This window comes from Streptomyces sp. NPDC020884 (genome assembly GCF_044333935.1).
In the GTDB taxonomy this organism is placed as follows: Bacteria; Actinomycetota; Actinomycetes; order Streptomycetales; family Streptomycetaceae; genus Streptomyces.
Genome location: NZ_JBIRRY010000010.1, coordinates 169839 through 396858 on the forward strand (window position 1 = coordinate 169839; position 227020 = coordinate 396858).

Genomic DNA, 227020 nt, shown 5'->3' on the forward strand with positions numbered 1-227020 from the left:
TAGGCGGTTTCCATCCACTTCCCGTGGTCGCCGGCACCGTTGCGCAGCTCGTAGACCCACGTGCCGTCCTGCTCGCCCGGCGCCCACCACCGGGGCACGAACGGGTGCCGGGGGGTGGCGGCCAGAGGCCGGTGCCAGCGGGACTCAGGGCGCACGATCGCGTCAGCCATCCTGGCGGCACAGTCTTGCCAGGCAGGGGACATGCGGTCCATGAACACGGCTCCTTCGGAGGAGAGCGGGGCGGGGGCGGGGGCGGGGGCCGGTGTCAGGCGTGAAACCCATCGGACCCTGGACTACGCGGGCCTACGCAGGACTACATCCTTCCCTCTCCCCGAGGTCCGCGCCCGGCGCTTGACTGAACATCGTCCGCCTCGAACTCGGGTCTTCCAACAGGATGTTGGTCACGGGCGGCTCCGGTTCTCGGCAGTGCGCAGTCGTCCAGTCCCGGAGCCCTTCACCCGAGGGGCGGAGTGGGCCGCTCGTGTCGGCGCGGGCGGCCCACTGTCCCTGCTGCTGCCAACGCGTGCACGGCCAGGACAGCACGGATGGGGGCATGGCGAGGGACCTTCGTGTCCGGAGGGTGAAGGTGAAGTGTGGTGGGCCCCGTGTCGGGGTCGGGGCGCCCGCAGGGGGTTAGCGCTCGGGCTTGGGGGGCCGCTGCATCAGCGCGGCCGCGGCCTGGTCGAGGGTGACCTTCTCGTGCAGCAGGGCGGAGATCACTTCGGTGATCGGCATCTCGACGTCGTAGGCGTGGGCCAGCGCGAGGATGGCCTCCGCACTCTTGACGCCCTCGGTGGTCTGCCGGGTGGCGGCTGTCGTTTGCTCGACGCTCAGGCCCTGGCCGAGGTGGGTGCCGAAGGTGCGGTTGCGCGAGAGAGGGGACGAGCACGTGGCGACGAGGTCGCCCAGGCCGGCGAGTCCGGACAGGGTGGCGGGGTGGGCGCCCATGGCGGTCGCGAGGCGGGTGGTCTCCGCCAGGCCGCGCGTGATGAGCATGGCCTGCGCGTTGTGGCCCATGCCCATGCCGGAGGCGATGCCGACGGCGAGGGCGATAACGTTCTTCACCGCGCCGCCGAGCTCGCAGCCGGTCACGTCGGTGGACGTGTAGGGCCGGAAGTACGGGGTGTGGCACGCCTTTTGGATGCGGTGGGCTGCGTCCTCGTCGGGGCAGGCGATGGTGGCGGCGGCGGGCTGGCCGTCCATGATCTCGCGGGCCAGGTTCGGGCCGGAGAGCACGGCGACCCGGCAGGCGGGGATGCCGGTCACCTCGGTGATGACCTGGCTCGCCCGCAGCCCGGAGCCGATCTCGATGCCCTTCATCAGCGACAAGATGACGGTGCCCGGGCCGATGTGCGGGGCCCAGGCGGCAAGGCCTACCCGCAGGGACTGCGCGGGGATCGACAGCACCAGGAAGTTTGCGCCGTCCAGCGCGGCGGCCGGGTCCGTGGTGGCCGTCAGGGCCTGGGGCAGTTCGATGTCCGGGAAGTACCCGGGGTTGCGGTGGGTGGTGTTGATCGCGTCGGCGATCTCAGCGCGCCGGGCGTGCATGGTCACGCTGGTGCCGGCGTCGGCCATGATCTTGCCCACGGCGGTGCCCCAGGATCCGGCCGAGAACACGGCCGCACAGACATGGTGCTGGTTCACTGCGTGGTCCTCTCGCCGGGCGCGGGCGCAGGCCTGTCGCCGGTCTGGAGGGCGGACCGGGCCATCCTATCGACCGATTCCGCTTCTACCGGGCGACGCAGCGGCCGGGAGGACCGCAGCGTCAGCAGGACAGCCCGCCGGCCGCGTAGGCCGGGCAATTTGTGCTGTGCTTCGCGGAGCATGCTCTCGGCAGGGACCTCGCCCAGCTCGCGCCGCAGCTGATCGGCGTCGGCGATCCAAAGCAAGCCTAGGTACAGGAGGGGGTGGCGCAGTCAGGGGTTCGTTCGTGATCGACGTCCCAGTGCACGCGGTAGAAGTGCTGGGCGGCGCGGCGGATGAACCGGTTGAGGTCTGGGCTGTTTCGTGTCGGGTCGACATCCAGGAGGTAGCCAGGTGCGGCGTCGGCGTGGGGGCCAGCGATGGTGAGGGCGTACAGGGCCCCTGGATTGCTGATGCGCCGGTCGATGACTCCCAGGTCGAGACCGCGGTCACGTACGGCACCGACAAGCCAGTCGACGAAGTGGGTGGCTTGGGCGCGCTGTGTTTCGTCGTCGAGGTCCAGGTAAGTCACAAGACGTCTCCGCTCGAAAAGGGGAAGGCCGGGGCCGAGGTTGACGACCGGCCGACACCTCCGCTTCGGCGGAGAAGAGGGAACCTCTTGCTATGGAGAGGTCCCTCGGCGGTACACGCTAGCACTTCCAGGGGAGCTCACTTCGATCGTCTCTCTCATCGAGCCATAAATCCTGCCCTTCGCCACCCAGCCAGGCGAGCCCTGCCAGGGTAGCGAGAACCATGTGCTTGGCCTCGCTCGGCGGAGCCTCGTCATCGGGCCGCGTTTGCGGCGGCGGTCGCAGACTTCACCGCAGCGGGACGCCTAGCCAACCGGGCGCCCCGCGAGATTCACGGTGGTGCAGCGCGCTGTACCGATGCCTCCAACGACGCTACTGAACTTGATCGGGTGATGTCGGGCTGTTCGCCGGACAGCGTGAAGGTGACCTCGGTAGTCCTCGTTCGGTGAGATATCCGCAGGGCGGCGGCTTGACCGACGTCGAGAGAGACGCGCGGGAGCGGGTCCGGCGCCAGGCCGTGACGTGCTTCGAGACTGGCGGGAAGACCCGAGAGATCGCTGCCATGCTGCGGGTCTCGGAACGGTCCGTGGAACGTTGGCGACGCCAGTGGCGCGAGGGCGGCTACGCCGGCGTGGCCTCCAAGGGGTCACCTGGTCGACCCCGACTATCTGACGCGCAGATGGCCAGGTTGGAGCGGGAGTTGGAGCGCGGTCCGCTGGCACACGGGTGGGCCGACCAGCGGTGGACGCTGGCCCGCGTGAAGACGGTGATCGGCAGGCTGTTCCACGTCTCGTACACCGTGGAGGGCACGTGGCGACTGCTGCGGCGCTATGGCTGGTCCTGGCAGCAGCCGACCCGGCGTGCGATCGAGCGTGACGACGACGCGGTGGAGTTGTGGAAACGAGAGGTGTGGCCGCGGGTAAGAGCACCGCGGCGGCGAACGGCGGTTGGGTGGTCTTCGAAGACGAGGCCGGCCAGTCGATGACGCCGCCGCGTGCCAGGACCTGGGGCCGCAGGGGCAGCACTCCGGTCGTCCGCGTGCGCGGGCGGGGATCGGGTCGAGTCTCCATGGCGGGAATGACCTGCTACAAGCCGGGTGAGCGATCTCGTTTGTTCTACGCGATCCGTGAGTACCGGGGCCGCAAGAACGAACCGAAGGGCTTCGGCTGGAAGGACTACCGCGACCTCGTCATCCGCGCCCACACGCAGCTCGGCGGCCCGATCGTGCTGGTGTGGGACAACCTGCGCATGCACCTGGTCGCGCCGCTGAGGGAGTTCTTCGAGTCGAACGCCTCATGGCTCACTGTGTTTCAGCTGCCGGTTTACGCCCCGGACCTCAACCCGCAGGAGGGCATCTGGTCCCTGGTCAAACGCGACATCGGCAACCTGGCCGCCGCCGACCTTGGCCAGGTCACCCGCGCTGTGAAGCGCAAGCTCAAGATGCTGCAGTACAGGCCGGAGGTGATCGACGGATGCCTGGCCGGCACCGGCCTGACCCTGTCGGCGTGATCATCAAAAGATGCCGAAGAAGCGATGCCACCAGCTGGGCCGCTGAACGTGCCAGGGCAGTCGGCTCGGCCCGTCGTAGTCGCTCTCCAGCAGTTCCTCGGCAACCACGACATAGCCAAGCTCGACAAGCGCCCGGTTGACCTTGGCAAGGTCCGCGGCGTCCAGTTCGCCCTCGGTCTGAGCGTCATCCGTTCCAAAGAAGGCGCCCGGATTGTCGGCGCAGACCAGAGCCAGCGAGCCGAACTTGCTCACACAGACGACGATCCGAGTACCGCATACGGTCGCGTCCCCGGGCACGGCAACGCGTCCGTACTCGCTGGAGTCCTGGGTGTCCTGCTCGGCCGTGCAGCGGGCCGCGAAGTCCTCTTCGAGTCGGGCTACCAGAACACCGAAGTGCATCGCGGCCTCGCCACGGTCGTAGTGCTGCGGACGCTCCAACCACCCCGGATCGTCGAGCTTGCGCAGCAACGCCAGCAGATCGGCTTCGCTCTCGGTCATGCGCTCATCTTGGCGCAGTAGCCATCCGCGGAGCAGCTCGGGGCACCACCACACTCACCGTTCCCCGACATCACCCATTCAAGTTCAGTAGTTGGCGGACCGCGTGCCGCCTGAGGAGACGAGGAGAATGGGCGTCCCCCCGTCGTGCTCTTCGGAGCCGGTCGATTCTGGTGGCAGCTGCCCAAGATCGAGGGCAGGTATCACGGCCGGTATAGCGATGGACGGCAAGAGATGACGCCACAGACTTCCGATCCGTTCCATCGCGCAGCAATTAGTAGCTCGCCCCGACGGTGCATAGCGAGGAAGCCCTGCGAGCATCGTGGTGATCAGCTCTGCGGTCTCGGCTGCGTCGACGTGCGAGAGCAGCTCTCCGGCGTGGGCGGCATCGGCCAGCATCCCTGCGATCGCCCGGTGGAGCCGCTCGTGCCAAATGCCGCCCTCAAATTCAGGTTCGCCAGCAAGCCTCAGGGCACCGCGGAGGATCGGATCCGTACGCGGCGGGGCGGCGTAGCTGTTTACGAGTGCGATAAGCGCTTGGAGACGTACAGGACCGGCCAGGGCCGTGAGGGTGTCCGCGTTCTGGAGCCGGGAAAGGACTCCAATGGCCATCGCTTCCTTACTTGCGAAGTGGAAGTACAAAGCGCCCTTCGTCACACGGGCCCGGACCATGATCTCGCTCACTGCGCTACCGTGATATCCGCGCTCGGCGAAGACCTCACCCGCGGCCCGCAACACACGCTGCCGCGTTACCAGAGCTCTATCCTGCTTGGCCACTGCCTGTTCCTGTCATGTGATCGGGTAGGGGGCGAAGTCCAATACCGCTGGAGCGTGAACAACCGTCGCCACACCTAAGAGATACGCCTTCCTATGCCGGGTGTGATGACGAGGACTTAGGGGGAGGGTATCGGCCGAGTCTGACAGCCGACCGACGCGGCGAATTCACCGAAGATGCCGCGAGGAAGATGCAACGCTTCCGCCTCGGCGTCCAGAAGATCCACAGGAAGGGAATATGCAGTCCCTCATGATCGATAGTGCTGAGGTGCCAGCTATTCGACCCTGCCGTTACGACGGGGGCGGCTTCCCGCGAAAGGGGTGAACCAGTGGGTGGGCGCCACGCGCCACAGCCGTGGCAATCCGTCGCCGGCCGGGTCACCGGCGGCTCTGAAAACTTGATCGACACGGCCCCAGCCGTCCTGAGGATGGGCAGGCAGTTCGTCGAAGGCGAGACCGCTGCTGAGCAGTCGCTCCGCGTATCTGCGGGCACGGCCCAGCTCCAGGTCCAAAGCCACCTGCTCAGCTACACACCGAGGTCCGGGCACTCCTCCGACGGCGATGTCGTCCACCAGACAGTAGGCGCGGTGGACGAGGTCGCGACGCCAGGAGTGCCCCTGCGTCCAGGTGGCGCGGGGCAGGCCGACGAAGAGTCCACAGCTGCCGGCCCGGATAGCCTCCGTCAGAACGGTGTCCTGCAGCAGGGGTTCGCTGGTGGCCTCGGGGCGGACGTGGCTGGCGAAGCCGTAGGACGATGAGGTCGTTTGTGATCGGGCCCACCATGATCGCCGCTGATCACTGCGATGAAGATGCCTCGTCGACCGGGATGCGGGGTAGTGCCCGCAAGACCCTGGCCAGGTCTTGGGGCTCCGCGCGGAGCGCAACGATGACATAGACGGTGGCGATGCCGATGGCGCCCACCAAGGCCGCATAGGCGAGGACAAGATGCGGGTCGCGAAGGCCTACCCGAGGGGAGTGACCGGATCGGGGAAGATCACCCTCCCGTTTCAGCTCCTCGGCGGAGGCTGCCGCGACACGATCCTGATGGGTGTCCGCGCCCGCACGTGGACGCGGACGCGGATGAGAGGAGAGAAGGCGGGGGTCACTACCCGCCGCCTTATGCGTAGTCATCTGCACATCATGACGGAGCGGACCAGATCGCCTCACGGCCTCAACGAAACTGCATCAGATCGAGCTGCTCTCCGGAAGAGTTCACGGTCGTGGTACGCACCGACCGTAGGCGGCGGCTACCTCCCGCAGCTGGCCGGATCCGTCGTCCCCATTCGGGTGGCGCTCCCACCACGCCCGCAACTGCGCTGCCCGCGCCGGGTCCTCCCGGGCGATTCCCGCCCGCTCCAGCCAACGCAGCTTCGCTTCCTCAAGCTCCTCAAGGGCCGACTGCCCCGGCCGCGATCTCAGCTGCGCCCGCAACGCGAACTCGATCTCTTCCTCCCGCTGGTCAGGCAGACCAGCCTCGCCGAGTCGGGAGACCCACGGCACCGAAACCACGCGGACACCTGCGGCCTCGACGGTCAGAACCGCGTCCCAGAGTGCGCCCGCTGGATCACCGGCAGCGGACATCGTCACGTGCACCCCGCCCCCGGGTGCATGCGGCCACCGAAGGGACGGCAGCCACTGCCAGCGCAGGTCACCTGTCTTCTCCCAGCCGCCGACCGAAGCATCGTCCGGCGCCCCGAGGAACAACGCCTCCGCCTCAAAACTCCGACCGCTCTCCACGATGCACGGTTCGTCGGGCACTGCTAGATCGAACAGGCTCCCCTGACCCTCATCAGGCGCGCCGCCGCGCCCCTCGTCCGTATACATGCCGTAATCCTAGAGTTCAACGTTGCTCCGACGGCGCGTGAGCAGCCGCAGAACGGCCTCGGGTCTGGCGGCTTGACGGCTGCTCAGGGCGTGGCGGCGTGACGTGGATCAGCTCCTGGCGCGCAAAGCCGTGATTCGGTCGAGCAGCGGCACCGGTGAGACCGACTCGAGCCGCCACTGAGGGAGGAAGTGCGGATGATCAGCCCACTCCTGCACCAGAATCTGGACCGCCCGGTAGTCGCCTTCCTCAAGCACGCGGCACTTCCTGTCAATGTCGGCGATGGTCGCCGCAGGGGAGTACCTCCGGAGATAGCGCACGTCGTAGATCAGGCGCACGTTGCCGTCGACCTGTAGTCGCGTCCACGGGACTGATAGGTGATTCACCCTCTCTTCGGGGGTCAAGTGCACCCCGTGTCCGGCCGCTTCTGCTGTGTTCCAGTCCTCCTCCAACCGGCGGGCGGCAAAGGCGAGCATGAGGCGCGCCTGTTCCTGAGAGGGCAACTGCGGCATCGGACATCTCCTTCATGAGGTCTGCTCTCTGCACGGATCAGTCTGAGGGACGCCACCGACATCGCGGTGCAAAGGGACGCCGGGGAGGACGGTCCGAACGTCACGCACCGTCTGTGGGCACACGTCCTCGGCGGCAGCTTAAAACGGGGTGACGAGTTGTTGGTATGCGGCGTCCAGCGCGTCAGGTCTTCTGTTTCCTGTCTTGCGCTTCGGAGTTCCACACCGTTCCCCGGTACGTGTGGGCTGGATAACCCTCAGTGCACCTCTTGAGGTGGGCTTCGTAGGTGCTGGCTTGACACTTGCAAGTCACGAACATTCCCTTCGTTCTGGGTTGCCAGATGGGTGTGGGTGGGGAAGCAGACATCTGCGGCGAGACCCATGATCTTGATCTGCAAGCGGGGCCGCTCAGTGCTGTACGACCGCAGACGTGCGGACCTTGTCACAAAAGATCGGCGATCGGGCAGTGAGCGCGAATGCTCGCGTGCGGCGGGCCTGCCGTACTTGTCTTCGGTAGCCCCGCCCGCTTATTGACGTCGCCTGCGGGCTTCTCACGCTAACCCTTCCGGTCACCGCTATCCGCAGCCGAGGGTGTTCAAGGCCAGAGTTCGTCTTGTTCATCGTGGCCTACTCCCGGCCTACACCGGCGTCTCCACGCCTTGCTACTGCCGGAGCACGTTCGGCGGGGCCGGGGCGGCGCACCCGCATCCATAGTCCCTGCGATCCAGGCTCCGAGGTGTGCCATCCACAGGGAGATGACCTAGCTGTCACTGGTGCGTGGAAGGATGTGAAGCCTGGCCGAGGCGTACTTGCCAGCTAGGACGAACAGAGACTGGAGTGCATCATGAATCGCACGGAGCTGGTGGCCGCCCTGGCCGACCGCGCGGAGGTGAGCCGAAAGGACGCCGATGCCGTGCTGGCCGCGCTCGCCGAGACCGTCGGTGAGATTGTCGCCAAGGGCGACGAGAAGGTCACCATCCCCGGCTTCCTGTCTTTCGAGCGCACCCACCGCGCGGCTCGAACGGCTCGGAACCCGCAGACCGGCGATCCGATTAACATCCCCGCCGGCTACAGCGTGAAGGTCTCCGCGGGCTCGAAACTCAAGGAAGCCGCCAAGGGAAAGTAGTCGTTCGACCGAAGGTATCGGGGCCTTGCACCGCTCAACGGTGCAAGGCCCCGAACATTCACTGCCATGTTTCGCATCAGTTGGGTCGCGGTCGCCGCGCTCCGCCGCGCGGGCGCATCGTCACTTCTGCTTCCTTCAGCAGCGTGTTGACGAAGCCGTAGGAACGGCCGTGTTGCTCGGTGAGCGCACGGATGGTCGCCCCTTCGTCGTACTGCGTCTTGAGGTCACTACTGAGCTTCGCTCGTGCCTCGCCGGTGATGCGCTTCTTCCTTGCCATTGCTGTCCTTCTCGTTCGTGGAGTCGTGCCCTTCAGCATCGCTATGGAGAGTGCGAAAGCGGAGGGATGGCGAATACTCCTCTGCGCATCGGACACCCCCGACCTCGTAGCCCTCAAAGACTCCTTGCGCAGCGCGGCCCCGCTCTCGCTGGCTCGTGAGTGCAACTGATCAGAGCTCTCCGTCGGCACGACGTTCATAGCCGAGGGGCTCAACTGCCTGGTACCCGGACACCCTCGGTTAGCAGTTCCTGGTGCTTGCCGAGGGTGTCCGGCGGGACCGGCAGCATGCGCACCATGACTTTCACTTGGACGGTGCCGCCGTGGCTGCGCCACGAGGACTGCACTCACATGGCGACGACAATTACGGCTCTGGAGGGGGAGCTGGCTGTTCACACCGAAAGCGTCCGCGGCGATGACGCGACAGAGGCCCTCGCGGACCTGCTGATGGGCCCCGATGGGGAGGGCGGCACAGTGTTGCGCCCGCACGTCGTCGCCGTCGTAGTACGGCGAGGCATCGACGTGATGTGGATGTTCGAGCCTCCGATCCGGCTCGCCGTCTCCGAGAACAACCAAATGCAGCTTTCGGTCGCTGCTGATCAGACCGAAGTGACAGTCTTCACTGCGGAGGAGATCCGGGAGTTCGCAGCCAGGCTGCACCTCGTCTACGGGCCCACGCCGTAGTGGGCGAGGGCGCGGTGAGCTGGCCGTTGGCGACCGGTATAGCGAACTCCCAGAACAGGGGTTGCGGTCTGGAGCCTGGACTGTCCGGGGGACGGCAAGCCGTCAGCTGGTGAATCGGGGCTGCCAGGTGGCCAATTCGCCCCCTCACGGATGCTGTCGATCCGTTCGATCGTTACCCCGCATCGGGGCAAGCCGGACAAGTGGCCGGAAGCGCGTGAGTACCATCATCGCCATACCAACCTCACAGCATTGAGAGTCGAGGACCACATGACCGGAAACAATCCCGCGAGCGTCACGGATGACTATGCCCAGCGGGTCAATGCGGACTTGGCGGCGGTGCAGAGCGAGCAAGAGCGCGTACGCGCCGAGATCACACGCCTCCAGGGTGAGCTCGGCGGACTGGAGAAGAGTGAAGCGGTGCTGACGCAGATGAAGGAGGTGCTGTCCGGCGCACCCACGGCGTCGGCGGGAGAGGTGAAGAACCGGGCAGCGGCCGCGGTTCCTGCGGCGCGTTCCAATCGAGACGCCTCCTCGGGCGCGTCAGGTAGGGCCGGCAGGGGAGGTAGGGGAAAGAAGGGCGGACCAAAGGCAGGCGGCGGCAAGCGGACCTCGGCCAGCGGCCCGACATGGGCCGGGCGAGTCTCCGCCTACCTCGACGGCCAAGGTGAACCCAAGTCCGCTGCCGAAGTTGCAGAGGCACTGTCCCAGACTCTGCCGGACCGCGAAGCGCCCTCCGCCATTGTGCGCAACGCCCTGGAACAGGGAGTCGCACAGGGACGCATCGAGCGCACCAAGCAAGGGCGCTCCGTCTACTACACCGCCGTCAAGACCCCTGCCGTCCCGAAGGACGCGCAGACCGCGTCTTCGTCCTAACCAGCCGCCGGCCGGGCCACCGGCACGGCGAGGGCGCAGCCTCGTCCATGCCGCGGCTGCGCCCTCGTCGCCGGAAAATGGAGCACCTCACCCATCAGCTTGTGGTGCTGAGCACGATTGTCTACGGATGCGGCAGCGTCTCGAGGATCCGCGTCAACAAGGTAGCCATGTCGCTTGCGGCCTCACGTTCGGAGTCACCGGTGCTCCCCTCATCCTCAGCGCATTCCCACTGCGCAAGCACATCTTCGATCTCGGGCCTGAGGCCGATAACAGCTCCGAACGCCATGGTCTCTCCTCGCAGGTTCTCCGGGCAGCACAACCCGGGGTCGGTGGTACGAGATGAGCTTCCATCGCCTGGTCGCCGCAGTCGATCTGCGGCGAATTGTGGTCAAGCGCGGCCGGGGAATCCCCTGCCCGTAGGCTCCGTAGGGGCGGCTCTGGTCATACTCGTGGGCCCATCCGTACTCAACGCGGTTCCACCGGCAAAGTCTGTGCACCTTGCGGCGGTAGAAGTCCACTGTTCTTACGCTGGGCTGGGCGCCACGCTTCGCACCGCGCTTGCGCGTGCACGTGCGTCCGACGAACGCGGTGCGGGATGTGTAGTTGGCGACGATCCGCGTGTTTGGCTTGTGCTGCATCCTTGCTCCTTTCGGAGGCGCCGCGGGGACCCCGGACCTTTGAGTCTCTGAAGCCTGGCTGCAGCACTGAGAAGGTGTGCTGCAGCCAGGAACAGGCCCGTCGTCACACCTGGGGAGCAAGGGAGAACCACTGGGTGCCGGTGCCGGTGACGATCTCCGTGGCGGCCTGGTGCTGGGGGAGCCCGGAATTGGCGTGGCTGTGCGGTGCGTGGAAGTGAACCTTCCGGACGGTGGTGAGGCTGCCGTCGACCACGATGAGGTCGCCGGGCTGGAGATCCGCGTCGGAGGCCGACTTAGCGATCTTGGCCAGCTCGGCCTTAGTGCGGTGGGCGAGGACCCACTCGATCAGGTCGTCGAAGACGGAGTCGATGGCACTGCGCTCGGGGTGGTGGCGGTCGTAGTAGTGCTTGTCGGCGTCGTACACAGTGGAGTCGCGTGCCTCGTCGAGCTTCTTCACGAGCTGGCTGATGTTGACGGGGCTGCCGGGCGTGGGCCGGTTCATGGGGGCGAGCTCCTACGGTGTGGGCCGGGAAGCACTGGCTGCTTCCTTCGCGGTGGTCGCAGTGAACCGCTCCAAGCCGGTGAGCAGCGAGGATCCGCGAGTTCGTACCGATGGCGGCGGCCTACCGCATGCGGTATCTGCCGAACTGCCAGGACAGAAACCGGATGAGCCGCTGGTCCAAAACAGGCCCCCGGTCCGAGCTGTGTCGACTGCTTGGCCCGCCCGCGCCGACCTTGCCACCGATGTGCGGCTGTGTGGCTCTCCCCGGCAGCGCTCACCTGTCTCGCCGTGGGCCTGCCGGGGATCCACTGGACCTTCAGGAACGGCGGTACTCGGTCACGAGCCCAGTCATGGCCTTGCCACGCAAGGCAACCTGCGGGCCGATCGTGACTTCCACGCGCCGTCGGGGACCCGATCGTTCACGCTCTCCCAGAAAAGGAGCCGCCAGTGCCCCTCCCCGCCCGGGCCAGGGCCAGATGAGGTCGGTATCGCGGCCGAGCCGAGCGTAGCGAGGGCTATCGGTGAGGTCCTCGCGTTGGTGATCGTAGAACGTCTCGATGGTGCCCAGCGCGGTGGTTTCGTTGGGGTGCTCACGCTGGGACAACGACCCGCGGCAACATCTCGGTCAGACGGCTGTGACAGAACGCCGAGCTGCTACAGGTCGCCGACGGCCTCCAGGTGGACGGGGCACGGCCCGTACACGCCGGGCCGGCCCGGAATCTCCGGGTGGACGTGCGGCTGGCCGGCCAAGCTGCATGCGGTCGTCGGGTCCTCGTCGCAGCTCACGACACACCGGCACGTCGAGTCGCGAGTGATCCACTCGACCAGCGCGGCCCGGTACTGCTGCTCCGCCAGGGCCGCCACCTCTCCCAGGGCACGGATGGCAGGTGCATGCAGGCCGATCGCCTCGGCGACCCACGGCACAGCAGCGACCTCCTCGGGCTTCCGGCGGTGCTGCGCACCCTCCACGGTTTCCACGAGCCATTCCAGCGGCATGGGGCGCTGGTCCTGGTCAGGGGCGGGCTCGATGATGCTCCGGATCGTTGCGATGGCGTCGACCAGGTTCTGCATCGCCGACATGGGCGCACCGTCCTCGGCGTAAGTCTCAGCGACGTTCACCAGTTCGCGGACGTTATCGAACTGCTCGGCGAGCTTGCTGGGTACTGCGGACACGGGGTCCTCCCTATTGGGGTGAGGGGCTGTACGGGCAGGGGCACTGAAGCAGGGTGTGGCCGGCTGCGATGTGTTCTGGCGAATCCGCTGCAGCAGCGTGCCCGCGTGCGTTGGCTGCCACAGGACGTGCCAGCGGCTCAAGAGCTGCGATGGCCGAGCACATTGGTCTCGGTGAGGAGCGGGTGCCCACTGAGGGCGGCGCGGTGGGTTCCGGCTCGATGCGCATCGCCGTCCGGCTTTCCACGGCGGTCTCCAGGTCGACCAGCGCACGGACGCGGTCGGCCTCTCCCGCTGGCAGCAGCACAAGCGCTTCGTGGACAGCCCGCCGGGCTTCGGCCACAAGGAGACCGGCGGCAGGGCCGGCAGGTACGCGACGGGAACAGCCGCGTGGTTCTCAGCCGTTGACGCCAGCGGAGACTCCCTGGGTGCCGTAGGAGCGGTTGACGCCGTGCTGCACGGTGTAGCAGGTGCACGTGCAGCCCTTGCTGCCGGACTGCGGCTACTCGGAATCAGGCATGGGAGCTCCTAGAAGGGCCAGTGACGGTCGATGCCCCAGCCGGCCGGCCCGTGGGCCTGGGCGCTGGGGTTGGTGAGGTGGCGGGCACGTCGGGCCTGGATGCGCTGGTACTGGGCGCAGTCGTCGGTGCCGCAGTCGCTGCACAGCGCGTAGCCCTCGTCCTCGGGATCGCCTGCGGTGCCGGAATAGCGGGTGATCGCGTGGTAGCGGACCGGGGGTGCGTTGAGGCGCGCAGCGCGGCGTGACCGCATTCGGGTCTTGATCTGTTCCTGAGTAGGAGGCGTCCATCGGTGCCAGTGGTGGCCCGCAGGCCACCGCTGGAAGTGCCCGTGCCGAGGGAGACCGCACCAGCGGCATCCGGAGGGCCAGAGCGGGTGCGGTCCGCTGGGCTGTGGGCACAGAGGGCAGCGCACGCCGTCGGCCCCGTCACGGGGGCTCATCCGGCGATTTCCTGGTTCTGCGGGTCGGTAATCGGGGAGAGGAGGGCGCGCATCTCGCGCACGTACCTAATGCGGTGCTCGTTCCAACCGTGCCGTGCTGCGACCTCCTTGAGCGTGTCGTCGTCCCAGCCGATGAGGACGGCCCACGGGAAGGCGTCGTGCCGGTCAGCGGCCCAGACACGGGTGTCGTCGACGCCCGCTCGCATCATGTTGCAGACGGCGTTGACGGCCCGTGCGACACCGCCGAGGGTGTTCCGGTGCCAGTCCCAGGCCTTGTACATGGCCTGCGCCGCCTCGCGAGTCTCGGTTCGGTCGTGCTCGGTGTCCTCCAGGACCTCATAAAGCTCCGCCAGGCTGGCCTCCGTGTGCTCGTCCAGCGACAGCCGACCGGGCGTTTCAGCGAGCGTCACAGGCACAGCAAGCTCCCCGGCTGCGAGCAGGAGGTGTTCCTCCCACAGCGGCCGCAGGAGGCCCCCGTAGGTCTGAGAGCGGGACATCCAGCCGCAGGCGCAGGCGACCATCCAGCGGCCGTTGGGTACGTCGATGGTGCGGGGAAGGTGTTCGGTAACGATGGTGGCGTGGTCGGGGCAGATGGACCCGGGTGAGGGACCGCGGGTGACCTGGCGCCAGCCGGCACCGGACCAGGAGGGACGGGCTGGTTCCCGCCCGTCCATGCGGGCCGCCATGTCGAACTCTCGAAGGCATCCCGGGTAGAGGCACTGGCGGAGAGACGGCTGGTTGCGGAACGCCGTGGCCTCGGCGATGAGATCTGCCAGCTGCTCCTCAGTGAGCGTGGCCAGAGTCGGCTGGTCGGTCACGGGTTGTTCCTCTCAGAGTGTGCGGGTGACGTGATCAGCTAACTGGGAGCTGGGGATGCAGGCAGTCGTGCGGCGAATTTCCGTGCTGCCGCCACGGTTCTGCGCCCCCCGGCCGGGAGGCGCAGAACCGTGGCGTTATCGCGGTGATCGTCTGCTCCGGCGGGCCCTCACAGGCGCTCCGTCAGCGGTGGCATCTCCAGCGGGAAGACGCCCGTCCCCTGCCCTATCAGCCACAGGGCGGGGGCCAGAGTGCGGCCCGAGGCGATCCGGGAGATGTGGTTCTGGGCACGGTGGGTCTTCGGAACTCCTGCCGTGCGGGTGACGGCCAGGACCGTGCCGTCGGCCAGCATCGCCGTCAGACTGCGCTGCTGCCTGGCCCCGGGAGTGTCCTCGGTATCGACGCCTTCGATGACTTCACCTTGGTCGAGTGCCCACCGCTCGGCGAGGGCGAGCAGTCCTACGACCGCGCCCATCGAATCGGCCCGGGAGTCGGGACCCAGACCTGCGGAGTCGTCGAGCAGCGCCTGCCCGTACTCCTCCATGCGGCCCGGAAAGCCCGGGCCTCCGTCATGAGCCCAATCAGGGACGTCCATCTCCTCAACCGCGACGGCCTGGCTACCGGGCTGCGGGCCGATCATCTCCGGGTGCGGGAGGCGGATCTGCATCCAGGTGACAGGCAGGCTGCCCCAGGCGATGGACTCGTGAAAGTTGTGTTCGAGCACGACTAGGGCGTTTCCGATGGTCACGCGGGCGTCCTGACTCAGCAGTTGGCGGGCGTGGCTTCCGGTATTGATCAGGCGTGGCACGACAGTTGGTCCTCTCACAAGGTGCTTCAGGGTGTTGGAGAAAGTGCCGCCCACAGCGGGGGAGCGACAGAGGGACGAGCTTGGAAGGCGCCTGCGTGAGCCTGGCGCTGGAGGGGCGACGGGCTGGACTGTGCCGTGGTGCGCCGCTGGACGCTCGTGCCCGCGAATCCTGTAAGACGGAACGCAGTTGAAAGGAGTTCTACCTCCGCGGGCTACGCCCGGGGAGTCTGAGGGCGCAGGACAGGACGAAGGGCGGTGCCCGGCCCCTGCCCCCCCTCGCAGCGGGCGGCACCGCTCGCTCCCGCGGTCTGAGACCGGTGCCCGGCTACGCTCCCACCACCGGGCCCGGAGCCACTTGGGCGCTGACCTGCTGCGCCTCCTCACGGCCGGCGCGGTAGAGCGGAATCAGAGGCTCAGGAAACGTCCCGGAGGCATCGTCCTGGCGGAACTCGACCGCACCCTGGGCGAATGTGTGCTGCCCCTCCGTGGCAGGCACCTCGTCGCTCCACTGATCCCACTGCCACAGCCCTCCGATCAGGTAACGGCCGGCGGCGTCGGGCCGGATCACCTGGGTGCCGCCGGTTCCGTCGTGGTCGGCAGTCCACGTGAACTTGAGAGCGCCGCCCTCCTTGTCGAACTCTCCGCGCATTCCGCACCTGTCGCGGTGCAGGTCCGCCACGATCAGCTCGGCGGTCCTGCGGGTGAACAGGCGGGCGTCGTACGGGCCAGGAAGTGCTGAGACCGGCTGCGCGACGTACGGGCCGTAAGCGCTCGCCTCGACCGTGAGGAGTTCGACATCCGGCGCCAGGCCGTCAGCAGCGCCGGGGCGCATGGGTACAGCGGTCATGAGGGGCTCCTTGGCGTAGAGGGGATTGACTGCTGGTGCGAAGGCAACAACAGGCCGTGCGGTGCGGCACTCAACGGCGAATCTGGAGCAGGTGACGGAGGGCGATTACCTGCGGCCACCGTCTCGAGTCGGTGGCCGCAGGCCATGCGCGCGAGCAGGGCGACCCCAAGAGCGGACAGCGTCGTGGCCCTGAAGCCGCTCGCATCGCCGGCCCGCTTTCGGGCCATCGACGGCCTGCCTGGCCGCCCCGTGAACGCCGTGGTCGCGCTGCGCGACGTGCAGCAGAATCGTGGGCCGCGGCAGGCGGCCGTCGATGCGTCATCGCGTCATCGTGTTGCCGCTGGGGTCCCTGTCGGCGCGACGCGGGCTGCTTCGGCTGAGGGCCCAGGGATGATCAAGCCGTGGCTTCAGGGCCCGCCGCCCTGAGCGCTGGCGGCTTCTTCGGCCCCGCGCTCCCGTTCGGTCGACGGCTCCGGTCCCGGGACCGCCAGGGCGCCCGGATACTGCTCGCGGAGGTAGGCAAGCAGGAATGGCAGCCACCCGCCTCGGCTCCGCTTGATCCCGCAGAGGTGACCTACGGTTGCCCCGAATACGGCGGCGGAGACGACGGGGGCCACGATGTCCGCGAACTGCTGACAGATGCTCGTCCGTGAACCCTCGGCGAGTGCGGCGTAGTCCCGGGGGAGGGTGACCAGAGCGGCCACCTGCTCAAGGGTGAACCGGCCGCCCTTCTGCCCGACATCCACTGACCTGATACGCGAGGTGACACCCGGGATCACGCGGCCCATGACGAACGCGTTGCCCCCGCTCGTCTTGCGCGCGCCCCGGGTAATCACCTCCAGATCAGCGGGAAGTCCTGTCGCCTGGTCTGCGGTGATCGTGATCTCAGGTGCTACCGGTCCGGAGCTGTACCGGCCGAACGTCGCCATCATGAACGCCCGGCGGCGCGTCGATGGCGACCCGTACGCGGCGGCGTCGATCTCTTCCCACGTCACCGAAACCGCCGCACCGAGTGCATTCTCCCCGGCGCAGTACAACTCATCCTTGATCACGTCACGGATCTCTTGGGGCAGCTGGTTGGACTGCTCGAAGAGGATCGTGTGCAGCGGTGCCCCACTGCGTTGCAAAGCAAGCGCCCAGATCATCGGTTCGAGCATGAGGCCAGCTGTCTCCGCGCCGGGCAGGTCAGCGACGAGTGCGCGTATCTCCTCCCAGGTGTTTCCCGAGCGCGGGCCGAAGTGGTCGTTCACGTCCGGCCCGCACTCACACTCGTCGTCGGTGTAGCACGCGCAGTCCGACGTGTCCTGGACGTAGTTCCCGGCGGCCGCCCCAGCCTGCTCGATGGCGTCCGCCAGGACGGCGACGTTCTCGGGCAGCCGCCCGGCCCTCTTCCCGGCGTTGGTGAAGTCGACACACGGCGAGGACCCGATCAGGATCTGCGTGTGTCGGAACACCGGGTGCTCCGGGTCGATGCTGCGGACGTCCACGCAGATGGCGTGGCAACCGGCTCGCGTGGCCGTGGCCGTGGCGTCGCGGCTGACATCGATGCACAGCATGTCGACCTTGGCCCCGAGGATGCGGCGGATCCCGACGCACCAGCCCCCGCAGCCACCGAACAGGTTCACAGCTCTGGGTGCGTCGCCCTCGGCGGGGGCGAACAACCATCGCACCGGGCCTGGCCCGGCGAGCCTCACCAGGTCGGCGGTGTGCTCCTCGGACGGGTGCGCGGCGACGAAGTCGGCGTACGTCCAGCCGTCCAGGTCGTCGTACGTGAGCGGAGTCCGGCCTGAGGCGGCGAAGGTGTCCGGCACGCGCACCGGGCTCGGCTCCTGAACCTGCGGTGCGCCGCCGCTGCCGCCTGCCGCCGGGCTCTTTGGCCCAGCAGCGGTCGGGACGTCAGCGTCATCGGGCTGTGGGGGCTGGGTCTGGGTGGGATACACCCGGCCGTCGGCGCTGCGGTGGAGGGTTCCGGCCTCGATCAGCGGCAGCACCCGGGAGACGTTGACCTTGCGGCCTGCGTGGCGGAAGCCGTCACCGTTCTGCCACAGCAGCCCCGCCCCGGCCCACTCGATCACTTCGGCCTCCGTGCCCGGCTTGGCGGTCGGTACGAACTCGCGCGAAGCCCACAGCTCCGCCGTCTCCGGCCCTTGTTCGGCCTGATCGAGCAGTGCGAGCGTCGCCGTGCCCGCCTTGATGGCGGCGGCCAGGTCGAGCTGGTACACCCCGTACCGCTCACTTACCGTCGTGCACAGCCCATGCCAGGTCTCGGCTGTGGCATCGGTGAGGTTCGCGGCGGCCGCCGACAGGGCATCGGCAGCCGCTGGCGTGATCGGCTTCTCGACGCCGTTGACGTTGTAGGTACGCGTCACACCCCGGTCGCCCTTGCCCGTGCCCCCATCAAGACGCGCCGAGGTGGCCCCGGGACGGTGACGGGTGACCACGTGGCCGATGTACGCGGCCGACAGCGTCGCGGTCGCCCCCGCGTCCAAGCCGTCAGCGTTCAGCGCTTCCAGCACGGCCAGCTCGTCGACCGTGGGGGTGGCGGCCCGCTCGGCCGCCGCCTTCTCCTCAGCGGCCCGCAGCGCTGCGGCCCGCTCGTTGGCGGCCTGCTCCGCCTCCGCTGAGGCCTGGGCCTTCTCCTGCTCCCCGGGCCAGGTTTCCCCGGCGGACAGCCACCGGTAGCGGGAGCTCTTCACGGATGCATGCCGGGTGTCTTTCTCCGGCTCCGTGACCGCGTTGATGCGCATCGCGTTCGACCACAGACGAAACGCGCGGGCTCCCTCGTCGGTGAGACCGAACGCGCGGGCCCCGGGGGCGATGGCGAACACCTTCACGAACCCGGCCGCCCACAGACGCGGAACCAGCGTCTTCCTGATCCTCTTGGAGACGTCGGCGCGGTCCGGGCTGACGTCGTAGGCGGTGAACCCGCCGGCGGTCTCGCGCACCTTGCCCTCACTGATCCACCCCAGCGCCCGCCACTGGTCGCGGGAGAGGTTCAGCGCCTGGGCGGCGTCGATGTCCTCCGGCGTCATCACGTCGGCGTCTTCCCGGGCGTGCGCGTCCAGGTGCGCGCGGGCGGCGTCGGCCGCATCCTGCTCGGTGTCGTAGACGTAGGCAGCGGCGATGTCGGCGACCGCCTCACCGAACTTGTTCAGCCCCATGGAGACGGGGCCATGCCGGTCGCACTCGGCCACCCACTGGGAGCCGATCAGGTCGAGGGCGACTGCCCGCGCGGGGGCGGGGGTGCAGTACGCCTTCCCGGCCTTGGGCAGGCCGTCGCCCCTCTCCGCCCGGCCCTGGCCGGTCTCATTGGGCGTCGCGACGGCGGCACCGGGCGGCGTCCACTCGGGAATCGTCTCGCCGCGCTCCATGGCGTTGGCGTGGGCGCGGACGATGTCCCGGACGCTGGCCGCGTACGGAGCGTCGTTGAACAGCGAACAGACTCCGATGCGCGTGCCCTCCGGCGCGATGACCAACCAGGGCCAGTCTCCGTCACCCTCCTTCGACACCACGTAGACCGCTCCGTGAACCACCGCTTCCCAGGCACTCGGGCTGACCCGCGTCACCGTGACGCGACGCCTGTCCGTGCCCATGACGATCTCCTGTGGACCGTGCTCCGACATGACGAGACCGTCATCGCGGCGGTCATCCTGCTCTCCACGCCTCTCCTCGGACTCCCGGTTGATTCGGGCCCACTCGGCCGTCCGCTCCTGCTCGGCCTGCGCATCCTCCTTCGCCTGCTCTGCAGCAAGTCGCTCCCGTGCGGCCTGAATCTCCTTGGCCCACTGCTCGACCTGGCGCCTGTACGCGGCGCGGCGGCGCTTGTCCTCCGCCCCGTAGGGCAGAGGAGCCAGGGTCCGGGCTCTGTCTCGCGCCGTCTGCTTGCTAGTCCGGCCAGTGTGGTGAACACGTACCCGCGCCCAGTACGCGGCCCGCTGATCCACGTGCAGCAGATCGGGCGCGGCGGAGCACCATCGGTGCGCGGTGACGCCATCGACGGTGACCGTGACAGGCCCGCGCCGGCCGGAACGGGGGACCGCGATGTAGCCGCCGGACGCCAGCAGTTCGACCAGAGCGGCCCGAACCCGGCGGCCCTGGCCCTCGCGGCGGCGGACGATCCCGGACGTGTCCGCGTGCAGGTCGCCCGCGTACGCGGCAGCGAGCACGTCGGCCAGACCTGTGCACCAGCCCATACGGGGCAGTTCGGTTCGGGCCTCGCGTTCATCGAGCCACCGGTCCGTACCGTTCTCCACCCGTGTATCGGCTGTCTCGGGTGCAGTGGAGACGGCCTCTCCGATGGCACCGCCCCCCTTCGACACTGGGCTGTCGGCACGACCAGTCGGGGCGGCAGCGCACGAAGACTGCTTCGTGGAATCCGGCTCTGGGACGTAGGTCGCGGGACGTGCGCTCGTCCCGGTGGCCGCAAAGGGGCCGGACTCGTCGGCCTTCTCTGCAGCCGAGGCGGCGTTGGAAGCGTTGAGCCGGGCAAATAGAGCGGCTCTGCTCGCCCGAACCGAGGCAACCAGTGCGGTCCGGTCGGCGCGAGACTCAGTGACGGTCCGAGCAGCCTCATCCTGCGCCTTCTTGCTGCCGCCCTGCGCGCGTACAGCAGCCCGGGCTTCTCGCCTCGCGCGGTCGTCTCCGTCATCCGCGCCCTGGGCAATCAGCGACTCGGCCAGAGCCTTGGACGGCCACGGACCCCGCTCGCCGCTTTCCAACGCTTCCGTGAGGAGTCGCCCGCACACTTCGGCAGCCCGGTCACCCCACTGCCTCCAGTGAAGGGTGCACGTCTTGGGATCGCCCTTGGCCAAGGCCTCGGCGAGGTCGACCACATCGCGCCCGGTGGACCGGTCGCCACCGTGGGCTTCGTCCAGCATTCGACGGGAAAGGCAACGGGCGCAGGCAACGAACCGGCCGAGCTCACCGACCTGGTCGTCGATGACGGCTACCCAGTAGCGGTCACCGGAACGTTTCGCGCTGCACTTACCGACGTACGGGGCGGACATCGCGCAGAAGGCGTCGGCGTCGGCTGCCCGGTCTTCGCCCGGGCACACGGAGATGACCCGGAGACGAGAGCTCGGCAACTTCGACAGGGCGTAGTTCCACACCATCCACTCGGCTACGTACCGCCTGTTGTCAGGTCCCCTACGCGCCCAGTCCTCACCTGTGTGGCCCTCGTGGCCGTCGGCGGAGGTCAGGTGTTCGAAACCCCAACGGCACTCGGCGATCAAGCCCACGGCACCGAAGCGGCGGATCAGGAACACACCGGGCTCAAGCTCCACCCGGTCCGGCGTGCACCCGAACGCCGGAGCCTGTGCCGTGTGCTGCCCGTACTTCGCCCACAGGGCGGCGAACCGGGTACGGGTGGCGGAGTCGGTACGGATCCGGGCGAGCACCTTGGTAAGGGAGCGGTCCTCAATGTTGGAGGCCCACCAGTACGTACCCTCAGCGTCGTGTCCCGCCTCCCACTGAGGCTCCTGCGGACGCCGGAACGCTGTGGGCCGGATCCGGAAGGCGTGCCCGCTTGCTGTCGTGAGCACCCAACCGGCGACGGGCTCCGGCCTGTCCAGGAAGGACACGGCGGCGATTGACTCGCCGTCACGCAGAGCGGCCTCAAGCTGGGTTGTTGCCTCGGGCACCGTCTTCGGTTTACCGGCAGTGCCGTCCGGTTCAGCGGACGCAGCCTGCGTCTCTCGTGCGCTTGGTGTGCTCGGTGTGGTGCTCATGAGTGCCTTCGTGGACCGGGAGCGACCGGGCGGTTGCGCGGCCGGGGCCACTGAAGCCCAGGACGCCCGGGCCGCTCCCGTTCTCGCGAATCTTCACGCCGGTACAGGAAGACATGACCGGTGGCAGCGCCAGCCTGTACTGCAGCCGGCACCTGAGCACGCCAGTGCCTGATAGCGGTGCGGAGTAAAGGCAGGCGCGCTCTTCGGTACGGCTCACCGGTGAAACACCTCACGAGCCCAGGCCCGGAGTGTCGCCTGGAACGGTGAGGGGCGGATCCCGCGCCACAGCCCCCAGCACGTACGGCCGATACGACGCTTCACACTCGCTCGAGCCCGCGCGGACCAGCGGATCCCCAGCAGAGTCTCGATGCGGACGCCTGCCTCCTCGGCGATGCACGCCAGGTCGGTGGAAGAGAGGACGCGAGAGCCGGCACAGGTGGCTGGCAGCTTCTCGTAGGTCAAGGGGCGGCCCTGCGCGGCCCTTTCATGGGCCAGTTCGCGGTACGGCCTGCGGTCGTCAGTTTCGTGTTCATACGGGCCAGAGGAGCAGCAAGAGCTCCCCGCCAGCGCTCATCGGCGAGTTCACAGCCGAGCAGGTACTTCTGCGCGACGGCTGACTTCAGCGTGCGGGTGCCGGGGTGCCGTACGGGCTGTGGACAGCGCAAGACCATAGGAGCAGGGCCACGAGCGAGAGGCCGACGGGCCCGACCCGCCTTCCCTCTGTCACAGAACTGCGAAACTCAAACAGATGGCCCCGACACCGCACTTCACCCGGGGACCGCCCCTGCCCGGATGTGCGAACACGTGCTCAAGACCTAGACCGCGCAGGGCGAACCGGACACCCCACCAGGGGCGAATCCGTACACCTGCTGGTCACCGGCCCGACGGCGGGGTGATGATGGCCGCCGCAACGCCGTACGAAAAGAGGTCTACCGATGGCTCTGCCCGCACTGACTGCCGAGGCCCGCGCCGAAGCGCTGAAGAAGGCCGCCGCCGTCCGCAAGGAGCGCGGCGATATCCTCGCCCAGCTCAAGGGCGGCAAGGTCGCCTTGGAGGACGTGCTCGCCCGTGAGGACGCGGTGGTCGGCAAGGTGTTCGTCCGCCGGCTGCTGGAGTCGCTGCCCGGCATCGGCAAGGTCCGTGCCACCCAGCTCCTGGACGACCTCGACATCTCCGAGAGCCGCCGTGTCCAGGGCCTCGGGCCCCGGCAGAAGGAACGCCTGCTCGAACTCTTCGCGCCAGCGGCCTGACCAGCGGCGCCCTGTGGGCTCGGACCCGGATCCGACAGGGTGGGGGCGATCCGCCGCGACGATCAACGGGAGGGAACGACGATGGCGCACGAATACCGCACCTACCACGGCACCCAGGGAGCCGGATTCGACGAGGACGAGTGGCAGCCCGCCCGGCTCCTGGTCGAGAAGCCTGAACCCGCCCCACCGAGCGCCAGAACGTCACCGTGCTGCGCGAGCTGAAGGCGAAGGACGAGGACGAGGACGAGCTCGGCGGGTACGGGTGGGGCTGCAACGGGGACGGCACCAGCCGGGCCGCGGCCGTCGCGGACGCCCTCGACCTCGGCACGCCGGAGAAGGCCGGCCTGTCCACGAGCGAGTGGCCGCAGGACGACACCCTCGTGGCTCTGCGCGAGGACTTCTGCGGCGACTTCCTCGGCCAGTTCGCCGGCGAGTGGCGCCTGGGCCGCGCCGCCGTCCTGCGCTTGGCCCACGGCTGGTACCTCCAGCGCGGCATCGCGGAACTGCCCGAAGCCCTCCGCGAGCTGCCGCCGCTCGTCGACCTCGACTGAGGCGAGACACACCGCGGGCCCCGATGATCAGCACCTTCGCCGGGGCCCGCGCCGTGTGCGCTCGACGCGCTACGTCACCAGGCCGTGCTCGGAGACGGCCGCCAGGAACTCCTTCGTCTGCACCACCGGCGTCCCGCGCAACGGCGGGCTCGACGCCGGCGCCGATCCGTCCAAGGCCGAGTACCTCGCGGACACACGGTCGACAGCGGCCCGCATCTGCCGCTGCCGGTGTTCCTCCACGACCTTCGCGTACGGCTCCGGAATCTCGCGTTTGTCGTGGATGCCGATGAGCGTCGTCGTGTCCTCCCGGCCCCCGCCGAACCCGTACGTGGCGAACGTCCAGCCGAGCTCGCGCGCCGCCTTGCGCAGCGCGGCCCGGATCAGGTCAAGGCCGCCCAACTGAGCGGCCGTCTCGCTCGGCACGTGCACCTGGAACGTCCCGCCGTACCCGCCGGCGCCTTCGGGCCCGCTGCGTTCCAGAAGCGGCACCAATACCTTCGCCAGCGCCACACACTGCTCGTCCTTCGCGTACGACACCATGACGGCAAACCTACCGGGCAACGAACGGCCCGGTTGTCCAAGATCAACGGCTTAGCGCTAGCCGCTGCACCGATGTTCCAACCGCCGCTACCCGGCGGCTGCGGCGCAATCCGCCGCAACGTCTGAACTTCCGCTGCCGAGCTGTTCCGTGATGGCCTCTTCGTGGTCCGTGCCCTGAGCAACAGCCAGGGCGATCGGGCCTGTACCTGCGGCGTAGCGGCTGATGAAGATCTGGTATTGCAGAGTGTTCTCAACCATGTTGGCGTCCATGAATGCCTGTAGCAGCTTCTTGTCATCCTGATCGAGCGGTGTCTTGTCCTCCCGCCACTTGAGCGCCAGGGCCGCAAGCACGTCACCTGTGCAGGCCCGCGCTGGCGAGCCGACCGCAGCCGCCGACGGGCCCCCCGTCTTGGTCGCGCTGCTGGACTGGCCGCTGGAGCATCCAGCCAAGATCAGCATCGTACCCATCGTGAATACCAGTGTTCTTCGCACGTTCCCCCCTCAGTAGCCCCAGACGGAGCATCAGGCACATCATGCCGAACGGTGCGATCCACCTTCGACAACTCGGCGTCGAGGGCACTCTCGCCCTCGAACGCTGGCGGGTACTCGACGGCGGCCAGACCCTCGTGAAGGCGCTCGCGCCTCAGAGACCGGCGTGACCCGGAGCCGATGCGTCGCTGGCGATCACACAAGGTCACTCTCTGGTTGGACTCTTTGGAGAACTGGCGACAGCTGAATACGCGAGCCCACCAGTACCAAGGCCGTTTCCCGAACACGGCCCGCGCACTGGTGCGCCCGCTCCGCGTCACCGGAGCGCAGATCTACCGCCGTGTACGCGAACCCGGGGTGCCATCAGCCGCTCGCAACCGCCGCTCACGCGGCTCCCGTCAGGGCGGACATCGCCCGGTCCGCCCGCGCCCCGCGCTCCCGGTGCGGGCGGCTTCCGCCCGGGCGTTCTCCCGCTCGACGGCGTAGTGGACGTCCCAGTGCAAGGCGTGTTCGAAGTCCTGGACGCCCTTGTACGCGGCTACTGCGGTCTGCAGAGCGGCCCAAGCGGCGGGGGCGTGTTCGGCAAGCCTGACCGGCTCCCCGAAGCTGTTGTGCGGGTACCTCGCCCAGCTAGCCAGGTGCCTGCGCTCATTGCCGACCCCGAGGCCCTGAGAGTTCTTCCGTACGGCGGCCGCCGCCTGCCGCAGCCTCTCCGCGCCGCGTCCCTCAATCCGGTCGACCACGGCCAGGGCGAAGGCCACGGCGGCGTCATCGGCCCGGTCACCGGCGATCAGGGCGGCATATGTGTACCGCGCCGGGTAGTACACCGACCGGCTTGATCGCGTGGCCTTTCCCCAGGCGTCGTACTGCGCCACGAACGAAAGCGCCGCATCCCCCTGCCCGGCGTGCTGGACGCCGTCGTAGTCGGTGTAGCCGTCGAACCATTCACACCAGCGGCGCGTGGATTCCTCGAACATCGAGATCAGGCCGGCGTAGTCGCGCGCCGACGGCTCGCGGCCTGCGTCGGCCAGCCGCTTGCGCCACTGGGCCTCCTGGGCGACCAGCCGCTCCTGTGCCTCCTCGATGACCGGAGCGGCGAGCGCCTCCCGCTCCGCGCGCGCGGCAGCGTCCGTGATCGACTCCACGGCTTCCTTGACGTGCTGCCCGGCCAGCACGATCGCCCGTCGCCACGACGCGCACCCTCGCGCGCTGTCGCCGTTGGTCTCGGCCAGCCACGTCCGAGCCGCCTTCACGGCGTCGGTGGCCGACCGCTCCGCCGTCTTGGCTTCCCCGTAGGCAGCGGAGGCCAGCTCGACCGCCCGCGCGCCCGTGGGCGTGGAACCGTCGAGGGCGTCGAACGCGTCCCGAGCGTCGCTCAGGACGGCGCTCACCTTGGCTACGGCGCCGTCCATCTGTTCGACCCATTCCGTGGCGTCGCGCCCCCAAACCGTCCGGCCTGTGGCCTCCTGTTCACGCGAAACGACGCGTACAGCCTCGATGGACTCGCGCACGGCCTTGAACCCGCCGGTCGAGGCGGACGCCACGAACTTGCCCGTCGCCTCGTTCCACGCGCACACGTGCTCGGTCTCCTCCACCCCGGCGCGCACCATCACGAGCCCGGAGGCCACCAGGGCGCGCACCCACAGGCGGCCGGTCCAGCGGCGCTCCGCGCGCACGTCCCAGCCCAGCGCCTCGGCCTCCGTCACCAGGGTGGCTGCGTTCCTCGGCAGACCCGCCAGCGCAACTGCCGCTGCCCGGGCCCCGACGGCGGCGGCGCACTGGCCGCAAATGTCCCGGATACGCCCGCCCTTGCACGCCGGGCAGGACGTCTCCTTGTCCACGGTGTCGTTGCCGGGCTCGGTCAGGGGGGTCTGGGGTCCGCTGTGACTGGCGGGGGCGTGGGGCGGGGTACTCATCAGTGCCTTCCTCCGGAGGATGGGGGGAGCTGGCCAGCGGCTGCGCGGCCGGGACTACTGAAGCCGGAGACATCCACTGAAGTCGTGGCCGCGCGAATCCCGGCCTTGGCGACCTGCCGTGCGCAACGCCTGGTGGGGCGCTGCTGTCTACCTCCAGCTCCTCTTCTGGACAGGGAGGAGGAGAAGCGGAGAAGCGCGGTCGGCACCCGACCTGTCTGACGCAGGTGCGGCCCAGCGGACAGCGGGGTTGGTTTCAGCACAGCAGGCGGCGGACGGGCGCACGGCGGTGCCCGTCCGGAGGGCGAACGGCAGCACTGGCCCGCTGTCCAACGTTCTCTGACCCGGCCTTTGACCGGGCCAGAGAACGTGCGGCGGGCTACGTCATCGGCGCTGGGCGGCCTGAGCGATGGTCTGCGCTTGTGCCAGCAACGGCTGGCAGTCCGCGCCGCCGGTCGCGATCGTGATGGGCACCCCGGCGTCCCTGGTCAGGTCCCATCCGCTGAGGATGAGGCGGAGAGTGAGGCAGGGATCAGGGACGTGATCGTCGAAGTACATTCCTGTACGTGGAGGGCACACCTGGAGTCTCAGCTGCGGCAGCTTCTGCCCGGCCCGCTCCGCAGCACGGAGGGCGTCCCCAAGGAAGTTGAGGGATCTGGCCAGAGCTGCGACTTCGTAGGTGGGATCGGGCGAGACCCGCCAGGCGATGTCGAAGGCCTCCACAACACGTCCCTTCTTCACGACGTCGTACCGGCTGGGGCATTGGTCGTAGAGCCACACCCGCGCCCGCGAGGCGAGGGCGCCACGCACCCACTTGCTCATCGCGGTCCGCGCGTGGCCTTGATCGTCGTGGGTGCGCTGGCCCTGCATCCACCAGCGCAGAGCGCCGACGGCGCCGTCCTCAGCCAAGGCCTGCTCCAGCTGCTGGTGGAGGAGACGTTCGTGTACCAGCCGGGCTTCCTGCTCGTAGCGGGCTTCCAGTTCGCGGGTTTCGGTCACCCGCTGGCGGGCGGCCTCGAGTTCGTGTTCGAGCTGCTGGGCGTCGAGGCCCGCGAGGGCTTCTTCGGTCAGTGGGCCGGTGATCATGGTCGTCCTTCGGAGAGTGCCTGGGTGCGCTGAGCGGTGGGGGAGAACTGTCGTACAGGGGCGCTCGTGGGCTTGAGCGGCCGCGAGTTCGGGCGTTGGCGGGGAGGGGGCCTTGCGTCTACGGCCGGCTGCGGGCAGCGTTCGGGCCGAGCGCGGATGCTGACATCGCGGTGCCCGGCCAGCTCGAGTTCTCGGCCTGGTGGTGGAGCACGAGCGGAGACCCCGCAATCAGCGAGGTCGGTGCTTGTAAATGAGGTGCAGGTCCCAGGCACCGCGGTGTTCGTACACCGTCATGTGCTGGCAGGCCGGACACCGGAACGCGACGTAGCGGCCAAGGGGTTCGCCGCCGCGCCCGGAGGCGGTCAGCCCGGGCCCGGGGTCCTCGCATTTCGCGCACGCAGTCGAGTAGTGCGACATGACGAGCTGCGGCTGCCAGTCGCTCCACAGGAGTGGTCGGTCCCGGTGTTCGCGCGGCAGCGCAGGGGTCCGACGCCGGGCGGGCTCAATCGGCTCGGTGTCGGGCAGTTCCTGGGCGACGGCCTGCTGCGGAGCTGGGTCGCCCCGCCACACCCGCAGGCACGCCCGGCATGTCTTCGGCCGGTTCCAGGGGCCGTCGTACGCGCGGACCGCCGGGGCCTGTTCCGGATCGGTGCAGCACAGCAGGGGGATGGTGAACACCGGCAGCGGGGGAGGTGTGGTGCCGGGAGCAAGGAGGTGCAGAACGCCAGCGGGTGTGCGGACCATGACGGCCGCGAGCGACGAGGGGCCCGCGGCTGCGGGTGTGGCGGTTCCAGGCTGTGGGAGTGCGGCCGCTTCGGTGGGAGCGGCCGCACGGGGCTGTTCCACGAGGTGCTCCGGGGGTGACGGGTGGGGGGCCGGTCGCGCCCCGCGGGGCGAAGCGCTTCTAGTCAGCACACTCTGGGCAGCCGACCGGACAAGGACCTGCATGAGGTGGCGGATGCCATCGCGCGGTGGCAGGCGTATCAGGTTGGTCAACGGAGAACGCGCACGCTGGGCCCTCCTGCGGAAAGCCGTTCACCAGCCGTTCCCGGTGTGGCGTTCAAGGATGGCCGCCAGGTCGCGGTGCCATCGGTGGTACATGGCCATGCGGTGCTCATGTACGAGCCGGGTCACCTCTGACGCGTCCTGACCGAGGATGAACGGCGCCTTGGTGTTGAGCAGCTTCCGCAGGGCGGGTTCGGGGGAGCTGGGCACACTCAGAGGCTGGTCGGTGTGAGATAGAGCCGAGACGCCGATCCAGGAGCGTGCGCGGGCCCACAACTGGTGCAGAGCCTGCGCCCGTACGAAGGTCTCCAGCTGCAGGCCGGGAACGGGGGATTCGGATTCAGCGGTCTTGACCAGGAGAGCGATGGCGCCATGGTGGGCCTTGCGGGCCACTCGCGTCTCCTCCAGAACGGAGGCCACGATCAGATCGTTCGTTGTCGGCCGGGGCATCGTATGTCTCTTTTCTGTGAGGTCGTGCCTGGGAGCCGCTGGTCCAGGGCTTCCGGCCTGGATGCGCAGAGGGAAGGTGATCCGTGGCGAAGGCCGATCGGGCAGCCTGGAGGGGCCGGAAGGGAGCGCCTCGCTCGTGCGGCTCGTCGAGTCAGAGCTTGCTCACGGCTGTGACTGCTCGACGGCTTGCACCGACCACGTCAGCAGGTATGCCCGGAACACGATGCCCTCGTACCTGCTGCGGTCCTCTTCCGTGGCCCATCGGGCGCGCTGGATGGCCTCGGCCGCATCGGGAAACGCCGACAGCCGGTTGTGGCCCCCGTCGCGGTGCGCGTCGAAGTCGATCCTGCTCCATCTCCTGTTCCACGCGGGGGTGCTGGAGACGAAGGCGTAGTCCGTCCCGTGGGGTGCGGGGGTGCTGGCGGAAGCTAGGACGCAAGAGCGCGTGACCTGATACAGCGTCGGCCCAGCCCACGGACCGGGCCCAGCCGCTTCGGCTTCCTCACACCTGGTGAAGGCATGGGGCCCGAACATCTGGCTGATGTCGCTGTCGTCGGATTCCGCCAGGAGGAGCTTCCCCCACGCCATGGAAGGGCTGTCGGCCCAGACGAACCTGGTCCTGCATTCGCTCTGGCTCATGGGTGCGTCCTTACTCCGGCAGTGGGATGTACACGCCCCTCAAGAGCCGCCGCCCCGTCCGCCGACGGCGGTGGTGCTCCCGGGGCAGGGAGAACACCACCGCCATTGCCTTGTCGCCGAGCGTGTTCGCGCGAGGGAAGCGGGCGACTGAGCGCAGGTAAAGCTTCACGCCTCAGGAACGAGGGCGAAGTACTGGCTGCCCTGGCTGGTGATGATCTCGGTTACGGGCCGATGCTGCGGGATCCCGGATCCGGGATGCCTGTAAGGGCTGTGGAACTTCGTGCCACGGACGGTGAACGGGCGGCCGTCGAGAAGGATGATGTCGCCCGCCTTGAGGTCGGGGTCGGTGGGCTTCTTGGCGAGCCGCGCCAGTTCCTCCTCGGACTGGTGGGAGCGGACGTAGTCGACCAGACCGTTGATGGTCTCGTAGAGATCTTCCCCGCCGTCGACCGCATCGAATGCGGCTTCGAGCTTCTCGATCAACGTCGTGGGGTCCAGACGGGTCGTCCCGTTGCGGGGCATGGTGTTCGCTCCTTCATCCAGGGCAGAGGCGGTAGCCCTGCCGGGAGGCTTGAGTGAACGGGATCCCTCAGGCGACGGCGATATCTCGCGAATCCATGAGCGCAGGGCCCGGCCGCGCGCTCCGGGCCCGCCCGTCACTGACGGGCAGCGGGGCAGGCTCGCTCGGACAATTCGGCTCCGGAGTCCTCTTCCGGCACGCTGGCCCAGATGACCTCCTCGTGAGCATGCCCGGGCACGCAATCCGGGACCGGCTCGCCCGGCGCGAGGTCGAAATAGGGCTGGCCTTGCCCCGGGGAGCATGGGCTCACCAGGGCCTTCCGGCAGTGCGCGCAGAAAGGCAGCTCGACGTAGGCGCCGAGGTCGGTCCGGTCCACCGAGGCGGGCATGGCCGGGGCGCAGTCGTCGGGAGTACGAAGGGGATCGCTAGACGTGGGCACAGGAGGTCCTTTCGCTGAGAAGTGGTGTGGTGAGCCGGAGCGCATGCGCGGCGGGCTCAGCCGAGGGGCCGTCGCGAGGACTCCGGAAGCCGGGCCGGGCCGCGAAGTGCGCTCCCGGCCCACGTCACAGGAGCGGCTGAATGAACCCCTGCCGGTAGGAAGGGGCATCAGGGTAGGCACCGTCCCGGTCCGGGAGGAGCACTTGCCAGACCGTAGGTGCTCCTCCCGGACCGGTGATGCGGCTCGCATCGACGACCCGGCGGAATCGAACGGGGACCTGGTCCAGCAGGCTCAGCGCCATGTCTTCGGCCGGGGCGAGGCCGTCACGAATCAAGGCCTCGACGGTGCCGTTCAGAACCACCCCGGAGGTCCGCGAATCCTGTCCCGTTACGGCGAGTTCATGGTCACGCCCGGGATGGAGGCAGAGCCCGACCGTGTAGGCGAGGTGGTTCCTTTCGGGGTCAGGTCGGTGCACAACGGCGTAACCGGACCGCGAAATGATCTTTGAGATTGCAGCCTCTGGACTGTCTGGAACGTGCACAGGGGGTTCTCCTTCAAGGGGGTTGTGGTAGCGCACCACGGCGGCACGCTCAGGGGAGAGAGTGGCGTCATGGTGCGTCATGGGGGCGCACACCGCGACGACTCGCGAAAACGCGCAACCCCCAGGAAGACACCAGAGGAAGGGCGCAGAGCAGCGCACGCTGCCGGCCCCTCCCGCTGTCGCTGTAGCCCGCCGTGTCCGGTTTCCGGCCGATCCTCAGGACCGGCACCACGCCCGCCTCTGCCGCGAGGACACTGGGCCTGCCGAAGAGCTTCAGGGGGGCCGATGGGTTACACCGCTATGCATCCGGCCTGGGGTCGGATGGACGCGTCGCTGAACGACCTCGGGTGCGGCCGCACCTGGGCGGAGATCCACCGGGTCAAGGGACTGCAGCTGGAGTGTCCGGAGTGCGGCGGAAGGGTTTTCGCCCGGGTCTCCCGGCACGGGGTGCGCCACCTACCACCAAGTACGGCCACCGGACTGCGAGCTGGCCGACGAATCCCCAGAGCGTCACTATCTGAAATTGGCGCTAGCCCTGGCTGCCCGAGCTGCCGGGAGGCGGGCCGAGCTGGAGGTCAGCAGCGACGCAGGGGACTGGCGGCCGACGTCCTGGTCTTCGACGACCAGGGCCGGCTCTTCATGGCGCTGGAGGGCTGTTGCCGATGTCGCCCGCCGAGGCGCGCATGCGCACCGACCGATACGCGCGCGACGGGGTGGCGGTGCGCTGGGTCGGCCTGCAGGACCGCCCTTGGGCGCGTGCCGTGCACTCCCTCAGGGTCACCGCCCCCGCCGGGAAGAGCGAGGCCTGGACGGTACGGCACGGGCTGGCCCGCTACAGCTGGACGCCCCGCACACTGAAGGCGAAAGCCGAGTGGGAGCACATAACCTGCCCGCTCGGGGACGCCCTCGCATGGATTCTCCGAGGAGCGGTACGCGTCCACACGGCGGTGAACGGGACGGTGTGGTGGACGGCCCCCGCGTACGAGTCCCAGGCACTGAAACGCGCCCGGTTGGAGGCTGATGCAGAGGCGGCCGGACAGGAGGCCGACGCGGAGCGCCGCCGTGAGCGGAGCGCGGCCACCGACCGTCGCCGGCGGGCCGCCGAGCAGCGAGCGCAGGACCGCCAGGCCGATCTTGAGGAACGGCAGGCCGAGATGCAGCGGCTGGCAGGATTCCTCCACCGCAACGGCTTCGACCTGACGGCCTGGGACTCCTTCACCCGACTGGTCCGCTCCGCTTCCGGCAAGGCGATCGCGTACGGGGATCTGAGCCCCCGCTACGGCAACGGCCTGCTGGTCCATGCACGGACGCAGGGGAGCGCGCAGGGTTACACACTGGCGGCCGTGGTCTGTCCTGATCCGCTCGCGCTCACGCAGTGGCCGGAGAAGCTCGACGTCCTCGTTCCCGACCACGCCTGGCTCGCCCGGATCCGGGCGAGCCGCGAGGGCGCCGTTGCGGGGCGCGGTCCTGGATCCCCGTACCGGGCGCATCACCTTCGCACGGATCCGGCCAGCGCCGGATCATGAACCGCCCCGCCCCGGGTGAGCCCGTCTCTCGCGCCAGCACGGCCCGGTCCTTGACGCGTGAGGCGCGTTCACAGTGGCTGTGTCAGCGGCGGGCTTCCGCGGCGGCCTTGCGCTTGGCCTCTACCTCGGGCGGGAGGGGGAGGACCGGTACGGCGCGCGGGTTGGTGGGCCCCTCGTTGCGTACGCCGTCGGGCCCGGCGACGGTCGACCAGCGGCTGATCTCCCGGACCTCGTGCCCGGTGACTTCCCACAGCGAGTGACCCGCCCTCATGGAGTCGGCATCACCCATGGCAAACCAGTTGGTTCGCATCCAGCCGCCGTAGAGGGCCAGCGCTGTTGACATCCACTGCACGGCGGCAGGGTCGACGTCGCAGGCCCAGCCGTCGCGGTGCGGATGCGTCCGGTACTCGAAGTAGCCCAGGCCCTCACGCCGGGCAAAGGCGGGCAGCGGTCCGGAAGCCGGCAGGCTGTCGCCCCCGTTGCTCGCAAGGTACATTTCGCGCGCCGCGCACCCGGGATCGTCGCAGGGCACCTCGGTGTCGGACAGCCGCAGCCACAGAGCGACCTGTACATCGTTCCCGTTGGCGGTGGGCAGCGACCATACCTCCTCTCGGCATTGCGACGCCGCATGATCGCGCAGCCGCCACTGCTCGGGGAGATCATGCGCTAGCCCGTGGAGGTAGTGGCCGACCAGTCGCCACGCCTCGGCGGCGGAGGGGCTGATGGCGTGGGCGGTCTCGGCGGTCATGCCCGGATTCTAGAGCCGTTAAGGTTGCCGTCTCCGCGGTTTCCGCTCAGCACGTACGGTTCGGGCCCGCAGCGCTCGGGGACGCGGGCGGGAGCGGCAGCCGCCGTGACGCTCCCGCCAGGATGCTCCGCGAGCGCGCCACCGGTGCCCACCCCGACACCGGCGACGTTCGCCCTGCGGCACGTGGCGTCTCGGAACTCGAACAGGCACGCGCCGGTGAGCCGTGCGGGCCACGCGAGAACTCCTGCTCTGGCACCTAGTGTTGTCCGAGGCGGCCAGGAACAGTCACGCCGTCGGCCGCCGACGTCCCGACGCCGCGTAGCCCTTTCGGTCTACGTTCGTCCGTTCCGGTGCCGCCGCTTCGGGACAGGATTTAACCTCAGCCCATGCAGACGCTGCCCTTGCCGGTCCCACCCGTCGTGGCCGCGTGCCCGGCCCAGCAGGAGATTGAGCAGCATCTCCTGGCCGCCCTATGGGAAGCGGGACCTGACATCTGTATGGACCCTGGTCCAGCCGGTGTCCGTCTGGGGCCAGTCTGTCTTCACTTGGATCTCCGACCGGATCCCACCCTGTTCTCCTTTCTCATGGCCATGCTGGTCCCGTATCTGGAGGTTCCGCCCCACGGCACCCCTGAACCGTTGGGGGCGGCTGGGCTCCGGCTGGCCGCCGTGGAGAACGATCGCTTCGTCCTGCGCCGATGGGACGGGCACGGATGCCTGGTCCTGCACACCGACGAACTCGGTACCGAGATGTGGGACCAGTGGGTGGTCGTCAGACCACGTGAGGCCGAGGAGAGCGGGCGTGGCTTCGAGCCACTATGGGACCGCGATGACCTTTGCGAACAGGAAGCCGAGGTGCTCCAGCTACCCCGTGCCTCCGAGACCGCCCGGCGCAGCAAGGTCCTGCGGCAGTACCTGCTGCGGGAACTGCCAGTTAATCCGGGGCTTGCCCACCGAACTCAGTGGGGCGTTCTCCAGACCGGGCGGACAAACCCCACGGCTGCCTCTACTCGTCCGTCCGAGGTGCGTGAGCTCTCCCCGCGAGACTTGGTCGCCTTGGAGGGGCCGGTATGCCCTTCCTCCATGGGTGACGCCTTGGCCCACCAGCTGATCGCGCACATACATGCCGGGCGGATCCGGGCCGGTGACGTGCTGATCGACCATGTAGCTCTCGTTACACAACTCGGCGGGAGAGCGGCCGCAGCCCGTTGGGCACAACTGGTCATCGAACACGTCGCCCGGCGGTACGGGCTGCTGCGGTATCGCAGGAGACGGCTCGGGGACCCCGTCGGCCGCCGTACCCAGGACTACGTCTGGTCGGTGAGCGAACATGCCGCGCTCATGAGCGGTGTCGCCTCCGTCGAGCTAGCCTCGTATGAAACCGCGGGCGCTTGAATCCTCCATCCCGCGGTATGTGACAAACGGCGCTGGGGCACATGGGCGCAGTGAGCTCCTTGGCACACCGAGGAGGCGTAGGAAGCTACGCCGGGATCGGTGGGCCTTCCAGCTTCCGGGGGCCGTGGGCGAGCCCGCGCGGCCGCCGCTCGTCCCGCTCGAGGGCTCGGCCGGGGCGCGGCAGGTCGAGCCCTGCCCACCACTGGCGCCCGCTCAGCGTGGTCTCGACACCCACGTCGCGGGGGCCGAGCGCGGCGAGGGCACGCATGTACTCGGCGTCCCGGAGGACCTGGTCGTCGTCGCCCGGCGGCATGTCCTGCCGGTGGCTGAGCGCCAGGAACATCACCTGGTTGCGGTCCTCGTCGTCGGCCAGGTGCAGCGAGACCCGCCGGCCGCCGTCCTGGTCCGCCGAGCGGAGCAGCAGTTCGACAACCTTCTGCGGCTGGTCGTCCTTCGGCCGGTAGCCCCACTGGTGCAAGGCCTTGGCGACCTCCTGGCCGATGCGGACGGCAGCGCCCCGGCTGGGTGTGACGGCCCAGTTCCGCACGTTGCGGCCGCGGATTCTGGCCGGGTTCGGCGTCAAGGTGCTCTGCTCCGGCCGGGGTACCTCAACCGGCTTCTTGGGAGGCGGCGGAGTCTTCGGCGGGTAATCGGGACGGTGTGGCGACACAGCAGCCTCCCGGCGGGAACGGAGGACCCCATCGTAGGGCGCGGGCACAAGGACGCGGGCGGCTTCGGGCCAACTCCGGCCGTGCCGCTCCGGCATCGTCCCGGGGCCCTGCGGGTAGTCTCGCTGGTGCACAGCAAAAGTCGGGCCCCCTCAACACATCTGAAGGGGCCCGACTGCCGTTTCGGCGCTGCCTCGGCTAGCTGGCGGCGTGCCTCACGAACGTGGACCATACGGCAGGGGAAACGCCGAACGGGGTGACCGTGAGGTCCTTGGAGTCACGGACGAAGACCGAGGTCGGCTGGATGGCGATTTCGACACAGCAGTTGCCGCTGCCCTCCGAATATGAGGACTTAATCCACGTTTTTCCGGGTGCAACAGCGAGCAAGGGCATCACAGATGTTGTCACGGACTTCCCTTCTGTCGGTCTTCCTCACGGGTTCAGGCGCGTGTAGCGGTCTGGAACTCTTCGTCGCGGAGACTCGTGACGAAGGTGCTCCATGAATCACACAGGAAGACGAGCGCGGGTCCCCGCTTGTCCTTGCTGTCGCGGACGCCGACCGTGGAGACCAGAGCTGCGGTCTCGACGCAGGCGTTCCCCTCCGCCCCGCTGTACGACGACTTCGTCCATGCGCTCTCAGGCGCGAAGGCGAGTGCGGGTGTGCCGGTGGTGGTCACGATGTTTACTTCTTTCGTTCCAGGTCCTTTTGGACTTCGTCTATGAAATTCGGCGTCTCGTTAGGATCGAGCGCCGCCGCCCGCAGGGCATCGAACCTGCGGCCGTATTTTCCGACCTCGGGCTTCTTCTCCGAGATGCTGGCCTGCCCGCTGGGCTGGTCGGCTTGGACGATCTTCCCGAGCGGTTCACCCATGTCGAGCAGGATGAAGTTCCCGCTGGCTCGGTAGCCGGTGGCCTTGCTCGGCAGTATCTGGACGGTGATGTGGTCCAGCGCAGCGAGTCGCTTGATCTCCTCGTACTGTCCGGCCATCACCTCCCTGCTGCCGATGGTGCTGCGCAGCGTGTCCTCGCCCATGACGATCCAGAGTCCACGAGGCTGGGTGCTGGTGATCAGCTTCTTGCGGTCCATACGCAGCTCAACGTTGGCGTCGATGAACTCGGTGGTCGTCTCATCGACCGCCTTCGCGGACATGAGAAGCGCACGGGCGTACTCCTTTGTCTGAAGCAGGCCGAAGACGAGCGTGGGCTGCCATGCGGCGATGCTGAGCGCATCGCTCTCCATCCCCACGTACTCGCGCATGCCCTTGGTCAGGTGCGGCGTGTACGGCGTCCACCACGCTTCACTCAAGGACTCACGGTGGATCAGGAGCAGGCTGTCGACGACCTCGGGGTCGTCTTCACCGTAGTGCGCCAGGAGCGCCCGCAGGTCCTTCGGGTTGGTCAGACCCGTACGACCTCTTTCCACGCGCCACAGCTTCTCAGGGGAGAACCCCAGCTCGGTCGCGACGTCCTCGCGGCGCAGCTTGAGGTCTTCCCGCATCTTCTCCAGCACCTTGCCCAGGTGCACCCGTCGGCTGGTCGGTCCCTTCGGTGCGGCCACTGATCCGATCCCCTTCCGTTGTGCCGAGGCCCGCTCCAGTCGAGTCGGGTCCAACCGTCCCTGAGTCCAGTCGAACCGTCCGAGAGTCCGGTTCAATCATCCCCAAGTTCCGCTCTGCAATGCGTGAGTCAGGTCTGTGGCACCCAGAGTCCCCCTTGCACAGCCAAGAGTCCAGTCAGTTGGATATGCCATTCTGCGTGAAAATTGCACGGCGGGTTGCAGCTCAACTCTCCCATGCAACACAGTATTTGTGCCGAGAGGCGAAGGGACCCAGACAGGGGGCATCAATACCTGCCGCTCGTCCCTGCGTTGCCGCATCCCCTGAGTTGGAGGACTGGGTAATGACACTCACCGTGGTCGACCGAGGAGGGCCGCAGGGCCCCGGCGGTCGTGTGAGAAGGGCACCCAGCGTTCGCCGCTGCCAGGTCAGTATCGTCCGCTCGGCCCCGGCCGGTGAGCCGATGGGAGTCGATGACCTCCGCCGGCCGGGGCAGTTGCGGCGGCTGAACTGTGCGCTCCTGAAGCTCTGGGGTTTACGGTCGTGCATCGGTGACTCCGAGCTCGTCCTCACGGAGCTAGCCACGAACGCCTTCCAGCACGGCGGCGGGGACAACGTCACCGTCACCTGGTGCGCCGACGAAGCGCACCTGGTCATCCAGGTGAAGGACAGTTCCCACGAACGTCCCGTGCTCCGGGCCGTGGATGAGGTCTCGGAGCACGGGCGCGGGCTGTGCATCGTTGAGGCGCTGGCCGCCGAGTGGGGCATCAGCGAGGACGGCACCACCGTGCACTGCGCGCTCGCTCTCCCGGCGCGTGCGGCATGACCACCACCGCCCCGCTGCCCCCGGTGCCGCTCGTCGTGGAACACCAGATGACGATCCGCTCGTACCTGCCGGCCCCGGACGCCCGGAGCGCGAGCCTCCAGGCGGTGGCCTGCCTGCTCGCGTTCGACTGGACCGGCCCGTGCGGTTTTGCGGTGGCGACTGTCGACCAGTTGGTTCGCAACGCGAGCGAGTTCGGGCAGTGCGCGGGCGAGAACATCCGCCTCCGGATCGGACTCACTGAAGTCGATGACCTGCTGATCGACGTGGCCGACCACAATCCGGAGTTCCCCGACTTCGAGAAGGCCGTGGCTGGCGGCGTCGGGCAGGGGTTCCGCCGCGTCGCCGAGTGCGGAGCCACCATGTCCTGGCACCCCCACGAGAACGGGAAGACCGTTCGCGCGGTGCTTCCCGGCACCCGCTCATGACCGTCGTGGAGGCCGCCCTGCCGGCAGCACACCCCCTCTCCGTCCGCGTCCCCGAGAAGCACGTCCCGCTCCGCACCCCGGAGTTCTACGAGGAAGTCGTGGCACGGCTGCGGCTCTGGAAGCCGCTGCCCGTCGGAATGATCCTCGAAACGCTGCACCAGGTGCTGGAGTCCCCGGCCCCGCCTCCCGATCGGGAGTTGGTTCACGTCCACTGGAAGCTCCGCTCCTGGCACCAGCGGCTGAGCACCATCGCCACTGCGGACCGGCGCTTCCCTCCCCCCGCCGACATCCTCCGGCTGATCCACGCGGGGAGAGCGATCGGTGACGAGCCGATCGGTGACGGCACCCAGTCCCTCGGCCAGGTACGCCGCCTGGCCTCGACGCTCTCGGACCTCCTCGACGAGATAGCGAGGACCCAGGGTCTCCGCGTCGAGGACGAAGACGACGAGGGCCAGACCTGAACGTGCGCAGAGCGCCGTTCCCCATGAACTCCTCTCCGGTGCCGGGTGCCTTCGATCCCCCGCGGCGGGCCCGGTGCCGGAGAGGGCTCCACCTTTCCTACTTCGCTCCGAGAGGACGATGAGCACGATGTGCAAGCACACCCCGCCGTGTCCCACGGGTGACGCGCCCGACCGTCAGGCCGCCCGTGTCTCCGCCTCCCACCCCGAACAAGGATGGGAACTGCTGTGCAACGGCGTTCTGCTGTTCGAGGACACCGGCCAGCTCCTGCCGGACGGCAGCATCCTCGCACCGTGCCGCCGACAGTTCGCGGGCGCGGAGCTGCAGAAGTCGGCATGAGCACCTAGCCAGGCCCGTCCTCAACCTCACCCGTCTGAACCGATGAAGACGGCCGCCACCCATCGCAAAGGGACAGACGCACGTGCCTGACGGATTTGACTGGCCGAAGTACCGCAAGACGGTCAGCCCCGAGGTGCAACTGCTCATCGACGCCGAGCTGCGGAAGCGGTACGACGGCGGCGCCACGATTCGCGGCCTCATGGAGGAATCGGGGCGGTCGTACGGCTACATCCACCGACGCCTCGACGCCACCGGCGTCACGTTCCGCCCGCGGGGCGGCGCCATGCGCCCCTCGCGCCGATCGGCGGACAGCGGTCCACAGGCGCCGCGCTGATGGCAGCGGCCCCCGTCCCCATAGCTGCCTCGCCCCGAAGGAGTCCCGTGACCGCTGTGCTCGACCTCGACCGTCCGCCCGCGCCCGCGGCCCGCCCTCCGGAAGAGAGCGCCGTGATACCCCCACCGCAGCGCCCGACATGCAACGCGAACTGATGGCGCGCGCGGCGACGGCCCGCTCCAACTGGGCCCGCCTCCTCGCGGCGGACCCGCCCGCCGAGTTCCGGCGGCACGACAGCGACCCGCCTCGGGGAAGACGGAGGACCGGTACCCGGACGTCGTCGAACTGGCTCAGGGGGTGGACGGTGGCGGCCGGGCGAGCGCTCGTGCGGAGGTCGCATCCCGACTTGCCGCGCTGCCGCACCGGGCCGTCCGGCTGAGCCACGACGTCCCGGCGAGCGCCGCCGTGCTGGGCAAGGTCGCCGCGACGATCTGATTCGGCCCCGGCGGGCCGCCGGCGCGGAGCCGAGCGGGGGACCGGAGAACACCGGCGTGCTCGATCCGGAGCCACCACAAAATCGGCGGGGCAGTGCAACCAGTGCATTCCGGCGCACTGTTGACCGTGGCTGCGGCCTCGGTACGGTGCGCCGGTCCCATCAACAGGAGGACCCCATGACCCGGCACCTGCGCAAGGTCGGCACCAACTCCGGCAACGACGGATGCCCGACTCTCTACGAAGTGGAAGGGGACCGGTACGTGGTCCAGGGCGACCGCGTCACCGACCCCGGTGAGCTTGCCCAGCTCGCCAACTTCACCGAGGAGGAAGGGGCAGTCGTTGTGCCCCGGGAACTGCTCGCGAACTTCGGCCCGAAGGAGCCGATCCGCGTTCCGCAGATGATCGGCTTCGAGGGCTTCGGCGCCATGTTCGCCAAGGTCAAGCACTCCGCCTGGAGGCTGGAGTCCCGCCTTCGGTACGCGTCCGACGAGGACACCGACACCTACCGGCAGTTCGCGGCCGGCGAGCCCGTGACGTGGGACCTTAACGACCCGTGGTGCACCAACCGGCGCGAGCAGACCGCACGGGGCGTGCGGTTCGAGCGGGTGCGGATCCTGGACGAGCCGCCGACGCCGGGGCAGCTGTACCTCCTGGACAACGCCCGCCGGAACACGGCGGTCGGCGAGGACATCCGCATCCTGCCCCGCTCGCGGGCCGAGGCGCTGCGTCTTCCGGGCGAGGACTTCTGGATCTTCGACAGTCGGGTCGTAGCGTTGCTGCTCCACGACGGCGAGGACACCCTCCTTGGAGTCGAGCTGATCACGAACCCGGTCGAGGTGCTGCGGTACGCGCAGGTCCGCGAGGCGGCCTGGCACCATGCCGTCCCGCACGACCAGGCGCAGCGGTAGCGTCGGTATGTGAGTACGGACTATCAGAAGGCCCGGGAATCCCTCGGCACGCGGATGCGTGAGCTGCGTGCCGGGCTCACGGGTCGGGAGTTGGCCGTCCGGCTGGGGTGGACGCAGTCCAAGGTGTCCAAGCTCGAGACCGGGCGGCAGACCGCGACCGCCGAGGACCTGAAGGCGTGGGCCGAGGCGACCGGGCACCCGGCGGTCGCCGGTGAACTCCTGTCGCGGCTGGAGGGGCTGGAGTCCCACACGCGGTCGTGGCGTCGGCAGCTTCGGGCCGGGCACCGTCCGGTCCAGGACGCCCTGCTGGTGGAGTACGAGCGCTCGACGGTACTCCGGGCCTGGCAGTCATCCATGGTGGTCGGGCTGTTCCAGACCCCCGACTATGCCCGCTCCGTGTTCACCCGGTTCGCCGACCTGCATCAGTCTCCTCGGGACATAGACGATGCGGTGCGTGCGCGGATGCGTAGGCAGGAGCTGCTGTACCAGCCCGGCAGGGTGTTCCATATCATCATGTGGGAGGCCGCTCTGCACGCCGGGGTGTGCCCGCCCGCCGTGCTCGCTGCACAGCTCGACCGCCTCGTCGGCATCCTCGGCCTGGACACCGTGCGCCTCGGGATCGTCCCGTACAGCGCCCAGGTCGCCGTCCCGCCCGGCAACAGCTTCTGGCTCTACGACGACCGCCTGACGATCGTGGAGGACTGGCACGCGGAGCTGTGGCTCGACGACCCGGACAGCGTGAACGTGTACCAGCGGGTGTGGGACGCGCTCAACTCGGCGGCCGTGTACGGGTCGACGGCGCACCGGCTGATCAGCAGGGCGCGGGCACAGGTAGACCGCCCGTGAGCATCACCACGAATCACTGACCAGGCCCGGCGAATAATCGCGAATCAGACTCGCCGCTGATTCTCGGTGCTCCCTACATTCTGATCATGGCCCAACGAACTCAGCACGCGGGCACGAGTTGGCTCGCCAACTGCGGCCCGGACCCCGCGTCTGTGCGCCGCCGGTGGGCGGGTGCCCAGCTCGCTCCGATACCCGTAGGCCGGTCCTGGCTGGTCGCGGAGACGACCCTGACCCGGACGATGGACGCGATGCAGCGGGTCGGCTCTGACCGCCTGGGCCCCGTCCTGGTCCACCCGGAGGCCGACCTCGCGTGGTGGCTGGTCCCGCTCGACGCGGACCAGGAGCTCGCCGACATCCGAGTCCTGACTGTCCGTACCGAGCCGTGGACGCTGCTGTGCCCGCCGGCTCACGAATACCTGAACGGCCGCGGCTGGCTGGAGAACCCGGACGGTTCGGGCCGGTTGACCGACCCGACTGCGCTGGGCGCCGCGTTCGGTCCGGGCGGGCCGCTGCGCCTGCCGGTCTCCGCGTTCGTGTGAGAAGCCCGGCGGCCGAACTCCGCTTAACGGAAGGATAGTTGTGATCGTGACCACTGGAGCCGAGCGGCTCCTCGCCACGGAGCACTGGCTCCTCGCGGCAGCCGAGGACCGCCACCAGGCGGTGACGGCGTGGGCGGGCGGCGGCCTCGCGCTACTGCGGTGCGGGGGGACCTTCGCCGCCGCTCGTATCCCGGCCGCCCGCGTCCAGGCCGCCGCGATCAGCGCCGAGCCGCAGGAGATCGACCGGTACCTCGCGAAGCGGCTGGAGGGCGGGCCGGTGATCTGCGACCGGGCCGCCAGTTGGTATTACGTCCTTGTCCCGGCGAGCACCGCCCGCCGGTGGACTGTCTCCGGCAGCACCTGCCTGGGGATCGGAGCGTCCCTTGGTGTGCCCCGGCCGGGGACGACTGCGGCCTCCGACGCCCGGGTCTACTGGTCGGTGCCGATGGACTCGCCCGGGATGCTGTGCCACCCCGCTGCCGTGACCGGGACGGTCACCGCCGGTATCCAGGGGGCGAGCCGGTAATGGCGAAGGACAAGCCGGCCCCCAAGGGCCAGCAGGACAGCAGCGGTCAGGCACCCCCGGCACCGAAGACCGAGCCGAAACCTGCCCCGAAGCCGGCGGGCCGCGGCTACATCTACTGAGGGGAAAGACCGATGGCGATCACGACGCTGCGGCTCAGGCAGGCCCGGCCCGACGTGTCCTACAGGGCTCTGCTCGGTCACACGCTCAGCTGCCCCGACTGCAAGTCGGACGTCGAATGCCCGGCCCGCCGGAGGCTCCAGAGAGCATGGAGGCGGACCCGGTGAGATGCGTGGACTGCGACCGGGCGATCGTCGGACCGGCTCGGCTGAACTGCTGATGACCGGGGACTCGATGTCCGGGGCGAGGGCGGACATGCACGCACACCCGGCGGGATCGCCGGAATGCAAGCCAAAGGGGCACGCCAAGCTGGCCCTACGCCGGGAGCTCGCGCCCAGCCAGCGGTGCCCGGCGCCCCGATAGCCAGCCTCTCCGCGAGCGACGTCCGTATCTGTGAGGCCTGCTGGAAGGTTCCTGTCGCCGCCGCCCGGCGTATCCCCGATGGCCGTGACCTGCTGTGCGCGGCGTGCGCGGACGGCAACTACCCGCGCCGCGTCGACCTGTTCCCGCCGTTCGGCCTGTACGGCCTGCCCCGGCGGCGTCCGGCGCCCCTGCATTCTCAAGAGAAGGAAGCACCCCGTTGACCGAGGAATCCCCAAAGGGCCCGGAGTCCGTTCAGATCGTGTCGATCGACATTGGGTTCGGCGGCGTCCGGGCCCGAGCCGACGGCCGCACCGGGTTGGCCGCCTGGCGGACCATCTGCCGGGAGCATCCCGGAATCGCGAAGGCTGCGGCCCTGTACCTCGCGGCCTTCGCCATTCTGGTCGTGCTCGTCGTCACCGCAGTCGGCGGATTGATGTGAGAGCTGACCTGTGCCCGCTGGCCGCCCTGCTCCCGCCGGACGCGGCCGACGAGGAGGAGACGGCCTACTACCGGCAGCGGCTGGACGACCCGAGCCTGCTGGACCGGGCGTTCGCCGTACAGGTGGAGGGCTCCGTCTCCCTGGCCGTCCCCGTCGGGGGCTGCCGGAAGGGCGGGTACCTGTCGGTCTCCGAGGTCGTGACGGGGCTGGCCGCGCGTTCGCTCCTGCGCGGCAGACCGGGGTTTCAAGACGTGCGGCTGAGCTGGTCCCCGTACCCCGACTGCTGCCACGTAGTCCGCTGGGGTGCGCCCGTCCCCTACGAGGACGACCCGATCGCGGAAGGCCGGTTCTACGGCTACAGCAAGGCGGCGCTCGCCTCCTTCGCGCAGACATACGGCCACCTGATCTGACCCTCGCCGTCCGGTTGGCGCTGCCGTCCCCTTCTACCGTGGAGGTCGCCCGTGACCGCACGCCCGATCATCACCGACAAGTCGGCGTCCTGCTCCGTCCGCGCGACGGCCGACGACCCTCACCGAAGTGCCCCGAATCAGAACGTGCGGCCGGGCCGGCTGATCGCGATCGAGGGGCCGGGCGGCGTCGGTAAGACCGCAGCTACCCGGCTCGTTGTGGAGCGGCTGCGCTCCGGTGGCCTGCCCGCTGTCGCCGCGCAGGGACCGTTTCGCACCCCTTCGGGGGATCTGGCGCGGCCGGGCGCGGGCAGCTATCGGGGTCTGACAACCGCGGACCGTTCTCGGCACGCCGAGACGATCCGGCCTGCGCTGGAGCGAGGGACTGTGATGGTGTGCGACGGGTACGTTGCCACCTCGCTCGCTCTCCAGTGCATGCGCGGGGTCGACCGGGACGTCGCGTGGGCGCTGATCCAGCGGCACATGGTCCGGCCCGACCTGGTCATCATGCTCGGTGCCCAGCCGGACGTCCTGGCGCAGCGGCCCGCGCCCCGGGGCGCACACAGCCGTCACGAGCGTGAGCACAGCAGTCGCATCGAGTGCGCCTACTTCGCGCAGGCCAGCAGATTCCTCCGGCACCAGGGCGTACGCGTCCTGGATGTAGACGCTTCCCACGTTGATACCTCCGAGGTTGCCCGTACAGCAGTGGTCGCCATTGCCCGACGTCTTCGAGCAGGCCACGGCACACCCTCCTTGGTCTGCGGCGAGGTCGAGCAGACCACTTGGGATCTGCGATGACCGAGCCCGTCTACGATCCGGCCGACCCGCAGAGCGGGCGTGCCCTGGTGAACTACCACCTTCTCCGGCTGGGTATCGGCGAGAGCTGGGTGCACGGTGTCTCGGAGCACGGTCAGCGCATCGCTCGGCACGTGCTGCCGCAGGACGTGGGGGTGTGCCGCGCCTACGTGCTCACCGAGGCCGCCTGGCCGGAAGGCGCGGAGCTGTGCGTCACGGTGACCTGGTCGCCGGACGCGGCGATGCGCCGGGACCACCACAAGCGCGCGCTTCCCGATGGGGCGCTGGAGCACTGGCGGGAGCGGATCGCCGCGACCGCCCGCGCCCTGGAGTCCCTGGGGTACGTCGTGGAGCCGAGCCGGTGGTCCTCGCCCCACCACCACCCTGGCGCGGAGCTCCTCGTCTACCGGATGCCCGACGGGGTGCCGCCGAGGGAGACTCCCGCCGACACGGCGTGGGCACTGTCGGGGCCGGTGCCACCGAACCAGCAGGAGACGTACTGGCGGTACTCCGACCGGTCTCCGGAAGACGTCGTCAATCCCGTGCTCCGCAAGGCGGGGTGGCGTCCATGGGTCGAGGACCCGCGGTCACGGTCGGGATGGGCCGGTGTACGCCCCATCACTCAGATGGTGTGGCCTCCGGCTGCCGACCGGTGCACCTGGGTGACCTGGCGGCCGGCCGACGACTTCGCTCGTTCACCGAAGTCCGGCCTGGTACCCGAGGGGGCCGTGGACCACTGGCGCGAGTGCCTCGACCGCCTGCGCAAGGCCGTAGCTGACGAAGGTCTTCTCATCCGCACACGTGCGCGCCCCTGGGGACCGGAGGACGAGACCGCCGAGTTCCTCGTCTATCGGCTCCCATCGGCCCGTTGACGGCAGGCCTCACAATCTCCCGCACCCCGGTCGGCCTAGGCCTCGCCCGTACCAGCGATCCGGAACAGATCCTCAATGCCCTGGCGCCGAACCCCGACGTCCACCTGGGTGTCGGGAAGCTCGTCGACATCGGGGTGCATCAGCTCATCCTCGATACGGAAGTCGCCTCACGCTCGCGCGCAGCGCCAGGGCCCTGGCCGGCTACTCGTTCGCGGTGCGTGGTTGCAGGAGGATCCCGTGGGCCGCTGCGGTGTCTCCCGGCCGCAGCGTCCACGGCACGGACTCGATCTCGGCGAGCCACCTGTCGGCCAGGAGCTGCTGGATGATGAACTCGCGTAGCTTCGGCGGCCAGCCCAAACTGGAGCCCAGTTGGCCGTACGAGGGGCCGTGTCCGTGCCTGGTCCGGAACACGGCGGTGGCCTGCGCGGCCTGTCGGCCGTGGCCGGGGTTGAGCTCCTTCCAGGCGTCGTACGCCTCGCGGACGGCCCGGGGTGTCTTGCCGGTGTAGCGGGTGGCCGTGAACGCGGCCGCGACCTGGAGCCGGGGGAGACGGCACACGGCGCAGTGCTCGACCGCCTCCGCGTTCTGCCGCACTGTCTGGCGGGCCTGCTGCTTCCACTGCGCCCATTCCGCCTTGGTCGTCCGGGCGGGCCAAGGAACCCTCCACGGACCCTTGCGCGGTGGGGCATCATTCGGGTCCGCCCGGTGAGGCAGTCGCCCGGTCAGGTGCCGTGTGGAGGAGCCGATGCGGTACCGGTCTCCGACAAGGACGGTGAGGAAGCCGCTGGTCATCAGCTCGGGCATCCGCTCACGGCAGGTTCGCGGCAGGTCGCTGGGCAGAGTGCCGTTCAAGTGGGCGGAGGCGTGGCCGGTCAGGAACAGCGCGGCGAGCCGGGTGGCCGACGCTCCTGTTGCGATCAGCGGGACGGCCAACGCTCGCGTGGTCCAGCCTGACACCCGTGACCGGGCATCCTGACCGATGGCAAGAGGGTGGTCCTGCGGCCCGACCGCCAGGGCCGGCACCGTGACCGTGACCGGGGTGTCGGTCTCCTGGTCCAGGAGCAGATCGGGAACCTGCCAGCCCAGGCCGCGCAACTCACCGACGGCCCGGTCTGCTTCGTCCAGCCGAAGTTCCCGCAGATCGGCGGAAGTGGCTCTGCACGTGCCGCCCCGCGCGGCCCTGATCGCGATGACCACGGCGAGCAGCTGGGCGTCGGGGGAGGACAGGGGCAAGGAGGCCGCGTAGGACAGGAGACGACGGGCGGCATGCCCCTGCGGGATGGTCAGCAGGAAGGACGCTGCTTGCGGAGCGGCTGGCTTCGGCATGAGCAGTAGTGTCCCCCGACAACGCTGTGCCCCTGCCGCGCCAGGCCTGTCCGGCCGCTGACAACTCGCGCGGCAACAGCGCCTTCTCGGCCATTGCGGGTGCCGAATCGGGCAGCTCGGAGTATCGCCGGTGTGCCGCCGGTGGGTCCGTTCCATGATCTGCGGCAGCGGGACGCGACGGGCGGGCCTGGTGGCAGGGGGAAGGTACCCGGTGGCAGTGACCGAGCTGTTGGCCGCAGACGAGATCATGACCCGGTTGTCGGACAAGGCCCGCCAAGAGGTGGCGCTCACGGCGTGATCGTGCCTACGCGCCGGAGGCAAACAGGGTGATCGGCTGCGCAGCGAAGGGGGCGGCTGTCACGCTGTGTTGAGTAGAAGGGCGGGGCGTGTGCGGCGTGATAGACGGCAGATCCAGACAGCGGTACTCAGCAGGGCAGATTCCGAAGAGCCGCTCGTCCTGCCGCTGGAGGCCATCGAACTCAATGCCTTCCGCAACCTCCACGAACATGACTCCTTCTGGTGCGGTCTCCTCCTGGGAGGCTGCGGTGGACAGCTGACGACGAAGCTCTACACCGACCGGGTCTGCCACTTTGCACACCACCCCGGCCCTGATGGTCAGCCGCACATCTGCGGCCGCCGCGCCCGAGGCGTCTCCAGCGCCGACCACCTGTACGTGAAGTCCGCGGCTGCCGCCTGGCTCCGGAACAGAGGCGAGGAAGCCGACATCTCCTTCGCCCAGCCGAACGGGGCACCGGTCGGCTCGCTGGTGGACATCACCTCCCGTCACCGCCGGCTGCACGTGCACCTGGACCAAGCGGTGAAACCGGAATGGGACGACGACGGCATCGAGCCGGTGCTGGGGATGTCGGTACCAGTCGACCGTGACACCCTGATCCGCCGCTGGTACGTGCACCGGATCCGCCTGGACAGTGAAGGCACCGCCCGCCGGGTACAGATTGGCACCGAGGCGTTCGCACGGCCCACCGAATGGTTCGCGCTGGACACGTGCACGATGACCGAGCGCGGCCTGTCGACACCGGCGGTAGAGAAGATCATCCGCTCACGTACCAGCAAGCCCGCACCAGCCTGGACTCCCGGCAGGACAGACAAAGTCCCGGACATCGAGTTGCGGGAGCAGGATCTGGACGGCGAGTCGCAGGCGCAGGATCTGCTGCGCGATCTCGCCGTAGCCCGCAGGGGGGAGGCCATCGTCGTCGTGGCCCGGCTGTGTGACCAGATCGCCGGGGTCACCGGCGTCAAGGAGGAGACGCAGGCACAGCTGGCGGCCGCCGTCGCGGACACCAGGCACTGGCTGGAGCAGCAGGCTGAGGTCCGCCACAGCCTCCTCGCCGACCTGGACGCCGCTGTTGCCGCAGGCCACACCCCACGTGTTCGGACGCTGCTCACCCACGTCAACATGACCGCCATCCCCGACCGCACCGAGGAGGAGATCCGCGTGGTCGGCACGGCCGCCGACCACCTCGCCTCGGTCGCCTCAGCGGCGGCCGAACGCGTACATGCCCTCCTGGAGGACCTCCGCAGCCTCCCCCGGAACCTGGCCGCCGACCGTCTGCGCCCCCAGGTACAGCAGCTGATCCAGGCAGCGGCCGAAGCCGGCCGTCTTCTCGGGCCGCGCCAGGAGATCCAAATCGCTACGTGGAAGGCGCGCGCGGGCCTCGACAAGCCGGCCCCGGCCCGGACCGCCGCGCCCCGCGTCCCGGCCCAGACCGCCGCGCCCCGCGCGCCGGTTGAGCAGCCGCCTCGGCGCCCGCAGCTGCACAAGCAGGTCGCGCGGCGGCACTGGATGAAGACGAGCTGTCCACGGTGCCGGGTGGGCAGCGGCCAGGGGTGCGTCGTCGACAACGGGAGCCGTGATCGTCAGGTGCGGCACGTGCCTCATGACGAGCGGCTACAGCCGATCATTGACGAACGCAGGGAACGGCAGAGGAACCAGCCGAGGCCGCCTCCGCCGTGGCGGGTGTATGAGGTGACTTGTCCTGACTGTGGCCAGGGCGCTGACGCGCGGTGCAGGACGCCGGGCGGCCCGCACCGCTCACGCGTCGAACGGGCCAAGGAGTTCACCCGTCGTCGAGAGCCCCGGCCCGAGCCTGGCGTAGAAGCGTGACCCGACGAAGGCCGCCCGAGCCCGGGACCGGAGCGGCGCTCCCGTCCCGGGCCCTTTGGGGTGTCCGGTACGTGTCTGCGCCCGTCTGAGAGGGGGTCGGTGCCCGGGGAACGTCGACGTCGCCCAGGTGGGGGACGCGGACGTCCCTCCTCGCTTCCCGGGCCGCCGGAGTATCAAGCCGCTACCACGATGGTCAGACGGCCGCCGAAGCAGCCGTGACCGGTGCCGGGAGCCGGACGAGCTCTTCGCCGACGGCCACCAGGCGTTGGAGGAGCTCCGTGCCAGAACGGCCCTCCAGCGGCGGTTCCGGCCGAGTGACGTGTCCCCGGCGCGGGCCCGCACCGGCTCGCCGCCGACCACGCCGTACGGTCCAGCCGCCCCGGCGGCGGCCTCGCCCGGGCGGCTGGACCGTACGGCGTGAGGTCAGGTGGCCGTGCCGGCGGAGGCCGCCGGTTTTTGACCTCTGGTCCCGATCTATCCGCGGTTCGCGCTCAGCTGGGACATCTGTTCGGGGAACGCTCGCGTATTGGCGCGGACCTGCGCCTCCTCGATGAGTGCGGCGAGTGCGGCGGCCAGGTAGATGGCGGCGGCGGTGGAGAAGGCCCAGGCGTAGCCGGTGACCGTGTCGGTTTGTGGGCTCGTCCACCCGCTCCAGGCGCTTGGCCAGGTTCTTGAAGTGCGACCAGGTCGGCCCTTGGGCGGGCTTCTTCAACCGGTTGAACAGCGTCGTCCCGTCGCTGTCGCGCTCTTCCAGCAGACGCAGCAGCCCGGCTCGCTGACATGGGCTCATCCGGTCGTGGATGCGCTCACGGATCGAGGCGTTCACCTCGGTGCGGATCTTCGAGGCCATCTTGTCGAAGGTGGAGAACCCCGGCAGCTCCAGCCCGGCTTCCACGACCTTCTCCAGCGCGATGTTGATCAGATCCGCCGGCCGGTTCTTCGCCGCGGCCTCCTTGCGGATCGACCGCTCGACGATCCGCCGGGCCGCGCCCTGGTCGTACTTCACGCCGACCTTCGTGCGGACCAGGCCCCGGTGGTGCTTGGCGGTCCGTTCCGCCCGGTGCCGTCCGGTTCGAGCCGAGTACCACCGGTTCGTCGACCTGCCCAACACCTGAGCCCGAGAGGATGAAGGCCAGGGACGGTCGCGGCACGGTGGCTGCTACGCCGTGCCGCTCGCCCCCGGGTCGTCGACGGTGCCCGAGGGGCGAGCGGCAGCTTCCCGGGGCTGAGGTCGCTGGCTCATCAAATCTCCCGCCCCTCCTCCGCGCGTCGCCCGTCGGGCGCCGTGAGGTGTCGTCGTCGGCGGGGCTCTACCTGCGCAGGTCCGCGACGAGGCCGATGACCGGGTCGTCACCGCGGCGGAGTGCCACCGCATAGAGGGACAGCAGCCGGGCCAGGACGGTGCGCGTCTCACGGTCCTGCAGATCGGGGCGGTCACGGTCGTAGCGAAGCAGGTCCACCGTGTCCTGGGCTGCCTGCGGTCGACTCTGGTGAAAGGCGCGGCGGACGTCGCCGAGGTCGGGCTGATCGGCTAGCCACTCCATCGCCTGCTCCAGATAACGTGCTTCCCATCCCTCCGGCACCACAGGGAGAGGACGCAGGGCACTCTGCACCCCGGCCCCGGTAAGCGTGGCGAGCCATCCGCTCTGCAGGTATCCCCACCACTCGGCGGTGAGTCCGGGGGCCCCGATCGCGAGCGCCACGCCGTCGGGCAGATCGTCCGGGTAGCGCAGGGCACGGGCCGTCCGGTCGAGGAGCTGTCGCAGGTTCGTGGCCATGGCGCCCGGGCTGGACACCATGCGGCGCGCTACGGCGTCGGGGGCCACCGGACTCGGCGCCTGCGGGCGCGGGCAGGGCGCGATCCGCTGCCACCCGCGGAAGTTGATCCACCCGTCTCGCACGAGGTCGTTCCCGAGTGCCTCGGTGAACGCGGGCGGCTCGGGCGACGGCTCCGGTCGGCGGGTGTGCATGGCCAGGAAGTGCCCGGCCTGAACGGCCAGCCGGGCCATCTCCCACTGGGCCGGGCGCCGCAGGCGTGGCGGGGACTCGTCCGTATAACCCCACAGGGTCAGGGAGGGATAGAAGTGGGCGCTGACGGACGGGTTGATGACGGGCATCGGCGCGGTCGCTTCCGGTCGGTCGGTGGTGCGGCCCGGACGGGCCGCACGGGACGGCGGGGTGGTACAGCCCCGCGACCGCGGGGAGCAGGTGCTGCGAATGTACGACGTGCGGGGTGTCGCCGGGGCGGGTTCAGGTGAGGTCGCTGCGGTGCCCCTGGCCGGCCCGTCGGGCGGCGCGGATCTGGACCTCGGCCGTGGGGTAGCGGGCTTCCAGCCGCCTCTTGCCGCGTACGGCCGTGGACGTGATGCCCCAGAGCGACATCTGCTTGCGGACCGACCCGGGAGCGATTCCGAGGTACTCCGCCACCTCGTCCCTGGACATCGTCTCGTGCGGCGCCCCCGTCTCGTCGTCGGGGGCGATGGCCGCGAGAGCCCGCCGCGCGCGCTCGGCGGCTGCCGTCGCGGTGTCCAGGGCGGCCTTGGCGGCGGCCCTGGCGTCGAGGGCACGCTCGTACTCCGTGCGCCGCTCCTGCACGTCCTTTGCCCACGCGTCGAGGCGGGTCTCGACCGTCTCCCACAGGCGTGACCAGGAGGACGTCTCCTCGGTGGTGAGCTGCTCCGGCTCACCTTCGGCCACGGTCAGCCGGTAGGAGGCGAGCGGCTGCGGCATCTCCATGTTGACGCGGGAGAACCCGGTGATCTCCAGGGCGACGCCGCCCCGCTGCCAGACCGCCGGGGTGCCGGGCGGCGTCTTGGCCGCCTGCTCCACCTCGTCCTTGAACCGGTCGAGCTCGGTCACCTCCTCAAGGTCGGGCAGTGCGTGCTCCTCGACCAGGGCCCAGAACTCTTCCGCCGGCACATCGTCCACGCTCTGCGCGCCCCGCTGCCGGAGGGATTGCGCGATGACGTCGATGTCGTAGCCCTCGGCTTCGTCGGCGAGGGCGCGCTCGATGCTGTCCTTCAGATCGTTCATAGTCCTCTCCTCCGAGTGCGGGCGGGGTGCCCGATACGCACTTTGCCCCAAGTGGGGTGAGGTTGCAAAGACTTCGCCCCACATGGGGAGATGTTTGTGACGGATGCGGACCCCGCCGGTATCAGCGCAACTGCGGATTCCCCAGGCCCCTGCTCGACTCGGTGCGGTGGGCAAAGCGCGCGGTCGTTCAGGCTCGGTACGTCGGTTCGCGGCGCCCGGCGAGGGCCGCGGGTTTGATCACGTCGGTTCCGTACCTTCGCCGGGCGCGGTCCTGGACGGCTTCGATGAGCAGCGTCTTGTCGATGGTGTGGTCGAAGGTGAGCTGGCGGGTGGCGTGTTCGGCGGGGGAGAGGTTCTCGCCGCGCAGGGTGATGCTTCGTACGCGGGCGCGTTGGAGGCCGAGGGTTGCGTAGAGGTCGTACGCGCTGCGGGCGAGGAGCGTCGTGTGGTGGGTGGCTTCGGGCAGGGCGCGGGTGCGGGTGGTCGTGGCTCCGTCGGCGTACCGGATGGTGATGGTGAGGCCTGTGGCGACCTGGGCGTCGGTGCGCAGTCGGGTGCCGAGCTGTCCGGCCAGGTCCAGGAGGGCCCGGCGGTGTTGGGCGGGGTCGAGTTCGTCGCGGACGAAGCGGTGCTCGGCGCTGGTGGAGCGGGCGACGGGCTCGGTGACGACGGGCCGGTGGTCTTGTCCGTGGGCGCGGTCGTGGAGGGTGCGTCCGGTGCGCGCGCCGAGGAGTCGCTGGACGGTAGCGAGGGGGAGGTGGGCGAGGTCGCCGACGGTGTGAACGCCGTGCTGGACGAGGAGGCGGACGGTGGTGGGGCCGACGCCGGGCAGCTCCCGGACCGGGCGGGGCCGCAGGAACGCGCTCACCCCGGCGGGGTCCACGGTGAGGAGGCATCCGGGGGGTGTGAGGGCGCAGGCCATGGCGGCGACCATCCGGCTCGGCCCGGCAGCGGCGGCGGCCCGGACACTGTGGTGCGCGGCGGCGCGGAGCTGGATGAGGCGGGCGATCTCGGCGGCGTCGCGGTTCCAGAAGCGGAGGGCGCCGGTGACGTCGAGGACGGCGCTGTCGGGTTCGAGGAGCTGGACCTGCGGGGTGACCTGTTCCAGCAGCGGGCGCAGGTCCTCCAGGCGGATGGTGTCGGGGAGTTCGAACCGCAGGTGGACGATGTGCCGCAGCTGCTGGGCGGTTGTGGTGGTCATCCGGCGCTCCCGGGGGAGCGGTGGCCGAGGCGGCGGAGGTCGGCTGAGCGGGTGCCGGCGGGCTGGAGGTCAGCGTAGGGGTGGAGCCGGGCTCCGGCGGTGCCATCGGTCAGCGTCCGGCCGCCCGTGCCGCTCTGTGCTCGGCTGCTGGAGCCGGATTCGGCGGGGGTGGGGGCCCGGGTGGTGCCGAGGAGGTCGAGGGCGGCCTGGGGGCCGTGGTCGCGGCGTGCAATGGCGACCTGGTCGAGGTCCCATGCCTGTTCGCCGACGACGGTGCGGCGCGGCCCGCGCGCGGTGACCGTGCCCCGGACCAGGAGGAGCCCGGAGTGGAAGACGGTGTGCGCACACTGCTCGTGCGAGTCCTCGAAGAACGCGAGATCGACCAAGCCGGAGCCGTCCTCCAGCGTGACGAAGATGACCCGCTTCCCCGACGGGATCGGCGGGGTCTGGGTGGAGGCGCGGACGCCCGCGACCAGCACCTTCTGGCCCGGGTGCAGGGCGGCCAGGTGCGCGGCGTCGGTCGCGCCGAGTTCCCGCAGCAGCCGGTGATGGTGGTCCATGAGGTGGTGGGTGACGTCGATGGACAGCACTTCCAGCTCGGCGTCGAGGGTCTCGCGGCCGGTCATCTCCGGAAGCCCGCTCGGCGTGGTCGTGACCAGCTCGCCGCCGATCGGGAGCTGGCCTTCCCCGGCGCGGCGGCCGCGCTGGTGGCGGTGGAGCTCGGCCGCCTGGAGCAGGAGGTCGCGGCGGGTCAGGGTGCCGCGCAGCGTGTCCAGGGCGCCGATCCGGATGAGGCGTTGGACGGTGGGGAGCGCGGGGCGGGCCCGCTGCCACAGGTCCTGGAGCGATGAGTACGGGCGGGAGGCGGTCAGCCGGGCCGCTTCGTCCTCGCCGATGCCCTTCACTCCTGACATGGACAGCCGAACCCCCCACCCCTGCCCGGTCTCCACGACCCGGTACGCGGTGTCGGATTCGTTGACGTCGACCGGGAGGACCGGCACTCCGTGGCGGCGGGCATCGGCGACCAGGACGCGGGCGTCCCACATGCCGGGGTCGTGCTCCAGGACCCCCGCGTACAGGGCGGCGGGGTGGTGCGCCTTCAGCCACGCCGACTGCACCGCTGGCACGGCGAAAGCGACCGCGTGGGCGCGGCAGAAGCCGTATGCCCCGAACTCCTTGATCACCGACCAGACTTCGTCGATGACCTCGGGGGCGTAGCGGCCGGTCGCGGTCGCGGCCTGCCGGAACCACGCTTCGACGGCGGGGAGCCGGTCGGGGTCGGCGAGGGCGCGGCGGGCGACGTCGCCCGCCGCGCGGTCGCAGCCCGTCATCCGGGACAGGATCGCGATGATCTGCTCGTGCCAGATCACGACGCCGCCGGTGTCGTCGAGGATCGGTACGAGGTCGGGGTGGGGGTAGTGGGGGGCGCCGCCGTGTCGGGCGGCGATGAACCGGGCTGGCATGCCCCCGGCGACCGGCCCGGGGCGGAACAGGCTGATGTCGGCGATGACGTCCTGGAGGTGCCTCGGCTGGAGCCTGGAGAGCAGGTCGAGCTGCCCGGGCGACTCGATCTGGAAGCAGCCCAGCGTGTCGGCGGCGCGGATCAGCTCGAAGGTTTTCTGGTCGTTGAGGTCGACGTGGTCGGGGCTGTCGAGGTCGAGCTGCCGTCCGGTCGTCCGGCGGATCTCGGCGACGGCGTGTGCCATCGCGGACTGCATGCGCACGCCGAGGACGTCGAGCTTCAGCAGGCCGAGTCCTTCGAGTTCGACGTCTTCCTTGTCGGCCTGGACCATCGGGTAGCCGCCCGGCGTCGGCTGCACGGGCACCCGGTCCAGCAGGGTGGTGTTGGAGAGGATGACGCCGCAGGGGTGCATCGCGTATCCGCGGGGGAGGCCGTCGAGGCCCTCGGCCAGCTCCCACAACGGCCCGAACTCCCCGGCGCGGGCGGCGAGGTTCCGCAGCTCGGGCAGCTCGGTGAGCGCGGAGCGGATGTCGCGGGCCCGGATGTGGGGGAAGGCCTTCGCGATCTCGGCGATCTGCTGCGGCGGCATCCCGAGGGCGAGCCCGGTGTCGCGCAGGGCGTGACGGGCCCGGTAGGTCTCCGGCATCCCCGTCACCGCCACCCGGTCCCGGCCGAACCGGGCGATGATCTTGTCGTAGACCTCCAGGCGGCGGGCGGACTCCACGTCCAGGTCGATGTCGGGCAGGCTCGTGCGCCGCTCGGACAGGAACCGTTCGAACAGCAGCCGGTGCTCCAGCGGGTTGGCCGTCGCGACGAACAGCGCGTGGTTGACCATCGATCCGGCGCCGGAGCCGCGTGCCGCCACCCGGATACCCATCGACCGGACGTCCGCGACGACCTGCGCCACCGCGAGGAAGTACCCCTCGTACCCGAGGCGGCCGATCACGCCGAGCTCGTACTCCAGCTGGACCGCGGCGCGTTCGTCGTGGTCCAGGCCGCGGGCGTTCATCCCGGCCTCGCACCGCTGCCGCAGCAGCCGCATCGCGTCCCCCGGATCCCGCCCGGCGCCGACGGCCTCCGGCTCGGGGAAGTGCGGGCGGCCCATACCGAGATCCGCCCGCGGGTCGACGCGGCAGCCATCGGCGGTCGCCTCGGTCTCGGCGAGCAGCGCGGCTCCCCGCTCCGGCCCGGCACCGGCGGCCTCCGCGATCCGCCCCGCTACCTGGGCCATGGCCTCGGGGCCCTTGAGCCAGCGTTCTCCGCCGTCCAGGGCCCGGCGGTCGACCGGGCGCAGGAGACGTGCGGAGTCCAGGACGTCGGCGATCCGGTGCTGGGCGGGGTCGGCGTAGCGGACCGCGTTCGACACGACCACCGGTACTTTGTGCTGGTCGCCGAGCTGGAGCGTGCGGGCGGCCAGGCGCAGGGATCCGGGGCCGGTGCCCTGCCGGCCCAGCCACACCGCCTCCAGCCGCAACCCCGACCCCGCGACGGATTGCCACGGCTCCAGCAGCCGCCCGGCCAGATCCGGGCGCCCGGCGGACAGCGCCCGCACCGGCTCGGACACCGGCCCCAGCAGCACCACCAGGTCCTCGCCCGCAACGTGCTCCTGCAGCACCGGCCACCCCACCACCGGCACCCCGTTCACCGGCGCAATGTGCGCGGCCGACACGATCCGGCACAACCGCGCCCACCCCGCCCCGTTCCGTGCGAGCAGCGTGACCCGGTACTCCGCCTCCACCACGTGGGCCCCGCCCCGCACGGGGGTGCGCCGGCGGGGCGCCGGGCCGGGCGGTGTGTACGGGGCGACGGCGACCTCGACGCCGAAGATCGGCCGGACGCCGGCGGCCGCGGCCGCGTGCGCGAAGCGCACCGTCCCGGCGACGGTGTCCCGGTCGGTCAGCGCGAGGGTGCCGATGCCCCGCTCGGCGGCCCGGCGCACGAGGTCCGCGGGCAGGGATGCGCCGTACCGGGCCGAGTACCCGGACGAGACATGGAGGTGCACTCCGCTCACGAAGCACCACCCGTCTCACGAATCGAACAGTTCCAGCCATCCGGCCGGATACCACCAGGGTATTCGAACGAAGGTTCGAGTGCGATTCGGGAGAGCCACCCACCGCGGTGCAACCATCAGGATTCCGACAGCGGGGCTTGAGCCCCTCCCTTTCGGTCCCTGTCAAAAACAGCAGCTCAGAGGGCATGTCACCCCTCGAACGGGGACTGCGGTGACTCAGAGTTGGTGATGGCCAGCAGGGCCATGTCGTCGTCCCTCGCGCCGTTCGTGTGTCGGCGTACGTCCTCGGCGACCGATGTCAGCAGCGTTTCGGGTGAGCTGAACTTCCTCCCCTCCAGGTGTCGGGCAGGGGCGTAGAAATCACCGGCGGCGTCGCGGCTCTCGGACAGGCCGTCGGTGTAGAGCAGGAGCGTCGAGCCCGGCGGGAAAGACCACTGGTCTGGCCGGCAGGTGTGGGTGCTGAGGTGTCCGAGGCCCAGAGGCAGCGCGAACTCGCCGGGGTGGAGCTTGGTGATTCCTCCTGCCGCGTCGAGGAGGAAGGGTTCGGGATGCCCCCGGTTGAGGATGTGCAGGCTGTGCTGGCCGGGTGGGATCTCCGCGAGGACGCAGGTGGCGAAGGACTCGGAGATGTCCGGTGCCCTGCGCCGCTCTGCTCCGCGGATCAGGGCCTTCTCCAGGCGGTCGGCGAGTGTGGGCAGGCAGGGTTCGCTGTCGGCGGCTTCCCAGAAGGCGCCGAGGACGACGGCCACCGTCTCGATCGCGCCGAGTCCTTTTCCCCGTACGTCTCCGACGATCAGGCGGATGCCGTAGGGAGTCTGCAGAGCCGCGTAGAAGTCGCCTCCGACCAGGGTGTCTGTCCGGGAGGCCTCGTAGCGCGCTGCCAGACGCAGACCACCGATCCGGGCGGGCGGGGCCGGAAGGACTGCTCTCTGGGCCGCCTCGGCCACTCCTCGCGCGGTGGCGGCCTGGTTGCGGGCACGTTCCACGACCCCGTGGATCAGGACCGCGAGGACGGTCGCGAAGACGATGGTTGCCAGTTCGGTCGTGAGGTACTGGGCAGCGGCGTCCTCTGTCACCCTTCCGCCCACGACGTGGAGAAGCACGGCGGCCAGGATGCCGACAGCACCGAAGAATGCCGCTACCCACCGCGCGAAGAGAGGGGCCGCGACGAGGGGTGCAGCGGTGAAGAAGGGGGTGCCGGTGATCTCCCGCGGTGTGACCGCCTGCCAGACGATCCCGATGACCACAAGGAGCGGCGGAAGCGCGCGGGCCAGGGTCCGATTGCCGTCGGCGCTGCTGCCGCCCGCGTATCCGTCGGAGATGTCCCGCATCGATTCGTGACCACCCAATCCTCCGAGGACACCTTCTCCACTATCAGAATGACGGCGACGCGATGTGGAGGCGACCGGTGAACACAGGGCCGCACGGCGCGGGCGATCTCGTCCAGCTCGCTGGTCACGCGAGCAGATGACGCCAGGGCCGGGTGTCCGGTGTGCTGCGTACGTTGGCGTTCCGCTCGCAGGCCACCGAGGCCCAGGGGAGAGGAGCTATCGCCATGACCTGCACACAGAAAAATAAAAGCATGAAGCCGGAGGTTCACCCGGGCTGCTGGGTGGGCACCTTCCGCCCCTCCTGGGGGCCCGGACGTGACGATACGGAACGACACGTGACGACCCGTGACGATTCGTCACGACCGGGTGGGGACGGCGCGGGTGGGGCAAGCGGGCTGGAAAGGCGGCCGGAGGCGCCACATGCTTTTATTCTGGTGTGTGCAGGTCACAAGCATAGGCCGGTGCGTCTCCTCGGGTCTCGGGAGGCACACCGTACGAACCCAAGAGGACACCGGCTCCGCCGGCGACGACCCGCCAACAGCAAACCCCCGGTGCCCGGCCGCCGTCGGCACCGCCCACAGAGCACAAGGCGCCGGGGGAGCAGCCCGCCGACACCAGACGCCGCCCCGGCGACCGCGCACGAAGAACCCGCCACCGGCGGCCACCAGCCGCCCGTCCCGACCCTGCACGGGAGAAACCAGATGACCGAGACCGACCTGCCCACACCCGCACGCACCACCCCGGTCCGCGACGACCACGCCTGGCCCTTCCCCCTCAGCACCGGCGGCCGCTCCCACGTGCGCCTGCGCCTCTGGCCCACCCGCGACCACCCCGGCCCCCTCGCCATCGCCACCGACCTGATGCTCGGCGCCGGACTCATCAACAACGCCGAAAGCCTGTGCCGCGCCGCCCTGACCGAGTTCGGCCCGCACACCGTCGTCGTACGCCACTTCCCCGCCTGGTCCATGAGCGCCATCAACGGAGAGGACGTCTTCGACCAGCTCACCCTCGACGACCGCGACCACGCCCGCACCCGCCGGTGCACCGAAGAGATCCTGAACCTGCTCGGCCCCGCCGTCCTCGGCTACCCCGGCGACACCCCGCCCGCCGACATCAGTGCTGGCGCGGCCGCCGTCCCGCCACAGAGCACCCACATCGCCCGCGCCCTCGCCGCCCTGCTGCGCCTCCACGAGACCCGGGTGATCGAACGACGCCCCGACGGCTACCCCACACGCACCGGCCCCGTCGCCGAGAAGGACCTCACCCCGTTCAGCCACCTCAAGCTCGGCACCGAGGCCCTCCGCCGCCTGGCCGGCTTCCTCGCCGAGACGGACACCGACCCGCACCAGAGCGCCGCCGGCGCCAAGCGGGAACACCGGCTCGGCAAGATCATCCACATCCTGCAGGAGCAGACGTGGCAGCTCGGCATCCTCGTCGACGAACTGGCAGCCGAAGACCGGATCTGACCCACCCACCCGGACGCCCTCACGGCGACCAGGACGAGCCCGGCCGCCCCGGTAGGGGATCGCTCCCCGCAGCAGGGACGGACAGCTCCACCGAGGGCGGCCGGCACAGATCCGGCGTCCGCCCACACAGGAACGCCGCGGTGCGAAAGACTCCCACCGTGCCCCCATCCCTTAAGAAGCCCACGAACCGCATGGAGCCGCTGGGCCAGGTCGCCCGGGAACTATGGATCCTCAGCGGCAACGAATGCGCCTTCGAGGCGTGCACCGAGCGGCTCATCTGCGACGACGGCGCATTCATCGGCGAAGTGGCCCACATCCACGGTGTCGAACCGAGCAGCCCCCGGCACGATCCCGCACTGGACCGACAGGCCCTCCGGGCCGCCGGCAACCTGATGCTCCTGTGCCCCAAGCACCACACCCGGATCGACCACGTGAACAGCCGCAGCAAGTACCCCGCGCCCATGCTGCGCAGGATGAAAAGGAAACACGAGGACCGGTTCCGTGAGGCGGCCGCCTACATCGAGGCCCAGTTCACCGACCACACGAAGGCCGCAACCGTCCGCTACGCAACCACCCTCGCCGCACTTCACGCCTCCATCGGGGTCGACAAGCTCACACCCGACGAGAAGCACGACGACGTCGCGCTGGTCAACACCATCGCGGACAAGCTCGCCGGACTGACCCTGCCGGCCCGCAGCCTCCTCTCCTTCCTCGTCCAGGCCGACGCCCTACTCGGCATCGCCGAGGTGTCCCGGCGCACCCGCCGGTCACAGAGCGAGATCACCAGCACGATGGAGGAACTGGACCGCCTCGGGTACGCCTACCTGGAACGCGAACCCGACGAGGACGAACCCCGCGGCGCTCTCAAGCTCTGGACCCACACCTCATTCGACGGATGGCCGTTCTGGGATGACCTGCGGACCTTCCTCGGCGAGCACCCGGAGCACATCGCGCGGGTCATCGTCGACCTCGAGTTCAACCTGCTGGACTGACAACGCAGCGGCCTGGACACAGCCAGTCTCTCGGCCCGTCTCGAGCGGCGGTACCGGCGATACCCGAGCTTGCCCATGCAGGATCACGAGGTGGCGGGTGCCCGAGTCACAGCCCCCAGCTCCCGCTGGTGTGGGGGTGGCGGTGGGCGAGATCTCTGACCCGATCCGGCTCCGTGCCTGGGTGCAGACTATGACCGGCGATAACGTCGCCGAGCCGTCGTCGACCCGCGCCTACACCCCCGTGCTCACGATCGGAGACCGCCATCACCAGCCCCGCTGACCCGATCACCTGGCTGCGCACCGGAACCTGCGGACTCGGCCCGTACCGCGCCGACCTCGTTGAGATGTACTGGCGCTGGGAGCAGGACCCCGCCCTCCTGGTCGGCTACGGGCGCCAAGCGCCCGAGTCGCTGGAGGCCCGTACCGAGGGCATGGCCCACCAGCTGCGCGGCGAGAACATCCGCTTCACCATCTACGACCTCGGCGGCTCCGAGCCGACACCGGTCGGCGTGGCGACGCTGCTGCCCGACCACAGTGTCCGCACGGCCGAGTTCGTGATCATGCTCGGTCCGGAGGCCCGGGGCCGGGGCCTGGGCACTGCCGCGACCCGGCTCACTCTCGACTACGCGTTTCACGTCACGAACCTTCGGATGGTCTGGCTGAAGGTTCTCGCGCCGAACGTGGGCGCGATCCGCGCGTACGAGAAGGCTGGCTTCCAGAAAGTCGGTGCGATCCGCCAGGCCGGGTACTGGCTCGGACAGGTATGCGACGAGATGGTGATGGACGCGCTAGCCACAGAGTTCACTGGCCAGTCAGCCGTCGCTCCCTCGACCCCCGCGTCTGGCTGATCCACTCGCGCATCTTGTCGTACGAGCAACCGCGTCAAGCGGACAACGTTCACACCTCAGCATCGGGGTCTAGCTGAAGAGGCTCGGCATGCCCTGACTCTCCGTCGATGTCAGTGACGGCTGCCATCGTGGACTCCATGGTCACGGCAGAGGTTGCGAGGTCCGATTCGGTGCCCTGGCTGGCGGTCCAGCTCGCCAAGCCGGTGGGCGAGGTGCTGGCCGTGCGCGCTGCCGGTGTCCGGGCGTTGTTGCCTTCCCGACCGGACAGCGCCTCGGGCCGGTACATGTGGTGGCGCCGTCTCCGCGGGGAGCAGGCCCGCCAGGCGATGATCCTCGGCCGGCTGGAGGCGCTCAGCCTGCACCTGCGGGGAATCCCCGCCCTGGGATATGCCGCCGACGACTGAGGCGCTGGCGCACTACCGGGCGTGCCGGGCGCGGGCGCACAGCACGCCCGCGCCGCTGGAGGATCAGGTGTCCTGCACGGTAAGCAGCACGGGCCGTCGTCCGTAGGAGGTGCTGAGCGCATCGATCACCTGGCGGCCTGCCTCGGTCAGGTCCTCCTCGGTCGCGTGCCAGAAGCCCGAGAGCGCCTCGTGCATCGGAGCCTTGGGATCCGCGTCGGGGTCCCGAAGGGCCCAGGTCGCCCCGGTGGTCCCGAGCAGCAGATGTCCGATCAGGCAGTCGGACCGTGAGGAGACGTCGATGTCGTCGTCGTCCAGGTCGGGGAACGCCTGGTGCCATGCCGGGGCCGGGCCCACCGGTTCTTCGGTGAGCACAGCATGGACGTCCAGACCTGCGGCGCACACGATCATGGGCTCCTCGGTGCGCTCGGGCCATAGCGCGTACACGCTGGTGCCGCAGCCGCCGTAGCTGTCGAGGTGCGTCGGCCAGCGAATGAGTGTGCCGGTCATGGCGGTGGCGTCCATACGGCGCCAAGGGCTGCCCATGGTGCTCTCCGTTCGTAGTTGGGCGGTACGGGCGGCCTTACGCGGAGGCGGGAGGCGGCCCCGGGTAGATAGGGGCGGCCGGGCGCTCGGCGTTGTACCGGACCGTGCGGTCGGGCCGCTGGACCGCGCCCGGCTCGAACAGGGCGTACTCGCTGTAGCCGCAGATCATGTACGAGGTGTTTGTCCCGTCGGCGAACTGGGCTATCACCTCCCCGTCGCGGCAGGTCAGGTGCCAGGCGAACGTCCAGGTGACGGAGTCGACCGGCTTTCCGTCGCGCATGACATCAAGCGGCTCCACCTCCACCGTCGCAATCTCACCGACTTGGTACTCCTGGCCGAGCCACGGCCGGAATGCCGTCTGGATGAGCAGTCCGGGCTTGAGGTCGCGGGCCGTCACGTACGGCAGCCCGGTGGCGTCACAGGCGCAGGTTCCATTGGTGGGGTGGTGATGCGTCATCGAGTTCTCCGAAGGGACGGGATCGCGGTTGTGGGGGTGTCGGCCGGATGCTTCCGCAGGCCGAGCGGAAAGCCATCGGTCCGCGAATTCAGGCCGGGCGGCCCGCCGCAGAGCGCGTCCCGAGGTGACGGCCCTGGCCGGTTGATGGGTGGCATGGGCGTGCCGGCGGCGGACAGCGGTGCGCGACGTCTGTAGCCGGCAGGCAGAAGGCCGGCCATCCGGGTTCCGCACTGACCCGAGGGCGGCGGCTGTCAACACCACGGCTCCTCTTTCGAGGGATCTCTGCCTACTTTCCGGCAGTCGTTCCTCGCGGTGCCGGTACCGTCGGGTGGACGGCAGAGTGCCTGCCGGTCTCCCGCTGATGCGACACCCCACGCGGTCCCAGCGAAGAGGCGAAGGAGCCTCGCGGTGCCGCGGGGTGTGTCCCGGACCCGGCACGCACCATCTCTTGTGAGACCGACCGTAGACTTTGACGGCCGGGCGTGGGCGGCCTCGAAGGACGCAGCATGGCACGGAACCGGACAGTGCAGCGCAGGGCCCGGCAGCTCCAGCGGCGGGCGGGTGGCGGGTTCAACGCCGCCCGAGACCAGGTGGTCGCGTTGCCACCGCTGCGGGCGCGTCTGACGCAGGAGGAGTGGCTGGCCGCCGGGCGGGTCCGGTTCGGCACCGACGACATCAGCCAGTGGTCTGCCCTGTGCCCTCGGTGCGGGCATGTCACGTCCGTGGCACGGTTCGCCGAGGTCTCCGGGACCACGGAGCTGATGCAGGCGTTCGCCGAATGCCTCGGCCGGCACCTTCCCGGCACCGGGTCCCACACATTCCCGTGCGACTGGGCCGCTTGGGGCCACATTCCCCTGTACGGCTACACCGTCGTCCCCGACGGGCGGGAGTTCCGGGTGTTCGCCTTCCCTGCTCCGGACGAGGACGTGGCGAGGAACAAGGCGCGCCAGGAGGGGCGGGCTTCGGCCTGGCAGGCGCGCATCGACGCGGCAGCGGCAGCGGAGGCAGAGGCAGAGGAGGACCAGGTGGAGGACGGTGACCAGACCGACGTGTGCGAGTCATGCGACCGGCCGGTGGGCCGTCGTCACCGACAGGACTGCATCTGGCGGGTCGAGGAGCTGCTGGGTGAGTGGACGGACGTCGAGGAAGTGCACACCTCGGCGGACGGTCAGGCGCTCCTCGACGTCGCGACGGGCCTCGAGCCGGCCATCAGCGCCTATATCGAACTCGTCGGACAGCTGCTGACCGCCCGCGGCATCTCCGTGACGGAGCAGGCCGCAGTCCGGGTGGAGGACGGATTCGACCTGTCGGCCGACTGCGACGTGACACTGCGCGAGCGGAACCAGCTGGGCGGTCTGCAGTGGTTCTCCTGGGATGCCGAACACGGATGGTCCTTCACCTCCATGGATCCGGCCCAACGCCCCAGCCCGGTCTTCTACGCCGGAGGCCCCATCACGCCGGTGGCCAGCGAGGCTGCCGAGCGGATCGCTGCGGTCGTCGAAGGCCGGGAATCGTGGACAGGGCAGTGCATCCGTCAGCGCGCGGTGGTCGAGCCCAGCGCGTGGCACGGTGTGGCGCGCGAGCTGAAGGCTGCCGTCGAAGGCCGTGCTCGAGCAGCAGGTCAGCGCGCCGAGCCGGTGAACTGACGGCCGCTGGCGCGCGCCGCTACGGGTTCACCGTGCTGTGTACGGCACGGTGAACCCGATGACCACGCCCGTGCCTGTTCCCGTCCCGCTCATGCGCCCCTCCGCGGTGTCGTCCGTGCCCGCGGGGCCCGGTTGGTCCCATGCCATGAAGCTGGACGGGTGGCGGGCAGCCGTTCACCGCCGCGGCGTCCAGGCCCTGGTTCACTCCCGGTCCGGCCGGGACATCACAAGGGAGCTGCCCGAACTGCGCACTGTGCTGATGGACTTGCCCGACTGTGTCCTTGACGGTGAGATCGTGGCGGCCTACGCGGACGGACGGATGGACTTCGGTGCCCTCGCACGCACGCCGGCGTGGCGGGCCTCCCACGGAGTCGTGGTCATTTTCGTCGCGTTCGACATCCTGGCCTTCTCCGATTCGCCGGGCCGGCCTGCGTTCGACGTTCGCTCCCGGTCGCTGCGGGAGCGGATGCTGCTGCTTGAACAAGCCCTGGCGGGGCGCGGTGTGCAATGGGTGCCGGGGCTCGACAGCGCGGCCGAGGCGGTACAGCAGGCGCGGGATCTGGCGCATCTTGGAGTGGAGGGTGTGGTCTCCCGTCGGCTTGACTCGCCCTACAGCGCGCGGGCTTCGCGGGCGTGGGTGAAGTGGCGTACCGACGGTGATCCGGTCGACGCGCAGGTGATCGCGGTGATCGGGCCGGTGCACCGTCCTTGGGCGTTGCGAGTGCTGGTCAATGGCCGGGAAGCGGAGACTTCACCGCGGTTGGACTCTGTGCGCGCTGTGGAAGTCGCCCGGCAGCTCACAGGCCACGTGGGCGCTCGCCGACAGCGGCATGACGGCTCTGAGGAGCACTTGGTCGTCGGGGTGGTTCTTGCCGAGGTGCGTCCGCCTATCGGTAGGCACGGCAGCCTGCACTTCGTGCGGCTCCGCACGGACAGCTGAAGGCTCCCGCAGGCGCCACGTCGTTGCCTTGGGCAGTTGACGGCCGGACCGTCCAACAGGTGGGCACCGTGGTGGCCGCCTTATCTAGGGTCAAAGAGCACTATGCGCAGGTCAGACCGGGTGCTTTGACGTTAGGCAAGGGCGGCTTTGGAAATGGTTCGATCGAAGCGTTTCCGGATGGACTGCCCCCTGCCGGCCGGACACTGCCTTGGGCTTCATCTTCGGCACTGCCGCACCGTGTCGCGTCGGGTCGGGTCGGTCAGATGGCATAGGCCCCGGTCGCGGGGCGGCCGTGCTCCCGGGCGTACGGGGTCAGGGCCGTGAAGCCGGCGCCCCGCACCGGCGTTCCGGGCTCCAGGTCGAACGGACTCACCCCCAGCCGGCCGGCTAGGACCGGGGCCAAGTACGTGGCAAAGCTCTCCCAGTCATCCTCGGAGTCCTTGGCCGTGAGGCCTTCCTCCAGGCCCGCGGTCAGTTCCTCGGGCAAGGGGGAGCCCATCGCGAGGTCCGCGTCGCATGTCCGCTCGGTCGCGGAGCGGCGGCGCAGCACGGTGCCTCCCTCGGCGACCAGCCAGCCGGAGCCGCCGCCCTGTTCGCCGAAGAAGTAGGCCTGTGCTCTGCCGTACCGGCGGCTCAGGCTCGTGACGACGGCAAGCACGTCCGCCGCGCGCTCGGGGTCCACGGGTGAGCACCACGGACCGAGCACGAGGGTCCAGCCGTCCACCGCCGGGGTCACGTACACCCGGCCGTACTCCGCGCCGTCCATGGTGTCGTGCGCCACGATGTCGTACCCCAGGGCGAAGGTCGCCGGCCGGATCTCGTGCAGGCCGAGTGCCTGCGCGATGCTCTGATGGTCCTCGGTGGGCACGGCGAGCCAGGAAGCGGAGCACAGGTCGAGCGGACGGGCCCGGTCGCGCGGCAGTTTGACGCGGATCAGGCGCCCCACGGCCGCGCGATCGGCCGCCGAGAGTGCCTCCTCGCCGCCGGACGCGGCCAGGGTGGTCAGGGCCCGGGCCCGCAGTCGCCCCGGCCCGTGCGCGCGCACCCGGCGGAGCGGTTCGTGGGTGGCGGGCCCGAGCAGGCCAAGGGCCCACTCCGCGCGCTGAGCCACGTCCGGGTCCGGATCGCCGAGCAGCGGAATCAGCGCCTCGGTCACCCGGACATAGTCGACGCCGGGCCGCGGCGAACGCCCGAAGGCCACCATGCAGACCGACTGGATCCCGAAGGCGGCCGAGCTGCGGACGGCCGGGGACGGATGCCGCAGCGCGTCCACGAACCGGTCCACCGAGCGGAAGGCGGTGAACGTGGAGCCGAGGCGTCGCCGTGAGGTCTCGTCGGGGGCGGCGGCCAGCGCTTCGAGCACGTCGTCGAAGGCCAGATCCGGCCCGATGTCCCGGTTCAGGAGTCCGTCGATCCGGGCGCGGACCTGGAGAGAGTCCGTGGTCAGCAGCGCGCGGATCAACGGCCCCACGGCGGCCCGCCCCTGCGCGGCCAGCCGTGCGCGCGCCACCTCGCACAGCCCTGGATCGCCCAGGGCCCCGATCGCGTCCTGCGTGTCCACCCTTTGTCCTCCTCATGCCGTGCGACCGCTGCTCCGCAGGCCATGGTGCCCTGTGGTGGGGTAGCCGGAGACCATTGCTGATCCCCGGCCCTCTCAGAACCGGACGTGCGAGCTTTCCCTGCCGCGGCTGGACGTGGGCGCCCGACTTGTGACTTCGTTTCGGTTGAAACGAAGTCACCTGACGGGTGTGACCAACATGCCTGACGACCCTGTGGATATCTGTAAGGCACAGACCCAACAGGGCACTTGTCTCACATGCCTGACGCTCATTCCCCACCCGAGATAATCCGCTTCGCACGGCAGGCTGCCTCGCGTAGTCACACACGGCCCCGGCGCGAGCTCCCGCCGGGGCGGCTGTACGGACATCGCATGTGGTTGACCGCTGACACGCTCGTGGCGACGCCGGTCGGTTGGGATGGGCGATCATGAACGACGCGGCTTCCGCGGTGCGCGGCGAGGCCCTCCTGCAGCAGGCCCTACCTCGCTGCACCAGGGCAGCCCTCTCGTCGATCCGGCCTTGTACGAGCCCCTCTCCGAACTGCTTGAGGATGCCGTCCAGGGCGATGACGAGGGTGTGATCAACCCTACGTCGAAGCCGTCGCTGCAGCCGCTGCTCGGCAGTTCGCTTGCGTCTGCCCAGCCGGCGGCCACACCCCTTCACCGACCAGAAGCACCATCCTGCCTCGCCTCACCGCCGATGCCCGTGCCCAGGCACTGCAAAAGGCCATCGCCGCCCGCAAGGAACGCAGTGAACTGCTGGACACCCTCAAGGCAGGCCAGGTCCCCCTTCACCAGGTCCTCGACCGTACGGACACGGTCGCAGGCAAGATCCGCGTACGCCCCCTGCTCGAAGCGATGCCCGGCATCGGCAAGATCCGTGCTGGCCAGCTCCTGGACCACATCGGTATATCCGAACGCCGCCGAGTCCGAGGGCTTGGGCCCCGTCAGAAGGCGCAGCTCCTCAAGCTCTTCCCGTCCCAGAAGTGAGCCGCCCGGGCGGCCGGAGGGCCGACGTTCTGCACCAGTCGACCGGGCGCCCCGTCTACTGGTAGCGCGCCCACTGGGCCTTCTGCTCGGCCGTCATCTCCTCGACGGTGAATCCCAGCTCGTGCAGCTTGGGGAAGAACTCCCTCCAGCTCGCGTGCTGGTCGACCTCTTCGAGAGCAGCCCAAACTGCGTTCTGGGCCGCCGCGTCCGCCAGCGACTCGGGTGGCAGGTTGTCCATCGTCCCTCGCTCCTTTCGGTGCCAGCCCTGGACGGCATCGCTCGTCCTGGCAGGGGCCTGGCCGTGACCGGCAGGGTCGCACCGGCTTCTCCGGCTCCGCCAACCTAGGCGAGACCCGCGAGCAGGGCATCGATCACGGCGGTCGGTCAGCCCTGAGCGCCGTCCCGCGGGGGCGACTCAGGCCGGACATACGCCGTGCCGCGACGATGAAGATCAACGCTGCAGGCAGAGCAACGCCGCGGTGTTGTTGACCTCTCTCGTCTGCACCCCGTGTCCTTGACCTTCTGGGCCCGTCGGGCAGCGGAGGACGGGAGCCTAGGCCCGGGCCCCTTGTCGTGCGGTGCGGCGCTCGCGCCGGGCAGCTTCCACCGCCGTACGCCGCCGTTGGCGGGCTTCCTCAGTGGAGCGACACTCGTCCGCGATCTGCCGCCCCAGAGCCGCTGCCGACCATGCGCCTGGGCGATCGCTGTTGCCCAGCTCTACTCCGGCGGGCGGTGCGGGTACTCGGGTGAGCTCCGGCTCCTTGCCCGGACCGCCGTACAGGGCCACGTATCCAAGGCCGACGGACCAGAGTCGGAGGGTTTCCACCTCGCGTACGACTGCTTGCCCCAGATTTCCGTCGGGGGTGTCGGCCCAGAGAGCCACCTCGTGCCAGCCGTCGGCCGGTGTCGGGGCGAACTGCCGCACCGCGCCGGCGGCGGACTCGGTGGTCTCCAGCCATAGCCGGGTGCCAGTTTCATCCCGGCACGCCACTCCCAGCCACGGCCAGGTCCGGACGTCGTGTTCGACAGCCTGCCCGTCGGAGGTGTACGGCGTGAGGCGTACACCTCGGAACCGCAGACCGTTCACTGTCACCTCGGCATGTGGAGTCCTGATGCCTGCGCCGGTGTCCGCGGGCCCTGCCATTGTGGCCGTCGGAATCCGCGTCCTCATAAGCCCGGACAGCCGCACGCTGGCCTCCGGCAGCCCGCCGACGACGCTTCTCTCGCTGCCAGGAACCATCGAGCGTGCAGGGCCCTCCGTCCGGCCGTCGACTGGCACCCGGGGGGTAAGCCATGGCGGGGACACCTCCGGACCCACGGGCTCTCGCTGTCAGGGGCAACATGCCGCGCGGACAGGCGAATCCGCAGCTGTTGCGCGGTTCGCTCCACACTGAGGTCTCTTGATACCCAGCCTGGAGTGAACTGCCCATGACCACGGACCCGAGTGCCGGACCGGCCGCAGGCGACGACCTGCTTGACGAGACCGCACTGTTGACGCACGGCGACACGATCGCCCGTGCGCTGCGGCGTTGGTGCGCAGACCAGATCGAGGACCTGCAGGAGGAGTCCGACCTGTTCGGTGCGCCCGACAATCCATCGGAGCGGCAGCGCTGGACTCTCCAGCTTTCTGAGCGCCAGGCGCTGGCCCTTGCCGAGGTCGAACATCTCCAGCGGGTACGGGCGGAAACCAACAGCGCTTGGTCAGAAGATCGGTGGGCCGACCTGGGGGCGTTGGGGCTTCGTCACCAACGGCACCTGGATGAGGAAGCGGTCGCCACAGCTTGCCGCCTGCATGATCTCTCCGACGCGTATCCGGGGCGCGGTCGGGCCCCCAGGCCCAGGCAGTCGTCTGCGACGCCCGGGCGGGGAGAGGTTGCCGTGCCGTGGGGCGTCGATCCTGGGGCTCCGGTCACCGGTCGATCGCCGCAGATGACCTCCCGATCCTTGTGGGCACTGCTGAGAGAAGCGTTCCCCGATGCCTCTTCCGGCCGGTGCACGGTGACGGCACACCGACTATTGAAGGAGGTTCTGCGGCCGACACTCGGCCCGGTCGACGCGATGCAGATGCGCCGTGAGATCACAGCGGCCCTGTACGACGGAGTGAGGCCGCCCGCCGACGAGCACGAGAAGCTCCGCAACCAGGGGATCGTCGAGTCGGTTCTTGGGCGGGTGGTCGTACCGCTTGCTGATCAGCGCAGTCTGCTCGCGGCGGCTGTGGATGACGTCCGCGCTCTCCACCCACTCATCTCTGATGGCAGTTGCCCGGAATGCGGGGCGGCGTCTCCGTGTCCGACACGGCGAGCGCTGGGTGACACGGCCGAAGACGGCATGTGAGGGGGTGACCGTCGGGGGCAACTGGGCCCTCGCCGTCCGTGCGTGTGTGAGGAGGGAGGGCACACCCGCTGGCCCGCGTCGGCGTGGCCACCAGGGCTCGCGAACAGGCCGATCGGATTGCTCCTGTCGGCAGCCTCTTGGTGCCGGTTCGGTCTCCCGGGCACACGAAGGTGAATCACGGCAACCGCGTACACAGCGGCGGGAGCACGCCGCTCTCGGAGGCCGCGGTGACCAGGCGCACCATCCCCTCGGGAACTCGTGAGCCCAGTGGCTTGCCCTGGCGGCGGGCCTTCAGCGACATGTTGAAGATGTCGACCTGCGTGCGGAGCAGGCCGGTGGGCACCTGGTGGCCGAGACGCTGTGGGACGGCGCCCTGGAGGTTGTCGATGGTCGCCGCGTGCGGCAGGGCGTCAGCGATCGCGTTCACGATCAGGTCGTACCTGGTCATGATCAAGTCGGCGTCCCTGGGGTGGACCTCGAGCGACGTGCCGTACTCGTTGCGCCGTAGGGTCACGGTGAACCCGTCCTGCTCCAGCCCCGCGCGAAGCTGGCCGCGCGGTTCCGCTTCGTCCATGCCGTACACGACGATGAGGCCGGCCCAGTTTTCCGAACGAATGGCGTACTCGGGGATCGTCAGCTGGTCCACGAGCTGGTTCACCGCTTCGATGACGCGGTTGAGGTCGCCGGTGTGCACCGGGTCGTCCGCCATGTCCCCGCGGACGACGTGGCGCGGGTATCGGGCAGGCCTGTTGACGAAGTCGTGGACCCAGTTGTCGTCCATGCTGTCCCCCGTAGGCTGCGCTCTGATGGTGTCGGAGCCGTGCCCCTCATCTTCGGGTTCGGGGTCTTCTTCGTGCATCCCGAAAGGCTTGGGGAGCGCCGGGTCGAGCTCTTGAGTCGGTGCGCGGGTTGGGAATCACGTCCTACTGCTCCGCTCCACCTCTTCGTCCGACGCGCGGGTCAGAACGTCCGCAAGAGGGCCACGACTCTGCCGAGAATGGTCGCTTCGTTCCCCCAGATCGGCTGGTATGAGGCGTTCGCGGGGAGCAACCAGACGTTGCCACCGTCGCGCTTCAGCCGTTTCACCGTTGCTTCCCCGCTGATCATCGCGGCGACTATGTCGCCGCTCTCGGCCGAGGGCTGCTCGCGGACGACGACATGATCACCGCTGGCGATGTGTGCGTCGATCATCGAGTCGCCCGTCACGGTGAGAACGAACAGCTTGCCGGAGCCGACCACTTGGCGGGGGAGTACGAAGACGTCCTCGACATGCTGCTCGGCCAGGATCGGCGTTCCTGCTGCCACGCGACCCACCAGCGGGACGCTGACTGCGCTGGAGGTGTCGGCTCCCTGCGGAGCGGCCTGCGTTACGGGAGTCTCGTCCGGCTCGGTGTCCGAGCTCAGGCCGGTGGGGACGTAGGCGCGCGGCCGGTGGGGATCCTTGCGCAACGCGCCCTTACGCTCCAGCACTTTCAGTTGGTGCGCAACGGAGGACGTACTGGCCAGACCGACCGCAACGCCGATCTCGCGCATCGACGGCGGGTAGCCGTAGGCCTCCAGGTGCGTGCGTATGGCGACGACAATGCGGAGCTGTCGCTCGGTGAGTCCGTCGTCCCTGGTTCGACTGCCGGCCGGGCGGCCGGCGCGGCCTCGTGTCGTGGTGGCCTCCACGTGAGCCCCCTCTTGATGGTGACAGGCTGGAACGATATCCCGCATCACCGACAAACACACAGGTAGTCGGCTGCAAGGGGATCCACAACCGGAGTGCAGGGCCGCACTCATCGTGAGGAGGTCGATCGGAGGTCCCACGCGTAGAGTCCGGACAGCGCGACCGGCCGGCTAGAGCATGTTGAATCGAGCCGGCGGCTGGCCCCGCCGATGGCAGGCTCTGGGCAGTAGCCGGTCCTCCTCGGCCCTGATGAGCAGGAGCTGTACTGCCGGTGGCCACGGCGGTGAGGCCGAGCAGGTGTCCCGGAGCCCGAGGAAGCAGCGCGCAGTGGAGCGCCGAGCTGGTGGACGGTGTCGGGCGCTGCGGGATCCACTACTGTCCGATCAGGTCGGACGTAACAGGAGTGCGCGAGGAGGATCCCGGGAGCGACGGCGCCGCCTCGGCCAGGGCCGGCTTCGACGGCCTGTCTACCGACGACCGACCGTCCCGTTCTCGCGCCGTACGGAGGAACCCGTCCGTGTCCACCACCTGTCCGGCCTGCACCGGCTGGGCTCACGCAGGTAGCCAGCCCGGCTACGACCACATCCACAGCGCCCTCTCCCTGCCGGAGGAGCAACACGAGGACCAGCAGAGGGTGCTGCATGGCTTCGCCACGGGCTTCGCATCATCGGCGGAGCCGGGGCTGGGACAGACGTGGGTGTTCTTCGAGCACCTGGAGCCCGCCCTTGTCTTCGGCCGGGCCGGCCGGATGTCCGTCTACGACATCACCAGCTACGGCGTTTACACAGCTGCTCGGGAAGAATGCTTCGATCACGGCAGCGGGCGGCAGGTCACCACCCTCCACGTCAGCGGCCGCGCACTCGACCGTGAGGCCGGGGAGGACAAGCACTTCGCCCGCTGGGCCCGCGGCGTGAAGTCGGACTCTGCGTACTACGAGGGTCCGGCCCGGCGCCGATAGCGCCCTCACTCCCGACCGCGTGCTGCTCGACGACGCCCCCACCGACCTCGGCCGCGAACGGGTCCGGCGAGTGCTTCGGCAGGGCCATCCGGGCTGTCACCGCGCCGCGGCGGCCTACCGCCCCCAGGGTGACCGTGCGAATCGGGGTGCTCAGAGCTCGCGGGTGAGTACGTGCAGCGCCTGCCGGAGCCGCTCACCAGCCTGGTGAAGCCCTCGCCGTTCAGCCGCCGTCCAGAGCCGATCCGGATCTCTGCGGCCAGGAAGGTAGAGCACGGCGGACAGCGTGATCAGGCCGACATCGTCCGAGGTGATCTCAAGAGATTCCGCGCGACCACGGCGCGTCCAGCACCGATGGGGGGCCGCCTCCTGGAGCAGGCCGGGAACGGTCTCCTCCAGGAGGCGGGCATACGCCCCGGGCAGGGCCACGGTCGCCCCTTCAACGGGCCGCGCCGTGGACGGCACCTCGACCGGGTCACCGAGCCAGAAGACCTCCGTCGGCTCGGCCGCCCACCTAGGCCTGCTGGAGTGGTGGGCCTGTCCGGGCAGTTCCTTCTCGGTCAGCAGCCGCAGTCGGTCCAATCGCTCGAAGCGGGCCCGGTCGACGGAGACCGTCCAACGGCCACTGCAGTCGCGAAGCATGCACTGCGCCTCTGCGCTAGCGTGGCCGTCGGATAGCTCGGTAAATATGCGCTGCCAGACCCCGGTCCGCTCGGCCCATTCGGCGTGGCCGAACACCGGGTGTCGGGCGGGATCGTAGTGCCGCAGAAGCAGTTGCATGGTCGGCGCGATGCGGGCGACCCGGTTGCGCAGCGGCGGGTGCCCGGCCGACTGGCAGCCGGGGCAGCGCATCAGGTGCTCGACGCCGCGCCGGGCTTGGACCCAGAAGCCCTCGCTCCCGTTGCAGCTGCGGCACAGAGGGCCGCGGATCAGGCCGTGATCGTGGCAGTGGTCCCAGAACGCAGCCGGGGCCGGGCACAGATCGCACCGGTAGACACGGGCGGGCGGGCGGTAGCGCGCGTGGTAGGCCGCGCCGGTGTGCTCCCCGGTGTGGCGGGGCGGCGCCGACGAGCACTGGGCGGGGAGTTCGGATGAGGGCATGTGTGGCACGGGCCCAGCCTGGCGTACGCCACTGACAGCGCAGCTCCCGCTGCCCCGCTCGCATCAGAATCACTGCTGTCCGGCACACGAAGCGGGTGCACCAGAGGGGCGCGGTGGGCAGGCTTCGTCATCACGTTCAAGACGACTCCGGCCCTCGCGCCGGCAGAGGGGACCAGCCGCATGGGTAGCGAGGAGCTGCGGTACCTGCCAGGTGGCCCGCACGAAGCGGGCCAGGAGGTGGTGTACCTCTTGCGCGCTCACGACGTTGATGAGTTCAGGACCCCGGGCCGAGGCCGGAGCAAGTGCAAGATCGGCACCACGAGTGATCTGGGTACTCGCCTGCCGAAGATCTACAACGGATCCCCGGATCCGCTGGAGCTCCTGGCCACCTACCCGGGAGGGGAGGAGCTGGAGCGGGCACTTCACGTCTGGTTCGACCTGTTCCGCAAACACCTGGAGTGGTTCTACTTCTTCGACGTGGAGCCGAAGCCCCTGGTGGACCGCGAGGTGGAAGCGATCTGCGAACACGGCCTGGAGTGGAAGAGCGGGCCGCAGCGGAAGAAGGAGCTCGCTCAGGCTGTTCGGAGCACACGAAAGGCCGCCCAGCACATTGGGTCGCTCGGTTCTGAGATCCGGCGTATCCAGGATCTAGGGCAACGAGTCCGCGCCGAGGCAGAGCGGGCGCTGGCGTGGGATTTCGTCCCGCACAGCGAAGAGGACAAAGTGTTGGCCGAGCGGGCCCGCCAAGAGGACGTTCACCTTCTGCCCCTGCTGGCCGGTCACCTGGGACGGCTCTTGGAGGACATGAAGAGTTCCATCGCCCTCGCCGCCCGCACAGGTGTCCTGCCGATGGCTGATGCCAAGGCGGCGTCCGGACTGGACGACGGGACGGTGGAACAGATCGTCCACTGGCCCAAGACGCAGGGCTCGGGGCCGTGGAAGCTGATCGAGCAGTGGCGGGCCCCGCTGAACAGCCCCAACGCCGCGGGGCCCTGACTTCTCTTAGCTGCCTCGGAGCCGGTCGCTTCCGGGAGGGCGTCCGTGCGCTCAGCAACGCCCGCCGAGGGTGCCCCGCTCGGCAAGGCCAGCTGGCGCGGCCGCGCGGCGGGACGGGCAGGTGGGACAAGCTCGCTGACGGCCATGTGGTGAGGGAATCGGCTGATCGGCCGGCCGCACCCAGTCTCGCGCGTCCTGCCTTGCTGCAGCGATCCCCGTGCGGCCGTTCGACTCTTCGCCCTGTCAGATTCCCTGTTCATGAGCCCCTTATCCGACTCGCCTGTGCCCACGCCGACGTGGGGGCCGGAGGTGCTGGAGGCGGTCAGGGCTACACCTGTGCCCCGCTGTACGCTTTGGCCCTCCCTGCCGATGACCACCTGAGCTGGGAAGTCAGCCTCATTCCGAAGACAGGTTCCGTCCGCGACGCCTTCCACGCCAGCGATCTGGAGGAAGCCGACCGGAAGCTCCAGCTACGCGGATACCTCTCCATGGCATCGGCTATGGGCCGTGACTGGGAACTGCTGACAGCGGAACGCGGCGAGAGTCGACGCGGCACGCCCGTGTTCCGGAACCCTGAAGAAGCTCTCTGACCAGGCCCCGCCGGAAGACGCTCGCCCGGGGGCGCCGTGGCGGCGCCGGAGTCCGAAGCCCTCGGGATTATCTCGGGTGCGAATTGACCGTCAGGCATGTACGTCATGTGGATCTGAGAGACCGTGCCTGACAGGTATCAGCGGGGTGTTCAGGCATGTTTGGCACGTTGGTGACGATGCGCCCACGGGCCTTCCTGCTGCTGCCTCCGGCAGGTAGAGCCTCGTGCCGGCGCTACTTCTGCTGGCGGCGCTGGTGGCCCTCTTCGACAAGGCGCCGGAGCACAGGGCATCGCGTGAGGTCGGCAACCTGCTCGGCACGCGCGCGTAGGCCCTCTGCGGTCCGCAGCAGAGCGGGAGTGGCCCGCAAGGCGCTGGAGGGAAGGGGCTGCTGGTCACTGAGCTCATCGAGACGGTCGATGTCGGCGGCGATCCGGAGCATGGTGGTGACCATCTCCACCTCGGTGTCGGTTGCCTGCTGTCCGGTCGGCTGCATCGCGGAAGTCTATCCAGCGTCGGGGCACCGACAGCGGCGCCGTCTCGACAGAGGCCGTCCTAGCCGAACGGGTGTCCAGGAAGCGTTTCGGTCGAAACACCTTCCCGGACCATGACAAGCCGTACTTGCCGCACTTGCCTGACATCAAGTCACAGCGCCTGACCTGCGCGGAGTATCTCGGCACCCTAGATAACTCGAGCCGCGCTGGGGGCGCGTGGACAGCGCTCACGGCGGCCGGCCGCCCTCTGGGGCTGGGGTGCCGGAGCGTGCAGCCGTTGCCGCCAACATGCACGAGTGCTCGTCAGGCGTCGGCGAGGAGGGGGTCATACGGAGTGTTCGTGCGGCGGCCCGACATGAAGGAAAGAAAGTCGCCTACGAAGGCGCTGCGGCCGAAGGTGTCGTTGGTGGTGGCAAGGTCGCGGTGGAAGGCGGTGCGAAAGAGGGTTCGGTATTCGTCGACATCGATGGTGCCGCTGCCGTCCTTGTCGGTGGCGTCGAAAAGGACCTCGGCGACGCGGATGAGCGCGGGTCCGGCGAGGGAGGGGACGGCGGCCGCGTACTCGGCGGCGCTGACGCGGCCGTCGCCGTCCGTGTCGAGGGCTGTCTGGAGCTCGCGCCACCAGGCGGCGAAGGCGTCGTAGAGCCGAGTCTCCTCGGGTTCCTCCAGGTCGAGGCGGGTGGCGAGTTCACGGGCCATGGCGGCGAGGTCGGGCCAGTCGAGATGGCCGTCACCGGTCTGGTCCAGCACCTTGCGGAAGAATTCCTCCGCCGAGCGCCGTCCTTCTTCCGTGCCTGTCGAGGGTGCCGGATCCGTGTCGGGGTCGTCGCTCAGCGGTGTGAGGAGGCGAAGAAGGGCCGATGCCCTCTTCATGCGGGCTCGCAGGGCGGTCACGGTCCGGGCGCGGGGGTCGTCACTGTCGGGTGAGAGGGAAAGGGTCTCGATGATGGTCTCGGCGTTGACCCAGCCCGCGGGCAGGAAGCGGGCCAGGCCGGCGGCGAGGTAGGCGCCCTGCATGAGGGTCGGCGCGCCGGGCATCTCGGGCAGGCCGGCCCGGCGCCGGTAGGGTCCGGGGAGCGAGGCGACGGTGATCGCGCCGAGGAGCGGACCTGCCACGGCTCGGCCGGCCGCCCAAAGGGTCGGTGCGCCGTCGAGCAGCGCCGGAGCGGGCAGGTGGTCGAAGAGCCGGTAGAGGATGACGCGGGCCGCCTCGGTGTTCTCCAGCTCGTTCTCGACGACCCGGTCGAAGTATCGCCAGAAGTCGTTCAGGTCCTCGGGGAGTGCCCCGGCGTCGCCGTCCAGCGCGGCGAGGAACGCACGGTACTCGGCGTACATGTGCTCCATGGTGCCCTGGTCGAGTGGCTGGCCGCTCAGCCGGCACATGGTGACGGCGCTCTCGTAGAGCGTGGCGACCACCCAGGCCCGGGCCGCCCGGTCCATGGCGTCGTAGGCGCGGCCGCGGGAGTCGGAGCCGCTCATGCGCGCGTGCAGCCTGTTGAGGCGGGCGGCCTCCCGTTCGCGTACCGCTGGGTCGGCGTCGAACATGCGCCGCATGCTGAGGAAAGTGTTGCGCAGCCGACGCCAGGGATGGGCGACGAAGGTGGAGTTATCGGCCAGGGCGGCACCGATCTGCGGGTGGGCGGCCTCCAGCACGGTGGCGCGGATCATGGCCAACGCCCAGCGCGGGTCGTCGAAGAATGCGCGGAACTGCGATTCCGGGCCGAACAGGGGTGCCTCATCGGCTGTCGCGGTGGTTCCGGTCGTCATGACGGATCTCCGTTGTTCTGGGGCGGCACGCCGCCGAAGCGTCGGTCGCGGCGCCGGTAGGCGTGCAGGCAGGCGAGGAAGTCAGGGGCCCGGAAGTCCGGCCAGAGCGCCTCGGGGAAGACCCACTCGGCGTAGGCGACCTGCCAGAGCATGAAGTTGGAGATGCGCTGCTCGCCGGAGGTGCGGATGACAAGGTCCACGTCGGGGGTGTCGGGGAACGGCAGGTGGTCGGCGAAGAGCCGCTCGGTCACCTCCTCGGCGGGCGTCCCGTTGCGGATCAGCGACCGTGCCGCTTCGACGATGTCCCGGCGTCCGCCGTGGTCGAAGGCGACGGTCAGCGTCATCCCCCGGTTGGCGGCGGTCAGCGTCGCCAGGTCTTCGAAGTCCCGGGCCAGTTCAATGGGGATGCGCGGGTCTGTGACCCCGAGGAAGCGGCAGCGGATGCTGCGGGCGAGCAACAGCGGCGCGTGCTTGCGCACGACCCGGCGAACAAGGCGCATCAGGTAGTCCACCTCGCTACCCGGGCGGTTCCAGTTCTCGGTGGAGAAGGCGTACAGGCTCAGCCACTCGACGCCCGCGGCCCGGGCGGCCTCGATAATGTCGATGACGGTGGTCTCCGCGGCCCGGTGACCCGCCGTGCGAGGAAGTGAACGCCGCTGCGCCCAGCGACCGTTGCCGTCCATCACGCAGGCGACGTGCCGCGGCACCGCACGCGCTGGTCCGTCTTCCTGCCGTTGGTCGTCGCCGTACTGTCGACCGCCCGGCCAGTCCTCCGGCCCCGGGCGTGCGGGCAGGACGCCGTGGTCCGTCACGCCTAGCCCCGTCTCGCCCGGAGCGGCACGGTCGGCACTAGCGCGCTCGGTCACACCCTCCCCGCCTCCCCATACTCACGCCTCACCGGCGTTTCCCCAGGAGTCTGTCGGGTGCGAACGGGTCCTGACCGGCCAAACGGGTGGCCGTCATCCTTGGCTCATATGCCCGATTCCTCGTTCCAGCATCGGTAGCATCCTCCGATGACCCGATCGACAACCTCGTCCGCCTCTGCGGCCGCGTCAAGCTGCCGTCACCCCGTGGACGGGATGTGGGCCGAACACTCCCTCGGCGTAAGCGATCTAGCTATCGGCGTGGTTGATGTCGCACGCCGGACGGCAGCGAGAGCGGTCCGGGGGCTCCCGCTGCCGTCGCGCGCTCGGTCGCGGTCCGGGTCCACAGGCGCTTCAGCGCGAGCTCTCTCGAAGCTGCTGCGCCAGGAATCCGGGGTGCTCGGTGTCACCCGCCGTCTCGAACGGTTGGTGACACCGCCCCGGCCTGCAGGTCAGCCGCTCGGAGTGTGGCTGGACCAGAGTCTCGCGCAGATAGGTGCCGAGCGTCTGCCGCACCCCGGAAATCATCGGTCCTGCGGACAGTTTCCACGTGTTGCCGCTCTGCTGACGACGCTACCAGCGCGCCGCGATCGCAGCCGTGACTACCGTCCAATGCACCCCTCCGTTCGACGGCTTGGCCGAGGTTCCCATCGCCTCCGACTGGTGCCAGCGGTGGAACGGTCGACGGCACTCCTTCCGTCACGTTGGTGAGGGCAGGTTCGACGCCCGGCGGTACGCGGTCGAGCTGAGCTGCTGCGGAGAAGGAATCGAAGACCTTCATGGTTGAGCACCACTCCTCCGGCTCCTTCCGCCGCGCGGTTCCGCTTTGGTCTGTACGACATCGACGCCGACGGGGCGTAACTGCGCGGGGTGGCGATGTCCGGGGTGCCGGTCGCCGTGGCCGTGCCGACGCGGCCGCTGAACCCGAGGGCCTCCCGCCGGAGCGCACGAAAATCGGCGCGCTCGGACACCGGCTGGCCCGATACTGCTGGTGACGAAAGTGAGGTCCTGTGCCCCAGATCGAGCCGAGCGTGCTGACAGCGCTCATGACGGCGGCGAAGGACGGCATCTCCATCGCAGCCGCCGCGATCTCTCTCGCGGCCACGGACGTCGGTTCGAGTACGGCCGTCGAGCAGCGAGATGCGCTGGTCGCGGCTTTGCACCGCCGGCCGTCTGAGGTGCTGAAGGCCCGGAGGGAGGCGCGGGAGGCCCCGCCGATTCCGCCCACCACGCCGGCCCAGTTGGAGATCTGGAGCCTGTACGCAGACCACGTGGATGATCCTCTGCTTCGTGGCCACCTTCATCATCTGCTGCTCGACGCCGGACACGGCCGTAGACCCGACCACGTTCGTGGCGCGGCCTGCGGATACCTCGGCGCGGTACAGCTGCTGTTGGCCGCCCAGGACGGCACCGGGCTGCCGCGGGCCGCCCGGTGCCTGAAGAGGGCCGGAGAGCTGTCCCTCAAGTTCAAGCAGCATGACGTTCGTGAGCGCGCGACCAAGGACGCCCTCGCCCTTGCCGGGCGCCTCCTAGCCAGCGCCGAGGACGAGGGGCGGCCCCTGCTGGTTGTCCTGGAAACGTTGCAGACCCTGGAGTGCGCTGTCGCGGACCTCGCCGAACGGGCGGCCGACCTCTTCGCCCGCAACGTGGATGTCCGGCTTGGCTTCCTCGATGCAATGCGGAAGGACGCGGGCCCCAGCCGCCACACGGAGATCGATGCCGCCGTGGTCCACACCCTCCTCGACGCCGCCGATACCGCCGATGCAGGGAACCGCCGCCTGTACTTCCTGACGGAGGCAGCGAACCAGGCGCAGAAGCGGGGACTGCCCGACCTGCGGGCCCGTGCCGAGATGGCCCTGCAGCAGACTACGCCGGAGTGGACCTCCATCCGGACGGAGGGCACCATCCCTCGCGCGTTGGTCGCCGGGCAGCAGGCCCGGGTCGATGCGGCCCAGGATTTACGGACCGCGCTGTGGCTCACCGTGCAGGACATCCACCCGGCGATGCGCGCGCAGGCCGAGGCTGAGGCCGACGGCGCGCTCGAGGGCCTGCTACGGATCCCGCGCTCGCGCATCAACCCAGCCGGACCGGTCTTCGTCAGACCGCCCGTCGAGGCCGACGACGACCTCGCCGTGGCGATGCAGGTCCGCGGCTTGGGACTGTTCGGGATCCTGACCGCGATCCAGCTCGACCGCATCCACGAACGCTTTCGACCCGACGAGTTCGAGATGACCGCTGCTCTGGCACACGAGGCGGTGCTGCCCGAGCCGCGCGCGCGGACTCTCGCCCAGGCCTTCTGCTACTACTGGCTGGAGGAATTCGACGCCGCGACGTGCGTCGCCCTGCCACAGGTCGAGCAGATCCTCCGGGAACTCCTGCGCTCCCGGGTTTCTGTCGTCTCCGTGGCCCGGGGCCCGAGCCCCGGTGGAGTCGACTTGCTGGGCAAGCTCTTGCAGAGCATGCCGGAGGCCGGGTACCCGGGGGACTGGAGCAGAGCGCTGGAACTTCTCCTGGTCGACCCTGACCGAGGGATGAACCTGCGTAACGACATCCTCCACGGCCTGGCCGACAGCCCGCCCAAGCACCACGTCGCGCTCATCTTGCAAGCGGCGCTGTACCTGCTCAGCCACGCGCACGGCCAGCGCAGGGCACCTGCGCCGACGGCCTAATCCCCAGGACCACAGGGCAGCGCCACTCCTGACCGCTTCGCCGGGCCGGAAACGCACGCCACCCGCCGCCCCGGCGTGGTCCGGTGCGGCTCACTCGTACGAAAACGGGCCGAGCCCAGCAGCCAGCTCAGCGACAATGAAGGATGAAGCGCCACGCCGAGTCCAAGGGCTGACGATGAGTCACGAACGTGAGGTAGCCCCGCCTGGGCTACGCCGAGTGCTCCAGGACGTCGTGCACGCCTTGGAGGAGGAAGCGGTTGCGACCCTCGCCGCCTGGCTCGACATCCCCGTACCCTCCGGACTTTGGGGCAGGGACCTGCCCGAATGGATCAACGAGCAGCTGCAGCGGCTGCCGGACCCCAAGGTCTTCGACCTGCTGGAGCAGGCCCTGACCTCGAACGGCATATGGGGGTCATCGGCCTACGACAAGAGGGTCAACAAGATCCTCAAGGAAGCCGAAATCGCTCTCGTGATGGTCGACGGCTCCTTCTTCGAGGACGACGAGGGGGCCGAGGAACTGGACGTCCAGGACACCACGGTTCGCCCGCTGACCTCGCTCACCGGGATGTACGCCGCCGCCCGGAGCAATTGGTCCAAGGCCCTGACCGCCCAAAAGGCCGGGGACGATCGCCAGGCCGTCGCGTTGGCCGTCAACACCCTGGAAGGCGTCGTCAAGATCGCCTCCGGGCAGAAGGACATCAACTCCGGACTTCGCCGGCTGTTTCCCGAAGGCGAGCGCACCCCGCTGTGCCAGGCGATCAACCAGCTGCACAACTACGGCTCCGCGATGCCTTGGGTGCGCCACGGCGGCGGCCAGAAGGACGTGGAGCTGACCCGGATTGAGGCGCTGGGCGTGGTGCGGGCCGCCGCCGTGTGGATCGTCATGCTGATCAACCTGGACAAGGAAGGCCGCTTCTAGGCCCGCCGGAGGTCCGGCGCCGACGTCCGCGGCGCCAACCTGAAGTTGTCGGCGCACAACGAGCGCGCCGCCCGCCATCTGGCCGTCCTGCGGAGCCGTCACCCGCACGAGTGATGGCCCTCAGAACCTCGCGTTCCGTGCGGACGCGTACTCGCTACAGTGAGTCCTGGGAGTAGCGCATCCTGACTCCGGCCTGTCGGCGCCCACGCCGCCGCAGGACCGGCCAAGCCGTCCCGGACGCAGCGCCGCACCACCGCATTTCAACCGTCGGTTCGTGTCCATCACGTTCGCATTCGGCGGGGGCGTGGGGCCTGCTGAAGGGGTCATGATGGCCAAGGGCCGCAAGGCGCGACGCAAGACACTCATCCGCGTAACCGAGACCGGGCAGCGGCCTGCGGCGGCGTATCGGGAGCTGCGTGCTGCCAACGCGCCGTACGAGGGGTACGCGATCGAGCTGTTCCATGTGCCCGGCGTTCTCGACGACGGGGGGCATCGCCGGGATACCTGGGGCTACCGGGTTCGGGATACCAGCGGGAAGTGGCTGTCCTGGTGCGACGTCAACGGACCCGACCACTCTCATCTGACGACACGCCAGGCCTGCACACTGCTCGGCAGTAACGGTGCCCTGGAGACGTCAACGCTACGGGCCCGATTCCCAGGGGCCCGGATCACCGAGCATGAGCGCATGCCGGCGGAGTGCCACTGCGACTGGGTGGCGTGCTGGCCAGTGCATCGCGGCTGCACGGTGGCGTGTGAAGACGTGCGCGCCGGCGCTGAGCGTGAGAACCATTGGATGGCTGAGGAGACATACCAGGCCGCCTACGCCAGCTGGCGTGCCGAGCGGAAGGCGCTGGAACAGCGGCACGACACGGAGATCCACGAGATCGAGCTGGCGGGCCAAGCCGTACGGGAACGCATTGAGGCATGGCGTGCGAGGATCGACGCCGGTGAGTTCGTACCGAGCACTGAGGCTCTGTGGCGTGACGACGATGCGCACAGGCAGCGGGAGGACGATCAGCGGGTTCGGCACCAGCAGGAGGAGCGCGACCTGGATGCGCGCCAGCCGGAGCTGCCCGCTCACTGGGCTTCAGCCCTCGCTTGATCATTCGTCGAACCGTCGGGCCGTCGGGGCCCCGCGTGTACGACGAAGCTGTGCCGTACACGCGGGGTCTCTTCGCCGCGCGGAGGGTGAAGTCGCCGACGGTACTCAGGACCCGAGCCAGCCCCGCCGGAGTGCCGGAGTGAGGCAGGCTCGGGTCCGGCGGTTCAACGGCGGCGGCGCAGGAGAATCTTCAGCGTTTCGCGTGCGTCCCGGCGGTGGTCCGGCGATGCTGACAGGACGGAGACGGCGACGACGATCGCGATGCTCGCTGCGTAGAGGGCCGCTGAGGCGGCGGCGAGCGTCGCACCGTCGTGGAGTAGGGGGAGCACGGACATGAACAGCTTCCTCATCGGTGATCCAGGACCGTCGTAGCCGCCTGGGTTCCTTCATTCAGCGTCACCGCCCCGCCCCGGCTGTTCGGAGCGGAACAAGCCCGAAGAACTCCGAATACGAGGGGAAACCGCGTGGCAGGACCAACCGAGGGGACAGCCGCGGCTGCTGCCCGCAGCGCGCTAGGAGCCGCGGTCCGCTCCTATGCGACGCAGAGGGGATGGCGTCAAGCCGACCTGGCAAGGAATGCCGGTGTTCCGCCCGGCACGCTCGCTCCGCTCTGGCATGGGCGAGCGGCGTCGCAGAGCTCGACCTTCACCGCCGTCGTCACGGCGCTCTTCCCCGACGCAGCCGACGCGTCCGGGAACAAGGTGTCTCGCAGTGCCCAAACCGACCTCCTCAAGCAGCAGCTCGCGAGCCGACGGGAACTGGAACAGCTCTGGGAGCAGGCAACGCGGCGCTCTCCGCGCGGAAAAACCGCTACGCACCCTGAGCAGGAGGCATTCGGATCTTCAACTCCGTCAGCCGAAACTGACGTTGTCCCGAACCGCAGCAGCGAGCAGTCTGCGGTGGCCGGCTCTGGGGCGGACGGTGGTAGTCCCGAAGCGGACTTGATCCGAGCGGTCGAAGACTTCGTGCAGCAGATCAGCGGCTTGCGGGCGGACGGGTTCGTGGGTTCGACGGCGGGACCCGCAGATACCGCCTTCGCAGCACGAGCGTGGGAGGGAGTGCACCAAGCCGTCGAGCAGGTCCAGCTTGTCTCTCCGGATGCGGGGGATCATGCCGTTCGTCTATGGCAGGTCGTCAACAGTTGGTACGGGACCTATTTGCAGTGGGCGGACCCTGAACCAGCTGACGACTATGCCACCTCCTTCGGATGTCCCGAACCCGCTGACTCAGAGCACCTGAAGATCCTGGGGGCTCGAGCCAGCGAGGCGCTTCGGGGGCCGATGGCAGCTTTCCGTGCACGGTGGCGAGAGCTGCACTGAGAACAGAGCATGCGTTCCGCTGGCCGAGCTGGCGGGAGGGGGGATTGCCACCAGCCCGTGCAGGGCCTTCGTGTCTCTGGACTGATGGGCTGAGGGCTTTCAGCGAAGCCTGGCGGCGCGGATGGCGAGCTCAGAGAGCGGCCAAGCGAGGGAGGGAAGATCATCCCACTCTATGAGCTGCGGATCGGGCAGCTCCATCAGGCTGTGCCGATCGACGAAGGCCAAACCCTCTTTGGTGAGCACAAGGGGGCGTGACTGGGATTCACGATCTTCCTCAACGAGTCCGCAGGAGTGAGCCGCCCGCACGTCCGCGTGGAAGGCCGATTCGTATGGGGCGTACTTTCGCCCGTCGCCTTCGGCCAGGGCCCGCAGCATTTTCAGGACATCGGCCGGGTCGAAGGTGTCGTCGCTGTTCGGGTAGGTCGTCACATGGTCGACGGCGTCCTTGAACGCAGACTCGACTGCCTCCCGATCGAGCCCGTACGCCGAGACCTCGACGCTTCCCCTGTGTCGGATCTCCACGCGTCGGCGTACCGGCGCGGTGGTGAACCAGCTCTGGAACTCCCAGGTCTGTCGGACGAGGAGCCCGGAGTCCGTCACTTTGCGCCGGGTGGTGATGCCGACGAAGACCGCGTGATGGACGTGCTGCATGCGGAACTCGGGCACTCGGGTCCACACGGCGGCCATGCCTCCGGGACCGTACCTCTGCCAGTGCTGGCGGTCGCAGGGTTCTACGCGCCCGGAGAGGCGGTCTGCAGCCTTCGAGTGTCCCTCGGCGCGGTCACGAGTAATGGTCGGGGCAACGGCACGGTTCCACTGCTCGACCAGCGTCCGGGCGTGCTCCGCGCGATAGAAGGCCTCCTGGTGACCGTTGAGCACGGCCACGTGGAGATGCTCCGTCGGCAGAGTTGTGCTCATCACGTCTTTCATCCTCTCGTCTTGGCCGGCGTGGCCGGCACCGGGTCAGAATGACCTCGGCGCGGACCCTGTCGGCCCCCTGAGGGTAGTAGTTGAGCACCGCCCGGCAGAGAGTCAGTCTGTCGGCCTCTGCTTCTGTCCGCAGGCGTGCTGCGAGATTCGAAGAGTCGGAACGGCAGTCACGCCGTACGCTGGTCTGTCATGGATGCGCTCGACCGCTCAGCTCGCACGGAAGTGGCTGCGCTGCTGAAGAAACTGGCCCTCGGGCCGGCGACCACCTACAACCAGCGGGCCTGCTACCTGAACGAGTATCTGCAGTTCCTCACGGAGGTCCTGGAGATGCCTGAGAGCCGTGTCCGCGCAGCTGATCTCGTCGACCTGGACTACGCGGCGGTGTGGCTGAAGGCTGCGGGAGACGGCTACACACGCCAGCGCAGGACACTCCACGGCCCGAAAGCGTCCGAGGGGGCGCAGGCCGCCCGCCGCGCGACGTTCAACCGCTTCGCCCAGCACCTGGGGATGCCGCAGCGGCTCCCAGTGGATCAGCCTGCTTCGAAGGCCCTTCCGGTCGAGAAGAGCCGGAGCATCGTGGCCGCTCTGGCGGAGAACCGGCCTCCGCGTACGACCACGGCGGTATGGGAGCGGACGAGTGCGCTGGCCGCGATGCGTCTGGCCACTGGGCGTCCGATGTCGCAGCTCGCGGCTGTCGACGTGGGTGACGTGGACCTGAAGGCGACGGTGCCGACCGTCACCCTCGGGGAGAAGCCGTACCCGCTGGATGAGCTGGCGGTGCGTACGGCACAGCGATGGCTGGATCGTCACGCGTTGTTGACCTCTGAGCTCCTGGGCGGTGAGGTCCACGCCTTGTGGATCACGACGAGGCCGGGTCGACCCCGTCTCGGTGAGCCTGCGCGTCATCCGTACCTGCCGTGCTCCTTCAGGGCCCTGTGGGCGGCGCACCATGCGCTGACCAGCCGTTTGCTCGCCGAGCCCACCCGGCTCGGGCAGCTCACCGCCCCCGACCCGGAGGAGAGGGCCGAGGAGCTGGAGATCCGGCGGCGCCGGCCGGCGCCGCCGACGCCTCCGCCGTCTTTGTCACCCGCGGAGCGGAAGCGTGCCCTGGAGAAGGCTGCTGCCGTACGCCAGGAGCGGGCTCTGCTGCTAAGTGACCTGAAGGCGGGACGGGTGAGCATCGGTGATGTTCTCGCGCGGGTGGACCGCACGGTCGGCATGACACGCGTGGGTCGCTTGGTGGAGGCGCTTCCCGGCACCGGCCCGGCGAAGCGGGGCAGGCTCCTCAGCTCGTTGGGCGTCGAGGGCCACCGGCGCGTGCAGGGGCTGAGCGAGCAGCAGCGCCAGGAGCTGCTCCGTCTGTGCTCCGCCGACTCGGGTCTGCCGACCGCCGGATAGCGGACAGAGGCCAAGTCGGTTTGGGCGGGCAGCGGGGCACGCTGAACGCGTCCTCCTCCCGTTGGTTGAAGCGGAGCCGTCGTCGTGCCCCCGTACCGTTCTCCTGATCTGCAGCTCGCAGCCGACCTGGACGAGACCGCGCTGCTCGGTTGCGGCGCGCGAGGGTGTTCCGCGTGCAGGCTGCGAACGCGAGCGGTGGGGTCGGCCCGGGCCGTTGGCGCGGGCCGACCGCCTTGTGCCGTCCGGCTGCCACGCCGGGACACTCCTGCCCGCTGCCACGGTCAGGAACGGCGCTGCCCCTGGAACCACCAGTTCGCAGCCGTTGTGCATCCGGCCCTCTTGGCAGTGAGCGCCGGTGCGCCGACCCTTACCAGGGGCCGGTTATGCCGGAATCGTACCGGTGAGGTCGGACACCATCACTTCTTGGGCGTACGTCCCCTCACCTGGGTGCTGCGGGCTGCTCGGTAGGCCTGTGCCGGATCGGCATCGGCTCCTTGGACGGGCTGCCAGATTCCGAAAGGGGCGCGGTAGGGGTGCCAGCGTGTGTCGAGCCCGTAGCGCAGTTGAACGCCTGCGGCATGGTCGGTGAGGCGGTTGTCCTCCCACTCGACGGTCGCCATCGAGGCGGGTCTCAGGGGCTGGATGGCGGCTTGGGCCTGGGCGAGGACTTCGTGTTCGACTGGGAATGTCTCGAGGTACGCAGTGGCTCCGGCCGGGCCGCCGTAGGTGTAGGCGAGTTGCAGGTGGCCCATGCTGACGACATCGAGGCTCAGGTATTCCATGGCTGCGGGCCGGAAGTGAGCCCCGTGGGGGAGCGTGGTGAGCCGGGCGATGTCACTGGGGGTGTCCCGGGAGATGTGCAGCTCACCGCCGTCCAGGAGCATCTGGGCGCGGTGGGCGGCGTCCGCGGCCACCGTGTTGAGCTCCTGGAGGTCCGGGAGGGGTGCGGGTGGTGGTTGGGGAAGGGCGTGTGCCGGCGTTAGCGGGGTGAGGTCGAGGTCGACTGGGTCCGGGATGGCGGGTTGCGCCGCCGCCCCTGGGGCGGCGGCGAGTGGCAGGGGCTGGGTGGCCCCAGCAGGGGGGCTTTCCAGGGCGGGGGGCTCTTGCCGGGCGGGCCGGGCGCTCGTTGCGTTCAGTCGCTTCTTCAGGTGCTGGTGCGGACGGCCGCGGAGGGTGAACAGCAGGGCGGGTGTGGTCCTGAGTCGTTCCGTGAGGAGCAGTCCAACGGCTGCGGAGTGCGGGCAGGGGGTGGTCTCGCCGGTGGAGCAGGTGCAGGTGTAGGAGATGTCCTCGGGTGCGGGGATCAGGGGGACACCCGCGGTCAGGTGGGGGTTGATGAACTCGTCGCTGATGGCCGTGGTGCCAGCGACTATCGCGGCGTCCGGGAGCGCCATGATCGCTGCGTCGATGCGGTCCCACTGAGTGGTGGAAAGTTCAGTGACGACCAGGCGGGGCCGGACGACTCGGGCGTCGGGCAGCTGGAACTTGCTGATCGCGAAGCCTTGCGTCACGTTCAGTGGGGCGCCGCCGTCCCTCAGCAGATGCCGGCCGGCGGCCAAGGTTGCCTCGCCGGCGGTTGCGGCAAGGGCGGTTGTCAGGGCCTGCGCCCATCCGGCGACGCTGGGAGGCTGGGTCATCGTGGTGCTCCCAGTCGTACGAGGGCAGCGAGTTCCTGGTCGCTGAGCTGGGCGAGCGCCTGATCGCCCGCGGTGGGGAGAGCTGATTGCAGGGCACGTTTGTGCCGGAGGAGTTCGTCGATGCGGTCCTCGACGGTCTCCTCGGTGATCAGGCGGTGCACGGTGACGGTCTGGCGCTGTCCGATGCGGTGGGCCCGGTCGGTGGCCTGGTCCTCCACCGCGGCGTTGAAGCTCCGGTCGAAGTGGACGACGTGCGCCGCGCGGGTGAGGGTCAGGCCTGTTCCAGCGGCCTTGAGGGAAAGGATCATCACCGGGTGCCGGCCGGCCTGGAAGTCGTCGACCATGCGTTGCCTTTCGTGCAGGGGAGTGGCGCCGTGGAGGAAGACCGGCTTGTGGCCGAGGTGGTCGAGATGGGCGTTGAGCATGTGGCCCAGCGCCACGAAGCTGGTGAAGATCAGTGCTGCTTCTCCGGGAGGGCGGATGTTCTCCAGCAGTTCCACAAGCGCTGCGGTCTTGGACGAGCGGGCGGTGAAGTCGGATGCCTCGGCGGCCCGGGGCGGTGACTCGCGGAGGTAGTGGGCCGGGTGGTTGGTGATCTTCTTCAGGGCGGTGAGGAGCTGGAGGACCAGGCCATTGCGGGTGATGCCGGTGGCGTTCTGAATCTGGTGGAGGGTCTCGCGTACGACAGCCTCGTACAGGGCGGCCTGTTCTGTCGTGAGTCGCAGATAGCGCGGCCGGTCGATCTTCGCGGGAAGTTCAGGGGCGATTCCGGGGTCGGTCTTGAGCCTGCGGAGGAGAAACGGGGCGATGATCCGGGCAAGCTCGGCGGCCTCTGGCCCATCGGGATTCTTCTCCGCTGCAGTGGCCCATCGGGCTCGAAAGGTCTTCAGCCTGCCGAACAGGGAGGGGTTGACCCAGTCGAGGAGGGCCCACAGCTCGGAGAGGTTGTTCTCCACGGGTGTGCCGGTGAGTGCGAGCCGGGTGACCGAGGGCAGGGTCCGAAGGTGTCGGGCGGCGCCGGTGTTGTGGTTCTTGGCGTGCTGGGCCTCGTCGGCGACGATCAGCCCCCAGGTGCGTTCGGCAAGGCGGGCGTGGTCCTTGCGGAGCAGGCCGTATGTGGTGACCACGACCGTGGTCTCGGTGACCGTTTCGAGGGTGCGTTCGGGGCCGTGGTAGGCGTGGATCGGAAGGTCCGGTGCGAATCGGGCTGCTTCGCGGCACCATGTGGTTACCAGGGAGGCTGGGCAGATCACCAGGATCGGGCCGGGGGTCTTTCGCTGGTGGTGGAGGATGAAGGCGAGTGTGGTGAGGGTCTTGCCGAGTCCCATGTCGTCGGCGAGGACTGCTCCGAAGCCCAGGTCGGTGGTGTGTGCTAGCCAGGTCAGGGCCCGCTGCTGGTATGGGCGCAGGGTTCCACGGAGGCCGGCTGGGGGCGGAGTCGGGTTGTGGTGGTGCTCTCCGCTTTTCAGGACGCTGATGATGTCGGCGAGGGGCCCGGCTGGCTGACAAGTGATGACCGTGCTCTCGGCGGTGACGTATCCCGTCAGGGCCGCGGTCAGGGCCTGAGTGCCAGGAAGCTGTCCCAGCAGGCGATGGCGGGCTCGGCGGCGTACAACGGAGTCGGCCAGTACCCACTGGCCGCGTACGCGCACCAAGGGACGTGCGGCCTCGGCGAGCGCGTCCATCTCCTCTTCGCTCAGTGCGACCCCTCGCATGACCACCTGGAAGCGGAAGTCGAGCATCGAGGTCAGGCTGAACTTCGGGGCGTTGCCGAGCTGAGGGGGATGACCGGCGGAGGTCATGCGTGGGGTGGTGCCGACGATGGCAGTGGTCTGCAGGGCAGTTCGCAATCCGGTGGGCCATAGCACCCGGACTCCCGTCTCGGCGATCTCCGTCTCCTGCTCAAGGAGCGCCTCGATCGCCAGGGCGTGCATGGTGAAGCGCTCGGGGCGGTCCAGGCCAGCGAGCCCGGCGAGAGCTGGACACGTGCGGGCCGCCCGGCGCAGAACCCGGGCCACACGTGGCCGCACAGCGGCGGCGTTCTCATCACCCAACCGCTCGGCTCCCGACCAGACCTCTCCTGCGTCCACGTAGTCCTCAGCCTCGGCGGCCGCCAAGCGCAGGCCGACGCTCAGCCGCCCGGCGGCGGCCTGTTCATCGGTCGGCTCTTCGACACGGAGGAGAAGCCGAGGGGTACTGCCGCCATCGACCTGGTCCTCCACGGCATCCAGCCATCCGCGTACGGCGCGCTCGGTGTCTGCGTCCACCGGCTGCGGCGTGGGAGCGGTCCATGGGCTGGCGCCGAACAGCTCGGCTGCCGGAGTACGCACGAGCGTGTCGGTGAGCGCGTCGCAGAACGAGGTGAGCTGCTGGAGGGCGGAGACCGAGGGTGTCACCGCGCCGGGTGGCGCCGCCTCTGCGAGGGCCCTCAGGGCTTCCTCGGCAGCCGGTGGAAGCGGGCCCGCCCTCCATACTCCCCGGCGGTCCTCGCCTAGGGCGGGATAGATCGCCTGGGCACGAACGAGTTGGAGTCCGATGTGCTGGGCCCGTTGCCAGAACGCCACGGTGGGGCTGGCCTGGTTGGGGGCCTGCGCCAGGACAGCGACGCCCGCCGCGAGCGGGATCCACCAGCCGCGGTTCGAATCGGCGGTCTCGGCGGTGAGTGGAGCGGGAAGATCGGTCATGGGGAGGGCCTGGTCACCCTGGTCCTTCACCCACCACCCTGCGTTCCGGTCGCCCGCAGAGGGGACGAAAGCCACCGGGCACATGGATGCAATGGCCTGCATCAGAAGTGTTCGCGCATCCCGGCTGCCGACGGTCATCACCGCGCGGGTGGCGTGGCGTTGCTCTGGGGGCGCGGGCGGTGAAGTCGCAGGCCGAGGCGGGCTGCCGTGACCGGAGCCTGCTTCGGTGGCGATGGCGGCGTCGACGGCCTGGAGCTGGTGCAGCAGTTTCATGGCGGCTGCCTGCCGGGCTTCCGTCTTGTTCGATCCGCTCCCCGTTGCGCTGACGTGAGTATCGGTAGCACGGTGGCGGCAGGAGTAGGTGCACTCGGTGCGCGATCCGCGTGTGCGCAGGATGGCCTCGGGCTTGGTGATCGTCTCCAGTTGATGGTGCTTGTTCAGGTACTTGAGGGGGTTCTGCCCCTGTGCGGGAATCGTGATGGGTGCCGTCTGGGCCGGTTTCTCCTCGATCTCGATCGTGGGCTCTGGCAGCCCGGAAAGCTCGGCGAGCAGCGCGCTGGCCGCGTAGTGCTTGGCCGTCTTGCGTGAAGCTGCGGAGCGGATCGGCCCCGTGTGCACCCGCTCTCCCCGCGTCAAGCGCGCTCTCACCTGATGGTCTCCGAGGAGGTCTCTTGGTTGCTCCTCGTAAACCAGGAGCCCTTCCTTACCTCCTCCTTCACTGGATTGCTGGGCTGCCCAGTGAAGGAGGTGAGCCGCGGCGGGAGGTTGCGCTGCTGCCCGGTGCAGGGCGGCTGTGCGAGCGGGCTCCCACGCCGAGCCTCGCGCCTGGAGGAGCAGCCGATAGATGTCACGGTGACGAAGCCTCCCAGCATGCGCACGGCGCAGGGTCTCGGTCTCCAGCTGCTGGTCGGGCGCCCCTCCTGTATCCAGAGCGCGGTTGAGACGGTGCTCGAAGACCTCCGAAAGCATGCCGGGCAGGGCCAGTTGCTCCGCCCCTGCCGGGGAATGAGGCTCTGCCTGGGCTCCGGCGGGCAATTCGACGCCCGTGAGGCAGACCAGGAGCGCGAGCGCGGCTCGGTCTTTGGCCTCGCGAGTGGTGGCCGCGTGCTGGACGGGGCCGGTGACCTGCTCGCCCGGCGGACCGATGGAAGCGACCAGTGCGGTGGTCGGGGGCCTGGAACGTTCGCCGGTGCCGCTACCGGCGCGCTCGAAACGCGGGGCGGGCCACACCTCGGTTTGCGTGTGCGCGATGAGGACCTCCCGCGCCCTGTGTGGCTTGGCGGACAGAGCCTCGACGACCGCTCTGCGCGCCGGCGCCCACTCCGGGAGGGACTCCATGCCCAGAAGCACCAACCGCATTTCGCGTGCCGTCAGCAGACCAGCGTGGCAACGCCGTAGCGCCTCGCTCGCCATCTCGACGTCGCGGCCCTGGGTACCAGTAAGTCTCTTCAGATCCTCGAGCCACTGGTCGCTCTCCCGGCTTGCCTGCGGCGTTCGCGTTCCTACTCCAGCCACAGAAACCACACCAACTCCTCGAACTCAACCGGATGCTCCGTTCCGTCACCCGGCTCAACGATCAGCAGGCGTCACGATAGGGGCGGGATGGGACAGACTGGTGGGGGTTGGCGGGGGTGCGGCCGCCCGGCCGCCCTCACCTCGTTCCTCCGTGGCCCGTGGAGCGCGCCCGCTGCTCCTCCTGAGCACCGTCACTCACAACGAGCGGCCCGCCGGAGCGACCATGCTTCGAGACGAGCCGCCGAGTCACCGTACGCTGCCGACGCGTGGTCAAGGGACGTGGAGACGGCGATGGGAGCCCACCCTGCGCCGTAAAGGCTTACCCCCGTCGTGAAGTATCCGGTGGGCTGTCCCGATACCAGCCACAGACGTAGCCCATCGCGTTCCAGACGGCGTACGGAGATGCTTCGGCTCATGTCGAGCTCGCTGATGGCTTGAGTAGCTCCTTGGTGCCGGCACGCTCCGCGCCTCTTCAGATTGTCGATGCTGGGCGACCGCATCTGGCCGCATGTCAGGCATACGCCCGGCCAGCCGTAACAGGCCCGCCCGGGGTACGGTCCCACCGGCCAGAACCCGTACTTGATCATCTGTTCCGTCTGGCGGACGGAGCGCTCTTCGTAGGTCTCCTTGTGGGCGCACAGCCGTCCCTGGCTGCGCAACCGGTTGACCGTGACGCGCAGGTGCTGTCCGCACTCCGTGCACTGAAGACGCCACGGCGTCACCACGTCATCCGGCTGCGGCTCCAACGGCCGTGCCTGCCATCTGCGCAACTCCTCGGGGCGCGCGGGGCGCCGCGCGCGGCGAGTACGGTCAGTGCGTCGGTGTCGGCATGGGCCGCGCCTTCCCCTGAGCAGCTCTGCCGCCGAGAGGTGACGAGGCTGCTCACACACGACGCAGAGCACCACTGCGCGCTGGGTGCCCACATTCGGGAAAGCGCTGACCAGCTCGTATCCTGAGGCGGCGAAGGCGTTCAGTATCTGGGTGGGAGTGTAGATCGTGTTCCCGGCGGTGCTGGGCTTCTTGCAGCTTGCGCTGTCAGCTCGCCATCCTGAGGACCGTACGGTGGAGAGACCGGCTCCCCTGGGCGCTGACGGGGTGTGCTCCGCGCTGTGATCAACACCGCCGGTTTCGACCGGGCGGCTCGTGGGCTGGGTCCGACGGCGGGTGGTGCTCATGTTCGGTTCGGCCTTCCGGCGTGCTTGGGCTCTGGAGGCGTCAGACAAGTACATGGGCCGGTCCACCGTCGAAGCCTCGCGAATTCGCGAATCGCAGCGCTCTCTGCCCGTACGGCGCTCCGCCTCGCCGCCCTTGCCGTGCCCCTCGGGGGCTCTTGGCGAGGGGGTGATCCTGAGGGTTTCGGCAGGCTGGTTGGCGGATGGTTAGAGGGGACGGCCCCAGGGGGCCAGGACACCCTCGGGTATTTCTGCTGTGAGAAGCCCCCTGGCCGCCCCAGGGTTGTGAAGGATTCCGTCGCCGTTCCGCGGCCACCGTGCGGCGTCTCGGACCGCGACGCCGATGTAGACGCCTCCAGGAGCATCGGTCCACGTGGGGTCTATCACCGCCCCGTCGGGGCGAACGCACCAGGCATGCGCCACAGGCACGACACCTTGCGCAGGCAGGGCATATCCCTCGGCGTACAGCAGGCCTGTGTGCTGGTGCTGCCGCACGTACTGGGCGGCGTTGCTGTAACAGAGCTTGGGCTTCATGCCCTCCACGTCGGCGGGCGGCGGCGCAGGGGTGAAGCGACGGCCGCGGGCGAGGAGGAAGTGGTACTCGGTCGGGTAGACCCACCTGCCGGTGTTGTAGCCGACCTCGGAAAGACGGGCCATCTGGCGGAGGTAGCCGATGACGGCGTCCTCCCAGACAGGCTGGATGGGTGTGCTCATGGTGCGAGATTCCTCCGACGGGCCCGACCTGTCCACGATAGGCGAAAGTCCCACCCCTCTGTGGCCATTCGGCGGGCCAGCCAGTCCCTCGCCCGGTCCCACCAGGTCAGGTCCCACGCGCCGGGCGAGGAGCTTGGCTGCAACCGACGGGAGGCTTCAGGCGGCGAACAGCCGCTGCTCGGTGATCTGCTGCTGCGCAACGCGCCATGCGGTTTGCAGCTCGCTGCCCTCGGCGGGATCCTGCAGAGTCCAGCCGTCGGCGGCGAACTGCAACATGCGGGGTATCAGCATCGCTGCGGAACCTCGCAGAGCCGCCCTCAATACGACGGTGGCAGTCGGCTCGCAGGGGAACTCTCCCCACCAGGCGGGCACGTTGCCCTGACGCCGCGGGGCTGGCTGGTGGACGACGTCGCAGACACGCAGTGTCGACCCGAGAACCATAGGCTGCCAGTCGCCGCGCGGGGTTACCCGCAGGGAGCTGACGCTGATCTGGCTGCCCACGGCTGGGAGGCCGAGGGCCAGGTACCCATCCTGCCGGCACAGGGCCCCGAGAAGTCGTCGGTGGTCACTGCCGAGGGTGGCGGGGTCGAAGAACTCGATGCGGATTCCCATGTCAATCATGGGACCGATCCTGCCGCCGTGAGCGGACAGCCCTCTCGGCGCGGCGCAGCGGCTGCTTGCCCCTGGCCGCGTCTGGGCGGACCGTTCAGCTGTGTCCGTCTTCGCCCTCTCGGTCATCATCGTTCGTCGCAGACTGGGCGGCCAGGGCTGATTCGAGCTGCTCCAGAGGGACCGGCCCGGACGCGGGGAGACCAGCTGCCTGCCACGCGGCGCTGGCCCGGTCCATGTCCTGGCCCGTGGCCTGGACCATCATCTCCTTGGCTTCCTTCTCCGGGACGGAGCCGTCAGCCGGACCGAGATCCACGAGGTGAACGGCCATGCGGACCCGGCTCGGCCGCTCTCCCGCCTGGCCCTGAACCGTCTCCAGTTCCTTGTAGACCCGCACGAGCCGGCCGGTAAGCCTCTCTGCCAGGGCGTGCAGCGCCTTGCCTGAGTCGTTCTCGAGCCGGTCGGTGCGAAACCGTTCCTCACCACGGCCGAGCGCTCGGATGTAGATCAGTGCTCGGTTGCTGCTTTCCTCGACTTCAACGCGGGTGAGGACGCCCCGGACTCGGTCCGCGCCGTCCACGCGTGCGATGTCGGCGGCCAACTGGGCGCCGTCTAGGTACAAGTTCAGCGCGATCTCGCGTACCCGCGCGTGCCAGGCCGGGGCCAGGCCGGGCCGGCATGGGCCAGCGGCCTGAGCGGCAGCGATGATGAGCTGGTGTGAGGCTGATCCGTTCGCAGACACAGACCTCATGATGCCGTGTCTCGGGGCTCGCTGCGCCCCGCGATGCTCAGTTCCTCATCGGCTGCCGGACAACGGCGTTCAGCCCGGCGACTTGAGCGCCAGCATTTCCCGGGGGAGGCTACCGCGGCACGAGGGGCCGTTCGACGGTGGTCAGAAACGTACGCCGGTCGACTAGCGAATCCGCGAACACCGTCGCCTGGGCTATACCCAGAGGTCCGCCGACGTCATCAGTAACCGCGCCGCCGGGGTGCGCCCCCGCGTCAACGAACACCGGCCCTCGGCTGGTCAGCAAGACCTCGACCTGCGCTGCGGACTCCCGGATACCGACAGCGTCGAGCACCTTGCCGGTGAAGTCACGCAGCCGTCGGGCTTCGGTCGTGTCCGGACCCACCGGCTCCCCGTAGATGTGGGACCTTTTCGTACCGTCATGGGCGTACCGGGTGCTACGCCGTATCTCAGCGATCCAGTGAAAGCCGTCGGCGCTCACTGAACTGACGAGGTACGCGTCCCCGGCGAGGTGCTGCTGGATGATGACGCCGGTGGGGCGCCGGCCGGCAATGTTCGGGCGGGTCAGGACAGCGCGTGCGGCACGATCCACCTCGGCAGGGGTGGTGCACAAGGGGCGGATCTCGGCCCTGGCGTTGTCCAGTGGTCTGACCAGGACTTCGGTCAGCCCGGATCTCACGAACCAGTCGGTGGCCTCCGCCGCGCTGGAGGCCGCTTGGCTTTCGGGAGTGCCCAGTCCGGCGCGTTCGACGGCCTGGTACGCCAGTGCCTTGTCCCTTCTTGCTGACCGTAGCTCCGGTGCGTTGGTGGGCAGTCCTAGGTGCTCCGCGAGCGTTTCGGCCAGGGGCACGCCGGATGCGGATCCGGCTATGACCCGGGAGATGCCCAACGTGGCGAGCTGGGCGGCCAGCCAGGCAGTGTCCGCTGTGTAGCCGTAGTTCACGTCGTAGTCGTGCGGGCGGAAGCTGTTCTGCTGGGCAGGGTCGGTCCGCGGTTCGCTCTGAATATGCAGGCATGTCACGCCGTGGGCGCGAAGCTGGCGGGTGAGTTCGGCTCCGGTGAGGTAGCCGTCGACGATGCAGACCTTCATGGGTCCTTGCTTTCTGATCGGGATGAGAGAGGGGGGGCGCGTTCAGGGGATCAGCCGAAGTCGAACCCGTTGATCCACCCCTGTGGTGGGGGGTCCTCCGCGGCCGTGCCGCTCGTGGGCGGCGCGGAGGGTGGGTTGGAGGGTGGCGGTGGCGGCGGGTTCTTGGACAGCTTGGGAGGTTCCGGGCTACCTGGTGGTGGCGTACGCGCCGCGTCGGAAGCCTGAGCGGATCCCTCGACGAGGTCGGGGCGAATCCAGCGGGGGTCCTGACCACCGTCCTTGTTGGGGATGAGCACCTGCACGTAGCCGAGTTCGGCGAGGTGCGCGCGGGCCGAGTCCTTGGCCCCGTGGATGGTGACGGTCGGGTCCCACGGCAGGGGTGTGGTGTCGTCGGGCAGGAACATGATCTGGGCCTGCTGGTAGCCGTACTTGGGGTCGTATCCCCATGCGCGGCCCTTGGGGGTGCCTTCGGCCGGGAAGCGGGTGCCGTGGTCGGAGTTGAGGATCTGCTGCGATTCGTACTGGTCCAGGGGGCCGACGCCGAGGCGTCGGCCGAGCTGTGAGCGCAGCTGCATGCCGAGGATGTCGCCGGCCGGCTTCTGGGCGGCGCAGGCGATGTTCGTCTCCAGTGCGCGGCCGAGGCGGGCGACCTTCTCGAGCATCGCCTTGGCGTCGTTCTTGAGTTCCTCGGTCTCCTTGTTCGCGGATTTGGCGAGGTAGTCGGCGATCTCGTCGAAGAAGAGGATCAGGCGGCCCGGGATGGTGTCGTCGTCGCGCAGGACGACTTCGCCTCGGGCGACGGCGTCGCGGAGGAGTTGCAGGTTGCGGCGCCCGTACTTGTTGAGGAGGGACTGGCGCTTGTCCATTTCGCCGGCGAAGGCCTGGATTGCCTCGTAGATCTCTTCGTCCGTCGCAGCGAATCTGATGACGGCGGGGAACTCGGGGGTCCAGGTGAAGTCGGTGCGCTTGGGGTCGCAGACGATGAGCTGGTAGATGGTCGGGTCGTACAGGGCGGGGAAGAGGATCAAGGACAGGGCGACGGACTTGCCGGCGCCGGTCTTTCCGCCGATGAGGGCGTGGGGGGTCTGCTGAAGGTCCCAGTCGAGCCAGCCGCCTCCCTTGACGGGGCCGAAGCGGATGGTGCCGCGGCGGGCGAGGGCGAGGAACTCCTCGAACTCGGGGCTGCCGCTTTCCGGGAAGGCGAGCTGGGTGGGCAGTTTGGGGACGGCGCTGACGGTGACCCGACCCTCTGCCTCGCTCCAGGCGTAGTGCCAGTCGTTGGTGTCGGTGAGGGAGTCGGCGTGCTGTTCGAAAGCGTCCCTGGTCTCCGGCTTGGTGACGTCGTAGGCGCCGAAGGTCACGGTGAAGGACTTGGGCCGCTCGACCGGGGGCCCGCCGCTTCCTCGGTGACTGATCCAGGTGTGGATGTCCACCTCGACGGGGTCACGGCCGCGCTTGGTGGGGAACTTGGACTCGACGACGGCCTGCAGACGGGCCGTTTCCCGCTTCCTCACCGCTCGAGGATCGGCGTTGGAGACAGCGGTCAGTACCAGCTCGTTGGTGTTGGCGAAGGACCAGTCCGGCAGCCAGGTCCGGTCCGGAAGGGTTTTGGACAGGGCGGTGTCGAGGGTGCGTTCGATACGGGTGCGTAGTTCCGGCGCGGCAACGTCCAGGGTGCCCAGGCCGATGGTGATCTCACGGGGCGTGTTGAACCAGGAGCTGCTGGGATCGTCCTCCCATTTGGTGATGTCGACGGTGAGCTGGCCGGCCTGCCGGGCCGGGATCTGGGCGGTGATGAGGTCGGAGATGTAGCGGGTGCCCTGCTTACGGATCGCCTCCGGTGAGCCGGTGGGCACTCCTCGGATCGTGAGCTCTCCGGGCTGCCAGGTGTAGATCCACACGTGGCCGCGGTCGATCTGGGCGTCGATGACGCGTTCGATGTTCTCCCGGAAGGCGCGCTGGGAGACGTCGTAGGCACCCAGGGTGACAGTCAGCTCGGTGGGGGCTTCGCGGCCCTCACGGTCCTCCCAGGCGCCGACCGCGACGGACACGTCGACGTCAACGCCTCGGGGCGCGGGGAAGAGCTGGCCGATGACTGTGTTGATCCACCGCTCGTCCTGCATACGCAGCAGCCGCGGGTCGCCCTCGGTTACGAGGTCGCACGCCAGGGAGCCGGGGTTGGCCCAGTCGAAGACCCAGCCGGTGCCGGGTGGGGCGGGTGCGGCTTCGACGGCTTTCTCGGCCTGCCACCGGGTGCGGGCCTGAGCGGCCGGCGCCGAGGGGGCGGTCATGATGCGGGCGGCGGCGATCGCGGTGGAACGCCGCCAGCGGGTGACGCGGATGTACTGGCCTTCGTTGACCGGCCGGGTGACGGTGGGAGCCGGTAGTCCGCATGGCTTCATGACCCGGCTGTACAGCTCGGACAGAGCTCGCCGCTGGCGGGGGATGACACGGGCGGCCCGCCCGATGGTGTACAGCAGGGCGGTGACGGTGACGGAGGAGAGGACTTGCCACTGGTGCCACTGCAGGTACCAGGCTCCAGCCAACAGCGGCATGATCAGCCAGTTGAGGAGGACGTGCGGCACTTTCCCGAAGGCGCGACTGCGGTCGCGGCCCAGGGTGAACGCCAGCCACGTTCGGGTGTGTGCGCCCACCGGCCATCCGGGCCCTGCGGCAGGCCGGCGGGTGGCGGGGCGGCGGCGTTTTCTGGCCGCGGGCATGAGGTTGGTCCTCCCGAGTCGACAGCGGTGTTGCCCGGATCATGCTCGGGAAAGCGGACAGCTCTGATCTGCCGGTCCGCCAGCCAGCCTGCGGGCGGGGATGTGAGTAAGAGCCGCGCGCCCGCGCTCCCGGCCTGGTGTGACGGTGGCCCGCGGGTACGCAGACGGGGCAACCCGGCTATGGACTTGACCGGGCTATGTGAGCAGCTTGCTGGGGTCGAACCGGTCGTGGGCGTAGCCCTGCCAGATCTCCCAGGCGGTACTCACGTGACCGGTGCCCACTGCCTTGCCGGTAGCGGCCCAGAAGGGGCGCAAGAGCAGCAAATGTATATCCGGCGGCCGGCATCCGGCCGCGTGCGTGACCAGGTGGACCGTGTGGTTGAACTGGCCGGGGCCGTGCAGGTGGCCGCAGCAGGGAGCACGCCAGTCGACTACTCGGTGGCCGCCCGGCACCCGGTAGCGGTCCATGTGGTGACGGTAGTGCTCGCGGATGACGTGGTCGCCGTGGGCTTTGGTCGCGTCGAGGTTGGTGTAGGTGCCCAGTGTCTGATCGAACTTCTGGATGTTCCAGAGGCTGGTGCTGGCCATGGTTGGGATCCTTGTGTCTTGGCGGCGCGTACGGATTGCTGCCGCTCGGGGGCGGCGTGCTGTCGGCACGTGGGTCATCGCAGATGGGTGTCGTCATGGAGGGCGACCCTGGCCAGCTCGATGCTCTGATCGGGCAGTCTCCACCACATCAGCCGAGGCGCGGCAGCGGTCTGGTTCTTGAGGTGGCAGCGCATCGCGATTGCCTGATCGGCTCTTACCAGCGGGTTCCCGCCGCGTTCCTCGCGCGCACGCATCCGGTGGACCTGCCGTCCTGGGATCGTGGCGGCAAGAGCGGTAAGGACCTCGACCGTCACTTCGAGGATCTTGCGTCGTTCGACGAGTTGGGTGATGTGCAGTGAACCGAGCCAGTCGGGGCCGAGTGCGTACGGTGCGAGCGGCCATCTGGGCCGATCGGCCTCGGGGATCTGGCGCAGCCAGCACTGTTCCACTTCGTAACGGAACTGCTGTTCGGGATCGGCGTAGACGACTGGCGGGGCAGCGTCGGTACGCAGTTGTGCGGCTTTGAGTGCCTTTCGGAGTTGACGGTTCTCCTGACGGAGGCCCGAGCTCTTTCGCCTTTCGTGGGCCAGCAGGGAGCGCAGGTGTTCGGTGCTGTCGGCCCGATAGGTGATCCGTCCTCGGTCTCGTGGGTCTGGACGAGCGGTGCCGGTGTTGGCATCGGTGGTGCCGGGGGCCGCCGGTGTCTTGTGCAGCCACTTCTGGATCTGCGTGATGGCGTGGTCGCTACTGCCGGAGCTGATCGTTATGAGGGGGTGCCGGTGCTTGGTGTCCTTGAGGGTCGCGCCTGTGTGGATGATGCGCGCCGCGCCTCCCCACACGTTCAGGTTGGGGATCAGCGCCCGCAGGGTCCGAGCGGCTGCTTGGTCGGTGAAGACCGCGACCTCGGCCTTGTCGCGGATCTGTTCGATCAGGCGGGCCGGGCTGACCAGGGGGGTGCCATCGTGACGGTGAGGGTCGGGGGAGAGGAGCACTACTGGTGTTGTACGGGAGGGGTCGAGGAGGAATGCTGCGAAGTCGTCGACGTCCGCTTCGCCTATCTGGCGGAAGGGTGGTGACGCGGGCTCAGGGGGCGCTGGCGTCGGCGGGACTGGCACGGGCATGACATGTTCCTTTCGGTCCTGTGTGATCAGCTGGCCTGGGCCAGGGAGGGCTCGTCGGTGGATGCGCGCCCCTGTGTCCGTGCGATCGCCACAATCTGTTCGTGGGTGGCTCCGCATTCCTGGCGGGTGCGCTCACGCTGCTCGCGGTACTCCCGGCTGGGGGCGTCGCCCTTGTGCTGCCGTTGCTTAGGCAGGGCTGACGCCCTGGCGGCTTCTTGCTCGGCTCGGGTCTCTGCCCATCGAGCACGCATTTGCCGGTACTCGGCGCTTGGTTCGGCACCGCGCTCCTTGCGCAGAGCGGGCGCGGGAGCGGCCGGTACTGAGCCGGATTCGCTGCCGGGCGACGAAGGGGTACGAGGGCCGCTTCCCACCTCCACCGATATCCGGCGAAGTGGGCTGGTGTGGCGCTTCGCAGGTGTGGTGCTCGGCCTGTCGGCCGCATCTTCCAGGAGTGCCTCGTACTTCTTGTTGACCTCGGCAACTACCTGCGTTGCCATGAGCCGCAGGCTGGCGGCCCACGAGTCGGAGTCACACAGAACCCGGAGAGTGCCGGTGGTCTCGTCGAACGCGACGGCCTTCCAGTGAGCCGCGCGCGTCTGTCCGATGAGTGAGGCCCACTCCTTCCTGAGGTCCGCCCCCGCGGCTTCGTCCTGCCACCGGTTGTCAACGACAAGCTGATTGACGATGCCTGCCAGGGGGCGTGGATCTCGTCCGTCGGAGCTGCTGCTCGATCGCGCAGGACTTCGCGGGCCGTTGGCCCGCGTCGGCCTCGTGGAAGCATCGGCACGTGCACGGCGCAAGACGATGCGTGCGAGGTCGGCGCCCGAGGGCGCACGGTCCCCGGCGCTCGTGGTGAGGGAGGCGCGTTCCGGCGGTCCGGGAGTCCTGGTCGGTGGTTGAGCCTCGGATCGGGCGGTCACGTTGGTCGCCCTCCTCGGGCTCGGTTGGGCGGTTCAGCTGCTGGCCAGCAGCAGGGGGGTGGCGCGGAGGCGAATGCAGGCGTCGACGAGCGGGGCGGAGTAGAGCCGCGAGGCCTCCGTACGCCCGAGCCCGTCGACGGCGATGAGGACCAGGTCCGCGTCGCCGTGGAACCTGAAGCGGTTCCACGCATCGGCTCTCATCTGCTGCAGGAGGCTGTCATCAAGTTCCTCGATGCAGCTGATGTCCGCGAATTTCTCCCCGTCGTCGTTGCGCTCTTGAAGGGCCTCGACCGTGGTGGTGAATTCCTCCGTGGGAGGGGCGCTGAGAGCCGAGCCGGCCGCATGCTGGCCGCGTTGGTGTTCCCGTTCGGCGTCCTGGATGAGTTGTCCCGCCAGGTACGCGTGAGCTCGCTGTGGACGCCAGGAGGGCCCGTGGTGGTGTACGGGGTTGATCTCGTGAAGCCAGGAGTGCACCTGCTGGAGGGCCGCGCCGTCCAGAGCTTTGTCGACCAGCACCCAGGACAACTGTTCGAGCCGGGCGCGCTGGAGCCAGCCGTGCAGCGGCCGCAGGGCTCGGGCGAAACGGTATGCGGTGCGGTAGGCGCCTGCGGTCACCGTTCGGCCGAGAAGCGACTGCCTGGCGGGCTTGTCGGCTCGCGGGTGGTGCGTAGTTGTTGAAGTACCTCTCACATCAGCTGTCAGTGGGTGGGTGGTGTTGCTACGGGAAGGGGGCTCAAGGCGGGGTTTTGTTGTGCCCTTCAGGGCGTGCGCGATGGCCTGGGTACGGCCGGCTGGCGTGAGGCCGACGACGCGGGCGGTGTACCCGTGGCCGGACAGGCGGTGCCCGTGCGCGGTGTCGTAGGCCACGGGGATGGTGGCGCCGTAAACGGTGGCTGTGGCGGTGTACGGGCGCCCGGGCAGCCGGAGGTTGCGGCGGCTGCCGTGCTGGAGCCAGACGAGCGCGCCGAGCTCTCGCAGGATTCTGACGTGCCTCTTCACCGTGGCGCGCGATAGGCCGAGACGCTGTGCGGTGCCGTCGAGGTCGTACAGCACGATGCCCCGCTGGAAGTCCATGCGCGCTGCGAGGTCGACGGCGATGTCAACGGTGGTCGTGGCCAGCGCGTTGGGGTGTGCGCCGCTGTCGATGAGCCAGGCCAGGGCCTTGAGCCATGCTCGGGGTTGGCTGCGGCGCGCGTGCGTGGTGAGAACGTCCTGCTCGGCACGCGGGACTGGTTCCAGTGGTTCTGCTTTGTGGGGCGCACGGTGCGGTTGGGGGTGCGGGCGGCGCATGAGGTGGTGCTCTCGCTCTTTTTGGGCAGCACAAAGTGAGAGGTGGGCTACCGCGTGGAAGGGGAGGGGGGAGCCGCCTCAAGGGCGGGCGCACCGGTTGGCGGCCGGTGCGAGGTGGACAGCCGGTTCAGCTGCCGGGGCTGGCGCGGGGCCAGCCCCGCTAACGCTGCGCGGGGGGACGGCGCGTCGAGGGCGCCCAGGCTGAGGGCCTGCTTCGCTGTCAGAACCACGGGAGCAGCTGCTCGGCGGCGTCGAGGACCTTCTTCGGCGTGAGCTTGTTGGTCCGTTCACGGCGGCGCACGTTGCAGGGGCTCGCTTGCCTCCGGCGGACGGTCCGGGTGGAGCAGTTCAGCTCCTTCGCCATCTCCACCTGGGTCATCTGGCCGGCTGTGGTCATGGCCTGGACCTTCTCAGCGTCGACGGGATCGTGACTGCGCCGGCCGACGAGGTAGATGTCGTTGTCCTCGTTGAAGGACAGGGGCACCCCGAGGTCCTTGCGTATCCGTTTCCGGTCGCTCTCGGTGGTTCCAGCCACGATGCCGGTGACGGCGTGGTCGGTCACCGCGGCGAAGAGGCAGGACTCCAGCAGGGGGCAGGCGGCGCAGAGCGCACGGACCTGGGTGAGGGACTCCCGGAAGTCCGGTTCGTCGTCGGTGAAGATGGTGAGCTGGTCACCTTCGAGCATGTGGTCGCCGATTCCGGCGCTGGACAGGTCCTCCAGGAGCCGGAAGAGGTCAGCGTGGGTGATGCAGGCCGTCGTATCGCTCATGCGGTGTCCTGGCGGAGAGTTGCGGGGGGTGCGGGGGTGATCGCGAGAGTCACGCCGGGCTCGGTGAGGGCCCAGTCGTGCGTTCCCAGCGGTGCGGGGTAGGTCTTGAAGGGCCCGGTGTCGTAGCCGACGATCCGGGAGTCTTCGGTGTAGACGCGGAAGGTCCTCTTGTCTGATGGAGAAAGAGCGTCCTGTACCGCGCGGATCAGCTTGTCGACGTCGGGTTTCGTCGCCGCGTGGATCGCTCTGCTCTTGGGTGCGCTCTTGGGCCGGGGCAGGGTGAAGACCGCAGACATGACGAGCGGGCAGTTCGCCGGCTCCCAGGTCGCACCGCAGGCTTGTCGCGCGGCCGCGTTGATGTGGCGGCGCCACTCCCGCAGTTCGCGGCTGTACTTGACGACTCCGGGGGCGGGGACGTCGACGGAGCCCTGGGTGATGGGGGTTCCGATGACGGTGAAGGTCAGCCGCTGCTCGGGGAGGTCCTTCAGGCCGCCGAGGGCGTCTTCGGTGACGGGGGCTATGCGCGCGGAGGAGGGCCTTCTCAGTGACGTTGTGCCTTGGGACGGGGCGGGCAGGGGCGTGCGGCAGTGGGGGCAGCGGTCGGTCGTGGGGCGAAGGACGGCCGGGCACATCGGACAGGGGCGATAGCCGCTGTGCGTGATGAGTCGCTGTACGTCGATGCTGGTGCCCATCGCGTCCTTCTCTCGGTCGGGCCCGGTGGGGGCCGGAAGCGTCTGCGGGTGCTTCCGGCCCCCACCGGGGTGGATCAAGCTGCTGCGGCAGCCGGGGCGTCGTCGGCTTCGGCCGTCTTGTGCGCGGCGGCGCTGGCCCGGGCGGCAGCGAGGAACGCGGCCGGGTCGGCCTCCCACTCCGCGAGGGCGGGGAGGAAGTGGGCGACCTCGATGCGCTTCAGCTCGTGAGTGCCGAAACGGTCGGATAGCAGCGGGAAAACCCGGTCGTGCCAGCCTGCGAGGCCGACGTCCTTGTGGCCCAGGAGGATCTTGAATCGAGCGAAGGCGTCGCTTCCGGCGACCGGATGCACGACGGGGATGCCGTCCGGCCCCGCGATGCGGTCGGTTTCGGCGACGTGGGCCACCGCGTCCATCAGCGGCCCGACCGTGGCGATGACCTTGCTGGCCCACGCGTTGCGGGCGAGGACCGCCTCTGCGCTGGTCCGGTCGGCCATCTCGGCGGTGTAGGCGAGTGCGGGCTGGTGGCCGACGACGAAGTCGATCCACGCTCGGGCTTCGTGGTGAGAGCGGTCGGACCGGACGGCGGTACCGTCGGGGTTGCCGTAGACGCCGAGCTGGATACGGTCTGCCATCCCCAGGAGCAGTTCGGCGAGGGTGCCGACCAGGGCCGGGGCGATGTCAGGGCCGACGCCCGCCGAAGCGATCATCTGGTGCGCCTGCGCGAACGTCTCCCGGATCGCGGTGGCGAGGTAGGAGCCGTGGTTGAACCGGCCGTCGGTGTTCCAGTCCTCCCACGGCTTTGCCTCGGCGGCATGGGCAGCTCGCTGTGCCGGGCGGCCTGGACGTGCGTTGGCGGCCGGGGCAGCGGTGGAGGTGCCGAAGAACTTCTTCAGCTCGTCCCGCACCTGCTGGCTCACGTCGATGCTGCCGGGCGAGGCGCTGGCGGCGGGGATGACCGCCCCGCCGAAGACGGCGTAGCCCTCCGGGGCGAGACTGCCGTCGCGGTTCTCCCGCAGGGACTCCCACTCCTCGGGGTCGGAGACCAGCTCGTCGGTGAACTCGCCGTTGACGGCGACTACGAGGTTGCGGCAGTTGCGGTTGGTGATCTCCGCGTTCGCCCGGTTCGAGTCGCCGACGATGCCGCGCAGCTCGTGGATGGGCGTGAGAGGGCTGATCAGCTCACCGCTGTCGTTCTGCTTGTAGCGGCGGGTCGTCTCGATGGCGACGGTGACCGGCAGGTCGTTCTTGAACGCCTCGGCCAGCAGTTCTGCAGCCTTGGAGTCGGCCTGGACCGAGCCGTGGAAGTCGTGCTCCAGGCCGACAGACTCGGCGTCGAAGGTCACGCGGCCGGTGCGGAAGGGGCCGTCGTCGGTCGCCTTCGTCTTCACCTTGTACGCGCTGATCTTCACGTCGACGTGCTCTCGGACGTACACGCTCGGGCGGGCTCGTACGGTCTGGCCGTCGGGCCCTGCGGCGGCACGCGCCTTCTTCTCGTACGCGATGAACGGACGGCCCTTGACCGGCGGCTCGTACGCCATGGGGTGACTCCCTCTGTAGTGGATCAACGGAGTCAGCCTCCAGCCGGGAGCGGGGCGCTGCGAGTTCTCGCGAAAATGCAGGAAGGGGGCCGGCGGGTGGGGGCCGGATGAGCTCGCCCGCGGCCTTTGCTGAGGTGTCGGGCGGCTTGATTTGGCCTGGTGGGTATGGCTTCCGGTTGTGCAGGTGGCAGTAGAGCCGTCCTGTTCCAGGTGGTGTGGCTGCACTTGGCTGGGGGAGTGCAGCGAGAAGTACCCAGGATCAGCAGGGGCGGGCTGGGCGGGTGCCGGGTGCGGCAGCTGGCAACGCCGAAGGCCGGTGTGGCGGATCGGCGACCGCCGCTGCATGCCTCTTCGCATGTGGTTCCCCCTTCGCCGATGGCCCGTCCGCAGGCCCTGACAGCAAATATGCAAACGTAAGTTCGATTTCTTGGTGACGGGCGATCGCTGAGGATCTGCCACGTGCGGGCGTTCCGGATAGCGGCGTTCCACTGTTGCCTGCCTAGGCGGGAAACGGGGGCCCGCCCCGGCTCACCCTCTGCGCCAGACGCGTCTACCCGGCAGCCTTGCGAGCGTCCCGGCCGCAAATTTCGTGCGCCTGTGACCGATCCGACTCTCGGATAAGAACGACACGTCCACCCCTACGGCTAAGCGGCCAACCGGCGACCGCGAGGCACTCGAAAGGCCAGCCCTTCACTGACCGACGGGTAACGTTACGGGGCGGGCGGTCGGTATAGCAATACCATAATCACTCGGCCCAAGATCAGAATTGACCACCCCCGCCTCTGAGGCGGGAGGGCGGGCCAGGAAAGGCAATCTGCACCATGAACGAATCAGAGCCTTCGCGCCAGCGAGCAAGGCAGGAACGGTCGTTGCGCACCCACGAGGCGATTCTTGAGGCCGCTGGCCAGGTGTTCGATGAGCACGGATACGTCGGCGCAACACTAAAAATGATCTTGAGTCGCACCGGAGGAGAGGTAACCAAGGGCGGCCTCTATCACCACTTCCGCTCCAAGGAGCAACTGGCCCAGGAGATCATGCAGATCCAGGTGCCGATGAGCACGCTCCCTCCTCAGGCGTCCAAGATCCAGGAGCTCGTCGACACCAGCTTCTTCTTCGTCTACTTGCTCTTGAACAACCCCCTGGCCAGGGCAGGAGCCCGACTCTCGACAGATGGAGGGCTTCCCCCGGCCCTGGACGCCACCGGCGTCTTCCGCGCGTGGGCCGAGCACGCCGAGCTCCTGATCCGGCAGGCTTCGGAACTCAAGCAGACACTGCCGGGCACAGAGCCGGACCAGATCTCGGAGGTCCTCGTCGGCGCCTACGTAGGGATCCAGCTGACATCTAAGGCGTTCGACGACCGCCAGGAGCTGCCCAGGCGGATCTCTCTCTTCTGGAGGCTAATTCTTCCCGGTATAGCGGCCCCCGGACTGCTGCCCACCATTGACTACGCACCGGACCGAATGAGTCGGTTGTTTCCCGCTAACTCCGTAAACGAAGCGGAAACTGACGAGGCGTAATATTCGCTGCCGAGCTCCCAGAGCAGCTGGGCGCTGGACGCGCTAAACCGGTCACCCGCCCTGTTTAAGGGCCCTCGGGCGAATCCGGGCTACTCAAACGAAGACAGCCGGGTTAAGTTCGATCTCCGGCCTGGCGCCACCTGGGGAGTGGCCGCCGGCTGGCTTTCGCTGAGCAAAGAGTCTGGCTGCGCCTCGGAGCGCAATGCCAGAGTCACATCACCTCGGCGGCCTGAAGCACGTAGACCCACAGGGGGTGACGACGCGCGCGTCCGCACGCCTCCACTTCGCCGGGAGGCACAGATGGACACCCAGGAACGCACCGCGGCCGCACCTGTAGCCAGCTGCCCATTCCGGCTCGACCTGTTCGCCACGGATCTCCCCGAGGAGAACGAGTCTCTTCGTGCCCTTGGCCCGGCGCCCAGCGTTGAGCTGCCGGGCGGAGTGGAGGCGAGAAGTATCACCGACCTCGGGCTGGCCCGGCGCCTGATGCGCGACCCTCGGGTGTCCAAGGACCCGCGCAAGCACTGGCCGATCTACGTCAGCGGGGAGCTGCCGGAGCAGTGGCCGTATCGCATATGGGTCGACATCCGCAATGCCCTCGCATCCGAAGGCGAGGAGCATGCCCGCCTGCGGGCTCTGATCGCCCCGGCCTTCACGCCGCGGCGCGTACGGCAGCTCCAGCCCGACATCGAGTCCCTCGTGGAGAAGCTCCTCAACGAATTGGCAGGACTGCCCGCAGGGCCGGTAGACCTACGCCGTCACCTTGCCTGGGTGTTCCCTCTTCAGGTGGTCAACCTCATGCTGGGGGTACCCAACGACATGGAGGACCGGTTCCGACACCTTGTCGGAGCGAACATGTCCACCCACTTCACCCCCGCCGAGGCCGCGGCCAACGGCAAGGCTTACGTCGATCTGCTGGCCGAGCTCGTCGAAGTCAAGCGGCAGGTACCCGGCGACGACATCACCACTCAGCTAGTGCAGCAGCGCGACACCGACGTGATCACGGAGCAGGAGCTGATCTACAGCCTCATGCTCCTCATCGGCGCCGGCCACGAAACGACGATGAACGCCCTCGACCACGCCATCGTCAACCTGCTCACTCACCGTGATCAGCTCGCCCTTGCCCAGGCCGGTCACGCGCCGTGGGACGCCGTGATCGACGAAACTCTGCGCCACGACGCCCCGGTCGCGAACATTCTCCTCAGATTCGCCGTCGAGCAGATCGTCGACCCGCAGACCGCAACGACGATCAACCAAGGCGAGGCCATCATCATCAACGTCGCCGCGGCAGGACGGGACCCCCACGGCAACCCTGATCCAGCCATCTTCGACATCACGCGTGTCCCCGCGGGTCGGCACATCGCGTTCGGTCACGGCGTCCACTACTGCCTCGGTGCCGAACTGGCCCGGCTGGAACTCCGCATCGCTCTGGACAGGCTCTTCCGCCGGTTCCCCGACATGACGCTGGCCGTCCCCCGATCAGCTCTCAAGCCGCAGCCGTCCTTCATATCCAACGGCCACCTCGAGATTCCCGTCCTCCTGGGGCAGGACGCGGAGACGGTGGCGTGATGGTGTCAGGCCGGTCATACCCCGCCCCCCGTGCCTCCTCCGGCTCCGGCATCTGCTCTCAGACGCCGTCTCCGGACCTTCGGGACCCGTGCTTGAGGTGTGGCGCCGTGCGCGCCTCCCCATGGTTCCCAGACGGATGGACAACAGGGGATGTCGCGCGGTGCGCGAGCGGACTCCACAGCCAGGTGGCGACCGGCTGCACACGCCGCACCCCCGGAAGCCGCCCCGAAGCTGGTGACGGGACCCGACGCGCCCTGCAGGCCCTCACAGCCCGCCTCGGACCCCCATCCCTATACGGCGGTGGGCACGGCGGCGCGTGCGTCCAATGGCGAAACGGCGCGCACACGGTGCTCCTGACCTCCCGTCCGGACCAGTGCCCTCGGGTGTCAGTGCTCAGAACCTGGGATATGGAGCGGGCAGAATCGGACGCCCGGACGCGGGCACGGAGCACGAGCCGCGGGCCGGCCGGGAAGGAGTCACTGGCCTCGCTTCTCTGGTGCCACCAGGGAGCCGGAAGCGGCCCGCCGCCCGCCCCCTCGCGGCGAATACCGGGGTGGGCCGAGCTGCAGGGAGCCCTTGAGGCCCTGCTTCAGGTGTGGTGCACGCAGCTGGACGGCAGGCTCGGTCTTAATGAAGCGGCCTTCAACCTCATCAGCATCTCCGAGCAGAGCTGGCGCCTTGGCATCATGATCAGCCCCGAAGACGGCCTGACTCTGTTCGTTGACGACTCCACCGGCCCCGGCCGGCCGTCTCCGCAGCTGACGGACATGATCAGCCGTGGATGGCAGTCCTTCGTTCCCCTGCTTCGCGTGTGGGACGCCGTCTACGAGCCGGGGCAGGCAGGAGCTGCCCAGGCAGCCCGCCTAGCAGTGTCCGAGCTGCGGCACCGTGGCGTCCTCACCCCCAGCGACCTCCGGGTAGCCGAAGCTGTCATGGGTGAACAAGGCCACCTCGAACTGCCCGGTCTGGGCATCGCCGGCGCCTAGCACAAAGCTCACCTCATAGGCGCGGAACCGTTGGCTTGGCGGCGCGCCGCCACCTGGCCCCTAGAACAGAACGTTACTCAGTGCAGCCAGACGAGGACCGCAACGCGAATCTCCTTGGCCTCACGCATGATCATGTACTCGACAATGATGCCTTCACCAGGCATTTCAAGTGAGTACCGCACACCCACATCATCCAAGGCATCGCCGGGCGGGGAACGATCAAGGTCGATTGCACCCCCCACCTCCAGGGCCAAGGCTCGGAGGAAGTTCGCGGTCTTCCGCCGAAGGTCAACAGGCATGGCGAGGACAGTCTGCGTGGGCCGCTCTTCGGTCCAGACGCTCCAGCTCATGGGGCTGGGTCCGGGTGCGGCAGCAGGTCATCGACAGAGACCAGGGCACGACCTGAGCTTGCGTTCTCCCGGCTACGGGCCGCTCCGGGAGCCTTGTTCAGCATCGCGGTCTTCCACCAGCGGCGCATGACGTCAGCTACAGCACTGTCTTCAGCCGCCAGAACCTGCTCGTAGAAGCGAGCTCTGTCCGCGCCGCCTAGGGCATTGCCGATGGCGTTGATGCTGCGCGGAATCGGGGTCACCCGATAGCTCATGGGCTGCTCACGCTGCGCGCTCACTTGGCCTCCTCAAAGTTGCGACCAGTCTCCTACGTCTACACCGACGAAGGCCACCGTTTCGTCGCGCCTGGCGGGAGCATTGTCCGGCCGACCACGCGACCGACAGCCGGAGGCCCACGCTTCGACTGCTCCTGCGGAATCCACGAGGGCGGACACCAGAGCCAGAAGACCGACGGAGCGGTGATCCACGGGGACTGCCGCATCGCAGTTCCCAGATCAGAGGTTCTCGTACGCCAGCCACACGTCGTAGGGGATAGTCGATGCGAACAGCAGTCGCCGAGAGCAGCCCGCCAGCCGCGACGCTGCCAGCCCGGCAGCCGACCGGCAAGGCTGCGCCAACCGTCGAGGGGGACCTTTCGGTGCGAGCCAACGACGGTGGAATCCCGGCCCCGCCCCCGGCGGACACTGCGCACCTGGACCAGCTTTCGGCCCGCTGGCGGGACGCCGAACCGCCAGCCAAGGAGGCGGTCGGCGACGCTGCTGCCGCCCTGCAGGCGTCGCTGTCACCGGACAGCGTCGCGGGCCTGTTCGACGCGCTGGAGCGTGCCGGACTGTATGACCCCAGCAGGGATTGACGGATTGACCCACGACGGGCGCCGGAGCCATCGGCGCGAGGTCCCACGGGCGGTCGCCGCCGCGCGATCCAGGCCAACCATTCAGTGCTCGACGCCCCCGACATCAAGCACACCACCGGCTCCGCCCGACAGCGGCGTCGGAGCGTTGCGGCGGAACACCGCTGGGAGCGCGAAACTGCCGGCAGAGCCGGTGGTGCGGAAGGAAGCTGATGTGATAAGTCCAGGGCTCGCCACCTTGCGCCATTCTCTCGTCGACCACCTTAAGGATCACGGTGACGCCTGAGCGGCCCAACTTCTCCGTGAGCTGCTCAATAGGCATCCCTTGCAAGCTCACACAACACCCCTAAAGGCCCCCGAGAAGTCGCTGACGTCGCGCATTATTCAGTCCGCCCGATCACTCCGACCGAAAAGTGAACCTGCTATTGAAGCGGACGGCCCGCTTCGAGGAACTGCCGATAAACGAGATCGAGCAGCGCCGCGTATGCATGTTGCGAGCGAGCGACGGCTTTGTCGCCTCCCGATGCCGTGTCACCGATCCGATCGATTCGCTTCATCAGCGCTTGAAGCGCCATGAGGACATCAACCGGCGCCGGCGAGAGGGATAGATCAGGCTATTCCAACTTACCGAGAGTCCCCTGCGGTCCCTCTGCCACGACCGCACGGAGCGCCTCGACCATGGCAGCCACTCCAGCCTTTGGAACGATCACGAGATCAGAACACTGAAAGAAGACACCACCGCCATACTCGCCGGTTTTTCTCCATCGATTCATCACCACTTCGATCGCACCGACAGTCATGAAGGTTCCACTCCAGCTAGTACCGTCCGGAAGTCGCAACTCGACGTCAACGTTGTCTACTGATTCCGCCCGGTCGTCGGCGCCGAGCAGGAACAGTGCAGTGAATTCGGGTTCCCTGACGACATGATAGATGTCATCTTCCCTGAATTCGAAGTGCTCACTGTCCATAGAGCTGCTTCAGCCTCGCGATCACTTTGGGCTCACTATCCTTCGCCTTACCCGCCTTGCCGACAATCTGTATACCACCATCAACATTCCGGAAGAAAAGCCGCCCACCGTTTCTCCCTCGAGCGTAGGACACGTCTGTGCCGTCCAGCGCCTTACTTCCCGTACCCGGCTTCATATTTCCATTGGAAAGCTGTTTGAACAGGTGGTCAAAATCTCGTTGCACATCCTGGTTCTTCCCCGCCTTTTGCGCCTCTTTGGTCAGCAGCGAATCCTGACCAATGACAGACGACATTTTCACACACGGACCGGAATTATGAACGAGGACAGGTGCGGACCCCGCCAGCACATAGTACGTATGGAGGTCATTGATCGTTAGGTCGTGCGTACGCTGCTGGACTTTTTGGTCCCGGACCTCGGCCGCCGTTGCGCCGGACCCGTTCGGGGTACGTAGTTCGTCGCCAGCACGGAGGTCTCCGGCGTCCTTCCACTGCTTGTCCTGGGGGAGCCAGAAGGGATGGTTGTCGGTCGCCGTGATAGTGGCCGGGCCCTGGCCGGTGGTCACGGTGATGCGGGTGAAGTCCTTGTTGCCCTCGGTGGTGAAGGTATTGGTCACCGGCCGTGCGGCGGTGCGCCCTGTCTGTGGGTCGCTGGCGGTGACGAGGTCGCCGATGCGGATGTCTTCGATGGCCCGGGTGGTGCCGTTGGCCAGCAGTACGTGGGTACCGGTGGGGAAGCTGTGCGGATTGGCGCAGCCCGCGGCTGCACGTTCTGCTTTTGCCTGGTCGGCGAGCTTTTTGGCCTCGACCTTGGCCAGAGCGCGGGCGTCGATAAGGGTGTTGGCGCGGACCGGGTAGGTGAGGCGGACCTTGCAGCCGCAGCGGTCGGCGTCGGCTTGGGCTTGTGCCTGTACGCGGGCGGCGACTGAGGCGTAGAGGGGGCCGGCTCCCGGGTTGGAGCACTTCAAGGTGCCCGAGACGTTGTTGCCGCGGACGGGGAAGGTGCGCTGCGGGCTGGTGCATTCGCCGGCGGGCTTACCGTCGATGGAGAACGTGGCGCTCATCACCGCGGAGACCTCGCCCTTGGTGACGCGTTCCCTCCGGGCGATGGAGGAGACATCACCGGTGAAGCTCTGGGTGGCGGTGCAGCCCTTCGGACTGCAGTCCATCTCGCCCGCGCTGTCGAGGGTGAAGGTGATGCCCCGGTCGGTCGCGTTTTCGAGCTGGTCGGCGTACTCGACCAGGGTGTCGAACATCTTGTCGGCGGCGTCGGCGAGGACCGGGGTGAGGTCCATTCCCTTGGTGCCGCCGGAGGCCAGCGGTCCGGCGGTGACCGTGCGGGGAGCCGCCGGTGTTTCGCCGTTCTCCAGTTGGTCCCTCATGTCGGCGAGCCCGTCGCGCAGGTCGTAGGCCTCCAGCCGCAACGCGCGGTGCGGCTTCTCCTTCGTCACCAGCAGCCGGCCGGCCGAGGTGTCGATGCCGAGCGCGGGCGTGCCGTTCACGCTCAACGTGCGCTGCCCGGGCCCGCCCGGGGCCTTCGAGCCGTTCGCTGCCGGGGGCGGTGACTTCTCCAGGTCGGTCAGCGCCTTGTCCAGCACGGCAGCCAGCTTCGAGGGGGCGATGGCCCGGGCGAGGACCTCGTCCATCAGCTCGGAGCCGTCGTCCAGGCCCACGATCCACTCGCTGGGCGTTGCCTTCTCGCCCGCCGCCGCGTCCTTCCTGGGTGCGGGATCGACCTGCCACCGTGTGAACTTCTTCCCCCCGATGCGCAGCACGTCCCGGCCGTGATCGCTCGGGCCGGAACTGGTGGTGCCGTAGGTACTCCCGGCCGCTGTCACCGTGAGGGTGTTCTCGGTGATGCCGACGGTTGAGGTGTCCTTGTACTGCAGCCCCGGGGCGGTCGCGAGATCGTCGACCGCCTCACGGAACGGCTGCAGGTCCCGCGCCGCCGTTGGGGAACCGTCGGAGGAGCTGCCGGAGTTCAGCACGGCGGCCGCGATCACGGCGATCACCAGGGTCAGGATCCCGGCAGGCAGAACGATCCGCTGCCACGAGCTCAGCCTCTGCCACCAGCCGTGCACCGGGCCGGACGGACTGACGGGCCCGGTGGGAGGCTCGTCACCGGAGGGGTTCTGCTGGGACACACGGTCCCCCTTCATGCGTCACGCACCGGCCCAGCACGCCGTGCGCGGGCCGGCCGATGCGTTGATAGTCGGCCCCGGGACGGGTGCGTGTCAGGAACGAGCCGGCCGTGCGCCAGTACGTGGCCGCGTGGCCGGGAACCGCTGAAAACCCGCCCGGGTTATGGCTTGTGGGAGCCTGGCCGACTGCGCTGCAATTCCGATGAAGCAATGATGAATTGGGCAGCGGCGGGGGCGTGTGTGGCGGACGGTGATGCCGGGCAGTTGCAGTTCGACCTGCTCGGGCCCCTTTCCGTACGCCGCGGCGGACGGCACCTGGACCTGGGGCCCGTACGCCGTCAGGCCGTTCTCGTGGCGCTGGTGCTCCGCGCAGGCCATCGTGTGACCCACGAGGACCTGATCGACGACATCTGGGGCGATCACCCGCCCCCGACCGGTGTTCGAGTCCTGCCCTCCCACGTCTACGCCCTGCGCCAGGCTCTGGAGACAGAGGCGGTGCAGGGGACTGGCGTCATCCGCAGCGGCAAGGGCTGGTACTCCTTCGACGCTCAGGAGATCGGGCTCGATACCGATGAGCTGGCCGCACGCAGCGGTCGAGCCCACGAGGCCAGGGCATGCGCCGGGCCCGCCGCTGCACTCGCTCTGTTCGGCGAGGCGCTCGCGCTGTTCAGGGGAGAACCGCTGGCCGGCCTTCCCGGCCGCTACACCAATTCGGTCCGGCGGCAACTGCAGGAGCAGTGGGCCACCCTGCGACGGGGTCGGCTGGAGTGTCTCTTCCTGCTCGGACGGTCAGCCGAGGCTCTGGAAGAACTCGCCGAGCTGACCGCGTCCCGCCCGTTGGACGAGGGGCTGCTCGCCCTGCAGGTCAGGGCCCTGTACACCAGCGGGCGCCAGGCGGAGGCACTCGACGCCTTCCACCTCCTGCGCGAGCGTCTGCGCGAGGAGCACGGTGCCGAGCCGGGCGAGGAACTGCGCGGCCTGTACGAGGCCGTGTTGCGGCAGGACGACACGATCCTGCTGCCGCCGCCCGGCACCTACGCCCCGGCCCCGGTTTCCTTCTCGCCACCGGTGAACGAGCTCCCTGGCGATGTGGGGCCGCTGGTGGGAAGAGAGGCGGAGCTGGCGCTGCTCAGCGGGCCCGGCTCGCCCGGGGGCATCACGGTTGTCGCGGTGGACGGAACGCCCGGCATCGGGAAAACCCGGCTCAGCGTCCAGGCCGCCCGCCAGCTCGCTCACCTTCACCCGGCCGGCTGCCTCTTCGTCGACTTGCGGGCCCATGCGACGGGACAGCCCCTCTCCCCCCGGCGAGCCCTGGCCCGGATGCTCCGCACCCTGGGCAGGGACAGCGATCGGATCGGCGACGATGAGGACGAACTGGTTGCCGCATGGCGCACCGCGACCAGCGGCCTGCGTCTGCTGCTGGTGCTGGACGACGCCGTGGACGCCCAACAGGTGCGGCCCCTGCTGCCGTCCGGGCCCGACAGCACCGTGATCGTGACCAGCAGACGGCGGCTCGCCGGGCTGGACGCGACCCGCCGCCACTCACTGGCGCCACTGCCCGAAGAAGGGGGCGTTCGCCTGCTCAGCAGTGTCGTCGGCCCTGACCGGACGAACCGTGAACCCCAGGCCGCGGCCGAGCTCGCCCGGCTCTGCGACGGACTGCCGCTCGCCCTGCGCATCATCGGGGCCCGGCTCCAGACCCGCCCCGAATGGACCCTGGCCCACATGGTGGACCGGATGGCCGGTGATGAGGACCGGCTGAAGGAGCTGAACGCCGACGACCGGAGCGTCGCGGCCGCCTTCCAGCTCTCCTACGAACACCTCCCGCCACAGCAGCAACACATCTTCCGCGTCCTGGGCCTCTCACCCACCGTCGAGTTCGACGCACGCACTCCAGCAGCGATGCTGACCCTGCCCGCACATGAGACCGGCCCGGCACTGGAGAACCTGGTCGACGCAGGTCTCGTACGACAACCCCGCCCCGGTCGCTACCGGTTGCACGACCTGGTCCGTGCCCACGCACGCCGACTGGCCCAAGCCACCCCGAGCACAGCAAGGACCGCGGGCACGGCGGCCCTGCGACTCCATCTCGACGCGGCCCGGATGGCGAGCGACTGGGGCCCAGAAGGCTTCCCGGCCGCACACCCGCTGGGACCCTCGGCCTTCACCGACTGGAGGGACGCGGCGGACTGGCTGGACGAAACCCGGGGCGAAATCGTCGACGTCGTCTCACACGCGCTCTCGCTCGGGGAAAAGGACCTCGCCTGCTCGATCGCCGAGGCCCTGACCGAGTACCTCATCAGCCGCGGGCGCCACCACGACGCCCGAGCAGTCCTGGGCGTCGCCATCGAGAGCGCACCACGCACCGGTGACCGGCGGATGATCGCCGCGCTGCGCAACTGCATGGGCATGACGGAGCTCTTCGCCTCCTGCACCGACCCGGCGCGAACCTGGTTCGAAGAGGCCGCAGACCTCAGCCGCCGGTATGGCGAGCCCGCCGAGCTCGCGCGAGCGATGACCGGACTCGGGGCCGTCGCACTTCAGTCGGGGGACACTGCTGCGGCCGAAGCCCACATCGAAACCGCCTTGCAGGTCATTCCACCCTCCGACGACTGGGGCGCATCCGCCGCGCATTCCGCCCTCGGCTACACGCGACTCGCACAGGAACGCGCGGAGGAAGCCCTGGACTGCTTCGGGGTCGCGCTCGCACGAGCCCGGATGGTCGGCCGCCCTCGGGTGCAAAGCCGAACCCTCATCTGCATGGCCGACGCACACTCCGCCCTGGGGCAGCCTCACCAGGCACTACCCCTGCTCCATGAAGCGGCCGCATTGGCCACCGCCGCGAAGGACCTCATGCTCCTGTTCCTGGCCCTGGCACGCCTGGGCACAGCCGTTCATCAGGAAGGCCACCCGGACGCGGCCATGCCCTACTTCGGCCGGGCGCTCACCGTACAGCGGAAGATGAAGCGCGAGAACGAACCCCAGTGGGGCAGGGTGGAGATGGATATCAGATGCCGCGTCGGCCGTGCCCACCTCACAGCAGGACGCCGGGACGAAGCCCGGCAGCAATTCCAGGCAGCGCTCACCCTGCCTGAGGCTTCCGCATACGATCTCGAACGCGCCCAGGCCATCCACGGCCTCCAGGCATGTGCAGCGCACAACGCAACGGCCGCTGTATCTGCGGATCCCCCGCAGTGAGGTGCTGTGCCCACCATGGGCTCCGTGCCGACCAGGGCCGTTGGAACATGACGGCCCGGCCGAGCGAGAGCGTGGCGACCATCGTCTCGAACGGGAAGCCTGGCGCGACGCCGAACTGCAGGCTGTGGCCGAAGCTACGGCTCCGCGTTCAGGCTGTCCGGTTCCACGCGTGGCGATCGCCTGCAGCGGCTGGCCGCTGGGCCTCGCCGGGCCCCAAATCCTGCGCGAGAGCGCACAGGCCGCGGGCCTGATCGTCGTCCCCGTCGGCACGATGACTTGCCACAGCGTGCGCCCGGTCCTGCGCAGGCGTCCCTACAGAGCCAGCGGCACCCGCCCATCGAGGCGGGTGCCGCGCAGGCTCATGTCAGGCGGGGGTGATGTTCTCTGCCTGGGGGCCCTTCTGGCCCTGGGTGACGTCGAAGTTCACCTTCTGGCCCTCCTGGAGCTCGCGGAAGCCGGAGCTGGCGATGTTGGAGTAGTGGGCGAAGACGTCGGGGCCACCGCCGTCCTGCTCGATGAAGCCGAAGCCCTTTTCCGAGTTGAACCACTTGACGGTTCCACTGGCCATTTTGCCCTCCAAGGGGACTCGAAGTCGGATCCCGCACCTTGCGGCATCCGGAGGTGATCGCCCTGGCCCTCAGAGACTTTGAACGCAAGAATCGCCCGTGCGCATTGCTCACGGGCGACCGGTACTTCGGAACCATGACAGCTGAGCCTGACGCTACACCGCCAGGTTCCTCGGCACCACGAAACGCTGAGGAGACGTACAGGATTCTGCCTACCAGCAGCCTGGCCGGGCGTGCCGGGCGTCGGGCGGGCGCGGATCAGCATGCTGTGGTCGCGGGCGTCCGTGATCGCCGCGTGAACCCGGCTGAAGCAGCGGCTGTACGAACAGGGGTCAGGGTCGGCGGGCCTTCTGCGGAATCCCCGCTCGCGGCGGCGGTCTCGCGGAAGCTGTCGGCCTGAGTCCGGGCCGCCTCCCGGGGCCGACCGGTCACACCGGGGCGCCGTTCTCCAGACAGACCGTCTCCCCGCGCTCGCGAGCGGCCACGCACGCCTCCACCCGCCTCGCGAGCAGCGTGATCAACCGCTCACGAACCTGTTCCAGCCCGACGAACTCGAAGGCCCGGAGTTCCTCGTCCTGCAACCGGATCGCGGTGACCTCCTCGGGGTCCAGCACGCCACCGTCGAAGATGGTGACCATGCCCTCGCTGCGTCCCGGCCGTGGGCCGATCCAGTCGATCCCGAGCAGCCGGCCCGGCTGCCGGACCAGCCCGAGTTCTTCCCGCACCTCCCGCACGGCACCGTCACGGGGCGACTCGTCCCACTCCACGGCGCCGCCGGGGATCTCCCACGGGGTCTTATAGACCGGATCGACCAGCAGGACGCGGCCGTCCGCGTCGAAGAACAGCACACCGGCCGCCACCCGCTTTCGCGGCAGCTTCCGGTCGTACTCCGACAACTCGCCTGCAGGGTCTTTCGAAGCAGCAGTACTCATGCCAAGCGAGCCTAGACAGCTTCAGCCATCACACCGGCTCAAAGCAGCCCACTCGCCGCGAGCGGCTGTCTCTGCCCGACACCCCGGCCGCCGGGAGTATGCCGCACAAGCTGTCGAGATCCGAAAGACAGCCCCGCCCAGCGGGTGAACTCACGGGCGGGAGCATCCTCGGGTGGGCTTCTACCGCATCGACGCGTAGTCCTGCGGCGCCTTGCGGAGAATCTCGAGCATCTGATCCTCGGTCAGCTTCCGGAAAGCCGGTGCGGACACGCTCGCGATCTTCCGGAACAGAATGTCGGCGGGGACAGACGGCACGCCTGCGAAGAGAGGATGCGCATCCGTCCCGGCGCCCTCGCTGAACTCGCGGTGCAGCAGCCACACCGTCTCGGCGAACATGGGGTAGTTGGTCTCGTGCTTGCCCCACAGGCACCGCAGCGCGTCGCCGCCGAAGTCCCGGTTGATGAATCCCCAGACGTACGCCATCTCGGCTGTCTTGTCCGGGTGCCCGTCGTCGTTCAGGTACCGGACCCAATCGTTCAGGAGATCCCAGCGCAACGCGTTGACGATCACCCCGGACGGTGCCTCACTGAGTCGTAAGTCGGCGGCGAACTCATCATTGAAAGTCATCCGGCGACCCTAGCGACACGCGCTGCCGTCCCGCCACCGCGCCCGACCGCAGTGCCGGGTCGTCTCGGCCGGTGACGGGCTGCACGGCGCACGTCGGCCAGACATCTCAGCACCGCACTTTGACAGAGAAGGTGAGCCCCCGCCAGACCGGACCGTTGCGACCGAGGCCACCGTTCCGCTCCGGGCCCGGCCCTTGCGATGGCGGGCTTGACGCCACTGGCGCGCCTGACCACTGCCCTCCCAGCAGCCGGGATCGCCACGTGGCCGATCCGGTACAGATGTACGCGGTCGACGCCCAGGGTCCGCGCCGCCTACCTGCCTCGGCCCCCAGGGCCAGGAACCACGTGAGGAGCTCCGTAGCCGGGGCCAGAGCCCGGTGCTTCGTGCGTCAACTAGGCCGGACTACACAGTGCGCCTCCTCATCACCGGTGTATGCGGCAGTAGGTCTGTTGGCCTTTGCGTTCTCTCTCAGAAGAGGGGCATCTGTTGAGCGGGCGGCGGCCCGGGCCAGCCCACCTTGGCCGAGTTCCACTCCATGCGGAACTGCGCGGACAACAGGGCGCGTTCGGTGATGTCGAGCGCCAGAGGGTTCACGGACAAGTAGCTGTCGTCCAACCGCTTCACGAAGCCGCGGGCGATGAGCCGGTCGACTGCCTCACAGGCTTCTTCGGGCGTGATGTGCTCCAAGGGCAGGAGACACAGCGCCAACGCGTAGTTGTCGACCGTCCTCGCCTTGGCCTGGAGGAGCGCCAGCCGCAGCAGAACGGCCGTTTCGTACGGGTAGCGCCACAGATCGCGCATGGCGTCCTTGTGCCAGGACACCACGAGCGTGTCGGTGTTGTCCGGCTGCAGCTCCATGAAGACGCGGTTCCTGTCCGGCGGGAGGATCCGGAACGGCGGCAGAGGCTCCATGGCCTGCTGCGCATCATGGATCCGCCCGCGGTGCAGCTGGGAGCGCCCGGCCCGGTCCGGGGCGCACTTCTCGCCTGGTCTGGCACGGCACTGCGGGCAGCTGCGGCTACGGGCGCGTTCACGGACCTCTGGCGCTACTGCTCGACTCACGCGGGACAGTGTTCACGCCGCCAGCCCGATCCGCTCGCTCCGCCACGCCTCTGTCCTGGTCGGCCCCGGTCCAGACTTCCGCTGCCGACGCAGCACTCGATGCCGTCACCCTCGACAACTACGCCTGGGTTCCTAGTCAGAGCCGGGGGTTTGGGCGATAGCGTCGGCCGATGCATACACGCGTGACGGGCATCGTCATCGAGAACGACAAGATCCTGCTGTTGGACCAGGACACGGACGGCCCCCGAACCTGGTCCCTGCCGGGTGGAAAGGTCGAGGACGGGGAGAGCCTGGAGGAGGCCCTGGTCCGCGAGATGCGGGAAGAGACGGGTGTGGAGGTGACGGCGGACCGGTTGCTGTATCTGTGTGACCACACGGAATCCCACGTTGTTCACATCACCTTCGAGGCCCACCGCGTGGGCGGGACGGTCGGGGCGGTCAAGAAGGGGGCCGACACGAGGCCGATCCGGTCCGTCGAGTTCGTGCCGCTCGATCGTCTGCCGGAGCTGGGTTTCAGCGAACTGTTCGTCAAGCTCGCTCGCGACAACTGGCCGGGGGCCGGCTCGTACATGGGGCCGAAGTCAGCCATCGGACTCTGAAGGGGCCAGGGCCGCAAGGAGCAACCGGTCCAGGGGCCCGGCGTCTGGAGGGTAGCTGCCAGCGACGCCCCGTCGCCTCCGTCCGGACCGACGAGCCGAAACGGCACGCCGCGTCCCTCCTGCACCTCCCGGTGATCTTCCACCAGGCCGTCCCCGTCCCGCTGCACCTCACCGCCCACCGAAATCCGCCGCCCGCCCCCCTCGACGACCCCGGCGCCTACCGGACGGACGACCGCGTCCTCGCCCCGGACCGCCTCACCGGCATGCTCACCACGCTGGAGAACCTCACCCCTGGGCCGCACCGCTACGGTGACCCCGCCGCCGACCTGACGCCTTTCCCTACCCTCCAGCCCGGCGACGACCTCGCCGGCACCATCGCCCAGGTCCTGGACCAGACCGGAACACCCCTCAAGGACCGGGACATCGTGGTGGTCGCCAGCAAGGCCGTGAGCGTCGCGGAAAGGCGCTACGTGGACCTGGCATCGGTCACCCCCTCCCCGGAGGCCGAGCGCTTGGCCGCCGTACGGGGAAACCCTCCGCGATCGTCCAGCTCGTACTCGACCACTCCACCGAGCACTTCCTGGCCACCGACCGCGGGCCGATCATCGCCCGGCACACCCTCGGTCTCCAGCTGGACCGGGCCGGGACCGAGGGCGCGTGGCTGCTGCCGGGGGACCCCGACGCCTCCGCCCGCGCCCTGCGCGACGCACTGATCACCTACACCGGCGCGGACGTCGCGGTCGTCATCGCCGACTCCGACCGGCGCGGCGCGACCTGCATCTCCATCGGCACCGCCGGAGTGGCCCCGCTCCGCGTCACGGAGCACAACGGGAAACGCCAGGAGGAAACCCTGACCGACATGATCACCGGCGCCGCCGGCATCATCCTCGGACAGCGGGGCCGGGGAGCCCCCGTCGTCGTACTCCGCGGAATCGCCTACGAGCCCTTCTCCGAACTAGGAGTCGCCGCGATGCTGCACCACGCTCCCCGCCCATGACCGCGGTCTTCGAGGTGGGCGGCATCCGGATCGGCTGCGCGCTGGGCGTGGGGGCGAACTTTCCACCGCTCTTCGCCGAGTACGAGCGGACGACGAAGAGGCTGTTGTGGGGCCGGTTCGGCGGTGTGAGGGGGTGGATCGACCCGAACGCCGTCCACAGCCGTAGTTCCCCCGCCAGCGCGGCGATCGACTCGGCCTCCTCGCGCAGGACGTCCCACGCGGCCCGGCTCCAGTCGGCCGGGACCAGCTCGTCGTCCTGGCCGACCGCCATCACGTGCTTGCTCGGGTACGTGATCGCCCCTCAGGGAACCGCACCAGCCGCGCACCCGCCCCTGCGGCCTCGGCTATCAGGGCCCGGATCTCCTTCCCGGCAGCCCGGAGCGCGCCGCGGTCTGTGGGGTCCTCCGGCACGGTGCTCTGTGCGATGGCCAGCCGCAACGTCCTCGCCACGCCGCCGAAGCTACGGGATCCCACCGCCCGGTCCGAACGACTGGCGATTAGCGTACGAGCAGGGTGCGGGCGAGCTTGAGCCACTGCTCCAGCGTGGCGGCCGCGCGGTCACTGTCGATGGCGGCGCTGACCGTGGTGAGGGCGTCGGCGAAGGCGGCATGGAGGTCGCCGTCCCGGTCGAGCCCGCGGTGCGCGGCCAGGGCGCCGGCGGCGTTGGCGAGGACGGCGTCGCGGGCCACGCCCCGTTCGCCCCCGAGGACGCGGTGGACTGCGGTGGCGTTGTAGTGGGCGTCACCGCCGCGAAGTCCGTCGGCTGTTGCGCGTTCCAGGCCGAAATCGGCGGTGTCCAGGGTGACTTCGCGAACGCCGTTGTCGGCGGCGATCCACACGCTGGTGGGTGCGGTGGTGGTGATCTCGTCGAGCCCGTCGTCGCCGCGGACCACCAGGGCACGGGTCCCGCGGTCGGCGAGCACCTGAGCCAGCACGGGGGCGAGGGCGCGGTTGGAGCAGCCGACGAGGGTGGTCCCGGGGCTGGCGGGGTTGGTCAGCGGGGCCAGGTAGTTGATGGCGGTGGGGACGCCGAGGGCCTTGCGTGCCGGGACGGCGTGGCGCAGTCCGTGGTGGAAGCGGGAGGCGAAGGTGAAGCCGATGCCGACGTCGTTCACGCACCGGGCCACGGCGTCGGGGGTGAGGTCCAGGGGCAGGCCCAGGGCTTCGAGGACGTCGGCGCTGCCGGCCTTGGAGGAGACCGACCGGCCGCCGTGCTTGACGACGGGGACGCCGGTGGCGGCCACGACGATGGCGGCCATGGTGGACACGTTGACCGTGTGGGCGCCGTCGCCCCCGGTGCCGACGATGTCGAGTACCTGGGTTCCGTCGACCGGGAGCGGGATGACGCGTTCCATCAGTGCGTCGAGCAGCCCGCGCAGCTCGGGGGCGGACTCGCCCTTGGCTCGCAGGGCGACCAGGAAGCCGGCCAGCTGGGCGGGCTCGGCGGCGTCGTCCATGACCTGCCGCATGGCCCATGCGGTGTCGTCGGCGGTCAGGTCGGTTCTGGTCAGGAGCGTGGAGAGTAGTCGGGGCCACGTCCGGGGCTCGGGCACGAAGGGGTTCCTCTCGACACGGCTACCGGCGCCCGCGGTACGCGTCGGCCGATGTCGGCGAGCGTATCGGGCCCGATCGGCTCTGCGTCGCGCTTTCGGCCACCGGCGGGCGGCCTGGTATGTCTGAACGTGAACCGCGCCTGGGCGCGCGGGGTGGCTCTGGCGCACCTTGGGCCGGAGACGAGCCCGGTGAAGGGTGACCGGGGGTTCGTGATCGTGGTCGGCGGCTCGGCGCTGTACGGATCGTCCCCCTACATGGCGGGGCTGGGCGCGCTGCGGGCAGGAGCTCACTGCGTGTACGCGGTCGCGCCCGAGGGCCCGGCGGCTGCGTCCGCCGGATTGCAGATGCACCTGGTGCCGCCGTCGGGGCCGGAGCTGGACGTGGCGGCCGTCGGTGATCTTGTACGGGTCTCCTCCCGGCTGGAGGCGCAGGTGGCCCGGACCGGGGCGCGCGGCCAGGTGGTGTGGCTCATCGGGCCGGGCCTGGGCGGCAGCCCCACCGCGATGGAGGTCCTCGACGCGCTCACCGAGGCCCGCGACGGATCGGCGGCCGTCGTCGTCGTCGACGGACCGCTCGGCGGCGGAGATCAGGGCGTCGGACGGATCCGAGGACTCGGGGCCGACACGGTGCGGCTGAACCGTTCGGAGGCAGCGGTCCTGACCGGCGCCGACGCCCGGCTCACCGACCGGACGGACGGCGCGACCTGCCAGGACCTGCTCGACCTGGCCAGCCGGACGGGGGCGGTCGTGGCCGCCAAGGGCCCGGCGCTCTACCGCGCCAAGGGTACGAACCGATCACGTCGTACCGGCCCGACAGGAACCCCGCCGTCAACCGAGCGCTGCGCAAGGAGCTGTAGGACGCCGACCCCACGACATCGGGGACGTGGAAGTCCAAGGCCCGCCCCCGGGATCCATCGGCGCGCCGGGTTGTGCTGGCCCCAGTCCCGTCAGCCCCGCTCGGCAGATGCGGCATCGCCAGCGGCTCCGGAGGCCGGATGGGTGGGGGCGGTCGCCGGTTCGCCGGTGATGACGCGCAGCCCGGGCTCGTGCAGGGGCTGCCATCCCATGATCCGGACCCAGGCCGGCTGCTGCCGTGAGCCTTCGAAGTACATGGGCCGCGTTGTGCCGTAGGCGTGGCGGCGCAGGTCGGCGGTCCGGTGCCAGAGTTCTCTGACCTGCGGGTCTTCGCAGACCCGGTCCACGATCGACCGCAGCGACTCGTTGGCCAGGGCCCCCTGGCGCAGCTGCGCGAGCAGGCGCGGGGCCCAGTATTTCTCCCACTGTGCGCACTGGTCACGGGCGGGCCCGGGCAGGAGCAGGTCGATCATGACGTTCGCGCCGGGCTGCGCGGTCCAAGGACACATTCTGGCGGCCCGGCGGTTGAAGGCGAGGATCGAAAAGTCGCCGGACTCCAGGATGGCGCCGAAGGGGAGTCGGTCGATGTGGTCTCTCAGATCGCCGGGGACGTCGGGGGCGACGGGGGAGAGTACGGGCGGCGCGGGCCGCCCGGCCCACCGGTAGAGGGCCGTCTGTTCGTCCGGGTGGAGGGTAAGCACGCGGCTGATCTCCGCGATGACGTCGCTGCTCATCGGGCGCCGGCCGGTTTCGAGCCGCCGGTAGTGGTGCTCGCTGATCCCGAGTTCCTCGGCCATCACTGTCTGGGTGACCGGCCCGTCGACGCACGCGGTGTCTCTGTCCGGCAGGTCGGCCAGGGAGCGCCGGGCCCGCCACTTCTTGAGGAGGGCGGGCAGGTCGGGAGCGGCGTCACGCATGCGTACCTCCAGGTGCACGACTAGTGCACACGGTACCTATTTCCGACATTTGCGACCGGGCCAGCTTTGGCCCGGGGCCAGAGCTGGCCCTTCCGCCCGGGTCCGCCGCGGGCGTTTTCTGGAGAGACAAACAGGCATACCTGCCTGTTCCGCATGGAGGAGGAGCCCGTGACGTGTCTGCATCTTCCGCCGGTACCGGCGTCCGTGGAGGCCGCACGCCGGTGGGCAGCCGCCCAGCTGCCCGTCGACGTGCGCGATTCCGTCGTGCTCGTCGTCTCCGAGCTGGTGACGAACGCCGTCGCCGCCGACGCGGCAGCCGGCGCCGCCGATGACATCGAGGTCGAGCTGGTGGTCGACCCGGCGGGCCACGTCGCGCTCGCGGTCACCGACGCCAGCGACCTGCCGCTGCCTGATGCCCCGGTCGCAGTCCCCGCAGACGAGGTCGGCGGCCGCGGACTGCTACTGGTCGACGCGATCGCCTACGACCACGGATGGGCCCCGCGCCCCTGCGGCGGGAAGTGTGTCTGGGCCCTGGTCCGCCGCCCCCATCCGGCTCAGCGGTGGGCGGTCTCGTCGCCGGAGAGGCTGGAGTGCGCCGATGCCTGACACCGGGCTGCGTACCGAGAGCGTGCCCTCGGCCTCTTGGGTAGCGTCGGATGCGACCGAGGGAGGCGTCACGGCGATGCAGGAGAACAGGGAGACCGGCGACCGCCGCGAGCGGATGATCCGGCGGCTGGTCGAGGCGGCCGGAGTCGTGATCGACCGCGACGGGTACGCCGCCGCCTCCACCCCGGAGATCCTGCGCCAGGCCGGAGTCTCGCGCGGAGCCTTGTACCACCACTTCCAGCGCAAGGAACAGCTCGGCGACGCGATCCTGGACCGTCAGCGTGAGTTCTTCGAGGAGGTCGCCGAGCAGACGGCGTCGGGCCCGGCCCCGCGGTTCTGGCTGCAAGCCCTTCTCGACCTCAGCCACCACTACACGGCCAGCATCCTTCAGGACCCTGTTCTGAGGGCTGCCGTACGCCTGTCGATCGAGCCGGGCCCGTATCAGACCGCCCAGAGCTACGCGGCCCCGCTGGGAGCCGTTACCGCCGTTCTCGAAGCTGCCCGTGCCGCCGACGAGCTCCAGGACCACGTCACTCCGGAGGAGGCCTCCCGGACGCTCGTCGGCTGTTACAGCGGCGTGCAGCTGCTCGCGCTCGCCCTGGCGGAACGCCAGGCCCTGCACCAGCAGGTCTCCGCTATGTGGTCCCTGATCATGCCCGGCCTGGCCCGCGGCCACGTTCTGACCCAGCTGCACCTGGATCCCCCGCCCCTTGATCGTCCCGGCCTGGATGGTGGAAGGCAGACACGGCGACCTTAAAACTCGCTGCCCCCTGGGGGTGTGCCGGTTCGACTCCGGCTCCAGGCACCACCACCGCGACCCCGCCGCCGCTTACCCGGCTGCGGCCGGGCCCGCGACGCGCCGTACGTAGAGGGCGGCCGCGGTGAACCCGGGCCCGAAGGCGACCGCCAGCCCGGGCCCGGTCACCGACCTGTCGCCCAGGGTGCGCTCCAACACGTCGAGGATCGCGACACCGCCGAGGTTGCCTCCGGCCAGGGAGTCCCGGGCGTGCTGGCCCGTCGTCTCCTCGTTCAGCCCGAGACCGGCCAGAGTCCCGGAAATGATCCGGGGTCCTCCGGGGTGCACCGCGGCCCAGTCCACCGCACGCCCGTCCAGCCACCCCGTCAGGTACGGCAGCACCCGTCCCGGCGCCCGAGTCGCCTCCTCAGTCGAATCGAAGGACACGCCCTCCTCATGGATCTCGCTCCAGTACGCATCCGCACTGCCGGGCAGGACCAGCTCCCACACGTCTTGCGCCACCAGATCCCCCGCACTCGCCTGGTCGACGGTGGAGAGGACGACGGCAGCTGCCGCGTCCCCGAACAGCCCGCTGTACAGGATGTCCTGCATGCGTGGCTTCCCGGGGCGGTTGCGGTAGAGGGTGGAGAGGTCCTCGGAGGCCACTACCAGGGCCCGCCCGCCACCGCGGCCGCGCAGGGACCGCACGGCGTGGACCAGGCTGTGGGCGCCGCCGACGCATGCGGCGGTCGCCAGCCCGATCCGCTCCACATCCGGCCGCAGCCCGAGCCGGCCGACCAGGTCGACGTCCAGGCCCGGGATCGTCCAGGACGTGGTGTGGGTGGTGACCAGCACGTCGATGTCCCCGGGTTCGAGTCCGGAGTGGGCCAGCGCCTGCCCGGCCGCCGTCACTGCCCGGTCCCGGGCCGCCGCGTACGCGGCCCGCGACCGCACCCCGATCCCTCGTCGCCCGAAGGTGACGGCCGGCGACGCCGACCACGGCCGTGCCACCACCCCCGTACTGCGTATAAGCCTCAAAAACACCCGCAGCTTCGGATGTACGAACCGGGCCTTGATGTCCTGCTCCAGCTCGTCCGTGCTCACCCGGCACGGGGCCCGGACCACCACCGGCCGACCGATCACCACGTCCATGCCCAGCCCTTCCATCCCGCCGAACCGCGTGCAGCCACCGTACGCACAGAGGAGACCCGAATGTCCCGCCGTCCCCACCCCAGCCTGCTGCCCGCCATACCGGAGCAGATCGTTCCGCGCCGCCCCCTGGACCTGGGTGTCCACATCCAGCGCATCCAGGTCGACGAACTCGTCGTCACCGACCCCGCTCTGGTCCTGTCCAATGCCCACGCCGCCGCTCGTCACGATCCCGAAACCGCCGCCCTCCTCGGCTACCGTCCCGCCACCGCGCTCACCCTCCAGGCTGCCGCCGCTCTCCTCTGCGCCCTCCACACCACCGACGACCTCACCGACATGGGCCTGCGCGCAGCCCGGCACACCACCCGCACTACCGCAGCTACCCAGCACCGCGAATCCGTGGTCCTGGAACTCACCGATGCCTCAGAGCAGGACAGATGAGGCCTGGCACCCGACAAGCCCGCTGCCTTCCGCAGGTTGGCACCCCCCGTGAGGACCATTGCCGGCCACGCAGCCTCGAAGGCCGAATGAACCACCCCCCTCCGCCGGTGCCCGGTGACGACCAGCAGGGCCCACCCACCCGCGAGCTCATCCCGTTCCAAGGCCCCCTACCGCGCAACCGTTGTCACCACAGGTCAAGGGCCTCGAGTACACGGGCCGCCGCGGCCAGCAGCGGGGTGGCTTGCCCGGTGAGTGTGCCGTCCGGGAGGTCGACTTTGGTATCGAGCTTGATCATCTCCCTCCATCGCAGGATCTGCGTCCACTGCTCTGCCCAGGCGGTGCGCAGTTCACCGCTCGGGATGTTCTCCAGTCGGCGCCGGTCGGTCAACAGACGAGCGGCGGTCTGGGGACCGATTCCGCGGGCGCCGGGGATGTTGTCGGCGGGGTCGCCGGTCAGCGCTCGGTAGTCGGGCCATTGCTCGGCGAGGACGCCGTAGCGGGGGAGGATGTGCTCGTCGGCGGTGTAGCGGCGCTCCACGGCCACGCTCGTGTTCAGCAGGCGGACGCTGGGGTCGGCCAGGAGCTGGATGTAGTCCTTGTCGGTGGTCAGGATGTCGACGGTGCGCCCGCGATCGCGGGCGCGGGCGGTCAGGGTGGCGATGACGTCGTCCGCTTCGCAGCCGGCGTACTCGATCCAGCGGACGCCGGTGTAGTCGAGGACGTCCTTGACTAACGTGAGCGAGTCGATCAGCCCGGGCGCGGGGCCGAGCCGTTGAGCCTTGTAGGCGGCGTCCTGGGCGATGCGGGCCTGCGAGCCGTCCTCAGCATCGAACACCACGAAGAGCTCGAAATGCTCGGCGTGCTGCGCCTGGGCCTTGCGCAGTAGTGCTGCGAATCCGAAGACGCCCGTGCGGTCGGTGTTGCCGTCACGGGTGGTAATGCGGGCCGGGAAGCCGTGCCAGGCTCGGTGGAGGAGGTGGTGGCCGTCGACGAGCAGCAAGGGCGCGGTCATGGAGATGCGTCTCTCTTGAGGCGAGGTGTTCTGGGGGCCGGTGACCGCGGCCTGCGGGCGCCCGTTGCCGGGTGAGGGGAGCCTAGCCAATTGCTCGGGTCGGAGTGGGCCATGCGGCGTTTCGCCGAGCCCGCGTTCCTGGCGGGGTGGGGTCGGTTCCCCCTATGCCGGGTCGGAGTGGGCCATGCGGCGTTTCGCCGAGCCCGCGTTCCTGGCGGGGTGGGGTCGGTTCCCCCTATGCCGGGTCGGGTGTCGAGGTGTTGGTGAGGGTGTCGTCGAAGGTGGCGGTCGGCAGGATCGCCTCAGCCCCTCCTCGGGGATCGTCCGCTCCTCCAGTTCGTTGACTGGCCCGGGGACAGGGCCAGTTGGTCCAACTGGCCTACGAACAGCGCCAGCTTCGCCGTGCCGATGACATCGCCGGTGTGGACCCGCAGCATCACCAGTGGACGCTGGAGATCAAAGTCGTCCAGCGTCCCTCGCCAACGGTGACCTCGACCAAGCGGCCCTTCACGCCGCCGGACGCCGTCCGCATCGCGACCGACACCGACTCCGCCCGCAATCTCACCGTCGCATTCGCAGTCCAGAGCGCTATCACCGCCAGCCGACAGGGCCGCCGCTGACCTGGAACACCGGACATCAGGCCAGGCGCCGCCGCAACTCCGCCGCGATCCTCGCGGTCTCGGCCGGCGCCACATCGGCGACCCCATGCTCCGCCATGAGCGCATGGAACTGCTGCTGCTCGTACGGGGTCCCAGGCGGCAGGGCAGCGACGTGCCAGTGCACATGCGGATTTCCCTGCCGGGACCCCAAGGACAGCAGATACACCCGCTCCGGCGCGAGCACCGCCTCGACCGCGAGCGCCACACGGCGTACGGCCTGCATCATCCGCAGGTAACCGTCGTCCGAGAACCCGCTGACCACATCCTCCACATGCTCCCTGGGCGCGACGAGAACCTTGCCCGGCAGCGTCGGCCACCGGTCCAGGAACGCCACATGGTCCGCGTCCTCATAGACCAGCTCGTGCTCGTAGCCGGGTTCTCCCTCCAAGAACGCGCAGACGAAGCATGGCCCGAGACGGGCCCTGGCCTCGTAAGTTTCCAGATCGAACAGCTTCCGGCCCACGGACGACATGGCACTCCTCCACCAGAGCGGTGATCTCCCCGCAGCTCAACGCAGGAACCGCTCCTCGTAGTGGACACCGTGTGCCCGGCCGCTGTCGGAAGACACGCGCTTCGATATCCCTTCGCCCGTGCGGCCACAGCCGTCGATAGGGCACGATCCGTTGCATGACGTTCGTGCCCACCGCCCCCGGCGCCCCAGCCTGGATACGCCCGGCGCCTTCCGTGACTGCCGTGCCCTACAACCACCCGGACGCCCGCCGACTCACGCAGGCCCTGCGCGCCGAGCAACTCGGCCTCTATGGGTTCGCCGACGACCCGGACGCCACCCCCGAGGCGGACTTCGACCCGCCCGTCGGCCTGTTCCTCATCGCGCACGTCGGCGACAAGCCGGTCGGGTGCGGAGGCGTACGCCTTCTCGACGAGCACACCGCGGAGATCAAACGCATGTATGTCTCCGGCGTGGTCCGCGCCCACGGAGTCGGCCGGTACCTCCTCAAACACCTCGAACAGCACGCCGCCAGTCGCAGGGCAACGCGGATCATGCTGGAGACCGGACGGCGCAACACCGCCGCCCTTGCCCTCTACAACCGCGCCGGTTACCTGCCCTGCCCCTCCTACGTCGCCGGACGCGACCCCCGAGTCAACCGGGCCATGGCCAAGGCCCTCGGCAGCAGCTCAGCGCGATAGCCGGAGGACCGCCCCGTCCGGCGCCCGTTGCCGGGGGACGGAAGCCTAGCCAATTGCTCGGATCGGAGTGAGCCATTGGGCGTTTCGCCGAGCCCGCGTTCCTGGCGGGCGGGGTCGGTTCCCCCTACGCCGGGTCGGGTGTCGAGGTGATGGTGCGGGTGTCGTCGCACGTCGCTGTCGGCAGGGTCGCCTTGGCGGCTACGGCGGCTGTCCACCGTTCGTCGGCGGTGGCGTCCGCTGCCCGCTCCGCGCCCCAGACCCATCGGCCGCCGCCCTCGGTCCGGTCAAGGACGGCGACGGCGTAGCGCTGTCCGGTGACCAGGGGCTGGTAGAGGGGTTCAGCAGTGGTGTAAGTGCCCTGGGCGGTGCGGGTGACGGACTGGGAGACGTCGAGATCGGCTTGGCGGGCGCCCTTGAGGGTCTTCTCGACGGTGAGGGTGGCGAGGTGCACGCCAGTGCTGGGGTCGCCGGTGTCGGGGGTGTAGCGGGTGGGGCCGGTGACGGTCCCGATGACGACGGTAGGGGCGTAGGCGGCGACGTACTCGGGGGTGCTGGCCGGAGGTGCACACAGCGAGGAGACGGCGACCTCGCCGTCGGTGGCCAGGACATAGGCGCCGGTACCGGCGGCGAGAACGAGGCCGACGGCCGCGGTGGTGATCCAGACCCTCTTGCGCACGACTATCTCCAGAGCTTCGTGTAGTTGGCCTTGTCGACGGCCTGGGGCGAGGTGATAGGCGGTGAGGCGATGTCGGTCCACATCAAGGACAGGACCCGGCCGCCCTTGTGGCACAGACCGAGCGCGTGCCCGAGTTCGTGAGCGGCCGCCGAATTGAGGAAGGCGCGGCTGCGCCCGCTCATCTTGTCGCGGTTGAACCGGACGAAGTCGGTGGCGCCCACACCGGAGTCGCGTACGTACTGGGCCACGGCCGCCCGGTCGCTGGTGCCGCCCTTGTAGTCGCGGAACTCCAGATCGTTGACGGTGCTGGCGCTGTCGGGGCGCAGCTTGATCTTCGCTCCGGAGTACTGCCACGCCTTCAGCGCGTGCTCGCGGGGTCCGTCATAGCGGGTCCTGTCCGTCCAGCGGATCTCGCCGTCGTCGACGGAGGACTCGCTCCGCCGTTCACGCTCTCCGCTGATGCAGGGTGCCGGGGCCACCGCGGCGCGACTCGGCCGGTTCGCTGGGGCGGAGGGGAAGGAGGGTACGAGGACCAGCGGCGCTGTGAGAACTACGACAACCGAAAACCCATGTAATGGTGGCGTCACACTGCGTGATGCTACGCCGGGTTGGTGGCCCTCGACTGAACGGGGCGGCTCGCGTGGTGAGTTATGGCGGGATGTGGGCGTTCTAGGCTGGGACAAGATCCCTCGAACGGGTGGGATGGGCCCCGTTGATCAGAGTGGCCTGCTCCTCGGAGAGGGTACGGGGAGGGCCGAGCGTGTCGCAGTGCGCGATGGCACGCCGAGTCCGTGACGCCCAAGGATGTCCGGCAGCGTTCGGGACGAACGCGCCCCGCCCAGCCGCTACGTCCCGCAACGCGGCGGCTGGATCGGCGGACACTGGCCCGGTCGCGTCCGGGTTCGGCAGGCCCCAGGGGCAGCGCAGGGCAGCGGTGCCCGTGCCCCTCGCCCGGGGGCTGGGAGTCTCAGCGGGGCCGCCAGTCGGCGAAGGCCTGCTCGGCGTCGGCTTCCACGACTTCGCGAAGGTCCTCACCGAGGCTCAGCGCATCGCCTTCAGCGTGTTGGTGAGGAAGGCGCTCCATCAGAGCCAGACCCTGTCGGTCAACAGCGATCTGATGCTGGTGGCGAACACCTGGTGTGTGGCCGGTCACTGGACGAAGTGAGGACGGTGATGGACCAGGATGCGGGTGGACTACTCGCGCCAGCAAGGCAGCACTTCGTACCCTTGAGCCGCCCCGGCCCGGGGCGAGCGCCGCTCACCCGCTTCAGCAGCCTGTCTGACATGGGCGCTGGCAGCAGTCGTCCTTGGCCCGGATATCCCAGATGAGCTGGGAGTCGGCGCGGATACGCCCAGGGTCAGGAGTGGCGGAAGCCGCGGCCGGGCTCTCGGCTCTCTTCGGGGTCGAAGGGTTCGAACCAGTCGGCGGACGCGAGGTTGGCCATGCCCATGGCCTGGTTGATGTCGTTGCCGCTGTCCTCGATCCCGTCGAGGGAGGCGTCGAACAGCATCAGCACGTCGTGGTCCTCGAACAGAACGCTGGAGCACCAGTTCCAGTCGTAATCGTCGCGGCCCTCCGGCAGCTCCGCCACGGCGCGGTCCACCAGCGCCGGCCGGTTCAGGGTCAGCGAACGGGCCCGGGCGATACCCAGGTGCAGAGCCATCTCCTCCCCGGTGCACCCCGGGGTAACGCTCCGGGCACCGGGGGCGAGGTCTGCGGCCAGGTCGTCGAAACAGCGCGCCATCTGCCGCCGCCACTGCGCGCCCTGACTCCAGGTCACCCGCGGCAAAGACCCCAGAACCAGCCCCTGCCCCTTGCCCACCGGGCGGTCCCCGAACTCGGCGACATCCTCCCAGGCCTGCGCGGCCAGTTCGTCCAGGGCGAGCCGGAGCACCGCGGCGGTCCTCACGCTGATGTCCTGACCGTCCTCGCCGTCTTCCTCGTCCTCCCACGCACCCTCCCCGCCTTCGTGCGCGTCGGGGCCGGAGCGGACCATAGTCAGCAGCTGGCCGCGCACACGGCGGGCGGCCTCCTCCGGTGCGGCCAGGGCGGTGTCGATGACCTGGAGCTCGTCGGAGAAAGACCGGGCAGCCAGCAGGCGCCCGGCCTCGGCCAGCAGCGCAGCCCCCGCAACCGAGGCATCCTCGTTGGGCAGCACCACGGCGAAGTAGTTGTCTGTGAGCCGGTCGACGACAGCGGCCACCACCGCGGCGACCAGCAAGGGGTCGGCGTACGGCTCCTGTTCCTGCAGGTCGAGACGGTCGATCACCAACAGGCTGGAGACCGCCTCGGTGAATTCCTCGAACTCGGCCGAGAACTGGCCGTCGCTGTTCAGAACCTGCTCGGCGACCAGGGAGGAGAAGGACTGCTCATCGTCCAACCGCTCACGCAGGTTGTCCGACTTCCAGTACAGGGCGCGCACCGCATGCAGCGTGCCCACCCGCTGTCCGTCCAGACCGATGGTTACCTCCCACCTCTGCACGCCACGTGCAGAGGGGTCCAGTAGCCGGTGACGGTGATGGAAGTCCACCTCCAGCTTCTCCAGCTGGACGCTCGCCAGGTCCTTACGGGACAACAGGGGCACCTCGATCACCTCTCGCGCGACCGCGTCGTGCGGCTCCAGCCCACCCTACGGTCCAGCCGGTACCCGGTAGGCACGGCTGGTGAATCTCCGGCCGTTCCACGTGGTCCCCACGCGCGCCGTGTCGAGCTCCGTGAACAGCAGGGCAGGAATCAGGTCAGCGGAACGGCCCCAGCGGTCGCGCGGACTGCCGGGGCCGTTCGCGGACCGGTCGTACTCCACCCAGGACCAAACCTGTAAGGCACCGGGCCTGCTCCACACACTCCATGTCGGTGCGGCCTACGGAGGAGCGTATGCGCCCGTGAGCGGTCACGCAGGCGTTCGAAGGCGAACACGGCGACACCAGGTGCGGCTGCCCTTCGAGGGGCATGGTCGAAAACGGTGACCGCCGGACCGTCTCGTCACCCGATCCGGTGAGCTCGCGACGAACACGCTCTGGCCATACGGCCGTGAACCGATGATCAGCCGGTGCTCATCAACCCGTTCCGCGGCAGCCGCCGCGCCACCGTCGTGGCTCTGGCCACCATCGCCGCTCTCGCCCTCGTCGCCGGCTGTGGGGACGACCCGCCTCCCGGACATTCGGAGCGCCTCCAGAAAGCCGCCGGAGTCGCCTCCTTCAAGATCACCTGCACCAAGGATCTGTGGGACCGCACCAAGCCTGGTGCCACCACCCAGGACTCCCACGAGGACGCCAAGCCCCGCGGTCTCGCCGGTGCCGCCGGGGAGAGGGGCCTGGTCGAGGTCACCCTCACCGGCGCCCAGCTCGTGGACTACCTCAAGACGCTGGAGGAGGACATCAGCGGCGGCCTGGGCGCGAATCGGTCGGTGGAGGAGTTGTCACGGCGGATGTACGACGCGATCGCCCCCGTCGTCGACCGGATCAAGAAGGGGAAACCACCAGCTGAAGTCCCGCAGGCCGTGGTCGATGACGCCGTCGCGCCCGTCTCACCGGCTCCCTCACCTGGCTGAACCGAGACCGGCAACCCTTCGGCCGCCCGCACACCGCAGCTGGCCGAAGGGTCGTGTCAGCCGATCACCAAGGAATGTTGTAGCTCATGAGCGCCATGGTGTCAGGGCGGGCCGACAAACCCAGGGTGCCGGTGCGGTGGTGCTGCCCGGAGCTTCGTGGGCCGACCGGCACCACAGCGTTCGTGACGCTAATCGGCAAGGCGTGCCCGGCGGCACCTTGGTCATCTCCAACTACCAGGCAGGCGCGGTTGAGGTGACCCGCCGGGTTCGCGACTTCTCCGACGTCAAGCTCGTCATCTGTGGCTCCGCCGAGGACGCCGACGTGCGAGTCCACAAGGTCACCCCCCGCGGTCTGACCAGCGAATGGTCCTGCTCAACGGCAAGCGAACCGCTACCGAAAGTCGTCGTCGACAACGCTTTCGTCGACGCGAAGCAGTGAGACCGCCCACCGAGCCGGGAAACTCGCACCGAGCGTTGGGACATGAGTCCATCCCGCGTTCTGTCAGCGCGACCGTTCTCGCCTTCCAAGCGGCAGCCGGAATGATCTTCACTAAATAGTCGCTATCCGTACAACCATTGGCCTGGCTCGTCGATCTGATCCTGTGAGCCAAGAGGCTCACGGATCAAATGGGCCCCCACGCCAATGACCTGGCCGGGGCCACTTCTCCTTGGGGACACATGCGAATTCGTGCCACGGTGGCCGCCGTTTCCGGTGCCATTGCCCTTTCCGCTATCGCAGTTCCGGCCGCGCAGGCCGATGACGGGCGGTCCTGGACTCTGGAGCCCGGTTTCTCGGCCACTCAGCCCGGCCTCGGGGACAAGTCGAAGCAGGCGTTCGGCGCGACCGCGAAGGTCGCCGCCCCGAAGGTCACCGCTGCGGTCGTCAACGGCGGCAAGCCGATCGTGGTCGGCACCAAGTCAAAGCAGACGGTTCCCTTCTCCGCCACGGCCACCGCCGACGCCGGCGTTGGTGGTGTTGCCGCGTTCATCTGGATCGGCAAGTCCATCGACGACAAGAACAGCTTGGGCTTCGGCCCGAACGGGAAGTCGATCTCCTGCAAGGTGGTCAACGCGACCACCACGACCTGCAAGGGCACCATCACCCTCGACCCGGGCCCGATGATCAGCTCCGACGCGACCTGGTGGCGCATCGGCGCATCGGCCGTAACGGAGGAGGGCGAGGAGTTCGGCAGTGAGGCGGTTTCCAAGGTCCGCGTCCAGCGGTTCTCGAAGCTGACCGTCAACGCCGCCCCGGAGCCCGTGAAGAAGGGCAAGACCATCACGGTCACCGGCAAGCTGACCCGTGCGAACTGGGACACCGGCACGTACAAGGGCTACAGCAAGCAGTCCGTGAAGCTCCAGTTCAAGAAGAAGGGCGCCAAGAGCTACACGACCGTCAAGACGGTCAAGACCAGCTCGACCGGCACCCTGAAGACGACCGTCAAGGCCTCGGCCGACGGCACCTGGCGCTACAGCTTCGCCGGCACGCCGAGCACCCCGGCCGTCTCGGCCAAGGGCGACTACCTCGACGTGAAGTAGACACACAGCAAGAGCGCCGCGGCAGGACACACCCGTCCTGCCGCGGCGTTCTGTTGACCGATGCGCCACGCCGCTCCCTGGCACCTCTTACTCGCGGTGCCACCTTCGAGCTCGGGCGGGCAGCGCCAGCTGAGGGGTGGGCAGATTGAGCGGCATCAGGGGTCGGCTGTTGGGGCGGCAGTTCATGGTGGCCCGTGTGTCGGCGCTTCTTCGCGCCGGGATCGGGGAGGATGCAGGAGCTGCACCAGTCTGAAAACGCTCTCCGCTCGGTTGCGGCCGTTGAGGGTCTCAGGGCGTCGCCGTCACGTCGCCCGCCCTGAGACCTTCGCTTTCGCGGCCGGTCACCGAGAAGCACGACACCTGTGTGCAAGAACGCCCCGGCACCACCGCCAGCACGTACATAAGCTGTCGGCACAGGCATTGCCCTCCTCTGCATGTCACCTCGATCGGGCTTCGTTGCCCTCCTGCGCTCCTTGAGCCGGGGCTGAGTGCGCCTCAATGGCAGCTTGCTGCCGTCCCAGCCACAGGCACGACAATCGCCGACCCAGTGAACGCCGCACGGGCGTCCTGCCTCCATGGAGGCGAAAACGGCGGACATGTGGGGTGGCCGGTCGTACGCGGCGGTCATCCGGCCGGCCGTGATCAGGGCGACGAGACCGCCCACGACCATCTCCGTGAGGGCGATCGTGGACGGTGCGTGCCGGGCGAGATCCACGACCTCTTCGTGGTGGCCGGCCCCGTCCACGACGACGGCGCACACGCGCTCGCCCTTGCGGTGCACGTGGAGCCCGTCCGCGCACGGCGGTTCGGATCCCGGTCGCTGAGCGGATCCGACCGTCACCTGCCACGGGCTGAGGCCGTGGTCGTTCGAATGGTCCATGCGGTCGTCTCCTCGGGCTGCGTCTGGAGCCGTTCTCAGTGTGCGGCGGGCGTTGGTGCCGGTTGGTCGGCGAGGGTGATGGCCATCCACGCAGCGGCCTGGTCGCGGTAGCTGTGGCCGACGGGCTCGGTGCCGTCCTGGTCCGCGAGGCTGAATGCGGTGACCATGATCGTGGGAGAGTCCTCAGCCACGGATACGAGCGCCGTGCCGCACTCGCCACAGAATCCTCTGTGAAGGGTGGGCCAGGTCGAGTACCAGGAGGGAAGGCCGTCGGGGTTGGTCCACGTCAGCGTGGAGCGGGGGAAGCCGACCCAGAGCACGGCGGGGCTTCCGGAGATTCGGACGCAGTGTTTACAGGAACAGAGGTGGGGGTCGTCAGGAAGCCCCAGGACCTCGTAGGCGATGCGCCCGCACTGACACCGGCCCGTCCGGCGCTCCGCCGCGCGGTCCGGCTCTACGCCTGTGCGGCCGCCGCTGGGCAATACGACTCCTGCGAGGGGCGTTGAGGCGGATTGGCTGTACGCAGGCGGGCGGGGCGGGTGGTTCATGTGGTCTCCGGGCTGGTTCGGCGGTTCGGGTGGGCGGTGGTGTTCACCATGAGGTGGTTCCGGTGAGTTCGGTGACGGCCTGGCGGGCGGCGCGGGGGATCCCGAGGCGTTGGCGGGCCTGGTGGACGGCGGCGAGTTGCTGGCTCGTGTGCGGTCCCCAGTCGAAGAGGGATACCGCCTGCTCGGGCGTCGCCAGGATCCGGGTGTACGTCGTGCCGGTGGCCGAGTCGGGGCGGGTGGGCCCGATGCCCGTGAGGGCGGCGGCGTAGCGCAGGCAACTGCGGGGGCGTGAGGGGGCGGCGACGTGCCCGATCAGGAGGGGCGTTCCGAGTCGTGCGGCTGCTTCTTCGTCGGACTCGCGCCGCAGGGTGGAGGCCGGGTCGCCCTGGTCCCGTGATTCGGGCTTGCCGCCGGGCAGCACTGCGGTGCCGGTCTCCGGGTCGAGAAGGACCAGGATCCGGCCGTCTGGGGCGAAGGCCCAGGCCCAGACCTGGGCGATGTCGTGGCCGGGCGGGGCTTCGCCGGGGTGCCAGGACCAGGACCAGGAGTAGTGGTAGGCGGGGGGCGCGGTGCTCAGCACCTTGAGGCGGTCCAGGACGGTGGGGGCGATCGGCCGGCCGTTCTCCAGCAGTGCCGTGCCCGCGCCGTTAATTCGGGCGCGGAGCGCGGACAGCGCGCGGCGGGCGTCGGTGGGGGAGAGCAGGTCGGGCAGCCTCGCCGGGGGGACGAAAGAGATGGCGGTGATCTCGCTCGGAGGCAAACGGATCTCGGCGATGCGGCCCTCGTCCCAGGTGCCGCCGTCGAAAACGGTCAGGAGTTCGCCGGGGAACCGCATGGCCGCGGGCGTGGGGGCCGCGTCGGGGGCGACCCAGTCGACGGCCAGGGCCTGGTCGACGGCCTCCTCGACGCCGAGCTCCTCCATGAGCTCGCGGGAGGCTGCCGCTGCCGGCGACTCGCCCGGATCGACTCCGCCACCGGGCAGAAGACGTGTGGAGCGGTAGTCGACTTCCTGGACCAGCACTTCACCGGCCTCATTGGTGATGACCACAGATGCGCCTGCCCAGAGCGCGGCGGAGGCGCGCACGTCCCCGTACGCCTCGTCGGTCATGGCGCTGCCGGGTGGTTCGGTGGGGGCAGGGGTGGTCGTCACGGTGTCTCCAAGAGGTGTGGGTTGGTCCGGGAGGGGCCGGTGGGTTGTCGAGGCGGGGCGGGTGCGCTCATACGGTCAGTTGGTGTGGGTCGTCGCGGTGCGGTCCGGGCGTGAGCCTGATGAAGTACTCGGTCCGCAGAATTCGTTCCCGTGTCCCCTCGTCCGTGCGGGCGAGCAGACCGGGCAGCGCACGCTCACTGGCGACCTCACCCCGGTGGGCGAAAATCGCGGCCGCCTTCTGCTGCTGCCAGGGCGTCACGTCCACAACGGTGCTCACGACGGAATCGTCGACGGACAGAACCGGCTTGCCGACGTTCTGCAGCAGCGGGCCGAGGTCCGCGACGCCGGAGGCGGGGTGGGTGGCGCAGTACACGGCGTGCACCTGCCACGGGTCGCCCGCCTCGGGGTGAAGCTGCCCGATTGCGGCATCCTGCACGGCGAGCAGGACCGCTTGGTGGGTCCGGCGGTGGTCCGGGTGACCGGTCAGCTGGCCGAGGGCGTCGTGGGTGACCACGACGTCGGGGCGGACGGTCCGGATCTGCTGGACCACGGCGGCGACCACCTCGTCGAGCGGCGCGTCCAGGAGCCGTGTCCGGCCGGGCGCGGCACGCGGGTTGCGGGCGTCCCCGTAGCCGAGCATGCGCGGCGCCCCGGCACCCAGGACGCGCAGGGCATCGGCGAGTTCCGCCGCCCGCACGCTGGTGGGCGACCAGGTCATGGTGACCACGGCGGTCGCCGCGCGCGCCGTGGCGTGCTGGGCGAGCACACCTCCGGCCAGGATGGACTCGTCGTCGGGATGAGCGAAAACGCCGAGCAGGGACGGCAGAGCGGGCTGGAGCATGGGCACTTCCTTCGATTCGGACGGCGCACAGGATGGCGACGTCAGGCCAGCCCGTAGCGACGAAGGTCCGGGCGTGCCGCGCCGGAGCGTGGCGCGGCGGCAGCCTCACAGGGCGGGCGCTGGAGGCAGGGGGATGTAGGTTCCGCGAGTTGGTGAGCACTGGTTCCTGCGGAAACACCGGAATCCGCGCTTCGTGAGCACTGCCTCTGTCGACCGATTATGAGCAGCAGCACGGTTAAGGACCCAGGGGTCGAGCCCGCTGGTTCGACGAACACGCAGGTCGCGAGATCGCCTGCTCACCGAACAGCGGAATTGCCCGAACGGTGCCCATGACCACGCGGAAAAGCTCGCGAAACCGCGGAACCTACAGGGGACGGGCACCCCGGTGAACTGTTCGGCGCGCCGGGCCAGGTGTGGGGTCAGCTCGGGATGCCCGCCGCGTTCGGAGACCTGGAGCAGCTGCGCCAGGGCGACGAGTTCACCGACGCGCCCCTCCTGCGTGTCGAACGTGTCGGGGAAGGCTGCGCGGATCCGGGCGGCGGTGGCGGGACGACGGAGGCTGTAGGCGTGAAACAGCCCCACATCGGCCCCGGCTGGCATTCGACTCCATCCCTCCCAGTCGATGATCACCAGAGGTGGTCCCAGGAGGTTGCCCGCGTGGAGGTCACCGTGCCCGGTGGTCCAGGAAGTGACCTGTATGGAGGGGATGCCGAGGAGACGATGGAAGTGCCGGTCCATCCAGGATGTGCGCATGCGCCCGGCCTGGCGGCGGGTCGGCACTGTGGCGGTTACGGTGAGCGCGGCGCGCAGATCCGCCCACCAGGTGTCGGGCAGGTCGAGGTCCCGGGTGAGTACGGGGCTGCCGGACTGGAGGGCGGGCCGGGGCAGGTGCTCGGACAGCTCGGCGCGGTAGCGGTGCGTACGGTCTGTCCACTCCAGCAGGTCGTGGACCCGGGGGCGGGGTACGGACCGGGGGAGCAGGGTGTCGGCGCATGCTATTCCGTCCCAGCGGATTCCGGGTTCCTTGTCCAGTGGTGCGCTGACCACCCGGAGCCAGTGGTGGTCGTCGGCGCGGCGGCTGAGTGTGCGTCCCTTGAAGCCCCACGTGCGGGAACCGTGGGCCCGGACGCAGAGGGTGCCGGCCGCGGCTGCGTGGGCCCGGACCATTCGGATGCGGTTGTGCGGGTCCTCGGGGGGGGGTGCGAACACCGCCCCCGGTGTCGGCGTGGTCGTGGCAGCCCCGGGCCGGCCCGGCTCTCGCCCGTGGGCGGGAGCCGGGGCCGAGGCCGGGATCGTGCTGGTGGTCATACGAGCGTCTGTCCTTCTGTGGCGGGGCGGGTCAGGTGGTGTGCAGGTGGGCGAGGACGGTTTGGAGGGTCTGGCTGGGGGTGAGGGTGCTGGTGTCGATGACGTGCCCGTGGGCGTGCATCCAGGAGTCGGCGGCTTTCTGGTAGTCGGCTGCGCGGCGGCGGCGGTAGGCGCGTACGGCTGCGCTGCGGACGGGGTCGCCGGGGAACTCGTCGCTGGTGGTGATGCGCTGCCGGAGGACGTCCGGATCGGCGTGGAGGACCAGGTGGTGCACGGGCTGTCCCGTCTGCCGGAGCGGGGTGAGCAGGTCGGTGGCGTGGTGCCGGTCCAGGACGGTCATCGGCACGATGACGGGGCCGCCGGTGTAGGCGGCGAGGCTGGTGACGAGCGTGGCGGTGACCTGCCGCCACGGCGGATAGTCCTGGTAGTCCCGCTGGGCGAGATCGTGGCCGCTCAGGGTGCTCCGGAGCAGGTCGCCGACGCGCTCAGGGTCGGCGACCGCCGAACCTTTCAGGGCACGGTGCAGGTCGGCGGCCAGGGTGCTCTTCCCCACGCCGAACGGTCCGTTGAGCCAGATGATCACGCCCCCGCCGCCGCCTTCACGGTCCCGGTCTCGTGGTCGGGACGGGGAGCGGGCACCCGGCCGGGCCATCCGAACACCATCCGGCAGGCCGGGGTATCGACAATGTCGCCGGGCGGCAGCCGGTCGGCAGGCGTGCCGGCGGGGTGCACGCTCAGGGACGGGTAGCCGCTCTCGCGGGTCTCTCGGTCCCAGGTACGGACACACGTGGCGAACCGTGAGGCCAACTCCGGGCCCGCGGGCCCGTAGGCGTGGATGCGGAACTCACTGCGCCGGTGGGCGGGTTCGGGCCCGTCGGAGATCTGGACGTGGGTCAGGTAGGCGAGTGATCCGTCGGCGACGATCGCGGCCGCGTCTTCCTGCGTCACGAGCTCCGAGCCGGACGGCACGGTCAGCCGGCAGAACCCGGGGAGAGTTGTCGCCGCCAGCACCTGCAGCGTCTCGAAGTTGAACTGACCGGGGACGACCAGGCCCGTACTCAGCTCGTACCGCTCCCCGCGCAGGGCCTCCTCCAGGCCGCTCGTGTTGCCGGCGGTCCCCAGCTCCCACCGCACGGTGACCTCACCACCGGCCAGGGCGGCGGTGGGAACGGAGCGGGCTGCACCGCCGCGGTCCCGGACAAACCCGCAGTACGTCCAGTGCAGCCCGTGCAGGACGTCACCCCTCCGGATCAGCGTGATCGACCGGGTGTACCCGCCCACGTCCAGCGGGACGACCAGCCGCCCGCCCTCGGCCAACTGATCGCGCCACGCGGGGGCGATGTCGGTGGCGGTGTGGGTGATGATCACCGCGCCGAAACCGCCCGCCGGAACGTGCGCGGGCGCCCCCAGGGCACCGTCGCCGAGGACCGCGGTGACACGGCCGCTTCCGGCCTCCGCGCACAGACGCTCGGTGCGCCGCACCACGTAAGGGTCGAGGTCAACCGTCACCACGCTGCCCCGGTCGCCCACAATGTGCGCGAGGAGTTCGGCGTTGTACCCGCCCGACCCCACCTCCAGCACGGTCATCCCCGGCTCCAGGCGGAGTTGCTCGATCATGTCGGCCTGCAGCCAGGCCGCGGACACGGAGCTGAGCGCGGTCTGGGGTGACTCGCGGACCGTGACCACGGCGAGGTCGTCGTCGTAGGCCGTCTCGAGTCGGGCCTCGGGGACGAACCGGTGCCGGGGCACCGTGCGCAGCGCGGCTTGGACCTGCGGTGAGGGCGCCCAGCCCTTGCTGATCACGGCGGCCGCCATCCGCTCGCGCAGCCGGGCCGCCTCGGCAGGTTCCCCTGGCACCGGCGGGGCGGTGGGGGAGCATGCGTAGGAGTGGATGGACGGGAGCCCGGGCAGCACCCCGGGCCACACCGCGGTCAGCGCCTGGGCGCTCGGTGCGAAGATCTTGCCCAGGGTCGTCAGGGTGTTCAGGTCGTGGAACTCCCAGCGTACGAAGCGATGTGGCTCGGGCAGAGCGAGCTCACCGTCCCAGCGGGTCATGCGGACGACGGCGGTGACGCGGCGTACGTCCAGGCGGTCGTCGTGCAGCACGGTGATGACGTGAGCGTCCTCCACGCGCGCTGTCAGCCCGGTCTCCTCCGTCAACTCCCTCACAGCGGCGGCTGGTGCGGCTTCGCCTGTCTCGATGCGGCCGCCGGGAAGCTCCCACATGCCCCGGGTGGAGCGGCCCAGCAGGACCCGACCGAACATGTCGGTGACCACCACCGCAGCACCGAAGACGGCCTGCGGCTCGGGCCGCCCCTTCTCCTGCGCGCTGAACTCATCGGCCGGCCCGCGCAGAACCAGCAGTGCGAGTCCCTCCGCGTCGAACTGCTTGACGTCTCCGAACCCGTCCGTGAGTGCGCCCAGTTCGTTCTCGTCCAGGGCGATGCTCCGCCGCTCGGCGGGCGTGGTCTCCGCAAGGGGGGTGATGACGACGACCGCGCCACCCGCTCGCAATCGGGCTCCGAGCCGGCGCAGTGCAGCAGTCCTGGCCGGGATGAATGCGATGCTCAGCCGGAGCACGACCAGGTCGTACCCGGCCTCCTCCCCGGCGGGGGGCCCGGGCAGGGGGTCGTGCTCGATGTCCAGGCACGCCCAGCGCACACCGGGCACCTCGGCGTACTCGGCGCGCGCCCGGGTGAGGGCTTCCTCGGCGTAGTCGACCGCGTCCACGGCATAGCCCATGCCGGCCAGCGTGACGGCCAGTTCGCCCGTCCCGCAGCCGACATCGAGGGCCCTCCCGCCACCGTCGGGCACGGGGGTGTGCTCGGCGAGCAGGGCCCGCTCCACCGCACCCACCGGGCGAAAACCGCGCCCCTCGGCGTAGTGGTCCTGCCACGCCTGCTTCTCCGGTACCGCGATCATTGCTCCGGCTCCTTCTTGTCGTGCTGTGGGTTGCTGCGTCAACGTGCTCTGGGATGCGTGGGCAGGAGCCCGCCGGGGTTTCAGGTCCAGTTCTTGGGCCCGTACAGCGCCGCCGGCTTCCTCTGCAACAGGGCCCAGTAACGATCTCCGAGCGAAAAGTGCCACCACTCAAAGGCATAGTTCTGGAGCCCGACGGCGGCCATGCCGCTGGTGAGGATGGCCCGGTTCGTCTTCGCCGCCGCGGTGATGTTCGTGGCGGCGGTGAAGCAGGCCCCGTCGCTGTCCTCCGGGTTCGCGTTCATCGCCGTACCCATGTCCAGCTCCCGGCCGTCGGTGTCGACGAGCGTCAGGTCGACCGCGGCCCCGGCGCTGTGCGGGGCGATCTCCGGGGGAGAGACGTACCGGCTGGCCGCATCCCGTACCTCCTGCGCCGTCCACTGTGGGTGGGCGGTCCGCAGGCCCTGGGCGTACCGCTCGTAGTACTGGGTCTGGAGGTTCAGGGGCCGGTAGCCCTCCACAATGAGCAGACGCAGCCCGTCGGGGAGCCGGTCCTGTGCGGCGACGAGCTGGTCGCGTACGCGCTCACGCAGATGCGCGAAGGCACCGTCCGGGTCGCTGCGGCGGGCGTCGACGAGCAACGGCACCGGGCCTGAGCGGACATCGACGAGCGGTTCGCCGCATTCACGGACCGGGATCGCGGCGACCCGCGGGTCGGACATCAGGATCATGCTGCTGGTGGTCATGCGTTCCCCCAGGTGTCGATGTAGGCGGCCACGCCGGTGCGGCGGGCCTCCTCCACGGCGCGCAGCCGCACGAAATCCCGGGCCGGCATCAAGGCCTCCCACTCGGCCAGGGACAGGACACGGACCTCGTCGTGCTCGCGCGGGTTCAGCGTGATGCCCCGGATCTGCTCAGCGGTGAGGCGACCGCCGTCGAAGATCAGCTGCAGCGTGCTGTACGGACGCTGCGCCCGGGGCACCCCGAACACGGTGGCCAGCAGCCGGGGCGGACCCACGGCCGTCATGCCCGTCTCTTCTCCGCATTCGCGTACCACCGCGTCCCAGGGCCGCTCACCCAGATCCATCGCGCCGCCGATCATGTGCCAGGGGTGGCCGGGGGAGTAGACGGAGTGCAGCTGGAGCGGGCGGTCGTCCTCATCGGTGACGTAGAGGCACACGTACGCGGCAGCCCGGGGCAGCGAATCGGCATAAACCTGCGGCGGCACCCACGTCGAGACAGGCTGCGCACGGGGCACCGCGCCGGTGTCGGCAGGTTGGCGGTGTCGGGTCATCCGCATCAGCGCGGGGTTGCCGTTGAAGCCGAGCTCCCGGTACAGGGGCGCGGCCTCCGGGCTGGTGTGCAGTTCGAACAGCGTGACGTCCTCGACGTCGGCGAGGTGGTCGAGGAGTGCCGTGACGACGGCCCGGGCGTAGCCGCGGCGGCGGCACTCGGGCCGGGTGGCGGCGATCTGCACGCGGGCGGCCCGGCCTCGGGGGTAGGCCGGGGCCGGGAGCACGGGGCTGATCAGTCCGAGGGCGCAGGCGGCCATCGTGCCGTCCGGGGCGTCGACGACGAAGGCCCGGGCGTCTCCTTGCGGCGTGAGCCGTGGTGCCAGCTCGTCCGTGGACAGCCGGAGCCAGTCGTCGGTGAGCGGTGCGGACAGGACGTATGCGGAGCGCATCCGGGTGATGGCCCCGGCGTCAGCGGAGGTTGCCGCGCGGACCGGCGGCCGTCCGGCGGCAGCGCTCGGCCCGGGCGCGGTGGCGGGTGCCGTTTCGGCGTTCACGTCGCATCTCCTGTCGGTGAGAGGGGTGCACGGCGCTCGGCGCGCAGCCGGGCCAGGGTCCGCCGGCCGCGTTCGGACAGCTCGGGGTCGTTGTGGGCGACGTCGTAGGCGATCCCGCTCACGGCATCGAGCGCCGTGTCGATGGCGAGGCGGGCCTCCTCGATGGCGGTCAGAGGCCTGCCGTACCCGGCCAGAAACGCTTCGAAGAGGTCGGGGCGGCCGGCCCAGGCGTCGGACAGGCGGACCAGATCCCGTACGGCCGGTCCCGGTTCACTGCGCTCGAGGTCGATCACCGCCACGAAGCCATCACGGGCGTCCGGCTCGTCGGCGGCATCCGGGGTGACGAGGATGTTGCGGAGCTGGAGGTCGCCGTGAGTCTCCACCCACTCCAGCGGTGGCAGTCCTTCGGCCCGTCGGACGAGGTCGCGGACGAACTCCTCATCGCCCGGGAGCAGACGGGGCCGCGCTCCGGCCAGGTGCCGGTCGGCCTTGGCCACGGCGGGGCTGCTGCCGGCGGGAGCGGGCCGTGGGGGAGCGGACTGGTGGATACGGCGGGTCAGTGCGCCGATCCGCTGGAAGAGCGCCCTCTCCCGCTCCGGTGCCAGGACCGTGCCGTGCAGCGGGCGGCCCGGCACCGCGGTGAGAACCACCGTCCGCAGCGTCTCGTCGGCGGCGACCAGCCGTGGCGCCGCCGCTCCCAGCGCCGTGGCCCACGTCCGTAGCCCTCGCACTTCCCTGCCGTGGAATCGCTCGTTCTGATGGACCTTCACGTACCAGGTGCCGCTCTGGACTCCGTGGACCCGCCACACGCGGCTCTCCTCACGTGCCCATGAGGTATCCGTCCACTGCGTGATCCGGCCGACCGCGCGCTCCGCGAACTCCACGACCGCCTCGTCGGGACGGGCGCCGGACGCCTGGGCGCCGGTCATGTCCGGTACGACCCGCAGCCGGTCGGCGCCGGGGTCGAAGGCGATGGTGTCGCCAGGCAGTTGGAAGTGCACGGCGAGGCGCGCGCCGGCGGCGTAGGCGTCCAGGCCGGCACGGCAGTACGCCACCATCCGGACGGGCAACGCGTGAACGGGGAACCAGTCCATCGCGTCGCAGACATCCGGCTCCGCGATCCCTGGCTCGCCCTTCCACCGCCGGACCTCGAAAAAGTACCCCGACCGCGAGTCACCCCTGGGGCTGCGGTGGTGCACGGTCACGGCGGCCCGCACGTCGGCCGGGTCGATGACGACACCGGTCTCCTCCCTCGCCTCGCGGATCAGGGCGGTGACCACGTCCTCGTGCGGACCGTCCAGATGCCCGGAGGGCAGGTGCCACAGGCCGGCCGCGTACACCTTCCCGGCCCGACGCGACAGCAGGACCTCAGGACCATCGCCAGTTTCCCGGCGCAGGATCAGGTGGACGTCCACCGGCTCGGCATGCCGCTCGCCCCCGCTCACCGGGCGCTTCCCTGGCGGCGGGCGAGGAGCACCCGGAACTCGGCCTGCTCCACGAGCGGACCCTCCTGGTCGGCGATCCCGGTGAGCAGGGCGTGGGCGTCCGCCTCGAACGCGTCATGCCGGGCGCTGTCGGGGAACAGGCCCGCGTTCGCGAACGACGTGGTGCGCAGGTAGCCGAGAACGCCGCGGGGTGTCCACGTGCGGGCGACCGGGAACCGGTGCTCGGCGACGTCGCTCCAGGCGGATGCGGCGAGGTCTTCCTCGCAGGAGCGGGCGGCAGCGGTGTAGGCGGTGCCGGTCCCCGCGCGGCGGGCGGCCCCCAGGTGGTGCTGGATCAGCTCGCGCAGCTGCCGAGTCCATCCGGCGTCGTGGGTCCAGAGGCTCCCGTCGCCCATGATCGCCACGGTGGCGTGCGGGGCGGCGACACGGTCCGCCATCGCGAGGGCCCCGGGCCCGTCCATCCAGTGATAGGACCGGCAGAAGGTGACCAGATCCGGCGCCGGGACAGCCATTCCGGGCGCAGGGGCGTAGGCGTGTGCAGAGCCGTGGACGAGGGTCAGGGTGCAGCCGCCGAGCAGCGGCCCGAGAGCGCGGCGGGCGTTGACCAGCATGGCCCGGTTGACGTCGACCGCCTCGACGTGGGCGAGGTGGGGGACCGCCGCCAGCAGGGCGCGCGGCACCTGTCCGGTACCGGTGCCCAGATCCAGCAGCGCTGGTCCCGTGCGCCCGGCCAGGGTGCCGGCCAGCAGGTGCACGGCGGGGTCCGGAAGGCCGGGCCGGTGCCGGGCGTAGTGCTCGGCAGCGGTCGAGAACAATGCCTCCTGCTCAGGCCGGACATCGGGTTCGGAACGGGTCACGAGAACGCTCCTTCGTGAACGGGGCCCGGGGCGGACAGTGGCCAGGCCAGGTCCCCTTTCACCGAGGACACCCGCTGGCCGCCGTCCTCGGTGAAGTCCAGCCGGTAGCGGTCCGGGGAGCCTGCGGCCCGCCACCGGTCGGCGAGGTCGTGCAGCTCCGCCCAGATGTCGCGCGGGCCGTGAGCCGCGACGTGCCAGCCCTGCTCGCCCGGTGCGGCGCGCAACCATGACCCGCAGCCCGGCGCGCCGAGGGCCAGGTACTCGGCCCCGAAGTCCCGCACCAGGCCGCCTCCGAGAAGATGATCGGCCGCCAGCCAGAAGCCGCGGTCGGTGCTCGACGGCAGTTCCCGCGCGCTGACGTACGCCCGCGTGCCGGGCTCGGTCGCGATGCGATGACGGAAGTCCTCGGTGAGCCAGATCCGGTCCACGCCGTGCCCGGCGCGGTGTGCGAACTCCACCGCCCGCAACTCGCTTCTCAAGAAGCCGTCGGCTGTGCGCTCGACGACGGCGAGCGCCGGCCACGACGGCGAAGCGGTCGTCACATGCGTCAACAAACGGCCTCCCGGTGCCAGTTGTCCGGCCAGGGCGGAGGGCACCTGTCGTACCGCGTACGACAGGAAGATCCGGTCGAACGGTCCGCGGTCCGGACAGCCCTCCCCTCCCGCCCCGCACACCAGGTGCGGATGGAACCCGAGATCGGCCAGACGCGCGGCCGACGACTCGACAAGATGCCGGTCCCGGTCAAGAGAGACCACGCCCTCATCGCCGCAGACATGGCAGGCCACCGCCGCGGTGAAGCCCGCCCCGGTGCCGACGTCCAGCACCCGCTGTCCCCGGCGCAGATCCAGCTCCTGCAGCAGCTCGGCGGTCATGCCCGTCACCGACGACATCGAGGAGATCACCCGACCCGACCGTGCCCCGCGCGCCCGTCCGAGCAACGGCTCCCCGTCGTGCTGCACGAGCACACTGCCACCCCCGTACAGCAGACCGAGGAGCTCCACCTGGTCGGCCAGCGTGTCCCAGTCCAGCAAGTCCCACCGCGGCGGATCTTCCCCCGGGGCGCTGCGCCGGACGTATGCCTGCGGGATCAGGACCTCGCGGCGGATCGCCAGCAGCGCCTCGCGAACGGCCCCCGGCCTGAGCTGGCCGGCCGTCTCCAGCCGGGCGACCATCGCCTCCCGCGCCGCGACCGGATCCGCCGCACCGGGCGCAGCGCATCGTTCCTCACCGACGGAGGCAGTTGTGTCCGTGGCCGTCATCGTGTCCATCCCATGTCTGAGTACGGGCGGCCGTCGATGATGGCCCCGATGGCCTGCCGGGTGTACGGCACGGTGTTGTCCGGCAGATCCTTCGGGTCGAACCACCGCCATTCCACGCACCGGTCGGGCTCCAGCACCTGCGGCACACCGGACCAGATCCAGGGCCGGAAGAACAGCTGGATCCTCGGCCTCGCCGATAGCGAGTCCTGACTGTGGACCAGGTGGACGAGTTCGATCCCTTCGGGATCGAGGATCAGACCCGCCTCCTCCTTTGCCTCGCGAATCAGGCAACTGACAGCGTCCTCCCGCTCACAGTGACCCGCCAGGGCGTGGTAGAGGTGCCCGGCGTATGCGGAGTCGGGATGCCGCAGGCCCAGAAGGACCCGGCCGTCGGCGTCCTGGAGGTAGAGGTGAACCCCTACGACGTGGAGCTCGGTCCCTGCCGGGGACCGGTCGGCCGACGGACGGGACGCCTTGGGCGGGGTGGAGGCCGGGGGGTGCTGGGCGGCGTGCCGGCGGATCAGGTCTCCGAGGCCGGGGGACTGGGGCAGACGGTCGAGCATCTCCAGGGTGCACCAGTGCAGCAGGACCCCTTCTCGGAGCCCGGCGGTGTCCGGGTGGCCCTCCCACACGGCGGTGAAAATCTGGACAGGAACGCTCAGCCCGTCGACGCTCTTGGTCTCCTCCACGGCGTACGGCTCCAGACCGGTGACCTTGAGCCCCGAGGCTTCCTCGCCGAGCTCTCGCAGCAGTGTCGCCTCCAGGGAGGCGTCGCCGGGGGCCCGGCCGCCGCCGAGGAGAGCGAACACGCCGGGCTCCCAAATCCCTTCCCGCTGGTCGCGCAGATGCAGCAGGTAGCGGCCAGCCGAGTCGTGGATGATCACGGAGGCGTTGACCGGTTCCGGGGCGGCGCTCAGGTTGGCGCTGAGGAGCTTCTCCCGCAGTCCGGGGGAGGTGATCTGGTCGAGCGGCAGCCAGACGGCAGCGGAGACCTCCTCGGTTTGCAGGGCCGCTTCGACGGAGGGGGGAACGAGGTGGAAGACGAACCGGAAGTCGTAGTGATGGTGGGCCGGTTCGCCCTTGGCCGGGTTGGCGTCGATGGGGTGTATATCGATGTCGGCGGGCTCGTGGCAGAACGCGGCACTCTGGCGGAGCAGCCCCGGGGGGATGCCCGTCTCCTCGTGAACCTCACGCACGGCGGTGGCCATGAGCGTCATATCGTCAGGCTCGCCATGGCCTCCGGGGGCGAGCAGTAGCCCTCCGGAGGCGTTGTGCCGCACGTGCAGGGCCCGTCCGGCGTGATCGATCACGACGGCGCTGCACGTGATGTGCCAAGGCAGCGTCGCCCGCGACGTCAGGTCGGACGAGGCATCGAGCCCCGCCAGCAGCGGTGCCAGGGCCCGGTGCTCACCGGGGTGGCGGGCCAGGTAGGCGGTGACGAGTTCACGGATGTGCGATCGAGAGGGGGGCATGGGCGGCACCTTTCATGGGATGGATGAGGAAGATCCGGCTCCGGCGGGCGGGACCTGTGTCACGACTCCTGGTTCCGTGGCGAAGGCGGGCCGGGTGGAGGGGTGCAGGCCACGCACGGGGGAGCGCCAAAGGATCACCAAGGGGGCGCAGAGCAGGAAGGTGATCACGCCGAGGGCGGACCGCAGCCCGAGGAGGGTGCCGAGTACACCGGCGAGGAATGCGGCAACAGGGCGCAGACCGGAGGCGAGCCACGCACCGGTGGCCTGGGCGCGGCCCTGGAGATGTGTGGGGCACAGCTCTTGTCGGACGCTGCGCTGCAGTCCGCCGTGGGCTACGGCCGCCCCGGTCTGGATCAGTAGACAGGTACCGATGACGGCCTGGCCGGCCCTCCCGGGGCCGACGAGGACCAGCGGGATCTGGGCCAGAGGGTTGATGGCCAGGGCGGTGAGCATGACGGGGCCGGCTCCCCAGCGCCGCTCCAGTCTTCGCCACAGCAGGGCGCCGAGGAACCCGCCGACGCCGCCGGCGCCCATGACGATGCCCAGCGCCGTGGGACTCCAGGACAGTTCACGCAAAAGGAAGAGGGACCAGAGTGCCGAACTGGCAGCCAGGGCGAACGACGTGGTGGCGTTCGACAGGACGATGGACCGCACCACGGGAGTCTGCAGGGTGTAGTCGAGGCCTTCGCGGATCTCCGTCCAGTGGCTGCTGCCCGCGGGCCGGGGTGCCGGCTCCGGCTCACGGTGGCGGATGGTCAGCAGGCAGAAGGCGCAGACCAGATACGAGAGAGCGTCCACGGCGATCGCCCGGGCGGCGCCCAGCACGGTGACCAGCAGCCCGCCGAGGTTGTTCCCGGCGAGGTCGGCCAGCGAGTTCGTCGCGCCGAGCTTGGCGTTTCCCTCCTTGAGCTGCTCCCCGCGCAGCAGCGTCGGGAGGTAACTGACCGAGGCGTTGCTCCCGACCACCTGAAACGCGGAGACGAGGAAGGCGACTGCGTACAGCTGGCCCAGGGTGACCTGTCCGGCGAACTGGGCCACGAGGATGCTGGCCAGGGTGAGCGCGCACAGGACGTCGCACGTGATGATGATGGGCCGCTTGCGGTAGCGGTCGGCGAGGACGCCGGCGTGCAGGGACAGCAGCAGCGCGGGCAGTTTGCCCGCGACGGCGATCAGCGCCACGTGCATGGTCGAGGCGTGCAGGTCCACCACAGCGATCACCGAGATACCGATCGTGGTGATCCCGAAACCCGCAACGGTCACAGCCTGGCCGCCCCAGTAGAGCCGGAAGTCCCCATGCCGCCACAGACCCGGCTCCGGGACGGCCTCCGCCGCGGGCCATCCTTCAGTGTCTTCCGCCTTCGGGCGGGTGCTGTCGCTTCCGCTCACGAGGTGGCCGTTCCTTCTGCCGCCGCCTTCGTACCGGCAACTCCGGTGCCCGGGCCCGGCTGGCCCGGAACCGAAGGCGACGGGGCACGGAACTGGGCGGCCTGCAGCTCGTAGGCGTCGCGGAAGGCTCCGGTGCCGGTGGTCGGGTCCATCAGATCGGCGAAGGTGCCGTGTTCGGCGACGCGGCCTTCGTCCAGGACGTAGATGTAGTCGGCGTCGCGGACGCTGTGCAGGCGGTGGGTGATCAGGATGGTGGTCTGCCCCTCGCCGGACAGCCGGTGGATCTGGTCGAAGACCCGCTGCTCCGCGGCGGGATCCAGTGCGCTGGTCGGCTCGTCGACGATCAGAACCTGGCCCATGCGGTGACGGGCCCGGGCCAGTCCGACCGTCTGCCACATCCCGCCAGAGAGCTCGTGCCCGCCCTTGTACCCACGCGCGAGGAGGGTGTCCAGCCCCCAGGGCAGGGAGGCGATGACCTTGTCAGCCCCGGCGTACGCGGCGGCCGGGGCGAGGGCCGCGTCGTCCATCGGCGCCGCGGGGCGTCCGGCCCCGATGTTCACCCGGGCGGTGAACGGCCACCGGTAGAAGTCCTGGGCGACCATCGCCACCCGGTCGAAGACCTGGGCGCGATCAGCGTCGGTGGTGGCTACGCCGCCCCACAGAACGTGCCCGCTGTCCGGGGCCCGCAGCCCGCATAGCAGCTTCACCAGGGTCGACTTGCCGCTTCCATTGTGGCCGACTAGGGCCACCGTCTTCCCACGAGGAACGACGAGGTCGACCTCGTTCAGCGAGGGAGTGTCGGAACCGGGGTAGGTGAACGTGACCTTCTCGAAACGGATCTCCCCGACCGTCTCCGGAAGATCCCGCCCGCCGGTAGGGATGGCGCGCCGTGCCGCCTCCTCACACAGGGTCTCCAGGTCGGCAACGAACAGGGCCTCGCCCTGCACGTCGGTGACGCGCCCCACGAGACCGGTAATGCTCGCGGCCCCGGTGCGGATCGCGAACACGGCTGTCCCGGCGACCGCGAGCGCCATCTGCCCCTGCCACAGCAGCAGTCCCAGCGCGGCGTAGGTCGTCAGCGTCGCGAGCCCCGCTGCGGCGTCGGCGCCCAGAGTGATGCGCACGCCGATCTTCGCCAGCCGAGTCTGCTCCCGCTCACTGGTGAGGGCCATGCCCCGGAAGTGCTTGAGCAGGAACGGCCCGACATCGTGGACACGGATCTCCCCGGCCGCCTGCTCGTCGACCAGCAAGCGGCTGATCAGCTGGGAGGCGCGTACGTGCTGAATGAACCGGTGATAGCTCGTATACCGGTGGCGGGTCATTGTTAGGGCGCTCCACGCCCGGGGTGCCGCCATCGCGATCAGCAGCGGCAAAAGCGCCCAGTGCAGCACGGTCAGCACGCCGGCCGCCGCGATCAGGGAGATCGCCGCGGTGACCACCGCCGCGCAGTACCCCAGCATCCTCCGCGCCGAATCGGCACCGTACTGCGCGGAGTCCATCAGCCGGTGGAAGTCGTCGTCCTCCACCGCCTCCAGCTCCACCCGCGCCACCAGCGCTAAATACCGCTCCGTCGCGACCCGCTGGGTCTTCGGCTCCAGGATCCCGATGGCGGCCCCCGACACCGAGGTGAGCACCGACCCGATGACCGCGAGCAGCCCCACCACGACCATCGACGGCAGCGCCGAGCGCAGCCGCTCCTCCATGGCCCCTTCGGAAAGGAGCTCGACCAGCAAGGCGTTCACCACGACCAGGGTGGCTGCCTGCGCGACACCCCGCCCGACCTCGCTGAACGCCACCGTGTACAGCGCCCGCCGATCAGCCTGATGCGCGAGCCGGACCGCCACGGTGATCTGCCGGGGCAGGGAGAGCGCCATCGCCTTCAGGCTCAGCTTCAGCCAGGCGTAGTGGTGCTGGCTCCAGCCCGCGTCGTAGGCGAGCTCGCCGCCGAACAACAGCTTCTCGGAGGCTGACAGGTGCGCCTCGTCCGATGCGTCCGCGCCATCCTCGGGTGAGTCCTTCATGCACTCACCACCCCTGGAGCGAGACTTTGAAGATCCGGCAGCGTTCGTCGGACGAGCTGCCGGAACGAGGGCACGCAGGCGATGACCGCGTCGCGATCGCGAGCCTTTTGCCCGCGCGGGATGGTCCTGCGGCGTGAGCCGGTAGGCGTCAACGTCGCCCCTTTCGTGAGGCGTTGGGGATTGCCCGGTCCAACGAGAACGGACACAGTTCGAGCACACGCCTTTCAGCCGAACCTCGAACCCCTGTTCTCCGGGGCCGACGGGCGGTGTGTGATCCACGGCCCCGCCCACCGACCGGAAGGGCCGGCCGCGATCTTGGCCGAAAAGAGCGATCTGTTGTTCCCTGCGGGCAGCGCGGGGCGATTCGAGAGAGGAAGCGGTGGCGGAGAGCTCTTGCAGCAGAGCCTGGTGGCGTCGCCCGGAATGAGGGCGGCGGCGGGCTGGCACATCTGTCCGGACGGAGCCGGCATCCGCCCGGCGTGGTCATGCGCGGCACCCAGAAGTCACGCACCCCGACAGGCAACGCAGCCCGTGGGGTGGGTACTTGAAGTGAGAGCCGATGCTCCGGGCTCGCGTGACAACACGGACCCGCCGCCCCGCCCGAGCCCCTGCCCGGCTTGTAGAGTGCGACCTTCCCTGTACGCCAGGAACACCTGCTGGAGCTCACTGTGCACCTGCTCGCTGCCTGTACCCGCTCGGCTGTAAGGGAGGTGGCCCGTGGCGATCACTGACGCCGTCATCTCGCAGACCCTGGCCACGTACCTGGAGCGATACCCGGACGAGACCGAGGCACTGTCTGCGCCGCTGCGGATACTCGCGGGCGGCAGTGGCTTCGCCTCGCGGCGCAGCTTCCCGATGCACGTGACGGTGGGCGCGCTCCTGGTCCGTCGCGGCCGCGAGATCCTGCTGATCGAGCACCGGGCGTACGGGATCACCTTGCAGCCGGGCGGACATCTCCAGCCCACCGACGCCACGCCGGTTGACGCGGCCGTGCGCGAGCTCGCCGAGGAGACCGGACTCGACCCGGCGGGAGTGACCCTGGCGGATCCAGTGCCCGCGTACGTCGAGTACGGGCGCGTCCCGGCGCGCCCCGAGAAGGGCGAGCCGGATCACTTCCACCTCGACCTGGGGTACGCGTTCACGACGGACCGCGCGGACGTGGGGCAGATCCAGGAAGCGGAGGTGACCGGTGCCGCCTGGGTCCCGCTCGCAGATGCCGAACGGCTGGTCGGCCCGCGCATCGCCCGTGCGGTGAGCCGGACCGCCCGCGTCGGCTGACGCAGCACCGGAGACCTCGGGCCCGGCCGTGCCACGGATGCGGCTGCATTCCCGGACCGCCACTTCCCCCCCGGAGCGAGTCGATGAAGACCTGCGACAACACCTCGGTCGGAATCCTCATCACCGATCACCAAGGCCGTTACCTGGTATTCGACCGTGCCACCCTCCCGCACGGCACAGCCCCTGCCGCGGGCCACAACGACGACCATGGAAGTCCCGAGGACGCGGCCCGCGCCGAGGTCGAGGAAGAACTCGGCCTGACCGTCACCGGCCTTACCCGCATCACCGGCGGCTGGCGAGAGAACCGATGCCGCCGGTTGCCCGGCGCACGCGGCACTGGCCACGACTGGACCGTCTTCCACGCCGCCGTCACCGGCGAGCTCGTCCCGAGCGCCCGCGAGACGAAGAACGTCCGCTGGATCGACTCCGACGCCCTGCAGGAGCTGACGGACAGGACGGTCGCCCATGCCCAGGGACGTATGAGCGGGGCCGAGTTCGAGGCCGCGCCGGGCATCGAGCCAGTGTGGATCCAGTGGCTCGTCGACGTCGCCGCGATTCACATCAGCCCCGACGACCTGCTGCGGGTGGAAAAGCTCACCCGGTGACCGCCGCGCGATCTCACCCTGAGCTCGGCGCGTCGGCCACCGCGGCCCCGATCGAGTCCTCCGGCTACAGCAAAGAGGAGAAGAAGCCCGAGTTCGCCGGCCGGGAACGCGACGTACGTGAACCACGACGACCGTCGCGGTCATCAACTCAGCTAAGAGCCTCACGTAGAACCTCCTCCATGGCAGGGAGCCGGTCGAGCAGCGTCAGAGCCGCTTTGTGGCGCACCTGTCCGTATGCCTCAAGTGCGGCATCGACGAGGTGCGGTCGTTCCACGGGCACCGACAGCGGGAAGGCCGAGCAGAGCATCGCGGCACAGCCAACGCGAAGCGAGAACAAGAGGTCGTCCGCGGACGCCTTCGGGTTGGCCTCCCGGTAGGCCAGGGTGAGATCGGTGTAGCCGGCGAGCCAGTCCGTTGCACTGCTGTCCAGCACGCTCTTAGGGTCACAACCAAGACGGGCGATCTCCCAGGCCAGGTACCCGGTCGCGGGCGGACGGAAGTCCACGATCGCGGCCACTTCGGTGTCCTTGAACAGAACGTTGGGGCCGGCCGTGTCGCCGTGCAGGATCTGGACGGTGAGCTGCGGGAGCGAAGCGAGTGTCTTCTCGACGCCCGCCATGATGGCTTGCCGTTGCCGCGTCGCCCGCAGTGCCCACGCCTCGAACTTCCCGAGCCTGGGCTTGTGCTGGTAGGCCTGGATGAGGCGGTTGAACCGATCCCGTGAGGCGCCCACGTCGCACACCGCGGCTCCCGGAGCCTGGCTGGGTGCGGCGGCGGGGTACGTAGCGAGCCGGCTGTGCAGTCGGCCCATCGCCGTGCCCGCCGACGCCCACCGTGCACCGGCCAGTGTTCCCTCGGCAGTCTCGGTGTGCGTCACGTACGACCACAGGGACATCGGCACGTGACCGTGGGTGGCGATGAGCTGGTGATCGCGGCTGCGGGTTGCCCGCGCTGCAGCGACCCTTCCGTCGGCGGCGTACTCCGACAGTTCGATGGACGCCAGCTCCAGCTCCAGGGCCCGGAGTTCTCGGGTGCGGTAGACCTTGGCGAAGTGCCGCTGGCCACTCTGGTCTACGACCGCGAAGTTGTCCGTCGCGGTGCCTTCCGGAATGCGCTTGATGCCGGCCGGCAGGAGCCCGTACGCGAGCTCCAGCGTGGCGGCGAGGGCCGCCACCTGCTCCTCCTCCACGGCAGGGTCAGGTGGCGAGGAGGTGGGAGCGGGGGTGGTGGCGGGCTGGCGGGATGCGGTGGACATGGTCTCCTCGTCGGGGCACAGAAGTACGGGTCGGGGTCTGAGCCGGCAGCAGTTGTCGGGAGGCATGTGGCATCACGGCCCGGGGCCTCGGGCGCTCAGCCGGGGCAGGGCTGCGCCGACGCGGAGGCGCTGCAAGCCCGCAGGCCCGGTGCCGGGCACCGCGTCAATGGGGTCATCCGGTTACATCTCCCTCGTTCGGGTTTCGGCGCGCGTTCGAGTCCGCGCCGGCCCCGCCCATCGGGCCGACCAGTACGGCACCGCGGCGTCGCTGTCTGCTGAGTCGGCTGATGCAGGCAGGGAAGCCGACATCCGGCGGCGCATGCGCGTGGCGATGGCGGCAGGTTCGGCACCACGTGGTCTGGGGGCAGGCCCGACCGGCGAGTGCCGCGCCCCCCAGGCGGTGAGCCCTCTCGCATAGAGTGCGGGCGCGCGGGTGCCCCTGCCGTTTCCCGCCGGGGGAGCTCGGGAGCCTACGCCCCTTGGCTCAGCAGGCATCCGTCGGACCGTTCCACCAGGAGGAATCACAGTGTCATCCCCGCAGGTCATCACCCCCGTGGAAATGCTCAACGATGCGAAGAGGCAGCTGGGTTTCCCCAGCATCGTCGCCATCTGCGGCTCCACGCGCTTCATGGCCGAGATGGCGGAGGCAGAGCTGCGGGAGACGTACGCAGAGCCCAGGGGAAACATCGTCGTCAAGCCCGGTTGCGACCTGAAGACGCCTCATCCCCTGTGGTCCGACCCCGTTGAGGCCGAGGCCCTGAAAGACCGCCTTGACGAACTGCACCGGTCGAAGATCCTGCTGGCTGATGAGGTGCTCGTGGTCGGCGACTACATCGGAGACAGCACCCGGGCCGAGATCGCCTACGCCCGTTCCTTGGGCAAGCCCGTGCGGTTCACGCACCCCGCCGTTGACCCCGACGCCTGAGCGTCCCTTCCCCCAACCTGGGCGGATACCGCGTCGCGTCGGTCGACCCGCCGGGTGACATGGTGGTTCGCCGGGGCTCACACCGTGGCCGATCGCATGGCGGCCGTGACAGCGGCAGCAAGCTTCTGCTGGTGGCTCATCAGGTAGAAGTGGTTGCCGTCGTACCGCTGGAGCCCGTGGAAGCGCGTGGTGGCCGTCTGCCAGGAGAGCAGACTCTCCTCGCTGGCCAGTTCGTCGCCGCTGCCCCCGAACACCGACAGCGGAACGGGCAGCGCCTCGGGGCTGCGGGGAGGTGTCCAGGTGTCCAGCAGCTTGAAGTCGTTGCGGAACACGGGGGCGAACGTGCTCCAGACGGATTCGTCGTCGAGCAGTTGAGGTGTGCTGCCGCCCACGTCTCGTAGCCAGCGGCGCAGTTCGCCGTCGGACATGAGGTGGGGGCGGACCTCGTCGGTTGCTGCTTCTCGCGGGATGCCGTAGGCGGACACCCCCACCCAGTCAGGGATCGGGCCCCCTTCGTGGTGCAGTCGGCGGGTGAGCTGGTAGGCCAGGAGCGCGCCCATGCTGTGCCCGAAGAACCCGAAAGGCCGGTCGAGCAGCGGAGCGATCGCGGTGTGGAGGTAGTCGACCAGCTGGTCGCAGTCGTCGATCAGCGGGAGCGCCTGCAGCTGCCCCCGGCCGGGGGCCTCAAGGAGGCAGAGCTCCCAGTCCTCGGGGAAGTGCTGCGCCCAGCCCCGGTAGAGCAAGTGCGACCCACCGGCGTGGTGGAACAGGAACAGGCGCACCGCTGGATCGTTCAGGGGTCTCGGGCGGATGAGCGGGTGAGCCGCCGCCCCGGCGGGGAGCTGTGCAGTGAGGGCGGCGTGCAGTTCGGCGAGGGTGCTGGCCCCGCTGGTGAGCACGGTGTTCTCCGGGACGTCGAACGCGTTGTCCACGCGGGTGGAGATCTCGAGCATCAGCAGCGAGTCGATGTCGAGCTGGTCGGTGAAGTGCGCCTGGTCGGCGACCTCTTCGGGTTCGATCTCCAGTACTCCGGCTATCAGGGAGCGGAGATCCTCGATGGTCACGGTCGCGCCGCTCATAGGTGTTCTCCCGGCTTCTGCGTGGTTGGACGAGTGGTCGGTGGCGTGGTCAGGAGCAGGGCTGCTGCCGCGTCGTGGTGCAGACCCCCGGCCGTGGCGACGATGCGCCCGGTGGCGCCCGTGTCCAGGTGGGCGGCCGCTGCTGCGCACTGGAGGACTCCCAGAGCCCCGGACAGGGGGCCCAGCTGGGCTTCCAGGTCGATTCGATGCGTGGCTCCGAGCAGCTTCGTCCCGGTGTTCGCCTCGTTTCCGAGCCACAGGTCGACGGGCTCCTCTCCCGCTGCACCGGCGGTGGCCAGCGCTTCGGCGAGATCGCGGGCCCGTGCGTAGCCGGCAATCGCGGCGCGCGGGCGGGCGCCACGGTCAGCGGCCGTGTCCGACGGTTCGAGGACGACGGCGACCGCCGCGTCAGTGGACCGCTCACCGAGCAGCTTCGCCGCCACATCGTTGGCCGGTTCGACCCCGACGACGAGGACCGCGGTGGCACGGTGGGCCGAGATGAGGTTCCGGGCCCAGGCGAGGGCGTCCAGACCGCTCGTGATGCCGTTGCAGACGGTGAGGTTGGGGCCGCGTAGCCCGTAGCGGATGGCCACCCAGCCGGCGACGACGTTGCTTGAGGTCTGAGGCAGGCCCAGCGGGCTGAGCCCTGTGACGCCTTCTTGGGTGATGGTGTCGGCGGCTTCACACACGCTGTCCGCATTGCCCAGGTTGGTGCTGACCACGACGGCGGTCGAGTCAGCCGCACCCGTGAACGCGCCTTCGACGTCCAGAAGGGCGGCGTCGCGGAGGGCGGACTCGGCGGCTCGCAGAGCGAGGCGGGACGCACGGTCCTTGTGGCGCATCTCGCGCCCGCGGAGCCCGGTCACGAGGTCGAAACCGCCCTCGCCGGGCAGCGGTCCGAGGAGGTCGCCGTACGCCGCGACACCGGGCACCGCCAGTCCGATGCCCGTGACGATGACCTCCCGGGCATGCGGGACGCTCATCCGTGCGCCACTCGTCGAGCTCATCGGGCGGCCTCCACGATCGCGACGGCGTTGATCCCTCCGAAGCCGAAGGCGTTGATCTGAGCGATGCCCAGGTCACCGGAGTGGGGGGTGCCCTGGACCAGGCCCAGGCCTGCGGCCTCAGGGATGGGGTCGGTGAGCCCCAGGACCGGGGGGACTATCCCCTTCTTCATGGCGAGTACGGCCATCAGGAGGCTGAGGAGTCCCGAACCGCCCAGGGTGTGGCCGGTCATCGCCTTGATGGCGGTCATCCGCGGACTGGGCACGGCACCGTCGAAGACACGGCTCAGAACGGTCGACTCCGTGACGTCGTTGCGAGGGGTACCGCTGCCGTGCAGCATCACCAGGTCGATGTCCTCCACCCGCACCCCGGCCCTGCGGTGAGCGTCGCGGATCGCGCGGGTGATCCCGTCGGGGTTGGGCGCGGTGGCGTGGAGGGCGTCGCAGTTCATGGACACCCCGCGCACCCGGGCTTGTACGGGCCGCATCTCGGTGCCGGCGCGCTGGAGGACCATGGCCGCCGCGCCCTCACCCATCAGCATGCCCTTGTGGGTGGTGTCGAAAGGGCGGAGCGCGTGGGGGATGGCGTTCTGTACCCGGTCGAGCGTGCCGAAGCCGCCCTCGGTGAGGGCATCGGTACCGGCGACGACGACCGTGTCGGCCATGCCGAGTTCGATCATGTCGGTGGCCATGCCCAGCGCGTACAGCGAGGCCGAGCAGGCGTTGGCGAAGGTGTACGTCGTGGACGCTCCGAACGCCTCCTTCAAGGCGGGGCCGAAGTGCAGGTCTTCGAGGGCGACGTCCCGGTGGCCACGCCACCACAACTCGAGGCTGCGCTGCTCGCGCATGGTGGTCCCGACCAGCACGGGCACCTGTGACAGGTCTTCGTGCAGGCCCGCGTCAGCGACCGCCTGGCGAACCACGGTGGTGAGCCAGCGGGTGGCCCGCCGCGGACGGTCGCGGCCGTCTTCGGGCCGGTCGTCGATCTCGTAGGCGTAGGCGGCCCGGTACTTGTCCGCGTCGAAGGCCTTCAAGGGCTTGCGGCTCTCCTGGCTCGCGCACAACGCGGCGAAGATGCTCTGGGGGCTGGCGCCGACGTTGGCGAGGGCGGCCATCCCTGTGATGTCCCAGGTCACGGTTGTCCAGCCGCCTTCCTCAGATCGGAGACGGCCAGCTTCCCGGTCGACGTGGTCGGGAACGCGTCGAGGATCTCCAGACGGGCGGGACGCTTGTAGGCGGCGAGGCCGCTACGGGCTGCGGTAGTCGCGGCGCGCCGCACCTCGGCTTCGTCGGTGCCCGGCCTGGCCACCATGTAGGCCACGGCCTGCTCCAGGCCGTCGGCGTCGCGGCCGCCGACCACCACACAGTCCTGGACCCCTTCAGCGCCGCGGATCACGCTCTCGATCTCACTCGGCACGACCTTGTAGCCGCCCAAGTTGAGCAGGTCATCGACACGGCAGAGATGAGTGAACGTGCCGTCCGGCGCGCGGCGCACCACGTCGCCGGTGTAGGCACCGCCGTCGGCGAAGGTGACCTCCGCGGCTTCCGGCCGGCCGATGTAGCCCAGGGCGACGGTCGGGCCGATGATGTGCAGTCGGCCCTCCTTCCCATCGGCGATGGGCGTGCCGTCCCTGTCGCGGACGGTCGCGGTGATGCCGCGCACCGGAACACCGAAGGTCCCCGGACGTTCCTCACCCGGCGGGGTACCGACGACGATGTGGAGCACCTCGGTGGCGCCGAGGCCGTTGAGCAGTTCGGCCTGGAAGGCGGTACGGATTCGCTCGCTGAGCGGTCCTGGCAGGTTCTCGCCGGCGGCCACGCACAGCCGCACGGAGTCGACGCACTCGGGAGCGAGCCCAAGCCCCGTTCCGGAGGCGTTCAGCAGCGCCGCGTACAGCCGTGGGACGGAGAACAGCACGGTGGGCCGGTGGCGCTGGATCGCGGCGGCGAACGCGTGGACGTCGACCGTGCCGTTGATGAGCGCGACGCGGGAGCCGGCTGCCAGCGGGCACAGAACGGAGCCGCCGAAGCCGTAGCCGAAGGACATTCGGGCGCTGGACAGCACGGTGTCCCCGGGAGCCAGGGCCAGGACCGTGCCGATGCCGTCGGCCATGGCCGCGATCGCGCCTGCCGAGTGTCGCACCCCCTTGGGCATGCCGGTGCTTCCGGAGGTGTACTGCACGAGCGCCTCACGCCCCGCACTCCAGGCAGCCGAGGGCCCGGCCGCCTGCGGGCGGCTGGCGGGGCCGGGTTCGCCCGCCGCCAGAGCAGTCCGGACCGCCGCGCCGGTGAACAGGGTGGTCGTGGCGAACAACGTCTCCAGCGTGCGTTGCCGTGTGGGGGCTGCGTCAAGGTGCACCATGGCGGCGGCACAGTCCTCGGCGATGTAGCAGACTTCGTCGTCCGTGAGCACCGGGCTGATCAGCACGGGGACGCACCCGTGCCACCACAGGCCGAGCACGGCGATGACGGTCGCTACGGAGTCGTCGGCGATCAGCAGGCCGCGAGCGCCTACGGGTACGCCGGCGGCTCTGAGGGTGCCCGCGTATCCGCGAGCCGCTTGAAGAAGGTCGGCGTAGCTGATCTCCCCGGCCTGCGGATCGAGGTAGCTGGTCTGTCCACCCCGGCCGGCGGAGACATGGCCCGCCACCAAGAGGTCGATCAGGTTGACTCCGCGGAGGGTTGCCGCCCGCTCACTGAGGACAGAGGCTGCGGCGTTCAGGCTGGTGAGGGCGGCCGCGTCCTCCGCTGACAGGACTCCGAACTCGCGCTCGACCGCGGCCGTGATTGCGACCTTCTCCAGGGAGCTGATCCCGAGTTCCTCATAGAACAGGGCATCGGACTCGATCTCTTCCGCTTCCACTTCGAGGACAGACGCGACGATCTTTCGCAGCCTGCCGCGCACTATGTCGATGATTCCTGCATCCGGCATCGGGGAGGTTCCTTCCGTATCTTCGTACTGGGTAGACAGAGCTCCAGAGGGGAGCCGGACCTGTCCCGCTCGCCCCAACGCCTCTCGGATCCGTGGCGGGCACCGCGGCAGTCAGCGCGAGCGCTCACCCGCCGAGGCCGACCTCGCAGGGGAACGAGACGGAAACACCGAGCGGCTCCTCCGTGAAGATGACTCTCTTCGAGATAGCGGACATGAAGCCGAGCTCGAAGATGGTGCCCTTCCCGACGTGACCGCCGGGGTTGCACACCACGACAGCGTCGGCCTGCCTGAACGCGCCCATGTGCAGAATCTTGTGCCGCCACGTGTCGCGGTCGTTCTTCAGGAGATCCTGGTACTCGAAGAGGATGAAGTCGGTTCCCTCGGTTTCCGGCTTGATCTTCGTGCTGCGCGGGCTCAGCACCTCGGTTCCGCTCTCTCGCAGACGGGAGATGGTCGCCTCGATGTACCCGAGCGACTGCTGGAAGCTGCCGCAGACAACCGCGTTCCGGAATTCCTTCCGGATCAGCCCTTCCAGAATGCTGTCAGCCCCGCCCGCGGACACGCTCGTTTCCCGGTAGAACCGTTCCAGGTCAGGCCCGACTATGTTGAAGTAGAGGCCGGTGTCCACGTAGATGCTGTTGACCAGGCTGTCTGCTTCCAGCTGCGGGAGCTGCTGGAAGGCGCCAGTGGCGTACAAGCGCGTTGTCTTGTTGTCGACGGATTCACCGGCCTCCGCGAGCCCCGCACAGAACTCGCCCAAGGCTTCGGCCGCCGCCTCGCGGGCGACGCCGCCGTCGAATACGAAGCGCTCCTTCTTGAGCAGTTGCAACTCGCCGTCTCGAGAGAGGTAGACGCTTGCGTGCGCCGAGTCGAAATGGACCAGCACTCTGCCATTTGCTGCCACGATTCTTCCCTCTTCTTCTTTCGGGCCCACTGTGGACCCGATCTGCAGGTTCGCCGAATCGGCTGCGGGTTTTCAGGAGTTCCGGAGGGGGCCGCAGTCAGTCACCTTGTCCTCGGAACGCCGACAGGTACTTTTCTGCGAACTCTTCCTCTCTGTCCCGGTTGTACTGCGTGATGAAGCGGGGATGCTCCAGGGGGACGATCTTCCGAAAGAAGCGCTGCCCCTCGTTCAACCTCGAAAGGAAGGTGAAGTTCTCTCCGCTGCCGATGCAGTAACACACCGAGGTGTCGATACCTAACGCCAACTGCCGTTCAAGGCTTTCCACGAGGAAGGATTCCAAGATTGCCAACAGCTTCTTGGATTCGTAGTAGTTACAGTTGACCTCTCTTCCCTTGGTGTTCCTTCTCGCAAGACCGAGGGGACACACGAAGCTCATGATGAAGTCCGCATAGAATTTTTTGCGGCCTCCGTAACGGCTGATGACGTCGTGCAGGAAACCGGCGGACGGCCGGCTGACCGCATAGCCGTCCACGTCCACCCCCGTTTCGCTCTCAAGGAGCCTGGCGTCCTCGAACGGAACTCCGGTCACGGCGGTGCCCCGCCTGGCAGGGGAACTCCCCAGCACCAGACGGCGCGGTTTGTCGTCGTCGTAGTACTTGCTGTAGAAGGCCGTCGTCACCTCGCGGACGCGTTCCTTCTGGGGGCCGCTGAACGGATTGATGACCGTGAACCCGGGAGGCAACTCAAGCGTCGTTTCCGCAAGTTCCTCGTTGAACTGCAGGATACGACGGGCAACAGTCTCTGGCCCGTTCATACAGAAGTCCTTCCTTCGCGCTGGCCACGCTGGACAAGCCGGGCGCCCGGCCGCCGTCGATTCAGCCTTCCTGCGGAACAGACGGGAGGTCGCGGACATGGCCGGCCTGAGGGGCGGTGGAAACGTCAGGCGGTGACAGCTGACAGATAGATTTCGGTGCTTGTTGGGAACATTCGAACATCTTTGAATCCGGCACAGTCGAGCTCCGCGCCAATCAGATTGGCTGTGTCCATTCCGCGATAGAGGTCGACGAAGTCGGTTCCGGGGATAATCAGTCCTGGGACGACGCAGCCGCGCTGAGTATACAGAAATCCATTGGCCACGGAGACGATAATCATCGCACTGGGTTTCAGTACTCTGTGCGCCTCTAGGGCCGCTGCGGATGTATCGAAGAACGATGAGTTGTACGTTCTCAAGGAGACATACAGGTCGTAGCTGTCTTCCGGCAGAGCAGACAGGTCTTCGGCGCTGGAGACGACGGTTCTTGACGTCGGAATACGAGCGCTTATGTTCGCGAGGCCGCGTTCCGCGATGTCGACGAAGGTGATCTGAGGGCAATCCGAAAAGAGAGCTGCTGCTTCGTAGCCGCCTCCGACGCCGACGTTGAGGATGTTGACGGTAGACAGAGGCCTTGCGGATGATCTCCTGTAAACCGACATGAAGTCGTCGGACCACCCCAGGTTGGCGGCACGAGCGTCGTACGCGTAGTCGTAGGTGCCGTACTTCGCGTCAAAGGCTCCGGACAGTGCGTCGTTTACGGCGCGATCAGCTTCCTTGTACTCGATCCCGTACTTCGTACAGATCAGAGAAGCGAGCGCGGTCCTCCCTCTGTTCGCGGTTACATCACTCCGGGAAAGCGCGAAGCCCTCCGAGTTCAGACTGGTGAGGACGGCTTCACTGACGCGATGTGTGGAGTAGTGGGGGTTGCATTCGATGCTTTGATCGCTCGCTGCGTAGAAGTCTCGGTTCTGTTCGAGGATCTCGCGCTGCAGATCGTCGGGGAAGCGTTGTGTCTGACCTCGGGCAGTGGCGGGATCGTCATCGAGGTAGCTCGTCAGTGCGGGGTCTGGTAGACCGATGTAAACCCTGTTGATCCGCACTTCCTTCAAGAGGTCAGCGAGCTCAACGGACTGGTTTCCCGACAGGGTATTGATCGTCAGATATGCGCTGTGTGCGCTGGATATTCCGAGTTCCTGCATCCTGCTCCGCAGAGTGCGGTACCAGGATGCGCCGCAGACTTCCCCCTCGAAGGCGGAGCAAATCAACTCGTCGTGTTCAGAAACGAGCACAGCGCCGACCCGTCGACCTGATCGTGACGCTCTTCGTGCGACGCGAATAGCGTAGTTCATCCAGTAAGTGCTGCTCGGACTCATGTGGGCCTCTGTCCCTCGGCGGCACTGAGCCTCCTGTTGGTTTGCAGAACCAAGCGGGTGATCACCTTCACGGGCATCCCCCGCGGTGACACGGAACGTGAACTGCGGATGAGGTCGCCGTGGCACCGGCTGGAGGACGACGAGCGCGTCGTCCCGGAGGTTCGCCGGAGCCGCCGCCTACCACCATTGGGCTTCAACCGGGCAGGATGAGGCGACCATGAGGAGCGCTCACTCACGATCGTCAGCAACTCTCGGAGAGGAAAGCCACCTTGGAGAGGGAGGGGCAGGCTACGTTTGCTGCGGAACTCACGCACTGGCGCAGCGTGCGGGGTCTGTCGAAGGCAGCTCTCGCCCAGCGCTTGCACATTGACCCCTCGTACGTGAGCCACCTTGAGGCCGGCCGGGAACACGGCAGCTCCCAGCTCGCCCGCCGGGCGGACACCGAACTCAACGCCTCCGGAGCACTGTGGCGGGCATGGCAGCGCACCGACGCCTCCCCGCAGGCGGCCGAGCAGAACGACCCGCCGTCCGGCACCGGCCTGCTGGTCCTGGAGGACGAGGCGGCGCTCCGCTACGACGGCGGACGCTTCCACCTCAGCATGCGCAGGCTCCTGCACAACAACGGCACCGAGCCCGTCACTCGCTACCTTGTACGAATCGCCGTCGACCGATACCCCTCCGAACCGGAACGGTCCAACGCCCTCTACCGCCGCAACCCTCTGACCTGGGAAGAACTCCAGCTCACGGCGCGTTGCGCGGACGAGCCGATGGGCTGGACCGTCAAACACGACCGGGACGCGTTCAAGGAGGTGTGGCTCCAGTTCCAGAACCCAACGAGCCGCTTCCCTCTCTACCCCGGCCAGGAAGCCGAGATCTCCTACGCGTACTGCGTCGGCGCCGAGAAGTGGGGCCCATGGTTCCAGCGCGCGGTGCGACTGCCTACCCGGCGTCTGGCCGTGGAACTGTCTTTCCCCCGAGACAGTGAACCGTCCGTCTGGGGCACCGAGACTTCCATGAGCGCCGACTTCGCCCCACTGCGCACACCCCCACGGCGCACGGAACGAGGCGAGCACAGCGTCTTCTCCTGGACCACCCTGGACCCGCCCCTGCACGCCCGCTTCCGCCTCGAATGGCGACTGAAGAACGCAGCCGACGAGAAAGCGAACAACTCCGTGAGCACCCTGTCCGCGAGCCAGGCCATGGCCGACGCCGGCATCGTCCAGGACGGCGACCCCGTCCTCACCCGCGCCGCCCGACCCTTCGACCTGCCCGCCGAGGCTGGAGAAGCCCAGGAGGTCATCACCTCGCTGATGGACGCAGTCGGCCGCGTCCGCCAACTTCACACGTTCGGCAAGGGCATGGGCATCGCCGCTCCCCAGCTCGGCATCGACCGCTCCGCCGCCATCGTCTTCCCACCCGACGCCGGGACAGAGCCCATCGTGCTGCTGAACGCCAACGTCGCCGAGACCTCCGAGGACGAGGACGAGCAGTATGAAGGCTGCCTCAGCTTCTTCGACGTCCGAGGACTCGTCCCTCGCCCGCTGAGCATCGTCGTCGCTCACAGCAGCCTCGACGGCTCCACTCACCTGTCGCGGTTCACTCACGGCCTGTCCCGCCTCGTCCACCACGAGGTCGACCACCTGGGCGGCGTGCTGTACCGCGAGCGCATGCGACCGGGTGTGCAACCTATCCCTGTAGAGGAGTACCGCGGGACCGGCCAGCGCTGGACTTACGGCTGAGCAACAGCGTGGTGCGCTGGGCTTGTCGGACAGGTGGTTCCGGGCCCATGCGGCGGCCAGGCCCTCGTCGCTGAGGTCGGGTACGTGGTCGTGGAGGCAGCTGTGGTCGAGCCGGTCGTCGATGTGCGTCTTCAGCGCAGCGAGACGGCCGAAGTCGATGACGAAGCCCGCCGGGTCGAGTTCCGGCGCGCAGAGCACCACCTCGGCGGTGAAGGAGGGGCCGTCGGCACCGCCGTTCAGCCACCGCGTCGCTCCGACGCGGTACTGCTTGCCGATGTGCCAGGAGGCGTCGACCCCGCTCAAGGGGGAGACGCGGAGGGGCGTAGCCGAAGTGGTCATCCGTCGATCCCTTCATCTCGTGAAGCAACGTCCGGCGCTGTGTTTCATACGCAGCGCCGGAGCCCGACGCCCGTGGTGCGGCCGGTGGCACTGAGGTGCGGACTGCCGGTGGTCGGCGGGGGCGGACCCGTCGCCCGTCGGGAGGCGGGCGTACGCCTGCTGTCGGTGTCGCCCAGGTGATCGAGTGTCGATACTGCGTGCTGGGGCGGGAAGAGGGCGGCGGGGGTCCCGTAGGGGTCCCCCTCTGTGTACTTGCGTACACAACGGGGGTGCGTCTGCCAGGATTTGGGCGTGGACGAAATCCCATGGCATCCGCTGACCGCTGCCCGTGAGGCGGCTGGGCTCAGCCGCGAGCAGCTCGCTGACAGGGTGCGGGCGGCTGCCGCGCGCCGCGGGCTGCGCTCGGGCGTGGACAAGAGCCGCGTCCGGAAGTGGGAAGTGCATGGCGTGCGGCCCGACGACCAGCACCAGGTGTACATCGCCGAGGCCCTCGGTCTGCCTGCCCCGGTGCCCGATGGTCCGCTGCCCTGGCCGTACTGGCTGCCGGGTGCCGGGCTGCCGCTGCTCCCTGACGAGATTGTCGCCCTGGGTCCCACCACCACCGTTCCCGCCCTGCGAGAGGCATTCAAGGCCACCATGGACCACACCCGGCGCCGCATCGTCGTATCTGCTGTCTCCAGCACCGCCCTGCTCGCGCTGGCCGGTGCATGGGCCCAGCCCAGCCACACCGCCACGGCACAGCCCGAACCGTCCGATGCCACGAACGTCCTCGACGGTGACGAAATCAGCCGGCTGGAACAGGCGACCGCACTCTTCACGAACCGGGCCACCGAGAACCGGATGCGCAGCGTCACGGTGCTGGAGGCGTTGCTCCAGTCCGTCACCGACCTCCTCGACGAGCGACGTCATGGCCCCCGGGACACGGCACGCCTGCACACCCTGGCCGCCAAACTCGCCTCGGAAGTCGGCTGGCACCGCTTCGACTTGGGCCGCCACGCAGAAGCTGCCCGGTATTGGATCGGAGGCCTGCACAGCACGCACGAGCTCGGCGACATCGACGCCGGCGCGGGCCTGTTGAGTGATCTGGCCTACCAGGCATCCTGGCGCAGCCGACCGCACACCGCGGCGGACCTCCTGCGCCGCGCGCTGAGCCGGGCCCGCCACCCGGCGGCGCAATCGCTCCTCCAACTGCGCCTGGCCCGCGCGCTCGCCGCGCTCGGCGACCGCACAGGCACCCGGCGGGCGCTGACCGCCGCCGAGAACCTCCTGAGCGTCCCTGCCGCCGACCCGGTGCCCACGTTCTGCAGCTGGTACTCGACCGCCGACCTCGCCGTCGACTCCGGCCAGGCCCTGCTGGACCTCGGTGATACACGGCGAGCTCACCAGCTCATCCGCGAGGGGCAAGGAGAACTCCCCCCGGCACGGATCAAGACGTACGGCGTCTTCCAGACCTATCAGGCTCGGTCCTACCTGGAACTGGGGGAGCCGGAGCAGGCCGCCGCCGCGGCGACCGAGGCTCTCGATCTGGCCCTGCGGATCGGCGCACCGCGGTGTGTGAAGCTGGTCCGCGACCTCACCCCGCGATTCGAGGCGTTCCCGCACGCCCAAGGAGTCCCCGAACTCCTCGCCCGTACGGCTTCGTAGCCCGCCCGGCACTGCGGATGCGAGCGCGGGAACACGATCGCGAGGGCCATGCGAGCAGTCATGGCGGATCGACCAGCCTTCACGGGCGCGAGCCGGAAGTTCACCCGGTCCGGGGGATCCAGGCCCGTCGTCGGCTTCACCAGCGACACGGGACAGGATGCCAAGGACCTTCTCGCGGAGCTCGTCGTGACAGCCGGTCTCGTCCAGGACTGCGAACTTCGTGTGTCGGGCGGCGGCCGTGGGCCCCTCGCTCTCTGGCTCGTCAGCGGGCGGCGAGGCCGGGGAGGCTGGGGGCGTGAGCGCATGATCTTGTGTCTCATCGAGGTCTCCTGCGCCGGTTCGCTATGACCTGGTTCGCAAGAAGTCATCGTTCTGAAGGCACACCGAAGCGTCATAGAGAAACTCGATATACGTTCTATAGGTAGGGCCGAAAGCGTTCTTGGCCGACTGAATCTCACGCTCGCGCACTTCAGGCTGCGCTCTTGCTGCCTGCAGTATGAGCGTCCCGAACAACTCAAGCGCCCGTGTTGCGGCGAGCGCGCTGGCGGCCACTGAATTCGTACCCTTGTTGCGCACGGCGGATTCCAGCGGAGCGAGGACCTCGGCAGGATCACGCCACGACCCGATAATTTCGGTGAGGGTTTTCGCAGTCTCGGTCTCGCTCATGTCGGCTGTCAGGGCGATCGTGAGATATGCCTGTCGAGCATGTTCGAGTTGTGCTTTGCACTCGTCGGCGTACGTGCCATAGACGACCGCGCGTGGCTGTTGTTCCATGGATGGGCCTCTTCAGGAGCAAGGTTGGGCAGGCGGGGGCGCGGTTTGAGCCAGAGGCGATCACCGTCGGCGAGGACACCCCGGGGCGGCCGATGAGGGCCCGTGCGGTGTCAGCGAAATCCGGTGAGACGGTGGCGGTGCCCTTGTTCGTTGCTGCGGACCGGTTGCCGGGCTTACGGGGGGCCGAGGACGGACGGGCACACGCGGATTACCGAGGGACGCGGCGGTTCTCCGATCTGGATGTCCATGAACACCTCGTCGCACGGCTCCCCGAGCCACAGGCGGGTCTGCCGCAGCCGGCCTCCCTCCTGGAACCCGCACCGCTGGTAAACCGCGAGGGCGGCGGCGTTCCGAGCGGCGGCGCGTAACCAAATGGTGCGCAGGGAGCCGACATGGAACCCGTAGTCGACGGTGAGGAGCGTCGCTTCCTTGGCGAGGCCCCTGCCGCGGGCCTCGGGGGCGATGAGCAATTCGTACTCGGCGCTCAGACCGTCAGCGGCCTGGGTGAGAACGGTGAATCCGGCGGGTGTCGGAGTGCCGGCGGTCAGGTCGTAGACGGTGAACCGGCTCATGGACTCGTTGCTGAGCTGGTGCTCCAACCATTTCTGACGCCGCTCAGCGGAGATGGGGACTCGCTGCCCGAAGCCGATCATGGAGGCGGGATCGTGCTCCCATCGCATGTACGTTGCCAGTAGGTCGCTGCGGTAGGCGCCGATCCCGCACGTGTTGTCCGCGTTGCGAAGCGAGAAGTGCCCGTTGTCATCTGCCCGGTCGTCGATCGCTTGACTGTTGCTCATGGGCTCAGCGGTCCTGTCGTTGAAGAGGATCAGCGTGCACGAGTGCAGAAGCCTGCTCGGGTGCCGCGAGGTGCGTGCGTCAGGTGGCGTGGAAGGAGGCGGCTCGCGGGCTGGCGACCAGGTCGAAGAAGCTGTTGCGGGTCTCGCGTGAGGAAGGAGGGCTCTACGGCCCAGGGGCGCGGGACGTGGGAGCCGGTGGTGTGGGGAAGGTCGCGCGGATCAGCCGACGGAGGTCGATGATCTTGTACGCCGTGAGGTCGCGGACGAGCTGAGAGGCCAGTACCCAGCGCATTCGTTCCCTGTCGGCGTAGGGGTGAAAGCCCTGACTGTTGCTGACTGCGGCGACGTTGGCGCTGTCGCCGAGTGGCACGTAGCGCGTGCCGAGGACGCCGGATTCGGTCGAGGAGGTGACCAGAAGCGCGGTGTGCCCGCTCTGGAGGCGCGGTTCGGTATCCGCGCACAGCAGAGCGTGGTGGATGCATACGGGTGGCTCGGAGGTTCGGTAAACGCCGTGAGGGCGGCGCTCGTTGTCGGTCACCAAGTACAGGTAGCCGGGCTTGCGGGGGATCTCCAGGCGCGCGTGACCGAAGCAGACCCTGCACCGCTGGCGTCGCATTGTGTCGGGCTGGCGGGCCGGGTGTACGCCCTGGACGGGCCGCCCGACCGGGCGGCCGCTCCGGCTCAGGACTTCCGAGGCCCGGGCCCACAGTGCACCCCGCTTGTCGCGGTCGTCGGCGGCCTGGTCCCAGTACGACAGGAGTGCCATCGCCTCGGCGGGGCCGCGCGCCGCGCACAGTGACTGCGGAGTGTCGGCGACCTCCCCCTCCCGCGTCTGTATGTACAAGACTGGGCCCAGCCCGGACAGCTGAGCGGTGGTCCCGATGCCTCCTGCCTCGCCCGTCTCCAGCCATTCTCTGATCGCACGTCCGGTCACGATCCCGTACTGCCAGGCGACATGAACGGCCTGGGCCCGGGTCCTCGCCTGCAGGTTGTCGAGGACTTCCTTGGCCTGTTCGTTCACCTTCCACTGCTTGCGGTCCAGCCGTGCTGCCATCTCGCCTGCGCCCAGGCCGATCGCGAACAGCAAAAGCAGGTCCCGCTCTTCTTGAGGCAAGGCGATGTCCGATGGATCCAGCAGGCCGGGGGGCTGAACCGCCTCGGTCGCGTAGCAGATGGCGACCAGCGCAGCAGGGTTGCGGGGAGAGCCCAGCAGGTCGCACATGTCGGTGTAGAGGAGGTTGGCTTTTCTCTGCGACATGCCGAGGGCCGGGCCGATCCCGCCGAGGTTTCCCCCGTCGACCAGGTGCCGGTGGAGCGACCGCTCCAGCTCCGTCAGAGCCGGCACGTTCTTCTTGTTCACGGAGTCCTTCCGGCAGGGTGCCGAGCGAGCACGGGTGGGAGCGCCCGGCTGGAGGGCGGGAAAACGGCCTCGAGAAGGGAGACAGAGGGGGGCATGCCCCGGTCGACGTCCGCCATGGCCCGGGTGGGGACGAGGGCGCGTATGGCGTCACTGCGCTCGGCGGGGCGGCGTAGAAGGTGAACAGTGACACCGTCGCGGCGCTCCGTGGCGTCGAGCTTCCACGCGAGCCGGGTCCGCAGATGCGCGGTCAGACGGGCCGGCATGACCCGCATATGCACCCAGTCGTAGCCGTTCCGGGCTGCCACGTCGCTGATCACCGTGGTGATGATCCAGCTCAGCGAGCCGGCCTCGGGCATGGGCATGTCCGGGTCGGTCACCAGCCGCTCCAGGTACAGGTTCTGCTCCCCGCCTTGCGCCTGGTCGGCGCCGCCGAGATCTACCGGGAAGGAGAGAGTCGCCAGAGCGACGACCGTGCCGTCGCACGTGAGAACGATCGGCAGCGGCGCCGCGCTGGCAGCGGCAAGCGGGGCAGTGCGGATCGGGCCGATGCCGCGCATTCGGGCCCAGCTGACACGCCGCGCCCACAGCCGCTCGGCGGCGGGCTGGTCGTCCGGCAGCATCTCGCGTATCACGTACACGGGGTTTTCCTCCGTCGGTTGTCTCGGTCGGGGCGCGCCGGCCCGGGCGATCAGGCCGGCCGAGGGTCAGCCGAGGCGCGCGAGTCGGTCGCGGACACGGTCGGCGTCGGAGCCGTTCTGTGCCAGGTAGTAGGTCAGGGCCTGGGAGTACGCGGTACGGGCCTTGGTGATACGCCCGTCGTCCTCGGCGGCGTTGCCGAGCCACTCCAGGCTCCGAGCGGCCTGGTACGGGGAGCGTGCGTCCAGGAACTCCTGCACGGCGGTGCGCAGGGTGCTCTCGCCCGCCGGTAGACCCTCTGCCTGAATCTGGGTGCGGCCCTGCCAGGCCAGGGCCCGGGCGGCATCGTGGGGATCGACTCCGACCAGCGCTTCTCGCGCGTCCCGGAACCGGCGCAGCGCCTGACCGGTATCGGCAGGGGCCAGCCGCAGAGCGGCCTGGCCGAGAAGGATGTCGGCCAGTGCCACCCCCCGCCCGTAGCCCTTCTCCACGCGGATGCGCCGCGCCCACTCCAGGAGCGGTACCGCCTCCTCGGCGTCCCCCCTCTGCAGGTGGGTGGCGCCCAGCTCGTACAGTGCCTGTGCCTCGCCGAGCGCGTGGCCTGCCCGGACCGCCATCTCCCGCACCCGCGTGAACGTGTGCACGGCGATCGGGTCATTGGCGTCGCGCAGGCCCAGGCCGTAGGTGTTCATCAGATTCAGCTCCACGAGTTCGCCGGCACCAGGGTCGCGGCCTGCCGCGCCGAGGGCGAGGTCGTGAAGTTCGATCCACTCGTCGGTGCGGCTCGCGGCCCGCCACCAGGGCCACATGCTGTAGACGAGCCGCCAGACGTAGGTGTCCAGGCCGCTCCGGGAGGCGGCCCTGGCCAGGGCGAGGAGATTCTCACTCTGCGCGGTCAGCCAGCCGAGCGCGGAGTCGGCATCAGCGTGGAGAACAGGGTGCTGCGGGGTGTGGGGCAGGTCGCCGGGGTTGATGCCGAGGGTGCGGTAGTGGCTGTCGGTGGCCAGAGAGTCGGCCGCCGCGGCGGCGGCGAGAGCCCACCCCAGGGCCCGGCCGAGGACTTCCTGGTCTTCGGTGTCGGTGTCGGTGCTGTGTGCGAGTTCGAAGGCCCGCTCACGGAGGCTTGGAGAGGAGAACCGGTAGACGGGGCCGCGCAGTTCGGTCGATCCCAGCCTGTCCAGCAGCCCGGCGTCGGCAAGGGCGGTGAGGTGGCTGCTGGCGTCCTCGGGGGCGATCGTCCGGATCGCGGCCACGAGGCTCGGGTCGATGTCGTGGACGGGGAGGCGACTGAGCTCGCGGCAGGTCTGGGCGATGTCCAGGTCCAGTCCCTTGTACGAGGCGTCGAAGTGCGTTGTCATGATCGCTCCTGGATGGTGGTGGGCGGACTGCGCCGGGGTGGGGCGGAGCCGGCTGCCGTTCAGGGCCTGCACGAGGACGGACAGGGCCCGTTGCGGGTGGAGGGAGAGTTGGGCAGCGGTCAGGGACAGGGCTGCGGGCAGCCCGGCTGCCAGGCGGACCAGCTCGGAGGCCGCGCGGGGCTCGGCTCGAAACCGCTCTTCTCCCGCGCGGCTGGTCAGATACCGCCGGGCGGCATCAGGGGGCAAGGGCCCGACCTGGTGAAAGTAGGCCCCGTCGGCGTCGAGTTCGGGCAGCGGCTCGCGGCTGGTGACCAGGACCAGGTGACCGCTGCCGGCGGGCAGGCAGGCGCGGACGTCCACGGCGTGGGCGGCGTTGTCGAGCAGCAGGCACACCGGGGCCCGGTCCGCGGTCACCGATCGCCACCACGTCGCCCGCTCCTGGGGGGCGACGGGCAGCGGGCCGGGGCGCACCGATCGCAGGAGCTGTCCCAGAGCCTTACCGGCGGGCAGTGGACCGTCCGGTTCTCCGGCCCTCATATCCACGTACAGCTGTCCTCCGGGATGGTGGGTGTGAAGCTCGTGGAGGAAACGGGTGGCGAGGGCGGTGGTGCCTGACCCGGCGGGGCCGTGCACGGCGATCACCCGAACGCCGGGCGAGGGGTCGGGACTGCCGGCCCGCCGGTGCAGCAGCGTGAGGTCGGCATCCCGGTCGACCCACCAGACGGGCGGTACGGGCAGCTGCCGGGGCGGCGGGGGCGGTTCTGGGGAGGCGGTGTTGAAGGTGAGCCCGGTGACGCTGCCCGCCTGGATGCTGATGCCCACGGACGAGTCCCGCACCGTGTTGTTCGTCGTGCACACCGTCGGGCTTCCGCCTTGCCAGGGTCCGGCCGCCGGCACGGTCATGACGACGCCTCGCCCTCGCCCGGGCCGTCCCACGGCAGTCTCTCCCGGGTGGGGCAGGCGACGCACTGGGCGATCGACCCGCCCCCCAGCCGCCGGTAGAGGTACGCGTTCTTGACTGTCTCCGTGGACTTGTCCACCAGGAGCGCGCGGGCCCCGGAGTCGGCCTGGTACAGGTCGTTCGGCCGCGTCGCTGTCGGCCTGGAGCACAGGTGGGCCACGCGACCGGACCGTGAGACCAGAACAGCGGCCAGCAGACCGAGGGTGACCGGGCCGTCGGTGGCCGGTTGCCGCCGCCCGCTGAGCCGGGGCTTCTCCGGCGTCGTCGTCATTCCTGGGCTCCGTCCGCCACGTCCGGCACCCAGTTGATGTGTTCGCCACCCGTGGGCTGATCGGGTACGCCGAACTGCGCGTAGTGGAGGTAAAGGGGCGGTTCCAGGGCCAGCAGCCGGCCTATGAGCTTCATGTCAGGGTGGTCATGCACACAAAGGAGGAAGTGGAGGGCACGGCGGACGAGTTCGGCGAAGAAGACGCCGACAGACTTGGGACCCGCCGAAGCGGCAAGAGCACCAGGGCGCTGACTGCCGGGTTCATCCGGGCCATCCGTCGGCGTGATCGTCATTCCTGGGCTCCGTTCACCGTGCCCGGCACCCGGCTCACGTGTTCACCACTCACAGGTCGAGCGGGTGCGTCGAACTGCGCGTAAGGAGAGGCAGAGGGGCGTGTCCGGGGCCAGCGGCCGGCCATGATCTGCATGGCAGGGTGGTCATACGCGCGTAAGAGACCGTTGAGGACAGAAGTGAGAAACCTGGAGGCTCGTCGCGGGTGTGTCGGTGGCTGAATGGTCATGGTCCTTCTCTATGGGAAAGCGGTCAGGGAAGGGGCATGGGAGGGGTGAACAAGCGACGACCTTCACGGCCCGGAGTTTCCGGTCGCGTGCAGTCGTGTTCAGGGCCGGCCACACCGGATGATTCAGTTGCGGCTGCGTGGACCGGCATATCTTGGAAACGTGCCGCTCACCCGCCGTCTTGCACTGGCCAACGGCGCTTGCTCACCGACCGCCATCGCCCCGGATTCCTGCCCCCAGCCTTCCGGCTCTGGTGCATGCGTACGCATCGGGAACCGGAAGGCCGAAGCAGGGGGCGCTGAGAGGTTGCCTCCGCGCCCGTGCCCCACTGTTGTGGGGAGTCAGATGTCACGGCGGTCCGGAGCTCCCTGCGAAAGGTGCAGCCTCACAACGGTGAGGAGAGGGAGGAAGTGTGTGCGTCGCGACGGTCTTAGAACGGGGAATGAGCCCGGGAGGCGAAGATTGAGAAGAAGCTCGGCTGCCCCACCACTGTGGGGAGTTGGCGGTAAGGCCGGTCTTGATCTCCCTGCGCGTGGTGCAGCCTCACGCATGTGAGGAAGGGAGGGCCGATGCTCTTCGCGATCGACCCTAGACGAGAACCGCGATCTTGTCTTGCTCGTTCTGTTCGGTGAGGTGAATGCGCAGCAGGCCGCAGCCGTAGGCCTTTGCCGGGCCGATGCCGGTGGTCAGGGCGTGTACGAGGAGTTCGGGGTCGCGAACGCGGCTGCGGGCGGCCGTGTCCCTGCAGATCACGGTGATGGGTTTGCCTCTGCGGGTTCCGGTGAGACGGACTCGCTGGCTCGTTGTGATGTCGCCAGGGGCCGTGTCCAGTCCGATGCGCGTTAAGTGGCGGTGCATCCAGTCTGTGGCGTCGTGCGGCGCGGTGAGACTGAGTCGTTTTCCGGTTTCGAGGTTCCTCAGCACAGGGTTGGCGGTGACCCTGATGGCGATGTACTCACCGGCGTGCAGGAGGTGTTCGACCGGGAACACGTCCGCTCTGGTGAGGCGGCCGTCGTTGATCAGTGGTTGCCAGTCGGGCTGGACGGGGGCCTGTACGAGGACGCGTTCGGGCGGCGCGGCCAGGAGTCGGTGCTGCCGGTCGGTCAGGGGATCACCGCGGTGTGCGGCATACAGCACGTTCTCCCGGCGGAGCGTGGGAGCGGTTCCGGTCGGGGCGGGGAGGGGGAATCCGGAGAGGACCAGCGCATGGAGGCGGTGCACGTTGTTGCAGCGTTCCTGTTCGCGCGGAGTGAGGGTGAGTGCGGACCTGAGTGTGGTGAAAGTGGCCGCGGGGCGGATGGTCATCGGGAGGGCTCCGGAGCAGGTGGCAGGACGGTCGAGGTCTGCAGGAACAGGGTGGTGTGGGTGCGGGTGGAGAACTGGAGGGGGTTCTCGGGACTGGGCCGTGCACCGGCGGCCGGCTGCTGCGCTTCAGTCCACACGGTGGGCTCGGCCGCGGTGGCTTCGGGCAGCAGGGGGACACGGCCGGGCCATTGGCCCGGGCCGTACGGGGTGATCCCGTGGGCGACGCTGTGTGCGGGCGGACAGCAGTGCCGGCCGAGGAAGAGCGCCCGGGCGGGCCGGCGCAGTGCGCCGTCGATGGCGGCGGCGAGAGTTGCGTCGTCGGTGCTGAGCCCGGCAAGGAATCCTGCGTCTTCAAGGTAGTGCTTGGTGATCAGGACGGGATCGCGGCTGCGTTTCTGCCGGGAGGGGCGCAGTGTCCCGTCCCGGTTCAGGCCCGGGTCGCGCGGCGCGCCGTACCGGCTCTCCGAGTCCGGGGTGTTCTCGCCGGCCGGAGGGAAACTCCCGCCACCGGCGGTCTGCTGGTCCCGTATTTCCCGACCGGGCCGGTCGGCCCGCACGGCGAACGTCATGCCGGCGAGGTGGTGGAGAGACTCGTCGTGCGCGAGCCCGAGGGCGTTGGCGATGAGGCCGATGACCGCGCTCTTCGTGGGGCGCCGCTGGGTTCCGCGCTCCTCCCAGTGCGCTGCGGTCCCGTAGGACTGCATGGGGCCGGTGAGCCGGAGCAGCACGGTTTCCACGTCAGTATCCCTTCAGGGTCAGTACGTCCGGGAGCTCGGGAGGGGCCTCGCCGGCCGGCGGCTGCCACAGGGCCGTTCCCTGCCGAAGGCCGAGGTGGTGGAGGTAGGCGGCCAGGCGCGCGGCGGCGTGGGGCCCCGCGGGCTGTGAGGTGACCGGTTCCTCGAAGGCGGGGCCGGCGGTCAGGGCCTCGTCGCAGGTCGCGACGACGGCGAGAGCCGGGCGGGGTGCGGATCCGTGGCGTGAGCGTCTGGCTTTGGGCAGGCTGCGGACGATGGCGCGTGTCCAGCGGCGCTCGGCGCTTTGGGCCAGCGCTTCGACGTCCGCCTCGCTCCGCCCCGAGAGGGCCAGCGTCTGCCGCAGCTGGTGCCGGTCCAGTGCGGCCTGCCGGTAGAGGGTGCCCGAGACGAGGTACTGGCGGCCCAGCATCCCTGACCCGCTGAAAACGCCGCCTTCCTGGTAGTCGTCATGGGCTGTGAACTCGTCGGTGAGTCGGTTAAGCGGGTCGGCCCCGAAGCCGTGGGCGATATGGGCTGCGGAGAAGATCCGCCTTTCTGGGCTGGGGAGTTCGGTGAGCATGCGGCCGAAGAGGGCGATCTCCTCCACGGTCCCCGGTGCCAGGACATCCTGGGCCGCGGTGACCAGTTCCCCCGGAAGGCCGCTGAGCGGGGTCCCCGGGTCGCCGTCGCCGGCGGGGGACGTGCCTGAGCCTTGGGATGCGGCCACCCACTCCGCGATGGTGTCCTCCATGGCCTCCCGCGGGCCGTCGAGGTCGTCCAGGTGGGTCATGACGATCCGGGCCAGCCGGGCAGGGGCGTCGGCCGGGACGTAGGCCATGACCTTCGTCTGGCCGGGCCTGGACGGATTGATGCTGAGGCCGGTGGCGGCCACGACGAGGGCCGCCAGCGGATGGGCGTCTGCGGCGTCGACGCCGTGTTCCGCTTCCAGCTGCTGGGTCACGGCCGTCGGGAGCGACCGGGTGGAGAGAGCGTGGGCGCCCGCGTGCTGCTGTGTGCCGTCGGTGCGCAGGTACTCGCGGGCGGCCCGGGCGAGGGACTGGGAGGAGACCCGGATCCGTTCCGCTCCCCCGTAGTGGAGGGTTTTGGGCAGGTGGTCCATGTCCATGTTGAGGTTCATCCCGACCAGGGAGGTGAGGGAGTGGACGACCACGAACGGTCCGGGGCTGTCGGTGACGTCGGTGGGCTGCCCGCGGTCGGGCAGTGGGCGGGGAGTGAGGTCGGTGGCGCGCGTGGTCATGCGGCGAGGAGTCCTTCGTCAGCGGAGGCCGGCTGTTCGCGGCGGGGAGGCAGAGGGCGGGCGGTGTAGAACTGCGCTTGCCACGCTTGCCGGACGGCCGGCCCCCAGCTGGAAAGGTCGTGCAGGAGACAGGTCCAGTCCGGCGTCATACCGCCCCTCGCGGCATCACGGACCAGATGCAGGAGCGGCGCCCGGAGGTCCTCAAGACACTGGGCGTCCAGGACCAGGGTCACGGACGCCCGGGTAGCGCGGTGTTTGGGGCCGCGCCGGCGGCCGGTACCGCCCGCCCGCATCAGCCGGGCGATCGGCGCGTTTCCGTACACCGGTGCGCTGGAGGCGGCCCGGCGGTGGGCGGCGAACAGGGCGGCGGTGAGCATGGCCGCCTCGTGCAGTTCCTCGGGCACGAGCCTGCTGACCGAGGAGTAGGCCGGGTTGGTCAGGTTCGGTTCGGCTGCCCAGGCGGCGAGGTCAGCCATCAGCGCCCGGGTATGGTGGCTGCGCGCCCAGGTACCCAGCTTCCGGGTCAGTACATCGACCGGGTCGTCCGTTTCCGCAGGGCGGCGGGGAGTGTCTGCCGTGACGAACAGGCCAAGGTCGCCGGGGGCGAGGTCGTCGAGCAGCGCGGTGGTCCGCTCGGTGTCGGACGAGCGCATGAAAGTCTCCTGGTGAAGGTGTGTGGAGCCGAAACCTGGCCGGGGTTCGGGGGCCTTGGCGCGGATGTTCATGACGTGGGCGGCGGCGCTTTTCCCTCGGGAGTCGCCGAGCAGCGAGCCCGGCAGGAAGACGTGGCGGACGTTGTCGATCTTCTTGTGGCTGACGGTCAGGCCGGTGACGCGGACGTCCGGCGGCTGACAGCCGAGAGCTTCAGCGGCGTGGCGGGCGGTGTGTGCCCAGCTGCCCTCGGGCGCGGTCCACCAGCCGTGCAGCAGCGGGGCGGTGTCCTCTTCGCCGGTCACCGCCCTCGCGGGCAGCGGAGCCCCCGACTCGGTCGTCAGGAGGTCACGGCAGCCAGGCCGGTCGGTGAGAGGGGCAGCCTGCTTGCCGGGACGCCGACCCTGGGCGAACAGCACCCGCGCGACGGTGCCCTCGTCCTGCGCCAGCAGCAGGATCCGCCGGTGATGCCACGTCAGCGCACCGCTCTCACTGGCGGGTGCCTGCCGTTGCCCGCGCGCCGGACGTGAGGTGTAGGTCCAGTGCGCTGTGCCGGGCCCTCTGCCGAGGACAGGGATCAGCCGCCAGCTCAGCACCTGGGAAACGGTGCCGTCCGGTTGGATGACCAGCCCGCCGCACGCTGGAGACCGGGACCCGAAGGTGGATCCCTTGCCGTAGACGGATTCGCTGGAGGTGATCCGACCGCTCATGCACCACATCTGCTGGACCAGGATCAGACCTGCCGCGCGGGCGGCGGACACGGGAACGGAGGCGTGCAGATGGCGGTGGTCGGAGAGCAACGGCCGCCGGACCGCCGCGGTCACATCGAGGTAAAGCACCGGAATCGCCGCGTCGGGCCGTCGCTCCGCCACCGCGTGCAGCGACCCGTCCTGGAAGAGCGGCTTGTGAGGATCGAAGAGGTCCAGATCACCGGCGTGGGCGCGCACCCAGCGGGCCGCGGGTTCGAGGTCGAGCCCGTGGAGAACCTGGTGCCGGTACTGCTGCTTCCCCGAAGGCGCTGATCCTGCCGCGTAGGTGACGGCGAGCAGCAGCCGCACCGTCGCCGCCCACAACAAGGGGTCGGTGGTGACGAGACGGACCCGGTCGCCCTGTTCCAGGGCCTGCGCGAGCGACAGAAGCGCCGGCTTCCCGCACGGGTACGCCACCTCGATGAAGGGCAGTTCGGCCAGGCTCGCGGACGGGCGGAACGCCGCGGTGGCAGCGGAGGCCGTCACTGGTGCTCCGCCTCCTCCTGCTGGACGGACAGCTGGTCCGCCAGATCCTGCAGAGCCTGAGCTTCCGCGGGGGACTGGACCAGGGCCTGTGTTCCGGCCGTGGCGCGCAGCATCCGGGCCAGCCACTGCTGCTCGGTGGTCCCCTCGGCGTAGACGTACAGCGTCAGCGACCGCTCCCCGTCCCGCTGTGTGCGTCCCTCCGCCTGCAGGCTCTTCTTCCCGCCGGTCAGGACGTCGGCGATCACGCAGGCCCGGGGTGTCTTCGTGGCGTCCTTGCCCTTGCCCGCGCCACCGCGTTCACCCGCGTGCAGGTTGATGCCCTCCAGTGAGTTGACGACCGCGACGAGGGCCTGCCCCGCCTGGAACGCCTGTCGCTTCATCTCCCGCAGCCCTCGCGCGGACCCGGTGATCTCCACGACCCGGTCCGGCAGTCCGCGCGCGGCCAGGGCCGCCGCGGTGAGGCGGGAAAGGGCGGAGACGTTGTCGAGATACCAGGCGGGGACCACCACCTGGTAGCCGTCCTCCACCAGCCCGGCCACGATCTCGGCGACCTTCGGAGCCTTGAGCAGCGACGCCTTCTGCACCTGGCGCAGAGCGGGGGACGTGTCGTCGACGGTGCCGTCGCCGACGTCCAGCCCGTGCAGAGCACGGAAGCTAGTCCATGCGACTTCGTAGCGGTCCATGTCCTCCGGGGACAGCTCGACCGGGCGCAGTTCCCGTGTCAGCGTGGGAAGGCCGATCTGCTCGGCGGTCGCGGCTGTGCCCACCGCCCCGGAGAACAGGAGCGACTCGATGCTCTTCACGTCGGTCCCGCTCAGGCTGTGGTCCCACCGCCCGTCCTGCCCGGTGTTCAACGCGAAGCCGAAGTGCTTCTGCAGCCACGTCCTGTGCTCGGCCATGCTCAGCCGGCCCGGCGCCGGAACTTCCGCGACGTGGGCCAGCAGATCGCTCACGTAGCCCGTTTCCTCCGGGCTGGAGAAGGGGGAGGCCGAGGCGCGCGCGAACCACGGGCGGTTCCCGGTCACGCGATCGGGCAGGACGAGACGTTCGATCAGGCGGGAGCGCACGGAGTCGGGGGAGACCATCATGTGCGACTCGTCCACGATGACGGCGTCGAACCGGACGCGCGGAATACCTCCCTCGGCCGCGTACCCGGCGGCCTTGTCAGCCGGCAGAGAGTTGAGCTGCCGCACGGGGTGATCGAACAGCCGCCACAGCTGCTCGGGGTGGATCACCACCCACCGTTTGCCGCCGCTGCCGAAGTAGCTGATGGCGCTGCGCCACGCGGGGACCACGTCCAGTTTGGTCACCACAAGCACGGTCTTCACCTCCGGGAGGTCGAGGGTGGCGTTGATGAGCATGGCGGTCTTGCCCGACCCGGTCGGATAGGCCAGCAGGAAGCCCGGTGCCCCGGACGCATGCGCCTGTGCCATCAGCTGCACCGGCTGGATCTGGTGGTCTCGCAGAGCCGGACGCTCGCGCTCGACGGGCGGGGGCGGCATACGCCCGTTGAGAATGTCCTGGACCAGCCACTCCAGCGAGTGCAGCCGTGCCGCATACGGGAGAAGAGCACGAGGAAGACGCCGCCCTCGGTACACGGGCAGGCGCCATCGTGCATCCCACCGGACTCCGGGAAGACTGGGTGTCGCCTGGCTCAGGACGAACGCATGCTTGCCCTGATCCGGAGGCGAGGGCGTGGATATGGCCCGTGTGGCCTGCGAACTCACGATGCTGTGCTCCTGGTGCTGGACCAACGAATAGACAGAAAGCTGGGATGGAACGGAGAGCCCGCTCTCACCGCGTAGTTGCCGCTCCGGGCTGTGCGGGCTGGATCGGCACTCGGACATGGGTATCCGCGGTCTACGGGCGTCCCCGGGCGGGTCAGATCGGTTGTGCTTCGCAGCCGCACGAAGGCACGAAGCCCTGCCCGCGTCAGGACGGCTGAGTCCTGAGGGCGAGCCAGCGGGCACTCGGGCGGGCAACAAGCCGGGCCGCTGCGTACGCGTCCTCCAATGAGAGGACTCCGACACCGAGGTAGGACGCATCGCCGCGAGAAATTGCGAGTGCGGCGGTCGGCACCTCCGGCGTCACCAAGTACAAGGGCAACAGCAGCTGGATCTCGCGCTTCTGTGCATGCCACATGGGGACGGCCGTGCCAGGATTCCGCTGCGCCAGGGTGCGGGCACTTGTCACTGCCGCGTTGAGTGCCAGCTCTAGTCCGTAGGGCATCTCCTGCCCGGCACCGGGGAGCAGCCGGGATATCTCACGGGAAAAGATCTGGGCGGAGAAGGACAGCGGCATGTTCCAGTCGAAGAAGTACTCGTAGGGGTCTGCCGAGTACGAGGGCGGTTCCGGCAGTTCGGCGAATACCGACAGCTGGTGAACTCCGGCTGTGCGCCAGCCCTTGAGGAACCACGGCTGTTTGTCAGGCATGAGGTTCGCCTCAAAGAGCCCGTAAATGTCCTCGTTGCGCGGCGACACGAGACCCGTGTTGAAGACGCATAGCTGGGCGTCGGCGTCCATGGGCACGGCTTCCTGCGCCAGGGCCTGATCGAAGGCTCGGGCCACGTAGTTCTTGAGCACGGCGAGTGAACCGGCCGTGCCCGGTCCGAGACCGTCCCAGTTCTCCGGTGCGGCCGTCTTCGCGAGCCGGTCGAACATATCCGCCGTGCCCGCATCCGCCCTGCGCTCGTCCGACGAGCGCAGGAGACCCAGCCAGGCGAAGGAGAATAGTTCGTCGCCCCTGGCCGCAGCACCGTCTGAGGGGTCACGGTGCCTTTCGAGCGAAGAGGCCGGGTCGGGCTGCGTCTTGGGCATGGCGGTCAGTGGGGTGGCGCTGGGCGGGTACACGAGGGCCTTTCGGTTTGTTCGAGGTTCGGGGATGGTGGGTCAGTTGTGCGGTGGGGTGTGGCGCAGGCCGGACTCGTCCGGCCCGCAGTCCCCGCACGTGCTGGGGGACAGGCTGGTCGTGGGCTGCGGATCGGCCTCGGAGCCGCCTCGATCACGGCGATGGGTCTGGTTGTTCTCGCCTCACCGGGGCGGCCCGTCTCCTGCGGTGGCGAGGTGTGCGCGGGCGGCGGACCGGGCCAGGCGCCAGGCGGTCGCCCGGTCGGCGGGACTGTGCAGGGCGAGCCGGAGGTGCGCTTGCAGCAGCTGGTTCAGTGCGGTGTCCGGCCAGTGGCCGGAGCTGCCGAGCTGGGCGGCGTATGCGGCGAGAGCCTGCTCACGCCGCGGCCAGTGATGCTCAGTCAGTGCCCGCCCGCCGGTCAGATCAGCCACGGCGGCCAGGTAGGGCCGCGAGCGTGCCCGTTCCCGGGTGGTTTGGTCGAGCTCCCGGTCCAGCGGCTGGGTCGATGACGGCTTCGGCCGGGCACCGATCCAGGCGATACCGGCCTTGGCACTGCCGGTGAAGCCGACGGTCAGGGCGAGAGCGTTGAGGGCGGCGAGGCTGAGCGGATCGATGCCGCTCACGTGGGCGTGCTGGTGGAGCACGCACGCCGTGTCCGCTGCCAGGACATCCTCCGCCGCGGTCAGCACCGTTCCCTCCCCCCAGATTCCGGGCCGGCTCCGGTAGGGGATGAAGGAGAGGTCGTTGAGAGCCCCGACACAGGTCAGGTCTTGGGCCCATCGCCCGATGCTGTGCAGTGCCGGGGCGGCCGCTTCCGTTCCGGGCATGCGGAACGTCAGTTCGGCGCGTCCGGGGTTCTCGTCATCGAGGCTGACCCACCAGGGCGGCGATCCCAGGTCCGCTGCCAGGGCGGGGAGGTGTTCGGTCAGCAGAGCGCGGAGCTGTGCATGCCCGGTGTGCAGGCGCACGCTCACATACGAGGAGGCCCCGGGCATGCGCACATCGGTGCGCCGGGCCACCGGCGCGGTCCGGGCGGTCGTGAGCGGTGGCGCCTGGGTGCGGGAGGACAGCAGCATGACGATCTCGTGGGGCCGGCCGTCGCACCACCCGTAGGCGTCGGCCGGTTCGGCCTCGATGAGCAGGGTCCGCCCGGCGGGCCGCTGCCTGTCCAGTTCCTCGCGCAGGAGGGCCCGGTGGGCGGCGTCGGTCAGGTCCAGAGTCCGGCGCTGGTCGAACCACTGGATGTGGACCCGGTCCGGGATTGCCCACCGGTCCCGGAGGGCATGGAGCGCGTCGTCCCAGCGGGCATCGGAGGCATCCGGGCCGGGGAGCCCGGCGTGGCGGAGGTCCCACGTGGCGGGGCTGAGGATGGTGCGCCCCGCGCGGACGCGGGGCTGGTGGGGCAGAAGCCGGGCGGCGCCCCAGTCCCAGGGCGAGAGCACGCCGAGGGTGTTGGTGACCCGGGATGCCTGGCCGCGGGTGAGCTCGTCCAGGAAGCGTCCGATGGTGGGGGTGAGGAACTCCCATTGCAGCGGGTGCGGCGTGAACGCTTCGAGGACCTGACGGGTGGTGAGGCGAACCAGATGCAGCCGGTCGGTGGCCCGGTCGAGGAGGACGGCGAGGTCGTCGAGGGCGATCGGCGGGTCGGTGGTGTCGGCGGGGGCCGGGGGTTCGGACAGGGCGATCACGTCCGGCCCCAGGCGGGGAGTGGTGGTGACGACGGGGTGGCTGCGCTGCAGCCCGGGGTAGGCGAGCTGGACGGGGGCCGCGCCACGGGTGGCGGTGGGCCGCTCGGCGAGCGTGGCGAGGAGCCCATCCGCCGTCTTGGGGGACCGGCGGTCGAGGAGGGTCGCGAAGCGGCCTCCGGAAAAGTGGCCCCAGCCCCGGCTGACACGCTCGACGAGCAAGGTGAAACGGCCCGCGTCCAGGTCCTGCCTGCTGCTCGCGTGGACAGACGTCTTCAATTCCACCGTCGCCGGGCCGAACACCACCCGGCTGTCACTCAGTTCGCTAACGAGGGCTTCATCCAGGACAAGATCGCGATGCTCGGCGGCTGCCTGCTGGGCGTGCGCGATCAGCACCGCGTCTCGCTGGGAGAGACCCGGCGCGGGGGCGCGGCGGGTCCCGTGGAAGTCCTCCGGGAAGCCCAGTCCCGTTGCCGGGTCAAGGAGGTCGGCGACGGGAACGAGGACCCCGGGCCCGTACCGGTCGGCGAACCGGCCCCGGTAGCGGGTCCACGCGGCGGTTCCGGCGGGCTCGGCGGACAGCCGGGCCAGCAGGCCGGCAGCCTTCTGCGCCTCCCAGGCCACCTCACGGGGTAGCGTCACGGTGGCGTCGATACGTACGTCGAGGTCCAGTTGGGCCGTTGCCCGGCTCCAGGGCAGCATCTGCTTCCGCGCCCGGGCGCGCAGGGTCTGGGTCTGCTTCCTCTGACAGCCGGGGCGGTTGTGCTGGTCCAACACCGTACCGATGTCGTCCACTGCGCCGACCAGGCCCCTGGCCATCGTCGACTTCGTCCCGGCGTCCCGGAGGACGTAGCGCAGATGGCCGAGCTGGTCGGTCGCGGTGGTCGGCGGCGTCAGTGTGGTGAGTACGGCGTGCTGCCGGATGAGCTGATCCAGCACGTGTGCTGCCTGACGGGCATCGCAGCCGCTCTCCGCGGCGGCCTTCCCCACGGCTTCCTGGTACGGGAGCGGGGCCGCGGTGACGGCGAGGAGGGCAGCCACGACCTCGGTGTGGCGCAGGGACGTGGAGCGCACCGAGGTGCCCTTCTCGTCCTGGCGGCGGCGGCGCCACGGAACCACCAGGCGGCGGCCGCTGACCCGGGCGCCGTTGTTCGCGACGACGCGGACGCGGGTGCGCACGTCGGGGTCTTCGGTGAGCTGGTCGACGACATCGGCCAGCCACTGTGCACCGGCAGAGGCGACCACGGTGTGCTCGGTGCCCCAGTCGGCTCGCGCCTGTTCGCCGAATGCTCCCTCGGCGACCCCGGCGAACAGGCCGAACGGGGTCGCCCTGTTCGCGGCCCGCAGGGTGTAGCCGGCCAGGGACTTCACCGCCCGCAGGACGTCCGCGCCATCGGCGTCCCGGGCCTTGGCCAGGGCGTCGATCGTGCCGCCGAGGCTGGGTGAGGCATGGCGGACTGCTTCGGCGAGGTCGTCGAACGCCCACACCTCATTGAGCCAGGCACGCCGCGCGGCTGCGCTGGCGGGCCCGGTGTCCCGAAGATCGGGGAGCGGTGGGAGCGGCAGCTCGCTGTGGAGTGGGGCGCGCACAAGGATGGGGCGCTGGGCCTGGTAGGAGGGGAGACGGGGGCCGGGCATGGTGGTCCTTCGCGTCGACGGCCGGAGCCGGCGGGTCGGTGGGGTCAGGGCTGGGTGAAGAAGTGCCCGAGGCCGTCGCCGGTGAGCGGGACAGTTCCTTCGCGGATATCGAGGTTGCCGATGCCGCAGCGGTGTCGGCGTACGGCGTTGAAGAATGCCGCCGCCCGCTCGGGGGCCGGCGGCGAACTGGGCCGGCGGCCGGGGGCGGGGCCCGGGGGGTCCGCCGGGCGCGGTTCGGCGCTCATCGGATGCCGCCCTTCGCGCACCCGGGCGACCAACGGCTTGTCCCGAGGCCGGGCGCGAGCGTTACGGCGACCGCTTCGGGGTCACCCGCCGTGGGCCGACGGGAGGGACGGATGGCGGATGTGGCTGTGGGTGGCGAATCGGCGGGCGAAGCCGGATGCAGAGTCTTCATGATCTCTCCGAGGTATGGGCGGGCCGGGCTGATGGCGCCGGAGCTGGATGGTCCCGGGTTGCGGCGGGGGCTGCGAGCGCGTCGGCGAGGTGTGCCAGGGCGGTCGCGAGCGTGGCGAGGCGGTAGAGCCGTTCGTACAGGGCGCCGGTCCGGGGCAGGGCGTGGCAGGCCATCACCTGGGCGGCAGCGGACCGCACGTCCGGGAGGAAATCGGGTGCACGACGCACGGTCGCCTCGAAGGCGCGGGTGATCAGGCGGTGCACGGTCTCGGCTTGACGGCCTTCCTGCTCGGCCATCGCTATCGGGGGGAGGCAGACACCGCCCTTCCACCGCTTCCGCGCCGCATGCCGGACCAGGTGAAGGGTGTATCCGTCGTGCGCGGCCCCGGGCCGGGTACTGCTGGGCAGCGCATCCAGCAGTTCCTCCTCCCCGGGTGACCACGGGGCGCGCGCACGGGCGTCGGCTGGGGCGGGCAGGACGCGCGCCGGGCCCTTCGCGGCCAGATCAAGGACGCCCTCGTCGGCGAGCTCGCCCAGTGCCTGAGCGATGTGGGCCCCTTCGGTCAGCAGGAGCCGGACGAGCACGCTCAGAGCAGGCAAGGTTGTGCCGGCCGGCCATGCGCCCCGGTCGATCATCCCGGACAGCAGGGCTCGCGCCCGGGCTGTGCGGTGCTCGGGATGGGGGTCGGCCACCCGCCACCGGCCGGTGACCAGCCCGGTGGTGGCGAGATGGTCCAGTGCGGGCCGCAGCGCGGTGGGGTCGTGGCTGGTGGAAGTGGCCAGCTCGCGGAGTGTGAGCCTGGCGCCGGGGAGGTAGTAGCCGGCGGTGATCCGGTCGCGGACGGCACGGACGGCCACCGGCGTGCTGGGCGCGCCGTGAACGGCCGCCGCCGGGGAGCTCGGGGACGTGGTACATGTGCGGGTCACGGGGTGGCTCCGTCCTTGTTCGTCAGGTGGCGGACGGGAGAGCGCCAGAGCACCCCGGCGGACAGGAGCAGCAACAGGACGCCGAGGACCATGACGGTGCGGATGCTGGTGAGGCCGGCCAGGGCCCCGGCTGCCAGGGCGGCGAGTGGTGCGCTGCCGTTGCAGAGCCACAGCGAGGTCTGCTGGACGCGGGCGCGGAGGTCGACCGGCGTGTGCCACTGCTGGACGGATCGCTGGGTGGTGCCCACGCAGGTCCCGGCGGCGAACTGTCCGCAGCTGGCGAGGGCCAGCACGACGAGCCAGACCGGCCCCGGAGTAGCGAGGGACGGGGGTATCTGCATGAGTCCGTACAGGATGAAGCTCGCCACCAGGACGGGGCCGGAGCCCCACCGGCCGACGAGGCGGGGTGCGGTGAGGGCGCCGATGAGTCCGCCGAGGCTGCCCACGGCCATGATCACGCCGAGTCCGGTCATGCCCGTCCGCACGGTGGTCAGCAGGTGGTAGGCCAGCAGCGTCGTCGTCAGCCCGAGGCCGATGCTCGTCATGGTCAGGGCCATGAACAGGGGCCGCAGCACGGGGTCGTTGGCGCAGAAGGTGAGCCCCTCGCCAATCTCGGCGAGCATCGGACGTCTTCTCGCTCGGTTCCGGGCCGGAGAGGAGAGGTCCCGTACGCGTGCCGCGCAGCCCGCGGAGAGCAGGTGGGAGACGACGTCGGCGATCAGGGTGCGGGCAGGGCCGGCAACGGCGACGAGGAGGGTGCCCAGTGCTGTGCCGGTGATGCCGCCGGTGGTGATGGCGGCCGTGTACTGGGAGTTGGCCTTGTGTAACCGCTCCGGGGCGGCGAGGGCGGGCACGGCGGCCGCGGAGGCCGCCTGGCGCACGACGGCGAACGCGCCCAGGGCCAGGGCGATCGCGTACAGGGGCTGCATCGTCAGGATGCCGAGTACCGCGGCTATGGACATGGCGAGGACCACCGTGGCTGCCGCGAGGTCCGTGGCGATCAGGACGCTCCGTAGGGCGTAGCGGTCGACCAGTACCCCGGCGGGCAGGGCGATCACCAGTGCCGGAAGGGTCGCCGCGAAAGCGAGGATGGAGACCTGTCCGGGTGCGGCACCGAGATTCAGCACCGCGAGGGCCGGCAGCGCGACCCGGTGAACGGAGGACCCCGCATGACCGAGCCCCTCGCCCGTGAGGAGGAAGCCGAGGGACCGGCGACCGCTGTGGCCGTTGGCCCTGCCGGACCGGTCACGTGACGCGGATGCCGGGGCCACCCGGGCCGCTCCAGGCCGGCCGGAGGACGATGTGGCATCTGCGGTTCGTTCGCCGTGGGCGGAGGCGCTCTGGGGCTCATGGTCTACGGGCACGGGCGGGCCCCCGTTGCGGCCTGCGGGCTGCCGCCGGGTTCGGCGGCGAGCGAACGGTGGGCATCGGCCGCGCGCCTCAACGCGTCCCGGGAGGAGGTCGTGTCGGTGGTGTCGAGCGAGGCGGTGATGGCGGCGGCGAAGCCGCTGGTGCCGTAGTAGTGGACGCGGTCCGGTCCCGGGCGGGCCCAGACCGGACCGCCGGGCAGATGGAGCTCGACGAGGTGGCCGACCGGCTGCGGGACGGGGCGGGTGCCGGGCACGATGCGGATGTCCGTCCCGCTGTCCAGCAGATGCAAAAGATGGTCGAGCTGCTCGGCCATGAGCCGGGCGCTCTCACTGCCGCGCTGGATGACCCTCTCGTCCACCAGATATACGGCTGAGCCGGTCGCAGCGCGGGGAGCGCCTGGCCGGGTGGCGGACCTCTCGCCGACGGCCCGTGCGTAGTCGGCGGTCTGCAGTGGGCCCGGAAGGGTGACGGTGGACTGCCACCGGATGAGGCCGGCGCTGGCCGCGCATGCGGCGAACCGGCGGGCGTGGCCGGGTTCCTGGTCCCGGACGACGGCTTCGGCATGGCCGAGATGCCGCACCAGCAGCCGGCGCAAGGCTGCGCCATCGGGTGAGCGGTAGAGCGCGGTGAGGGTTTCGAGGGCCGTCGGGCTGATGAGGTCCGTCCCCTCTTCGAGCGCGAGGAGCGCCGGGAGGTTCAACTCAAGGGCTTCGGCAGCCTGTTCAGGCAGCATCATGCGCCGCTCGCGCGCATCGCGCAGGCATGCACCGACCACGCAGGTCACCGGGCTCACCGGGCACCCCCGGATGCCGCCGCGGCCAGGCCGGGGACGGTGCAGCACGTCAGGTCGATTGGTGTGCCCGGCGTGAGGACGCCGTACCGCCAGCCCTCGTAGATGACGGCGCAGTCGTCCCGGTAGCGGATCCGCAGGTCCCGCACGTACCGGTCGACGATGCTCATGCCCACACCGGTGTGCGTTCCGATCCTGGAGGCGAGAGCGTTGTCCGGGACATCGAGCGCGAAGTGCCGCCACACGGCGAGCTTCTGCTGCGGGAGTACTGCGTCCCGTTGGAGGACCGGCCGTTGGAGCACGCCGTCGCACAGCGCTCGGTGGATGAGCGCCCGGTGGGTCCGGACACCGCCGGCCATGCGCTTGGCGGCGCTCAGCCGGCCGGTGACGGCATCGACCGTCGTCCCGTCTGCCTTGGCACAGGCGGCCACGTCCCGGCCCGAGGCTCGCAGCGCCAGCACCCGCCGGTGAGCGGGGGAGGCATCCCACGCTCCCCTTCCCGGTCGCGTGGCAGCGGCGAAGTCGTGCGACGGCGGGGCCACGCTCTGATCGGCGGACAGCACACCGTGCGCGAAACCGGCGCGTATCAGCCCCAGCCGCGAGGTCGCGTACCGCTCCGCCAGCCGGTCCAGAATGCTGTCCACCGCGCCGGCGGAGAGCCGCAGACCGTCGCAGGTGCCGAGGCCGGCCGCGACCGTCGGCACCAGGTCGACGTCGTGGATGTCCCAGCGCAGTGCCTCCCACACCTTCCTGGTGACCGGATCCAAGGCGGTGGTGGCGTACGGGCCCGGCGTGGGGAGCAGGCCGAGCGCCAGGATCCGGAAGCACATCGCTCGGACCGTGAGAACGCCCAGGTTCATCTGGAGGTGGGCGATCGTCTGGCCGGTCGCGGTGGTTGCGTTCCGCGGCAGTTGGTCCGGCGTCTTCCCGGCGAGGAGATGCTCGGCAACCTCCCGCTGTGGCGTGGTGAGGGCGAAGGCGGGCGCCCCGGTGAGCTGGTCCGTCATCACCGGGCCCCGCCGATACGCAGGAGGGCCGGGGCGCCAGCCCTTCGACCTCGGGGCGGCGTGACTGCACGCACGAGGGCGGGAACGGTATCGCCGTTGGGCCGCCGGCCGGGTTGGGGCGGCTTTTCGCTGATGCTTCGAGAGGAGGGGTTCATATCGGTCCTATCCGTGCTGTGCTGCTGTGAGCGCCGGGGGCAGGCGGTCGAGGAGTTGCTCCAGACGGGCCGGATCCCACCGGGGTGCATGGCGGGGGACCGCCCAGTAGGCGCCGTCGGGGGCGGGATGCATGTCCGGAGGCAGCGCCACCGTGGATCCTCGGGACCAGAGCCGCCCGTACCGGGCACGCCATCCGTCCGGAAGCACCGCCGGAGAGGTCACGAGAAATGCGGTTCTTGCTTCGACCCGGCCGACGACCGGCCCCCACTGCTCCGGGGGAAGCCCGGCGAGGAGCTGCCGGCAGACATCGGGGTCCACCAGGACGAGGTCAAGGTCCCGCCCGACGTGTACGTCCTGAACTGTGGACGCCGCCGTACCCTTTCTCGGCCGCGTTCCTCGGGTCGCGGAGGTGAGGGGGAGGAGACGCAGGCGGTCCTCAGGCTGTGCACTGCGGTCCGGTCCGCGCGACGCACTGCTCTTGCGGGCCGCTCCGCGGGGGACGAGACGACCGGCGGGGTCGTTCGCGGTGATGACGCCGGTCGCCCAGCCGCGGGCCACCAGTTGCCAGTCCGCCTCCCCTTGGGCTCTCAGCTCGCCGAGTGCCGCGAGCACCGCCGTCCCCTTCAGGCCGCTGGCGGCCGCGATCTCGACCTGCAGGTGCCTGTCGGGCACATCGAGGACGAGGCCGCGCCACACCGTCGCCAGGTCGGAGGCGAGGCCGGGGATGATGTGATCGGTGCGCGCCGGCGGGCGGAGGATGCCCTCTTGCAGGGCACGGTGGGTGAGGGCCCGGAGGCAGCTGACGCCGACGAGGTTGGAGATCGTCTTAAGGTGGTTTCGGTAGGTGGAGGTGCTGATCTGCATCTGCGCAGCGGCTTCACCGGCACTTCGGGTGACCGGGAGCAGGGCCAGCACCTCACTCTGCCGGCCAGTCAGGTTCCACGGTCCGGTACGGGCCAAGCCCGGGACGGACAAGCCAGAGAGCGTACTCACAGGCCGGCTCGCGCCGGGCAAGCGGACTCCTTCGCAGCCGGACAGCAGTCCAAGCGCGTACCCACGGGCGATGAGCCCGCAGTACGTGGTCCGGTGCCGCGCTCTCAGATCGGAAAGGACCCCCGCGACCTGGGAGCTCGTTGTGCGGGCTATGGAGGAGAGCGCGCCGGGAAGCTGAGCGTCGAGGATGTCGAAGCGGAGCCCGGCCCAGACCAGCTCCTCCAGCGGGCTCAGCTGGTCCTCGGACGTGATGGGCGCGGGCGGCGCGATCCGTCCCTCGGCGAAGCTGACGTAGACCAGCGCCCGGACGGTGGAGACGCCCGCCTTCGCCTTCGCGTTGGTCAGATGTCTCGACGACACTGTCGTGCCTAGCCGTTCGTCCACCTGCGCGAGGGTCAGTCCCTCGGCGAGAAGGGTGACCAGCTCGGCCTCCCGGGAGCTGAAGGAGATGCTGCCGCTCATGCCACTGCCTCCGCTACGACGGCCGACGCGGGGCGCGTGCCTATGGGTCCGGGACGGGCGGGGCGGCCGGCACCGCGCGGTGCTGCGGTCGCGGGCCGGCGGCGCGCGAGCTCTGCGATGTGGCTGGGGATCGCTTCGGCCACCCGTCGCAGGTCGCACACGAACCGCGTCGCGACCGCCCCGGACAGCTTCCGTTCCTCGTCGAACCGCACCAGACGGTCCGGCAGGCTCCCCCGGTGGCCAGGGGAGAAGAGTTCCGCGTATACGCCGATGACCTCGGCCTGCGCGACCCACAGCAGCTTGCGGCCCCGGTCGGTCAGGACGGGGCAGCGGCGCAGGGCGCAGCGGGCGCAGGACGGAGGCATGTCGGACAGGCCGCGGAAGACCGCCGGGCTCCCGTCGCGCCGGGTGGCGGGCAGCACGTACAGCACGCCGCGGTCACTGTGTTCCGCCGGTTCACCGCACCCCTGGCACAGGCGATTGAGCATGCAGTGCGCCTGCCGGTAGGGACACAGCACGTTCCCGTCGGGCTGCCCCGAAGGAGCCGCACAGTCCGTACGGGCCAGCAGGACATCCATGTCCGGGTACCGGTCGTACGGCCCGGGGGTCGCGTAGGTGATCCACCCGTCGTCGCCTGGCTCCAGAGTGGAGAAGTCCAGGTGCCCCTCGCCCGCCGTCAAGGCGATGAAGGGCACGTGGGTCGCCTCCAGCGGCCCCGGTTCCTCGCAGGGCGGCGACAGGGCGGACCGCGTACCGGCGGCCGCCGGACCGACCGGTGCGATAGAGCGGTGCATTTCTGTTCAAATCTCCTGCGAGTAGTACGAGTTGATGGAGGCCCGTGGGCAGTGCTGCCCGTCCGGGCGGCCGAACCGTGGACGCCCTTCTGCTGGGGCGCGGGCAGGCAGAGCTAGGGGATACGGCCCACCCCGGCGTACAGAGGCGCCTGCTCATCGGTGACCGGCCCCAGGCGCCGGTCAGCCTCCGGATGCCACCGGTGTGCGGTGGTGAGCTGGGGGGCGACGAAATCCAGCCCGTCGAAGAAGCGCGCAACCTGCTTCCGCGGCCGCGGGTGGATACGGATGCCGTGCCGCAGATAGGCGTCGGTCGCGGCAGCCCACGCGCCGGGCGCAAGATCGGCCGCGCCATGGGTCAGGCTGAGGAAGGACCCGGACGGAAGAGCGCCAAGAAGCCGCCCGACGATTCCGTGGGGGTCCTGCTCGTCGGGGATCTCCTCGAGCAGAGAGTGCAGGAACAGGCCCACCGGGCGCCCGAGGTCGATGAGGCCGTGCTGCTCCACGGTGGCGAGCAGCGCGTCGGGGTCGCGCACGTCCGCCTCCGCACAGTCCGAGACTCCGCCTCTGCTGCCGGTGAGCAGAGTGTCCCCGTATGCCAGGGAGAGCCAGTCGGTGTCGAGGTACAGGACGCGCGTCCCGCCCGCGGCGGCCTGGGCCGCCTCATGAAGAAACGGCCGGACGGGCAGACCTACGCCGACCTCGACGAACTGCGCCACTCCCTGACCGGCGAGGTACCGCGTGACCCGGTCCGCGTACGTGTGGCCGGCCAGCGCGACCAGGCTGATGGCGGGGAACACCGCCTGGACATCGTCGGCGCACGCACGGTCCTCGGGGTAGTTGTCCCAGCCGTGCAGGAAGTAGTTGTGCACTCGGGCGGTGCGCGCTCGGTCCTGGCCCAGTCCCTCGGCGCCGTAGCCGTCGCCGAGGGACTGGGTGCGGATCTGGATCGCCGTCATCCCGCTGCCACCACGCGGCCGCCCGCCGGACTGCGATGGGGTGCCACGATCTGCCCGTCGGGCAGAAGCTCTCCGGTGTCCTCGAAGAGCAGGACGCCGTTGCACAGCAGACTCCACCCCTGTTCAGGACGGTGGGCCGTAAGCCGGGCCGAGTCGCGGTCGGACGCGTCGGCAGAGGGGCAGGGCGGCATGTGCGCGCAGCGCTTGGAAGTGTGGGGCGCGGTCGACGGTGCGGCGGCCATGGGCGGTGCTTCTTTCGTCGGTCGTCAGGAGGCGGGTGTCAGGGAACCAGCGGCGTGGGCGGCGGGGCCGGGCCGGGCGGGCTACGCATCGCGTGCACTCGCGGACTCGGCGGGCCTGGAAGGAGACACCGTGGTGGCGAGGGTGCGTTCGCGGGCCTGTTCGAGCAGTTGCCGGCTTGCCGCTTCGGATTCGGCGTTCGCGAGCGCCTGGTCCATCAGCAGGCGGCAGGAGTCGCCCCGGGAGAGCCCGCGGTAGACGGACCCGTTCACGCGCCAGAGCACTCCGCCGGCCAGCGTGTGCTCGGTGAGGCTGGCCACCGGCATTGCGAAGGTGGAATCGAGCCGGAGCACCCGCAGGGTGATGTGGGGGAGAGCGCCGAGGTCGAGCAGGTAGCCGAGCTGCTCGGCCAGAACCTCCGTGCGGCCGAAGGTGCGCTCCAGGAGGCTTTCGTCGAGGACGAGCGTCCAGCCGCAGCTCTGCGCGTCCTGCGCCCGTGGAGCCGCGGCCGCTGGGTGTGGTCCGCCGGCGGGGTCGCTGAGATGGTCGCGCGGAACGACTCGGGCGTACTCGGGAGTCTGGAAGGCATCGGGGACCCGGTCGAACGCGAACGCGCGGATCTGCGTCGCGGCGCGCAGCACAGCGTTCGCCCGGCCGCCGCGCCCGGGGAAGGGGTCGCTGAACTCCTCATTCTCGAACGGCAGATGGGACGACCACATGCGGTGGGCCTGGTGGTTCAACAGCCGCAGCAGGAGGCGTTCCGTGTCGTAGTCGTCCACGTCCAGGGCCTGAAGCATCGCCCCGACCCGGTCGGCCAACCGGTGGCTTCCCGACTCCCACAGGTCCAGGGCGAGCGGAGGCACCCGCAGGCGTGCGGCGGCCGAATCCACGTCGATGCCCGACTGCTCGCGCAGCGCTCGCAGCGTGGCGCCGACCAGGAGGAACCCCGGGGGGCGGGCGGGCTCGCCTGCCAGCATCCGGGCAAGGGTGACCGGCTCGGGCCGGGCGTTCTTGGGCGCGGTCGCGACCGCGTACGTGTGAGACGCGTCCGCCGGCAGCTTCCGCGTGGTCCGCAGATGCTCCGGGGCCGGCGGAGGCTGGTCCTGGCGGTATCGGGCGGTGGGCTGAAGCCCGGGGGGAAGGACTTCCCACATGCTGAGGAGGCTCTCGATGGCGGCACGGGACCGCGGCCGGTAGCCGAAGCCCTCCTTGGCGTAGGCGTTCGCCAGGGCGGCCATGCCCGCGGGGTCGTCGTCGCCGGTGGCGTGGGTCAGGGAGACCGCGCTGCCCGCGGGCAGCAGATCGTGCAGGTCCTGCAGGGCACGTGCGGCCTCGCTGTCCGTCCACCACTCCAGGACAGCGTGGAGGAGGATACCCACCGGCTGGCCGAGGTCGACGGTCTCCAGGACGCCGCTGTGGGCGAGGAGCGCGGGGACGTCGCGCCCGTCCGCCCTGACCGCACTTACGCCCGGGTGGTCGGCGAGCCACATGTCGGCCATGGAGGCCACCGACGGGTCGATGTCGGCATACACCACCCGGGTGTCGGCCCCGTGGACCGTGTGCACGATGTCGTAGGTGTGCGGCGGGAGATACTCGCTGCGCTCGGCCCCGGCAGGGGCCTTGGCGCGGTTGCGGGGGGAGGGGTAGCCGCAGCCGAGGTCGATGAACTGCTTGATCCCCAGCTCACGGGCCAGAATCAGAGCGGCCGTGGTCCCATGCTGCTTGGTGATCCACGTCGACTGTCGAACCCACGGCACCAGCTCCGCGATGCGCTCCGCGAGCTCCTCATCGGCCTCGTAGTGCTCCGATCCGCCCACGAGGCAGGAGTCGACGCGAGGCGGCCACGGCCGCCCGATGTTGAGCTCGCCGGACAGCGCACCGCGGTCGCTCGTCGTCCCGGCGGGCTCTTGCTGGTCAGTCACGGTCGGCGCCTCTGCTGGGGACTGATCGAGTGGTCGGTCGGGTCGGTGGGGGCCAGCACGTAGTAGCCGGGCCCTGCGGGCCCGTTGCGATGCGCGATGAGGCCGTCGGCAATCAGCTGTCGGCACGCCCGGGCGAGGTGCCGGGAGGCAACCCCGTGACGGCGGCCGAGCAGCCCGGTGGGCAGCGCTGCCCCGGGGACATACATCCGCTTCGCGAGTCCCTCGCGCACGGCACGGTCGAAGTCGGCGTCCATCGGGTGCAGTTGCCCCGGGCGCAGCCGGAAGCGGCGCGCCCGACCGTGCAGAGAGGTCTCCCCTGCCGCCTCCAGGGCGCGCAGCGCCACCCGCACGCGGTCCTCCGACTCTTGCAGCTTGCGTGCCAGCTCACTCGAGGTCGGCAGGAGCTCTCCGTACGCGTACTGCGACACCACCGCACGTACCCGGGCCTGAACCTCTCCCACAGCCGGCAGAGCGAGCCCGTCGACGTGCCGGGTCGGAGACGGGTCGGCCGCCCCGTTTGCCAGGCTGACGTCGGGGCTCGGAGCAGCGCCCGACCCACCGGGGTCCCTCGCGGGCGGGACCTGCTGTCGACGTGGCCGATCGTGCCCCCGAGGCGGGGGCAGCAGGCGGCCCAGGACGACTTCGGCCTGGCGGTGCATGTGCACTCCTTCCGGTACGTGGATGGGGTCTGGTCAGCAGGGGTGGAGTCAGGCGAAGGGCCGCACGCTCGCCGCGAGGATCACCGAGATGACGGCCAGGACGCAGGTCACCACGGACACCACGAGCCTTCCGCGCGCTGCCTCAGCTTCTGCGTCACGGCGGTCCTTGGCGCGGGGCAGTCCGTGGCCATGGCCCAGGAGCTGCCACCGGTGGGCGAGGGCAACCAGGTGCGTCGCATTGTCCGCTGCGGCCTTCGCCACGAGATCGGTGATCTCCGTGCTGACGATGTCCACGGGGATCCCTGCCGCCTCGGCGACGCTGCTGTAGTGGGCGTGCTGCGAGAGCGCGGACAACAGGGTCCGGTCATCGGCGGTGAAGCCCGGTGCCGGTCGGTCACACACAGGTGGCGCGACGAGCCCTCTCTCCAGCAGGGCATGAACGAGGACAGGCCGCGTGGTCCCGGAGAGTCCGAGTGCGCGCCGTACCGCCTTGAGCTGGCTTGTCACCCCCTCGGGGGACAGTTTCAGGTGCCGCGCGATGCGGACGGTGGACCATCCGAGGACCAGGGGTTCGACGCATCGCCGCTGCGCGGCAGTAAGGGGCTCGGCACTGGGTACCGAGGTGGTCCTGGCCTCGGCTCCGGCGGGCGGTGCGCCGGGAAGGAGCGTCCCGTTGGCCCGGCTCATGCTGCCGCCCCTGTCTGCTTCTTACGCCTGCGGGTGATGGGCAGTTCGCGGAGGCTGTTGGAGATGATCGACTCCACGGGTGTGAGCTGGTTCTCGTCGACGGCGATCACGGCGTCGGGGAAGGCCTTGAGGAAGGACGTCGTGGCGATCTCGGCCTCTGCGACGGCCAGTGGTGCGCCGAGGCACATATGGGTGCCGTGGCCGAAGGCGAGGTGGGAGGAGGCGTTGGGGCGCAGTACGTCGAAGACGTCGGGCTGGTCGAACACGTCGGAGTGCCGGCCGGCGGCGCTGTAGGCGGCGACGACGGGTTCGTGCTTCTCGATGCGGACACCGGCCTCCGGCAGGTCGATGGCCTCGACGGCGTAGCGCAGCGGGAGGAAGGCGACCGAGGCGTCGCGGCGCAGCGTCTCGTGCACGGCCGCGCCCATCACCTCCGGGTTGCGGCGGACGATCTCCAGCTGGCGGGGGTGGGTGAGCAGGTTGCGGTGGGTGTTGACGATCAGTCCGACGGTCGTTTCGTACCCGGCGCTGAAGACGAGGATGAGAGTGTCGACCAGTTGCTTCTCGCTGAGGCGGTTCTCGCCGTCCCGGGCGCGGATCAGGTCGGTGGTGAGGTCGTCACCAGGGTGCTTGCGCTTGTACTTGACGAAGTCGGTCAGCAGCGCGGCGAGGTCTTCCCCGTTCTTCAGCGCTGCGGCCATGTCCAGGGAGGTGGAGAAGACCTTGCCGACGGGCTCGGCCATGGCCTCCTGCCACTCGACGGGCATGCCCATCAGGTGGTGGATGACGTCCATCGGGAGCTGCTGGGCGAAGTCAGCGCGCAGGTCCACCACAGCGCCGGCCTTCTCCTTGGCCAGCATCTGCGCCAGCAGGCGGTCGGTTATCCGCTGGATGACCGGCCGCATGACCTGGGTGCGGCGGTGGTTGAAGGCCGGTCCGACAAGCTTGCGCAGGGCCCGATGGTCGGTCCCGTACGCGGTGAACATGTTCTCCACCGCGATCCACAGCCACAGCGGCCACCGCTCGATGGTTTGCTCGAACGCGGGGTAGTGGCGGCGGGGATCCTTGCTCACCCGGCTGTCGGTCAGCAGCCGCTTGAGATAGGCGGGGTGGCTGACCGCCCACGCTTCGAGGCCGAGGAGGTCGACGCGGGCGACGGGTCCGCGGGAGCGGAGCTCACGGTCCTCTGCGACACGGTCGCGGGCCTTGGGGTCCAGAACGAGAACGTCGGTGGGGCTCATGGTGGGGCCTCCTAGTGCTCGGGGAGCTGGGCGATTGGGGTGAAGCGGACGGGCAGGCTCTGCAGGGCCCGGTGGAAGGGGCCCGGGCGCCATCGGATGTCGGCGGCGGGGACGGCGAGTTGGAGGTCGGTGAGTGCGTCGATGAGTTCTTCCAGCGCGGTGCGCGCGATGACCAGGGAGGCGTCCTGTGCTGGGCAGGCGTGCGGTCCGGCGCTGAAGGCCAGGTGTGCGCGGTTGCCCAGGCGCAGCTTCGGATCGCCCAGGGCCGGGTCGTTGTTCGCGGCGGCCATGCTGATCACGACGGGCTCGTGAGCCGGCAGGACGTAACCGTTGATGTTCACTGGTGCCGGGGGGTAGGAGAGGCAGTAGTTCGCCATCGGCGGGTCGGTGAACAGGGCCTCGTCCATGGCTTCGCGGACGGTCAGCATGCCGCTGGAGACGGTTCCCCCGAACTGCTGGTCGGAGAGCATCCGCAGCTGGGTGTTGGCGATCAGGTTCTTCAGCGGTTCGTAGCCGGCGCCGAAGAGGGTCACGCACTGCTCGGCGAGTTCCTCCGGGGAGAGGCGGGTGCGGTGCTGCAGCAGGCGGGTGGTGATGTCCTGACCCGGCCGGGCCCGCTTCAGTTCGATCAGCGCGTCCAGGGACCGCATCAGCAGTTCGTTGGCGGCGGCGGCGTCGATGCCCTCGAACACCTTCGCCATAGACTCCCCGATCGGTCTGGCCAGCTCGGGGGGCGCCCCCATCTCGGTGCTGATCGAGTTCAGGACGACGGGCTTGACGAACGCCGCGAGGAGGTCGACCTCTCCGGTGTGCGCGAACCGGTTGATCGCTTGCCTGGAGATCCGGGAGACGGTCGTACCGAGCTGGTGCAGGGGCACCGGGTCGAGGGCGTCCTTGTTGGAGGCCCGGAAACGCGCGTGCTCGTGGCCCGCGCTGCGCAGAGCGTTCGCCCGGTAGCCGACCATCGGAAGGATCGGGCACATGGCGTCCACGCCCTGCTGCCAGACGCGGGGGTCGGCGGGAAACCGGACGGGGTCATGGAGGACCTCGACGGCCAGGGCGTGCCCGATGACGAGCGTCGCCGGAACCTCAGGGGTCAGGTCGACGGGGACGAGCGGCCCGTAGTGGCGCATCTGCTGGTAGACGCGGTGCGGGTCGGCAGCGAATTCCGGTGTGTACAGGGCGAACCGCTCTGCGGCACGGGTGTAGGTGGTCACGAGTACTCCGGTCGAAACGGGAGGGTGATGAGGTGTTCCAACAGGACGGTCAGCGCTTTGATGGCGGAGGTACGGTCGCGGGCGTCGCACTCCACGAGCGGGGTCCCAGGCGCCAGGTCGAGCGCGCCGCGTATGTCCTGCGCGGCATAGCGCCGGGAGTCGGGGAAAGCGTTCACGGCGACGGCGTAGGGGACCCTCCGGTCCTCCAGAGCGCCCATCACGTCGAACGCGGCGTCCAGCGTGCGGGTGTCGACCAGGACCAGTGCTCCGAGGGCGCCTTTGGACAGCTCCTCCCACATGGTCTTGAACCGCTCCTGGCCCGGCGTGCCGAACAGGTAGAGGGCAACCTGCTGCTCGTGCAGGGTGATGCGTCCGAAGTCCATGGCGACCGTGGTGTGGACCTTGTCAGGGCGTCCGCGTGTGTCGTCGACGCCGACGCTCGCCTCGGTCATCCTTTCCTCGGTACGCAGCGGCTCGATCTCCGACACCGCACCGATGAACGTGGTCTTGCCCACGGCGAAGGCCCCGGTGACCAGCAGTTTTGCTGACGCGGTCGTCGTGGCGGGCAGGTAGGCGGTGTCAGAGAGCGCGGAGGCCATCGAGGACTCGCTCCAGGAGGTTGTGGTCCGGCAGGGTGGTGGTGGCGTTGACGTGTCCGCTGTCGGCGAGCCCGGACACGAGGATCTTCACGAGCGTGGAGTCGTACTGCAGGTGAGCGGCGATCTCCGAGACCGCCAAGGCACCGCCCTGCCGGCACAGGTTGACCACAGTGCGCTCCTCGATGTCCAGGCCCGCGGTGCTCTCGCTGGTGGACGTGACGAGGGTTTCCAGCCGGAGTTCCGGGCGGGAAGGGGACAGTCGGCCGCCTGTGCGGATGTACGGCCGGACCATGCCGCCGTCCCGCGGCCCGCTGCTCACCGGACGGAGCGGTCGGCGACGTCGAGCTGGGCGGCGATACTCGGCGCCAGCGAAACCAGCGCGTCGCCCACGACACCGACGTCGGTGCCGGGCTCGGTGAGCGCCGCGATCAGAGCGTTGCGCGCCTGCCCCACCGAGGTGACCAGCAGCATCGCGCCTTCGAACTCGTAGGCGATCTGCGACAGCGCAAGGTTGTCGAAGCACTCGCGGGCCGCCATGCCGAGCGCGACCATGCCACTGACGCTCGCGGCGAGCCGTTCCGCCATGTCCCGTTCGATGCCGTCGGAGTGGGTAATCAGCATGCCGTCACTGGCGACCACGAGGGCGGATCGCACGCCCTGCAGCTTCTGCAGGCCGGCGATCATCCAGGACATCTGCTCGGGGTTCTGGAGGGTGAAGGCGGTCATGGGTGTGCTCCTCAGCTCTGGGCAGGATCGGTTTCGGTGGACGTCGTGCGGTTGCGGGCGGCCTGGGATCCGCTGGCCCAGGCCGCCATGAGGGACGGATTGCCCGGGTTCCGGGCGAGAGCCGGCGGATCCTGGTCGCCCCGGTTCGAGCCGGTGGTCGGGGTGGACCTGCGCTGCCGCTGGGGCAGTCCGGAGGGGTGGAGCTCCCCAGTGCCTGTGCCCCGGGGCGGTTCGGCAGGGGGTTCGGGGGGCGACGTCGGGCGGTGCGTGAGGCCGGTACTGGGTGCGTCCGCCAGCAGGGGCGCCGGGGCGGCCGGCGGCGGTGTGGTCAGGATGGTGTTGGGCAGGTAGAGGATCGCCCGGGTCCCCCCGTACATGCCGCCGGTGTCCACGAAGGCCTGGAACCCGTACTCGGCGGCCAGGATGCCGACCACCGACAATCCCAACTTCGGGTTCGGGCCCAGCCCGTGCACGTCGGCTCTGCCCCCGGACAGCGCCTTGCGGGCTGCCGCCAGCTGTTCGTCGTTCATCCGCACGCCGCCGTCGGCGACGGTGATGGTCACGCCGTGGTAGGACTCCTGGATGGAGACGTCCACGGGGGCGGTGGGGCTGGAGAACATCGTTGCGTTCTCCATCAGATCCGCCAGCGCGTGGGTCACCGGCTCGACCGCCCGGCCGGCCACCGCCCGGGTGTCCAACTCCTGGACCTGCACCCGCGTGTAGGCCTCGATCCGGCCTTGAGCGCCACGCAGCACGTCGGTCAGCGTCGTCGGCGGCCACCGCCTGGAGGGCTTCGCCCCGCAGAGGATCCCGGGCGAGGCGGCAGCCCGTCGCAGCTTCTCCGCGATGTGATCGATCTGGACGAGGGTCGCGTACGACCGGTCGTCCTTGTGCCGGGCCCGCGCCTCGTCCAGGGCGTTGCTCAACGCCGCGGCCGCGCGCTGCACCGGCATGGAGAAGGCGATGACAGCGGCCCTCGTCGCCTGCTCCTGTTCCTGCTTCGCCTCGGTGCGCGCCGCTGCGACCGCATTGTGAACGACGGCGGTCATCTGCCCGCAGACCTCCCCCAGACTCTTCCCGAAGGCGGTCTGCGCCAGAGGCGTCCCCACCGAAAAGGGCGGCTCCTCCTGCCCCAGGCCCCGGGCCGCCTGTCCAACGGCCGCCACACCGAACGTGGCGAGCCGCTCCACCGCGGCGTCCCGGTCGACGCACCCCTGCTGCGCCTTCTGCACAGAGCGCCTCAGCTCACTCAGGTCGCGCCGGTACTGGGCCGCATCGCGGCGCGACCGCAACGCCCAGACGCCCACCGCCACCATCGTCACCCCGAGCAGCACGACAGCTATCACCAGGGCCGCCATCAGCCCACCCGCCCTGCAGCGCGAAACAGAGGAAGGCTCCGGGGAACCTTGTGGCCGGGGAACAACACGACAACTCCAGTGAATTGAGGGAATCGGGCACGTCGAAGGGAGGGGGGTGACTACGTCCCGCTGTGGGACCGGAACGAAGTGACTACGTTGAGCAAACCGCCAACTACCCTTGGCGGAAAGCCTGTGCGCGGGGTGAACCCCGTCAAAGGCGTCAAAGATCATCTTGGAGTCGGGGATCGTCCATGGCCCGTGTGCGTAACGAGGCGCTGGCGGCACGGATCGCCGAGGCCGGCTGGACGCAGCCGAATGCCGCGGCGGCTGTCCGCCGGGTCGCCGAAGAGGTCGGAGCTCGGGAGCTGGCTTCCGTCAGCCGGTCCCACATCGCCATGTGGATCCTGGGAACACGGCCCAGCGGTCAGGCTCCGCATATCCTCTGCGAAACGTTGACGCGGAAGCTCGGCAGGCCCGTCGCCCTCACTGACATCGGACTTCCCGGCACCCTGGGCAAGGACTCGCCCGAGAGCAGGCACTGGGACGCCGACACGTTGACCGCGCTGACCGAGCTGGGAAGAGACGACCTCGACATGCTGCACCGACGCCAGGTCCTCACGGACACCGCGTACTCCGTAGCCGGCCTCGCGATCCCCAGCGTTTCCTGGTGGAAGGACGCTCCGGCGACCGCCGCGAAGCACCGCGTCCTGTCCAACCGCAGCGTGACCCCGGCCGACATCGACGACATCCGCCAGACCACCGTCTTCTTCTCCGCCCGCGACCAACGCCGAGGAGGCGCCGCCGGACGCTCGGCCCTCGCCGCACACCTGAGCCTGGAAGCCGCCCCGCTGCTCTCCAGCCGCATCCCCAGCGAACAGCTCCGCCGCGAGCTGTACTCCGCCGTCGCCGAGATGACGTACCTCACCGGCTGGATGGCCTTTGACGCTTCCGAACACCGCCGTGCCCAGCGCTACTTCACTCTCGCCGCGAAGCTCGCCGCCGGAGCCGGTGACGGGCCGCTCGCCGGACACATCCTGCGTGCCATGGCGCACCAGGCCGTCGACCTCAAGCACCCCACCGAAGCACTGGACCTTGCTGTCGCGTCCATGGCCTCCGAACGCTACGGGCGGGCCAGCTGGAGGGAGAAGGCCCTGCTGGGCATCGTCCACGCCCGTGCCCTGGCCGCCACCGGCGACCGCAGAGGAACCCTCACCGCGATCAGCCGCGCCGAACGCGACCTCGGCCGTGACGCCGACGACGCCCCCGACCGGGTCGGCTTCTTCAGCCAAGCGTCCCTCTCCCACGAGACTGCCTGTGCCCTGCGCGACCTCGGAAGCCTCCGCGACGCCGAAGCCCACTTCAAGGACTCCGTCGCCACCCGCCGCCGACAGCTTTACGCCCGCACCCACAGCGTCACCCTCGGATACCTCGGTGCCGTTCAAGTCCGCCGCGGCGGCCTCGACGAAGGGTGCAGCACCTACAACCAGGCCCTGGACGCGATGAACGGGATCAGCTCCGGCCGCACCCGCGACGTGATCGTCCAGATGCAACAGGACCTCTCCCCGGTCCGCCGCCGCGGCGGCCGGCGAGTCGCGGAGCTCGACCAGCGTGCCCGCGACATGCTCCGCGCCGTAGGCTGACCGCGTCGAACAGCCAGCACCCCGCCATGGGCCCAGAGCACCGGCGGGCTCCACGACAGGGAGAACATCGCGGTGACAACCCAGCAGCCAATCGAGATCACCCCGATCGCCACCGTCATCGGCGGCCACACCGAGGTTCTCGACGACTACCAGGGCGGTGTCGAGTCCGTCATCCGGCTCCACGACACCTTCCCCCTCGAAACCCTGCAGGGGATCGAGGAGTTCTCCCACCTCACGGTGACCTGGCACTTCAGTCGGGCCAGCCCCGCAGACGTGCAGCTCCACGCTCGCAGCCCGCGCGGCAACACCCGATGGCCGGCGACCGGCACCTACGTCCACCGCAACCACCGCCGCCCCAACCAGCTCGCGATCAGCTGCCCGCGCCTGCTCGGTGTCGACGGCCGCGACCTGCTGGTCACCGACCTCGACGCCGTCGACGGCACCCCCGTCATCGACATCGCGCCCTGGTTCACGGACATGGGCCCGCGCGGCGAGATTCGGGAGCCCAACTGGCCAGGGGAAATGCTCACGAACTACTGGCGTAATGCCGACAGCCGATAGCCGGCCGCCGGTCAGCTCGAATGCTCCGGGCGTGCCCGCACCAGGGGAACTCACCAGGTCGCGCCGCGACCGTACGGCTGGAAGCAGAACCATCGGGTCCTCGACGATCGGTGGACCCGCCTGCCCGACGGTGACTTCTTGACCCAGCGCGAGCTTGGCGCCGACCAGGGGGTAGATGCAGAACGGCGCAGAGAACGCGCGCCCGTCCTGATTCCCGCGCCTTGCCCAGTAGAGCGGCTCACCGGCGACGGCTCCCAGAGGCGGGACGATCAGCCCCCCGCTCTCACGCAGCTCCACCAACGGGCCCCAGTCCATGCCGAGGCCGGAAGACGGGGGCAGGAGCAGCGTCCACTCGTTGGGGGCGCACATGACAGCACCCACGTACTGAGCACGCGTGTGCTTGATGTCCGTGAGCAGGTCTGCGGCCACGGTGGCGGGGATGACCAGAGCGTCGAAATCATCGCCGAGCTGCACGTCGAACGGCGCGACGGCCCAGCACGCTTCGGGGATGAGATCGTAGATCGAGGGCCCTGCATTCATGCCGAGATCACCTCGTCCCGCTGCTGACCGGGTGAGCGGCCGTTGCGTTCGAGGCGAGGACCAAGGCGAGATGTGAGAAGCCCTGCGGGTAGTTCCCCAGCTGCTGACACGTCGCTCCGTCCCACTCCTCCGCGAGCAGTCCGAGGCCGTTGCGGATCTGGAGGAGCTGGTGCTTGAAGATGTCGGCCTCCTCCGTGCGGCCGATCGCGGCCAGGGCGACGATGAGCCATCCCATGCAGATCAAGAACGCGCCTTCGTCTCCCGGCAGACCGTCCACGCCCTGGTCGGCGCCCTCGGTGGGGTACCGGAGCAGGAACCCGCCCTGAGTGGAGAGCTCCCGCTGGATCGCCTCGACGGTCCCGACGATTCGCTCGTCGTCCGGCGGAAGGAAACCGCTGGTGACGATGTGCAGCAGCGAGGCGTCGAGCTCCCGCGATCCGTAGGACTGAGTGAAGGTCTTACGCTCCGGGTCGTAGCCACGTTCGCAGATCTGCTGGTGCAGGTGGTCGCGAATCTGCGACCACCGCTCGACCGGACCGTCGCCGTGTCCGGCCGCAGTCAGCTGCACGGCGCGGTCGAAAGCGATCCAGGCCATGATCTTGGAGTGGACGAAGTGCCGTCGAGGTCCGCGGACCTCCCAGATCCCCATGTCCGGCTCGTCGTAGACGGACTCCAGGCAGCCGACCAGGCCGGTGATGAGCGGTGCGACGACGGGAGCCAGGCTGGGATCGTGCAGCTGTGCCTGGAAGAGGACTTCGACGACTTCGCCGTACACGTCGATCTGGAGCTGCCCAGCGGCGGCGTTCCCGATCCGGACGGGCGTGGAGCCCGCGAAGCCCGGCAGCCAGTCGAGCTCCATCTCGGTGAGCTCACGCTCACCGTCGACCCCGTACATGATCTGGAGGCTCTCGGGCTGACCATCGATGACCCGCCGGAGCCAGTCGATCCAGGCTCGCGCTTCCTCGGTGTAGTCGCAGCTGAGGAGAACCCCGACCATCAGCGCGGAGTCCCGGAGCCAGCAGAACCGGTAGTCCCATTGGCGCACGCCGCCGATCTCTTCAGGAAGCGACGTCGTGGGCGCGGCAACGAACGCGCCGGTCGGCTCGTACTGCAGCGCCTTGAGTGTGATCAGCGACCGTTCAACAGCATCACGATCCGGCCCGGCATACGTACTCTGCGAGACCCAGTCCCGCCAGAATGCCTGCGTACCCCCCAGCAGCCGGGAGGCATCCGGCACCGGAGGCGCGTCCGTACCGGGTAGCCACGAGAGGGAGAAGGCCACCGTCTCGCCCTCCGAAAGCCTGAACTCTGCGGTCAAGTCGCCGCTGTCCGCTCGGACAGGCACCGGGGCGTCCAGCCACAGCTGCCCGTCCCCGAGGTCCACACGAGCCCGGCCGTTCTCGGCCAAGAGCGGCACGCTGCGCCCGTAGCCGGGCCGCGCGCGGAAGAGGGAACGCATCGGGACGCACCCGCTGATGCCCCTCGCGATGCGGACCAGCTGCGCGTCCTCTCCTCCGACGGGCATGAAGTCGAGGATCTGTACGGTGCCGGCCGGGGTGAGCCACGTGGATTCGAGGACGAGCGTCCCGTCGAGATAGCGCTGGCGGTTCACTTCCGGGGTAGTGCCGCTGAGGCCCACCGGTCCGAAGGCCCACATTCCGTGCTCCTCGGAGCCCAGAAGGTTCGCGAAGACCGCGGGGGAGTCGAACCGGGGCACGCACATCCAGTCGACGCTGCCGCACCGGTCGACCAGAGCGGCCGTACGCAGGTTCCCGATCAGCCCGTAGTCCTCAATACGCCTGCCAGGGCGACCTGCGGAAGGCTGTTCCTCGAGCTCCACGGCGGCACCCCTGGGCGAAGGGATGAGTACTCCGGTGTGCGTGGCCATAATCTGGGGGGCGTCGCTCGCGGAGCGGAAATGAGTGTCCATGAGGTCCGATCTCGGTCGTGTGGCGGCTAGGGGTTCGAGCCCGGCGGGTCGGGGAATCGCGGATGGCGGTATTGCACGCGAGGAGACACCGCGCTGCTCGGGCCTGTCAGGGGAACAGCCTCAGGACGCGCCAACCATGGCTATGCGCCCGTGGCCTTCGTCTTTCCCGGCTTCTGCCTGTCCGTCGCTTCCGCGTGGCATCAGGAGAGACATAGCTGTCTGTACGGACGCTGCAGGCGGCTCGGTCAGCTGCACCACGTGTACTCGATCAGGGGGAATCTGGTGTTCCTCCGCCTGCGCAGATCCGTAGCGATGGAGAAGACGCTCTCGCCCAGCGGGATGTCGCACGCACTCAATGAAGTGCAGGTCGTGGCCTACAGCGCGAGAGAACCGAAAGAGGCCAGGGACTGTGAGCGGGTGAAGTTCTGCCGACTGGGCATCAAGCACGACGGTCCGTTTCGGTCCGACATCGAGATTCCAAGCCGTGGCCTTCAGCAGCACCTCGTACAGCCAACTCTCCTTCTCCGGAGAGAGGGAGAGACTATCGGCGGGGAAGAGCGTCCGCCGAAGGCCTTCCTTGCTCAGCAGGTGACCGTCAAGACAATGGGTGAGCTCCTGAGCGAACTCGGCCCTCCCCGCAGCGGGCAGTCCGCTGATGCAGACCATCACCAGTTGACTCCCGACGAAGCACATGCCGCTGAGCCATGCACCGCATTCGCGGTCTCGGCGCCCATCGAGCATGAGGCCTCGCAGAGAAAGAAGGCCCAGACCGTCTTGCCGATGTCGCCATCCAGTTGCTCGGTGGTCCAGCAAGTGGATTCCAACGCGACGATCTGCATCCCCCGACCGTCCACTGCGTCCCCGGTCCGGTAGTCGTTGAGAATTGGCCGCGCCGAGGAGCCGTCGCCAACACCCACCCCCAGAGCTACTCCGGGCAGGAACCGGAGCGAGAGCGCGATGCCATCCTTGCGTGTCTCGGGCAGCCCGTGCTGGACCGCGTTGCTCATCAGTTCACTGACCGTCAGAACGACACGCTCCGTCAGGTCGCCTCTCCTCGCGAATCCCCATGCGGCCAGATGCTCCCGGGCGAGGCGCCTCGCATGGAGAGCAGATCGCGGTTCGTGGGCGAAGTCCGCCGATACCTCGCGCAGGCAGGCGCCGGAGGCCAGGCACGACAGGAACTCAGCCGGTGTATCGGGTACTGCGGTCGCTGCCATGACAGAACCTCCAGAAGCCAATCGCGGCGCTCGCTCGCGCTCGGACGGACGGGACGGAGACCCGAGAACCATGAGCACGAAACTCACGGAGGCCGGGGCGCCGAACCGGAGGTAAGAGTTCTGCGTCCAGGCAGCTTCGGCAAGTGTCACCGGTTACACATGTGTCACCCGGTGGCCGCCATGTTGCACATTCCCCAGGGGGAGTTACACATTTCTGGCCCTGAGGAGCGAACGTGAGAATAGGCTGGCTCTCCCATCGACCAGGAGGGCCACATGGTGGAACCGGCGGCGCCACCAGAGCTTCATAAGCCGGCCTGTGCCAAGTCACTGCAACAGGAGGGCGAGAGCGCTGGATTGCAACCTCGGCAGATCGCCCGGAGGATCCACGACCACTGCGGGGTGACGCTGCTTCGTGCGTTCCGCCTGGCATTAGGCATCACGCTGGAGGACGCGGCGGCGGCACTGCGCACGCTCCCGGGTGCTGCCGTGCGGGGTGCTCCGAAGATCGACCGAATCCAGCTCGGCCACTGGGAGAGCGGCAAGCGGACCCCGAAGGCGGCCACCATTGGCCTTCTTTGCCGGTTCTACGGCAGTTCCCCTGTGGAGCTGGGTTTTGAGGACACGGCCTCGAAGGTCCTGGCCACGAAGCTTTCCACGACCCAGACGGTGGAGGCCGACGATGACAGGTTCGGCCGTCGAGTCGACCACGCGCGAAGGGTCGTGGACCGCACGCTCGCAACCTCCAGCGTGAGCGCCGGCCAACTCGACCTTCTGGACGAGCAAGTCCTGGAATCGAGGCAGAGGTACGTCTACACGCCGCCCGAGCCGATGATCGACGCCCTCATGACGCACCTTGACGAAGTGATCGATCTGGCCGCCGAGCGCCAGCCGGCGGCGGTGCAAGTCCACCTGTCGGAACTAACCGCGATGCTCTCCACGCTCATCGCCGACGGGCTGATGAAACTCGGTCGCCTGACCCAGTCGGAGTACTGGTACCGCACTGCGCGGCACGCCGCCGACGACAGCGGAAACAACGAGCTCCGAGCGCGAGTACGGGCGCAGGCTGCCATGCTGCCGTTCTACTACGGTCCCCTGGAGACCGCGGTGGCACTCACAAGAGAAGCTCGTATGTTGTGCCACGGTCGTCCCAGCACCACCGGAGCCTTCGCCGCGGCCGCCGAGGCGCGCGCGCAGGCGAAGCTCGGCAACGAAGAGGCAGCTGTGGACGCGATCAACCATGCTGCCCGGATCTACGAGCAGAGCGGATCCGGGGGGCGCGACAACGACGCTTGGGCATTTCCAGAACGCCGCTTCCACCTGTATGTCAGCGGAACCTACACCGCTCTCGGACGAACGAGGCAGGCACGCCAGGCCCAGACGCAAGCCCTTGCGCTCTACCCGGAGCAGAGCGGCATCGACCCCGCGCTACTGCGTCTTGAAGGGGCAATCTGCCTGGCCCACGAACGCAGCCCGGCGGAGGCCTGCGAGATGGCCGGAAACACATACCTGAGCATGGCGCCCGCCCATCGGACTCCGATCATCGAGGAACGTGCGCGAGACGTCCTCACAACCTTGCCGCCCGCTGTCCGTAACTCGCGCTCAGCCCGAGAACTGACCCAATTGCTGGCACTGCCTCCAGGCCAGATGTGACAGCAGGGCCTCGAGTCGGTCAGCCTGGAACCATGAACGCACCGACGCCGGCTCCCGGCGGATTCGACGGGTCCGAAGTACGAGCGATACTCGCGCGAGTATCCGAAGCTGCAGGCTTGGATTCCTCGAGCCCCACGCTCCTCCGGGGGCACACCAACGCGGTGATCCTCCTGGAGGACGAAGGGGTCGTCGTCAAGATCGCCCGGCGCGGCACACCTCCAGCCCAGGTGACACGCACGGTCCAAGCGGTACGCCACCTCATGAAGGTTGGCTTCCCCACAGTTCCCCTGCACCCCGTCGAGCAACCGATGCTCGTCGGTCAACACTCGGTAACCATCTGGAAGTACTACCCGCAGCCGGATCGTGTCGTCCCGGCATCTGAACTTGCCCTGCCTCTGCGTGCTCTCCACACCCTCGACATACCCCAGCTCGACCTGTCCGGCCACGACAACATCCGTGCCATCCGCAGATCCCTCGCCTCAATCACTGCGCTATGTGCCAACGACATCGACTTCCTGTCCGAGCGTCTCGATCAACTCGAAACCGAACTCAGCGCTGTCCAGTTCACGCTGCCCCAAGGGCTGATCCAAGGCGACCCACAACACAGAAACGCCCTCCATACCCCAGAGGGCGTCGTCTTGTGCGACTGGGACACCCTGGCCATCGGGCAGCCAGAATGGGACCTCATCACCGTCGAAGTCCACTGCCGGCGCTTCGGCTATGGTCAGCAGCACTACCAGGACTTCGCAGACGGGTACGGCCTCGACATCACCCTGGAGCCCGCCTACAAGACCCTCGCGGCGATCCGCGAGCTGCGCATGGTTACCACCAACGCACGCAAGGCCCACCACGCGCCCGGCACCATCGCCGAAGTGGAACGCCGCGTGGCGGGCCTCCGTGACAACGCCACGGACTCGCGATGGCACATCCTTTGAGCCTGCACGTCGACGGCCGCACACCGTCGAGAGGCTTCAGCTCGCTGATCGCCATGACTGCGAGATTTTCGGAGGGCTGGTTCTGCCCCCTGGGATGGGAATCCGCATGCTGATCCGACCGTCTCTGTGGCCCGTATCGGTAAAGGGAATCGCTCTTGACCGCACGTCACGCGTGCTTCTGCTCCGGAACGAGCGCGCGGAGTGGGAACTGCCTGGTGGTCGGATGGAGATCGGGCCTCCGGCCAGCTCGGATCCGGGCGACCCCAGTCCTGAGGCGACGGTCGAGCGAGAGCTGAGGGAAGAAACGGGCTGGGAGGTCCGTGCAGATGCTCTGATCGATACATGGATCTACGAGCCAGTGCCCGAACGACGGGTCCTGATCATCACCTACGACTGCATCGTTCTCACGCCGGACCAGAAACCGGTCGTGAGCAACGAACACTCCCGCATCGGTCTCTTCTCCCCGAGCGAGGTAGCCGGCCTGACTATGCCCGCGGGCTATAAGCGGTCCATCGCAGCTGACTACGCGGCCAGAGCCAGGAGAGAGCGAGGGATACGCGGACAACCTTGATGCCGACGCCCGCCCCAGCGCAGCTCCGTGAACGCCGCTGGCCGCCTAAACCAGCTGACGTGGGCACCACGGACCACGTCATCCTGCACCAGGACGGGAGCGGCGTGCGGGCGAAAGCCGTCGGGCTTATGGGCGCCGAAACCGCCACCACCGAGCAGTGAGGACCACCACCATGAACTTCCTTGTCGACCAAGCGGTCGCGAACGGCGAATCTCTCAAAGGTCCGCACTACAAGCACTGCTACATCTACGAGGGGCAGCACTGCTCCTGCGGCGGAAACTACCAGGGCGACGCGCCAGGTCCCACTCTGTGCGAGTGCGGGACCTCGACCAACCTGCTGCACGACTGCGATGCGGCGGACCGCTCCGTCAAGCAGTAACAGCCCGCCACCACCGAGCTGGACCGCGACGGAACAGGTGGCGCCACACCGGAACCGCGAAAAGGGCACGGGGTACGCACCAATTTGAACGAGATCCGATCACCTGCGCACCGAAGCTCAAGCAGGCACTTCGCCGGCGGCCTCCGAGAACGCCGGTTGAGCGAGATATCCCTCCTGAAGAAACGAGCTGCCGCATGAACCTCGTGCTCTGGGACATCGACCGGACCCTGCTCTATGTGGGGAACACCGATCGACTGGTGTACCGGGAGACCTTCCAGGAGGTGGTCGGCCGGGCCGCGACATCGCTTCCAGCCCGAGGGACCGGCGTCACCATGCCCCTGGCCGTACGCGAGCTTCTCACCGCCAATGCCGTACCCGAGACCGAAGTCGAGCGCTTCGCCGACCTCATCGTGGACCGGCTGCCCGACCGCCTGGAAGCTCACCGGGAGGAACTCGTCCGTCACGGGACGGTGATGCCCGGCGCTGTTGAGGCGCTGGCCGCCGTACACCAGGCTCCAGACCTCATCCCGACAGTCGTCACCGGGAACCTCCGCGCGAGCGCGGAGATCAAGCTCGCGGCTCTGTCCCTGATCCAGTACGTCGACATACCGCTCGGCGGCTACGCCTCTGACAGCGCCCACAGGCCGGACCTCGTGGGCATCGCACAGTCAAGAGCGGCTGCCCGGCACGGCATACGGTTCGACGCCGCATCCACGGTCATCATCGGGGACTCCAGACAGGACGTGATCACGGGCCTGGAGGGAGGGGCGAAGATCATCGGCGTAGCGTCCGGGACCACCTCGGCCCAGCAGCTGTCCGAAGCGGGAGCTCACTACGTCCTCCCCGACCTCCGTGACCCGGAGGGCCTCCTGTCCCGGATCCGAGCGCTCACGAACGAATAGCCCCGCGTTCGTCGAGGCCCGGCTCCGTCGTGGCGCTGCAGGAATCGCCCGGAAGCTGACTCCACTCCCACGTGATGGAGACGGGCCCGTCTAGCACGTACTCAAGACCTCCCCTGCAGGACGGATATGCCCGACGCGGACCAGACGCCCTTCATCGACCCGGACTCCGACTACCCGTGCTGCTGGTTCTGCCCAGCGCTGCGGCTCCCCCGTACGGGCTTCCTCGTCGCCGACCGCCCCAGCAGGCTCTGGCCGTTCGACACCTCGAACGGCTACCGGTACACGGTCGACGACCGGATCCCGGTCTGTGTCCATCCGGGGCGGGTGGGCGTGACGCCAGAGCGGACCGCCCCGCCCTTCGCCGCCGTCGAACCGACTACCAGTCCGGAGGTGACCGTGAAGCACCGCCGCTGGAGGCGACGCTGAGCGCCACGGGTCCGCACCACCCAGCAACTGGTCCACTTTCTCCGCTAGTCCGGCGGCCTGACCTCAGAGGGGCTGCCGCGCATGGCTTTCTGGCGACTGCCCCGTACAGGACGGTGTCGCGGTAGCCGTCATGGGCGGAGCGACGGTCGGCGAGCTGCTGGGGACACCCGCGGACTGTCGGCGGCCTGGTGCCGGTCGTCGGCCGGTGGCCTGGAACTGGGCAGCGAGATTTCCCGCCGAGCCAGGTGTGCTGCTCCCTGGGCGCTCACGCTGAGGGTGATGGCGCCCGCCGTGGCGGCGGAGCGCTGGATGATCAGGTGGATGCTGGTGACGCCCCTCCGGCCGCAGAGCGGCGTGACGAGGCCGGTGACGGCCTCGCGGGCGCTCTGGATCTGCTGCTCGGGGCAGCGGCGGAGTTCTAGTTCGGCGGTGACGATGCGCCGGACATGCCGGTCAGCGTCGCCCCTTGCCGGTATGCAGACGTACACGGTAGGGGTCCTCGCTCACGGTCTGCGCCTGATGGGCCTTGTCCACCATCAACCCACCCACAGCACTTTGCAACCCCACAGAGTGCATACCGACGAAGAAGCGGGCATGGTGGATAGGGTTCGATCCCGTAGCCGATCGAGAGGATGGCGTGTTGTGTCGCGGCCTCGCTCCGGGCCCACCGTGGCCCTGCGGCTCCTCGCCGCCAGCCTGAGGACGCGCCGTGAGGCGGCCGGGGTCACCCTGGAGGACGCCGCGCGCTCCCTCGGGGTACACACCATGACGCTCAGCCGACTGGAGCTGGCGCGTACCGTGCCGCGCCGGGCCACCGTCAGCCACCTCTTGCGCCTCTACACCACCCCCGAGGAAGAGGCCGACGCGGTCCTGAAAGCGCTGGCGGAGGCGAAAGAGCCGGGCTGGTGGCACCCGTGGCGCGATGTGCTGCCCGAGCACATGACCGGGGTGATCGACCTGGAGTCCGAAGCCGAGCTGATCCGCGTCTACGCCCCCGGCGTCGTCCCGGAACTCCTCCAGACCCCCGAATACGCCCGGGCCCTCCTGCACCTGCACCACCCGAAGGCCGGCGACGGGGAGATCGAGCGACGCCTTCAACTCCTGCGCGAACGCCAACAGCGCGTCCTGCACCGCCCCGGCCGGCCGGCCGTGCTGTGGGCCTTGATCGAGGACGCGGTACTGCGGCGGCCCATTGGCGGGAGAGCGGCCATGTCCGAACAGATCGACTTCCTCGACCGCTACACCCGCGACCGCAGCAGCGGCATCACCATCCAGGTGATCCGCGCCGCCGACGGCGGGCATCCGCTGCTGCTGTCGGGACCCGCGTCGATCCTGCGCTACACCCACCCTGCGCTGGACGACCGGCTGATTACCAGGGGGCTGCACTCCGAGGCCGCCGCCCTCACCGAGGACCCCGCAGCAGTGAGCACCTACCTGGCGGCGATGGACGAAACCGCGGCCCTCGCCCCGCCACCCACTACCCCGCTGCCACACCCTGCACAACAGGAGAGAAAGGGCCCACCCCGGATGACCGAAACCCCGGACTACCAGACCAACCTGGAGATCGACCTCCAGCCTCACAAACCGCACTCCGCCCGGTTCTGGAACGCCCTCCTCGGAGGCAAGGACAACTACCCCGCCGACCAAGAGCTCGCCGAGAAGATGAAGATGGAGTTCCCCGACGCCGTCGACCTCGCGGTCTCCACTCGCGCCTTCCTCAAACGGTCCGTGACCCACCTGGTGGCCGAGGACGGCTACCGGCAGTTCCTCGACATCGGCACCGGCCTCCCCACCGCCGACAACACCCACGAAGTCGCCCAACGCACCGCACCGGACGCCCGCATCGTCTACGTCGACAACGACCCCATCGTCCTCGCCCACGCCCGCGCCCTGCTCACCAGCACTCCCGAAGGCGCCACCGACTACCTCGACGCCGACCTCAACCGCCCGGACACCATCTTCACCGAGGCCGCCCGCACCCTCGACCTGGACCAGCCCGTCGTCCTGATGTTCATGTCCGTCATCGGCCACGTCACCGACCCCACCCAGGCCATCAGCCTGGTCCAGGCCTACACCTCTCGCCTCGCCCCCGGCAGCGCACTCGTCCTGTGCACCACGCTGGCCTCACCGGAGATCGACGCCGCCAACCGCTCCTACGCCGACTCCGGCACCCAGCCCTACGTGGCCAGCACCGCCGACACCATGCTCGCCATGGCCGACGGGCTGACGATCCCCCACCCCGGCCTCGGCCCCATCAACAGGTGGCACCCCGGCCCCGCCGGCCCCGGCAACGACACCCGGCAGTGGGGCTACATCGCCTACAAACCCGCGTGAAAAACGCCTCCCGCGCAGCCGGGTCCGCTGAAGTGACAGCGGCGGACCCGGGTCTGGTGTCACCTGCGCGCGGCGCTGCGGGCGCGTCACGTGCAAGGACAGGCCACAGCGCGCCTGATTCCGGACACGGCTGTCACTTTGCGTGAAAAGGCGTGTGGCCGTCTGCGACGATGCGAGGAGCAATCGTGCGACACCATGGAGGGACAGATGGCAGGTGGCCCGAACGACGGCAAGGGCGGTAGCCACGCCAAGCCGGGAGGCCCCAGCATCGGGCAGAAGCCGAGCCCGGACGGCAGCGGCCCCGCCCCTGGCCCGAAGCATGGCGGCAAGAGCCAGTGACCGTGGCGGAGGAGGAAGCGGCAGGCGCCACGGCCGCTGCCCGACTGGCCACTGCGCTCGCGGATCTGGGCCACCTGGCTGATCCGCTGGTCCGCGAGGCTATGGGCAGGGTTCAGCGTCACCGATTCCTGCCTGAGAAGGTCTGGATCGATGACGACCACGCCGAGGGCGGCTACCGCCCCGTGGACCGCCGCAGGGAACCAGACCTGTGGTGGAACAGCGCTTACGGCAACGTCGCCGTGGTCACCCAGGTCGAGGACGGGCAGCCTGACCGGCTGGACCCCCACTGGATCACGCCGACATCCTCCGCCTCACTCCCCAGCGCAGTGGCCCAGATGGCCACCGCAGCCGAACTCGCCCCGGGACTGCAGGTCCTGGAGATCGGCGCGGCAACCGGCTACAACCTGGCCCTGATCAGCGAGATCGTCGGCCAGGAACACGCAGTGGGCGTAGAGATCGACCCCGCCCTGGCCGCCGACGCCCGGGCAGCTCTGGAAGCCGCCAGCTACCCGAAGACCACTGTCGTCACCGGAGACGGCCAACAGGGGTATGCGCCCGGCGCCCCTTACGACCGCATCGTGTCCACTGCCGCAGTCATGTCGGTGCCTCTGCCTTGGGTGAACCAGACCAGACAAGGAGGGATGATTCTCACGCCCTTCGCCTCCACTCTCTGCGGCCAAGGGATGGTGCAGCTCCGTGTAGACGAAGGGCAGGCTGCCGGCCGCTTCACCTTGCCGCTGGAGTTCATGCTCGTACGCGGACAGCGACAGGTCGCACGATTCGAAGCACTCTTCACCGACGACGCCTGGGCCGTCAGCCGCGCAGAACCTCTCGCAGCTGAGCCTGCATTCCTCGAGAGCCGGGACGCCCTGTTCGCCCTGGGGCTTCAGTTACCCGGCGTCCATCTCGGGATCAAAGCGGACGGCCGGTGGATGTCCTCCGAGGACTCTTGGGCCTACATCGGCCCCGACCATGTTTTTCAGTGGGGACCGCGCGATCTCTTCGACGAAGCCGTCGCCCTGCACGATCTCTGGCAGAACCAGGGGGCCCCAAGCATGCTCCGCTACGGACTCACCGTCGACGCGGCAGGTCAGCACCCTTGGCTCGACAACCCGGACAACCTCGTCCCCGTACGAACAGGATCAACGCCTCCGCCTCCAGCGACCGGCACAACGTCGCCGCCTGCGGCTTCGGTATAAGACGTGCAGGCATCCACAGCAGAGTAGAGCGGACCGGTGAGCAACCCTCCGGAGAAGAAGTGATGGCCCGGCCCGCCGAGTTACTGGAGATACTGCGCGCCCAGGGTGCGTCCTTGGGCCCCTGGGAGGGCTCTGTGGCTGCCGTACGGCGCGAGCTGTTCCTCCCGGAGGCCATTGAGGTCGGCGATGAGCTGATCTCCCGCACGGCCACGCCGCAGAGGTGGCTTGAGGCGGCCTACAGCGACGTTTCGATCACTACCCAGGTCAACGACGGCCGCGCGTCGGGCCCGGACGAATACCGCCTGCCCACATCGTCGAGCTCCCAGCCCTCCATCATGCTGGAGGCGCTAGCCCTGCTGGAGGTGCAGCCCACCGACCGCGTTCTAGAACTCGGCGCGGGCACGGGGCTCAACGCAGCGTGGCTCGCCCACCGACTGGGCTCCGACCGGGTCGTCTCCGTCGAAGTCGATCCGGCTCTTGCCGAGCAGGCCGTGGGGAACAACGCGGCGGCCCGCCTGTCCCCACGCATCGTGGCCGGCGATGGCGGCCGTGGGTGGCCGGAAGGCGCCCCGTACCAGCGGGTCATCGCCACGTACGCCGTTGACGAGATCCCCTACGCCTGGGTTGAACAAGCGCCACTGGGGCGCATCGTCAGCCCGTGGGGCGGCTCCTTCTTCCCGTACTCGTTCGCGGTCCTCGACGTTCGCGAGGGTCGCGCCGAGGGGAGGTTCACCGGTTACCCGGCCTTCATGCGCTCTCGTACCCGGAGGCCGAAGCGCGGCTACCTGGACGATTTCCTGCACCACCGCCAGGACGCCGGACACACCACGACCAGCCTGTCACCCATGACGATCGCCCAGGACGCGGACGCCCTCTTCTACATCGGCTTGGCTCTGCCCGATGCCTGGCACCTCCCCGTCACCGCGGACGACAACAGCGGCGAGATGACCCTCTGGATCCTCGCTGACGACCAATGCTCCTGGGCCTCGGCCGACTACACCCCCGACACCCACCAGTACGCCGTCGCCCAGTACGGACCGCGCCGGCTCTGGGACGAAGCCGAAGCTGCCCATGGCGCCTGGGAAGCCCTCCGGCGTCCCGCCCGCGCCCGGGCGGGGATCTCCGTCGCCGAACGTGGGCAGTGGCTCTGGATCGACGAACCCGAGCGTGAACTGTCCGCGGTCTTGCCGTCCAGGGTGGCGAAGGGGGCGACGTAGCGGGCTGCCCGCGAGGAGGAGCACCACGGGGACGCATGGGGCGAGCAAGACGACGTGGTGCCGATACAAGGAACTCGAAGTCGTTCGTGCCGCTCCCGGACACCTCGTGGGCGAACGACAGCTGTTTCCGTGTTGCCGCAGGGGGCGAACATACGGCGGGGCTTCAGGTGTGGTCGATGATCCGGGCGATGCTGTACGGAACTTGTTCGGCTAGCTGGAAGAGCTGCTGCAGAACGCCGTCGTAGACGGGATCGGTGTGGGGCGGGCAGTGGTGGGTGAGCAGGCAGGTGGCGGCTTCGTCCTTAGTCCTGGGGTGGGCGGCTTCCTCGTCGGTGGCGAGCTCGAGCACCAGGTCGATCACGTCGGCCACCCCGTCGCGTACGTTGACCCACTGCCGTGCGGAGTTCTCACGTTCACCGGGAATGTCGGCGGGGTATCGGCGCTCGGGCACCAATTCGGGCACTGGTACCGACAGTGCTTCGTGGAGGTGTCCCAGGGTCGGTTCCTGGCACAGCTCCTCCACCCCTGTGACCGTCAGGGGCGGCTTGTTCTCCGCGATGCGCCGCAGTACGGCAACGCCCAGGACGAGCGCGGCCGCCGTGTACCGCCAGGCGACCAGGGCCGCCTGGCGCTCGTACTCGCTCACTCCGCTGGCGAGACGGCCGACGGCTTCCTCATGAAACGAGAAGGACGCCGGTGCCCTGCGCAGTTCAGCCGTTTCGCCGGCGGTGTTCAGGCGGTCCCACATCGTGCACGCCGTCTGCCACTCGTAGCGCGCCGTCAGGAACGCGGCGTTCAACGACCGCAGTGCCTCCAGCTCGTAGCCCGCCACCGGGCCGCACTCGTTGAACTGCGGAAACCGCATCGCCACTCCCAGCACAGATCCAGACCCCTGTCCGGGACGCTCCTACCCAGCACAGCGGCCCGTGACCGCTCTGGGCGGTGGGCGGTCAGCGGCAGCGCAGGTCGGCCTGCCCCGCCATACGCGCCGGACAACTCCGTACTGGCCGCAACGGGGCCGGCATAGCGTCCCGGCGCCCCGGCGGGGACGATGCCGGGCCTGGTCGGTGACCTCACCTGACGGAGTGTGCTGGCGACAGGGCGGCAGGTTAGACGGCCGGCTCGTACTCCACAACTTCCTGGCCGCAGCCCTCCGCCAGCTCGGCCAGGGCTTCAGCTTCCGCCTCGTCCACTGACAGGTCCCAGCGCAGCTTCGTCGACACCCAGTCCGCAGCATAGGTACAGCGGGCGTCGGCCAGCGGCGGCAACCACTGGGCAGGGTCCTGGTCGGCCTTGCTGCGGTTCGTCTTCGCGGTGACCGCGACCAGCGACCGCTCGGCAGACAGATCGTTGGCGTAGGCCTCGCGGCGGGCCGCGGTCCACTGCGAGGCTCCGCTGTCCCACGCCTCGGCGAGCGGGACCATGTGGTCGATGTCCAGGCCACCCGGGGTCGTGAGTGTGACGCCGTCATAGAAGCTGAACCACTGGCCTGCGGTGACTTTGCATCGGGGCTCGACCGTGGCGGCCACTCGGGATTCCGCGATCAGCACCTCCGCTCGGGTCGAGCACCCGTCCTTGTCCTCGTCCACCCAGTGCTTGAAGCTGGAGCGCTGGTACCCCTCCCGGGACTCAGCAGCAAGGGGCAGCTGTTGAACGGCTTCGGCCAGAGGCAGGGGCTCGGCGGCCTGGGCCGGAGCAACGGCGAGCAGGGGCAGGACAGCGAGAGCGGTAGCGGCAAGGCCCCGCACGGTGGTCGTGATCATGCAGCCTTCGTACCGGGTGGCCGAAGCCGACCAGACGCAAACCGCGACCGCTTCACCCTGCCGAGTGGCAAGTCGTACCGGCCGACGTGGAAGCAGTGTCATACCCACCGGTCATGATGAGCCGCATGCCGATCACTATGCAGAACTATGCCCTCACCTGGACCGATGCAGCTGGGCAACGCAGAGCGTCCTCCGTTGCCTACGACGAGAACAGCGCCAGCAGCCGGAAGGGGGAGCTCGAAGCTGCCGGTGCCACCGATGTCACCATCGTGCCCATCCGTCCCGGGGAACTCCCTCAGTCTTGATTCCGGGCAGCCGCGAAGCCTCCCGTGGGGAGCCGGGAGGAGCGGCAGGCCCCGCCCGCGACGGGGGCGCGGGCAGGACCCGAGAAGGGAAACCTCACTCTGGCAGGTGCGGTGTCACCACGACCACGATGCACCCCAACCCATCTCAGCGGTAGAGGTGTGACCGGGAACAGCGGATCGTTTCTGCACGCGTCCCTTCGTCGCCTTGGCGAGGTCCCGTTTACGTAGAGCGGGGTGAGGAGCCGGAGAACCGGTTGCCCTTCTGTAGCGGTTATGTCGCGCCGTCCGGCGCGGGTACGGCCCGCAGACCGGCGCCGCGGATCGATGAGGAGCTGCCCGTACGCGACGGGCACGTCCCGCAACGGCAGCGAGTGCCGTGCGCCCGAAAGAGCGAAATGACCCCGGACCGCTACGGGTCACCGGTTCGGGGATTCACCGGTCGCAGCCGAACCCACTCCGGCATCGTCGGTACGGACAGCACCTTCGTACAGCGGGAAGAGGACGGGCCGATGTGGATGTGGGAGACAGGGGAGTTCGGGCGCGTGCACCAGGGCCGCCCCGGAGCACTGTTGGCTGACGGCAGCGAGCCGGAACCTCTGGTGTTCGACATCGGCAGCAGCGGCAGCGTCCATCGCAGCAGCGACTGGTGGGTCTACTCGGGCGAGCTGAACAGGCCGGTGGCAACTGCTCTTCGAGGCGTGTGCGCTTGCGGCTGGCGGGGGAAGTCCACCTACCCGCTCGACTGGGACAAGGTGGACCGGCAAGCCCCCGACTTCTACGACACCTCCGGGCCCCACACTGACTGGACCCAGCACATCCGCGACGACGTAGAGGCCCACGCCGTCCCCGTACCCGCCGAACTGGCCATGTTGCTGGACCAGGTCGCGCAGCGAGTCACGTGCCTCACCGACGACGAACCTCTGGCCGCGATCCGTGTGATGGCCATACTGGAACACATCGTGAAGGACAACGGGCCGCTGGCGGCGCAGATTGCGCAGGCCGACGCCGAAGAGAACGGAACCGATATCGGCCGCAGCCTCGGACTCCCCACAGCCGACGCACGCCAGCGCCTCCTCCACTACAGGCTGCTGCGCTGAGATGCACGACGCTGGCAACGCCGCCCCGGGCACGCATCCGTGGAACGGAGCCCGTTTCTCGGCCGGGCCGGGTACGCGCGCCCGATGTCAGACCTGGTCGATAAGGTCCCCTCATGTCCGATTCTCCTCGCACTGGCATTCAAGTACAGCCCTCGGCAGGGCTGACGTGATCAAAGTGCGGATCCGATAGCTCACCGACCACGACCGGGCACACCAGTACGCTCTCCACCTGAATGAGTGGGCCCCCCGATGCCTCGCCCGCTCCTTTACGCGCGGCCTGGCCGATCGCTTTCCCGGTTTCAGCGGTCCCACAACGCCCGCTCTGGGCCGGGCCCCTCGCGCACTGCCCGCAGGCGCTCCTTTCCTCGTCCGCGTACACGATCGGCAGGACCATACGGTGGCAGAACAGGTACGAGCGCAGGTGACGCGTGTCGGCAGCACGCCCCGCGCTCCGCTCATCGCCCGCGCGCTCCCGGGGAACGGGACCGGCCGGTGACGGCCGCCGAGGGCACCTTCCGTGCGACCCCGGTGCCGCGGGCCTGGGAGCCGGGCACTGTGATCGTGCTCGTCGGCCCGCCCGGGAGCGGCAAGTCGACCTGGGCCAGCGCCCAAGGTCCCGCGAGCTCGCGGGTCTCCCTCGACCTCTACCGGGAGCTGCTCACCGACTCCGAGGAGGATCAGGGCGCCTCCCAGGAGGCTTTGGCGGTGCGGGCCCTCATCCTGGAGGGGCGGCTGCGCCGGGGCCGTACGACGGTATGCGACTCGACCAGCATCGAGCCCGCCTCCCGCGCCGACCTGCTGGCCCGGGCCCGCGCCCACGGCCGCCGGGTCGTCGCTGTGCTGTTCGACGCCCCGCTTCAGACATGCCTGGCCCGCAACGCCGCCCGCGATCGTGTTGTCCGCGAGAGCGTCATCGTCGCCATGCACGCCGCCCTCCCCAGCCCGGAGCAGTTGCATGCCGAGGGATTCGATGCGGTTCATCATCCCGGGACGCAGTCCAGCTGACGCACGGTGGCTCTATCGGTCCGTACACACCTGTGATCCGCGCAGGGCCCACCGTCGGCGGGGTCCTGGCGGCCGGTGGGTCCGGCCCGGTTGGTCCTGTGGTTCGAGGTCGGGGGCGTGCGCTCCGGTCTGCCGCCGGCAGCCCTGCCACCAGGCCGGTCGGGATCTGCATCAGGCAATCAGGACGCGCGGCGCCGGACGGGTGTGTGGTCCAGGGAGTCGAGGAGCTGGCCGAAGGACACCTTCTTCTCGTCGTACCCGAAGCTCATGGCCACGGCAAGCGCCTCCCACCGCCCCGCGCTGCGGCCGCAGTGTTCCACCAGGAGCCTGACGGCGCCGTCGGGGCCGTGACCGGTGAGGACCTCGTCGGCGGGAATCTGGCGCAGGTGCTCAACGGTGTGGTGGCGGGAGGCAGCAACCGCCCGGTAGATCTCGGAGCGGGAGAAGCCACCGTCTTCCGCGGCGGGGGAGTCGAGCCAGGACTGGAGGACAGCCGCCGGGTCGGGGTGTTTGGCGAGTTCGTCGTCGTCCAGGAGTCGCACCACACCCTGGTCCTCCTCTTCG

General features: G+C 69.4%; 213 protein-coding genes, 1 tRNA gene and 4 pseudogenes (2 of these 218 only partly in view). 76 read left to right on the forward strand and 142 right to left on the reverse strand.

All coding sequences use genetic code 11. The features are described from left to right. The 3 genes from ACH4UK_RS28535 to ACH4UK_RS28545 form a co-directional block, all read right to left on the reverse strand. Window positions 1–170, reverse strand: partial view of a methyltransferase domain-containing protein gene (locus tag ACH4UK_RS28535; RefSeq protein ID WP_398360842.1) — the 5' portion only. Its footprint begins 970 nt before the window's first position; 170 of the gene's 1140 nt are visible here — the first part of the coding sequence; the start codon lies at window positions 168–170; its stop codon lies off the left edge, out of view. 463 nt (window positions 171–633) lie between these two features. Beyond that, window positions 634–1644: an NAD(P)H-dependent glycerol-3-phosphate dehydrogenase gene (locus ACH4UK_RS28540; RefSeq protein WP_398360845.1), complete on the reverse strand. Its 1011-nt coding sequence runs from the start codon at window positions 1642–1644 to the stop codon at window positions 634–636. A 247-nt stretch (window positions 1645–1891) separates the two neighbouring features. Then, complete coding sequence (locus ACH4UK_RS28545) at window positions 1892–2215, reverse strand: hypothetical protein (protein ID WP_398360846.1); 324 nt, start codon at window positions 2213–2215, stop codon at window positions 1892–1894. A gap of 443 nt (window positions 2216–2658) precedes the next feature. Here ACH4UK_RS28545 and ACH4UK_RS28550 point away from each other — a divergent pair, with 443 nt between their 5' ends. Continuing rightward, window positions 2659–3198, forward strand: a complete 540-nt coding sequence (locus ACH4UK_RS28550; RefSeq protein ID WP_358361248.1) for a winged helix-turn-helix domain-containing protein — start codon at window positions 2659–2661, stop codon at window positions 3196–3198. Continuing rightward, a complete protein-coding gene (locus tag ACH4UK_RS28555; RefSeq protein ID WP_386200909.1) occupies window positions 3123–3722 on the forward strand; it encodes a transposase in 600 nt (199 codons plus the stop codon). The genes ACH4UK_RS28550 and ACH4UK_RS28555 overlap by 76 nt, the downstream gene beginning before the upstream one ends. Window positions 3723–3725: 3 nt before the next feature. On the opposite strand, the gene ACH4UK_RS28560 is transcribed toward ACH4UK_RS28555, so the two are convergent. The 4 genes from ACH4UK_RS28560 to ACH4UK_RS28575 form a co-directional block, all read right to left on the reverse strand. After that, the gene (locus tag ACH4UK_RS28560) at window positions 3726–4220 is read right to left on the reverse strand and encodes a hypothetical protein (RefSeq protein ID WP_358361250.1); all 495 of its coding nucleotides are present in this window, start codon (window positions 4218–4220) and stop codon (window positions 3726–3728) included. Between the two features lie 84 nt (window positions 4221–4304). Beyond that, window positions 4305–4994 carry a TetR family transcriptional regulator gene (locus ACH4UK_RS28565; protein ID WP_398360848.1) on the reverse strand — a complete coding sequence of 230 codons (690 nt, stop codon included), beginning with the start codon at window positions 4992–4994 and terminating at the stop codon, window positions 4305–4307. A 1209-nt stretch (window positions 4995–6203) separates the two neighbouring features. Beyond that, on the reverse strand, window positions 6204–6815 hold the full coding sequence (locus ACH4UK_RS28570) for a hypothetical protein (protein WP_398360850.1): 612 nt from the start codon (window positions 6813–6815) through the stop codon (window positions 6204–6206). 108 nt (window positions 6816–6923) lie between these two features. Continuing rightward, entirely contained in the window at window positions 6924–7325 is a 402-nt protein-coding gene (locus ACH4UK_RS28575) for a DUF6221 family protein (RefSeq protein ID WP_398360852.1), read from the reverse strand. 841 nt (window positions 7326–8166) lie between these two features. Here ACH4UK_RS28575 and ACH4UK_RS28580 point away from each other — a divergent pair. Next, window positions 8167–8448 (forward strand): HU family DNA-binding protein, encoded by a 282-nt coding sequence (locus ACH4UK_RS28580; RefSeq protein ID WP_331759273.1) that lies wholly within the window; start codon window positions 8167–8169, stop codon window positions 8446–8448. 76 nt (window positions 8449–8524) lie between these two features. Here ACH4UK_RS28580 and ACH4UK_RS28585 read toward each other — a convergent pair whose 3' ends face one another. After that, complete coding sequence (locus ACH4UK_RS28585; RefSeq protein ID WP_331759271.1) at window positions 8525–8725, reverse strand: helix-turn-helix domain-containing protein; 201 nt, start codon at window positions 8723–8725, stop codon at window positions 8525–8527. A gap of 294 nt (window positions 8726–9019) precedes the next feature. Between ACH4UK_RS28585 and ACH4UK_RS28590 the strand changes: the two genes are divergently transcribed. Continuing rightward, complete coding sequence (locus ACH4UK_RS28590; protein ID WP_398360854.1) at window positions 9020–9406, forward strand: hypothetical protein; 387 nt, start codon at window positions 9020–9022, stop codon at window positions 9404–9406. Between the two features lie 150 nt (window positions 9407–9556). Continuing rightward, window positions 9557–10279 (forward strand): hypothetical protein, encoded by a 723-nt coding sequence (locus tag ACH4UK_RS28595; RefSeq protein WP_398360856.1) that lies wholly within the window; start codon window positions 9557–9559, stop codon window positions 10277–10279. A gap of 121 nt (window positions 10280–10400) precedes the next feature. On the opposite strand, the gene ACH4UK_RS28600 is transcribed toward ACH4UK_RS28595, so the two are convergent. From ACH4UK_RS28600 to ACH4UK_RS28635, 8 genes are all read right to left on the reverse strand, one after another. After that, a complete protein-coding gene (locus ACH4UK_RS28600) occupies window positions 10401–10565 on the reverse strand; it encodes a hypothetical protein (RefSeq protein WP_398360858.1) in 165 nt (54 codons plus the stop codon). 455 nt (window positions 10566–11020) lie between these two features. Next, complete coding sequence (locus tag ACH4UK_RS28605; protein ID WP_331759266.1) at window positions 11021–11419, reverse strand: hypothetical protein; 399 nt, start codon at window positions 11417–11419, stop codon at window positions 11021–11023. A 654-nt stretch (window positions 11420–12073) separates the two neighbouring features. Beyond that, on the reverse strand, window positions 12074–12592 hold the full coding sequence (locus ACH4UK_RS28610; RefSeq protein ID WP_331759265.1) for a hypothetical protein: 519 nt from the start codon (window positions 12590–12592) through the stop codon (window positions 12074–12076). A 525-nt stretch (window positions 12593–13117) separates the two neighbouring features. Next, complete coding sequence (locus ACH4UK_RS28615; RefSeq protein WP_331759264.1) at window positions 13118–13360, reverse strand: hypothetical protein; 243 nt, start codon at window positions 13358–13360, stop codon at window positions 13118–13120. Window positions 13361–13545: 185 nt separating this feature from the next. Continuing rightward, the gene (locus tag ACH4UK_RS28620; RefSeq protein ID WP_331759263.1) at window positions 13546–14367 is read right to left on the reverse strand and encodes a hypothetical protein; all 822 of its coding nucleotides are present in this window, start codon (window positions 14365–14367) and stop codon (window positions 13546–13548) included. Between the two features lie 167 nt (window positions 14368–14534). Continuing rightward, the gene (locus tag ACH4UK_RS28625; RefSeq protein WP_398360861.1) at window positions 14535–15113 is read right to left on the reverse strand and encodes a hypothetical protein; all 579 of its coding nucleotides are present in this window, start codon (window positions 15111–15113) and stop codon (window positions 14535–14537) included. A 385-nt stretch (window positions 15114–15498) separates the two neighbouring features. After that, the gene (locus ACH4UK_RS28630) at window positions 15499–16020 is read right to left on the reverse strand and encodes a hypothetical protein (RefSeq protein ID WP_398360863.1); all 522 of its coding nucleotides are present in this window, start codon (window positions 16018–16020) and stop codon (window positions 15499–15501) included. 407 nt (window positions 16021–16427) lie between these two features. Next, a complete protein-coding gene (locus ACH4UK_RS28635) occupies window positions 16428–21746 on the reverse strand; it encodes a hypothetical protein (protein WP_398360865.1) in 5319 nt (1772 codons plus the stop codon). Window positions 21747–22681: 935 nt separating this feature from the next. Between ACH4UK_RS28635 and mihF (ACH4UK_RS28640) the strand changes: the two genes are divergently transcribed. The 3 genes from mihF (ACH4UK_RS28640) (at window position 22682) to ACH4UK_RS28650 (ending at window position 23547) form a co-directional block, all read left to right on the forward strand. Beyond that, entirely contained in the window at window positions 22682–22996 is a 315-nt protein-coding gene (gene mihF, locus ACH4UK_RS28640; protein WP_398360866.1) for an integration host factor, actinobacterial type, read from the forward strand. Window positions 22997–23077: 81 nt separating this feature from the next. Further along, a complete protein-coding gene (locus ACH4UK_RS28645) occupies window positions 23078–23218 on the forward strand; it encodes a hypothetical protein (RefSeq protein WP_331759257.1) in 141 nt (46 codons plus the stop codon). Further along, a complete protein-coding gene (locus tag ACH4UK_RS28650) occupies window positions 23203–23547 on the forward strand; it encodes a hypothetical protein (RefSeq protein ID WP_331759255.1) in 345 nt (114 codons plus the stop codon). Before ACH4UK_RS28645 ends, ACH4UK_RS28650 begins: the two co-directional genes overlap by 16 nt. A 69-nt stretch (window positions 23548–23616) precedes the next feature. Here the strand turns inward: ACH4UK_RS28650 and ACH4UK_RS28655 are convergent, their stop codons facing one another. From ACH4UK_RS28655 to ACH4UK_RS28695, 9 genes are all read right to left on the reverse strand, one after another. Then, window positions 23617–24087: a hypothetical protein gene (locus tag ACH4UK_RS28655; protein WP_331759254.1), complete on the reverse strand. Its 471-nt coding sequence runs from the start codon at window positions 24085–24087 to the stop codon at window positions 23617–23619. An 87-nt stretch (window positions 24088–24174) separates the two neighbouring features. After that, on the reverse strand, window positions 24175–24546 hold the full coding sequence (locus ACH4UK_RS28660; protein WP_398360869.1) for a hypothetical protein: 372 nt from the start codon (window positions 24544–24546) through the stop codon (window positions 24175–24177). A 428-nt stretch (window positions 24547–24974) separates the two neighbouring features. Next, on the reverse strand, window positions 24975–26492 hold the full coding sequence (locus ACH4UK_RS28665; RefSeq protein WP_398360870.1) for a hypothetical protein: 1518 nt from the start codon (window positions 26490–26492) through the stop codon (window positions 24975–24977). Window positions 26493–26873: 381 nt separating this feature from the next. Further along, window positions 26874–27575: a hypothetical protein gene (locus tag ACH4UK_RS28670; protein ID WP_398360872.1), complete on the reverse strand. Its 702-nt coding sequence runs from the start codon at window positions 27573–27575 to the stop codon at window positions 26874–26876. Between the two features lie 228 nt (window positions 27576–27803). Then, window positions 27804–28421, reverse strand: a complete 618-nt coding sequence (locus tag ACH4UK_RS28675) for a hypothetical protein (protein WP_398360873.1) — start codon at window positions 28419–28421, stop codon at window positions 27804–27806. Window positions 28422–28610: 189 nt separating this feature from the next. Continuing rightward, window positions 28611–29030: a hypothetical protein gene (locus ACH4UK_RS28680; RefSeq protein ID WP_398360875.1), complete on the reverse strand. Its 420-nt coding sequence runs from the start codon at window positions 29028–29030 to the stop codon at window positions 28611–28613. Between the two features lie 162 nt (window positions 29031–29192). After that, entirely contained in the window at window positions 29193–29669 is a 477-nt protein-coding gene (locus ACH4UK_RS28685; RefSeq protein ID WP_398360877.1) for a hypothetical protein, read from the reverse strand. A 165-nt stretch (window positions 29670–29834) separates the two neighbouring features. Next, the gene (locus ACH4UK_RS28690; RefSeq protein WP_398360878.1) at window positions 29835–30191 is read right to left on the reverse strand and encodes a hypothetical protein; all 357 of its coding nucleotides are present in this window, start codon (window positions 30189–30191) and stop codon (window positions 29835–29837) included. 561 nt (window positions 30192–30752) lie between these two features. Then, window positions 30753–31169: a DUF4262 domain-containing protein gene (locus ACH4UK_RS28695; RefSeq protein WP_398360880.1), complete on the reverse strand. Its 417-nt coding sequence runs from the start codon at window positions 31167–31169 to the stop codon at window positions 30753–30755. A 683-nt stretch (window positions 31170–31852) separates the two neighbouring features. Here ACH4UK_RS28695 and ACH4UK_RS28700 point away from each other — a divergent pair. After that, entirely contained in the window at window positions 31853–32695 is an 843-nt protein-coding gene (locus ACH4UK_RS28700; RefSeq protein ID WP_398360882.1) for a hypothetical protein, read from the forward strand. A gap of 82 nt (window positions 32696–32777) precedes the next feature. Here the strand turns inward: ACH4UK_RS28700 and ACH4UK_RS28705 are convergent, their stop codons facing one another. After that, window positions 32778–33443: a hypothetical protein gene (locus ACH4UK_RS28705; protein ID WP_398360884.1), complete on the reverse strand. Its 666-nt coding sequence runs from the start codon at window positions 33441–33443 to the stop codon at window positions 32778–32780. A gap of 386 nt (window positions 33444–33829) precedes the next feature. Here ACH4UK_RS28705 and ACH4UK_RS28710 point away from each other — a divergent pair, with 386 nt between their 5' ends. Further along, entirely contained in the window at window positions 33830–34837 is a 1008-nt protein-coding gene (locus tag ACH4UK_RS28710; RefSeq protein ID WP_398360885.1) for a hypothetical protein, read from the forward strand. Window positions 34838–34922: 85 nt separating this feature from the next. Here the strand turns inward: ACH4UK_RS28710 and ACH4UK_RS28715 are convergent, their stop codons facing one another. From ACH4UK_RS28715 to ACH4UK_RS28730, 4 genes are all read right to left on the reverse strand, one after another. Then, window positions 34923–35420, reverse strand: a complete 498-nt coding sequence (locus tag ACH4UK_RS28715) for a hypothetical protein (protein ID WP_398360887.1) — start codon at window positions 35418–35420, stop codon at window positions 34923–34925. 283 nt (window positions 35421–35703) lie between these two features. Beyond that, window positions 35704–35898, reverse strand: a complete 195-nt coding sequence (locus ACH4UK_RS28720; RefSeq protein ID WP_398361216.1) for a DUF397 domain-containing protein — start codon at window positions 35896–35898, stop codon at window positions 35704–35706. Between the two features lie 47 nt (window positions 35899–35945). Continuing rightward, window positions 35946–36182 carry a DUF397 domain-containing protein gene (locus tag ACH4UK_RS28725; RefSeq protein ID WP_398360889.1) on the reverse strand — a complete coding sequence of 79 codons (237 nt, stop codon included), beginning with the start codon at window positions 36180–36182 and terminating at the stop codon, window positions 35946–35948. Between the two features lie 5 nt (window positions 36183–36187). After that, complete coding sequence (locus ACH4UK_RS28730) at window positions 36188–37063, reverse strand: helix-turn-helix domain-containing protein (protein ID WP_398360891.1); 876 nt, start codon at window positions 37061–37063, stop codon at window positions 36188–36190. Between the two features lie 461 nt (window positions 37064–37524). Here ACH4UK_RS28730 and ACH4UK_RS28735 point away from each other — a divergent pair, with 461 nt between their 5' ends. From ACH4UK_RS28735 to ACH4UK_RS28800, 14 genes are all read left to right on the forward strand, one after another. After that, complete coding sequence (locus ACH4UK_RS28735) at window positions 37525–37887, forward strand: ATP-binding protein (protein ID WP_398360893.1); 363 nt, start codon at window positions 37525–37527, stop codon at window positions 37885–37887. Then, a complete protein-coding gene (locus ACH4UK_RS28740; RefSeq protein WP_398360894.1) occupies window positions 37884–38312 on the forward strand; it encodes a hypothetical protein in 429 nt (142 codons plus the stop codon). Before ACH4UK_RS28735 ends, ACH4UK_RS28740 begins: the two co-directional genes overlap by 4 nt. Further along, window positions 38309–38773, forward strand: a complete 465-nt coding sequence (locus tag ACH4UK_RS28745) for a DUF6415 family natural product biosynthesis protein (RefSeq protein ID WP_398360896.1) — start codon at window positions 38309–38311, stop codon at window positions 38771–38773. Before ACH4UK_RS28740 ends, ACH4UK_RS28745 begins: the two co-directional genes overlap by 4 nt. A gap of 127 nt (window positions 38774–38900) precedes the next feature. Further along, window positions 38901–39110, forward strand: a complete 210-nt coding sequence (locus ACH4UK_RS28750; RefSeq protein WP_398360898.1) for a DUF5999 family protein — start codon at window positions 38901–38903, stop codon at window positions 39108–39110. 133 nt (window positions 39111–39243) lie between these two features. Beyond that, window positions 39244–39444, forward strand: coding sequence for a helix-turn-helix domain-containing protein (locus ACH4UK_RS28755; protein WP_398361218.1), 201 nt, complete (start codon window positions 39244–39246; stop codon window positions 39442–39444). Between the two features lie 297 nt (window positions 39445–39741). Next, window positions 39742–39879: a hypothetical protein gene (locus ACH4UK_RS28760; protein ID WP_398360900.1), complete on the forward strand. Its 138-nt coding sequence runs from the start codon at window positions 39742–39744 to the stop codon at window positions 39877–39879. A gap of 176 nt (window positions 39880–40055) precedes the next feature. After that, window positions 40056–40787, forward strand: coding sequence for a DUF6879 family protein (locus ACH4UK_RS28765; protein WP_398360902.1), 732 nt, complete (start codon window positions 40056–40058; stop codon window positions 40785–40787). 9 nt (window positions 40788–40796) lie between these two features. After that, on the forward strand, window positions 40797–41633 hold the full coding sequence (locus ACH4UK_RS28770) for a helix-turn-helix domain-containing protein (protein ID WP_398360904.1): 837 nt from the start codon (window positions 40797–40799) through the stop codon (window positions 41631–41633). A gap of 86 nt (window positions 41634–41719) precedes the next feature. Further along, on the forward strand, window positions 41720–42172 hold the full coding sequence (locus ACH4UK_RS28775; RefSeq protein WP_398360906.1) for a hypothetical protein: 453 nt from the start codon (window positions 41720–41722) through the stop codon (window positions 42170–42172). Between the two features lie 46 nt (window positions 42173–42218). After that, window positions 42219–42698 (forward strand): hypothetical protein, encoded by a 480-nt coding sequence (locus ACH4UK_RS28780; protein WP_398360908.1) that lies wholly within the window; start codon window positions 42219–42221, stop codon window positions 42696–42698. 697 nt (window positions 42699–43395) lie between these two features. Further along, complete coding sequence (locus ACH4UK_RS28785; RefSeq protein WP_398360910.1) at window positions 43396–43617, forward strand: hypothetical protein; 222 nt, start codon at window positions 43396–43398, stop codon at window positions 43615–43617. Beyond that, window positions 43614–44027, forward strand: a complete 414-nt coding sequence (locus ACH4UK_RS28790) for a DUF6302 family protein (RefSeq protein ID WP_398360912.1) — start codon at window positions 43614–43616, stop codon at window positions 44025–44027. Before ACH4UK_RS28785 ends, ACH4UK_RS28790 begins: the two co-directional genes overlap by 4 nt. A 51-nt stretch (window positions 44028–44078) precedes the next feature. Further along, on the forward strand, window positions 44079–44822 hold the full coding sequence (locus ACH4UK_RS28795; RefSeq protein WP_398360914.1) for a dTMP kinase: 744 nt from the start codon (window positions 44079–44081) through the stop codon (window positions 44820–44822). Then, complete coding sequence (locus ACH4UK_RS28800; protein ID WP_398360916.1) at window positions 44819–45691, forward strand: hypothetical protein; 873 nt, start codon at window positions 44819–44821, stop codon at window positions 45689–45691. The genes ACH4UK_RS28795 and ACH4UK_RS28800 overlap by 4 nt, the downstream gene beginning before the upstream one ends. Window positions 45692–45892: 201 nt before the next feature. On the opposite strand, the gene ACH4UK_RS28805 is transcribed toward ACH4UK_RS28800, so the two are convergent. Beyond that, on the reverse strand, window positions 45893–47017 hold the full coding sequence (locus ACH4UK_RS28805) for a hypothetical protein (protein WP_398360918.1): 1125 nt from the start codon (window positions 47015–47017) through the stop codon (window positions 45893–45895). Between the two features lie 364 nt (window positions 47018–47381). Here ACH4UK_RS28805 and ACH4UK_RS28810 point away from each other — a divergent pair, with 364 nt between their 5' ends. Then, window positions 47382–49142 (forward strand): hypothetical protein, encoded by a 1761-nt coding sequence (locus tag ACH4UK_RS28810; protein WP_398360920.1) that lies wholly within the window; start codon window positions 47382–47384, stop codon window positions 49140–49142. A gap of 193 nt (window positions 49143–49335) precedes the next feature. Here ACH4UK_RS28810 and ACH4UK_RS28815 read toward each other — a convergent pair whose 3' ends face one another. The 6 genes from ACH4UK_RS28815 to ACH4UK_RS28840 all read right to left on the reverse strand — a co-directional run bounded on the left by ACH4UK_RS28815 (window position 49336) and on the right by ACH4UK_RS28840 (window position 58198). Beyond that, entirely contained in the window at window positions 49336–50253 is a 918-nt protein-coding gene (locus ACH4UK_RS28815) for a DUF4158 domain-containing protein (protein ID WP_398360921.1), read from the reverse strand. A 199-nt stretch (window positions 50254–50452) separates the two neighbouring features. Continuing rightward, window positions 50453–51259: a hypothetical protein gene (locus ACH4UK_RS28820; protein ID WP_398360923.1), complete on the reverse strand. Its 807-nt coding sequence runs from the start codon at window positions 51257–51259 to the stop codon at window positions 50453–50455. 133 nt (window positions 51260–51392) lie between these two features. Then, the gene (locus ACH4UK_RS28825) at window positions 51393–52175 is read right to left on the reverse strand and encodes a hypothetical protein (protein WP_398360925.1); all 783 of its coding nucleotides are present in this window, start codon (window positions 52173–52175) and stop codon (window positions 51393–51395) included. A 187-nt stretch (window positions 52176–52362) separates the two neighbouring features. After that, a complete protein-coding gene (locus tag ACH4UK_RS28830) occupies window positions 52363–53376 on the reverse strand; it encodes a DNA polymerase thumb domain-containing protein (protein ID WP_398360927.1) in 1014 nt (337 codons plus the stop codon). After that, on the reverse strand, window positions 53373–56840 hold the full coding sequence (locus ACH4UK_RS28835) for a DNA polymerase III subunit alpha (protein ID WP_398361220.1): 3468 nt from the start codon (window positions 56838–56840) through the stop codon (window positions 53373–53375). Before ACH4UK_RS28835 ends, ACH4UK_RS28830 begins: the two co-directional genes overlap by 4 nt. Before the next feature lie 197 nt (window positions 56841–57037). Further along, window positions 57038–58198 carry a PP2C family protein-serine/threonine phosphatase gene (locus ACH4UK_RS28840; RefSeq protein ID WP_398360929.1) on the reverse strand — a complete coding sequence of 387 codons (1161 nt, stop codon included), beginning with the start codon at window positions 58196–58198 and terminating at the stop codon, window positions 57038–57040. A gap of 683 nt (window positions 58199–58881) precedes the next feature. On the opposite strand from ACH4UK_RS28840, the gene ACH4UK_RS28845 reads away from it, so the two are divergent. The 4 genes from ACH4UK_RS28845 to ACH4UK_RS28860 all read left to right on the forward strand — a co-directional run bounded on the left by ACH4UK_RS28845 (window position 58882) and on the right by ACH4UK_RS28860 (window position 61890). Next, complete coding sequence (locus tag ACH4UK_RS28845) at window positions 58882–59646, forward strand: hypothetical protein (protein ID WP_398360931.1); 765 nt, start codon at window positions 58882–58884, stop codon at window positions 59644–59646. Between the two features lie 158 nt (window positions 59647–59804). Continuing rightward, the gene (locus tag ACH4UK_RS28850) at window positions 59805–60638 is read left to right on the forward strand and encodes a hypothetical protein (protein WP_398360933.1); all 834 of its coding nucleotides are present in this window, start codon (window positions 59805–59807) and stop codon (window positions 60636–60638) included. A gap of 293 nt (window positions 60639–60931) precedes the next feature. After that, on the forward strand, window positions 60932–61486 hold the full coding sequence (locus ACH4UK_RS28855) for a GNAT family N-acetyltransferase (RefSeq protein ID WP_398361221.1): 555 nt from the start codon (window positions 60932–60934) through the stop codon (window positions 61484–61486). A 107-nt stretch (window positions 61487–61593) separates the two neighbouring features. After that, window positions 61594–61890 carry a hypothetical protein gene (locus ACH4UK_RS28860; RefSeq protein WP_398360934.1) on the forward strand — a complete coding sequence of 99 codons (297 nt, stop codon included), beginning with the start codon at window positions 61594–61596 and terminating at the stop codon, window positions 61888–61890. Window positions 61891–61953: 63 nt separating this feature from the next. On the opposite strand, the gene ACH4UK_RS28865 is transcribed toward ACH4UK_RS28860, so the two are convergent. After that, window positions 61954–62433: a hypothetical protein gene (locus ACH4UK_RS28865; RefSeq protein ID WP_398360936.1), complete on the reverse strand. Its 480-nt coding sequence runs from the start codon at window positions 62431–62433 to the stop codon at window positions 61954–61956. A 37-nt stretch (window positions 62434–62470) separates the two neighbouring features. Further along, the gene (locus tag ACH4UK_RS28870; RefSeq protein WP_398360938.1) at window positions 62471–62890 is read right to left on the reverse strand and encodes a hypothetical protein; all 420 of its coding nucleotides are present in this window, start codon (window positions 62888–62890) and stop codon (window positions 62471–62473) included. Window positions 62891–63396: 506 nt separating this feature from the next. On the opposite strand from ACH4UK_RS28870, the gene ACH4UK_RS28875 reads away from it, so the two are divergent. Both ACH4UK_RS28875 and ACH4UK_RS28880 read left to right on the forward strand, forming a co-directional pair. Beyond that, the gene (locus tag ACH4UK_RS28875) at window positions 63397–64536 is read left to right on the forward strand and encodes a VVA0879 family protein (protein ID WP_398360940.1); all 1140 of its coding nucleotides are present in this window, start codon (window positions 63397–63399) and stop codon (window positions 64534–64536) included. Between the two features lie 145 nt (window positions 64537–64681). Further along, on the forward strand, window positions 64682–65476 hold the full coding sequence (locus tag ACH4UK_RS28880) for a hypothetical protein (protein WP_398360942.1): 795 nt from the start codon (window positions 64682–64684) through the stop codon (window positions 65474–65476). A 259-nt stretch (window positions 65477–65735) separates the two neighbouring features. On the opposite strand, the gene ACH4UK_RS28885 is transcribed toward ACH4UK_RS28880, so the two are convergent. Next, a complete protein-coding gene (locus ACH4UK_RS28885; protein WP_398360943.1) occupies window positions 65736–67037 on the reverse strand; it encodes a HEAT repeat domain-containing protein in 1302 nt (433 codons plus the stop codon). Window positions 67038–67763: 726 nt separating this feature from the next. Here ACH4UK_RS28885 and mihF (ACH4UK_RS28890) point away from each other — a divergent pair. Further along, a complete protein-coding gene (gene mihF / locus ACH4UK_RS28890; protein WP_398361223.1) occupies window positions 67764–68024 on the forward strand; it encodes an integration host factor, actinobacterial type in 261 nt (86 codons plus the stop codon). A gap of 55 nt (window positions 68025–68079) precedes the next feature. Here the strand turns inward: mihF (ACH4UK_RS28890) and ACH4UK_RS28895 are convergent, their stop codons facing one another. Next, window positions 68080–68262, reverse strand: coding sequence for a hypothetical protein (locus ACH4UK_RS28895; protein ID WP_331759200.1), 183 nt, complete (start codon window positions 68260–68262; stop codon window positions 68080–68082). Between the two features lie 1190 nt (window positions 68263–69452). Between ACH4UK_RS28895 and ACH4UK_RS28900 the strand changes: the two genes are divergently transcribed. Continuing rightward, complete coding sequence (locus ACH4UK_RS28900; RefSeq protein ID WP_398360945.1) at window positions 69453–70358, forward strand: hypothetical protein; 906 nt, start codon at window positions 69453–69455, stop codon at window positions 70356–70358. 175 nt (window positions 70359–70533) lie between these two features. Here the strand turns inward: ACH4UK_RS28900 and ACH4UK_RS28905 are convergent, their stop codons facing one another. Together ACH4UK_RS28905 and lexA are read right to left on the reverse strand one after the other, a co-directional pair. Next, a complete protein-coding gene (locus ACH4UK_RS28905) occupies window positions 70534–71217 on the reverse strand; it encodes a hypothetical protein (RefSeq protein WP_398360947.1) in 684 nt (227 codons plus the stop codon). Between the two features lie 101 nt (window positions 71218–71318). Next, window positions 71319–72074 carry a transcriptional repressor LexA gene (gene lexA / locus ACH4UK_RS28910; RefSeq protein WP_398361225.1) on the reverse strand — a complete coding sequence of 252 codons (756 nt, stop codon included), beginning with the start codon at window positions 72072–72074 and terminating at the stop codon, window positions 71319–71321. A 470-nt stretch (window positions 72075–72544) separates the two neighbouring features. On the opposite strand from lexA, the gene ACH4UK_RS28915 reads away from it, so the two are divergent. Beyond that, entirely contained in the window at window positions 72545–72985 is a 441-nt protein-coding gene (locus ACH4UK_RS28915) for a hypothetical protein (protein WP_398360949.1), read from the forward strand. Window positions 72986–73135: 150 nt separating this feature from the next. Here the strand turns inward: ACH4UK_RS28915 and ACH4UK_RS28920 are convergent, their stop codons facing one another. Continuing rightward, window positions 73136–74083: an endonuclease domain-containing protein gene (locus ACH4UK_RS28920; RefSeq protein WP_398360951.1), complete on the reverse strand. Its 948-nt coding sequence runs from the start codon at window positions 74081–74083 to the stop codon at window positions 73136–73138. 180 nt (window positions 74084–74263) lie between these two features. Between ACH4UK_RS28920 and ACH4UK_RS28925 the strand changes: the two genes are divergently transcribed. After that, window positions 74264–75079 (forward strand): GIY-YIG nuclease family protein, encoded by an 816-nt coding sequence (locus ACH4UK_RS28925; RefSeq protein WP_398360953.1) that lies wholly within the window; start codon window positions 74264–74266, stop codon window positions 75077–75079. An 822-nt stretch (window positions 75080–75901) separates the two neighbouring features. On the opposite strand, the gene ACH4UK_RS28930 is transcribed toward ACH4UK_RS28925, so the two are convergent. The 3 genes from ACH4UK_RS28930 to uppS all read right to left on the reverse strand — a co-directional run bounded on the left by ACH4UK_RS28930 (window position 75902) and on the right by uppS (window position 78634). Beyond that, on the reverse strand, window positions 75902–76162 hold the full coding sequence (locus ACH4UK_RS28930; RefSeq protein ID WP_398360955.1) for a hypothetical protein: 261 nt from the start codon (window positions 76160–76162) through the stop codon (window positions 75902–75904). 301 nt (window positions 76163–76463) lie between these two features. Continuing rightward, window positions 76464–77927, reverse strand: coding sequence for an oxygenase MpaB family protein (locus ACH4UK_RS28935; protein WP_398360957.1), 1464 nt, complete (start codon window positions 77925–77927; stop codon window positions 76464–76466). After that, entirely contained in the window at window positions 77924–78634 is a 711-nt protein-coding gene (gene uppS / locus ACH4UK_RS28940; RefSeq protein ID WP_398360959.1) for a polyprenyl diphosphate synthase, read from the reverse strand. Before uppS ends, ACH4UK_RS28935 begins: the two co-directional genes overlap by 4 nt. Window positions 78635–79800: 1166 nt before the next feature. On the opposite strand from uppS, the gene ACH4UK_RS28945 reads away from it, so the two are divergent. From ACH4UK_RS28945 to ACH4UK_RS28955, 3 genes are all read left to right on the forward strand, one after another. Then, entirely contained in the window at window positions 79801–81459 is a 1659-nt protein-coding gene (locus tag ACH4UK_RS28945) for a hypothetical protein (protein ID WP_398360961.1), read from the forward strand. 175 nt (window positions 81460–81634) lie between these two features. Further along, window positions 81635–82378 carry a hypothetical protein gene (locus tag ACH4UK_RS28950; protein WP_398360963.1) on the forward strand — a complete coding sequence of 248 codons (744 nt, stop codon included), beginning with the start codon at window positions 81635–81637 and terminating at the stop codon, window positions 82376–82378. 274 nt (window positions 82379–82652) lie between these two features. Beyond that, on the forward strand, window positions 82653–83480 hold the full coding sequence (locus ACH4UK_RS28955; protein ID WP_331759165.1) for a hypothetical protein: 828 nt from the start codon (window positions 82653–82655) through the stop codon (window positions 83478–83480). Window positions 83481–83644: 164 nt separating this feature from the next. On the opposite strand, the gene ACH4UK_RS28960 is transcribed toward ACH4UK_RS28955, so the two are convergent. Then, window positions 83645–83815, reverse strand: a complete 171-nt coding sequence (locus ACH4UK_RS28960; protein WP_331759162.1) for a hypothetical protein — start codon at window positions 83813–83815, stop codon at window positions 83645–83647. A gap of 1083 nt (window positions 83816–84898) precedes the next feature. Continuing rightward, window positions 84899–85717 carry a hypothetical protein gene (locus tag ACH4UK_RS28965; RefSeq protein ID WP_398360966.1) on the reverse strand — a complete coding sequence of 273 codons (819 nt, stop codon included), beginning with the start codon at window positions 85715–85717 and terminating at the stop codon, window positions 84899–84901. Window positions 85718–85918: 201 nt separating this feature from the next. Between ACH4UK_RS28965 and mihF (ACH4UK_RS28970) the strand changes: the two genes are divergently transcribed. Continuing rightward, window positions 85919–87127, forward strand: a complete 1209-nt coding sequence (mihF, locus tag ACH4UK_RS28970; RefSeq protein WP_398360968.1) for an integration host factor, actinobacterial type — start codon at window positions 85919–85921, stop codon at window positions 87125–87127. 416 nt (window positions 87128–87543) lie between these two features. On the opposite strand, the gene ACH4UK_RS28975 is transcribed toward mihF (ACH4UK_RS28970), so the two are convergent. The 14 genes from ACH4UK_RS28975 to ACH4UK_RS29040 all read right to left on the reverse strand — a co-directional run bounded on the left by ACH4UK_RS28975 (window position 87544) and on the right by ACH4UK_RS29040 (window position 106934). Beyond that, window positions 87544–88764: a hypothetical protein gene (locus ACH4UK_RS28975; RefSeq protein ID WP_398360970.1), complete on the reverse strand. Its 1221-nt coding sequence runs from the start codon at window positions 88762–88764 to the stop codon at window positions 87544–87546. Continuing rightward, window positions 88761–92972 (reverse strand): SNF2-related protein, encoded by a 4212-nt coding sequence (locus ACH4UK_RS28980; RefSeq protein ID WP_398360972.1) that lies wholly within the window; start codon window positions 92970–92972, stop codon window positions 88761–88763. The genes ACH4UK_RS28975 and ACH4UK_RS28980 overlap by 4 nt, the downstream gene beginning before the upstream one ends. Window positions 92973–94342: 1370 nt before the next feature. Beyond that, window positions 94343–94849, reverse strand: a complete 507-nt coding sequence (locus ACH4UK_RS28985) for a hypothetical protein (RefSeq protein WP_398360974.1) — start codon at window positions 94847–94849, stop codon at window positions 94343–94345. A gap of 156 nt (window positions 94850–95005) precedes the next feature. Continuing rightward, on the reverse strand, window positions 95006–95470 hold the full coding sequence (locus ACH4UK_RS28990; RefSeq protein WP_398360976.1) for a hypothetical protein: 465 nt from the start codon (window positions 95468–95470) through the stop codon (window positions 95006–95008). Between the two features lie 85 nt (window positions 95471–95555). After that, the gene (locus ACH4UK_RS28995; RefSeq protein ID WP_398360978.1) at window positions 95556–96200 is read right to left on the reverse strand and encodes a hypothetical protein; all 645 of its coding nucleotides are present in this window, start codon (window positions 96198–96200) and stop codon (window positions 95556–95558) included. Window positions 96201–96318: 118 nt separating this feature from the next. Next, on the reverse strand, window positions 96319–97296 hold the full coding sequence (locus ACH4UK_RS29000; protein ID WP_398360980.1) for a hypothetical protein: 978 nt from the start codon (window positions 97294–97296) through the stop codon (window positions 96319–96321). 50 nt (window positions 97297–97346) lie between these two features. Beyond that, the gene (locus ACH4UK_RS29005) at window positions 97347–99950 is read right to left on the reverse strand and encodes an FtsK/SpoIIIE domain-containing protein (protein ID WP_398360982.1); all 2604 of its coding nucleotides are present in this window, start codon (window positions 99948–99950) and stop codon (window positions 97347–97349) included. A 261-nt stretch (window positions 99951–100211) separates the two neighbouring features. Next, on the reverse strand, window positions 100212–100604 hold the full coding sequence (locus ACH4UK_RS29010) for a hypothetical protein (RefSeq protein WP_398360984.1): 393 nt from the start codon (window positions 100602–100604) through the stop codon (window positions 100212–100214). A 74-nt stretch (window positions 100605–100678) separates the two neighbouring features. Then, on the reverse strand, window positions 100679–101596 hold the full coding sequence (locus ACH4UK_RS29015; protein ID WP_398360986.1) for a hypothetical protein: 918 nt from the start codon (window positions 101594–101596) through the stop codon (window positions 100679–100681). 155 nt (window positions 101597–101751) lie between these two features. Then, complete coding sequence (locus ACH4UK_RS29020; RefSeq protein ID WP_398360988.1) at window positions 101752–102645, reverse strand: DciA family protein; 894 nt, start codon at window positions 102643–102645, stop codon at window positions 101752–101754. A gap of 33 nt (window positions 102646–102678) precedes the next feature. Beyond that, the gene (locus ACH4UK_RS29025) at window positions 102679–103935 is read right to left on the reverse strand and encodes a hypothetical protein (protein WP_398360990.1); all 1257 of its coding nucleotides are present in this window, start codon (window positions 103933–103935) and stop codon (window positions 102679–102681) included. A gap of 220 nt (window positions 103936–104155) precedes the next feature. Beyond that, a complete protein-coding gene (locus ACH4UK_RS29030; RefSeq protein ID WP_331759124.1) occupies window positions 104156–104704 on the reverse strand; it encodes a WhiB family transcriptional regulator in 549 nt (182 codons plus the stop codon). Continuing rightward, window positions 104701–105396 (reverse strand): RusA family crossover junction endodeoxyribonuclease, encoded by a 696-nt coding sequence (locus ACH4UK_RS29035; protein ID WP_398360992.1) that lies wholly within the window; start codon window positions 105394–105396, stop codon window positions 104701–104703. Before ACH4UK_RS29035 ends, ACH4UK_RS29030 begins: the two co-directional genes overlap by 4 nt. A 74-nt stretch (window positions 105397–105470) precedes the next feature. Beyond that, entirely contained in the window at window positions 105471–106934 is a 1464-nt protein-coding gene (locus tag ACH4UK_RS29040) for a hypothetical protein (RefSeq protein ID WP_398360994.1), read from the reverse strand. An 869-nt stretch (window positions 106935–107803) separates the two neighbouring features. Here ACH4UK_RS29040 and ACH4UK_RS29045 point away from each other — a divergent pair. The 3 genes from ACH4UK_RS29045 to ACH4UK_RS29055 all read left to right on the forward strand — a co-directional run bounded on the left by ACH4UK_RS29045 (window position 107804) and on the right by ACH4UK_RS29055 (window position 111006). Beyond that, window positions 107804–108451: a ScbR family autoregulator-binding transcription factor gene (locus ACH4UK_RS29045; RefSeq protein ID WP_398360996.1), complete on the forward strand. Its 648-nt coding sequence runs from the start codon at window positions 107804–107806 to the stop codon at window positions 108449–108451. 300 nt (window positions 108452–108751) lie between these two features. Beyond that, window positions 108752–110020, forward strand: a complete 1269-nt coding sequence (locus ACH4UK_RS29050) for a cytochrome P450 (protein ID WP_398360998.1) — start codon at window positions 108752–108754, stop codon at window positions 110018–110020. Between the two features lie 593 nt (window positions 110021–110613). Beyond that, the gene (locus ACH4UK_RS29055; RefSeq protein WP_398361000.1) at window positions 110614–111006 is read left to right on the forward strand and encodes a hypothetical protein; all 393 of its coding nucleotides are present in this window, start codon (window positions 110614–110616) and stop codon (window positions 111004–111006) included. A gap of 77 nt (window positions 111007–111083) precedes the next feature. On the opposite strand, the gene ACH4UK_RS29060 is transcribed toward ACH4UK_RS29055, so the two are convergent. Both ACH4UK_RS29060 and ACH4UK_RS29065 read right to left on the reverse strand, forming a co-directional pair. Continuing rightward, window positions 111084–111356 (reverse strand): hypothetical protein, encoded by a 273-nt coding sequence (locus ACH4UK_RS29060; RefSeq protein WP_398361002.1) that lies wholly within the window; start codon window positions 111354–111356, stop codon window positions 111084–111086. Further along, window positions 111353–111634 (reverse strand): hypothetical protein, encoded by a 282-nt coding sequence (locus ACH4UK_RS29065; RefSeq protein WP_331759109.1) that lies wholly within the window; start codon window positions 111632–111634, stop codon window positions 111353–111355. The genes ACH4UK_RS29060 and ACH4UK_RS29065 overlap by 4 nt, the downstream gene beginning before the upstream one ends. A 260-nt stretch (window positions 111635–111894) precedes the next feature. Between ACH4UK_RS29065 and ACH4UK_RS29070 the strand changes: the two genes are divergently transcribed. Beyond that, window positions 111895–112209 (forward strand): hypothetical protein, encoded by a 315-nt coding sequence (locus tag ACH4UK_RS29070; protein WP_331759108.1) that lies wholly within the window; start codon window positions 111895–111897, stop codon window positions 112207–112209. A 611-nt stretch (window positions 112210–112820) separates the two neighbouring features. Here ACH4UK_RS29070 and ACH4UK_RS29075 read toward each other — a convergent pair. Together ACH4UK_RS29075 and ACH4UK_RS29080 are read right to left on the reverse strand one after the other, a co-directional pair. Then, window positions 112821–113174, reverse strand: coding sequence for a hypothetical protein (locus tag ACH4UK_RS29075; RefSeq protein WP_331759107.1), 354 nt, complete (start codon window positions 113172–113174; stop codon window positions 112821–112823). Further along, window positions 113164–115314, reverse strand: a complete 2151-nt coding sequence (locus ACH4UK_RS29080; protein ID WP_398361004.1) for a polymorphic toxin-type HINT domain-containing protein — start codon at window positions 115312–115314, stop codon at window positions 113164–113166. Before ACH4UK_RS29080 ends, ACH4UK_RS29075 begins: the two co-directional genes overlap by 11 nt. Window positions 115315–115521: 207 nt before the next feature. Here ACH4UK_RS29080 and ACH4UK_RS29085 point away from each other — a divergent pair, with 207 nt between their 5' ends. Continuing rightward, window positions 115522–118509 carry an AfsR/SARP family transcriptional regulator gene (locus ACH4UK_RS29085; RefSeq protein ID WP_398361006.1) on the forward strand — a complete coding sequence of 996 codons (2988 nt, stop codon included), beginning with the start codon at window positions 115522–115524 and terminating at the stop codon, window positions 118507–118509. 364 nt (window positions 118510–118873) lie between these two features. Here the strand turns inward: ACH4UK_RS29085 and ACH4UK_RS29090 are convergent, their stop codons facing one another. From ACH4UK_RS29090 to ACH4UK_RS29105, 4 genes are all read right to left on the reverse strand, one after another. After that, window positions 118874–119077 (reverse strand): cold-shock protein, encoded by a 204-nt coding sequence (locus ACH4UK_RS29090; RefSeq protein ID WP_010982331.1) that lies wholly within the window; start codon window positions 119075–119077, stop codon window positions 118874–118876. A gap of 426 nt (window positions 119078–119503) precedes the next feature. Next, the gene (locus ACH4UK_RS29095; protein WP_398361008.1) at window positions 119504–120007 is read right to left on the reverse strand and encodes an NUDIX domain-containing protein; all 504 of its coding nucleotides are present in this window, start codon (window positions 120005–120007) and stop codon (window positions 119504–119506) included. Window positions 120008–120187: 180 nt separating this feature from the next. Continuing rightward, entirely contained in the window at window positions 120188–120577 is a 390-nt protein-coding gene (locus ACH4UK_RS29100) for a hypothetical protein (RefSeq protein ID WP_398361010.1), read from the reverse strand. Between the two features lie 525 nt (window positions 120578–121102). Further along, window positions 121103–121492, reverse strand: coding sequence for a hypothetical protein (locus tag ACH4UK_RS29105; protein ID WP_398361012.1), 390 nt, complete (start codon window positions 121490–121492; stop codon window positions 121103–121105). Between the two features lie 374 nt (window positions 121493–121866). Between ACH4UK_RS29105 and ACH4UK_RS29110 the strand changes: the two genes are divergently transcribed. Further along, window positions 121867–122295, forward strand: coding sequence for an NUDIX domain-containing protein (locus ACH4UK_RS29110; RefSeq protein ID WP_398361013.1), 429 nt, complete (start codon window positions 121867–121869; stop codon window positions 122293–122295). A 263-nt stretch (window positions 122296–122558) separates the two neighbouring features. After that, window positions 122559–123292: pseudogene (locus ACH4UK_RS29115) on the forward strand (coenzyme F420-0:L-glutamate ligase). Here the strand turns inward: ACH4UK_RS29115 and ACH4UK_RS29120 are convergent. The 4 genes from ACH4UK_RS29120 to ACH4UK_RS29135 all read right to left on the reverse strand — a co-directional run bounded on the left by ACH4UK_RS29120 (window position 123177) and on the right by ACH4UK_RS29135 (window position 126617). Beyond that, window positions 123177–123563 carry a hypothetical protein gene (locus ACH4UK_RS29120; protein WP_398361232.1) on the reverse strand — a complete coding sequence of 129 codons (387 nt, stop codon included), beginning with the start codon at window positions 123561–123563 and terminating at the stop codon, window positions 123177–123179. The pseudogene ACH4UK_RS29115 and the gene ACH4UK_RS29120 sit on opposite strands and share 116 nt — an antisense overlap. Window positions 123564–123789: 226 nt before the next feature. After that, window positions 123790–124845, reverse strand: coding sequence for an anthranilate phosphoribosyltransferase (gene trpD / locus ACH4UK_RS29125; protein ID WP_398361015.1), 1056 nt, complete (start codon window positions 124843–124845; stop codon window positions 123790–123792). Between the two features lie 287 nt (window positions 124846–125132). Further along, window positions 125133–125318 (reverse strand): hypothetical protein, encoded by a 186-nt coding sequence (locus ACH4UK_RS29130; protein WP_398361016.1) that lies wholly within the window; start codon window positions 125316–125318, stop codon window positions 125133–125135. Between the two features lie 474 nt (window positions 125319–125792). After that, complete coding sequence (locus ACH4UK_RS29135) at window positions 125793–126617, reverse strand: helix-turn-helix domain-containing protein (RefSeq protein ID WP_398361018.1); 825 nt, start codon at window positions 126615–126617, stop codon at window positions 125793–125795. A 168-nt stretch (window positions 126618–126785) separates the two neighbouring features. Between ACH4UK_RS29135 and ACH4UK_RS29140 the strand changes: the two genes are divergently transcribed. The 3 genes from ACH4UK_RS29140 (at window position 126786) to ACH4UK_RS29150 (ending at window position 128031) form a co-directional block, all read left to right on the forward strand. Continuing rightward, entirely contained in the window at window positions 126786–127223 is a 438-nt protein-coding gene (locus tag ACH4UK_RS29140; RefSeq protein WP_398361020.1) for an ATP-binding protein, read from the forward strand. A gap of 76 nt (window positions 127224–127299) precedes the next feature. Further along, window positions 127300–127980, forward strand: coding sequence for a ScbR family autoregulator-binding transcription factor (locus ACH4UK_RS29145; RefSeq protein ID WP_398361021.1), 681 nt, complete (start codon window positions 127300–127302; stop codon window positions 127978–127980). After that, window positions 127946–128031, forward strand: a tRNA-Leu gene (locus ACH4UK_RS29150). The genes ACH4UK_RS29145 and ACH4UK_RS29150 overlap by 35 nt, the downstream gene beginning before the upstream one ends. Before the next feature lie 21 nt (window positions 128032–128052). Here ACH4UK_RS29150 and ACH4UK_RS29155 read toward each other — a convergent pair. After that, window positions 128053–129111: a PhlD gene (locus ACH4UK_RS29155; protein ID WP_398361023.1), complete on the reverse strand. Its 1059-nt coding sequence runs from the start codon at window positions 129109–129111 to the stop codon at window positions 128053–128055. A 60-nt stretch (window positions 129112–129171) separates the two neighbouring features. Between ACH4UK_RS29155 and ACH4UK_RS29160 the strand changes: the two genes are divergently transcribed. Further along, window positions 129172–129549, forward strand: a complete 378-nt coding sequence (locus tag ACH4UK_RS29160) for a hypothetical protein (protein ID WP_398361025.1) — start codon at window positions 129172–129174, stop codon at window positions 129547–129549. Window positions 129550–129733: 184 nt separating this feature from the next. Here the strand turns inward: ACH4UK_RS29160 and ACH4UK_RS29165 are convergent, their stop codons facing one another. Continuing rightward, window positions 129734–130561 carry a 5'-3' exonuclease H3TH domain-containing protein gene (locus tag ACH4UK_RS29165; protein WP_398361026.1) on the reverse strand — a complete coding sequence of 276 codons (828 nt, stop codon included), beginning with the start codon at window positions 130559–130561 and terminating at the stop codon, window positions 129734–129736. A gap of 365 nt (window positions 130562–130926) precedes the next feature. Between ACH4UK_RS29165 and ACH4UK_RS29170 the strand changes: the two genes are divergently transcribed. Continuing rightward, a complete protein-coding gene (locus ACH4UK_RS29170; RefSeq protein WP_398361027.1) occupies window positions 130927–131181 on the forward strand; it encodes a hypothetical protein in 255 nt (84 codons plus the stop codon). A gap of 16 nt (window positions 131182–131197) precedes the next feature. Here the strand turns inward: ACH4UK_RS29170 and ACH4UK_RS29175 are convergent, their stop codons facing one another. Next, complete coding sequence (locus tag ACH4UK_RS29175; RefSeq protein ID WP_398361028.1) at window positions 131198–131692, reverse strand: HIT family protein; 495 nt, start codon at window positions 131690–131692, stop codon at window positions 131198–131200. Window positions 131693–131847: 155 nt separating this feature from the next. Between ACH4UK_RS29175 and ACH4UK_RS29180 the strand changes: the two genes are divergently transcribed. Next, entirely contained in the window at window positions 131848–132369 is a 522-nt protein-coding gene (locus tag ACH4UK_RS29180) for a GNAT family N-acetyltransferase (RefSeq protein WP_398361030.1), read from the forward strand. 124 nt (window positions 132370–132493) lie between these two features. Here ACH4UK_RS29180 and ACH4UK_RS29185 read toward each other — a convergent pair whose 3' ends face one another. Both ACH4UK_RS29185 and ACH4UK_RS29190 read right to left on the reverse strand, forming a co-directional pair. Further along, window positions 132494–133045, reverse strand: a complete 552-nt coding sequence (locus ACH4UK_RS29185; protein ID WP_398361031.1) for a hypothetical protein — start codon at window positions 133043–133045, stop codon at window positions 132494–132496. Between the two features lie 2 nt (window positions 133046–133047). Continuing rightward, window positions 133048–133524, reverse strand: coding sequence for a hypothetical protein (locus ACH4UK_RS29190; RefSeq protein WP_398361033.1), 477 nt, complete (start codon window positions 133522–133524; stop codon window positions 133048–133050). Window positions 133525–133979: 455 nt separating this feature from the next. Here ACH4UK_RS29190 and ACH4UK_RS29195 point away from each other — a divergent pair, with 455 nt between their 5' ends. After that, window positions 133980–134210 (forward strand): hypothetical protein, encoded by a 231-nt coding sequence (locus ACH4UK_RS29195; protein WP_398361035.1) that lies wholly within the window; start codon window positions 133980–133982, stop codon window positions 134208–134210. Window positions 134211–134403: 193 nt separating this feature from the next. On the opposite strand, the gene ACH4UK_RS29200 is transcribed toward ACH4UK_RS29195, so the two are convergent. Beyond that, the gene (locus ACH4UK_RS29200) at window positions 134404–135621 is read right to left on the reverse strand and encodes a hypothetical protein (protein WP_398361037.1); all 1218 of its coding nucleotides are present in this window, start codon (window positions 135619–135621) and stop codon (window positions 134404–134406) included. Between the two features lie 474 nt (window positions 135622–136095). Here ACH4UK_RS29200 and ACH4UK_RS29205 point away from each other — a divergent pair, with 474 nt between their 5' ends. From ACH4UK_RS29205 to ACH4UK_RS29215, 3 genes and pseudogenes are all read left to right on the forward strand, one after another. Next, the gene (locus tag ACH4UK_RS29205) at window positions 136096–136596 is read left to right on the forward strand and encodes a hypothetical protein (protein ID WP_398361039.1); all 501 of its coding nucleotides are present in this window, start codon (window positions 136096–136098) and stop codon (window positions 136594–136596) included. Window positions 136597–136772: 176 nt separating this feature from the next. Beyond that, window positions 136773–136960: pseudogene (locus ACH4UK_RS29210) on the forward strand (UDP-N-acetylmuramate--L-alanine ligase); the annotation flags it as partial. Between the two features lie 314 nt (window positions 136961–137274). Beyond that, complete coding sequence (locus ACH4UK_RS29215; protein WP_398361041.1) at window positions 137275–138135, forward strand: calcium-binding protein; 861 nt, start codon at window positions 137275–137277, stop codon at window positions 138133–138135. Window positions 138136–139050: 915 nt separating this feature from the next. Here ACH4UK_RS29215 and ACH4UK_RS29220 read toward each other — a convergent pair. The 14 genes from ACH4UK_RS29220 to ACH4UK_RS29285 all read right to left on the reverse strand — a co-directional run bounded on the left by ACH4UK_RS29220 (window position 139051) and on the right by ACH4UK_RS29285 (window position 156010). Then, entirely contained in the window at window positions 139051–139563 is a 513-nt protein-coding gene (locus ACH4UK_RS29220; RefSeq protein ID WP_398361043.1) for a GFA family protein, read from the reverse strand. A 43-nt stretch (window positions 139564–139606) separates the two neighbouring features. Continuing rightward, window positions 139607–140713, reverse strand: coding sequence for an NUDIX hydrolase (locus ACH4UK_RS29225; protein WP_398361045.1), 1107 nt, complete (start codon window positions 140711–140713; stop codon window positions 139607–139609). Between the two features lie 67 nt (window positions 140714–140780). After that, entirely contained in the window at window positions 140781–141554 is a 774-nt protein-coding gene (locus ACH4UK_RS29230) for a PIG-L deacetylase family protein (RefSeq protein ID WP_398361046.1), read from the reverse strand. A 105-nt stretch (window positions 141555–141659) separates the two neighbouring features. Next, window positions 141660–142862 carry a hypothetical protein gene (locus ACH4UK_RS29235; protein WP_398361048.1) on the reverse strand — a complete coding sequence of 401 codons (1203 nt, stop codon included), beginning with the start codon at window positions 142860–142862 and terminating at the stop codon, window positions 141660–141662. A gap of 31 nt (window positions 142863–142893) precedes the next feature. Continuing rightward, entirely contained in the window at window positions 142894–143445 is a 552-nt protein-coding gene (locus ACH4UK_RS29240) for an AAA family ATPase (protein WP_398361050.1), read from the reverse strand. Continuing rightward, complete coding sequence (gene fxlM, locus ACH4UK_RS29245) at window positions 143442–145784, reverse strand: methyltransferase, FxLD system (protein ID WP_398361052.1); 2343 nt, start codon at window positions 145782–145784, stop codon at window positions 143442–143444. Before fxlM ends, ACH4UK_RS29240 begins: the two co-directional genes overlap by 4 nt. Before the next feature lie 80 nt (window positions 145785–145864). Continuing rightward, window positions 145865–146527, reverse strand: a complete 663-nt coding sequence (locus tag ACH4UK_RS29250; RefSeq protein ID WP_331759747.1) for a M15 family metallopeptidase — start codon at window positions 146525–146527, stop codon at window positions 145865–145867. Then, entirely contained in the window at window positions 146524–147570 is a 1047-nt protein-coding gene (locus ACH4UK_RS29255; RefSeq protein ID WP_398361054.1) for a GNAT family N-acetyltransferase, read from the reverse strand. Before ACH4UK_RS29255 ends, ACH4UK_RS29250 begins: the two co-directional genes overlap by 4 nt. Next, a complete protein-coding gene (locus ACH4UK_RS29260) occupies window positions 147567–149015 on the reverse strand; it encodes a phosphotransferase (RefSeq protein ID WP_398361056.1) in 1449 nt (482 codons plus the stop codon). Before ACH4UK_RS29260 ends, ACH4UK_RS29255 begins: the two co-directional genes overlap by 4 nt. Beyond that, window positions 149012–149872, reverse strand: coding sequence for a class I SAM-dependent methyltransferase (locus ACH4UK_RS29265; RefSeq protein WP_398361058.1), 861 nt, complete (start codon window positions 149870–149872; stop codon window positions 149012–149014). Before ACH4UK_RS29265 ends, ACH4UK_RS29260 begins: the two co-directional genes overlap by 4 nt. After that, a complete protein-coding gene (locus tag ACH4UK_RS29270; RefSeq protein WP_398361060.1) occupies window positions 149869–151140 on the reverse strand; it encodes a protein-L-isoaspartate O-methyltransferase in 1272 nt (423 codons plus the stop codon). The genes ACH4UK_RS29265 and ACH4UK_RS29270 overlap by 4 nt, the downstream gene beginning before the upstream one ends. Further along, window positions 151128–152603 (reverse strand): NUDIX domain-containing protein, encoded by a 1476-nt coding sequence (locus ACH4UK_RS29275; protein ID WP_398361062.1) that lies wholly within the window; start codon window positions 152601–152603, stop codon window positions 151128–151130. The genes ACH4UK_RS29270 and ACH4UK_RS29275 overlap by 13 nt, the downstream gene beginning before the upstream one ends. Window positions 152604–152615: 12 nt before the next feature. Continuing rightward, on the reverse strand, window positions 152616–153989 hold the full coding sequence (locus tag ACH4UK_RS29280) for an MFS transporter (RefSeq protein ID WP_398361064.1): 1374 nt from the start codon (window positions 153987–153989) through the stop codon (window positions 152616–152618). After that, window positions 153986–156010, reverse strand: coding sequence for an ATP-binding cassette domain-containing protein (locus ACH4UK_RS29285; RefSeq protein ID WP_398361066.1), 2025 nt, complete (start codon window positions 156008–156010; stop codon window positions 153986–153988). The genes ACH4UK_RS29280 and ACH4UK_RS29285 overlap by 4 nt, the downstream gene beginning before the upstream one ends. Before the next feature lie 717 nt (window positions 156011–156727). Here ACH4UK_RS29285 and ACH4UK_RS29290 point away from each other — a divergent pair. Together ACH4UK_RS29290 and ACH4UK_RS29295 are read left to right on the forward strand one after the other, a co-directional pair. Then, window positions 156728–157288, forward strand: coding sequence for an NUDIX hydrolase (locus ACH4UK_RS29290; protein WP_398361068.1), 561 nt, complete (start codon window positions 156728–156730; stop codon window positions 157286–157288). 83 nt (window positions 157289–157371) lie between these two features. Further along, entirely contained in the window at window positions 157372–157893 is a 522-nt protein-coding gene (locus ACH4UK_RS29295) for an NUDIX hydrolase (protein WP_331759730.1), read from the forward strand. Between the two features lie 148 nt (window positions 157894–158041). Here ACH4UK_RS29295 and ACH4UK_RS29300 read toward each other — a convergent pair whose 3' ends face one another. Further along, window positions 158042–159148, reverse strand: a complete 1107-nt coding sequence (locus ACH4UK_RS29300; protein WP_398361071.1) for a phosphotransferase enzyme family protein — start codon at window positions 159146–159148, stop codon at window positions 158042–158044. Window positions 159149–159674: 526 nt separating this feature from the next. On the opposite strand from ACH4UK_RS29300, the gene ACH4UK_RS29305 reads away from it, so the two are divergent. Continuing rightward, window positions 159675–160073, forward strand: coding sequence for a hypothetical protein (locus ACH4UK_RS29305; protein ID WP_398361073.1), 399 nt, complete (start codon window positions 159675–159677; stop codon window positions 160071–160073). Between the two features lie 77 nt (window positions 160074–160150). Here ACH4UK_RS29305 and ACH4UK_RS29310 read toward each other — a convergent pair whose 3' ends face one another. The 7 genes from ACH4UK_RS29310 to ACH4UK_RS29340 form a co-directional block, all read right to left on the reverse strand. Further along, complete coding sequence (locus tag ACH4UK_RS29310; protein WP_398361074.1) at window positions 160151–161152, reverse strand: thioesterase domain-containing protein; 1002 nt, start codon at window positions 161150–161152, stop codon at window positions 160151–160153. Then, on the reverse strand, window positions 161149–162159 hold the full coding sequence (locus ACH4UK_RS29315) for a beta-ketoacyl synthase N-terminal-like domain-containing protein (RefSeq protein ID WP_398361076.1): 1011 nt from the start codon (window positions 162157–162159) through the stop codon (window positions 161149–161151). Before ACH4UK_RS29315 ends, ACH4UK_RS29310 begins: the two co-directional genes overlap by 4 nt. Beyond that, entirely contained in the window at window positions 162156–163292 is a 1137-nt protein-coding gene (locus ACH4UK_RS29320; protein WP_398361078.1) for a beta-ketoacyl synthase N-terminal-like domain-containing protein, read from the reverse strand. Before ACH4UK_RS29320 ends, ACH4UK_RS29315 begins: the two co-directional genes overlap by 4 nt. Then, complete coding sequence (locus tag ACH4UK_RS29325; RefSeq protein ID WP_398361080.1) at window positions 163289–165088, reverse strand: AMP-binding protein; 1800 nt, start codon at window positions 165086–165088, stop codon at window positions 163289–163291. The genes ACH4UK_RS29320 and ACH4UK_RS29325 overlap by 4 nt, the downstream gene beginning before the upstream one ends. Window positions 165089–165212: 124 nt before the next feature. Further along, complete coding sequence (locus tag ACH4UK_RS29330) at window positions 165213–165992, reverse strand: hypothetical protein (RefSeq protein ID WP_398361082.1); 780 nt, start codon at window positions 165990–165992, stop codon at window positions 165213–165215. 97 nt (window positions 165993–166089) lie between these two features. Further along, a complete protein-coding gene (locus tag ACH4UK_RS29335) occupies window positions 166090–166806 on the reverse strand; it encodes a uracil-DNA glycosylase family protein (RefSeq protein ID WP_331759718.1) in 717 nt (238 codons plus the stop codon). 125 nt (window positions 166807–166931) lie between these two features. Continuing rightward, complete coding sequence (locus ACH4UK_RS29340; protein ID WP_398361083.1) at window positions 166932–168179, reverse strand: class I SAM-dependent methyltransferase; 1248 nt, start codon at window positions 168177–168179, stop codon at window positions 166932–166934. 269 nt (window positions 168180–168448) lie between these two features. On the opposite strand from ACH4UK_RS29340, the gene ACH4UK_RS29345 reads away from it, so the two are divergent. Next, complete coding sequence (locus tag ACH4UK_RS29345) at window positions 168449–169918, forward strand: peptide deformylase (RefSeq protein ID WP_331759716.1); 1470 nt, start codon at window positions 168449–168451, stop codon at window positions 169916–169918. 60 nt (window positions 169919–169978) lie between these two features. Here the strand turns inward: ACH4UK_RS29345 and ACH4UK_RS29350 are convergent. Beyond that, a pseudogene (locus ACH4UK_RS29350) lies at window positions 169979–170257 on the reverse strand (6-pyruvoyl trahydropterin synthase family protein); the annotation flags it as partial. Window positions 170258–170548: 291 nt separating this feature from the next. On the opposite strand from ACH4UK_RS29350, the gene ACH4UK_RS29355 reads away from it, so the two are divergent. Beyond that, on the forward strand, window positions 170549–171901 hold the full coding sequence (locus ACH4UK_RS29355) for an XRE family transcriptional regulator (protein ID WP_398361085.1): 1353 nt from the start codon (window positions 170549–170551) through the stop codon (window positions 171899–171901). Window positions 171902–172243: 342 nt separating this feature from the next. On the opposite strand, the gene ACH4UK_RS29360 is transcribed toward ACH4UK_RS29355, so the two are convergent. The 32 genes from ACH4UK_RS29360 to ACH4UK_RS29515 all read right to left on the reverse strand — a co-directional run bounded on the left by ACH4UK_RS29360 (window position 172244) and on the right by ACH4UK_RS29515 (window position 206446). After that, window positions 172244–172675 carry a hypothetical protein gene (locus ACH4UK_RS29360; protein ID WP_398361087.1) on the reverse strand — a complete coding sequence of 144 codons (432 nt, stop codon included), beginning with the start codon at window positions 172673–172675 and terminating at the stop codon, window positions 172244–172246. A 173-nt stretch (window positions 172676–172848) separates the two neighbouring features. After that, complete coding sequence (locus ACH4UK_RS29365; protein WP_398361088.1) at window positions 172849–173472, reverse strand: GNAT family N-acetyltransferase; 624 nt, start codon at window positions 173470–173472, stop codon at window positions 172849–172851. Window positions 173473–173635: 163 nt separating this feature from the next. Beyond that, on the reverse strand, window positions 173636–174832 hold the full coding sequence (locus ACH4UK_RS29370; protein ID WP_398361090.1) for a hypothetical protein: 1197 nt from the start codon (window positions 174830–174832) through the stop codon (window positions 173636–173638). Further along, window positions 174829–175470 (reverse strand): hypothetical protein, encoded by a 642-nt coding sequence (locus tag ACH4UK_RS29375; RefSeq protein ID WP_398361091.1) that lies wholly within the window; start codon window positions 175468–175470, stop codon window positions 174829–174831. Before ACH4UK_RS29375 ends, ACH4UK_RS29370 begins: the two co-directional genes overlap by 4 nt. Before the next feature lie 66 nt (window positions 175471–175536). Then, the gene (locus ACH4UK_RS29380; protein ID WP_398361093.1) at window positions 175537–177729 is read right to left on the reverse strand and encodes a hypothetical protein; all 2193 of its coding nucleotides are present in this window, start codon (window positions 177727–177729) and stop codon (window positions 175537–175539) included. After that, entirely contained in the window at window positions 177726–178058 is a 333-nt protein-coding gene (locus ACH4UK_RS29385) for a hypothetical protein (RefSeq protein ID WP_398361095.1), read from the reverse strand. The genes ACH4UK_RS29380 and ACH4UK_RS29385 overlap by 4 nt, the downstream gene beginning before the upstream one ends. Beyond that, window positions 178055–178348 carry a hypothetical protein gene (locus ACH4UK_RS29390; RefSeq protein WP_398361096.1) on the reverse strand — a complete coding sequence of 98 codons (294 nt, stop codon included), beginning with the start codon at window positions 178346–178348 and terminating at the stop codon, window positions 178055–178057. Before ACH4UK_RS29390 ends, ACH4UK_RS29385 begins: the two co-directional genes overlap by 4 nt. 813 nt (window positions 178349–179161) lie before the next feature. Then, complete coding sequence (locus tag ACH4UK_RS29395; protein WP_398361098.1) at window positions 179162–179878, reverse strand: type I-E CRISPR-associated protein Cas6/Cse3/CasE; 717 nt, start codon at window positions 179876–179878, stop codon at window positions 179162–179164. Beyond that, a complete protein-coding gene (gene cas5e / locus ACH4UK_RS29400) occupies window positions 179875–180615 on the reverse strand; it encodes a type I-E CRISPR-associated protein Cas5/CasD (protein ID WP_398361100.1) in 741 nt (246 codons plus the stop codon). Before cas5e ends, ACH4UK_RS29395 begins: the two co-directional genes overlap by 4 nt. Window position 180616: 1 nt before the next feature. After that, window positions 180617–181870 (reverse strand): type I-E CRISPR-associated protein Cas7/Cse4/CasC, encoded by a 1254-nt coding sequence (locus ACH4UK_RS29405; RefSeq protein WP_398361102.1) that lies wholly within the window; start codon window positions 181868–181870, stop codon window positions 180617–180619. Further along, window positions 181867–183756: a type I-E CRISPR-associated protein Cse1/CasA gene (locus tag ACH4UK_RS29410; protein ID WP_398361104.1), complete on the reverse strand. Its 1890-nt coding sequence runs from the start codon at window positions 183754–183756 to the stop codon at window positions 181867–181869. The genes ACH4UK_RS29405 and ACH4UK_RS29410 overlap by 4 nt, the downstream gene beginning before the upstream one ends. Continuing rightward, window positions 183753–185258, reverse strand: a complete 1506-nt coding sequence (locus ACH4UK_RS29415) for a DEAD/DEAH box helicase family protein (RefSeq protein ID WP_398361106.1) — start codon at window positions 185256–185258, stop codon at window positions 183753–183755. Before ACH4UK_RS29415 ends, ACH4UK_RS29410 begins: the two co-directional genes overlap by 4 nt. A 430-nt stretch (window positions 185259–185688) precedes the next feature. Next, on the reverse strand, window positions 185689–186573 hold the full coding sequence (locus tag ACH4UK_RS29420; protein ID WP_398361107.1) for a DUF3825 domain-containing protein: 885 nt from the start codon (window positions 186571–186573) through the stop codon (window positions 185689–185691). Window positions 186574–186786: 213 nt separating this feature from the next. Next, window positions 186787–189927 carry a lantibiotic dehydratase gene (locus ACH4UK_RS29425; RefSeq protein ID WP_398361109.1) on the reverse strand — a complete coding sequence of 1047 codons (3141 nt, stop codon included), beginning with the start codon at window positions 189925–189927 and terminating at the stop codon, window positions 186787–186789. 44 nt (window positions 189928–189971) lie between these two features. After that, window positions 189972–190172, reverse strand: coding sequence for a hypothetical protein (locus tag ACH4UK_RS29430; RefSeq protein ID WP_398361111.1), 201 nt, complete (start codon window positions 190170–190172; stop codon window positions 189972–189974). Window positions 190173–190338: 166 nt separating this feature from the next. Next, on the reverse strand, window positions 190339–191268 hold the full coding sequence (locus tag ACH4UK_RS29435) for a GntR family transcriptional regulator (RefSeq protein ID WP_398361113.1): 930 nt from the start codon (window positions 191266–191268) through the stop codon (window positions 190339–190341). Beyond that, complete coding sequence (locus ACH4UK_RS29440; RefSeq protein WP_398361115.1) at window positions 191265–192539, reverse strand: MFS transporter; 1275 nt, start codon at window positions 192537–192539, stop codon at window positions 191265–191267. The genes ACH4UK_RS29435 and ACH4UK_RS29440 overlap by 4 nt, the downstream gene beginning before the upstream one ends. A gap of 83 nt (window positions 192540–192622) precedes the next feature. Then, complete coding sequence (locus tag ACH4UK_RS29445) at window positions 192623–193375, reverse strand: Scr1 family TA system antitoxin-like transcriptional regulator (protein WP_398361117.1); 753 nt, start codon at window positions 193373–193375, stop codon at window positions 192623–192625. Window positions 193376–193428: 53 nt separating this feature from the next. After that, window positions 193429–194436 carry a hypothetical protein gene (locus tag ACH4UK_RS29450; RefSeq protein WP_398361119.1) on the reverse strand — a complete coding sequence of 336 codons (1008 nt, stop codon included), beginning with the start codon at window positions 194434–194436 and terminating at the stop codon, window positions 193429–193431. Between the two features lie 162 nt (window positions 194437–194598). After that, complete coding sequence (locus tag ACH4UK_RS29455; protein ID WP_398361120.1) at window positions 194599–196047, reverse strand: hypothetical protein; 1449 nt, start codon at window positions 196045–196047, stop codon at window positions 194599–194601. After that, on the reverse strand, window positions 196044–196841 hold the full coding sequence (locus ACH4UK_RS29460) for a hypothetical protein (RefSeq protein WP_398361122.1): 798 nt from the start codon (window positions 196839–196841) through the stop codon (window positions 196044–196046). The genes ACH4UK_RS29455 and ACH4UK_RS29460 overlap by 4 nt, the downstream gene beginning before the upstream one ends. Window positions 196842–196954: 113 nt before the next feature. Next, the gene (locus ACH4UK_RS29465; protein WP_398361123.1) at window positions 196955–197797 is read right to left on the reverse strand and encodes an SAM-dependent methyltransferase; all 843 of its coding nucleotides are present in this window, start codon (window positions 197795–197797) and stop codon (window positions 196955–196957) included. Next, window positions 197794–198039, reverse strand: a complete 246-nt coding sequence (locus ACH4UK_RS29470; protein ID WP_398361125.1) for a DUF5999 family protein — start codon at window positions 198037–198039, stop codon at window positions 197794–197796. Before ACH4UK_RS29470 ends, ACH4UK_RS29465 begins: the two co-directional genes overlap by 4 nt. Window positions 198040–198120: 81 nt before the next feature. Beyond that, window positions 198121–199959 carry a Scr1 family TA system antitoxin-like transcriptional regulator gene (locus tag ACH4UK_RS29475; protein WP_398361127.1) on the reverse strand — a complete coding sequence of 613 codons (1839 nt, stop codon included), beginning with the start codon at window positions 199957–199959 and terminating at the stop codon, window positions 198121–198123. Beyond that, entirely contained in the window at window positions 199956–200390 is a 435-nt protein-coding gene (locus tag ACH4UK_RS29480; RefSeq protein WP_398361129.1) for a hypothetical protein, read from the reverse strand. Before ACH4UK_RS29480 ends, ACH4UK_RS29475 begins: the two co-directional genes overlap by 4 nt. Window positions 200391–200666: 276 nt before the next feature. Beyond that, entirely contained in the window at window positions 200667–201020 is a 354-nt protein-coding gene (locus ACH4UK_RS29485; RefSeq protein ID WP_398361131.1) for a hypothetical protein, read from the reverse strand. Between the two features lie 281 nt (window positions 201021–201301). After that, window positions 201302–202546: a cytochrome P450 gene (locus tag ACH4UK_RS29490; protein ID WP_398361133.1), complete on the reverse strand. Its 1245-nt coding sequence runs from the start codon at window positions 202544–202546 to the stop codon at window positions 201302–201304. 11 nt (window positions 202547–202557) lie between these two features. Beyond that, window positions 202558–203763: a cytochrome P450 gene (locus tag ACH4UK_RS29495; protein ID WP_398361134.1), complete on the reverse strand. Its 1206-nt coding sequence runs from the start codon at window positions 203761–203763 to the stop codon at window positions 202558–202560. After that, complete coding sequence (locus ACH4UK_RS29500; RefSeq protein WP_398361136.1) at window positions 203760–204362, reverse strand: GTP-binding protein; 603 nt, start codon at window positions 204360–204362, stop codon at window positions 203760–203762. Before ACH4UK_RS29500 ends, ACH4UK_RS29495 begins: the two co-directional genes overlap by 4 nt. Then, a complete protein-coding gene (locus tag ACH4UK_RS29505) occupies window positions 204343–204681 on the reverse strand; it encodes a DUF742 domain-containing protein (RefSeq protein ID WP_398361138.1) in 339 nt (112 codons plus the stop codon). The genes ACH4UK_RS29500 and ACH4UK_RS29505 overlap by 20 nt, the downstream gene beginning before the upstream one ends. Beyond that, entirely contained in the window at window positions 204678–205088 is a 411-nt protein-coding gene (locus tag ACH4UK_RS29510) for a roadblock/LC7 domain-containing protein (protein WP_398361140.1), read from the reverse strand. Before ACH4UK_RS29510 ends, ACH4UK_RS29505 begins: the two co-directional genes overlap by 4 nt. An 11-nt stretch (window positions 205089–205099) precedes the next feature. After that, a complete protein-coding gene (locus tag ACH4UK_RS29515) occupies window positions 205100–206446 on the reverse strand; it encodes an ATP-binding protein (RefSeq protein ID WP_398361141.1) in 1347 nt (448 codons plus the stop codon). A gap of 251 nt (window positions 206447–206697) precedes the next feature. Between ACH4UK_RS29515 and ACH4UK_RS29520 the strand changes: the two genes are divergently transcribed. Together ACH4UK_RS29520 and ACH4UK_RS29525 are read left to right on the forward strand one after the other, a co-directional pair. Continuing rightward, window positions 206698–208086 (forward strand): Tat pathway signal protein, encoded by a 1389-nt coding sequence (locus ACH4UK_RS29520; RefSeq protein ID WP_398361143.1) that lies wholly within the window; start codon window positions 206698–206700, stop codon window positions 208084–208086. 72 nt (window positions 208087–208158) lie between these two features. Then, window positions 208159–208647: an SAM-dependent methyltransferase gene (locus ACH4UK_RS29525; RefSeq protein WP_398361144.1), complete on the forward strand. Its 489-nt coding sequence runs from the start codon at window positions 208159–208161 to the stop codon at window positions 208645–208647. A gap of 547 nt (window positions 208648–209194) precedes the next feature. Here the strand turns inward: ACH4UK_RS29525 and ACH4UK_RS29530 are convergent. Further along, on the reverse strand, window positions 209195–211027 hold the full coding sequence (locus ACH4UK_RS29530; RefSeq protein ID WP_398361146.1) for a glycoside hydrolase family 15 protein: 1833 nt from the start codon (window positions 211025–211027) through the stop codon (window positions 209195–209197). A gap of 755 nt (window positions 211028–211782) precedes the next feature. Further along, window positions 211783–212334, reverse strand: coding sequence for an ATP-binding protein (locus ACH4UK_RS29535; RefSeq protein ID WP_398361148.1), 552 nt, complete (start codon window positions 212332–212334; stop codon window positions 211783–211785). Window positions 212335–212607: 273 nt separating this feature from the next. On the opposite strand from ACH4UK_RS29535, the gene ACH4UK_RS29540 reads away from it, so the two are divergent. The 6 genes from ACH4UK_RS29540 (at window position 212608) to ACH4UK_RS29565 (ending at window position 217197) form a co-directional block, all read left to right on the forward strand. Next, complete coding sequence (locus tag ACH4UK_RS29540) at window positions 212608–213984, forward strand: helix-turn-helix domain-containing protein (RefSeq protein ID WP_398361150.1); 1377 nt, start codon at window positions 212608–212610, stop codon at window positions 213982–213984. A gap of 32 nt (window positions 213985–214016) precedes the next feature. Next, complete coding sequence (locus ACH4UK_RS29545; protein WP_398361152.1) at window positions 214017–214919, forward strand: phosphotransferase family protein; 903 nt, start codon at window positions 214017–214019, stop codon at window positions 214917–214919. Between the two features lie 106 nt (window positions 214920–215025). Then, window positions 215026–215490 (forward strand): NUDIX domain-containing protein, encoded by a 465-nt coding sequence (locus ACH4UK_RS29550; RefSeq protein WP_398361153.1) that lies wholly within the window; start codon window positions 215026–215028, stop codon window positions 215488–215490. Between the two features lie 172 nt (window positions 215491–215662). Next, the gene (locus ACH4UK_RS29555; RefSeq protein ID WP_331759636.1) at window positions 215663–215869 is read left to right on the forward strand and encodes a hypothetical protein; all 207 of its coding nucleotides are present in this window, start codon (window positions 215663–215665) and stop codon (window positions 215867–215869) included. 194 nt (window positions 215870–216063) lie between these two features. Then, entirely contained in the window at window positions 216064–216771 is a 708-nt protein-coding gene (locus ACH4UK_RS29560) for an HAD family hydrolase (RefSeq protein ID WP_398361155.1), read from the forward strand. Between the two features lie 126 nt (window positions 216772–216897). Further along, window positions 216898–217197, forward strand: a complete 300-nt coding sequence (locus ACH4UK_RS29565) for a hypothetical protein (protein WP_398361157.1) — start codon at window positions 216898–216900, stop codon at window positions 217195–217197. Window positions 217198–217325: 128 nt separating this feature from the next. Here ACH4UK_RS29565 and ACH4UK_RS29570 read toward each other — a convergent pair whose 3' ends face one another. Then, a complete protein-coding gene (locus ACH4UK_RS29570) occupies window positions 217326–217685 on the reverse strand; it encodes a hypothetical protein (protein WP_398361159.1) in 360 nt (119 codons plus the stop codon). A gap of 106 nt (window positions 217686–217791) precedes the next feature. Here ACH4UK_RS29570 and ACH4UK_RS29575 point away from each other — a divergent pair. From ACH4UK_RS29575 to ACH4UK_RS29595, 5 genes and pseudogenes are all read left to right on the forward strand, one after another. Continuing rightward, window positions 217792–218052, forward strand: a pseudogene (locus ACH4UK_RS29575) (helix-turn-helix domain-containing protein); the annotation flags it as partial. Window positions 218053–218136: 84 nt separating this feature from the next. Further along, a complete protein-coding gene (locus ACH4UK_RS29580) occupies window positions 218137–219531 on the forward strand; it encodes a Scr1 family TA system antitoxin-like transcriptional regulator (RefSeq protein WP_398361227.1) in 1395 nt (464 codons plus the stop codon). 207 nt (window positions 219532–219738) lie between these two features. Further along, the gene (locus ACH4UK_RS29585; protein ID WP_302185778.1) at window positions 219739–219870 is read left to right on the forward strand and encodes a hypothetical protein; all 132 of its coding nucleotides are present in this window, start codon (window positions 219739–219741) and stop codon (window positions 219868–219870) included. A gap of 2 nt (window positions 219871–219872) precedes the next feature. Beyond that, window positions 219873–221069: a methyltransferase domain-containing protein gene (locus ACH4UK_RS29590; RefSeq protein WP_398361161.1), complete on the forward strand. Its 1197-nt coding sequence runs from the start codon at window positions 219873–219875 to the stop codon at window positions 221067–221069. Between the two features lie 134 nt (window positions 221070–221203). Next, window positions 221204–222286, forward strand: a complete 1083-nt coding sequence (locus ACH4UK_RS29595; RefSeq protein WP_398361163.1) for a methyltransferase domain-containing protein — start codon at window positions 221204–221206, stop codon at window positions 222284–222286. Window positions 222287–222449: 163 nt separating this feature from the next. Here ACH4UK_RS29595 and ACH4UK_RS29600 read toward each other — a convergent pair whose 3' ends face one another. Together ACH4UK_RS29600 and ACH4UK_RS29605 are read right to left on the reverse strand one after the other, a co-directional pair. Next, window positions 222450–223151: a hypothetical protein gene (locus ACH4UK_RS29600; protein WP_398361165.1), complete on the reverse strand. Its 702-nt coding sequence runs from the start codon at window positions 223149–223151 to the stop codon at window positions 222450–222452. Between the two features lie 244 nt (window positions 223152–223395). Then, window positions 223396–224049, reverse strand: a complete 654-nt coding sequence (locus ACH4UK_RS29605) for an HNH endonuclease family protein (RefSeq protein WP_331759620.1) — start codon at window positions 224047–224049, stop codon at window positions 223396–223398. 700 nt (window positions 224050–224749) lie between these two features. Between ACH4UK_RS29605 and ACH4UK_RS29610 the strand changes: the two genes are divergently transcribed. Together ACH4UK_RS29610 and ACH4UK_RS29615 are read left to right on the forward strand one after the other, a co-directional pair. Next, window positions 224750–225451, forward strand: a complete 702-nt coding sequence (locus ACH4UK_RS29610) for a hypothetical protein (RefSeq protein WP_398361167.1) — start codon at window positions 224750–224752, stop codon at window positions 225449–225451. Between the two features lie 492 nt (window positions 225452–225943). Continuing rightward, window positions 225944–226456, forward strand: a complete 513-nt coding sequence (locus ACH4UK_RS29615) for an AAA family ATPase (RefSeq protein ID WP_331759617.1) — start codon at window positions 225944–225946, stop codon at window positions 226454–226456. Between the two features lie 179 nt (window positions 226457–226635). Here ACH4UK_RS29615 and ACH4UK_RS29620 read toward each other — a convergent pair whose 3' ends face one another. After that, window positions 226636–227020, reverse strand: the end of a protein-coding gene (locus ACH4UK_RS29620) for a hypothetical protein (RefSeq protein WP_398361168.1). Its footprint extends 1412 nt past the window's final position; 385 of the gene's 1797 nt are visible here — the last part of the coding sequence; its start codon lies off the right edge, out of view; its stop codon occupies window positions 226636–226638.

Bases quoted from the DNA above. Each gene is read 5' to 3' on its own strand.
- ACH4UK_RS28870 (WP_398360938.1), bottom strand. From the start codon at position 62,890: ATGACGCATCACCACCCCACCAATGGAACCTGCGCCTGTGACGCCACC.
- ACH4UK_RS29335 (WP_331759718.1), bottom strand. From the start codon at position 166,806: ATGAACGGGCCAGAGACTGTTGCCCGTCGTATCCTGCAGTTCAACGAG.
- ACH4UK_RS28600 (WP_398360858.1), bottom strand. From the start codon at position 10,565: ATGGCGTTCGGAGCTGTTATCGGCCTCAGGCCCGAGATCGAAGATGTG.
- ACH4UK_RS28920 (WP_398360951.1), bottom strand. From the start codon at position 74,083: ATGCCCTCATCCGAACTCCCCGCCCAGTGCTCGTCGGCGCCGCCCCGC.
- ACH4UK_RS29010 (WP_398360984.1), bottom strand. From the start codon at position 100,604: ATGGCCAGCACCAGCCTCTGGAACATCCAGAAGTTCGATCAGACACTG.
- ACH4UK_RS29300 (WP_398361071.1), bottom strand. From the start codon at position 159,148: ATGTCCACCGCATCCCGCCAGCCCGCCACCACCCCCGCTCCCACCTCC.
- ACH4UK_RS29585 (WP_302185778.1), top strand. From the start codon at position 219,739: ATGGCAGGTGGCCCGAACGACGGCAAGGGCGGTAGCCACGCCAAGCCG.
- ACH4UK_RS29395 (WP_398361098.1), bottom strand. From the start codon at position 179,878: ATGACCATCCGCCCCGCGGCCACTTTCACCACACTCAGGTCCGCACTC.
- ACH4UK_RS28615 (WP_331759264.1), bottom strand. From the start codon at position 13,360: ATGCGGTCACGCCGCGCTGCGCGCCTCAACGCACCCCCGGTCCGCTAC.
- ACH4UK_RS29220 (WP_398361043.1), bottom strand. From the start codon at position 139,563: ATGAACCACCCGCCCCGCCCGCCTGCGTACAGCCAATCCGCCTCAACG.
- ACH4UK_RS29215 (WP_398361041.1), top strand. From the start codon at position 137,275: ATGCGAATTCGTGCCACGGTGGCCGCCGTTTCCGGTGCCATTGCCCTT.
- ACH4UK_RS29470 (WP_398361125.1), bottom strand. From the start codon at position 198,039: ATGGCCGCCGCACCGTCGACCGCGCCCCACACTTCCAAGCGCTGCGCG.
- ACH4UK_RS29275 (WP_398361062.1), bottom strand. From the start codon at position 152,603: ATGCCCCCCTCTCGATCGCACATCCGTGAACTCGTCACCGCCTACCTG.
- ACH4UK_RS29250 (WP_331759747.1), bottom strand. From the start codon at position 146,527: ATGACCACCAGCAGCATGATCCTGATGTCCGACCCGCGGGTCGCCGCG.
- ACH4UK_RS28960 (WP_331759162.1), bottom strand. From the start codon at position 83,815: ATGTCCGTGCTCCCCCTACTCCACGACGGTGCGACGCTCGCCGCCGCC.
- ACH4UK_RS29605 (WP_331759620.1), bottom strand. From the start codon at position 224,049: ATGATCACGACCACCGTGCGGGGCCTTGCCGCTACCGCTCTCGCTGTC.
- ACH4UK_RS28630 (WP_398360863.1), bottom strand. From the start codon at position 16,020: ATGACCGCTGTACCCATGCGCCCCGGCGCTGCTGACGGCCTGGCGCCG.
- ACH4UK_RS29535 (WP_398361148.1), bottom strand. From the start codon at position 212,334: ATGGCAGCGACCGCAGTACCCGATACACCGGCTGAGTTCCTGTCGTGC.
- ACH4UK_RS29430 (WP_398361111.1), bottom strand. From the start codon at position 190,172: ATGAGCGCCGAACCGCGCCCGGCGGACCCCCCGGGCCCCGCCCCCGGC.
- ACH4UK_RS29160 (WP_398361025.1), top strand. From the start codon at position 129,172: ATGTCCCGCCGTCCCCACCCCAGCCTGCTGCCCGCCATACCGGAGCAG.
- ACH4UK_RS29555 (WP_331759636.1), top strand. From the start codon at position 215,663: ATGAACTTCCTTGTCGACCAAGCGGTCGCGAACGGCGAATCTCTCAAA.
- ACH4UK_RS29460 (WP_398361122.1), bottom strand. From the start codon at position 196,841: ATGCACCGCTCTATCGCACCGGTCGGTCCGGCGGCCGCCGGTACGCGG.
- ACH4UK_RS29500 (WP_398361136.1), bottom strand. From the start codon at position 204,362: ATGGCCTCCGCGCTCTCTGACACCGCCTACCTGCCCGCCACGACGACC.
- ACH4UK_RS28905 (WP_398360947.1), bottom strand. From the start codon at position 71,217: ATGCACGAAGAAGACCCCGAACCCGAAGATGAGGGGCACGGCTCCGAC.
- ACH4UK_RS29060 (WP_398361002.1), bottom strand. From the start codon at position 111,356: ATGAGCTGGAGCGTCTGGACCGAAGAGCGGCCCACGCAGACTGTCCTC.
- ACH4UK_RS28745 (WP_398360896.1), top strand. From the start codon at position 38,309: ATGACCGTCGTGGAGGCCGCCCTGCCGGCAGCACACCCCCTCTCCGTC.
- ACH4UK_RS29310 (WP_398361074.1), bottom strand. From the start codon at position 161,152: ATGAGCGGCGCGACCGTGACCATCGAGGATCTCCGCTCCCTGATAGCC.
- ACH4UK_RS29000 (WP_398360980.1), bottom strand. From the start codon at position 97,296: ATGAAGGTCTGCATCGTCGACGGCTACCTCACCGGAGCCGAACTCACC.
- ACH4UK_RS28570 (WP_398360850.1), bottom strand. From the start codon at position 6,815: ATGTATACGGACGAGGGGCGCGGCGGCGCGCCTGATGAGGGTCAGGGG.
- ACH4UK_RS28580 (WP_331759273.1), top strand. From the start codon at position 8,167: ATGAATCGCACGGAGCTGGTGGCCGCCCTGGCCGACCGCGCGGAGGTG.
- ACH4UK_RS29090 (WP_010982331.1), bottom strand. From the start codon at position 119,077: ATGGCCAGTGGAACCGTCAAGTGGTTCAACTCGGAAAAGGGCTTCGGC.
- ACH4UK_RS29415 (WP_398361106.1), bottom strand. From the start codon at position 185,258: ATGCCGCCCCCGCCCGTCGAGCGCGAGCGTCCGGCTCTGCGAGACCAC.
- ACH4UK_RS29420 (WP_398361107.1), bottom strand. From the start codon at position 186,573: ATGCCCAAGACGCAGCCCGACCCGGCCTCTTCGCTCGAAAGGCACCGT.
- ACH4UK_RS28605 (WP_331759266.1), bottom strand. From the start codon at position 11,419: ATGAACCGGCCCACGCCCGGCAGCCCCGTCAACATCAGCCAGCTCGTG.
- ACH4UK_RS28925 (WP_398360953.1), top strand. From the start codon at position 74,264: ATGGGTAGCGAGGAGCTGCGGTACCTGCCAGGTGGCCCGCACGAAGCG.
- ACH4UK_RS28635 (WP_398360865.1), bottom strand. From the start codon at position 21,746: ATGAGCACCACACCGAGCACACCAAGCGCACGAGAGACGCAGGCTGCG.
- ACH4UK_RS29165 (WP_398361026.1), bottom strand. From the start codon at position 130,561: ATGACCGCGCCCTTGCTGCTCGTCGACGGCCACCACCTCCTCCACCGA.
- mihF (WP_398360968.1), top strand. From the start codon at position 85,919: ATGGATGCGCTCGACCGCTCAGCTCGCACGGAAGTGGCTGCGCTGCTG.
- ACH4UK_RS28585 (WP_331759271.1), bottom strand. From the start codon at position 8,725: ATGGCAAGGAAGAAGCGCATCACCGGCGAGGCACGAGCGAAGCTCAGT.
- ACH4UK_RS29315 (WP_398361076.1), bottom strand. From the start codon at position 162,159: ATGAGCTCGACGAGTGGCGCACGGATGAGCGTCCCGCATGCCCGGGAG.
- ACH4UK_RS29035 (WP_398360992.1), bottom strand. From the start codon at position 105,396: ATGGGCACCAGCATCGACGTACAGCGACTCATCACGCACAGCGGCTAT.
- ACH4UK_RS28875 (WP_398360940.1), top strand. From the start codon at position 63,397: ATGGCACGGAACCGGACAGTGCAGCGCAGGGCCCGGCAGCTCCAGCGG.
- ACH4UK_RS28950 (WP_398360963.1), top strand. From the start codon at position 81,635: ATGAGTCACGAACGTGAGGTAGCCCCGCCTGGGCTACGCCGAGTGCTC.
- ACH4UK_RS29610 (WP_398361167.1), top strand. From the start codon at position 224,750: ATGACCCCGGACCGCTACGGGTCACCGGTTCGGGGATTCACCGGTCGC.
- ACH4UK_RS29520 (WP_398361143.1), top strand. From the start codon at position 206,698: ATGGCCCGTGTGCGTAACGAGGCGCTGGCGGCACGGATCGCCGAGGCC.
- ACH4UK_RS28685 (WP_398360877.1), bottom strand. From the start codon at position 29,669: ATGAGCCAGAGCGAATGCAGGACCAGGTTCGTCTGGGCCGACAGCCCT.
- ACH4UK_RS29135 (WP_398361018.1), bottom strand. From the start codon at position 126,617: ATGCGTGACGCCGCTCCCGACCTGCCCGCCCTCCTCAAGAAGTGGCGG.
- ACH4UK_RS29405 (WP_398361102.1), bottom strand. From the start codon at position 181,870: ATGACCACGCGCGCCACCGACCTCACTCCCCGCCCACTGCCCGACCGC.
- ACH4UK_RS29325 (WP_398361080.1), bottom strand. From the start codon at position 165,088: ATGCCGGATGCAGGAATCATCGACATAGTGCGCGGCAGGCTGCGAAAG.
- ACH4UK_RS29285 (WP_398361066.1), bottom strand. From the start codon at position 156,010: ATGAAGGACTCACCCGAGGATGGCGCGGACGCATCGGACGAGGCGCAC.
- ACH4UK_RS28825 (WP_398360925.1), bottom strand. From the start codon at position 52,175: ATGAACGATCTGAAGGACAGCATCGAGCGCGCCCTCGCCGACGAAGCC.
- ACH4UK_RS28965 (WP_398360966.1), bottom strand. From the start codon at position 85,717: ATGAGCACAACTCTGCCGACGGAGCATCTCCACGTGGCCGTGCTCAAC.
- ACH4UK_RS28700 (WP_398360882.1), top strand. From the start codon at position 31,853: ATGCGCACCGACCGATACGCGCGCGACGGGGTGGCGGTGCGCTGGGTC.
- ACH4UK_RS29565 (WP_398361157.1), top strand. From the start codon at position 216,898: ATGCCCGACGCGGACCAGACGCCCTTCATCGACCCGGACTCCGACTAC.
- ACH4UK_RS29550 (WP_398361153.1), top strand. From the start codon at position 215,026: ATGCTGATCCGACCGTCTCTGTGGCCCGTATCGGTAAAGGGAATCGCT.
- ACH4UK_RS29145 (WP_398361021.1), top strand. From the start codon at position 127,300: ATGCAGGAGAACAGGGAGACCGGCGACCGCCGCGAGCGGATGATCCGG.
- ACH4UK_RS28800 (WP_398360916.1), top strand. From the start codon at position 44,819: ATGACCGAGCCCGTCTACGATCCGGCCGACCCGCAGAGCGGGCGTGCC.
- ACH4UK_RS28560 (WP_358361250.1), bottom strand. From the start codon at position 4,220: ATGACCGAGAGCGAAGCCGATCTGCTGGCGTTGCTGCGCAAGCTCGAC.
- ACH4UK_RS28805 (WP_398360918.1), bottom strand. From the start codon at position 47,017: ATGCCGAAGCCAGCCGCTCCGCAAGCAGCGTCCTTCCTGCTGACCATC.
- ACH4UK_RS28575 (WP_398360852.1), bottom strand. From the start codon at position 7,325: ATGCCGCAGTTGCCCTCTCAGGAACAGGCGCGCCTCATGCTCGCCTTT.
- ACH4UK_RS28830 (WP_398360927.1), bottom strand. From the start codon at position 53,376: ATGACCACCACAACCGCCCAGCAGCTGCGGCACATCGTCCACCTGCGG.
- ACH4UK_RS28860 (WP_398360934.1), top strand. From the start codon at position 61,594: ATGTCAGTGACGGCTGCCATCGTGGACTCCATGGTCACGGCAGAGGTT.
- ACH4UK_RS29270 (WP_398361060.1), bottom strand. From the start codon at position 151,140: ATGGACACGATGACGGCCACGGACACAACTGCCTCCGTCGGTGAGGAA.
- ACH4UK_RS29130 (WP_398361016.1), bottom strand. From the start codon at position 125,318: ATGAGCCACACCACCTGGCCGCGCGCCCCGGTCCGGGCCACCTGCGCC.
- ACH4UK_RS29600 (WP_398361165.1), bottom strand. From the start codon at position 223,151: ATGCGGTTTCCGCAGTTCAACGAGTGCGGCCCGGTGGCGGGCTACGAG.
- ACH4UK_RS29490 (WP_398361133.1), bottom strand. From the start codon at position 202,546: ATGAGCCCCACCGACGTTCTCGTTCTGGACCCCAAGGCCCGCGACCGT.
- ACH4UK_RS28935 (WP_398360957.1), bottom strand. From the start codon at position 77,927: ATGACGACCGGAACCACCGCGACAGCCGATGAGGCACCCCTGTTCGGC.
- ACH4UK_RS29580 (WP_398361227.1), top strand. From the start codon at position 218,137: ATGACCGGGGTGATCGACCTGGAGTCCGAAGCCGAGCTGATCCGCGTC.
- ACH4UK_RS28590 (WP_398360854.1), top strand. From the start codon at position 9,020: ATGACTTTCACTTGGACGGTGCCGCCGTGGCTGCGCCACGAGGACTGC.
- ACH4UK_RS28645 (WP_331759257.1), top strand. From the start codon at position 23,078: ATGGCGCACGAATACCGCACCTACCACGGCACCCAGGGAGCCGGATTC.
- ACH4UK_RS28930 (WP_398360955.1), bottom strand. From the start codon at position 76,162: ATGCAGCCGACCGGACAGCAGGCAACCGACACCGAGGTGGAGATGGTC.
- ACH4UK_RS29110 (WP_398361013.1), top strand. From the start codon at position 121,867: ATGCATACACGCGTGACGGGCATCGTCATCGAGAACGACAAGATCCTG.
- ACH4UK_RS28595 (WP_398360856.1), top strand. From the start codon at position 9,557: ATGCTGTCGATCCGTTCGATCGTTACCCCGCATCGGGGCAAGCCGGAC.
- ACH4UK_RS28670 (WP_398360872.1), bottom strand. From the start codon at position 27,575: ATGATCACCGGCCCACTGACCGAAGAAGCCCTCGCGGGCCTCGACGCC.
- ACH4UK_RS28705 (WP_398360884.1), bottom strand. From the start codon at position 33,443: ATGACCGCCGAGACCGCCCACGCCATCAGCCCCTCCGCCGCCGAGGCG.
- ACH4UK_RS28985 (WP_398360974.1), bottom strand. From the start codon at position 94,849: ATGAGCACACCCATCCAGCCTGTCTGGGAGGACGCCGTCATCGGCTAC.
- ACH4UK_RS29155 (WP_398361023.1), bottom strand. From the start codon at position 129,111: ATGGACGTGGTGATCGGTCGGCCGGTGGTGGTCCGGGCCCCGTGCCGG.
- ACH4UK_RS29455 (WP_398361120.1), bottom strand. From the start codon at position 196,047: ATGAGCGGCAGCATCTCCTTCAGCTCCCGGGAGGCCGAGCTGGTCACC.
- ACH4UK_RS29295 (WP_331759730.1), top strand. From the start codon at position 157,372: ATGAAGACCTGCGACAACACCTCGGTCGGAATCCTCATCACCGATCAC.
- ACH4UK_RS29340 (WP_398361083.1), bottom strand. From the start codon at position 168,179: ATGAGTCCGAGCAGCACTTACTGGATGAACTACGCTATTCGCGTCGCA.
- ACH4UK_RS29560 (WP_398361155.1), top strand. From the start codon at position 216,064: ATGAACCTCGTGCTCTGGGACATCGACCGGACCCTGCTCTATGTGGGG.
- ACH4UK_RS29450 (WP_398361119.1), bottom strand. From the start codon at position 194,436: ATGACGGACCAGCTCACCGGGGCGCCCGCCTTCGCCCTCACCACGCCA.
- ACH4UK_RS28765 (WP_398360902.1), top strand. From the start codon at position 40,056: ATGACCCGGCACCTGCGCAAGGTCGGCACCAACTCCGGCAACGACGGA.
- ACH4UK_RS28655 (WP_331759254.1), bottom strand. From the start codon at position 24,087: ATGGTGTCGTACGCGAAGGACGAGCAGTGTGTGGCGCTGGCGAAGGTA.
- ACH4UK_RS29465 (WP_398361123.1), bottom strand. From the start codon at position 197,797: ATGACGGCGATCCAGATCCGCACCCAGTCCCTCGGCGACGGCTACGGC.
- mihF (WP_398360866.1), top strand. From the start codon at position 22,682: ATGGCTCTGCCCGCACTGACTGCCGAGGCCCGCGCCGAAGCGCTGAAG.
- ACH4UK_RS29040 (WP_398360994.1), bottom strand. From the start codon at position 106,934: ATGGCGTACGAGCCGCCGGTCAAGGGCCGTCCGTTCATCGCGTACGAG.
- ACH4UK_RS29075 (WP_331759107.1), bottom strand. From the start codon at position 113,174: ATGGACAGTGAGCACTTCGAATTCAGGGAAGATGACATCTATCATGTC.
- ACH4UK_RS28880 (WP_398360942.1), top strand. From the start codon at position 64,682: ATGAAGCTGGACGGGTGGCGGGCAGCCGTTCACCGCCGCGGCGTCCAG.
- ACH4UK_RS29030 (WP_331759124.1), bottom strand. From the start codon at position 104,704: ATGAGCGATACGACGGCCTGCATCACCCACGCTGACCTCTTCCGGCTC.
- ACH4UK_RS29515 (WP_398361141.1), bottom strand. From the start codon at position 206,446: ATGGCGGCCCTGGTGATAGCTGTCGTGCTGCTCGGGGTGACGATGGTG.
- ACH4UK_RS29385 (WP_398361095.1), bottom strand. From the start codon at position 178,058: ATGACGACGACGCCGGAGAAGCCCCGGCTCAGCGGGCGGCGGCAACCG.
- ACH4UK_RS28820 (WP_398360923.1), bottom strand. From the start codon at position 51,259: ATGCCCGTCATCAACCCGTCCGTCAGCGCCCACTTCTATCCCTCCCTG.
- ACH4UK_RS29545 (WP_398361152.1), top strand. From the start codon at position 214,017: ATGAACGCACCGACGCCGGCTCCCGGCGGATTCGACGGGTCCGAAGTA.
- ACH4UK_RS29175 (WP_398361028.1), bottom strand. From the start codon at position 131,692: ATGTCGTCCGTGGGCCGGAAGCTGTTCGATCTGGAAACTTACGAGGCC.
- ACH4UK_RS29390 (WP_398361096.1), bottom strand. From the start codon at position 178,348: ATGACGATCACGCCGACGGATGGCCCGGATGAACCCGGCAGTCAGCGC.
- ACH4UK_RS29120 (WP_398361232.1), bottom strand. From the start codon at position 123,563: ATGGCGGTCGGCCAGGACGACGAGCTGGTCCCGGCCGACTGGAGCCGG.
- ACH4UK_RS28690 (WP_398360878.1), bottom strand. From the start codon at position 30,191: ATGCCCCGCAACGGGACGACCCGTCTGGACCCCACGACGTTGATCGAG.
- ACH4UK_RS28895 (WP_331759200.1), bottom strand. From the start codon at position 68,262: ATGGACAACCTGCCACCCGAGTCGCTGGCGGACGCGGCGGCCCAGAAC.
- ACH4UK_RS29425 (WP_398361109.1), bottom strand. From the start codon at position 189,927: ATGCCCGGCCCCCGTCTCCCCTCCTACCAGGCCCAGCGCCCCATCCTT.
- ACH4UK_RS28975 (WP_398360970.1), bottom strand. From the start codon at position 88,764: ATGACCCAGCCTCCCAGCGTCGCCGGATGGGCGCAGGCCCTGACAACC.
- ACH4UK_RS29540 (WP_398361150.1), top strand. From the start codon at position 212,608: ATGGTGGAACCGGCGGCGCCACCAGAGCTTCATAAGCCGGCCTGTGCC.
- ACH4UK_RS29070 (WP_331759108.1), top strand. From the start codon at position 111,895: ATGCGAACAGCAGTCGCCGAGAGCAGCCCGCCAGCCGCGACGCTGCCA.
- ACH4UK_RS29085 (WP_398361006.1), top strand. From the start codon at position 115,522: ATGATGAATTGGGCAGCGGCGGGGGCGTGTGTGGCGGACGGTGATGCC.
- ACH4UK_RS28865 (WP_398360936.1), bottom strand. From the start codon at position 62,433: ATGGGCAGCCCTTGGCGCCGTATGGACGCCACCGCCATGACCGGCACA.
- ACH4UK_RS29510 (WP_398361140.1), bottom strand. From the start codon at position 205,088: ATGACCGCCTTCACCCTCCAGAACCCCGAGCAGATGTCCTGGATGATC.
- ACH4UK_RS29180 (WP_398361030.1), top strand. From the start codon at position 131,848: ATGACGTTCGTGCCCACCGCCCCCGGCGCCCCAGCCTGGATACGCCCG.
- ACH4UK_RS28775 (WP_398360906.1), top strand. From the start codon at position 41,720: ATGGCCCAACGAACTCAGCACGCGGGCACGAGTTGGCTCGCCAACTGC.
- ACH4UK_RS29235 (WP_398361048.1), bottom strand. From the start codon at position 142,862: ATGACCACCAGCACGATCCCGGCCTCGGCCCCGGCTCCCGCCCACGGG.
- ACH4UK_RS29105 (WP_398361012.1), bottom strand. From the start codon at position 121,492: ATGGAGCTGCAGCCGGACAACACCGACACGCTCGTGGTGTCCTGGCAC.
- ACH4UK_RS28665 (WP_398360870.1), bottom strand. From the start codon at position 26,492: ATGAGTACCCCGCCCCACGCCCCCGCCAGTCACAGCGGACCCCAGACC.
- ACH4UK_RS29230 (WP_398361046.1), bottom strand. From the start codon at position 141,554: ATGCTCCAGCCCGCTCTGCCGTCCCTGCTCGGCGTTTTCGCTCATCCC.
- ACH4UK_RS29445 (WP_398361117.1), bottom strand. From the start codon at position 193,375: ATGATGCTGCCTGAACAGGCTGCCGAAGCCCTTGAGTTGAACCTCCCG.
- ACH4UK_RS29025 (WP_398360990.1), bottom strand. From the start codon at position 103,935: ATGCGCCGCCCGCACCCCCAACCGCACCGTGCGCCCCACAAAGCAGAA.
- ACH4UK_RS28750 (WP_398360898.1), top strand. From the start codon at position 38,901: ATGTGCAAGCACACCCCGCCGTGTCCCACGGGTGACGCGCCCGACCGT.
- fxlM (WP_398361052.1), bottom strand. From the start codon at position 145,784: ATGATCGCGGTACCGGAGAAGCAGGCGTGGCAGGACCACTACGCCGAG.
- ACH4UK_RS28680 (WP_398360875.1), bottom strand. From the start codon at position 29,030: ATGCCCCGGCCGACAACGAACGATCTGATCGTGGCCTCCGTTCTGGAG.
- ACH4UK_RS29360 (WP_398361087.1), bottom strand. From the start codon at position 172,675: ATGGAACAACAGCCACGCGCGGTCGTCTATGGCACGTACGCCGACGAG.
- ACH4UK_RS28740 (WP_398360894.1), top strand. From the start codon at position 37,884: ATGACCACCACCGCCCCGCTGCCCCCGGTGCCGCTCGTCGTGGAACAC.
- ACH4UK_RS28990 (WP_398360976.1), bottom strand. From the start codon at position 95,470: ATGATTGACATGGGAATCCGCATCGAGTTCTTCGACCCCGCCACCCTC.
- ACH4UK_RS28845 (WP_398360931.1), top strand. From the start codon at position 58,882: ATGACCGAGACCGACCTGCCCACACCCGCACGCACCACCCCGGTCCGC.
- ACH4UK_RS28900 (WP_398360945.1), top strand. From the start codon at position 69,453: ATGACCACGGACCCGAGTGCCGGACCGGCCGCAGGCGACGACCTGCTT.
- ACH4UK_RS29095 (WP_398361008.1), bottom strand. From the start codon at position 120,007: ATGAGTACTGCTGCTTCGAAAGACCCTGCAGGCGAGTTGTCGGAGTAC.
- ACH4UK_RS28735 (WP_398360893.1), top strand. From the start codon at position 37,525: ATGGGAGTCGATGACCTCCGCCGGCCGGGGCAGTTGCGGCGGCTGAAC.
- ACH4UK_RS28710 (WP_398360885.1), top strand. From the start codon at position 33,830: ATGCAGACGCTGCCCTTGCCGGTCCCACCCGTCGTGGCCGCGTGCCCG.
- ACH4UK_RS29380 (WP_398361093.1), bottom strand. From the start codon at position 177,729: ATGACCGTGCCGGCGGCCGGACCCTGGCAAGGCGGAAGCCCGACGGTG.
- lexA (WP_398361225.1), bottom strand. From the start codon at position 72,074: ATGCGGGATATCGTTCCAGCCTGTCACCATCAAGAGGGGGCTCACGTG.
- ACH4UK_RS28720 (WP_398361216.1), bottom strand. From the start codon at position 35,898: ATGCCCTTGCTCGCTGTTGCACCCGGAAAAACGTGGATTAAGTCCTCA.
- ACH4UK_RS28660 (WP_398360869.1), bottom strand. From the start codon at position 24,546: ATGCTGATCTTGGCTGGATGCTCCAGCGGCCAGTCCAGCAGCGCGACC.
- ACH4UK_RS29050 (WP_398360998.1), top strand. From the start codon at position 108,752: ATGGACACCCAGGAACGCACCGCGGCCGCACCTGTAGCCAGCTGCCCA.
- ACH4UK_RS29365 (WP_398361088.1), bottom strand. From the start codon at position 173,472: ATGAGCAACAGTCAAGCGATCGACGACCGGGCAGATGACAACGGGCAC.